Below are 226,213 nucleotides of genomic sequence, written 5' to 3'. Positions count from 1 at the left end.
GCGTGCGCGGGGCCGCGGGAGTGCGCGGCGCGGAGGAGCGCTTGGCCCGCACGGCGGTCGGCGGCGCGAACTCGCTCGGGTGCGTGACGTAGAAGTACGGTGCGCGCCCCTCGCTCGGCTGCAGGCGCAGGCGGGTCGAGCCCACCGTGACCACCTCGTCCTCCGTGAATCCGTTGGTGTAGGTGCGGCCGATGTGCAGCGCCGCGCCGTCGCCCCGGCGGATGGCCTCGATGTAGCGACCGCGGTCGATCAGGGAGGTCACCCCGATCTGGTCCACGATCTCGCCGATGAAGGCGTGGTTCACCGGATCGATGCGGTGGGCGCGGAGCGCCTCCGGCAGCGAGCGGTACGGACGGGAGGTGCCGGCGGGGGTCGGGCCCTGGACTTCATTCATCCCTTCCAGGATCGCACGGCGCAACCCCCTCGGCCGACCGTCTGCCGCGTGCGAGACTGGCGCCATGCCCCTCGCGACGATCATCGGCTCCGGACCGAACGGCCTCTCGGCGGGCGTCGCGCTGGCCAGAGCCGGATACCGGGTACGCGTGCTCGAAGCGGCGGACACCGCGGGCGGTGGCCTGCGCACGACCGAGGGGACCACGCTCCCGGGGTTCCGGCACGATGTGTGCTCCGCCGTGCACCCCGCCGCCCTCGCCTCGCCGTTCTTCCGGGCCTTCGGCCTCGACGAGCGCGTCACGTGGATCCGGCCCGACATCTCCTTCGCCCACCCGCTCGACGACGGGCGAGCGGCCATCGCGTGGCGCGACCTCGAACGCACCGCGGCCGACCTCGGGCCCGACCGCGACGCCTGGCTGCGACGACTGCGGCCGCTCACCACGCACATCGACGGCGTGACCGACTTCACCGGCAACCAGCTCCTGCGCATCCCGCGCGACCCCGTCACCGCGGCGCGCTACGCGGTGCGGATGCTGGATCAGGGCACTCCCCTCGCCCGCGCCGCCTTCCGCACCGACGAGGCCGCCGCCCTGATGGCGGGGGTCGTGGCGCACGCGAACTCGCCGCAGCCGACGCTCGCGGGCGCGGCGGCGGGGCTGCTGCTGGCCGCGCTCGCGCACGCCGGAGGGTGGCCGTACCCGCGCGGGGGATCCCAGACCATCGCGGACGCCCTGATCGCCGATCTCGAGGCGCACGGCGGCACCGTCGAGACCGGGGTGCACGTCGGCGACCTCGCCAGCCTCGACGGGGGCGACCCCGCGCGCGGCGACGTGCTGCTGCTGAACACCTCGCCGCGGCTCGCCCTCACGCACCCCGACATCCCCGCCCGCTATGCCAGGGCCGTGCGTGCCTACCGCTACGGTGCGGCCGCCGCCAAGGTCGACTTCGCCCTGGACGGCCCCGTGCCGTGGGCCAACCCGCACGTGCGGAACGCCCCGACCGTGCACGTGGCCGGAGACCGCGACGAGGTGTGGAACAGCGAGAACGCGGTGGCGATCGGGCGCGTGAGCGACCGGCCCTACGTGCTCGCGGTGCAGCCCTCGGTGTTCGACCCGACGCGGGCTCCGGAGGGCAAGGCCGTGCTGTGGGCCTACATCCACGTCCCCGGCGGCAGCGACCTCGACCCCACCGAGCTCATCACGGCACAGGTCGAGCGGTTCGCTCCGGGGTTCCGCGACCGCATCCTCGCCCACCACGCGGTGCCGGCGTCCTCCCGCGAGGCCCTCAACCCGGCCGAGATCGGCGGCGACATCTCCGGGGGCGTGTTCGACATGCGGCAGGCGCTGCGGCGTCCCGTGCTCTCCCCCGCACCCTGGCGCACCCCGATGCCCGGCGTGTACCTCGCCTCGGCCTCGACCCCGCCCGGCCCCGCGGTCAACGGCATGGCCGGCTGGCACGCGGCGCACACCGTGCTGCGCGACGCGGGCACGCCGGCGGAGCTGGGCGACCTGTTCGGCTGACCGCAACCCCTTCCTCCCCGCGACGCCCGCGGTCCAGGATGGGTGCATGCGCTACGAGATCCCCGCCCCCATGCTCGCCAAGGCGACCGCCACGGTGCCCGACCCCGTGAAGCATCCCGGCGGACTGCTCTTCGAGCCGAAGTGGGACGGCTTCCGCGGGCTGATCGCCTGGGACGGCGAGACCGTCGAGATCGGATCCCGCGGCGCGAAGCCCCTCACGCGCTACTTCCCCGAGCTCGTCGACGTGATCCCTGAGCTGCTCCCCGGCCCGTGCCTGCTCGACGGGGAGATCGTGGTGGCGACCGGGCCGCAGGGAGCGCAGCGGCTGGACTGGGAAGCCCTCAGCCAGCGCATCCACCCGGCCGCCTCGCGCGTCGCGAAGCTCGCCGCGGAGACCCCTGCCATGTTCGTGGCCTTCGACCTGCTCGCGTACGGCGAAGACGACCTGCAGACGCAGAGCTTCGAGACGAGGCGCGCCCGGCTGGAGAGCGTGATGGAGGCGGTCGAGCATCCCCTGCACCTCACCCGCACCACGCGCGACCGCGACGCCGCCGTCCGCTGGCTCGAGGAGTTCGAGGGTGCCGGGCTCGACGGCGTCGTGGCGAAGCCGCTCGACCAGCCCTACGCGCCGGGCAAGCGCACCCTGCTCAAGATCAAGCATGCCCGCACCGCCGACGTGGTCGCGCTCGGCTACCGCATCCACAAGTCCGGCTCAGGGGTGGGCTCGCTGCTGGTCGGGCTGTACGACGCCGACGGGACACTGCGCCAGGTCGGCGGTGTCGCGGCCTGGAGCGACGCGCGGCGCCAGCAGCTGGTGGAGGAGCTCGCGCCGCTCGTGGAGCGCGACGCCTCCGGAGCGGCCGTGACGGGCGAGGGTGAGCGTTCGCGGTTCAGCGGGTCGAAGGACGTGTCGTTCGTGCGCCTCCGCCCCGAGCGCGTGCTGGAGGTGCGGTACGACCAGCTGGAGGGTGCGCGCTTCCGCCACACGGTGCAGTTCGAGCGGTGGCGACCCGACCGGGACGCGCGCTCCTGCACGTACGACCAGCTCGACACGGTCGCGGGTTACGACCTCGCCGACGTGCTCAGCTGAGCCGCGTCAGTCCTCGACGGGGTTGCCGTTCTCGTCCCAGTTCGCGGCGTTCTTCTTGCTGGGCTGCACGCGCGGCGGCTCGCCGGGCATCTTGGGGAACTCGGGCGGGAACGGCAGCTCGCCCAGCCCCGCCGCCAGGTCTCGCTCCCACCACTCCAGGAGGGTGTCGATGCGTCCCGGCGTCGCCTGCATGTCGGCCCACGGGTCGCCGATGTCGTCGAGTCGCTGCGGGATGCTGCGCACCGTGAACGAGCGCGGATCGACGTCGTCGAGCTCGTCCCAGTGCACCGGCGTCGAGACGGTCGCTCCCGGGAGCGCACGGGGGCTGTAGGCGCCGGCCATGGTGCGGTCGCGGTTGGCCTGGTTGAAGTCCACGAACAGCCGCTCGCCGCGCTCCTCCTTCCACCAGTTCGTCGTGACCCGGTCGGGCATGCGTCGTTCCAGCTCGCGCCCTGCCGCGATCACCGCGTGCCGCACGTCGAGGAACTCGTGCGTCGGCTCGATCGGCGCGAACACGTGCAGGCCGCGGTTGCCGCTCGTCTTCGCGAACGCCTCCAGACCGGCCTCGCGCAGCACCTCCCGCAGCGCGTGGGCCGCGGGCACGGCCTCGGCGAAGCCGGTGCCGGGCTGGGGGTCGAGGTCGATGCGCAGCTCCACCGGGTTGTCGGAGTTCTCCGCCAGCGACGCCCACGGGTGGAACACGATCGTGTTCATCTGCACCGCCCACACGATCGCGCTGGGCCGGGTGAGCACGATCTGCGGGTGTCGGCGGCCGCTGTTGTACGTCACGGTCACGGCATCGACGAAGTCGGGGGTGCCCTTGGGTGGGTTCTTCGAGAAGAAGCCCTCCGCCCTCGGCTCCCCGCTCGCGCCCACGCCGTCGCGGAACCGTTCGAGGGACACGGGGCGATGGCCGTTGGCCGACAGGAACGGCTGCGCGACCTGCTGCACGTACTCCGCCAGCTCGGCCTTGGTGATGCCGAGGTCGGGCCACACCACCCGGTTCGGGCTGGAGAGGGAGACCTCGCGCTCCCCGTCGGGGTCGGAGACGGTCAGGGTCACGCGTTCGGAGGCCATGATCCGACCCTAGGGCGCACCCCCGACGGGCGGAACCCCCGGCGGCCGGGGGAACACGCTCGGCTCAGTCGTCGATCTGCACGGCGCGGACGAGGACCGGTGCGAGGGCGTCGCGCTCCACCACGATCGACGGACCGGCGGAGTCCACGATCACGCCCGCCATCTCGGCGTGACTCGTGAGCACCTTCGCCAGCTGCTCCGGCTCGAACGGCAGCGGCCGGTCGCCACGCCCCAGGGCGATGACCTCCAGCGGGTGCGAGAAGAGCTGCAGGAACCGGCGTCCGTCGGCGGTCTGGGCCTCGGCGATGCCGACCTGACCGGTTCCGGATCCGTCGTTCACGGCCACCCACATACGCGTCGTCGCGAGGGCCTCCCCCACCTTCGCGGGGGTGTCCTGCGCGCGCGGACCGGCGATCAGGGACTTGACCGTCATCTCGGTGTCGGCCTGCTCGAGCGTCTTCTCCAGCAGCTCCGTGGGGAACACCACGCGGTGCGGCGCCGAGGCGTTGTCGATGATGAGTCCGGCGAACTCCCCCGCGACCACGTGCTGCATGACCGAGGTGGACGGCTGCGCGACCGCCGACGTCGCGGAGGGGTCACCCTCGAGCTGCACGGAGTCGCGCACCGCGGCCGCCGAGCTGAACGCGAGCATGAACTGACGGTCGCCGTCGCGCACGACCGCGACCGCGAGCGGCTTGCCCTCGCTGATCTGCTCCCTGGCGTCGCCGTTCACGCGGATGAACAGGTGACTCTGCAGCGCCTGCCGCAGCACCCCGAGCAGCTGCTCGTTGGACGCTCCGGCCTCGATCTGGGCCAGGGCCTCGCGCAGCAGGACGTTGTCCTTCATGCCGGGAACGCTCTCCGTCTGCTCCGGCGGGAGGGCCGGGGCCAGCGGCAGCTTCCGCTCCTGCGGCGTCGCGGGCTGCCCGGTCGGGCGCGCGGCGGGGACGGTCGCGGAGGGTGCGGAAGCGGTGGCGGGAGAGGTGGCGGTGGCGGGAGAGGTGACCGTGGGGGCGCTGGGGTCCGGCTCGGCAGCGGGGGGCGCGACCTCGGGGCCGGCCTCGGCGCCGACGCCGCGGAACGCCTGCACGGAGATTCCCACGGTCGGCGTCGCGGCGGCCTCGGGCGCAGGATCCGTACCCTCGGTCGCCGGCGCTCTGGTCGCGGAGGCAGTTCCCTCGGGCGCGCTCGCCTCGGACGCGGTTCCCTCGGGCGCGGTTCCCTCGGGTGCGGTCGTCTCAGGCGCGGTCACCTCGGGCGCGGTCGTCTCAGGAGACTCGACCGGGGTGGACTCGACCTCGGGGGAAGCGACAGCGTCGTCGCCGGACTTCTTGCGGCGGGAGAAGAGGGCCATATGAGCCAGCCTAACCGTCTGCGTGTTCCGGCCCCGCGCGCGGCGCTACAGCTTCTCGATCGGCGCGACCTTGATGAGCAGCTTCTTCTGCCCCGCCGTGTCGAACCGCACGTGGGCGATCCGCTTCGCCCCCTCGCCCGTGACCGCGTCCACGCGGCCCTCGCCGAAGTCGACGTGCCGGATGCGGTCGCCCGCCGCGAGCTCCAGGTCGCCGTTGTCGCGCATCTTGGCCGTCACCCGGTTGGGGATCTTGTCCATCGCGGTCGACAGGGGCTTGAGCGACTCCCGCGGCAGCGGCTTGACGCCGAACCGGTCGCCGGAGCCCGAACCGCCGAAGCCGCCCGAGCGCCGCGCGTTGAGCGCCCTCGACTGCATGCCGCCGCGCGAGTTCACGTCGCCGGGCGACTGCCGCCAATCGATCAGCGCCGCGGGGATCTCCTGCAGGAACCGGCTCGGCATCGCCACCGACACCTCGCCGAACTGAGCCCGCGTCATCGCGAGCGACAGGTGCAGGCGCTTGCGGGCGCGGGTGATGCCGACGTAGAACAGTCGACGCTCCTCCTGCGGCCCCCCGGGCTCCCCCGCCGAGATGCGGTGCGGGATGAGGTCTTCCTCCACACCCGTCACGAACACCGCGTCGTACTCCAGGCCCTTGGCGGTGTGCATCGTCATGAGCGACACCGACCCCGACTCGTCGTCGAGGTCGTCGGCGTCGGACACCAGGGCGACCTCGGTGAGGAAGTCGGTGATCGTGCCCTCGGGGTTGTTGCGCGCGAAGTCGCGGGTCACGGCGACGAACTCGTCGAGGTTCTCCACGCGCGCCTCGTCCTGCGGGTCGCGGCTGGCGCGCAGCGCGTCGAGGTAGCCGCTCTTGGACAGCAGCAGGCTCAGACCGTCGGCGACCGACGTGGGCGGCGGCACCTCGCCCGTGGCGGGCAGCATGATCGCGGTCGCCTCCGCGAGCACGGCGTCGAGCTGCGCGATCGCGGCCTGGATCTTGGGCCCGACACCGAGCTGACCGGGCATCGACAGCGCCTCCCGGAACGTGATGCCGTGCTCGTCGGCGAACCGGGCGATCGCGGTCTCGGTCACATCGCCGATGCCGCGCCGCGGCTTGTTGAGGATGCGGCGCACCGCCATCTCATCGGCCGGGTTCGCGACGGCGACCAGGTAGGCCAGCGCGTCCTTGATCTCGGCGCGCTCGTAGAACTTGGTGCCGCCCATGATCTTGTAGGGCACGGCCGAGCGGATGAAGATCTCCTCCAGCGCGCGCGACTGCGAGTTCGTGCGATAGAACACGGCCATCTCGGAGTACGGCATGCCGGCGCGGTGCAGCGCCTCGACCTCGTCGGCGACGAACTGCGCCTCGTCGTGCTGCGAGTAGCCGGTGAACCCGATGATCTTGTCACCGTCGCCCCGGTCGCTCCAGAGCTTCTTGTCCTTGCGGTCGAAGTTGTTGCCGATCACGGCGTTCGCCGCGGAGAGGATGTTCTGCGTAGAGCGGTAGTTCTGCTCCAGCAGCACGACCTTCGCGCCGGGGAAGTCGCGCTCGAACTCGCTGATGTTGCGGATGTCGGCGCCGCGGAACGCGTAGATCGATTGGTCGGAGTCGCCGACCACCGTGAGCGAGGCTCCCGGTTCGCCCGCGCCCGCGGAGGGCTCGGGGTCGGGCTCGAAGATCATCATGCCGTTCGAGGCATACGGATCGGGCGCCGATCCGACACCCGACACCGGACGCGTGAGTTCGTGGATGAGCGCGTACTGGGCGTGGTTGGTGTCCTGGTACTCGTCGACCAGGATGTGCCGGAACCGCCGCCGATACGTGTCCGCGACCTGCGGGAACGCCCGGAACAGGTACACGGTCTGCCCGATCAGGTCGTCGAAGTCGAACGCGTTCGCGCGCTGCAGCTGCCGCTGGTAGTCGGCGAACACCTCGACGAACACGCGCTCCGCCGGATCGGTCATGTTCGCCTGGCGCGCATAGGACTCGGCGTCGGACAGCTCGTTCTTGAGCTTGGAGATGCGCCCCTGCACCGAGGCGGGGGTGAGGCCGTACGCGTCGGCCTCGTGCTCCTTGACCAGGCGCTTGATGAGCGCGCGCGAGTCGCCGGAGTCGTAGATCGTGAAGTTCTTCGTGAAGCCGAACTGCTGCGCTTCGCGGCGGAGGATGCGCACGCAGGCCGAGTGGAAGGTAGAGATCCACATGCCCCGCGCGGCGTCGCCGATGATGCCCTCGACACGCTCGCGCATCTCGCCGGCGGCCTTGTTCGTGAAGGTGATGGCGAGGATCTGGCTCGGCCACGCCTCGCGGTTGCGGAGCAGCGAGGCGATGCGGCGCGTGAGCACGCTGGTCTTGCCCGACCCCGCCCCCGCGACGATCAGGAGTGCGGGGCCGCGGTAGGTGACGGCCTCGAGCTGCTGCGGGTTCAGGCCGGCGAGGAGGTCGTCCTGTGCGGGGGCGCCGGAGGACTGGGGGCCGACGGATCCGGGGACGATGAGAGGGGCTTCGGTCATGACCTTACGAGTCTAGGCGGCGGCACCGACATCGCGGTCGCGGGAGTCGTACGTACGCCGAGAGGGGCGCGCGAGCCTCGCCCGCGCGCCCCTCCGCCCGATCAGTGCGCGCGACGGCGGCGTCCGACCGCCACCGCACCGGACGTGAGCAGCACGAGCGCCAGCACCGCCGCCGCGACCGGAAGCTCTGCGCCCGTGGCAGCGAGGCCGCCCGCGGCGCCCGTGCCCTCCGCGATGCGCAGGTCAGCCCAGCCCAGCAGGGCTCCGTCCGCCGCGTAGACCGCGATGCGGTGGGCACCAAGGGCCGCGTCCGCCGGGACCGTGACCGTGAGGGCGCCCGTCGCCGAGAGGGTCCCCGTGGCGAGGCGCACCGGGTCGGAGTACAGCCACACCTCGGCGGCGGTGCCGGCGGCGGCGGAGCCGACCGTGACCGTGACCCGCTGGCCCCGGCTCGCGACCGCCGGGTCGACCGTCACGCCGTGGCGGTTGCCGTCGACGAGGTCGGTCCCCGGCAGCGGCGGCGTGCCGGTGCCCGGGTTCTCGCCGTCCACGCCGCCTGGCAGCGTGCCCGTGCGCAGCGCCTGCGCGGCGAAGCCGTCGGCGAACCACCACACCGGGCGCTGTCCGTCGACAGACAGCGAGGCCGGCGCGGTCGCGAAGCCCTCGTTGTTGATGTCGGGCATGCCCGCTGGTCGCGCATAGTGGGCGATGCCCGGCTGTGCGGTGCCGTTGAGGGTGATCTCGGCCGAACGACCCTGGCAGCCGTCGTCGCAGACCGCCCACAGCGTGTTCCGCACCGTGTCCCAGTCGAGGGCCATGACGCCGGCGAGACCCGGCGCGAGCTCCGACACCAGGGTCGCGGTGCCGTCCGCGGCGAGCGCGAAAGCGTAGACGTGCCCGTTGTCCTCCACCGCGACCAGGAACAGGCCGCTGCCGTGACCGGCGTGGTCAGCGGGGTCGTAGGCGGCGCCCGTGGTGTCGTCGAAGAGCTTCCCGGCGAGCGCCGCGTCCGGCACCCACTGCACGGCCTCCACGCCGAGGTTCGCGCCGACCGCGGGAAGCAGTGCCGTCAGATCCCACTCCTGCAGGGCGACCAGGTCTCCGGCGTTCGCCTCGGGGTCGACCTTCAGCACGACGTTCCGGTTCACGCCCTTCGCGCTGTTGTCGCGCTCGGAGGCGACGTAGACGAAGCCGTCGCCGTCGACCGTGATGCCCTCGGTGTCGGGGCCGGCGGCGCCGGGGTCCTGCGCATCCTTCTGGAAGCGGACGCGCTTGCCCTCGTCCCAGCCGTCGGCCTTCTCGACCGAGCCGTCGGCGTGCGCATCGAGCTTCCAGATGCGCCCCTCGCCGTTGTCCACGGCCCACAGCACCGCACCGTCGGCCGTCTCCTGCACGTCGAGGCCGGAGCTGTCCTCCAGGAACGTCGGGGTCTCGTCGACCACGCGCACCTCCGCGGAGCCGGGCCACACGCCCACCGGCACCTCGCCGGCGCACACGTTCGCTGCACCCTTGGTCGACTCCGCAGTGACCGCGAAGGCGCCCGTCAGATCGGGGCAGCGGCCCCAGGTGACGGCCGCGTGCCCCTCACCCCAGCTGGTCTCGTCGACGAGCAGATCGCCGTCGAACAAACGCACCGCGTCGCCTCCGCCGAGGCCGAACCCGAGCTGCGCGCGCTCGATCACGAGGTAGCCGCCCGCGGCGATCGAGGTGCCGGCGGGGATCGCGTAGGCGTGCGCGTCGTCGTCGTCCTTCACGACGATGCCCGACACGTCGAGGGCCGCCGTCGTCGGGTTCACGAGCTCGACCCAGTCGTCGGGCGAGCCGCCGTCAGACTCCACCTCGTTGATGCGCACCGGGTTGCCGCAGGCGTTGCGCGCTCCCTTGGTGGCGGCTGGTGCATCGATGAACTCGCCCGAGCCGTCGGCGCAGCGCGCCCACACACCCTCGGCGTGTGCGGGGTACACGTGCTGATCGACCGCGGTGCCGTTCGCGTCGCGGATCGTCACGGTGTCGCCGTTGCCGAGCCCGAAGACGAAGTCCTCGGGCTGGTCGAACACCAGGTAGCCGCCGGGCGCCAGCACGGTGCCGGCGGGAAGCGGCGTGGTCTCGGCGGCGTGCCCGACCGGGTCGTTGTCCATCACGGTCCACCCCGACAGGTCGACCGGCGTGCTGCCGGTGTTGATGACCTCGACCCAGTCGGTGGCGTCGCCGTTCGACTCGATCTCGTTGATCGCGACCGACGGCAGGACGCAGGAGTTCGCCGCTCCCGGGGTCGCGTAGGCGAGCACGAACGCGCCGACCCCGTCGGGGCAGCGGGCCAGAGTGGCCGCGGCGGCGTCCCCGTCGATCACGGCATGACCCTGCCAGGGCAGCGTGTCGTCGATCATCGCTCCCGACGCGTCGAAGAGACGGATGCGGTCGGCGCTGCCGATGCCGATCGGGTCGCGGAACGCGGTCTCGACGCCGTCGACCAGGCCGATCGTGCCCTCCTCCACCACGAGGAACTGTCCCGCCGCGATCTGCGTGCCCGGCAGGAACGTCCAGCGGTGGTCGTCGGAGTTGTCGCGGATCTCGTATCCGGAGAGGTCGAGCGCCTCGGTGCCCGGGTTGTGGAACTCCACCCAGTCGGCGGGCTGCGAGTCGACCTCGTTGATGCGGATCGAGCCGTCGACGGGCGCGACGCTGCAGTCGTTGGGCGCTCCCGGGGTCACCGCGGTCGCCGGCGCCCAGGCCCCCGTGCCGTCGGGGCAGCGCGCCCATACCGACAGCGGGGCCGTGTTGTCGTACGCGTAGGAGTCGACCTCGACGCCGCTGGGGTCGACGAGCACGACCTCGTCGCCCTTGCCGAGCCCGAACGGGAAGTCCACGTCCTTCACGAGCACGAGGAACTCGCCGGGCGCCAGCACCATGCCCTCCGGTGCTCGACCGACGCTGTCGCGCTTCTCGTCGGCGATGGTCCAGCCCGCGAGGTCCACGGGGGTGTCGCCCGCGTTGTACAGCTCGACCTGGTCGGCGAGCCCGGTGGGCGCGTCGTCGTAGACGATCTCGTTCAGTACGAGCCCCGACGGGTCGGCGACCGGCGCGGTCTCTTCGGTCGGACGGACGCCGGTGGCGGCGACCGCGGCGGGGGCGGCGAGCAGGGCGGCGGCGCTCAGTGCGCACACCGCCGCGACCGCCGCTGCGGACTGCAAGCGGGGCATGGAGTCTCCTGGAGGGATCGCCCGGACGGGCTCAGACGGGTACGAGCCCAGACCACCGACCCCCGGTGGACGCCGTCGGTCCGCCCGGTGCACGGACGGTGAACGGCGGGTGGCGATCCCGCGGCCTCCGTCGCTGTTTCATCCCGATATCCCAAAACCCCTGCGTCCGCGTACCCGCGACTTCGACTTACCGTGGCCCGCACGAGGCCCGGATTCCGACCGGTCCTGATGCCCGGGTCCACCAGTTTCGAGGGAGTAGCAACGTGCAAACGACAGTCAATTCCGGGCGGGGATCCCGATGCTCCGCCGCTATTTTGACGGCCCTGTTGGCCTTCATGCTGACCATCGGGACAGCAGAGCAGGCTAGCGCGGCGATGCATTGGCGTCCATGGCAAAGCGGTTTCAAATCGATCAGCACCTGCGAAGCTCGCTGGAAGCACCTGAAGTCGTCTGGCCTCGCGGCCAAGTACGGCCTCTATGATCACCAGTGCCGTCGCGACACGAAGGCTCCCGGTTACCCATGGCCGCCTTATAAATACGCGCTCTGGGTCCTGGAAGACAACCCCTACGACCTCTGCGGATGCTGATGCCCCCTATCGAACCCCTTACAGCATTCCTCGGCGTGGGCTCGACGGTGACATGCACGGGCGCTCTTCGACGAGAGGGCGATTCCCAGCTTGAGATCGAGCGCCCCTCCGAACCACCGCTTCCAGGAGCGCGACTGCGTCTCACCGATCCGAGCGCCGAACTTCTGGCCGCTCAGGACGGCGGCCTCGTGCAGATCCAGGCAACGGTGACGGAGCGTGCGCTCCGGGTGATCTCGGCGCGTCCAGCGTTAACGCGCGAACCGCCGGCGAGATTCCGCGGAATCGAGGAGCATGTTCCCGCGCCGTTCGACGCGCCGTTCACCGAGGACGTAGCGAACCTGCTGTTCTCCGACGATCCGCCCCTCGCGGCCGAGTGGGTTCCGTTGTGCCAGGAGCGTCACGGGTCACGCCACTACCTTCACTACGTGGTGGCGTACGACGTCGACACGGTGCGGGATCGACTACGCCCGTTCTTCGGCGACGATCTCCGCGTCGTAGCCTCCGCCCACACGCTCGCGCAGGTGCGCGATGCACACGCTCGAATCGTCCGCGCCGATCCGCTCAACCTCGAAGCCGTGGGAAGTCGTCTCGATGCGGAGGGCCATCCTGTGCTCACCGTTCAGACCCTGTTCCCCGACGACGACCTTCGCGTGTTGGCGGCGTCGGACGTCAGAGCACTCGTCGAGTACTCGAGCTGGGTCAGAGAATCCGAGCACAGGGCGTGACCTCCCGTACCGTCAGGCGATCCGCGTGCCGGGCGGCAGGCGTCGCGCGGGCGTGCGGGTGCGCGCCCAGGCCCCGGCGAACAGCGATCCGGCGATCACGACCTGCACCCCGAGCCCCACGAACCAGCTGGGCACCGACGACTCGATGACCTCCTGCGGCGTGCGGTAGTTCCCGTCCGTGTCGCACTCGTCCCACCGCTGCTCCAGCGGTGACTGCTGGGCGCTGCGCAGGCCGTACTTGATCTGGCCGAACAGGTCGACGGGGTACCCGTCCCTGGAGAACTCGGTGGGCGTGGCGTCCGCGAGCACCACGAACGGGTTCGCGGCGAGCGCCCACCACACCAGGTCGAAGCGCGGCGCCTCGTAGGTCGTCGACACCTCCCACCGGTCGCACTCGACGTTGCCGTTCGCGTCGTACGGACGGCTGTAGCTGGTGGCCTCGCTGCGGATGGCCATGCCGCCCAGCGCGAAGACGATCAGCGTGCCCACCACGAGCCCCGAGACGACGAGGTAGGTGGCCGCGACGGAGAACAGGGGGCGCGCGATGAGCCCGCTGAGCCCGACCCCGATCGCGGCCACCACCACGATCTCGGCCGCGAGCACGAGCAGTGACACCAGGAGCACGAGCGGATCGGCGCCGCCACCGAGCAACGACAGCGCCAGGAACGGCACGGCGACGAGCAGGAACGCCCCACCGGTCGCGATGGCGGCGAGGAGCTTGCCCAGCATGATGTCGCCGGTCGACGCGGCCGTGACCTGGATGGCGCCGAGGGTGGCGGCATCGCGGTCGCCGTTGATCGCGTTGCCGCTGAGCGTCGGCGAGACGAGCACCACGAGCAGCAGCACGATGTTGACGACGATGGAGTACACCCCGGCGCCGACCGCGTCGCCCCAGGAGTACACGGCGAACGCGAGCCCGGTGATGCCCAGCAGCACGAGGGCGAAGACGCCGAGGAGCACGTACCAGCCGACGCTCCGCAGCCGCTGCGTGAGTTCGAGCCGGGCGATGATGCCGATGTTCGCGAGACTCATGCGCCGGCCTCCGTTCCTTCGGTGGTCGCGGGCGATGTGGCCGCGGGCGGGGCGGGCGGTGGCGGGGTCGGCGCGGTCGCCGGCTGTGCGGGCGCGGGGTGCTGCAGGTGCAGGAACGTGTGCTCGAGGTCGCTCTGCGCCGGCGCGAACTCCGCCACGGGTAGTCCCGCCTCCACGAGCCGCCGCAGCGACTGGGCGGCCGCGTCCTCCCCGGCGAACCCCACGAGCACGGCGCCGCGGTCGACGGCGAGCGACTCGGGCGCGAGGCCGAGCTGCGATGCGACCTGCCAGGTGTCGGCGCTCAGACGCTCCGGGGTGACGCCCGCCAGGCGGATGCGCCACGCGCGCACGCTGCTCTGCGCGGGGGCGGCGTCGACCACCGATCCGGCGACGAGGAACACGGCGTCGTCGACGACCTCCTCGAGCTCCGACAGGATGTGGCTGGAGATGAGGATCGTGCGACCCTCGGCCGCGAACCGGCGCAGCAGCACCCGCAGCTGCACGCGCGCTTCGGGGTCGAGTCCGGAGGCCGGCTCGTCGAGGAGCAGCACCTGGGGGTCGTGCACGAGGGCGCGGGCGAGGCCGAGCTTCTGCTTCTGTCCGCGCGACAGCACCTTGGCCGGCGAGTCGGCGAGCTCGCCCAGGCCGACGAGGGCGAGCAGCTGCTGGGCGCGGACGGCGGCGTCCGCAGCGGTGATGCCGTAGAGCCGGGCGGTCGTGACGATGGTCTCGCGGGCGGTGAGCGAGGGCCAGGCGCCGAGGGCGTCGGGCATCCAGCCGAGCAGTCGCCGGGCCGCGAGCGGATCTTCGGCCGGGTCGACGCCGCCGATGCGGATCGTGCCCGTGTCGGGTGCCAGGAGCGACGCGAGCATGAGCAGCAGCGTGGTCTTGCCCGCACCGTTGGGCCCGACCAGTCCGGTCACCTTGCCCGGTTCCGCGCGGAGGGTGGCCGAGCGTACGGCCTGCACCGTCCCGAAGGCCCTGCTGACGTCCTGCACCAATATTCCGGTCATGCGGTCAGTCTGGCATCGGTTCGCGCGCCCACCCGGGACCTCCGGGCGGATCCCCAGCCGCGCCCGCGACCGGATGACACAATCGCAGAATGCGCACGATCCTCAACATCATCTGGGTCATCCTCGCCGGCTGGGCCCTCTTCCTCGGCTATCTGCTCGCCGGAGTGCTGCTGTGCATCCCGATCGTCACGATCCCCTGGGCGATCGCCTCGTTCCGCATCGCCCGCTACGCCATCTGGCCCTTCGGCCGCGAGGTCGTCAGCAAGCCGACCGCCGGCGTCGGCTCGTTCCTCGGCAACGTGCTCTGGGTCATCCTCGCGGGCTGGTGGCTCGCGATCGGGCACATCGTCTCCGGCCTCGCCCTGTGCGTCACCATCATCGGCATCCCGATGGGCATCGCCGACTTCAAGATGATCCCGGTCTCCCTCATGCCCCTCGGCAAGGAGATCGTCTCCACCCGCCGCGGCGCCTTCGACCGTACGCTCTGACCCGCGGACGTCAGCCCCGGAAGAACGCGACACCCAGGTCGGGGTGGTCGACGAACACGCCGTCCACGCCCTGCCGCGCGATCGCGTCCCACTCGGCCTCGTAGTCGCCGAACGCCCCGCGCCCGCCGTCGCCGCGGAACCGCGGGGCGAGGAACGCGTTCTCGGGGCGGCAGGTCCACGTGAACACCGACAGGCCGCGGGCGTGGGCATCCGCGACGATCGTGTTCCCCTCGGCCAGCAGCATCTTCTTGTCGACGCTGATGCCGTCCACCTCACCCACCAGCGCGTCGAGCCCCGCGGGCGTCACCGTCTCGGGGTACGTGCGCGCCCGCTTCCCCTGCGCGACGGCCAGGTCGTACGGACGCCCCTTCGCCTCGATCAGATACACGTACGACGCCGGCATCCCGAGGGCGCGCAGCTGCCGCAGCACGGTCGACTCGAAGCTCTCGATCACCAGCGGCAGCGCGCCGTCCGCCCATCCGGCCTCGCGCAGCTCCGCGGCGATGAGCGGCGCCAGGTCGAGACCGGCACTCGCGAAGTAGGTGGCGTGCTTCACCTCCAGCACCACGCCGATCTCCCTGCTGTGCTCCACCGACCCCTCGCGCACGAGGTCGAGCACCTCACGCAGCCGCAGGATCGCCTGGCCCCCGTCGAAGCTCGCGCTCGACACCCGCACCTCGGGCAGCCGCTCGCGGGTGCGCAGCGTGGCGAGCTCGTCCCACGTGAAGTCCTCGGTGAACCAGCCGGTCAGCGTCGCGCCGTCCACGCGCTTGGTCGTCCGGCGATCGGCGAACTCGGGGTGTTCCGCGACGTCGGTCGTGCCCGAGATCTCGTTCTCGTGGCGCACGATCAGCACCCCGTCCTTCGTCGCCACCACGTCGGGCTCGACCGCGTCCACGCCCATCGCCAGCGCGAGCTCATAGGAGGAGCGGCTGTGCTCCGGGCGATAGCCGGGGGCTCCGCGATGCCCGATCACGAGCGGGTTTTTCCTGGGCACGCTCACAGCGTAGAACACCCCGCGCGTGTCGCCGCCCGGGTATCGTGGAGGAAAGCGACCTACTACCCCCCTTTGGAGTGAGGCCCACCAATGAGCAACTTCGCTTTCAACAATCCTGCGTTCCAGCAGCAGGACCCGCGCAACGTCGCGACATATCCCGGCGCTCCGCAGGCTGCTCAGGGTGCGCAGAACGCCTCGTTCACGCACGCCTCCGTCGACGCCGCCACCAACGCGCAGCTCGAGGGCATGTACGCGGCGCCGCCCGCCGGCGCCATCGAGACCGACCGCATGTCGGTCGAGGACACGGTGTGGAAGACCGCTGGACTGTTCGCGATCCTCCTCGTCACCGCCGCGGTCGGCTGGGTGTGGACCCTCGGCGGCATCTCGGCCCCGCGCTTCGACCCGTACGGCGGCAACACCGTCAACATGCTGCCGTGGATCATCGGTGCGCTCGGCGGCTTCGTGCTCGCGATGGTCATCACCTTCACCTCGCGCAAGACGGTCCGCCCCGCGCTGATCTTCGCCTACGCGGCGTTCGAGGGCCTGTTCATCGGCGGCATCTCCGCGTTCTTCGAGGTCCGCTGGCCGGGCATCGTGTTGCAGGCGACGCTCGCCACGATCGCTGTGGTCGGCGTCACCCTGGCACTGTTCGCGAGCGGCAAGATCCGTGCCTCCAAGAAGGCCACCAAGATCTTCCTCGTAGCCATGATCGGCTATCTGGTCTTCTCGCTGCTGAACCTCGTGCTGATGTGGACGAACGTCCTGCCCGCTGAGCAAGCCTTCGGTCTGTACAGCGCGAAGATCATGGGTATCCCGCTCGGTCTGATCATCGGCGTGCTCGTGGTCATCATGGCCGCGTATTCGCTGGTGCTCGACTTCGACCAGATCCAGCAGGGTGTGCGCAACGGCGCTCCCCGCAAGTACGGCTGGCTCGGCGCCTTCGGCATCATGGTCACCGTCGTCTGGCTGTACGTGGAGATCCTGCGGATCATCGCGATCGCCCGCGGCAACAACTGACGCCCGTCGCGACAGAGGCCCGTCTCCCCTCGGGGAGGCGGGCCTCTTGCCATATCCGGGGAGTGCGGCGCAAGGGGTTGGCACGCGACTGCCGATCGCGGCACTGTGGATATCACGAAGCCCCGGCACCCCGGGGCTCCCGACATCAAGGAGCTGACCATGAGCTTTCTCGGCTTTCTTCTCCTCGGCCTCATCGCCGGAGCCATCGCCAAGCTGATCCTGCCCGGTAAGCAGGGAGGCGGGTGGTTCGTCACGCTGCTGCTCGGCGTCGTCGGCGCCCTGCTCGGAGGATGGCTCGGCAGCCTGATCCTCAACCGTCCTCTCACGGAGTTCTGGGACCTCGGAACCTGGCTCCTCGCCATCGGCGGCTCGATCATCGTGCTGCTGATCTACGGCCTCATCGTCGGCCGTGGCCAGAAGGTCAACGACTGACGCGCGACCCCACTCGACGCGCCCCCGCGTCATCACGCCCGTCCCTCACGGCTGCGACAGCATCCGTGAGGGGCGGGTCTTTTCGTTTCCCCCGGACCCGTCCTCGCGGGGATGGCCCGGCCCTACGGCGGGGCTCAGCTCACCGCCCCGCGGGCCTTGCGCTCCAGCAGCGCACGCTCGCGGTCGTTGCCCGCGATGCCCGCGGCGACCGCGAACTCGCTGCGGGCCTCGTCTTCCCGCCCGAGACGCCGCAGCAGCTCGCCACGCGTCGCCGGGAGCAGGTGATAGCCGCGCAGCGCGCCCGACGCCGCGAGCTGGTCGACGATGCGCAGCGCCGACGCGGGGCCCGTGGCCATCGCCACCGCCGCGGCGCGGTTCAGCTCCACGACCGGGGACGGGGCCAGGCGACCGAGCGCCTCGTACAGCAGCACGATCCGATCCCAGTCGGTGTCGTCGACCGAGGCCGCGATGGCATGGCACTCCGCGATCGCCGCCTGCAGGCCGTACACCCCGCGACCGCGTCCCAACCCGTCCGCCGTCGCCAGCGCGGCGCGACCCCGGACGATGCGACTGCGATCCCAGCGGCCACGATCCTGATCCGCGAGCAGCACCGGGTCGCCGTTCGCGTCGCGGCGGGCCGGGAACCGGGCGGCGGTGAGCTCCATCAGCGCGAGCAGACCGTGCACCTCCGGCTCGCGCGGCATCAGCGCCGCCAGCACGCGCGCGAGACGGATCGCCTCCTCGCTCAGCTCCGGACGCATCCACTCCGGGCCGCTGCTCGCCGCGTGCGCCTCGTTGAACACCAGATACAGCACGCCCAGGACCGCCCCGAGCCGCTGCGCATGCTCGTCGCGCGGCGGCACCTCGAACGGCGCATGGGCCGCCGCGAGCGTCTTCTTGGCCCGCACGATGCGCTGCTGCACGGTCGCGGTCGGCACCAGGAACGCCCGGGCGATCTCCTCGCTCGACAACCCGCCGACCACGCGGAGGGTCAGCGCGACCTGCGCCTCCCTCGACAGCACGGGGTGGCACGCGATGAAGATGAGCCGCAGCACGTCGTCGTCGACCTCATCGGGGTCCGACGGATCCCGCACCTCGGCCTGCTCGCGCTCCAGGTCGTGCGCGATCAGGGCCAGACGGTCGTCCAGCCGCTCCCGACGCCGCCACGCGTCCACCGCCTTGCGCTTGGCGACCCCGGTGAGCCACGCGGCCGCATTGCGCGGCACCCCGTCGACGGGCCACTGGCGCAGTGCGTCGACCAGCGCCTCCTGCGCCAGATCCTCGGCGAGCCCGAAGTCGCCGACCATGCGGGTGAGCGTGCCCACGATGCGTGCGGACTCGATGCGCCACACCGCGGCGACGGCCCGCTCCGCCGACCCCTCTGCGGGGGCGGAGCGTGCCGTCACGTCGTGCGCGTCCATCGGCCGGCGGTCACTGCTGCTCGGCGCGGCGGGCCTGCTCCTCGCGCCAGCCCGCCTCCTTCTCGATCCACTCGTTGTCGGCGGGGAAGTCCTCCGGGCCGGTCACGCGGCGCACCTCGAGGTACGACCCGGGTCCGAGCGGCGCACGGCTCGCCCACTCCGCAGCCTCCTCGCGCGACGACACCTCCACGATCCAGAAGCCGTTGAACAGCTCCTTCGTCTCCCCGTAGGGGCCATCGGTGATCAGCGGCTTGTCGGCGCTGAAGTCCACCACGAAGCCCTCCGCGGCGTCCGTCAGACCCTCGCCGGCGACCAGCACGCCCGCCTTCATCATCGACTCGTTGTATCGGCCCATGGCCTCGATGACCTGCTCGAAGGGCATCTCCTGGTACGCCGCCACCGCGTCGTCGGTCGCGCGCATGATGAGCATGAACTTCATGATGTTCTCCTTGTCGGATGGGGCCGTCTCTCGACCCTCTCACTGAAGACGTCGAACGGGAACGGCCCGGATCGACATCGACGGAGAACTTTTCCTCCGACGTCCGCGCCGCCGCGGATCAGGCGCGTCGAGAGGGGCGGGCGGAGACCTCGGCGACCACGCCCGTGAGGGCGGCGAGGGAGCGCTCGGGGCTCCAGGCCGCCGCGACCGACGGCGCCTCGGCGCGCAGCACGGCCAGACGATCGGCGTCGGTCAGCAGATCGCGGAGCGCGGTCGCCAGTGCGCCCTCGTCGCCCGCGGGCACCAGCACGCCGCCACCCGCCCCCAGCACATCGCGGATGCCGTAGCGGACGTCGTAGGACACGACCGGTGTGCCGTGCAGCAGCGCCTCCACGACCCCGAGCGGCTGCCCCTCGAACGCGGTCGACGTGAGCAGCAGCGACGCCCGGTCGAGCACCGTGGCCGGGTCGTCGGCATACCCGCCGAGCACCACGCGGTCGCCCGCGTCGAGCTGGGCGATCAGCGCCGCCAGCTTCTCCTGCTCCGGCCCCGTGCCCCAGATCTCCAGTCGCGTGCCGGCGACGTCGGCGGCGAGGAACGCACGGATCGCGTGGTCGATGCGCTTGCCGGGCGCGAGACGTCCCAGCACCACCACGAGACCGTCTTCGCGCAGGTCGGCGCGGGCCGTGACCGGCGCGATCGGGTTGGGCACCACGACGTGATTCGCGGACGCCCCGAAACGCGCGACCACGTCGTCACGCTGCGTCGCGGTCGGCCAGACCACCGCGTCGAAGCGGTCGGCCAGGCGGAACCACCGCGTCCACAGCGTGTTCATGGTCGCGTCCGGCGTGTACGGCGCCTCCACGTGCATCGTGTGGATCGTGTGGACGATGCGCACGCGCGGGTCGTCCCAGTCGGCGATGAGCTCGCCCAGCTGCCGCGACTCGCAGATCACGACGACGCGACGGTCGCCCGAGGCGGCCACGACGTGGTCGAGCCACGCCCGGTACAGGCCGCGGAAGCCGCGCAGGGCGCCGGCCACTGCTCCCGCGGCGTCGTACACCAGCACCGGCTCGTCGGTCAGGTGCCAGTCCGGGTTGCCCGGGATCACCGGGAGCGCGGCGAACGGGCGGTCCTCGACGTCGCGCAGCACCCGGTACTCGACGTCGGGGTCGGCGACGACGGCGGCATCGGCGGTCTCCCGCAGCCACGCGGCCGCCCCGCCCTCAGGTGCGACGGCCTCATCGAAGAGGTTGCGCATGCGCCCCGGGTCGGACAGCGCGCCGCGCTCCGTGAACACCCGTCGATGCTCCGCATGGTCGGCGGCGGTACCCGGATCGAACGTCAGCAGTTCCGGTCCGGCGCCGTCGCCGACGCCCGCCGCGGCCAGCATCCGGGCGCGGGCGAGGGTCGCGATCGTGTATCCGCCGTCGAGCCCCGGGATGAGGCGGCTGGACAGCACCAGGTAGTCCGCGTCCGGAAGCACGGGTGGGGACTCCTCGGTCATCGTCTCGCACCTCCTCGGCGGACGCGGGAGCCGATCACTCGCCCCCCGTCACTCCCACTCGATCGTCCCCGGGGGCTTCGACGTGACATCGAGCACGACCCGGTTCACGTCGCGCACCCCGTTCGTGATGCGGTTCGAGATCTTCGACAGCACGTCGTACGGCAGGCGCGTCCAGTCGGCGGTCATGGCGTCTTCGCTCGACACCGGACGCAGCACGATCGGGTGGCCGTACGTGCGGCCGTCGCCCTGCACGCCCACCGAGCGCACGTCGGCCAGCAGCACCACGGGGCACTGCCAGATCTCCTGGTCGAGACCCGCCTTCGTCAGCTCTTCGCGGGCGATGGCGTCGGCCTCACGCAGAATCTCGAGACGGTCAGCGGTGACCTCACCGATGATCCGGATGCCGAGGCCGGGCCCCGGAAACGGCTGCCGTCCGACGATTGCCTCGGGGATGCCCAGCTCACGGCCGATCGCACGCACCTCGTCTTTGAACAGGGCCCGCAGCGGCTCGATCAGCTCGAAGTCGAGGTCGTCGGGCAGGCCGCCCACGTTGTGATGCGACTTGATGTTCGCGGTGCCCGCGCCTCCGCCGGACTCCACCACGTCGGGGTAGAGCGTGCCCTGCACGAGGAACTTCACCGGGGCGCCGCCGTCGGCCTTCGCCTCTTCGACGAGGTCGAGCTGCACCTTCTCGAACGCGCGGATGAACTCGCGGCCGATGATCTTGCGCTTCTCCTCCGGGTCGGTCACACCCTTCAGGTGTCCGAGGAAGGTCTCGGCCGCGTCGACCGTGATGAGCCGCACGCCGGTCGACTCGACGTAGTCCTTCTCGACCTGCTCGCGCTCGCCCTTGCGGAGCAGCCCGTGGTCGACGAACACCGCCGTGAGCTGGTCGCCGATGGCCTTGTGGACGAGGGCGGTCGAGACCGCGGAGTCGACGCCGCCGGACAGCGCGGAGATGACGCGGGCGTCGCCGACCTGCTCGCGGATGCGCTCGACCTGCTCGGCGATCACGTTGTCGGGGTTCCAGTCGGACGCGAGGCCCGCGCCCTTGTGGAGGAAGTTCTCCAGCACGCGCTGGCCGTGGTCGGAGTGCTTGACCTCGGGGTGCCACTGCACGCCGTAGAAACGGCGCTCCTCGTTCGCGAACGCCGCGACCTTGGTCGCCTCGGTCGTGGCGAGGACCTCGAAGCCCTCCGGCGCCTTCGCGACCTGGTCGCCGTGACTCATCCACACGTTCTGCTCCGCGGGCTGCCCGCCCAGCAGGACGCCGCCGTCGCCGGAGATCACGGCATCGGTGGCGCCGTACTCGCGCAGCCCGGTGTTCGCGACCTCGCCGCCGAGGGTCTGCGCCATGTACTGGAAGCCGTAGCAGATGCCCAGCGTGGGCACGTCGAGGTCGAACACGGCGGGGTCGAGCTTCGGCGCCCCCTCCTCGTACACCGACGACGGGCCGCCGGACAGGATGATCGCCACCGGGTTCTTGGCGGCGATCTCCGCGGCCGTGGCCGTGTGCGGCACGATCTCGCTGTAGACGCCGGCCTCCCGCACACGACGGGCGATCAGCTGCGCGTACTGCGCGCCGAAGTCGACGACGAGCGCGGGGCGCTGCTGGGTCTCGGACTGTTCGGTCAACGGACACCTTCCGGGGCGGTCGCGGAGGCCTCCTCGGCCTCCCGGGTGGCGAGATAGGACTTCACTTCACGGGCGACGATGGCCTCCATGAAGAACGACAGCAGCGGCACGACACCGCCGAGGGCGAGCAGGATGAACCGCGGGAACGGCCAGCGCATCAGGCTCCACATGCGGAAGCATGCGAACAGGTAGACCACGTAGAACCAGCCGTGGGCCACCAGGATGAACAGCGACAGGTTGAAGCCGTCGCCCAGCGACGTCATCTCGCAGGAGTTCGTCATCGGGGCGAACAGCGACCACCACTGGCAGTCGGGGCCCGCGATCACGCCCGCGAACCAGAGCGGTCCGCCGGAGCCTCCCGCGAAGAGCTCGAGGTGGATCGGCGTGTACTTGAGCACCATCTCGGTCAGCAGCAGGAGCAGCATGACTCCCGTGATGATCGACGCGATCTGGTAGAACTTCAGCGCACCGCGGATCGCCGGAAAGCTGGCGACTTTCGGTTCGGGCATGGGTCCAGTCTAGTCGGGGTCGCCCGATGCCGAATCCGGCCGGCGGCTCCGTCGCCCGCGGCACGACGGAGGCCGCCGGGATCGCTCCCGACGGCCTCCGCTGCGATCATCCGCTCCGGACTCAGAACCAGCCGGAGATGAGGTCCCACAGCCAGTCGATGATCGCGCCGACGATGCCGCCCGCACGGTTCACCGTGACGGTCGCGGTCGCCGCGTCACCGTCGGCCTGAGCCGCCGAGACCGTGTACTTGCCCGGCTGTGCGCTCTTCGGCACGGTCACCTGCGTGGTGAACGTCCCGTCGGCGCCGACCTGCACCGTGCCGACCTGCACCGCCGCGCCCTTCTTGGGCTGCAGCGCGATCGTCACGGTCTCGCCCGGCACATACCCCTCGCCCGTGACCGTGAGCTTCTTGCCCGCGGCCACCTTGGAGGAGCCGAGCTCGATCGTGCCGGCGAACTCCTCCTGGCCGGCGATCGTGAGGGGCACCTGCACCGTGGTGCCCGTCGCGGGGACGTTCACCGTCAGCACCTGGTCGCCGAACACCCCGGACGGCACCGCGAACGTGAGCGCCGCACGGCCACCCTCGTCCGTGGTGTCGACCACGGCCGGGTCGACCGTGCCCGAGGCGAGCGCCGTGTCACCGAGCGACAGCGTCACCTCGCCCGGTGCGGCCTCTCCCCCGCTGAACGCGAGCGACGAGAGCGACACCGTCACCTGGTCGCCGGCGCTGTACCCGTCGGCATCGGCCGGGCTGAGCGTCACGCCGACCGCGCGCTGGGCGAGATCGGGCGTCGCGGTCTTGTTCGCGTCGAACCAGTCCACCATCGACTGCAGGTCGATCTTGCCGGTGTCGCGCTTGCCCGCGCCCTCCTTGAAGGTGGCGAAGTTGTCGCCACCCGCCGCGAGGAACGAGTTCGCCGCCACCGTGTACTGCGCGTCCGGGTCGACCGGGACGCCGTTCAGCGTGATCGACGTGATGCGCGAGCCCTGCGCCGCGGTCGGGTCGTACGTGTAGACGAGACCCTTCGAGACGCCGAGCTTGAGGAACGGACGTGCCGACCCCGCCGGCTGCCACTGCTCCTCGAGCACGCCCTTGAGCTGCGTGCCGGTGAGGGTCAGGGTGACCAGCGTGTTGGCGAAGGGCTGGACCGTGGCCGCCTCGCGGTACGTGACGTTGCCGTTCGGATCGCTCGCGGACGACGACGCGTACGTGAGATTCGCGCGGATGCCTCCCGGGTTCATGAGCGCCAGGTCGGCGCCCGTGGACCACTGCTGCACGTCGGCCACGAAGTTGCCGATCGTGGACTCGCCGCCGCGGTTCTCCGAGCCGTTCGTCTGCCGCGCCCGGTTGAAGTCGGCGGTGATGTCGCCCACCTTCACGGCGCCCAGCACGTCGGCCTCGGCCTTGGCGGCGTCGACGATCGCCTGCACCTCCGGCACCGCCGGGTACAGCGGCTTGCCTGCGGCCGTGAGCGGCTTGATCTCGTTGGTGATCGAGAGCAGCTCCTTCGTGGTCGGGTCGACCTGCAGGTTCATCAGCCCGAGGTTCTCGCCGTACTGACCGGCGGAGACCACGGGGCGACCGTCGATCACGTGGTTGTACGCGAGGTGCGTGTGCGCCGACACGATCGCGTCCACGTCGTCGTCCACCCCGTAGACGATCTCACCCAGCGGGGAGTCCTCCGTGATGGCCGACAGCGCGGTGCTCTCGGCCCCCTCGTGCACGAGCAGGATCACGACATCCGCCTCGCCGTTGGACGCGTCACCGTCGCGCAGGTCGTCGGCCACCGCGTTGACGGAGTCGACGATGCTGCGCACCTCGAGATCGGCGATGCCCTCCGGGGACACCAGCGAGTCGAGGTCTTCCGTGACGGCGCCGACGAACCCGACGCGCACGCCGTCGACCTCCTTCACCCAGGCCGGGGCGAGCGCGGGCTCACCGGTCTCGGTGACGAACACGTTCGACGAGATGTACTCCCAGTCCGCACGGTCCTGCACGCGATCGCGCAGGTCCTCCCAGCCCTGGTCGAACTCGTGGTTGCCCGCGGCGCTCACATCGAGGCCCGCCGCGTTGAGCGCGTCGATCGTGGGGTTGTCGTCGTTGATGAAGGAGGTGAACGTCGACGCGCCGATCAGGTCGCCGGCTCCCGCGAAGATCAGGTTCGGGTTCGCGTCACGGAACTGCTGCACCGCACCGGCGAGCACCGCGGCACCGGCCGCGGCCCCGTCGGCCTCGATGCGGCCGTGGAAGTCGTTCACCGTGACCACGTCGATGCTCACCGGCGGGATCTCCGCGGAGACGCCGACGATGATCGGGTCGTGGTCGCTGGAGCGGTACGGGGTGCCCTCCTCGGTGGCGCCGAACGCGTAGCCGCGGTCGCTCCACTCCGGCGAGTTGATGCCCCAGACGCCCGCGCCGGTGATCGACGAGACGAGCGACGGCGACGCGATCACGTGGTCGAGCGAGCCGAGCTCGCCGTCGAACGTGTACGTGTACTGACCGTCGGTCTCGTCGGCGACCAGGTCGCTCCACCCCTGGGAGGTGAAGACGTCGATCGGATCTTCCTTGCCGTAGGCGTTGAAGTCGCCGATCAGGAGCATGTCGCTGCTGCCGGTCGTCTCTTCCAGCTCCGCCGTGAAGGCGAGGATCGCGTTCGCCTGCGCCACGCGGTCGGCGTTGAAGAAGCCCTGGCCGTCGGCCGGCTCCGCCCCCGCACCCTCGGGCGGCGACTTCGACTTCAGGTGGTTCGCGACCACGGTGACCACGCGGCCGTCGATGTCGAACGCCTGCGCGATCGGCTCGCGCGCGTTGCCCCACACCGACTCGTCGGTCGTCGTGAGACTGTCACCGACCCGCTTCACGGCGTCCTTCTTGTAGATGATCGCGTTGGTGATGTAGTCGGTCGTCGCCGCATCGTTCAGCGCCTCGGGCGTGGGCACGTAGCCCCACACGTCGCTGCCGGCGTCGGCGTTCAGGCCGGCGACCAGATCCTTCAGCGCCGTGTCGACCGGCTTGCCGAGCTTGACCGAATTCTCGATCTCCATGAGCGAGACGATCTCGGCGTCGAGGCCGTTGATCGCCGCGACGATCTTGGACTTCTGGATCGCGAACTGCGCGGCGTTCGCGGCGCCCCGCGCGTTGGAGTTCTCGCTCTTCAGCGTCGTGAAGTAGTTGTAGACGTTGAACGACGCCACCTGCACGTCGCCGCCCACCTCGGGCGCCTCCGTCGGACGCGGGTTCGTCGCCGCGAAGCCGACCTTCAGCTCGGCGGGCGAGGAGTCGTCGATCGGCACGACCGGCTGCAGACGCCAGTCGTCGAAGCCCCACTGCAGCACGTAGCCGTTGTCGCCGAAGTCGACCGTGTCGCCGTTGCGGACGACCTGGTCCTTCGTGAAGTAGGGCTGCTGACCCGGGTGGCCGCTGTTGGTCACCTGGATCGACCAGCCGTCGTCGAGCAGGATGCGATTGGCGCGGTTGGCCGCGGCGATCGCGGCGGCGTCGGCACCGGGACGCGTGGTCTCGGTGCTCTTCACGGCCAGGGCATCTCCTGCGTTCAGCCACAGCGTGCCGTAGTTGTACAGCTGGTGGCTCGACGCCAGGCGGTAGGTGCCCTCGGGCGCGACGAGCATGTTCTCGTACTGCTCCCGGTCGGCGCCCTGCACCGTGGCGGGCAGCGGAGTGACCGCGGGCACGCCGACGCCCGGCGTGACCACCGTCACGTCCGCCGCGGCGGCCGGGTTCACCTGCGTCTGGCCGTAGTACTCGCTCACGGTGCCGGTGACCGAGACCAGGTCGCCGATCGCGAGCGTGGGGGCCAGCGCGTTCAGGAAGACGAAGACGCCGTCGGAGGCGCCGGGGGTCGCGTCGGTCGCGCCGCCCGAGCCCTGGGTCTGGATGACGATGCCCTTGTAGCCGCCCGTGCGGTAGTCGGCGGTGACGACGCCCTCGACCTGCACGCGCGTGCCGTTCAGTGGCGAGACATCGGTGGTGCCCTGCACCTCGGCGATGGTCGCCTTCTGCGGCTCCGTGCCGGGGTCGGTGCCCGGGTCGGTGCCGGGGTCGGTGCCACCGGAGTTCTGCGGGGTGATGGTGGCGGACAGCGAGAAGTCGACGCTGTTGTCGTCGGTGTCCGCGCCGTTCGTGCGGTTCAGCGACCGCACATCGGTGTTGCCCGACGGCGCCGTGGCCGCCTTCGTCTCGAACGTGTTGGAGGTGCCGTAGCCGAGCAGGTCGACGACGCCGTCGGCTCCCGCAGCGGACCCGGGGGCGAGCGTGATCGCCGTGGTGCCCTCGACCAGGGCGATGGTGCCGTTCGTGCCGCTCGGGGTGAGGCCGGTGACCGCGTCGGGCGTGGGCAGCGCGGCGCCGTTCGTGCCGTTGCTGTTGCCCTGCACCAGGAAGTAGCCGCCGGCGGGGATGCTGCCGGTGAGCGGCGCGATCCCGGTGAACGCCGCCGAGCCGGTCGCCGAGCGGTACTGCAGGGACATGCCGTCGAGCGACACCGCCTCGGACGTGGGGTTGTACAGCTCCACGAACTTGTTCGTGTACGCCGCACCGGCACTGCCTCCGGAGAGGTACGCCTCATTGATCACCACCCCGGTCCCGGTCGGATCGGCGACGGCGGGCGTCGCGACCAGCGAGCCGAGGCCCAGGGTGGCGACGCAGGTCACGGCGAGAGCGCCGATGCGCCCCCTGGTTCTGCGGTGCGAGACGGGGGTCATGGGCTCCCCGTGCTCTGAAGCGGACATCATCGGTGCTGTCTCCTCGATCGTGTATCGACCCTGCTCAGGACGCTGTCACCGCACGCATCGGGAACTCCCAGCGTGCGCACATGGAGCGAGCATACGAAGCGGGTCGGACATCCTCAACGGAGTTTTCACGATGGTCACCGACTGCTCACCGAAGGGCCGCGCGCACCCCTGACGAAGGTTCACATCGGGGCACGGCCGCGCGCAGAAGCGCACCGGAGGTCGCGCGGATGCGCACGCCGTTCAGGCGCTCTCGGCCGCCGCCGCGTCCTCGAACTCCTCGACCTCGCGCTCCCACGCGTCCTTCGCCAGGCGGTACCAGAGGTAGAACGCGAAGCCCGCGAAGATCGCCCACTCCACCGCGTAGAACACGTTGAGCCAGTTCACCGGCGACTGCTCATCGGGCGCCGGCGAGGAGATGTCCTCGAGGCCCGCCGTCGCGGTGGTCGAGGCGAGGTACGGGCGGTACACGTCGAGCTGCTCCGTGTCGTGCCAGCGGCTGAGCAGCGCGGCGGGCGACATGCGGTCGAGACGCTCCGGGTCGCTGCGCGGCGGCACCGACGGCCCCTCGTCCGAGATGATGCGCCCCGCCACCTCGACCGGGCGACCGTCGGCCTCCGCGGCCAGGCGCTCCACCGCGGCATCGGCGGCCGCGCGGTCGGGAGCCCAGCCGATCGCCACCGCGATCGACACACGCTCGTCCACCCGCAGCTGTCCGGTGACCCAGAACCCCTCGACGCCGTCGTTGAAGCGGCTCGACACCACCAGGAAGTCGTCCGGGATCCACGTCCCGCTCGTCTCGACCCGCTGCCCCACGAGGGGTTCGGCGAGGTACTGCCCCGGCTCGACCACGTCGGACAGCGGCCGCACCTGCTCGGTCACGCCGGGCGGCGGCGGGTCGGTCTCGATCGCGCGCTCCAGCTGCCACTGCCCGAGCCACGCGAACACCCCGGCGACCACGAGGCACAGCAGCAGCATGCCGATCCAGCGTCCGCGCAGCATGACCTCACGGAGGGTCGGCGGGAACGGGGCGGGGGCGGTCACGGTGCAGCGGCGGCGGCTCAGGCCTCGTACGGGGCGAGCACGACCTCGACCCGCTGGAACTCCTTGAGGTCGGAGTATCCGGTGGTCGCCATCGACTTGCGCAGCGCGCCGATGAGGTTCGCGGTGCCGTCGGCCACGGGCGCAGGGCCGTACAGGATCTCCTCGAGCGTGCCGATGCCGCCCACCTCGACCCGGCGGCCGCGCGGGAGCTTGGGGTGGTGCGCCTCGGGGCCCCAGTGGAAACCCTGCCCCGGCGCGTCGGTCGCGCGGGCGAGAGCCACGCCGAGCATGACCGCGTCGGCGCCCATCGCGAGAGCCTTCACGATGTCGCCCGAGGTACCGACGCCGCCGTCGGCGATCACGTGCACGTAGCGCCCGCCCGACTCGTCGAGGTAGTCGCGGCGCGCAGCGGCGACGTCGGAGACCGCAGTGGCCATCGGGGCGTGGATGCCGAGGGTGGCGCGCGTGGTGGACGCCGCTCCCCCGCCGAAGCCGACCAGCACGCCGGCCGCGCCCGTGCGCATCAGGTGCAGCGCCGCGGTGTAGGTGGCCGCGCCGCCCACGATGACCGGGACGTCGAGGTCGTAGATGAACTTCTTGAGGTTGAGCGGCTCTGCCACGCTCGACACGTGCTCCGCCGAGACGGTGGTGCCGCGGATGACGAACAGGTCGACACCCGCCGCGGCCACGGTGTCGTAGAACTCCTGGGTGCGCTGCGGCGTGAGGGAACCGGCGACGGTGACACCGGCCTCGCGGATCTCGGCCAGGCGCCGCGTGATGAGCTCGGGCTTGATCGGCTCGGCGTACAGCTCCTGCATGCGCACGGTCGCCCGGTCGTCGGCGAGACCCGCGATCTCCGCGAGCAGCGGCTCCGGGTCCTCGTACCGGGTCCACAGACCCTCGAGGTCGAGCACGCCCAGGCCGCCCAGCTGGCCGAGCATGATGGCGGTGCGCGGGCTCACGACGGAGTCCATCGGCGCGCCGAGCACCGGGATCTCGAAGCCGAAGGCATCGATCGTCCAGGCGGTCGACACGTCCTCCGGGTTGCGCGTGCGCCGCGAGGGCACGACCGCGATGTCGTCGAACGTGTACGCGCGACGGGCGCGCTTTCCTCGGCCGAGCTCGATCTCCATGGTCACCCGTCCAGCCTACCGGGCACCCCGAGGGGGCGCGTGCCCGCGGTCACCGGGCCCGTGCCACGCGGCGCTCGTCCCACACCGGCTCGTCCGACTCGTACACCTCGCCGTCGGAGCCGAACACGAGGAACCGGTCGAACGACCGCGCGAACCAGCGGTCGTGCGTGACCGCGAGCACCGTCCCCTCGAACCGCGCCAGCGCCTGCTCCAACGCCTCCGCCGACTCCAGGTCGAGGTTGTCGGTCGGCTCGTCGAGCAGCAGCAGGGTCGCGCCGGACAACTCCAGCAGCAGCACCTGGAACCGCGCCTGCTGCCCACCGGACAGCGACTCGAACGTCTGCAGCGCCTGCCGCACCAGCCCGTAGCGGTCGAGCGCCGAGCTCGCGGCGTCCCGGGGCATCCCCGCCCGGCGGTCGTCGCCGCGGTGCAGGATCTCCAGCAGCGTGCGTCCGACGAACTCCGGGTGCGTGTGGGTCTGCGCGAACAGCCCCGGCACCACGCGCGCCCCCAGCACCGCGCGACCGGTGTGCGCGACGGGACTCAGGTCTTCCGCGGCGGAGGAGACGTGACCCAGGGTCGGGTCGGGGTCGCTGCCGCCGCGCGCGAGCAGTCGCAGGAAGTGCGACTTGCCCGAGCCGTTCGAGCCCAGCACGGCCACGCGGTCGCCGAACCACACTTCCGCGTCGAAGGGACGCATGAGCCCGGTGAGCTCGAGCCGCTCGGCCACCACGGCGCGCTTGCCCGTGCGCGAGCCCCGCAGGCGCATGTCGAACTCCTGCGCGGGCGGACGCTCCTCGGGCGGCCCCGCCTCCTCGAACTTGCGCAGTCGCGTCTGCGCCGCCTGGTAGCGGGAGGCGAAGCCGTCGTTCGCCGAGGCCTTCACCTTGAGGTTCGCGACCAGCACGCGCAGCTTCTCGTGCTGCTCGTCCCACCGACGGCGCAGCTCGTCGAGCCGCTCCATGCGGTCGATGCGCGCCTGCGGGTAGGTCGCGAAGCCGCCGCCGTGCACCCACGCCGTCGAACCGGCCGCCCCTGGTTCGAGCGTGATGAGCCGGTCGGCCGCGCGGGCGAGCAGCTCGCGGTCGTGCGACACGAGCAGCACGGTCTTCGCGGTCTGCCGCAGCTGTTCCTCCAGCCACCGCTTGGTCGGGACGTCGAGGTAGTTGTCCGGCTCGTCGAGCAGGAGCACCGCGTCGGGTCCGCGCAGCAGGGCCTCGAGCGCCAGGCGCTTCTGCTCGCCGCCGGACAGCGACGTGAGCTCGCGGTACCGCGCCCGCTCGAACGGCACGCCGAGCGCCGCCATCGTGCACTGGTCCCATACGGTCTCGTGCTCGTAGCCGCCGGCGTCGGCGTACTCCGCGATGGCTGCGGCGTACGCCATCTGCGTGTCGTGCTCATCACGGTCGATCAGGGCGTTCTCCGCCGCGTCGAGGGCTTCGGCGGCGGCGCGGATGCGGGCGGGGGCGACGCGCACGAGGAGCTCATGCACGGTCTGCCCCGGCTCGCCGTGCCCGACGAACTGATCCATCACGCCGAGTCCGCCGTCGATGGTGACGACGCCGTCGTCGGCCGCCTGGTCGCCGCGGATGATCCGCAGGAGCGTGGTCTTGCCCGCGCCGTTCGGCCCGATGAGCGCGCTCGTCGAGCCGGCGCCGACCCGGAACGAGACCTCGTCGAGCAGCGGTCTTCCGTCGGGAAGCGTCAGCGAGATGCCTGATGCGTCGATGTACCCCACAGTGCGTGGCCGTCCTTCCGCCCGCGCACAGCGAGCCGACCAGACTATCAGGATGCTGCGGACGAGGAGGTCCGGGTCAGTCCGCGCGGCTCAGGGTCTGCAGCACCTCGGTCTTGGGCGCCGCCGGCAGGACGAAGCGGAACTCGGTCCCCACGCCCTCCTGACTCGTCACGTCCATCGAACCGCCGTGCGCCAGCACGATCGCGCGGGTGATCGTGAGGCCGAGCCCCACGCCGGGCACGGCATTCCGCGTGGCCGTCGAGGCCCGGAAGAACCGCGTGAAGAGCATGCCCTGCTCGTCCTCCGGGATGCCGACGCCGGTGTCCGCGACCGAGATCTGCACGCCGCCGTCCACGCGCCGCACGGCCGCCGTGACCCGGCCGCCGCTCGGCGTGAACTTGATCGCGTTCGACAGGAGATTGTCGACGGCCTGCCCGATCCGCCCCGGATCCACGAGCAGCCGGATCGGCTCGTCGCCCGCGTCCGCCACCAGCTCGATGCCCTCCCGCTGCGCGTGCGGGCCCGCGGATGCGACCGCCGACCGCACGAGCTCGGCGACGTCGGCCTCCACGCGCTCCAACGGGAAGCGCCCCGACTCCACCTGGGCGGTGAACAGCAGGTCGCCCACCAGGTTGAGCAGGCGCTTCGCGTTGCGCTCGATGATCCCGACGAACTCCTGCTGATCCTCGGTCAGCGGCTGGCCCGGATCGTTCTGCAGCAGGTCGAGGAAGCCGATGATCGCGCTGAGCGGCGTGCGCAGCTCGTGCGAGATCATGCCCACGAACTCGTCCTTCATGCGGGCCACCTCCACCGCCCGCGTCTCATCGGTCAGCACGAACAGGTAGCCCTGCTGGGCACCGGAGCCGTCCTTATGCGGACTCACCGTCACGCGCGCGGGAACGGTCGTGCCGCCCGCCGTGGTGACCTCCACGTCGCCGTCGACCGTGACCCCCTCGTCGGCCTGCGCGAACAGCGCCCGGATGCCCTCGGGCGCCGGCCCCGCACTCGCCCCCGCGACGGACGCCTCACCCGACGCCTCCCGTCGCGCTGCCGTGTCCTCCGCGAGCATCGACAGCACCGTTCGGGAGAAGAACCGGTCGATGCGAACGTCGTCGAGCGCCTCGTCGACCGTGAGCCCGAGCAGCCGCACGGCCCCGGGATTCCACGCCGTGATGCGCCCCGCGCGGTCGGTGGCGATCACGGCCTGCGCGGTGATCGACGACCACAGGCTCTCGAACGAGTCCAGCAGCACCCGGTACTCGTGCTCCTTCTGCCGCAGCTGCACGATCATCGCCACGTTCTCGGACAGCGCCCTGGTGCGCTCGGTCACCAGATCCTCGGCCTGCTCCACCCGCATCCTCTGCTGCCGCGACAGCTCGTTCACCACGGCGGCGACCGCCGCGAACACGAGCGGCCCCACCACGCCGCGCAGCCACACGACGGCGTTCGACGGCGGGTCGGTGATGTACGGCATGAGCAGAGCGAGCGACGACAGCGCGCCGACCACGAACACCCACCGGATGCCGGGGGCGGCCGCGATCCAGATGATCGGCAGCAGCACGAGCGAGCTGAACAGCGACGCTGCCCCGCCCGTCCCCGCACGGAAGAGGCCGAGCCCCACGATGTCGAGCATGGGGACCGCCAGCACGATCCAGCCCTCGCGCACGTGCAGGGCGCTGAGCACCCCGGCCTGCAGCGTGGCCAGCAGCACGATGCCGATGCCGATCAGCGCCGCGCCGAGGTGCGTGAACGGCAGCCCGGGGATGGCCCACGTCATGCTGCCCGCGATCACCGTCGCGACCAGGGTGGGCGCCTGCTTCACGATCGGACTCGGGTTGTCGAACACCCGATACCAGCGGCTCTCGGCGCGCTCGAGCGGCGTGGCCCTCATCGCGGCACCCCCTCGACCACGCGGTGCAGGTCGGCCCCCGTGACGGGTTTCGGCAGCGCCGCGTCGGCCGGCGGGTAGTCCGCGACATCGAGCACGGAGCTGACCACGAGGTAGCAGTCGGGGAAGCGCTCGTGGATGAGACGCGAGCAGGCGTGACCGGAGATACCGGGGAGCAGCAGATCGAGCACGGCGACGACCGGATGGATGTCGGGGAAGGCGGCGATCGCGGACTCGGCATCGGGCGCGATGAAGACGTCGAAGCCCTCCCGGTCGAGGTACCGCCCCAGGAGTGTCGCCTGATCGGCCGCGTCCTCGACCACGAGCGCCAGCGGCCTCCCGGTCATCGGAGGAGCAGCTCTCGCACGACCACGATCACGACCACGATGCCGAGGGAGATCAGGGCCTGCGGGATGAGCCGCTTCTCGCGCCTGGCGTCCTCGGCGATCTCCTCGACCTCGGCGTCATGCGAAGGTGCGTCCGTCATGAGTCCACCCGTCCGACCTTCTCGGTCTTGATCCACGAGGCGTCGGCGCGGCGCCACTCCTTGAGGTACGAGTCCACCGTGATCGCGCACAGCAGGGAGCCATAGCCGCACACGTAGAGGAGCAGCCCGGCGAAGAAACGCCCTCCGGGCAGGGGCTCGACGGCACGCGCCAGCCAGATGCCGAGCATCGACACGGGGCCCCACAGGTAGAAGAACAGCAGCCACCCGAATCGCGCCTGATCCGTCGCCTCTTCGCCGAAGAGGTTCAGCAGACCGTCGAGCGTCCACGGGAACAGCGCGATGAACATCAGGATCAGCGCGCCGAGGCCGGGGAACATGATCGCCTCGCGCCACGACTGCCGGCCGATCCGCGGGTCGAGCTGCACGGAGTACAGCATCGAGAAGATGTAGATGCACGCGGCGGCGATCCACATGAAGCGGAACACGAACTCGGCGATGTCGCTGTGCAGCAGCAGGAGCGCGATCAGGCCGGCGGCGGCGAGCAGCATGAACGCCGGCAGCAGCAGGATCGTGAACCACGCCAGGCCGAAGCCGACGCTGCCGAGGTTGTGATCGCGGCTCGGGCGGAACCACAGCTTCTTGTAGATGGACGTCAGCTGCACGTTGCCGCGAGCCCACCGCAGCCGCTGCTTCCACAGGCTGTCGATCGTGCGCGGCTCCTCCGCGAGCACCACGGCGTGCGGCTCGAACACCATCCGGCGTCCGTGGAGCTGGCTCTCGAACGTGGTCATCGTGTCCTCGGCGAGGGTCCCGGTCGGGATGCGACCGCCGATGGCCTCCAGGTTCGCGCGGGAGTGCAGCTGGGCGCCGCCCGCGAGGCACGCGATGGCGCCGCCGACGTTCTGCACGCGGCGGGCCGAGAGCTGTCCGATCACGTACTCGATCGCGATGAAGCGCGTCAGGTAGTTGCGGTCGCGGCTGCCCTCCGCGATGTACGCCGTGACCGCGCCGACCTTCTCGTCGGCGAGGTGACGCGTGAGCTTGCGCAGCGAGTCGCGCGCGAAGATCACGTCGGCGTCCATGATGAGCACGGCCTCGGTCCAGTTGTCGGCTAGCACCACGTCGAGCCCGTGGTTGAGCGTGTGCGCCTTGCCCTGGCCGCCCTGCTCGCGCCGCAGATGCACGACCCGTCCGGGGTATGCCGCGGCCTTCTGCGCCACGATCTCGGGGGTGTCGTCGGTGGAGGCGTCGTCGACCACGAACACGCGCAGCCGCTCCGCCGGGTACTCCAGCTGCAGCAGCCTCTCGATCGCCGGGCCGATCACCATGCCCTCGTTCCACGCCGGGATCACCACCGCGACGTTCGGGTGGTACGGGGCGGCCTTCGGGTAGTGGTTCCGGAACGCGTGCAGCGGGAGCGCCAGGAACTGCAGGCCCGTGTTGATGACGGGCAGCGTGCCCACGAGCACGCACAGCAGCAGGACGACCACGATCACGGTCTCGTACCAGGCGAGGTCGGGCATCAGCCGCTCACCTCCACGCCGTCGAGCAGCGGAAGGATGCGGGAGTAGCGGCCGACGTCGGTGGCCACGTGACTGTCGGTCGACGCCACGACCTCGGCGCCCGCGTCACGCAGGGCGGCCAGTGCGTCGGGCCCGGGGCACGCCCACTTCTCGTTCACCTCGACGAGCGTGCCGGTGGCCGCGGCGGCGCGTGCCCACTCGCGCAGCCGTTCGGCGCCCAGCTGCTCCTCGGACAGGCCGATCTTGGGCAGGATCGAGAAGCAGTGCGCGAGCTGATTGCCGGGGTGGCGGTGCATGGTCGCCACGACGGCCCCCACGAACTGGTCGAGCACGTCGTCGGCCGCCCAGCCCGCGGCGATGCGTTCGCGGACGGCGGTGGGGCCGAGCGGCCCGTCCTCGCCCGGGAACTGGTGGTCGGCGATCAGGATGCGGTCGATCCCGGCGGGGAGCGCGGGGATGTCGAGCGCTCCGGACGCGTCGAGGATCTTGGCCTCCACGCCCGTCAGCACCGTGAGCCCGTCCGGCGCTCGCAGGGCGCGGACGGCGGCGAGGTACTCCGGCACCCAGGTCGTGCTCTGGCGCACGTGATCCACCAGGCGCACGGTGTCGAGCCCCGCGGCGACCGCGGCCGCCACGTTCTCCTCGAGTGTGGAGACCGCGTCGTCGGAGAAGGTGGAGTGCACGTGATGGTCCCCCCGGAGCACCGCGTGACTCATACGTCCTCCTGATGACCGGCGTGCTCCGAGACGAGCACGTCGTCGACCTCGACGATCACGTCTTCCAGGAACCGCACCGACGCGACCTCGCGGAACGGCACCTGCACGGGCAGCTCGCGGCCCAGGAACAGGTCGGCGACCAGCGACGGGATGTCCACGCCGGCGGCGATCGTCAGCGGGAGCGCGCCGGGGAAGCGCGGGTTGACCTCGAGCAGCACGGCACGGCCGTCGCGGTCGCGGCGCAGTTGCACGTTGGCGACGCCCACCAGGCCGATCGCCCGGGCGATCGCGGACGCGGTCTCCTCCAGCTCGGGGTCGCGCAGGGTGCGTCCGGCGATCGCGACGCCCGAGTCGACCCTCGCCCTGGTGCGCGGCACCGCGGCGACCACTGCACCGGAGGCGTCGGAGATCACGTCGACCGAGTACTCCTCGCCGGGCAGGAAGTCCTGCACGATGAGGCCCTCGTCGGTCGGCAGGGCGTCGAGCGCGGCGCGGTCGGGCACGAGGCGGATGCCCCGGCTGCCCGCTCCCTGGCGCGGCTTGGCGAACACCGGGAACTCCCAGTCGACCGCGGCGGCGTCGGGACCGGCCAGCACGGTGCGCGGGGTGCGTCCGGTCGGGGCGCAGCGCTCCGCGAGGGCGAGCTTGTCGAGGGCCGTGTGCAGCGTGTCCGACGAGGGCGCGGCCAGCACCGCGGGAGCCAGCTCGTCTCGGCGGTCCGCGAGCGCGATGAGCTCCACGTCGACGGTGGAGATCACGAGGTCGAGGTCGTCCTCGGCCACGAGGCGCGCGATCGCGGGCACGAAGTCGTCGTCGCGTCCGGGCGGCACCAGGCGACGCTGCTCCGGCGGCACCAGGTAGATCCCGCTCGCCCAGCCGTCCATGTCGGCGGCGAACACCGTCAGGTCGGAGCGACGGAGCAGGGAGCGGATCACCGCCACCCCGGCCGGTCCGCCCGCCCCGGTCACCAGCACGCGCTGCGTCATTCAGCTCTCCCGTCGTGTGAGTTCGTGTGCGCCGACGAACTCCGCCGTCTCGCGCACCACTTCCAGCGGCTCCACCGCGTCGCCCCCGCCGAATCGCGACCAGTACCGCGCGGTCGCGGTGACGAACTCGGGGGCGAGGTAGTCACGGCTCGCGGCGGCCTGCGACTGGAAGCACTCCAGCAGGCGCAGCTTCTCGTCGAGGAAGCGGTCGATGCGCACGAAGCGCGTCGGTCGGTAGTCGATCGTCGAGGAGGGGCTCTGGTAGCACGCGACGGTGCCGACACGACGGGTCGCGACGATCGTGGCCTCGCTCACGGCGCGATGGTCCTGGTGCCGATCGTGCGGGGAGTGCGTGTAGACGATGGTCGGCTGGATCTCGCGCACGACCTCTTCGATCAGCCGCACGGTGGAGCCGCCGCCGGAGATCTCCGTGTCGACGAGGTCTTTCAGGAACAGGCGGGCGCCGATCCGCTCGGCCGCGGCGAGCGACTCGTTCTGGCGGCTGTCGGCGTCTCCGCCCCTGGCTCCGCGGGACAGCGTGAGGATCGTGATCGCGTCGCCGGCGGCGGCGTGGGCCGCGAGGATGCCGCCGACCCCGATCTCGACGTCGTCGGGGTGGGCGCCGATCGCGAGCACCACCTCGGTCGTCCTCGCCTCCTCGCGTCGCCGTCGCCCCTCCTCCACCAGGCGGGTCACGGCTTCCACGAGCCGGGCGTTGTCGAGCGGCTTGGTGAGGAACTCGTCGGCCTGCGCGCGCAGGGCGGACACGGCGTATTCGACCGAGACGTGCGCGGTCATCACGATCACCGGCACGGTGGGGATCGTGCGGCGCAGCTCGGCGAGCAGCTCGAGGCCGCTGAGACCCGGCATCTCGATGTCGGTGACGACCACGTCGGGGCGCACCTCGGCGACGCGGTCGATCGCGGAGCGCCCGTCTTCCGCGAGGTCGACGATGCAGCCGGCACGGCGCTCCAGCACGGTCTTCACCAGCAGGGCGACATCGTGGTCGTCGTCGACGACGAGAATGCGGGGGGCGTCCTCAGACATGTACGGCTCTCCTTGGGGAGCTTCCCTGCCGGTGGGGGCCGGCGTCGCGATCCCGGTGCCTTCATCACCGGATCCGCGGGGAAAGTCGAGCGGGGTACGTCGATTCTGGCACAGGCGGGCAGACCCGGCCGCGCAGCGGCGTCAGGTCGCCGCCCGCGCCGCCCGCTTCTCCTGCTGGTACACCCGGATGGCCTCGTATCGCTCGGCCGAGCGGGCCTGGCGCTTGGCCGCCTCCGCCTCCCGGTTCTTGGGCGGCGCGGTCGTCACGAGATCGTCCAGCAGCCGTCGCGTGGCCGCAGCGATCTCCTCGACGGCGCGATCGAACACGTCCCTGTTGACGCGCGAGGGCGCCGTCGCCCCGGAGATCTTGCGGACGAACTGGAGCGCCGCGTCGTGGCACTCCTCATCGGTCGCCGCGGGGGCCAGGTTGTTCAGGGGCACGATGTTCCGGCACATACCCGCACGCTACGCCCCGCCCCTCCCCCGCGGAAGCACAGACGAGCACCCGCCACAACCACAGGTACTCCGGCACGCTCACCGGAACCGCGGATTTCGCCGGGGTTATCGTGGCTCATGTCGTACCGAACAACACCTTGTACACCTACCCCTGACCCGGAGTGAGCATGTCAACGACCAGCTTCGACGTTTCCCGTGAACTGGCTCGCCTCCTCGAAGAAGGTGCCATCACGATGAAGGCGCTCGAGGTGATGACGGGTATCGATCACGTGAGGCTGCGGAAGCTCCTCGTCGTAGCACCGGCGGCCGTCGGAATGGACTCGTCACCGGCTGTGCTCACCGGGCACGAAGCGGCTCGTCTCTCCGCGCTCGTGGCCCAACTCACGGAGGCCAGCGGGATCGGCGACGATGATCGGCTCCGCGCGACCCTCGAGTCCCTCACCGGAGCACTGCACCTCACCCCGGGGAACATCGCGCGATTGACCGGTCTCTCCACGGACGTCGTCCAGACCGTGCTCGCCGGTGACCGCCCGCTGCCGGGTGACGAGAAGTATGCCGTCGCCATCCGGTGCTCGTACCTCGTGAACGCGGCGAACCTCGCACGACCGCGCTGACGCCCAGGGGATGGCACGCCGACGGCGCCGTCGCTACGCTCTGGGCTACGCACGCTCAACCGAGGAGAGACCATGACGAACCCCCCGCCCCCCGAGGCGTCGCAGCCCGGCACCCCTCCCCCCGCCTGGAACAGCACCCCCGCGAACGGCCCGGCCGCCGCGTACCCGCCGCCGCCCGGTCCCGCGGCTCCCGGCGCCTACGGCCAGACCGCGCCGCCCTCGCCTCCCGGACGCGTGTTGTCGATCGTCGGACTCGTGCTGGCGTTCCTGCTGCCGCCGATCGGCCTCATCCTCAGCATCATCGCCGCGGTGCAGCTGGGGAAGGCGCACGCGCCGAAGGGCCTCGCGATCGCCGGCATCATCGTCGGCGCGGTGCTGACCATCCTGGAGATCATCGGCATCATCCTGCTGGTGACCGTGTTCGCGGGCATCTTCGGGATGTGCGCCGAGCTCGGCCCCGGCGTGTGGGAGGTCGGCGGCGTCACCTACCGCTGCGGCTGAACCCGCAACACACACGCACGAGGGGCCGGATGCTGCGCGCATCCGGCCCCTCGTCGTCGCCCCGGTGCGGGGCGCTGTTCACTTCTTGTAGTTGGGCGCCTCGACCACGATCTGCACGTCGTGCGGGTGCGACTCCTTGAGCCCGGCCGAGGTGATGCGCACGAACTTGCCGCGGGCCTTGAGCTCCTCGATCGTGCGGGCGCCGACGTAGAACATCGACTGCCGCAGCCCGCCGACGAGCTGGTAGGCGACGGCGGAGAGCGGGCCGCGGTACGGCACCTGCCCCTCGATGCCCTCGGGGATCAGCTTGTCGTCGCTGGGCACGTCGGCCTGGAAGTAGCGGTCCTTGGAGTAGGAGGTCTGCTTGCCGCGGGTCTGCATCGCCCCGAGCGAGCCCATGCCGCGGTACTGCTTGAACTGCTTGCCCGACTGGAACACGATCTCGCCCGGCGACTCGTCGGTACCGGCGAGCAGCGAACCGAGCATGACCGCGTCGGCGCCTGCGACGAGGGCCTTCGCGATGTCGCCCGAGTACTGCAGGCCACCGTCGGCGATCACGGGGATGCCGGCCGGACGGGCCGCGAGCGACGCCTCGTACACGGCGGTCACCTGCGGCACTCCGACGCCCGCGACCACGCGCGTGGTGCAGATGGAGCCGGGGCCGACGCCGACCTTGACCGCGTCGACGCCCGCGTCGACCAGCGCCTGTGCGCCCTCACGCGTCGCGACGTTGCCGCCGATCACGTCGATGTGGGCGAAGGACTCGTCGGCCTTGAGGCGCTTGACCAGGTCGATCACGCCCTGCGACTGGCCGTTGGCCGTGTCGACCACGAGCACGTCGACGCCCGCGTCACGCAGCGCCTCGGCCCGCTCCCACGCGTCGCCGAAGAAGCCGATCGCCGCACCGACGCGCAGGCGGCCCTGGTCGTCCTTGGTCGCGAGCGGGTACTTCTCGCTCTTGTCGAAGTCCTTGATGGTGATGAGCCCGGCGAGCTTGCCGTCCTCGTCGATCAGCGGCAGCTTCTCCACGCGGTGCTTCGCGAACAGGGCGATGACCTCGCCCGCCGCGACGCCCACCGGTGCGGTGACGAGGTTCTCGCTCGTCATGACGTCTTTCACGAACGTGGTCTGACGCTCGAACCCCGAGACGAACCGCATGTCGCGGTTCGTGATGATGCCCACCAGGCGGCCCTCGGCGTCGACCACGGGAAGGCCCGAGATGCGGTACTTGGCGCACAGCGCGTCGACCTCCTCCACCGTCGCGTCGGCGGTCGTGGTGATGGGGTCGGTGATCATGCCCGACTCGCTGCGCTTGACGCGGTCGACGTGCGCGGCCTGGTCGGCGATCGACAGGTTGCGGTGCAGGATGCCGATGCCGCCCTCGCGCGCCATCGCGATGGCCATGCGCGACTCGGTGACGGTGTCCATGGCGCTGGACAGCAGAGGCGTCGCGACGGAGATGCGACGCGTGATCCGCGACGACGTGTCAGCCTCACTGGGGATGACGTCGGTATGCCCCGGCAGGAGCAGAACGTCATCGTAGGTCAGTCCGACGAAGCCGAAGGGATCGTGCTGGTCCATGGAATCTCCTCCTGCGCGCGTGGCGCGGGTCCGGGTGCGAGTGGGTGGTCGACATCGGCCGGGGCGGGGCTGTGCCCGTATGCAGATTCTAAGCGAGACACGCCCGAGAACATTCCCAGTCCCCCGTCGTTACCGGACCGTTGGCCCGAGAGGTAGGTGATTCGCGGATCGCCCATTACGCTCAAGTGCGTCGTCCATCCCCGCGGTTCGACCCGAGTCCGCGGAGACAGCACTCACAGTGGAGGTTGCGTGGGACCCACAGCACTCGCCGGACCGCGGAAGCGCCCCTGGGCTTTCGTCTTCTTGGGAATCCTCATGGCGCTCGCGGCCTCACTGCTGCTCCCTCCCTCAGCGGCCTCCGCCGACACCACCGACGACGGGCAAGAGGTCACCGACTTCTACTTCGCGGGTGTGGTCACCAACGCCGATGAGCCCGTCGAGGGCGTGGTCATGTCGATCGAGGGCAACGGCTTCGAGGCCGAGACCGAGACCGACGCCGAGGGCAAGTGGCGCCTGTACGTGCCGGAGAAGGAGACGTACACCCTGACGGTGGACGAGTCCACGCTCCCCGACGGTGTGATCGTCGACGCCTCGCAGCTGCCCGAGGGCATCCAGCCGGTGTCGGGCACGACGGCCTCGTTCGAACTGGAGTTCGGGCTCACCGGCACCAAGATCGTCAACCTCTTCCTCGGCGCGGGCGAGCGGGTCACGGTGTCGTTCCTCGATCAGCTGCTGTCGCGCATCGTCGGCGGCCTGAACTTCGGGCTCCTGCTCGGCCTCGCCTCCATGGGGGCGGCACTCATCTACGGCACCACACGGCTGTCGAACTTCGCGCACGGCGAGATGGTGACCTGGGGCGCCGTGATCACCCTCGTGTTCACGACCTTCTGGCAGCTGCCGCTGTGGGCGGGCATCATCGCGGCGGTGATCGGCGGCGCGGCCCTGGGCTGGGCGCTCGACGCCGGCATCTGGAAGCCGCTGCGCCGCAAGGGCCTCGGGGTGGTGCAGCTCATGATCGTGAGCATCGGCCTCTCGCTCGCGCTGCGGTACACGCTGCAGTACATCATCGGCGGCAACACCTATCAGCTCCCCGGCGCGAGCCCCGAGCCGATCCGCCTCGGGCCGATCTCGCTGTCGTACATCGACATGATCGGCATGGCCACCAGCATCATCGTCATCCTCGGCGTCGCGTTCTTCCTCACCCGCACCCGGACGGGCAAGGCGACGAGGGCGATCTCGGACAACCCGCAGCTCGCGGCCGCCTCCGGCATCGACGTCGACAAGGTCATCCGCATCGTGTGGATCCTGGCCGGCACGCTCGCCGCCATCTCGGGCATCCTCTGGGCGTACTTCCGCCCGGGAGTGAAGTGGGACATGGGCATGCAGATGCTGCTGCTGATGTTCTGCGCCATCACCCTCGGCGGCCTGGGCTCGGCGATCGGCGCCCTGATCGGCTCGATCATCGTCGGGCTCGCGGTGGAGGTGTCCACGCTGCTGGGCGTCCCCTCCGACCTCAAGTACGCCAGCGCCCTGGTCGCGCTGATCATCATCCTGCTCGTGCGACCGCAGGGCATCCTCGGACGCAAGGAAAGGTTGGGCTGACACATGGACTTCGGAAGCATCTTCGGCAACACCGCCTCCTATCTGTTCAGCCCGACGACGATCGCGTACGCGCTCGCGGCGACCGGCCTCGCGGTGCACTTCGGCTACACGGGTCTGCTCAACTTCGGCATGGCCGCGTTCATGGCGATCGGCGGCTACGGCTACGCGATCTCGATCCTCACCTTCGGCTTCCCGTGGTGGGCCGGCGTGCTGGTCGGCGTGCTGGGCGGGGCCCTGTTCGCCCTGCTGCTCGGCATCCCCACGCTGCGGCTGCGCGCCGACTACCTCGCCATCGCGACCATCGCGGCCGCGGAGGTCGTGAGGCTCATGTTCGTGACGGAGCTGTTCAAGGACTGGACCAACTCCGCGGGCGGCCTCTCCGGCTACCACCAGAGCTTCCGCGACGCGAACCCCTTCCCCACCGGCACGTACGGCTTCGGTCCCTGGACCTACAACGCGACCGACCTGTGGGTGCGCGTGGTCGGCCTGATCGCCCTGGCCCTCGCGGTGCTGGTGGTGTGGGCGCTCATGCGCAGCCCGTGGGGTCGCGTGCTCAAGGGCATCCGCGAGGACGAGGACGCGGTGCGCTCGCTCGGTAAGAACGTCTTCGCGTACAAGATGCAGGCGCTCGTGGTCGGTGGCATCATCGGCGCGCTCGGCGGTATCGTGTTCATCCTGCCGTCGGCCGTGATCCCCGGCAGCTACTCCACGTCGCTGACGTTCTTCCTGTGGACGATCCTGCTGCTCGGCGGCGCCGCGACGGTGCTCGGGCCCACGCTGGGCGCCGTGCTGTTCTGGATCGTGTTCGCGTTCCTCGGCGCGCTGCTGCCCGCCATGGCGAACGCCGGTTACCTGCCCATGTCGGGCGCGCAGGCCGATGTCGTGCGGTACATCCTCATCGGCATCGTGCTGATGCTGATCGTGATCTTCCGCCCGCAGGGCATCCTCGGAAACAAGAGGGAGATGACCTTTGTCAAGTGAGAACGACGCGGCGGTCACGCCCGCGAAGAGCACCCCGCGCGCCAAGACGACCGGCCTCACCGCCGGCCCTGCGGTGCCCGGCGTCAAGAAGGTCGACCCGATCCTCGTCGTGGACGCCGTGCAGCGGCGCTTCGGCGGCCTCACGGCCGTCGACGTCGACCACCTGGAGATCCCGCGCGGCGCCATCACGGCCCTGATCGGCCCGAACGGCGCCGGCAAGACGACGCTGTTCAACCTGCTGTGCGGCTTCGACAAGCCCAACAGCGGCACCTGGTCGTTCGACGGCACCAACCTCTCCGGCATCCCCTCCTTCAAGGTCGCCCGCATGGGGCAGGTGCGCACGTTCCAGCTCACCAAGTCGCTGTCGCTGCTGACCGTGCTGGAGAACATGAAGCTCGGCGCGAAGGACCAGCGCGGCGAGGGCTTCTGGGCCGGGCTCTTCCCCTTCCTCTGGCGCAAGCAGGACCAGGAGATCGAACAGCGCGCCCACGAGCTGCTGACGCGGTTCAAGCTCGACGCCAAGGAGCAGGACTTCGCGGCGTCGCTCTCCGGAGGCCAGCGCAAGCTGCTGGAGATGGCGCGCGCACTGATGAGCAACCCGACACTGGTGATGCTCGACGAGCCCATGGCCGGCGTGAACCCGGCGCTGACGCAGTCGCTGCTCGACCACATCCTCGACCTCAAGGACCTGGGCATGACGGTGCTGTTCGTGGAGCACGACATGCACATGGTGCGTCACATCGCCGACTGGGTGGTCGTGATGGCCGAGGGACGCGTCGTGGCCGAGGGGCCGCCGGACACCGTGATGGAGGACCCCGCGGTCGTCGACGCCTACCTGGGCGCGCATCAGGACGTGGACCTGGGTGCCGTGACCGGACGTCTGCCCGTGATCTCGGACGCCGACGCGGAGCGCATCCGCGAGCAGATCGAGACCGAGGTCGAAGCCGAGGTCGAGGCCGAAGAGGCCGAGGAGGAGAAGCCATGACCGACGCGCCCGTCGAGCGGAACGAGATCAAGAACGACGACGTGGTCGTCGAGCTCACCAACGTGCACGCCGGGTACCTCCCCGGGGTGAACATCCTCAACGGCGCGAACCTCGTGGCCCACAAGGGCGAGCTGATCGGCATCATCGGCCCCAACGGCGCCGGCAAGTCGACGCTGCTGAAGGCCATCTTCGGCATGGTGAACGTGCGCGACGGCGACATCACGGTCAAGGGCGAGAGCATCGTCGGCCTCAAGGCGGACAAGCTCGTGGCGCGCGGTGTCGCGTTCGTCCCGCAGACGAACAACGTGTTCCCGTCGCTCACGATCCAGGAGAACCTCGAGATGGGGCTCTACCAGAACCCGAAGATCTTCGCGGAGCGGCTGGAGTTCGTCTCCAGCATCTTCGGCGAACTCGGCAAGCGCCTCAAGCAGCGTGCCGGGTCGCTGTCCGGCGGCGAGCGCCAGATGGTCGCCATGTCGCGCGCGCTCATGATGGACCCGTCGGTGCTGCTGCTCGACGAGCCGTCGGCCGGCCTCTCCCCCGTGCGGCAGGACGACGCGTTCATCCGCGTCTCCGACATCAACAAGGCGGGCGTGACCACGATCATGGTCGAGCAGAACGCGCGCCGCTGCCTGCAGATCTGCGACCGCGGCTACGTGCTCGATCAGGGCCGCGACGCCTACGAGGGCACCGGCCGCGAGCTGCTGAACGACCCGAAGGTCATCGGCCTCTACCTGGGCACGCTCGGCACCGACGCCGCCTGACACGCGCCGCGAGGGGCCCGGCATCCGCGGATGCCGGGCCCTTCTGCGTGCGGAACGCGTCGCGCCGTGCCCGCCGTGGGACACGACGAAGGCCCCGAGCCGGAGCCCGGGGCCTTCGCGATGCGGCTTACTTGATCCGCGTGGTGGTGTTGTCTGCGCCGAACTCGTAGACGCCGATCGCGGCGCCCTTCGGGTCGTTGTTCTCGTCGAACGTGATCTCACCGGAGAGGCCGTCGTAATCCGGCGTGCCTCCGTCGTTGATGATCGCGGCGCACTCGGCGAAGTCCTTGCACTTCTCGCCGTCGCCCTCGCCACCCGAGACGGTGATCATCTGCTCGGCGATGTCGGCACCCTCGACCGAGCCGGCCTTCAGGGCCGCCAGGGCGATCAGGATCACGGCGTCGTAGGCCTCGGCCGAGTATGTCACGGCGTCGATCGGGTCGTTGCCGTCGGCCGTCCAGACCTCGTTGAGCTGGTCGAGGAAGTCCTGCGGCAGCTCGGCGCCGGCGCGCGTGCCCTTCGAGCCCTCGAGGCTCACCGGGATGTCGGAGCCCCAGTCCTTCAGGTTTCCGTCGACCAGGTAGAGCGAGCCGGTGTCGATGCCCGCGTTGGCGAGCAGCGGCGCGATGGTCGCGAACTGGTCGTACGAGACCACGGCGACCGCGTCGGGCTTGGCGGCCGCGATCTCCGACACCTGGGCGTTGAACTGGCCGTCACCCTGGTTGTACGACGCGTCGGCGACGACCTCGCCGCCGGTGCCCTCGAAAGTGGCCTTGATGGCCTCGAACAGGCCCGTGCCGTACGGGTCGTTCTGGTAGATGATGCCCAGCGTCTTGTGGCCGTCTTCGGCGATCTGGTTGCCCAGCACCTCGCCCTGCAGGTTGTCGCTCGGCGCCGTGCGGAAGTACAGCGGGTTGATGCCCGTGAAGTCGGGCGACGTGTTCGACGGCGAGACGGTGAGGATGCCCGCACCGGCGTTGCTGTCGAGGATCAGCTTGGTGACGCTCGACGACGCGGCACCGATCATCGCGGTGATGCCCGCGTTCTGCAGGTTGGTGATCGACGTCTCGTAGGCCTTGTTGTCGAGGTCGCCCTCGTCGGCGGTGGTCAGGTCGATCGTGACACCGGCGTCGGCCTCGTTGATCTGCTGCACGGCGAGCTGCACGCCGGCTTCCATGGGAGCGCCGAGGAAGGCGAGCGATCCGGTGGCGGGCAGCAGCGAGCCGAGCTTGAGCGTCAGGTCGGCGGCCGGCTTGTCGCCGCCACCCTCCGACGGCTCGGCGTTCGGCGTGCTGCTGCAGCCGGCGATGACGATGGCGGATGCGCTGACCAGCGCGATCCCGGCGAAGACCTTCGCGGTGCGCGAGCCCTTCAGTGCGTTCATGGATGCTCCCTTGCGTGACTGAACGTGGATTGTGACCACAGGCGGGTGCTCTAACACTAGGGCGTGAGGTCAGCGCGCAGGGGGTGCAAGTATCTCGGTGCGTTAACGATCCGACACCCGGTGTCGCCGCGGTCGAGCCCGGGGATCAGAGCAGGGCGGCGCGCGCGATCCGGCGTCCCCGCCGCCCGGCCAGCAGCAGGTCGGCGACGAACACCGCGATCGCGATCCACACGAGCACGAACCCGATCCATCGCTCCGGCGGCATCGGCTCGTGCAGCACCACCACGCCGATCAGGAACTGCATGATCGGCGTGAGGAACTGGATCATGCCGATCACGGCCAGGTTCACGCGGCGCGTCCCCGCCGCGAACAACAGCAGCGGCACCGCCGTCGCGACGCCCGCGAAACCCAGCAGCAGCGCGTGCACCACACCGTTCGCGCCCATCGTGAGGCCGGAGGTCTGCGCCACCACCACCAGCTGCACCACCGCGATCGGCAGCAGCCAGAACGACTCCAGCGTGAGCCCGCTGACCGCGTCGACCGCCGGACCGATCTTCTTCTTGATGAGCCCGTACACACCGAACGAGGCGGTGAGCGACAGCGCGATCCACGGGAAGGAGCGGTACGCCACGATGATCACGACCACCGCGATCGCGGCGATGCCCACCGCGACCCACTGCAGGCGGCGGATGCGCTCCTTGAGCACGAATACCCCGAGCAGCACGGTCGTGATCGGGTTGATGAAGTAGCCCAGCGCCGTCTCGACCACGTTGCCGCTGAGCGTGCCCAGCAGGAACACCTGCCAGTTGATGTAGATGAGCAGACCGGCCAGTGCCGTCCACCCGAGCAGCCGGGGCGTGCGGAGGATCACGCGGATGGCCGCCCACCCGCGCGTGACCGTGAGCAGCAGCAGGCAGAACACGAAGGACAGCACCACGCGCCACGCGACGACCTCCCACGGGCCCGTCGGCGCCAGGAGCAGGAAGTACAGCGGCAGGACCCCCCACAGGACGTAGGCGGACGCGGCGTAGACGACGCCCGCGGTCGGGGTGGCGCGGGCGGTCTCGGGGGTCACCGCACAACCCTATGCCCGCGGCGCGACCCCACCGCGCCGGTCACCGGGCCGCTCGGGAAGATCGGCGGGAAGTGACCGACGATTGGCGGAAACGCAGAAGGGGTCCGGATGCCGTGGCATCCGGACCCCTTCGGATCCGTGGCCCCGCGCGCGGCGGGGACGGGATTCAGCTGATCAGCGGACGACGACCGCGAGGACGTCGCGAGCCGACAGGACGAGGAACTCGTCGGCGCCGAACTTCACCTCGGTGCCGCCGTACTTGCTGTAGAGCACGCGGTCGCCGACGGCGACGTCGAGCGGAACGCGGTTGCCGTTGTCGTCGATGCGGCCGGGGCCGACCGCCACGACCTCGCCCTCCTGGGGCTTCTCCTTGGCGGTGTCGGGGATGACCAGGCCACTCGCGGTGGTCTGCTCGGCCTCGACCTGCTTGATGACGATGCGGTCCTCGAGCGGCTTGATGGAAACCGACACGGTCTACCTCTTCTTTCTTGACGCTGACACGAAAGACTCGTTCGCACTCTCAACCCGAGAGTGCTAATGCCAGTGTAGGCGGTCGGCTGGCACTCATGCAATGCGAGTGCCAGCCCGGGAACGTCCGCCCCCGCGCGCCTAGGCTGAAGGCGTGGAGATGTCCGAGCTGCGTGCCCTGCTGACCCCCGCCGGCCTCGAACTGCTCGACGGCACCGGCGAGGTGGGCTCGACCGCAGAGGCCGCCGCCGCGGTGTCGCGTCTGCGCGCGGCCGGGCACTCCCCCGACCTCGTCTCCGCCGTGGTCGGCCAGGCGCACCTGCGGGCGAAGGCCGCCGCGAAGTTCGGCCCCTTCGCGGCCCGCATGCTGTTCACCAGGGCCGGCCTCGAACAGGCCACGCGCCTGGGTGTCGCAGCCCGGCACGCGCAGCGCCTGCGCAGCGCGGGGATGACGGCCGTGGCCGACCTCGGCTGCGGCATCGGCGGTGATGCGCTCGCGTTCGCGGGCGCCGGACTCGACGTGCTGGCGGTCGACGCCGATGAGGTCACCGCCGCGATCGCCGCCTACAACCTCGCGCCCTTCGGCGACAGCGTCACCGTGCGGCACGACACCGCGGAGGACACACTCGGGGAGCCACGACCCGGCCGCGCCGTATGGATGGACCCCGCCCGCCGCACCTCTGGGCACAGCGAGACCCGCCGCGTCGCCGCGGACGACTACTCCCCCTCGCTCGACTGGGCCTTCGGGGTCGCCGCGCGGCAGCCCACAGGGATCAAGCTCGGCCCCGCGCACGACCGCGACGCCCTGCCCGACGACGCCGAGACGCAGTGGATCAGCGCCGACGGGAGCGTGGTCGAGCTCGTGGTGTGGACGCGCGAGCTCGCGCGAGACGGTGTGCGCCGCTCGGCGCTGCTCGTCCGCGGCGACCGGTCCCACGAGCTCACCGCCGCGGCGGATGCGGAGGACGCCCCGGTGCGCGACCTCGGCGCGTTCCTCCACGAGCCGGACGGCGCCGTGATCCGCGCCCGCCTGATCGGGGATGTCGCGCGCAGCCTCGACGCGGGCATGCTCGACCCCCGCATCGCCTACCTCACGTCGGACACCGCCCTGACGAGCCCGTTCGTGCAGAGCTTCCGCGTGCGGGACGTGCTGCCGATGAACACCAAGGGCATCAACGCGGCGTTGAAGGCGAACGGCATCGGGCGGCTGGAGATCAAGAAGCGCGGGGTGGACGTGGATCCCGCGGCGTTCCGGCGCACGCTCACGCTGAAGGGCGACGCCGAGGCGACCCTGATCCTCGTGCGGATCGGCGACCGGCGCCGCGCGATCCTCGCCGACCGGGTGTCCGCGGCCGACTGATCGCTCAGCCGTCCGGGTCGCGATCGGGGATCTCCACCCGGATCGGATCGCCGGGCGGACCCGTCGTCACCAGATACGAGTCTCCGGACGGCGCCTCGGAGAACACCGCCCCGGTCGTGACCGACAGGTACGGGGCCTGCCAGCGCGTGAACTCCACCTGGACCACCGAGACCGCGATCACGTCTCCCGACTCCTGATCGACGTCGACCACCTGCACCCCCAGCCCGGACTCCAGGGCCTCGCTGATCGGGGCGCACTGGCGCGAGGCGTCGGCATCCACGATCAGACACCGCAGGGACACACCGGTGTCCGACGGACGGTCGGCCAGCCACACCGGTTCCCCGTGGAAGAACCCCACCAGCGACAGCCCGAGCTCGTAGCCGTCCGCCAGGAGCTCCTCGGCCCTGGTGCGCTGCTCGCCCTCGAACTGCGACAGCACCGACGAGTTCATGCTCCAGCGCTGGATGCTCACCATCGGCTCGTCGTCGACCGACAGCAGCAGCGTGGCCACGACGTTCTCGACCGCGGCCCCGCCCTCGTCGCCCGGCGGGTCGATCGGGACAGGGACCGTGACGTTCATGCCGTCCGCGGCGTCGTCCGCGGGCAGGCAGGTCGACTGCGAGCGGTCGCCCACATCGAGCACCAGGCACAGTCGCCGGGCGTCGTCCTGCGTCGCGAACCACGCGAGCGCGTCGTCGCTCTGCGCCACCGCCCGCACCGATCCCCGGTCGTAGTCCTCGGCCGCGAGCTCGGCGCGGCGCTGCTCCTGCGCGGCGGTCAAGGGCAGCGCGGCGTCGCGCGGGGCGAACAGCGCCCAGCCCGCTCCCACCCCGACCGCCACCAGTGCGAGGGCCGCGGCGACGACGATCGACGCCCGGCGACGCCGCGCGAGCGGCAGCGACGGTGCGTCCTCCGCCGCGGTGCCGTGGGGCTTCGGGACAGCGTCCCCCTCGGACGAGGGGTCGACGTTGTGCCCGGCGGCGGCCTCCGGGGCGGCCTCGCGCGGCCCGGACGCCGCGCTCTCGTGCCGGGCGGAGGCGGAGGCGAACGCGGGGCCGGAGGCGGAGGCGGGTCCGGAGACGCCGGGACCCGAGGCGCGTGGCCCGGAGGCGGAGCCCAAGGAGGTGGCGGGTCCGGGGACGCCAGGACCCAAGGCACCGGGCCCAGCCTCGCGCGGCCCGGACGCCGCGCTCTCGTGCAGGGCGGAGGCGGAGGCGGAGGCGGACGCACCGGGGCCGGACACACCGGAGCCGGAGGCGGAGGCGCGGCGGGCGTCGTGCAGCGCGCGGAGGCGGCGCGCCTGCACGTCGTCGAGCCCGGGGCCGCGGCCGTAGGCGCGACGCTCCAGCTCGCGCAGCTCACGCTCCGCCGCGTCGGTCCACGACCCCTCGGTGCCGGGCGTCGCTGCGGCGTCGGGCGTCTCAGTCCCCTCCGGCACCGGCGACACCCCACTCGCGCGTGATCACCAGGAACATGGGCCCCGCATCCATCGGCAGCTCGTAGCGCGTCATCGCGCCCGAGGCCACATCGGCGACCTCCAGCGTGAGCCCGCGTCCGTACTCGCCGAACGTCTCGGCGGCCTCGCACGTCATCGGCGCCTCCGCGGTCGAGCCGTCGTAGATCAGGCACTGCCGTCCCTCGCCGATCCGCGAGGCCACCCACAGCGGAACATCGCCGTCGTACCCGGCCACCCAGATCGAGTTCGGATCGAACCCGTCCTCCGCCAAGCGCTCGGCGGTGGCGGTCTCCTCGTCGTTCGCGTACTCGATGCCGGTCACGGTGCTCGAGTAGTCGGAGGAGGCGGCGGCGACCGCGGCCTCGCCGCTCGCGGTCAGCAGCAGCTGCGCGCTGACCTGCCTCTGCCGCTCCTCGTCGGCGCCGAGGGTCAGCGAGCCGTACAGCCCGGTGTTCTCGACCTGCTCGGCAGGACCGCAACTGGGCGTGGTGCTCTTGCCCGACCCCAGGACGAGGCAGATGCGCGCGCGCTGCTCCTGGGTCGCCGTCCAGATGACCACGTCGTCCTCCACCGCGAGCGCCCGCACCGACCCGGGGTCGTAGACGCCTGAGGCGACGAGGTCGTTGTGCCACACCTGTTGCTCGGCCGTCAGCGCGACCGCCGGCGCCGCAGATCGGCCGAACGCCGCCCAGCCGATGCCCACGCCGACCGCGACCAGGAGCACCGCGGCGAGCGCGAGGACGAGGGGACGACGGTTCCGCAGCGTCCCGAGGACGCCCGTCGCGTCGGTGCCCCCCGAAGACTCGCTGTCGACGCCGGCACCCGGATCCGAGCCGTCTGCACTCTCCGGCGACGCGTCGCCCGGGCCGCCACCGGACACCGCGTCCGCGCCCGATGCCGAGGCCGTGTTGGCATCGGAAGCCGGGCCGGTGTCGCATGCCGCGGCATCGCGAGCCGGCACCCCGGAGGCGTCCGCACGCCCGGCACGCCGGAGCTCTTCGAGAGCGGCCAGCCGGGCGGCCTCGGCGGCCGTGAGGGCGCCATCGCGGGCGTAGGCCTTCCGCTGCAGCGCCCGCAGCTCGTCGTCGCCCCCCGCCGACGGCATCGCTAGCCGAGCCTCTCGAACTGCATACCGGCCCACACCAGCCAGGCCAGGCTGTACACGGTCGCGCACAGGCCGAGAGCGAGCGCCCAGCGCGCGATCGCGCGGTTCTCCATCGGACACCGCAGCGACATGATCGCCGCGATCACCGCGACCACCGCGACCGGGATCCCCCAGCCGACGAAGAACGACGCGCCCAGCGCCACGATCGCCGCCAGCAGGGCCCAGGGCGCGAGCCGCGTGTCGTCGACGGGCGCCGGCTCGGTGACCGACGGCTCCCACTCCGCATCCTCGTGACGGTCGATGTCCGGGCCACTCACCACCACGGGCTCGATGCCGACCGGACCCGTGGGCAGCTTGCTGTATCCGTCGCGCCGCGCGCCGGGGATCCGCGCCGTCGCCGCCGAACGGTCCACCTGTTCGCTCGCCCGCTCGAGTCGCGCAGGGGGCGTCGGGGTCGCGTCTCCCGCCGGTCGCGGCACGTCGCTCATACCGCCACCGCCTCCGCGACCTGGATCTCGGTCACCGGCAGGGTCGAGTCGGCGCCGAACGCGAGGGTCGACGGCGGACGACCAGACGAGATCAGCTCGGCGGCGAGCGCCGCGATCATCGCGCCGTTGTCGGTGCACAGCGACAGCGGCGGGATGCGGACCGTGACGCCCGCCTCCGCGGCTCGCGCCAGGGCGACCTCGCGCAGCCGCCGGTTCGCGATCACGCCGCCGCCGAGCAGGAGCCGCGGGACTCCCAGGTCGGCGCAGGCGGCCAGCGCCTTCGTGACGAGCACATCGACCACAGCCTCGCGGAAGCTCGCGGCGACATCGGCGATGGGCAGCGCCGGGGCCTCGTCGCCCGCCGCCGCGGCCTCCGCCTCGAACCGCTCCACCCACCGCGCGACGGCGGTCTTGAGCCCGGAGAACGAGAAGTCGTACCGGTGCTTCGCGAGGTCGGACGCCCGGGACAGCCCGCGCGGGAACCGGATCGCCTCGGGATCCCCGCCCACCGCGGCCCTGTCGATCTCGGGGCCTCCGGGGTACGGCAGCGACAGCAGCCGCGCGACCTTGTCGAACGCCTCGCCCGCCGCATCGTCGACCGTCTCGCCCAGCAGCTCGACATCGGTCGTGAGGTCGCGCACGTGCAGCAGCGACGTGTGCCCGCCCGACACCAGCAGCGCGATCGTCGGGTACTCGAGCGGCTCCGACTCCGGCGTCAGGATGTCGGCGGCGATGTGACCGACCAGGTGGTTGACGGCGTACAGCGGCTTGTCGAGCGACACCGCGAGCCCCTTCGCCGCGCCGACACCCACCATGAGCGCGCCCGCCAGTCCCGGACCGCTCGTGACGGCGACCGCGTCGAGCTGGTCCAGGCGCACCCCGGCCTCGGCGAGCGCGGCGTCGATCGCCGGCTGCAGCGCCTCCAGGTGCGCACGAGCCGCGACCTCCGGCACGACGCCGCCGTAACGGGCGTGCTCATCCATGCTCGACGCGATCGTGTTGGACAGCAGCGTGCGGCCGCGCACGATCCCGATACCGGTCTCGTCGCAGCTCGTCTCGATGCCGAGCACCAGGGGCTCGCTCATGCGTTCGCCTCCTCCGGCGTATCGGCGACCGCGGGGTGGCGGCGCAGGTCCAGACGCATCACGATCGCGTCGACGTCGTCGGGCTGATAGTAGCGGGGGCGTCTGCCGATCTCCTCGAAGCCCTCGGCCCGGTACAGCCCCTCCGCCGGCGGGTTGTCGGCCCGCACCTCGAGGAACATCTCCCTGGCTCCCCGGGCGGCCGCCGCCCGGAGCAGAGCGTGCAGCAGCGCACGCCCCCGGCCCCGACCCCGGTGCTCCGCGAGCAGGGCGATGGTCTGGATGTCGGCGTCGGCGCCGCCCTGCAGAGCCCTGACCCCGCCGTACCCCACGATCTCGCCGTCGACCTCGTCGACCAGATAGCGGCCGTGCGGACTCGACAGCTCGCTCGCCATGGTCTCGCGGCTCCAGGCGTCGGTGGGAAACGACCGCTCCTCGATCGCCATGATCGCGTCGAGGTCGCCCGGCACCGCCTCCCGCAGCGTCACGAACCCACCTTCTTCGGCGCTCCGGGCAGCGTCACGTCGGGGTGACGGAGGTACAGCGGCTCGGCGTCGGCGAGCGTGCGGCCCGCGGCCAGCGCCCGCGCGCCCGCCCTGGCCAGGTCGACCGCGGAGAGCACGGTCGTGTCGACGCGCGGGATGCCGTCGAGGTGGGTGTCCGCATCGACGGCCCGCACCAGCACCGTGTCGGCCACGACCACCGGCAGTCCGTCGTCGTCGAGCCCGTCGAACACCGTGACCGCGACCTCGCGGCGGCGTGCGTCGGTGACGATCGCGAACGGGCCGGACTGCGTCGGCAGGGCCGTGAGCGCCGCCGCGGTGTGGCTCGGGACCGGCAGCACGGGCAGGCCGCGGCCGAGGGCGAACGCGCGGGCGGCGGCGATCCCGATGCGCAGCCCGGTGAACGGTCCAGGACCCATGCCGGACACGACGTGGGTGATGCCGTCGGAGCCTCCGTCGCGGAGCACCCCGGCGAGCAGATCGCCGATCACCTCCGCATGACCGAGCGGATCGGCGGTGCCCGCCTCGGCCCGCGGCGTCCCGTCGGGGTCGATGAGAGCGACGGCGGTGCCAAGGGACGTGTCGACGGCGAGGATCACCCCTCCAGGGTAGTCGTCACGGGCCCTCCGGCGCCGTGCAGGAGGGCCCGCCCGCTCAGCCCAGGGGCGCCCTGACCGGGTAGTCCTGATCCTCCAGGATGACCTGGGCGGCCGCGCCCGTCGTCCGGTTCACGACCACGGGCGCCAGGAGGTTCACGCTCACGCCATCCGCCGAGGGGTGCGCGACCACGAGCACCAGGGCATCGTCGGGCGAGCGCAGTGCCAGGTCGTCCACCTGGGCGTCGCTCAGCGTCGGCGCATACTCCCCGAGCACGGTGCTCGGGTCGACCAGGTACAGCCGCAGCGCCTCGTCGGCCACGGCGCGCAGCGCGAACAGCCCGTCGGCGCCGTCGATCGGCGCGAGCGAGAAGTCGACGTGCGGGGCGAGCCCGGGAGGCGGGGCGGTGAAGGTGAGCGCCGCGGTCATCGCAGGAAGTCCATCAGCGAGGGCTGCAGCACGCGGGCGTTCACCGCGAGCGCCGACCGGTAGACGAGCTCCTGGGCTTGGAGGCGGATGAGGACCTCCACGGAGTCGACGTCCTCGACCGCCGCGCGGCGGGACTCGAGGGACACGGAATTCTGCACGGCCGCCTCCTTGGCGCGTTCGATCTGGGACTGACGGGTGCCGACCGAGCCCTGCACCCCGAGCATCGCGGTGCGGCGGTCGTCGATCTCGCCGAGCCGCGGCCCGACGTTGGTGCCGGAGCGGAGATCCGCCACGATGCGGTCGACCAGCGCGAACACGGAGTCGTCCCCCGTGCCGAACACGGCCGCGCCGTCGGTGTCGACGCGGACCGAGGCGGCGTCGGACACGCGGCGCGTGACCTCGGAGCCCGCGACGCCGCTGTACGAGTAGTCGGCCGCGAAGGCCGCGGTGTCCGACGTGCCGGCGAACACGGAGCGGCCGAGCAGACGGGTGTTCGCCTGCGCGAGCAGCTCGCCCCTGATGCCCTCCAGCTCCACCGCCAGGGCCTCTTTGGCGGTCGCGTCGAGCGCGCCGTCGTTGGCGCCCTGCGCCGTGAGGTCGCGCACGCGGGACAGCAGCGAGGTGCTGGCGGTGATGGCGCTGTCGGCCGCGGTCACCCACGCCAGCCCGTCGTCGATGTTGCGGGCGTACTGCTCGGTGCGGCGCTGCTCGGCGTGCAGCGCCAGGGTCGCGGCCGCGGCGGTCGGGTCGTCCGACGGCGCCGCGAACGCCTTCTGCGAGGTCGCCTGGTCCTGCAGCCGCGCGAGCTCGGACAGGTTGGCCTGCAACTGGCGCATGGCCGTCTGGGTCATGGTGGACTGCGTCACGCGAGAGATCACGGTGCTCCTCCGATCAGCGTCCGACGACGCCCGTGCGGTTGATCAGGACGTCGAGGGCCTCGTCCACGGCGGTGAGCACGCGGGCGGCCGCCTGATACGCGGTCTGGTAGGTGAGGAGGCTGATCGTCTCCTCGTCGCCGTCGACGGCCGCGACGGACTGCTGGGCGCCGATGGCCCCCGCCGCCGCCGACTCCGACACCTTCGCGCGCTGCACGTCGGCCGCGGTCGAGACGCCGAAGCGGGTGACCTGGTCGGTCCACAGCGCATCGGGCGAGGTGGCGCGCCGTCCGATCTGCGAGATGAGATCGGCGTTGCTCGCATCCTTCGCCCCCGCGCCCGGAGCCGCCAGGGCCAGCTGGTCGGCGCTCGTCACGGCCACGCGCAGCCCGAGGGCCGCGGAACCCGTTGCCGGGAGGGTGAAGAAGTCGCCGCCCGGCTGACCGGAGGCCGTGACACCGGCCCGATGCTGCGCGTTGAGCGACTCGGCCAGCGCGGTCGCCACACGGTCGTAGGTCGAGGCGAGCTGCGCGAGCATGCCCCCGTCGGCGGCCGGCGCCAGCACCGACAGCGTGCCGCCCAGCTCGCCGCCGTCGACCGAGACCGGAAGGTCGGGTGCCGACTCCCAGATCACTCCGACGCGCTGCCCCGCCTCGATCGCGGTCGGCCCGGTGAGGGCGAGACGCCGGGCGTCGCCGCCGGAGACCAGGGCGTTGCCGCCGAGGCGCAGCGTGAGCGTGCCGTCGCTCTCCAGGGTCCCGGTGCCGCCCGTGAGGCGGGCGACATCCTCCGCGAGCACGGTCCGGCGATCCATCAGCTCGTTCGCCGAACGCCCGGCGGCGAGCGCGTCGCGGATCTCGGTGTTGAGCACGGCGATCTGCTCGGCGGCCGCATTCACCTGATCGACCGCGCGACCCGCCGACTCGCGTGCGGCCGTCCACTGCGCTGCCACCGTGCGGTAGCCGCCGGCCACGTGCGCGGCGAGCTCCTTCGCGGACTCCAGGACGCTCGCCGCGGCGGCGCCGGAGTCGGGCGTGTTCGCGAGCTCCTGCCACCCCGCCCAGAAGGAGGTGAGGCGGTTGGCGAGGCCCTTGTCGGTCGGCTCGCCCAGAGCAGCCTCGGCCGTGGTCGCGGCGAGGGCGCGCGCCGACCAGTAGCCCGAGGTGCCGAGGGTGTCGCGCACCCGCGCGTCGAGCAGGGCGTCACCGAGCCGGGCGACGCCGTCGATCGACACGCCGTGGCCGGGGAGCGCCCCCATGCTGAAGCGGCCCGTCTGGGCGACGGCGGCGATCGACGAGGTCTCGACCCGCTGCCGCGTGTACCCCTCGGTCTTCTGGTTGGCGATGTTCTGTCCGACGACGTCCATGCCGCGGCGTGCCGCGGCGAGTCCGCTCGCGGCGGTGTTCAGTCCACTGAAGGTCGACATGGTCCCCTCTCGGTCACATCTCTGTGTCGATGATGCGGGCGGAGTCCTCGCGGGCGCGGTCTCCACGGGTGGTGTACTCGCCGCTCTCGACGCCGAGCGCGGCGATGGTCTCCTGTGTCGCGCGGAGCACGCCGCTGAGCTGCTCGGCGGTGGAGTCGCGCATCTGCTCGACCTCCGCCGTCAGCCGCACGAGCGCGCGCAGGTGGTCGGTGAGCACGTCGGCCCACGCCCCCTCCGGCGCGTGCTCGATGAGCTCCGTGATGGTCGCCTCGTCCGAGGCACCCCACTCCTGCGCGACTCCGGCGACCTCGACGGCCCTGGCCAGTCCTGCGCTGCGCAGACGATCGAGTACCTGATCGATCTCGCGTGCCGCAAACTGTATCCAGTGCGATCGGCCGGCCGCGAGCAGCAGTTGCTGCTCGTCGAGCTTGAAAAGCAGCATCTCGAGCAGCTCGCGCTCGCGCCAGAGCTGCATCGATAGTTCGTTGGCTCCCATGATCCCCTTGTTCCCCAGCGATCCCCCGCCCCAACGCCGGTGCGATCGACCCGCCTGTTAACGGTTCATTAATCCCTATCGGCCGCCGCGCCCATAAGGTTACTATGTGGAACGGCGGTGGTTAGTTCTCCCCATGTACATATCGCGAATTATGTGATATGCGCATCTACCCCTCGCCATGGAGCTTCCGGAGTGCATCCAGAGAGGTGGATCATCCCCCATGTCGTCGCGCGCTGAGCGCAACCGCCTCGTCGAGGCCAACCTTCCCCTGGTCGGCTATCTCGCTGCGGACACCCATGCTCGGGCAACCCACATCCCCCGCGAAGAGCTCGCCGCCGTCGGCGCGCTCGCCCTCGTGACCGCCGCCGACGCCTACGACCCCGCGCTCGGCGTCCCCTTCGGCGCCTACGCCCGGCGCCGCATCCTCGGTGCGTTCGCCGACGAGATGCGCTCCATGGACTGGGCGTCCCGCGGCATCCGCAAGCGCATCAAGGAGACCGTCGCCGTGCGCGACACCCTCACTGCCGCCCTCGGCCGCACGGCCACCGTGACCGAGGTCGCGACGGCCATGGGCTCGCCCAGGGAGGCCGTGTCGGAAGCACTCGCCGACGCCGCGCGCACCGTCTCCACCATCGACGACCCGGCCGCCCGCGACCTCGTCGCCGACGTGCCCCTGCCGGAGGAGTCCGCCCTGGTCGGGGAGCGCCGCGAGGTGCTGGAGCACGCGATCGCCGCCCTTCCCGAGCGCATGCGCCGCATCGTGCTGGCCGTGTACATCGAGGAACGGCCCGTGAAGGAGATCGCCGAAGAGCTGGGGGTGACCCACTCCGCCGTCTCGCAGCAGCGATCGGAGGCCGTGCGGCTGCTGCGCGACGCGCTCGACCGCTACTTCGCCGAGGGCACGGTGGAACCCGTCGCCTCCACCCGCATCTCCCCCGCCGCCCGCGACGCCTACTTCGGCCGGATCGCCGAGGCCGCCGGCGCCCGCATCGGCGATGTGTTCCGCACCGCGGCCCCCGCCTGACCACGCCGCATCCCTAACGCGCGCGCCTCCTCCGCCGATAGGTGTGAGCGGGAGACCACGGACGGTCCCCCGTACAACACATCACGGAGGAAACCCTCATGGGTATGCAGATCAACACCAACGTGTCGGCGCTCAACGCCTACCGCAACCTGTCCAACACGCAGAACGACGTGTCGAAGTCGCTCGAGAAGCTCTCGAGCGGTTTCCGCATCAACCGCGCAGCGGACGACGCCGCCGGCCTCGCGATCTCCGAGGGCCTGCGCTCGCAGGTCAACGGCCTGAACGTCGCGGCCCGCAACGCCCAGGACGGCATCTCGGTCATCCAGACCGCAGAAGGCGCCCTGACCGAAGTGCACTCCATCCTGCAGCGCGTTCGCGACCTGACCAACCAGGGCGCGAACGACTCGAACAACGCGAAGTCGCGCAACGCCATCCAGACCGAGATCTCCGCCCTGGGCGACGAGCTCACCCGGATCGCGGCGAGCACCAACTTCAACGGCATCAAGCTGCTCTCGGGCGGCACGACGCTGACGTTCCAGGTGGGCGCGGGAGCGGTCGCCGCCGAGGACCAGATCTCGGTGAACCTGACCAACTTCGCCACGCTCGGTGCCGACATCAAGACGCTCGCGACGGGCATGACGGACGCGGCATCGTACGGCGCTGCTCTGGCGGGCATCGACACGCAGATCCAGGCGGTCTCGACCGCACGTGCCGGCTACGGTGCGCTGCAGAACCGCTTCGAGTCGACCATCAACAGCCTCAACGTGTCGGCCGAGAACCTCGCCGCCGCCGAGAGCCGCATCCGCGACACCGACATGGCGTCCGAGATGGTCAAGTTCACGTCGGCGAACATCCTGTCGCAGGCGGGAACGGCGATGCTCGCGCAGGCCAACCAGGCCAACCAGGGCGTGCTCCAGCTGCTGCGCTGATCCGCACCGCAGCACTGAATCGCACCGGGGGTCCGGGTGACGGCGCCGTCCGTCACCCGGACCCTCCCCCACACGGAAGGGATCGCGCATGTCGCTCTCGCTCGACGGCCTCGTGTCCGGCCTGAAGACCACCGACATCATCAAGGCGCTGATGGACGTGCACGCGATCCCGCGCACGCTGCTCAAGGCGAAGATCGACGACAAGAACGCCGTCATGACGCAGCTGCGCACCCTCAACACCGCCGTGCAGAACCTCGCGACCGCCGCCGAGAAGGCCGCAGCCCCCGGTGGTCTCGACCGCTTCACCGGCACGTCGTCGTCCGACACCGTGAAGGTCGCGCTGCGGGCCGGAGCCGTCCCGCTCACCACCGACATCGTCGTCGACCGCGTCGCCCAGACCCACACCGTCGTCACCGCCGCCTCGCGCGGCTGGCCCGTCGACCCGCCCGTGCTCACCCTGGAGAACGCCGCGGGCGAGCGCGTGCAGGTGCAGGCCGACTCCGCGTCGATCCAGGACATCGCGCAGGCGATCAACGACGCCGACACGGGGATCGTGGCCACCGCCGTGCCCGCCGGGCGCGACGCCGACGGCAACCCGCTGCACCGCCTGCAGCTGCGCGCCGAGGACTCCGGTGAGGCCGGGCGCTTCCGCGTGTACCGCGGCGATATCGCCGCCGTGCAGAACGGAACCGCGACCGACGTCGCCACCGAGACCGGCGCGGCCGTGATCGCCACCGGCACCGACGCGCAGGTGCGCCTGTGGGCAGGAACCGGCGCCGAGCAGGTGCTCACCTCGACCAGCAACACCTTCACCGACCTGTTCGAGGGCGTCGACGTCACCGTCTCCACCCCCTCCACCACCCCGGTCACCGTGACCGTCGCCGTCGACACGGCCGCCCGCACCAAGGCCTCCGGCGAGTTCATCGCCCTCGTGACCGACATCTTCACCCGTATCGACAACGGCTCGAAGGCGACCGTCCCCACCGGTCAGGGCGGCAAGACGACCCTCGGCGTGTTCACCGGCGACAGCACCATCCGCGGCATGCGCACCGCGCTCGCCGACGCCGTGCAGCACCCGGTCGACGGCGTCTCGCCCTCCACCATCGGCATCTCGACCGACATGTACGGCAAGCTCACGTTCGACGAGGACAAGTTCGCCGAGGAGCTCGCGAAGGACCCGGATGCGGTCGGCGCGCTCTTCTCCGCGGTCGCCGCGCGCATCGAGGAGACCGCGACGTCGTTCTCCGACAAGTACGACGGACTGCTCACCACCCGCATCACCGGGCAGGAGAGCGAGGTCAAGAGCCTCGGCGAGCAGATGGAGCGCTGGGACGTGCGCCTCGCGCAGCGCAAGGCCACCCTCGAGCGCACCTACGCCCGGCTCGAGGTGATGCTGTCGCAGATGCAGTCGCAATCGTCGTACCTGGCGTCGCAGATCAACTCGCTGCCGAGCAGCCGCTCCGGATCGGACTCGTGAGCATGAACGCCGCCCTGCGCGCCCAGCAGCGCTACCGCGAGGACGCCATCCTCTCCGCGCCGCCGGAGCGACTGGTCACCATGCTCTACGACCGCCTGCTGCTCGACATCGAACGCGGCGAGACCGCCCAGCGCGCGGGCGACTGGGCCGAGGCGAACGCGCAGCTGCAGCACGCGCAGGCCATCGTCGCCGAACTGTCGTCGTCGCTCACCGACGAGTGGAACGGCAGCGCCGGCCTCCGCTCGCTCTACGTCTTCCTCAGTCAGACGCTCATCGGCGCGAACATCGGCCGCGACCCCGAACGCACCAGGGCCTGCCACGGCATCGTCGCCCCGCTGCGCGACGCCTGGCACGAGGCGTCCCGGTCGCTCGCGGAGAGCCGCGCGTGAGCGCCGACGCCTGGGAGGAGCTGCTGGACCGGCTGGAGCAGGAGGCCGAGCGCATCCTCGCCGCACCCGACGGAGCCGTCGAGACGCACGAGCTGCCGCCCTGGACGCCGCCGCCCGCGCCGCTGCCCGCGCACCTCGCCGACCGCGCCCGCCGCGTGATCGACCGCCAGCGCGCGGCCATGGACCGCGTACGCCACGAGATCGACGGCGTCCGCCAGCACCTCGGCGCCGTGGGGCGCGTACCGGCACCGCGCGAACCCGACGCACCGGCCTACCTCGACGTGGACGGCTGACGGCCGCCTAACGCACCCGGCCTGCCTGCCGACAGTGCACCGTGAGCACGGATGGCTCGCAAGACTCGGCCAGGGATCGGCCATTTCCACCACACACGGGGAGCCGGTTCGTGTTCGACTCTGTCACCATCACCGCACTCACGAGTGCGCTCGATGGGCTCTCGCTGCGCCAGCGGGCCATCGCCGACAACATCGCCAACATCAACACCCCCGACTACCACGCCAAGCGCGTGCGGTTCGAGGAGGCCCTCGCGGACTCGATCGCCCGCGGCGACGGACGCGTGTCGGCGACGGTCGGCACCTCGCTGGAGCCGACCAGGCTCAACGGGAACAACGTCAACCTCGACACCGAGACCCTCTCCAGCATCGACACCATGCTGCGCTACCAGTTCGCGACGCAGGCCGTGAACGGCTCGTTCTCCTCCATGCGCACCGCGATGAGGACCTCATGACCTTCGACGCGATCGGCATCGCCGGCACCGGGCTGACCGTGCACCGCAAGTGGCTCGACGCCATCAGCGACAACATCTCCAACATCAACACGGTGCGCTCGACCGACGGCGCCGCGTTCCGTGCGCGCTACGTGCTCGCGCAGACCAGCGCCCAGTCGCCGGGCGTCTACGTCGCCGGCACCGTGCAGGGCAGCGCCGAGGGCCGCCTCGTGCACCAGCCCGACCACCCCCTCGCCGACGCGAACGGCTACGTGCGCTACCCCGACATCGACCTCGGCGACCAGATGAGCCAGCTCATCCTCGCGCAGCGCGGCTACCAGGCCAGCGCGGCGATCGTCGACCGAGCCCGCACGACCTACGAGTCGGCCCTGCAGATCGGACGCAACGCATGAGCGCGGTCTCCGGAATCGAGGCCGTCGCCTCGTCCCTCGGTCTCACCACCTCCCCCGTCACCGGGGCGAAGACGACCGACGGCTCCGCCTTCGCGAACAGCGTCACGGGCGCGATCGACGAGCTGCGCTCGCTGCAGTCCGACTCCGACGCGCTCAAGGTCACCGCGGTCACGGGCGACCTCGACGACATCCACGCGGCCATGATCGCGTCGTCGCGCGCGGCCGTGACGCTCGAGCTCGTCGCCGCCGTGCGCAACAAGGGCGTCGACGCGTTCAACGAGATCATGCGGATGCAGGCCTGATGCCCCCGGCCGTCGCCGGTGCGTTCCAGCGCATCCGCCGTGTCATCGCGGGGTTCTCGCTCGCCCAGCGCACCATCGCCATCATCGGTGTCGCCGTGCTCGCCCTCGGCATCATCGCCCTGTCGAGCTGGCTCACCCGCCCCACCTACACCCCGCTGTTCTCCGGGCTGAGCGCGACCGACGCCAACGCCGTGGTCGAGCAGCTCCGCTCCGCGTCGGTGCCGTACGAGCTCGCCGACGGCGGCGCCACCGTCCTCGTGCCGGAGAAGGACGTGTACGACCAGCGCCTCGCCGCCGCATCCGCCGGACTGCCCAGCGCCAACAGCGCCGGCTACTCACTGCTCGACGACATGGGCGTCACCACCTCCGAGTTCCAGCAGTCGGTGACGTACAAGCGCGCCATCGAGGGCGAGCTCGCCGCCACGATCTCCGCGATCGACGGGGTCTCCGCCGCCTCCGTGCAGCTCGCGATCCCCGAGGAGAGCGTGTTCGTGTCGGAGACCGTCGACGCGACCGCCTCCGTGTTCGTGGAGACCGCGGGCAACAGCACCCTCGACCAGAAGCAGGTCGAGGCGATCGTGCACCTCACCTCCGCGGCGGTCAGCGGCATGAAGCCGGAGAACGTCGCCGTGGTCGACCAGACCGGGCGCACGCTGTCGGCCGTCGGCGTCGGCTCGACGGGCGGCCTCGACCAGCAGGCGGGCGACTACGAGGCACGCGTCACGGCGAGCGTGCAGCAGATGCTCGACACGGTGGTCGGCCCCGGCAACGCGACCGTCACGGTGGTCGCCGAGATCGACCGGTCGGTGAACGAGCGCATCGAGGAGACCTACACCCCGGCCGAGGGCGCCCCGCCGCTGACCGAGGAGACCCGCAGCCAGACGCAGAACGGCGCGAGCTCGGAGGCCGGCGTGCTCGGCCCCGACAACATCGCCGTGCCCAGCGAGAACGGCGGCACGTCGTCGGCGACCGAGCAGAGCCGCACCAACGCGGTCAACAAGGCCACCGAGAGCACCTCGACCCCGGCCGGCACGCTGCTGCGGCAGTCGGTGTCGGTCGCCGTCGACGCCGGGGCGGGCGGCGACCTCAGCTCCGCACAGCTCAGCGACCTGGTGTCCACGGCCGCCGGCATCGACCGCGCCCGCGGTGACGACCTCACCGTCGAGCTGGTCGCGTTCAGCAAGACCGACGCCGAGTCCGCGCAGGCGGCGCTGCAGGCCGCGAAGGACGCCGAGAATGCGGAACGACAGGCCGCCCTGCTCAACACCGTCATCATCGCCGCGGCCATCGCGATCCCCCTGATCGCCGCGATCGCCGCGTTCATCATCCGCGCCCGCCGTCGGGCCGGGCGCGTGGAGGAGTTCGACCAGCTGTTCGGCGACCGGCCGCCCGCCCTGTCGGCGCTGTCCGCCGACGCGCCCACCGCCGTGCTGGAGGCCCCCACCACCCCGCTGGCGTTCCTGGAGCCGGCGCCCGACCTCGACCCGGAGCCCGAGCCCGACCCGGAGCCCGCCCAGGTCAGCCTCGAGCGCCGCCGCGCCGAGATCGGCGCCCTCACCCGGCAGGACCCGCAGCGCACGGCCGAGCTGCTGCGCACCCTCATCGACGATCGGTCGCACGCGTGACCGGGCTGACCGACCGGCAGACCGCCGCGGTCGTGCTCATGAACCTCGACCGCGCCCAGGCGGTGGAGGTGATGAAGCACCTGTCCGAGGCCGAGGCGGAGGCGGTGGCCGCGGAGATCATCGGGCTGCAGGACCTCGACGCCGCCACGACGGCGCAGGCACTCGGACAGTTCCACCGCATCGCCGCCGGGCACCTGCCGCCCGCACGCGGCGGACGCGACATCGCGGCCGGACTGCTGGAGGCGTCGTTCGGCGCCGAACGGGCGGCGGCCGTGCTGGGCCGCGTCGGCTCGACCTCGATGAGCGCCTCGTTCGAGTTCCTCGCCTCGGCCGACCCCGCGCAACTGGCCACCCTGCTGGACGGCGAGCTGCCGCAGACCGTCGCGCTCGTGCTCGCCCACCTCTCCGCGGATCAGGCCGCCGCGGTGCTCGCCGCGTTCCCCGACCCCGCCCGCACCGACGTCGCCCAGGCCATCGCGACCATGGGTACCGCGTCGCAGGAGGCCATCGCGATCGTCGCCGACGCCCTCAAGTCGCGCACCGGCAGCTTCGCGTCGCGCGACGCCCCGGAGGTGCTGGGCGGTGTCGAGCCGCTCGTGGAGATCATCGGCCGCTCCGGGGCGACGATCGAGAAGGCGCTGCTGGCGAGCATCGAAGACCGCGACAGCGCCCTCGCGGAGGACATCCGCTCGCGCATGTTCACGTTCGTCGACATCGTCAAGCTCGACGACCGGGACACGCAGCGCGTGCTGCGCGGCATGGACATCCGCTCGCTCGCGCTGGCCCTCAAGGGAGCCCCGCAGCCCATCGTCGACCTCATCCGCCGCAACGTCTCCGAGCGCAACAGGGAGAACCTCGACGAGGAGGCCCGCACGCTCGGGCCCGTCCGCATGTCGCAGGTCGAGGAGGCACGCGCCGAGATCGTCCGCACGATCCGAGCCCTGGAGGCGGCGGGCGACATCACGGTGCAGCGCGCCGACGAGGACGAATATGTCTACTGACGCCTTCGCCCCCGCGGCCTTCCCGCGGCTCGGCGGCCCCGACCACCGCGCCGAGCAGGAGCGTGCACGCCGTCGCGGCTACGCGGAGGGCCACGCCGAGGGGTACCGCGCGGGTGCCGCCCAGGCGGAGACCGAGGCCAGGGCGGCCGAGGAGCAGCGGGCGCAGCGTGAGGCCGCCAGGGCGCACGAGACCGCCGCCGCGGTCGCCGCCCTCCACGCGGCCACCGCATCGATCGCAGCGCGCGAGCAGGAGCTCGCCGCGGTCGCGCACGAGCAGGTGCTGCGTCATGCGATCGAGCTGGCCGAGCTGATCCTCGCCGCCGAGCTGAGCGAACCGGGGGCCTCCGCCGCCGCCGCACTGCGCCGCGTGCTCGCCGCCCCGGAGGCCGCAGCCGCCCGCACCGTCCGGGTGCACCCCGACGACCTGCGCGTGCTGGAGCGCGACCCCGACGCGTCCGGCCACGGCTTCACCCTCGTGGCCGACGCCACGCTCGACCGCGGAGACGCCGTCGCGGTGCCGGAGCACGGGGTGGTCGACGCCCGGGTCTCCGCCGCGCTCGACCGTGCCCGCCGCGCGCTCGACGGGAGCGCGACATGACGGCCTGGGGCGCGGTGCGCGACGCCGTACGACCCGAGCGCATCGGCGAGGTCACCCGAGTGCGCGGGCTCAGCGTGCACGTGCGCGGACTCGACGGCGCGGTGGGTGACGTCGTGACGCTCGACGGCATCGACGCCGAGGTCGTGGCCACGGGTGAGGACGGGCTGCGGTGCATGCCGCTCGCCCCGGTCGCCGGGCTCACCGTCGGCGCGCCCGTCCGCGGCAGCGGCGGTCCGGTGCGGGTGCCCACCGGACGAGCGCTCCTCGGGCGGATCCTCGACGGGCTCGGCCGCCCGATCGACGGCAAGGGCCCGCTCGGCGCCCCCACCGTGAGCCTCGACCACGCCATGCCCTCCCTCCTGGAGCGCGACCGCATCACCGCCCCGCTCCCCCTGGGCGTGCGCGCCCTTGACACGCTCGTGAGCGTCGGCCGCGGTCAACGCGTCGGCCTGTTCGCGGGCTCCGGGGTGGGCAAGTCGTCGCTGCTGTCGATGATCGCGCGCGGCACGGAGGCCGAGGTCACCGTGATCGCGCTGGTCGGCGAACGCGGACGCGAGGTGCGCGAGTTCATCGAGGACGACCTCGGACCAGCCGGCCTCGCCCGCTCGGTCGTGGTGGTGTCGACCTCGGACCAGCCGGCCATGGCCCGCATCCGCGCGGCGTTCACGGCCACGCGCATCGCCGAGGCCTTCCGGGACGACGGCGCCCACGCGATCCTCATGATGGACTCGCTCACGCGCGTGGCGATGGCCCAGCGCGAGATCGGGCTGTCGGCGGGCGAGCCCCCGGCCACGCGCGGCTACCCGCCGTCGACGTTCTCGATCCTCGCCGGGCTGCTGGAGCGCGCCGGCACCGACCGCACCGGGTCGATCACCGGCATCTACACCGTGCTCGTCGACGGCGACGACCACAACGAGCCGATCGCCGATGCCGTGCGCTCGATCCTCGACGGCCACGTGGTGCTCGACCGTGCCCTGGCGCTGTCCGGCCACCACCCCGCGATCGACGTGCTCGGCTCGGTGTCGCGCGTCGCGGGCAAGATCACCGGGGCCGAGCGCCGGGCGCACGCCGCGACACTGCGGGCCGTGCTCGCCGCGCGCCGTCGCGCCACCGACCTGATCGACATCGGCGCGTATCACGCGGGAGCGGATCCGCGGATCGACGCCGCCATCGCGCACGAGCGGGAGATCTCCGCCTTCCTCACGCAGTCGCTCGACGAGACCTGCGACATCGAGGAGTCGTGGCGCCGGCTGGACGCCCTGGTCGGCGCCTTCGAGGGGGTCGCATGAGTCGTTCGTTCTCGCTGGCCGGTCTCCTGCGCGTGCGGGAGATCCAGGAGCGTGCCGCGGCGCAGCGGCTGTCGCGGGCCGTGATCGACGCGCAGCACACCGAGGCGCGCGACCGGGCCCTGCGCGCGCACCTGTCCGGCGCCGACACCGAGGCCGTCGACGTGCGCTCGCTCGCCGCGCTCGCCGCCGCCCGGGTGGCCGGCCGCGCGCTGCTCGCCGACCTGCGCACGCTGTCGGAACTGCAGCACGAGACCGTCGCCGAGGCGCGCGCGGAGCACGCGGACGCCCGCCGCACGCTGCGCGGCCTGGAGCGCCTGGCCGACGCCCACGCGGCCGAGCTCCGTGCCACCGACCTGCACGCAGAGCAGGCGGAGCTCGACGAGATCGGCACGCGCACGCGGACGGAGGACCCCCGGTGACCCCGATCGACCTCCTCGGCGCGCTCGGCGTGCGCGCACCCCGCCCCTCCGGCGGCCCGGCGGCCGCGCCGTCGGCGGGGGCCGCGGCGTTCGCCGACGCGGTGCGCGATGCCGAGCGCTCGGCCCAGCGCCGCAACGCCGCCGAGGATCGCGGTCGCAGCGCGACGGCATCCGCGGATGCCGCCGAGACCCCGGTTCCGTCCGCGGAGTCCGCCCCCGGGACGGCCGCCCCGACCGAGCCGCGCCCCGCGCCGGCCGACCCCACCGACGCCGGCGCCGGAGACCTCGACCCCGCCCCCACCACGGCGCCGCTCGCACCCCCCGCTGCGGCGACCCCCGCTGCCCCGGCCGACGGCACGCTCGCGGGTGGCACCGGGCCCGCGGCACCCGGCGTGCCCGAGGTCGCGACGCCCGCGGGTGACGCCGTCTCCGGTGGCATGGCCCCGGGCGGCGACACGCCACGCGCACTCCGTGCCGACGCCGACGCCCTCCCCGTCCGCGCGGCGCCCGCACCCTCCGCGACCGCGGCGGCAGCCCTCGCTCCGGCGACTGCTCCCGCGCCGCTCCCGGGTGCCGTCGGTTCCGCGCTCGGGGCAACCGCGGCGGACGGGGCGGACTCCCCGGCGGGGGCCACGACCGCCTCCCCCGCAGCCGCTTCCCCCGCAGCTGCCTCCCCCGCGCACGCGCCCGCCGCCGCGCCCTCCCCCGCGGCCGCAGCAGCCGCCCCCGCGCCCGCCGCAGCTGCGACTCCCGTGCCCTCCACCACGTCGTCCGCCCCCGCGCCCGTCGCCGCGGCGACCGACACCGCACCGCCCCTGCGCCTCGTGCCGGGCGACACCGGCTCCGCCCCCGACGCCGCCACCGACGCCGCGACGACCCCCGCATCCGCACCCGCCACCGCCGCGACCGCGAGCCCCGCCGCCGGTCCGTCCCCCGTGTCGGAGGGCGCAGCCCCCGTGGCCGCGGTCGCCCCGAGCAGCCCGGCCTCCGCCGCCGCTCCACCCGCCGCCGCGCCCGCCGCCGCGGCACGGACCCCGCTCCTGCCGCAGCTGTCGGCGCCCGTGGTCTCGCTCGCCCGCGCGTCCGACGGCGACCACCGGATCACGCTCACGGTGTCGCCCGAGAACCTGGGACCGGTGACCGTGCGCGCCCACATCTCCGGCGCCGCGATCCGCATCGAGCTGCAGGCGCCCGGTGAGCTCGGCCGCGAGGCGCTGCGGGCGATCCTCGCCGACCTCCGCCGCGACCTCGCCGTCGCCGCGCCCCAGGCCACCCTGAGTCTCGCCTCGTCGTCGGACGGCCCCGGCTCGTCCACCCCGCAGGGCCCCTCCGCCGGAGGCCAGGGCACCACCGGAGGCCAGGGCGCCGCCGGGGGCCAGGGCACCGACCGGCAGCCCGCGGCCGCGCGGCCCCTGCCGTCGACCTCGCCCGCACCACCGCCGCCCGTCCCGACCGCCCCGCCGCACGGCGGCATCGACGTCTACGCCTGATCAGAGAGGACCCCATGACCACGGTCGACTCCATCCCCGGCACGATCCCCCCGGGCAGCACGCCCGCGTCCGGCGTGCAGACGGGCAGCACCACCCCCGCATCCGAGCGCAAGAAGACCCTCGACTCCGAGGTGTTCCTGAAGCTGCTCGTGACACAGCTGACCAATCAGGACCCCAGCTCGCCCATGAACACCAACGAGATGATCTCGCAGACCACGCAGCTGGCCTCGATGGAGCAGCTCACCGCGCTGTCGACGACCACCACCGAGAACTTCGCGCTCAGCATGCGCCAGACCGCCGCCGCGCTGATCGGGCGCGAGGCGCAGTACGTCGACGCCGACGGCACCACCAAGAAGGGCATCGTCACCGCGGTGTCCTACAAGGGGGCGGTGCCGCTCGTCATGATCGGCGACGTCTCCATCCCCCTCGACGCCGTCTCCGGCGTCTCCCTCGCTCCCGGCTCCGCTGCCTGACCCCTCTCCCCAGAAAGGCATCACCATGCTCCGCTCGCTCTTCTCCGGAATCTCCGGCCTCCGCTCGCACCAGACCATGCTCGACGTGACGGGCAACAACATCGCCAACGTCAACACGACCGGCTTCAAGGCGTCGTCCGTGCAGTTCCAGGACTCGCTGTCGCAGCTGCTGCGCAACTCGATGCTGCCGCAGCAGGCCCAGGGCGGTCAGAACCCCGCCCAGGTGGGCCTCGGCGTGCAGGTCGCCGGCATCAGCACCAACTTCGCCGGCGGTGCCCCGCAGCCGACCGGTGTGCCCACCGACCTGATGATCTCGGGCGACGGCTTCTTCGTGGTGCGGTCGGGCGGCGAGACCCTGTACACCCGCAACGGCGGCTTCACGTTCGACGCGACCGGTCGCCTGGTCGGCGCGGGCGGCGCGCTCGTGCAGGGCTGGACGGCGCAGAACGGCGCGATCGTTCCCGGCCAGGGCATCGGCGACATCACCCTCCCGGTCGGGGCGCTGAGCCCCGCCGCGGCCACCACGACCGCCCGCGCCACCGGGAACCTGCCCTCGGGTGCCGCCGTGGGTGAGACCCTCGTCCGCGACATCAAGACCTACGACGCCGACGGCGCCGCCACCACGCTGCGCCTCACGTTCACCCGCACCGCGACCGGGTGGGACGTGGCCGACGGTGCCGGTGCCACGACCTCGCTCACCTTCACCGACGGGAAGCAGAACGGCGCGGGCAGCATCGTGTCGGGCGGCATCACGGTCGACCTGTCCGCCGTGACCGGCTTCGCCGACGTGAGCGATCTCGCCCTCAAGGAGCAGAACGGCAAGCCGGCCGGCACGCTCGCCTCCTACGCGCTGACCAACGACGGCAGCCTGGTCGGCACGTTCAGCAACGGCGACACCCAGGTGCTCGCCCGCATCGCGCTCGCCGGCTTCGTCAACCCCGGCGGACTCGAGAAGGTCGGCTCCTCGCAGTTCCGTCCGAGCGGCAACTCGGGTCAGCCCGAGCTCGGTCAGGCCGGGACCGCGGGCCTGGGCGGCATCATCAGCGGCGCGCTGGAGATGTCGAACGTCGACCTGTCGCAGGAGTTCACGAACCTCATCGTGGCCCAGCGCGGCTTCCAGGCGAACGCACGCATCATCACCACGAGCGACGAGGTGCTGCAGGAGCTGACCAACCTCAAGCGCTGATCCCGCGGGGTCGCACGGGAGGGTCCACCGCGCGTCGGGGACCCTCCCGTCTCGTACGGCTTGGTGGAGCGGGCGGAGCGTCAGGCCGGGCGCAGCGCGTCGGCGGCGGCGCGGAGCACCTCGTCGTTCACCGCGAAGTACGCCCACCGCCCGCGCTGCTCACGCGTGACCAGTCCCGCCTCGGCGAGCAGCTTCATGTGGTGCGACACGGTCGCCTGCGACAGCCCGACGGGCTGGGTGAGGTCGCAGATGCACGCCTCCCCCTCCGGGCTGCCCGAGATGAGCGACAGCAGCAGGACCCGGGTCGGATCGCCCATCGCCTTGAACACGCGCGCCGCCCGCTCGGCGTCGTGCGGCGTGAGGGCGGAGGTCACCCGCGGCACGCAGCACGCGGTCTGGTCGATCACGGTGGGGAGACTCACCAGTCCAGTCTCTCACGTATTGACATTCTTCGATAGATCCGTGATGCTCCTCGTATTGATATTCATCGATACGAGGAGCATCGGATGTCCGCACTACCCGTCGTCGTCATCGGAGCCGGCCCGCAGGGCCTCGCCGCCGCCGCCCACCTGACCGAGCGCGGTCTCGACGCGATCGTCGTGGAACGCGGCGACGCCGCCGGGGCCGCCGTGGCGGAATGGGGGCACGTGCGCCTGTTCTCCGCGTGGCCCGAGCTGACCGACGCGGCGGCGCGCCGCCTGCTCGAACCCACCGGCTGGGTCGCGCCGAGCCGCGGGTACCCCACCGGCGCCGAATGGGTCGAGGGCTACCTCGCACCCCTCGCCGCGAGCCTGGGCGAGCGGGTGCGCTATGCGACCACCGTCACCGGGATCGCCCGACAGGGACGAGACCGGGTCGTGGACAGCGGCCGGGCGGCGCAGCCGTTCTTCGTCCACACGCGAGACCGCCAGGGCGTGGAGGGCCGCATCGTCGCCCGAGCGGTCATCGACGCGAGCGGCACCTGGGGCCTTCCCAACCCCGCGGGCGCCGACGGCTTCCCCGCCCTGGGCGAGACCGCAGCCGCCGACCGGGTCTCGTACCGGATCCCCGACGACGTGTCCGCGTTCGCCGGGCGGCACGTCGTGGTCGTGGGGGCCGGGCACTCCGCGACGCACACCGCGCTCCGCCTCGCCGACCTGGCCCGCCGCGAGCCGGGCACCCGCGTCACCTGGCTCCTGCGGCGCGGCAGCACAGGGCACACCTTCGGCGGAGGTGACGCCGACGACCTCGCCGAGCGCGCCGCCCTCGGCCGCCGCGCGCGCGAGGTGGTCGACGCCGGGACGGTCGAGCTCGTCACCGGGTTCCGCGTCGCCGCGCTCGCCTCCCGCGGCGACACGCTCTCGGTGCACGCGGAGGACGGCCGCGAGATCGCCGGAGTCGCCCAGGTGTTCGCGCTCACCGGGTTCCGGCCCGACACGAGCTTCCTGCGCGAGGTGCGCATCGCCCTCGACCCCACCCTCGACGCCGTCGCCGGCATCGCCGCCGACATCGACCCCAACATCCACTCGTGCGGCTCCGTGCCCGCCGCCGGTGCGCGACAGCTCGCCCAGCCCGAACAGGACCTGTTCGTCGTCGGTGCCAAGTCGTACGGCCGGGCGCCGACGTTCCTCGCACTGACCGGCTTCGAACAGGTCCGGAGCGTGGTCGCGCACCTCGCGGGCGACCACGAGGCCGCCGCGCGCGATGAGCTCGTGCTCCCCGCCACCGGGGTGTGCGGCGGTGCGGGCGGGTTCGACGCCGAAGCCGGAGGCGGCTGCTGCGGCGCGCCGACCGTGCTCCAGCTCGGCTCGCGCCCGGTCAGCGTGGGCTGACGCGGGGGCGTTACTGAGGTTTAGCATCCATAAAGCTCAGTAACGCGATCGTTACTGAGCTTTAGCACCCATAAACCTCAGTAGCGCGGCCGCTGCTCCGCCTTCGTATCCGAGTGGCAGGCGGGCTGCGCAGAGGGCCCGCCACCGGGTGGATCGCCGCGCCTCCGCGGGGTCAGACGTAGACGCCGCGGTCCTCCATGAAGCGGACGGGGTTCGTGTACCCACCGTTGATGTACACCTCGAAGTGCAGGTGGCAGCCGAACGAGCGGCCGGTGTCTCCGGCGTACGCGATGACCTGTCCCGCGTTGACCCACTGGCCGCGGCGCACGATGATGCCGCCGTTCTTGATGTGCGCGTAGCCCGTGCTCACGCCGCCGCCGTGCTGGATGCGCACGTAGTTGCCGTAGTTGCCGTTCGATCCGGCGTAGTCCACGGTGCCGGAGTTCGCGGCGTAGATCGCGGCACCGCAGCCGTTCGCCAGGTCGGCGCCGTAGTGGAAGCTCGACGAGCAGCCCCGAGGGCCGCAGATCGACGTACGGGGTCCGTAGCTGGAGCTGCGGGCCCCGCCGTGCGGCCGCACCCAGCCGCCCGAACCGGCCGAGCCTCCCCCGCCGCCGTTGCCGCCGCCCGCCGCGGCCGCCGCGGCGGCCTCACGTTCGCGTCGGGCCTTCTCCTCGGCCTCGCGCGCCGCGACACCCGCCTGGTACTGCGCGACCGTGGTGGCCGTGGTGTCCTTGAGGGCCGCGAGCTGCGCCTGCATGGTCGCCAGGTTCGCCGACTGCTCGTCGAGCGCGGCCTGCGCGGCCTCCGCGGCCTGCTGTGCCGCCTCCATCTTCTGCTCGGCGACCTGCTGCAGCCGGTCGCGCTCATCGCGGGCGACCGCGGCCTGGTCGCTCAGCGACTGGGCGGCGTTGCGCGCCGCGACGGCGTTGTCGTACACCGACTGGTTGTACTGCAGGAACTTGTCCATCGTGCCGAGCCGCGACAGCAGCTGGTCGGCGCTCGCACCGGAGCCGGCGAAGAACAGCTGCAGCGAGGTGTCGTCTCCGCCGCTGCGGTACAGCTGCGCCGCGATCTGTCCGGCCTTCTTCGCGGACGACTCGGCGAGCGCGGACTGCTCATCGGCCTCCGCCTGGAGGTTGTCCGCCTCGGTGATCGCCGCGAAGTAGGCCTGCTGGGCGGCGTAGAACTCGTCCGACGCGACCTGCGCCGCCGCCTGCGTCTCCGCGACCTTGCGGGTGAGCGACTGGATCAGCCCCGCGATGCGCGAGACCTCGGCCGCTTTGGCTGCCTCGTTGTTCTTTGCCCGCTGCACGTCGTCCCAGCTCGGATAGGTCGCGGCGTACGCGGCCGACACCCCGGTGCCCACGCCGAACGCGGCGAGCGCGACCACGCCGAGCGCCCCGAGCCCGAAGGCGCCGCGGCGGCTGACGTTCACCCGCCACAGCGACTCGCGCTCGGCGGGGGTCGGGGCGCACCCGCAGTCCTCTGCCGCCGTCTCGGCCGCCGTCTGCGGGGTTCGCTGCTTCACGGGGTGCGTCTCCTTCTCTTCCGGTCCGCCTCCGGCGCCGCGCGCACGTCGATGCGCTCTCGGTCGGGTCCGGTCCCGTCCATGCTGACCCCGGTCGACGCGCCCGGCCGCCTGCGACACGGCGCACGCGCCAGGTCGGGGCATCGTCGGCGCGTCGCGCACCCCGCGCCCTAACGCGTCGCGCCGCACGGCCGACAGTCCCTCCCGACAGCCCAGGACGGGCCGTCTGTTCTCCGTCTCCGGACGGAGCGAGCCTTCCAGGATGGAGCCCATGATCGTCCTCACGCGCCTGAACCGCACCCGGTTCGCGGTGAACCCCGACCTGATCGAACGTGTGCAGGCCACGCCCGACACGACACTGATCATGGTCGACGGCGCGACCTTCGTCGTCACGGAGACGATGGACGACGTGATCGCCCGCATCACCCGCTTCCGCGCGGGAGTGCTCGCCACCGCCGCCGCCCTCGTCGCCACGGACACCGTCGACACGGACACCGTCGACACGGCCGCCGCCGGGACGGAGGCCTGATGGATCCGTCGCTCATCCTCGGTCTGGTCCTCGCGTTCGGGGCCCTGATCGCCATGATCAACCTCGAGGGTGCGACCATCGGCTCGCTGCTCCTGCCCGCCCCGATGGTGCTCGTGTTCGGCGCGACCATCGCCGTGGGTCTCGCCAGCGGCACGCTGCGCGACGCCCTGCACGCCGTGAAGTCGCTCCCCCGAGCGTTCCGCGGCGAGCGCCGCACCGCGCAGAGCATGATCGACACGGTCGTCGGCTACGCCGAGAAGGCCAGGTCGGAGGGGCTGCTCGCCCTCGAGCAGGGCCTCGACGAGGAGAAGGACCCGTTCCTCCGGCAGGCACTGCAGAGCATCGCCGACGGCACGGACGCGGAAGACCTTCGGGTGCTGCTGGAGGACGAGCTGACCTCGACCGCCGCCCGCAACCGCACGGCCTCGCGCTTCTACATGACGCTGGGCGGCTTCGCCCCCACGGTCGGCATCATCGGCACGGTCGTGTCGCTGACGCACGTGCTGGAGAAGCTCGACAAGCCCGACACGCTCGGCCCGATGATCGCGGCCGCGTTCGTCGCGACGCTGTGGGGCCTGCTGTCGGCCAACTTCATCTGGCTCCCGATCGGCGGACGCCTGCAGCGCCTGGGCGAGCTGGAGCTGGAGCGCATGACCGTGCTGATGGAGGGCATGCTCGCGATCCAGGCGGGCGCCGCACCGCAGCTGGTGCGGGAGCGCCTGGGTGCGCTGGTGTCCGACCGGTCCGGCGGACGCTCGCGCCGCACCGAGCAGCCCGCACCCGCGGAGGACGCCGAGGACCTGTTCTCATGAGCGTGCGCGCACGCCGCCGCGTGACCGAGTCCGAGCACAGCGGACCGGACGAGCGCTGGATGGCGTCGTACCTCGACATGGTCACGGTGCTGATGTGCATGTTCATCGTGCTGTTCGCGATGTCGACCGTCGACCAGGAGAAGTTCGAGGCGCTGAGCGCGTCGCTCGCCACCGGCTTCGGGCAGGAGCCCTCCGAGGACATCGACGCGGTCACCGGTGTCGTGGTGCCGCCCGAGCTGGTGGACGAGAAGGGCCAGGACTTCGCCGACACCGAGGCCGCGGCGGCACAGCAGGAGTTCGACGAGCTGTCGGCGCTGCGCGACCGGCTGCGGCAGGTGCTCGCCGAGCGCGGCCTCGAAGCCGACGTGACCTTCACGATCGACGAGCGCGGCCTCACGATCGGCCTGGTGAGCGCCGAGACGTTCTTCACCACCAACAGCACCGCGCTGAGCCCCGCCGCCACGCAGGTGCTCGACGCGCTGGGATCGGTGCTGGTCACGACGCCCAACGAGATCTCGGTCGAGGGCCACGCGGACGCCCGGGGCTCCGTCGCGCCGTTCCCGACGAACTGGGAGCTGTCGGCCGGGCGCTCGACCCAGGTGCTGCGCTACCTGGTGGAGTCGGCCGGCCTGCCGCCCGCGCACCTGAAGTCGGTGGGCTTCGGCGACACCCGTCCCGTGGTCGCCGGCAGCACCCCGGAGCAGCTGGCCGAGAACCGCCGCGTCGACATCGTGGTCCTCTCCGATGCGAGCGAGGAGGTGCGAGCGCTGCTCCCCGCCGCGGGCGCGGCGCAGACCTCCCCCTGACCCCTCCCTAACGCACGCCCTCCGCCGCCCGATAGTCGGGTACGTGGTGAGGGATGACGGTGCGCGCTCCGCGGTGCGCGCACGCACGGCGACAGCGACCGCCGAGGTCGAGGTGTACGACTTCGGCCGTGCGGCGACGCTGTCGCGCGAGCACGCGCGCACGCTCGAGCTCGCGTTCGAGACGTTCGCCAGGCAGTGGTCGGCGCAGCTGTCCGGCCGGATCCACGTGCGCGCGACCATCGCGGTCGAGCACGTCGGGATGCTCACCTACGGCGAGTACGCGCAGTCGCTGCCGACCACCACGACCATGATCGTGTGCGCCCTGCCCGACTCCGACGAGCGGATGATCCTGCAGGTGCCGACCTCCACCGCCACCTCGTGGATCGTGCAGATGGTGGGAGGGCGCTCGACCGCGACGGTCGACGACCGCACCTTCACGCCGATCGAGCAGGCGCTGCTGCGCTCCCTCGTGACGGAGGCCACGGAGCACCTCGCGGCCGCGCTCGACGGCCTGCTGCCCACCGGTGTCACCATCGCCGGGATCCAGTACAGCTCGCAGTTCGCGCAGGTCGCGGCCGCCGGGGAGCCGGTGATCGTGGCGCGACTGTCGATGCGGCATGGCGGGCGCACGGTGCCGGCGAGCATCATGCTGCCCGCGTCCGTGCTGTCCGGGTTCGCCGTGCGCGAGGCCCTCACCGACCGTGCGGAGACCCCGGGCCTCGTGCGCCGCCAGGTCGAGGCCGCGCCCGTCGAGGTCGCGCTGCGCCTCGCCCCCCGCTCGGTCCTGCCGCGGGAGGTGCTCGACCTCGCGGTCGGCGACCTCCTCGCCCTCCCCCACTCCGCCGACCGGCCGCTGCTGCTCACGGTCGGCGATCAGACCGTCGCGACGGCCGCGGTCGGCAGCTCCGGCGCGCGCCTCGCGTGCGTCGTCACCACCACCGTCCCCGCATCCGCCCCCGCTGCCCAGGAGTCCGCGTGACCAGCACCACCGCTTACGAATCCGCCGTCGCCGCCGCTTTCGCCGCCCGGCTCCCCACGGCAGCGCCCGTCACCGCACGGGCGTCGCAGGCCTCGGGCGACACCGGCGACGCGGTCGTCGTTCAGTTCGTCGGCGAAGCCGGAGCCCAGCTCGCCGTGCAGCTGCTCGACCCCGACGCGCTGATCGACGGCCTGGCGGGACGGCCCGTCGCCGACCGGCTGCTCGACGCGCTGGAGGCGGCCGTGACCGCCCTGGGCCCCGGCGTGCTGGGCGAGGCCGCCACGGGCGATGCGTCGGCGCTGTTCGCCGACCCGCACGCGCAGCTGTTCGACCTGGTCGACGAGGGTGAGCGCACGATCGGCCGGCTCGCCGTGCGCATCACCCACCGCCCGGCACGACCCGCCGGCGGCGACGGCCGCCTGCACCGCATCGCCGGTGTGGAGATGGAGCTGACGGTCGAGATCGGCCGCACCCGCATGGCCGTGCGCGACGTGCTCGACCTGGAGCCCGGCCGCATCGTGGAGCTGGACCGTTCGGCCGGCGCCCCCGCGGACGTGAAGCTGAACGGCCGGACGATCGCCCACGGCGAGGTCGTGGTGGTCGACCAGGACTACGCGGTGCGGATCACGCGCATCCTCGAGAACGTCGAGGCCTGACCCTGGACGACCTGCTGCTCGCCCTGCGGGTCGGGCTCTCCCTGGCGGCGGTGCTCGGCCTGCTGTGGTTCCTGCAGCGCCGGGTCGCGAAGACCCAGTCGCGCAAGCGCGACGCCGAGCCGATCACGGTGCTGGGGCGTCAGGGCCTCGGGGCGAAGGCGCAGCTCGTGGTGGTGCAGACCGAGGACGCCCGCTACGTGCTGGGTGTAACGGAGCACGGCGTGAGCGTGGTCGACCGCCTTCCGCTGCGCCCGGAGCCCGCGGCCCCGCCCACCGGGCCGGCACCGCGCGACGCCGCCGCCGACGCCGCGGAGTTCGAGCGCATCCTCGCCGCAGCCGCGCTCACCGGCACCCCCGCGACCTCCGGCACCCCCGCGACCCCCGCACTCCCCGCCGCCCCGGGCGACGGCACCCCGGGCGACCGCACCCCGGGCGACGGCACCGAGCTGCGCCGGCGCGTGCGGCACCGCAACGACCCCCTGCGCGGCTCCATCCTCTCCCCCGACACCTGGCGGCAGACCGCCGAGGCCCTCCGGCGCGCACGATGACCGCAGCCCGGGCCGTCGAGCCTCGTCGCGCGCCGTGGCGGCTGCTCGCCGTCGCGGCCGCGGTGCTGCTCGTGGTCGCGGTGCTCGTGCTGTGCAGCGGCGGTCCCGCGCACGCCGAGGTGCTGCCCGACGACCAGGGCGAGGGCGTCTCGATCGACATCAACGGCGTCGACGGCAGCCCCTCCGGCTCCATCCTCACGCTGCTCGGCATCACGCTGCTGTCGGTCGCTCCGGCGCTGCTGCTGATGATGTCGTCGTTCACGAAGATCTTCGTGGTGCTGGCGATGACCCGCAACGCGCTGTCGCTGCCGGCGATCCCGCCGAACCAGGTGCTGGCGGGCCTGTCGCTGTTCCTCTCGCTGTTCATCATGTGGCCCGTGCTCACCGAGATCAACACGCTCGCGGTGCAGCCCTACATCGACGGCGCCCTCACGTTCACGCAGGCGGTCGACATCGGCCAGGGCCCGCTGCGCGAGTGGATGCTGCACTACACGCGCGAGGAGGACCTCGCGCTCATGACCCGCATGGCCGGTCAGGACAACCCCGACGACGCGGCGAGCGTGCCGATGTACACGCTGATCCCCGCGTTCATGATCTCGGAGCTGCGGGCCGCGTTCATCATCGGCTTCGTGATCTTCGTGCCGTTCCTGGTGATCGACCTGGTCGTGGCGGCCGCGCTGATGTCGATGGGCATGATGATGCTCCCGCCGGTCATGATCTCGCTGCCGTTCAAGATCCTGCTGTTCATCCTCGTGGACGGCTGGGGGCTCATCATCAAGGCCCTCCTGGAGAGCTACGGAGGTGTGGGATGAGCCCGGAGGCCGTGCTCGACATCGGCGCGCAGGGGCTGCTCATCGCGGCCAAGCTCGCCGCGCCCATGCTCGTGACCGCGCTCGTGGTGGGCTTCGCGATCTCGCTGCTGCAGTCCATCACCCAGGTGCAGGAGGTGACGCTGTCGTTCGTGCCGAAAATCGTCGCGGTGGGCATCGCCCTGCTGATCGCGGGCAACTGGATGATCGCGGAGATCATCGCCTTCACGAACGAGATGTTCGCCCGGATCCCGGCGCTGCTGAGCGGGTGAGCGCGTGTACATCCCGATCGACTTCGCGTGGCTGGAGGCCACGATGCTCGCGGCCGTGCGCATCACGGCGTTCATCATGATCGCCCCGCCGTTCTCCTACGGCGCGATCCCGGTGCGCGTGAAGGCCATGCTGTCGATCGGGCTGTCCCTCGCGGTGGGCGCGGCCGTCGCCCCCGGCTACGAGCCGCTGGACACCGGCGCGTTCCTCGGCGCGCTCGTGCTCCAGGTGCTCACCGGTGCGCTGCTGGGTTTCCTGGTGATGATGTGCTTCGCGGCGCTGCAGGCAGCCGGCAGCCTGATCGACGTGTTCGGCGGGTTCCAGCTCGCCCAGGCGTTCGACCCGGCGGCGATGGTCAACGGCGCCCAGTTCACCCGCCTGTTCCACCTGACGGCGCTGACGCTGCTGTTCGCCTCCGGCGGCTACCAGCTGATCCTCGCGGGGCTCGCGCGCAGCTTCGACGCGGTGCCGGTCGACGGCATCTTCGCAGTCGCCGGACCCGTCGAGCTGCTCGTCGACGGGGTGTCGCAGATGGTGCTCGCGGCCGTGCAGATCGCGGGCCCGCTCGTGCTCGTGCTGTTCCTGGCCGACGTGGGCCTCGGCCTGATCACCCGGGTCGCCCCCGCGCTCAACGCGTTCGCGATGGGCTTCCCGGTGAAGATCCTGCTGACCCTGCTGCTCGCCGGCGCCGTGTACGTGGCGTTCCCCGGCATCATCGACGCGCTCGCCTCCCAGGCCTTCCGGCTGATGCAGGGGGTGACGCCGTGAGCGACGCCGACAGCGGGGAGCGCAGCGAGAAGGCGACAGACAAGCACCTGCGCGAAGCCCGGCAGAAGGGCCGCCTCGCCCGCAGCCAGGACCTCACGGCGTGGCTCGGCATCGGCGCCGCGGCCGTCATGATGCCCGCCGCGATCGCTGCGGGCACCGCCGCGGGCACCGAGCAGCTCATCTCGCTCACCTCGCTCATGCGGGCGCCGTCGCCCGAGGCCGCGCTCGGCGCGCTGGGCCGCGGGCTCGCGTCGGTCCTGCCCACGCTCGGCGCGCTGCTGGCCGCCGTCGCGGTCGTCACCCTGCTCGGCGCGGTGGTGCAGGGCGGCGTGCACCTGCGCAAGCTCACCGGGCGCTACGAGCAGTTCAACCTCGTCACGGGCATGCGGCGGGTGTTCGGCCTGCAGGCGCTGTGGGAGGGCGCGAAGGCGCTGCTCAAGACCGCAGCGATCGCGCTCGCGCTGTGGTTCGTGATCGCCGGGCTCATGCCGGTGCTGACCGCGAGCGGCGCGCACTCGATCTCCCGTCTGCTGGGCACCGCGGCCGAGGGCACCGCCGCCCTCCTGCAGACCGCGATCGGCGTGGGCCTGGTCCTCGCCGCGATCGACCTGTTCGTGGTGATGCGCCGCAACCGCAAGCACACGCGCATGACCAAGAAGGAAGTGCGCGACGAGAACAAGAACTCGGAGGGCGACCCGCTGATCCGCCAGCAGCGCCGGTCGCGCCAGCTCGCCGTGAGCCGCAACCGGATGATCGCGGCGGTCGCGAACTCCGACGTCGTGGTGGTCAACCCCACCCACATCGCGATCGCGCTGAGCTACGAGGCCGGCACCTCCGCGCCCCGCGTGGTCGCGAAGGGCAGCGGGGTGATCGCCGAGCGCATCCGCGAGAAGGCGCTCGAGGCCGGGGTGCCCCTCGTGCGCGACATCACCCTCGCGCGATCCCTGCACGCCGCGTGCGAGCTGGGACACGAGATCCCCGAAGACCTGTACAACGCCGTGGCGCGCGTGCTCGTGTTCGTCGACGCCCTGCGGCGTCGCGGCGCCGCCCGCGGCATCCACTCGCTCCCCTACCGGAGGACCGCATGAAGAAGATGCTCACCACGCTGATGGTGCCGATCGGGGTGGTCGGCATCATCATGCTGCTCGTCGTCCCGGTGCCGCCGTTCCTGCTCGACGTGCTCATCATCCTCAACATCATGTTCGCGCTGGTGATCCTGCTGACGTCGATGTTCGTGAAGAAGCCGCTCGACTTCTCGGTGTTCCCCTCACTGCTGCTGGTGGCGACGCTCTTCCGTCTCGGCCTCAACGTCGCGTCCACCCGGCTCGTGCTGGGCGAGGCGTACGCGGGGCAGGTCATCGAGGCGTTCGGGGCCATCGCGGTCGGCGGCTCGCTCATCATCGGCGCGGTCGTGTTCCTCATCCTCGTGGTCATCCAGTTCGTCGTCGTCACGAAGGGTGCCGAGCGCGTGGCCGAGGTCGGCGCCCGGTTCACGCTCGACGCGATGCCCGGCAAGCAGATGGCCATCGACGCCGATCTCAACGCGGGACTCATCACCGACACGGAGGCCAGGCAGCGCCGCGCCGAGGTGGCCGCGGAGGCCGACTTCTACGGCGCCATGGACGGTGCCTCGAAGTTCGTGAAGGGCGACGCGATCGCCGGGCTCGTCATCATCATCATCAACATCGTCGGCGGCATCGCGATCGGGCTCGTGCAGCACGGCATGTCGATCGACCAGGCCGTGAGCACGTACAGCCTCCTGACGATCGGCGACGGCCTGGTCACGCAGATCCCGGCCCTGCTCATGGCCGTGTCGACCGGCATGATCGTGACCCGTTCGACCGCCGAGACCGAGATGGGCACGGCCGCATCGGCCCAGCTCGGGCAGTCCCGCAACGCGCTGCTGATCGCCGGGTGCGCGGCCATCATCATGTCGCTCATCCCGCACATGCCGATGCTGCCGTTCGTCGCGATCGGGGCGCTGCTGCTCCTGGTCGCCCAGCGCATCACGGCCACCAGGAAGCGGGAGGCGGCCGAAGCCGCGAAGGCACCGGTGACGCCGCCTGCGGAGCAGCCGGAGGAGCTGATCGAGCGCATGCGCGTGCACCCGCTCGAGATCCTCCTCTCGCCCGACATCGTCGACCTGGTCACCGGCGGCCCGGACGACCTGCTCGCGCGCGTGAAGGCGCTGCGGCGGCGCATCGCGCTCGACCTCGGCCTGGTCACCCCGCCCGTCCGCACGCGCGACAGCATCGAGCTGCCGCAGGCCACGTACGTGATCCGCATCGCCGGGGTGGAGACCGGGCGCGGCACCGCGCCGGGCGGATCGGTGCTCGCGCTCGGCTCGGGACTCGAGTCGCTGCCCGGCGCCGCAGCCCTCGACCCCGTGTTCGGGCTGGAGGGCAAGTGGATCCCGATGGAGATGCGGCACAGCGCCGAGTTCGCCGGGGCGACCGTGATCGACCGGGCCAGCGTGATCGTCACGCACCTGTCGAGCGTGATCCAGACGCACGCCGCGCGGCTGCTGTCGCGGGAGGACGTGCGCCAGCTCACCGACGCGCTCAAGCAGGTGTCGCCGTCGGCGGTGGAGGAGCTCACGCCCGCGCAGCTCTCGCTCGCCGAGGTCCAGCGCGTGCTGCAGGGGCTGCTCGCGGAGCGCGTGCCGATCAACGACCTCGGCCGCATCTACGAGGCGCTGGCCCTGCGCGCCAAGACCTCGACCGACCCGGAGGGGCTGATCGAGGCCGCCAGGGCCGCGCTCGGCCCGGCGATCGCCGCGCGCTTCGCGGAGAACGGCGTGCTGCGGGTGGTCATGATCAACCCGCTGCTGGAGCAGGCGATGCTGGAGAGCCTGCGGCCGGGCGACGACGGCACCCAGATCGTGTTCGAGCCGCAGCGCATGGAGGCCGTGATCGCCTCGGTCAAGCAGGCGGTCGCCGCGCAGGCGGACGGGCCGGAACCGGTGCTGGTGTGCGCGCCGTCGCTGCGGCCGGCCGTACGACGGCTGGTGTCGGCGCAGACCGACGGCCTGCCGGTGCTGTCGTACAGCGAGGCCACCGCGGCGCCGCTGACGATCGAGACCATCGGCGTGGTGCGCGACGCCTCGACCGCGTCGCTGGGGCCCGCCCCCGTCGCACCAGTAGGCTGATCGAATGCTGGTGTTGACGAGGCGGATCGGTGAGAGCGTGCGCATCGACGGCGAGATCGAGGTCACGCTGCTCGACATCAAGGGCGACAGCGTGCGGATCGGCGTGAAGGCCCCGCGGGAGACGCGCATCCAGCGCACCGAGATCATCGAGGCCGTCGGCGCCGAGAACGTCTCCGCCGCCGCCGACACCGACGCCACCGCCGAGGGGGCCATCGCCGCCGCACTCGCCCGCGGCCGCGAGCACCGCCGGTCCTAGCCGTTCACACCGGCGAGAGGTCGGCGGACACGGCGCGCTTCCACTGGTCGCCGCCGGCCGCACGTGCCCGGTCCGCGGCGGCGGCCGCCGCCGCCAGCAGCGCGTCGTAGTCGTAGCCGGCGACGCTCGAGGTGGCCCAGCCGATGCTGGCCGAGGAGCGGATGCCGCTCACCGGCGCATCCGTGTCGATGACCGAGATCCGGGACAGGATCGCGCGCAGGTGGAAGCGCACGGCCTCGTCGCTGCCGCGGATCAGCACGACGACCCGGTCGTCACTCACCCGTTCCGCGTCGGCGGTGGTGGGCAGCGCCTCCTGGACGTCGGCGTGGAAGCGGTCGACGATCCGGCGGAAGGCCCCGCTGCTCGACGCCTCGCGCAGGTCGGCGGGGTCGTCCAGCCGCACGTCCAGCACCGACCACGCCCCGTCGTTCTGCGCCTCGGCCTTGCGCAGGCGGGCCCTGGCACGGTCGGCCGCCCCGACGTCACCGCGCGCCGCGCTCTCCACCCGCACCAGCAGCACGAGGGTGAAGGCGGCGCAGGTGCTCACCACGATCGCGCCGACGGCGTTCATGCCCCGCAGGGCGCTCAACTGCGCCTCGGTGCTCACGCTCCCCGACACCAGTGCCGACGCCCCGCTGACCACGGAGACGACCGCGAAGCCGCACGCGGCGAGCGCGAGGGGCATCACGACGTCGCGCGCGGGAGGCTGCCCGCGCAGCAGCTCCCACGCGAGGAGCCCGGCGAACACGCCCATCGACAGGAAGACGAGGTGGAAGACCAGCAGGTACCAGGCCGTGCCCGCCGTGGACACCAGGGCGACCGGCACGCCGATCAGCGCCACGATCACCGGCAGCCAGGGGGCCGAGCGCCCGAAGTGGATCCGCACGCCGATCCAGACGAGGGGGATGAACACGACCGTCAGCGCCGACGAGGCGGCCCGCAGGACCGGGAGGCCGGTGTGATGCCCGGCCAGCCACAGGTACGCGCCCAGCATGCCGATCCCGAAGGCCACGCCCCACACGATCGTCGCCCTGCTCGGGCGCGCCAGGGTGGCGAGACCGATCACGATCGCGGTCAGCACGGTCACGACGGCGACCATGCTGGTGGTCACGTCGACGTTGACGGGCACGAGCGGTGTCATGCCGGATCCTTCCTCGGGGAACGGCGCGGGAAGCGCACGGTGACGGTGGTGCCGGCGCCCACCTCGCTGTCGACGAGGATCTCCCCGTCGTGCGCGACGACGATGTCCCGCGCGATGCCCATGCCGAGCCCGGTGCCGGAGATCCCGCCCCGCACGGCGCTGTCGGTGCGGAAGTACGGCTCGAAGAGACGGGGCAGCTCGTCGGGGGCGATGCCCATGCCGGTGTCGACCACGCTCACCTCGGCCCTGGCATCGTCCGCGCCGACCCGCACCTGGATGCGGCCACCGGACGGGGTGTACTTCACGGCGTTGCCGATCAGGTTGTCGAGCACCTGGCGCAGCCGGAACGCGTCGCCGGTGATGACCAGGCGGTCCGCGCCGTCGAGGCTCAGCTCCTGCCGGGCAGCGGTGATCAGCGGCGCGAAGGAGGCCGCGGACGCCTCCACCACCTCGCGCAGGTCCACCGGCTCGAACGGCTCCGGCGAGCTGCGGGTCTGCGCCTGCATGCTCGAGAGCAGGTCCTGCATCCGCTCCCCCGCGTTGGCGATCACCTCGACCTGCGCTGGCACGCGGCCCGGCAGGTCGTCGCGTTCGCGCAGCAGCTCCACGTGCCCGATGATCGCGGTGAGCGGGTTGCGCAGCTCGTGCGAGACGATCGCGGTGAGGGCCCTGCGCTCCTCCGCGGCCTCCAGGAGCGCGGTGACGTCGTCGATCACGACCAGCGCGATGTGCTCGCCCTCGCCGGCCCCGGCCATCGCCTGCGTGGTCACCTCCAGCGCCCGCCACTGTCCCGCGCCGTCGAACAGCCACACCCGTTCGGCGCGCAGCTCCTCCCCCGCGGCCGCCCGCGCCAGGGTCGTGCGCGCGGGGCTCAGGGCGGTGCCGCGCCGCGCGTCGTACTCGACCGAGGCGGAGGGCAGGGCGGCCCCGTAGCGGTCGCGGCCGTACAGCGCGCGGTAGGCGTCGTTCATCTGCAGGATCCGCCCCTGGGCGGTGACCACGACCAGGGCGACACCGAGCGCGTCGATGATCTGCGTCACCCGCTGCTGGTTGGTCTCGGCCCGCTCGGCCGCCCTGTTCACCTGCTCGGAGCGCCGCTGCAGCAGCCGTCGCGCGGCACCCGACCGCTGCGAGCCGATCCGCACCGTGACCCCGAGGAAGCTGAGGGTCACCACGACCGTCAGCACCCGCAGCAGCACGTCGGCCGGCTCCCCCGAGCGGTCGGCGAAGAACACCAGACAGCCACTGCTGAAGGCGACACCGGTGAACACCCACGGCATCGAGAAGTAGGTCGCCAGCCACACCACAGGGAACACCCACAGGAACCCGAGCCGCAGGTCGGGGGCGTTGGTGGTGAAGCCGACGGCCAGGATGTCCAGGAGCGGGAGCGCGGTCACGGCGGTGCGCGGAAGCCGGCGCCACGGCACGAGCAGGGCGACGAGCGTGGTGACCACCACGAGGACGATCCCGACCACGAACAGCGGGATCGTGAGCGTGTGCGGCTTGAAGCCCGCGACCATCACCACGATGGCGACGATGCTGCCCGCGAACACGAGTTGCCAACGCCAGATCGACACTGTGCGGATCATGAAGCCCCCGCCTCCTGGTCGATCCTCAGCTTTGTCGCAAGATTACTCAAAGATCGGGCCTACGCGCTCTTCAGGCGACATCGGCGTCCTACGATTCTGAGTGGGGGCCGACACTGCGACTGGGGATTTCGCAGACGCTGGGGCCGCGCGAGTGGGGATTCGCAGGCATCCGAGGCCGCGGTGGGGGAGCCGCGGCCTCGAACCCCTGTCAGCCGGGTTGATCGCCGGCTGGGGTGAGCCGATAGCCGACGCCGCGCACGGTCTCGATGTAGCGCGGCTCGGTGGGGCTGTCGCCGAGCTTGCGGCGCAGGTTGGCCATGTGGGTCTCGATGGCGCGCTTGTCCGGTTCGCTGACGGGGTCGGCGGAGCCGGACGGCGCGCCGCGCAGACCCCGTGCGAGCTCCGCCTTGCTGCACACGCGGCGCCGCGACTCCAGCAGCGCGGCGAGCAGGTCGAACTCCGTGGGGGTGAGCTCGACCGGACGCTGCGCCACGAGCACGAGTCGCGTGTCGAGGTCGAGACTGAGGTCGCGATGCACCCGACCACGCCACGTGGACACCGTCGTGTCGGTCGCGGCGGCCGGCGGCGCGGGCGCGACCGGCCGCTGCGTCGCCGTGGCGACCGGGAGCCGCGGTCGCCGCAGGAGCGCCTCGATCCGCGCGCGCAGCTCGCGCGGACGGAACGGCTTGACCAGGTACTCGTCGGCGCCCGAGGTGAGACCGAGCACCACGTCGGACTCCTCCGCGAGCGCGGACAGCATGATGATGAACGTGTCGCTGACCCTGCGGATGCGCCGGGCCACCTCGAACCCGTCGATGCCGGGCAGGTTGATGTCGAGCGTGGTGATCACGGGCTGGTGCCGTTCGACCGCCGCGAGGCCCTCCGGCCCCGATCCGGTGACGGCGACCTCGAAGCCCGCGGCGAGGAACACCTCCTCCAGCAGCGACTGCACGCCGGGGTCGTCCTCGATGATGACCGCGACCAGGTCGCCGACGCTGCGGGCGGTCATGCCCGCTGCTCCCGGACGATGGTGACCACGCGCGGGGCGTCCGCGTCGAGCTCGGACGGGTCGAGGTCGTCGTCGGCTCCGGCCGCGCCGACCGGGCGTTCCAGCTCGATGTCCCACCACGCGTCGGCGAGCTCCTCCGCCATGCCGCGCCCCCATTCGATCACGACCACCGAGCGCTGCAGGTCGAGGTCGAGGTCGTCGAGCTCGGCGGCCGAGCCGAGCCGGTAGGCGTCGACGTGCACGAGCGGCGCCCCGCCCACGAGCGACGGGTGGGTGCGCGCGATCACGAACGTGGGGCTCTGCACGGGTCCGCGCACACCGAGCCCCTCCGCGAGCCCCCGCGTGAAGGTGGTCTTGCCCGCCCCGAGCGGCCCCGTGAGGATGAGCAGGTCGCCCGCCTCCAGCTGTTCGCCGATCCGCAGGCCGAGCTGTTCCATCTCGTCCGCGGTGGCGATCTCCCGGCGGCCGAGGAACGCCGGGTCGACGCTCACGACGCCCTCCGCGGCACCCGGTGTCCGATGCGGGTCACGATCTCGTAGTCGATCGTGCCCGCGGCGTCCGCCCACTCCCGCGCCGACGGCACGCCGAGGGTCGGATCGCCGAACAGCACCACCTCGTCGCCGATCGAGACGGGGGTGTCCCCCACGTCCACCACGAACTGGTCCATCGCGATGCGGCCGACGTTCACGAAGCGGCGCCCGCCGATCGACACGGGAAGGCGCCCGGAGGCGCTGCGGGGCACGCCGTCGGCGTAGCCCAGCGGCACCAGGACGAGCGTGGTGTCGCGGTCAGTGCGATGGTCGTAGCCGTACGAGACACCGGTGCCGGCCGGCACCCGGCGCACGGCCGCGACCGCGCCGCGCAGCGTCATGGCCGGGCGCAGGCCCAGTTCGGCCGAGGAGCGGTCGTCGAACGGCGACTGCCCGTACAGGCCGATGCCGATCCGCACCGCATCCAGCCGCGTCTCCGGCAGGTCGATCGCCGCGGCGGTCGCGGCGATGTGGCGGATCTCCGGGCGGATGCCGAACGACGCCGCCGCGGCCACCCCCTCCTCGAACTTCGCCAGCGCCGCCCTGTCGTCGGCGGGTGACGTGTTCGACAGGTGACTGAACAGGCCCACCACCCGCAGCCGCCCGATGCGTTCGAGCCGCGCGGCCTCGGCCAGCACCCGCCCCCAGTCGCCCGGGGCGATGCCGTTGCGCGACAGCCCCGTCTCGAACTTCAGGTGCACCGCGACCGGGCTGTCGACCGCCGCCGCGGCCGCCGCGGCCTCCAGCTGGTCGAACGAGGAGATCCCGAGCTCGATGTTCTCGGCCGCCGCCTGGGTGAAGCGCTCCCCCGGGGCGTGCAGCCAGGCGAGGATCGGCGCGTGCACGCCCTGCCGACGCAGCTCCAGCGCCTCCGGGATCTCGGCGACCCCGAGCCGGGTGGCACCGGCCGAGAGCGCGGCCACCGCGGTCGCCGCGGCACCGTGTCCGTACGCGTTGGCCTTCACCACCGCGAGCACCTCGACCCCGGTGAGCCGACGGAAGTGCCGCACGTTGTCGGCGATCGCGTCGAGGTCGATCGCGGCCTCACGGAAGGGGACGGTCACAGCGGTGCTCCTTCGGCGACGACGAACGCGGCGGCCAGGCCCGCGTCGTGGGTGAGGGTGAGGTGGAGGGTCACGATGCCGCGCTCCTCGACGACCGCCGCCGTCGAGCCGGACAGCACGAAGTACGGCCGCCCCGAGGGCTCGGAGGCGATCTCGATCTCGGTCCAGTGCACGCCGTCCGACCCGCCCAGCGTCTTGATCAGCGCCTCCTTGGCGGCGTAGCGCGCGGCCAAGGACGGCAGCCGGAGCGCCTGTTCCGCGGGGGCGAACAGCCGCTCGCGGAGCTTGGGCGTGCGGGTCATCGTGCGCTCGAACCGGGGGATGTCCACGAGGTCGATGCCGGTGCCGATGATCACCCGTTCAGCCTACTCGCGCGGAACGGCCCCGCCCCGGAGCGGGACGAGGCCGTTCGCGGACGACGGGCGGGGTCACTCCACCGTGACGGACTTGGCCAGGTTGCGCGGCTGGTCCACATCGAGCCCCTTGGCGGTGGCCAGCGCCATCGCGAAGATCTGCAGCGGCACCACGGCCAGCAGCGGCTCGAACATGGGGCCGGCGAGCGGGATGTGGATGACCTCGTCGGCGAAGGGCAGCACCGCGGCATCGCCCTCCTCCGCCACCACGATGACCCGGGCGCCGCGCGCGCGGATCTCCTGGATGTTGGAGACGACCTTCGAGTGCACGAGCGCGGAGTGGCGCGGCGACGGCACCAGCACGAACACCGGCTGCCCCGGCTCGATCAGCGCGATCGGGCCGTGCTTGAGCTCGCCGGCGGCGAAACCCTCGGCGTGGATGTAGGAGATCTCCTTGAGCTTGAGCGCGCCCTCCAGCGCGATCGGGTAGCCCACGTGGCGACCGAGGAACAGCACGGAGCGGGTGTCGGCCATCCAGCCGGCGAGCTGCGTGACGTGCTCCTGCTCGCTCTCCAGCACCGCGGCGACCTTCTCGGGCAGGGCCAGCAGCTCGGCGACGTCGGTGGACGCGTCGGCGACCGTGCCGCGCACGCGACCCATGTGCAGGCCGAGCAGCAGCAGCGCCGTGATCTGTGCCGAGAACGCCTTGGTCGACGCGACCGCGACCTCCGGTCCGGCGTGCGTGTAGACGACCGCGTCGGACTCGCGCGGGATGGTGGCGCCCTGCGTGTTGCACACCGAGAGGGTGCGCGCGCCGCGCTCGCGGGCGTACTTGACGGCCATGAGCGTGTCCATGGTCTCGCCCGACTGGCTGATCGACACGACCAGGGTGTCGGCGCCGATCACGGGGTCGCGGTAGCGGAACTCGTGCGCGAGCTCGACGTCGACCGCGACGCGCGCCCACTGCTCGATGGCGTACTTGCCGACGAGGGCGGCGTACGACGCGGTGCCGCACGCGGTGATGATGACGCGGTTGATGCCGGTGAACAGCTCGTCGAGCCCGTCGAGCTCGGGGATCACGACCTGCCCGTCCTGGATGCGACCGCGGATCGTGTTGGCCACGGCCTCGGGCTGCTCGGCGACCTCCTTGGCCATGAAGCTCGACCAGCCGCCCTTCTCGGCGGCGGCGGCATCCCACGACACGTCGAAGGGCTCCGGGGTGACCGGGGTGCCGGCGAAGTCGATCACGGTCACGGCGTCGGGCGTGATCGACACGATCTGGTCCTGACCGATCGCGAGCGCCTGGCGGGTGTGCTCGACGAAGGCCGCGACGTCGGAGCCGAGGAAGTTCTCGCCCTCGCCCAGGCCGATCACGAGCGGGGAGTTGCGGCGGGCGCCGACGACGAGGCCGGGGTGGTCCTGGTGCATCGCGAGCAGGGTGAAGGCGCCCTCGAGGCGGTTCACGACCGAGCGGAAGGCGAGCTCGAGGTCGCCGCCGTTGCCGGCGTACTCGCGACCGAGCAGGGCCGCGGCCACCTCGGTGTCGGTCTCGCTGCGGAACACGACGCCGTCGGCGAGCAGCTCGTCGCGCAGCGCGGCGAAGTTCTCGATGATGCCGTTGTGGATCACGGCGAGCTTGTCGTCGTCGGCGAGGTGCGGGTGGGCGTTGCCGTCGGTGGGTCCGCCGTGGGTGGCCCAGCGCGTGTGGCCGATGCCGGTGGTGCCGTCGGGCAGCGGCGCGTCGCCGAGCGAGTCGCGCAGCACGGCCAGCTTGCCGGCCTTCTTGCGCATCCCCAGCTCGCCGTCGCCGTCGATCACGGCGATGCCCGCGGAGTCATAGCCGCGGTACTCGAGCCGGGCGAGACCGGCGAGAAGGATGTCCTGGCTGGGCCGCGGGCCCACGTATCCGACGATTCCACACATGAGATACAGGGTAAGACGCGATTTTTGCGAGTCGTCCGAACAATAGAGCGCCGACGGCGCGGCGTCACAGCTTGCGCAGCAGCACGCTCTCCACGTCGTGGTCCGGGCCCTTGCGCAGCACCAGGCGTGCGCGATGCCGGGTGGGCATCACGTTCTCGACCAGGTTGGGCATGTTGATCTCGTTCCAGTACCCGAGCGCCGTGGTGATCGCCTCCTCGTCGGTGAGGTGCGCGAACACGTTGAAGTAGGACGACGGATTGCTGAACGCGCCCTGCCGCAGCGCGAGGAAGCGGTCGACGTACCACTTCTCGATGTGCGACGTCTCGGCGTCGACGAAGATCGAGAAGTCGAACAGGTCGCTGACCGCGACGTCGTTGGGCGCGGGCGGCGGCTGCAGCACGTTCAGCCCCTCCACGATCACCACGTCGGGTCGCCGCACCACGACGTGCGCGTCGGGCACGATGTCGTAGCGCATGTGGGAGTAGAACGGCGCGCGCACCTCGGGGGCGCCGCTCTTGACCTCGGTCAGGAACTCGATCAGCGCGCGCCGGTCGTACGACTCGGGGAAGCCCTTGCGGTCCATGAGCCCGCGGCGCTCCAGCTCGGCGTTCGGATAGAGGAAGCCGTCGGTGGTCACCAGCTCGACGCGCGGCGTGCCCGGCCAGCGGCTCATGAGCTCGCGCAGCAGCCGGGCGATCGTGGACTTGCCGACCGCGACCGATCCGGCGACGCCGACCACGAACGGCGTCGTGCTGTCGTCCTCCTGCAGGAAGGTCGAGGTCGCCGCGCCGAGCTGCTTGGTCGCCGAGGCGTAGAGGCTCAGCAGGCGGCTCAGCGGCAGGTACACCTCGCGCACCTCGGTGAGGTCGAGCCGGTCGCCGATGCCGCGCAGCTCCACGACCTCGGTCTCGGTGAGGGGCTGGTCGAGGCCCGCGGCCAGACGCGCCCACTCGGCTCGGCCGATCTCCCGGTACGGCGACAACGGCAGCGTGGGGTCGGGGGTCACGTGCACCATCGTAACGGCGCGCGAGTAGTCTCTTCCCGTGCGCCTGGGAGTCCTCGACATCGGATCCAACACCGTCCACATGCTCGCGGCCGACGTGCGTCCCGGCGGCCGCCCGCTCGCGACGACCAGCGACCGGACGGTGCTGCGCCTCATGCGCTACCTCACCCCCGACGGCGCCATCTCGGAGGAGGGCGTCACCGCGCTCGAGGCCGCCGTGGCCCAGGCCCGCCGCGTCGCCGAGGCGGAGCGGGTCGACGAGCTGCTCGCCACCGCGACGAGCGCCGTGCGCGACGCCCGCAACGGCGCCGAGGTCATCGCCCGCATCGAAGCCGCGCTCGGGCAGCCGCTGCAGGTGCTCGACGGCGAGACCGAGGCGGAGCTGACGTTCCTCGCGGTGCGGCGGTGGTTCGGGTGGTCGGCCGGACAGCTGCTGCTGCTCGACATCGGCGGCGGCTCGCTGGAGATCGCCGCGGGGGCGGAGGAGCTGCCCGACGCCGCCGCCTCCGTCCCGCTGGGCGCCGGCCGCATGACCGTGCAGTTCCTCCCCGACGACCCGCCCGGCGAAGCCGACGTCGAGCGGTTGCGCGCGCACGCCGAGACGACGCTCGCCGAGGTGCTGCCCCGGTTCCGCGCCCTGCCCCGCCCCGACCACGTCGTCGGATCGTCGAAGGCCATCCGCTCGCTCGCCCGTCTGGTGGGCTACCCGGCGCCCGGGTGGTCGGGCAGCGACCGGATGCTGCTGCCCCGCGCGGCGCTCGGCTCCTGGATCCCGCGGCTCGCCCGCCTGCCCGCCTCGGCCAGACAGGAGCTGCCGGGCATCACCCCCGACCGCACCTTCCAGATCGTCGCTGCCGCGGTCTCGCTGCACACCGCGATGACGGCACTCGAGGTCGACGAGCTCGAGGTGTCGCCCTGGGCGCTGCGCGAGGGGGTGCTGCTGCGGTACATCGAGCAGCACAGCGACGACCACGGAAGCTGAGAAGCCCGCTCCGGAAGCGCCGATACCATGACGGCATGACCTCCCCCACCGCCGTCCGCGCGCGCCCCGGTGCCGTCGCGGCCCGCGTGGCACTGGCTGCCTACCTGCTGTTCGTGGGCTTCACCGTATGGCTGCCCGCGACCGTGTCGGCCAAGGTCACCGGGCTGGTGGGGATCGTCGCGAGGTGGGTCGCCGATGCGGGCATCGCCTCGTACTACCAGAGCGCCTTCGTGCTCGAGATCCTGGCGAACGTGGTGCTGTTCATCCCGGTCGGTCTCCTGCTGCCGTTCGTGTGGTCCCGATTGCGGTTGTGGCAGATCGTGCTGATCGGCGGGCTCATGAGCGTGCTGATCGAATCGGTGCAGGGACTGATGCCCTCCCGCTTCCCGACCCTGAGCGACGTGATCGCGAACACCACGGGCACCCTCATCGGCGCGCTGGCGGCGATGGTGCTGGTGTGGATGTTCGCCTCCGGCCGCGCCCCGGAACACCACAGGTCCGCGGCATGAGCACCGCGCAGGGACACGATGGTCCTCTCCTCGGCATGAGCCGCAGGGAATGGCGAGAGCACCAGGCGTCGGGCGACGCGCCGGCGGCCGGTCCGATCGCCGCTCCGTTCCTGGGCGGGCCGGTGGGCGACGACGACCGTCCGCTCACCATCCTCACCGTCTGCACGGGCAACATCTGCCGCTCCCCCTTGGCCGAGGTGCTGTTGCGCGCGCGCCTGGAACCGCTGGGGGTGAAGGTGCACAGTGCGGGGACGCACGCCCTCGTCGGCCACGCCATGACCGAGCCGGCCCAGCAGCTCGCGATCGATGCGGGGGCCCGCGCCGACGCCGCAGCAGGACACAGCGCCCGTTACCTGCGCGAGCCACTGCTCCTGCAGGCCGACCTCGTGCTCACGATGGCTCGCGAACACAGCGCACATGCGATCCGCATGGTGCCGAGCCGGATCCGGCGCACCTTCACAGCCCGTGAGTTCGCTCGTCTCTGTGCGGGGGTCGGCGAGACCGCGGCGCAGCAGGCGGCGGACGCCGGGGGCACGACCCCCCGCGCGCGCTTCGCGGCGCTGCTCTCCCTGCTCGCCGAGCAGCGCGGATTCGCCGCATCGGCCGATGAGAACGACGACGTGATCGACCCCTATCGCCGCTCCGCGGCCACGTACGCGAAGTCCGCCGGACAGCTCCTGCCCGCGCTCGACGAGGTGGAGCGGATGGTACGAGCCTCCCTCGCCTAGCGCGCAGCCATCCGCGTGAGGCCGCTCGGCCCCGTATGCTCGTTCTCATGCCTGCATCCCGGAATCCCCACGGGATGGTGTGAGGGGATAAGACTTGGAACTCAGCGACTACTTCCGCATCCTGCGCGCGCACTGGATCGTCATCCTGATCGCGACGATCGTGGGCGCGGGCCTCGCCTTCGGGTGGAGCGCCCTGCAGCCGAAGGTGTACTCGGCCGACACGACCGGAATCGTCACAGCGGTCGGCGGCGACGGCACCAGCGGGTCGGCGCTCGTCGGCAACCAGCTGGCGCAGAGCCGCGTGAAGTCATACCTCAACCTCGGCTCCTGGCGCGCCGTCGCGGAGCACGCGATCGACGAGCTGAACCTCGACGCGACACCGGAATCGCTCGTCGACAGCGTCACGGTGACGAACCCGCTCGACACGACCGCGCTGATGGTCACGGCCAAGGGCCCGACGCCCGAGGCCGCGCAGGAGCTCGCCGAGGCATGGATGCGCGGCATGGCCGCCGAGATCCAGCAGCTCGAAGGCGGTGACGAATCCACCCCGGCCGCGGTGACCCTGATCGTGGGCGACTCTGCCCGCCTCCCCAGTGCGCCGTCGTCGCCGAACACGCGCATGAACGTGATCATCGGCGCCCTGGTCGGCCTCGCCGCGGGCCTGATCTACGCGTTCATCCGTCACACGGTCGACCGCCGCGTGCGTCACCCGCGCGACATCGAGCGTGAGACGGGCGTCTCGGTCATCGGCACTCTGCCGCTCGAGAAGACGATGGCGGGTGAGCGTCAGGTGATCGACTTCTCGCTCGACACCCAGCACGGCGTCTCGCACCACACGATCGAGTCGATGCGCGAACTGCGCACGAACCTGCAGTTCATCGACGTCGACAACCCGCCGCGCGTGATCGTCGTCACCAGCTCGGTCCCCGGTGACGGAAAGTCCACCGTGGCGGTCAACCTGGCCTCCAGCCTCGCGGCCGCGGGCCAATGGGCGATCCTGATCGACTGCGACCTGCGCCGACCGGTCATCGCCGACATCTTCGGTATGTCGCCCGACGTGGGGCTCACCGACATCCTCGCCGGCCGCGCGGAGCTGCAGGACGTGGCCCACCGCCCGAGCCGCGACATGCCGCTCGCCGTGGTGGGTGCCGGTCGCGTACCGCCGAACCCGAGCGAGCTGCTCGGATCGCACCGCATGCGCGACTTCCTCGCCGAGATCAGCAAGACCGCGATCGTCATCCTCGACTCTCCGCCCGTGCTGCCCGTCACCGATGCGGCCGTGCTCGCCGCCGGGGCAGACGGCGTGCTCATCGTGGTGTCGTCGGGCAAGACCACGTTCGACATGCTGCATCGTGCCATCGCGAACATCAGCCGCACCACGGGCCGCGTGCTCGGCGTCGTGCTGAACAAGGTGCCCCGCACGGGCGCCGAGTCGGCGTATTACGGCCGCGAGTACTACGGGTCCTACGAGCGCTATGGCCGGGAGGACGAGGCTCCCGCCGAGTCGATCCCGATGCCGGAGCCCGGCGTGCGTCGTCGCGGGCAGGCCTGACCCGGGCCGGTCAGGCCCCGGTCTGGACGCCGGACGCGCGGAGCAGGCCGTCGGCGTGCAGTCGGTCGATCGCGGCCTGCACGAGCGCGCGAGGGTCCGCGTCGCCGGGTCGTCCGTGCGCCGCGACGACCTGGTCCGTGATCTCGTCCACCGTGAGTCCTGACGCCGCGTGCCACACCGTAGGACCGATGCCGTCGAGCACGTGTACCCGGCTCCCTGTCTCCGACCGACGCAGCAGAGCCAGTCGACCGTCTTCGAGGTCCAGCGCGTCGATCACGACCGTGCGCCCGTAGACACCCGATCCGGTGAGCTCCGTCGGGTCGAGAGGCGCACGGCCGGTTGCATCGGCGACCGGCCGCCGCGATGCGGAGCGCAGGAGATCGTCGATCGCCCCGTCGAGCGACGCCGCCTCCCGATAGCGGATGCGGACCGCACCGCCCACGGCGGCGAGAAGATCGCGCACGAGATGCAGTGGTGCGGGCATGTCGCTGAGATAGCTGGTCTGCGGGGCGAGCAGCTCCAGCGCCGTCGCGATGTCGAGGCGCTCGACCTCCGGCACATCAGGGCCGTCTTCCCGACGGTCGATCACCACGATCGCGGCGACGCGCAGTCCGGCGGCGAGCGGAGGCCCCTCGTGCAGTCGTGAAGGCGCCACCTGCACTTTGTGCGGTGAGGAAGGCTCGATGACCGACAGCGGCTTCCGGTAGGCCACCACGCTGCCGTCGTCGGCCACCCCGACCGTCTCGTCGCTCACGTAGGCGAAGCGCCGCGAGAGGTGCCGTGCCGCAGTCGTCTTCCCGGTTCCCGATGCCGCACTGAGCACGACGACCCGTCCCTCGGCGTCGGCGAGCCCCGCAGCGTGCAGCATCCACAGCGGATCGCCGCGTCGCTTCTCGAGCGCGGCCAGCGTGACATCGGTGGACAGCATCGCGAGGGCCGCGTCGTCGTCGAGCTCCGGACGCACCGCGACGACCGCGGACGCCTCTCCGTCCGCGGCGGTGAGGGCGTCGGTCCAGGCTTCGCGCACCCGCCCGGCGAATCCGCTCCTCCGTCCCTCGACGTCGATCTCGATGACGGCGCCGATCGCGGCGACCAGGATGCGGTCGGACATGGCTGCAAGCCTAGCCAGGCTGCACCGCACCCTCTGACGCCGACCGCTCGCGGGTGTCGCTCGCCGCGCGGCGGAAGCCGAAAGCACACAGCGCGCAGATATAACGCGCACAGCGCGCTTTTCGCCCAATTCCCGCACATGCCGCTCAACCCGCGCCTACCGTGACTCGCACGGAGAGGCTCCTGGGGGATGCAGACAGTTCGTGTCGTCTCGCCGCGACAGCACGGACGACCATCTGCATCGACCAGGAGAGAGTGTCGCATGACCGAAGAAGCTCCGCACCGCTCCGGCCCTCTGCGCCGCGTGATCGCCGACGGCGCGACGACCGTTCCGGTCATCTCCGGCCCCGCCCGAGCGTTGACCGCAGCATCCATCCTCGACCTGACGACCGTTCCGGTCACCATCGTCGAAGCCGCCGTCGGGCTGCCGCCGAACGCGACGAGCAGCGTCGCGTGACCATGGGCGCAGGAATCGTCTCACTGCGGGACTTTCCCCTCGCGCCGCTGAATACTTGTTCAATCACCACCACATCCGGGTCGGCTGACACCCCGCACACCCCGCGGCGGATGAGACCGTGTGCGGGAGAACGACCTCCCGGACACCCGCCGTCGACGCACTGCCGATCTTTGAGGAGGAACGTCTCGTGAAGACCAAGATCGCCCACTCGATCGACGATCGCGAGCTCTCTCAGCACGGCGTGCGCCGTGTCGGCGACCGGCCGGGACTGCGCTCCCGGGTGCGCACCTCTGGCGGCGTCATGCTGCTCGGCATCGGCGGCGGAACGTCGGAGCTCAGCATCGACACCGTCGCGGTCTATCCCGATCACTCGGTGTTCGCGTTCGTCGAGACGCAGGGCATGTGGTCCCGCGTCGACGGCGAACCGTGGGTGGAGACGGAGGGCGGACTGGTCATCGCTCCGCACGGGGTGGCCCGCCGTCTGCGCTGGGCGGGGGCATGGCGGCTCGTGGCGGCGCTGGTGCCGCGCTCCGCGATCGCGTCGTTCGCCCCCTCGCTGCCTGCCGGCGCCAGCGTCTACCCCGACCGACGGCTGCTCGACTCCTCGATGCAGCGCTTCGTCGCCGGTCTGCTCGACGCCGACACCCCGGCATCGGCCATCGAGCAGTACGCGATCGAACAGCTGGTGATGGAGATGAGCGGCGCACTGCTGCTCGACCGCATCGGCGGCGCCACCGGCCAGGGCACACCGCACGAGGTGCTGCGCGAGCGCGCCATCGCCGTGATCGCCCAGCAGTGCGGTGACCCGGCACTCAACCCGGAGCGCGTGGCCCGCGAGGTGCAGTCGTCGCTGCGCCAGCTGCAGCTGGTGTTCTCGGAGGCGGGCAACAGCGTGGCCGGCGAGATCCGCCGCCAGCGCGCCCGGCTCGCCCACTCCCTGCTGATGGACAGCCGGTACGACGTGCTCAGCATCGACCAGATCGCGCAGCGCGCCGGCTTCCAATCGCCGATGAGTCTCCGTCGCGCCCTCGACGAGTCGTACGCGTGCACCCCTCGCGCGCTGCGTTCCGCACGCCGCGCGTAGCCGCCGAGCGCCCCGAAACGCACAGTCCGCGCAGGTAGGGCGCACCCTGCGCGTAGTTCGCCCGAACCTCATTTTCGCCCTGCCTCCCCGACCTAGCTTGAGGTCCACGGAGAGGCTCCTGGGGGATGCAGACAACGTGTCGCCTCTTCGCGACACCGCGGGAAACCGCATCTGCATCTATGAGGGAGGACACTTTCGTGACCGAGGAAATCCAGAAGAACAAGGGCGTCTCGCGCCGCACCATCGTCAAGGGCGCCGCGTGGTCGGTTCCCGTCATCGCCGCCGCCGTCGCGACGCCGCTCGCTGCCGCGTCGGGCACCACCGACATCGGGGCGTTCGCGCTCAACGGCTCGTGTGGAACGCTCGGCGTCCTCGGCCCCGGCTTCACGCTGACGGCCGGCCCCAGCGCGCCGATCCCCGCAGGGACGACCATCGCCGTGACCGGTACCGGCATCGCGAACATCGGCGTGTTCGGCGTCACCGGCGGCACGGCGAACGTCAACGTGCTCTCGCCGACGTCGCGCAGCATCACGCTCACCGCCGATGTTCCGGCCGGCGCGACGATCGCCTTCCGGACCACACTGTCGATCTCGGTCGCCTTCGGCCTCAACGCCACCGCGACCCTGCCCACCGGCTACGTGGGCACGGGCGGCAAGCCGGCCGGCTCGGTCACCTCGACGCTGGTCCTCTGCTCGACCACCTGATCGTCGACGCCAGACAGCACCACTGCGGAGCGGCCGGGACCTTCGGGGCCCGGCCGCTCTGGTGATCCGGGAAGATGAGGTCATGACCGCGTTCGTCCTGCCCCTGGCGGTGTTCCTCGCCGCCGTGTTCGCCGCGAGCGCGATCGGCAAGCTGCGTGCCTCCGATCGCGGCCTCGGCGCATTCTCGGCGCTGCAGATCCGGGTGCGGCGTCCTCAGATCGCCGCCGCGCTCCTGATCACCGCCGAAGCGCTCGTGGCCGTCGCGCTCCTGGCGACGTCGGGCTGGATGTTCGTCGCGGCGAGCGCGGCAGCGCTCGCCCTCACGGCCGGCCTGCTCCTCGTGACGATCCGCGCGCATCGCCTCGGGGCGACGGACGACTGCGGGTGCTTCGGCGACTGGATGCCCGCCGCGATCGGGCCGCGCCTCATCGCACGCAACATCGTGCTGGTCGTCGTGGCGGCGGCTCTCGTCGTGGCGGCTGCGGTCGCCGCGGCGGGCGGCGCACCGCTCGGGCTGCCGGCAGCCCTCGCGGGCGGCCGGCCGGCCGTCGGCATCGCCATCGGCGCCCTCGGTGCCGGTCTGCTGATCGCCGCAGGCACCGCGGCCATCGTGCGGGCATCGAGGGGCGATGCGCCCGTGACGGCGCCCCCGGCGCGCGGTGCCGGCGCCGTGCTGCTGCCGGCCTCCGATGAAGTGATCGATCTGCTCGCCGCGACGGCCCGCGCACGGCTTCTCGTGTTCGTGTCACCCGGCTGTCGCGCCTGCGCCGACGTCCTGGCCTCCCTGGGCGCCGCAGAAGGCCCGCTGAGCGCGCTTGTGGACGTGTACGCGGTCCAGCGCGTGTCGAACGCGTCCGGGGCCCTTCAGCCGGCGCATGCGCTCCCCCGCACGACGCGCTTCGCGGTGGACGTGGGCGGCTCGCTCTCGACGATCCTCGGCACGGGTCGTGCCACGCCGGTCGCCGCCCTCATCGGCACCGACGGCGCGCAGGCGGGTCCGCTCGCGGTCGGCACCGACGAGGTCGACGAGCTGATCCGCAGCCTGCTCGCGCTCGCCGATCAACCGTCGTGATGCGGATCAGCGGGAACGCAGCAACGGCTTGCGGCGCCCCGTGATCCAGCCCATGACCCACTCGACCGGTCCGGTGCCCACGAAGCGCCACCACAGCCAACCGATGAGCACCATGCCGGGCACGATCACGAGCCACCCGAGCCAGACGTTCTCGAGCGGACGACCGTAGGCGTTGTTCCACAGGGCGATCAGGCCCACGTGCAGCAGGTACAACGACAGCGCCACCTGCCCGCACGCCACGAACGGCACGAACACCGTGCTCCAGAGACGCCCCGCGCCCCCGCGCGCCGTCGCGGCGAGCACCACCACCACGTACGTGGCGAGTACCAGCCCGACGTCGCGGAGCGTGTCGGTGTAGTCGCCGGACTGCGCGCGCAACAGATCGAGATACTCGGTGATGCCCCACACGGCATATGCGGAAGGCGCGAGGCACGCGATCACCGCCAGCAGGCGATCGCGACGCAGGCCGTGCCGGATCATGAGCCCGCCGACCAGGAAGAACGGCAGGAGGTTCACGAGCCGATAGTTGGGGCTCATGATCACCCAGTCCAGCAGGTCGTGGAGCGGGCTCGGCGCGGTGTACGCCCATGCCCATCCGCGGGCCAGTCGCACGAGCGGGTCACCGACTACGAGCACCACAGCGGCGACCCCGATGACCCACGGCGTGCGCGCGAGGAGCAACGGAGCGCCGACGATGAGCAGGACGCCGAGATGCCCCAGCACGATCGCCACCCACGAGCCCCAGGACGCCATCCACACTCCGAGCGCGATCAGGAACAGCCCTCTGATCGTCTGCTGCAGGAGGGTGACGGGGACGCGCGGTCCGCGGTTCCAGACGAGCTGCGCCGACATACCCATGACCAGGGCGAAGAGCGGCGACGCCATCTCGCTGAGGTTCCCGGTGAGGAAGCCGGCGGCGGCGGGCTTCACGGGCACGAAAGCCGACGCGTGCGCTACGAGCATGGCCACGATCGCCACCCCCCGCAGCACGTCGGGGATGACGAGCCGTGCGGCCCCGTCCCAGGTGGCTGAGGTTGCGGCGGGCTTCACGTCGACCTCGGCTTCACGACCCATTCCCTGACACTATTGGGTGTGACCCCGACAGCGCGACCGGAGAGACGATGACGACGACCGAGCATCAGCGGCCGCGCCGACGCTTCTTCCGGAGTGTGTGGTTCCACGCGGCGCTCGCCCTGACGCTCGCGCTGATCGTCATCGCCTTCGTCGGGCAGCCGTCCTCGAGCTCGATGGCTCCGACCCTGCAGCCCGGCGACCGCCTCATCGTGAACCGGCTCGCCTACCTGGCCGCCGACCCCGCGCCCGGCGACATCGTGGTGTTCCGGCCCGGTGATGACTGGGAACGTCCAGCGGCCAGTGGGAATGCGCTGGTCGCGGGTCTGAACGCGATCGGCGAGACGACGGGGCTGCGGCCGTACGTGCTCGTCAAGCGCGTGATCGCGGGCCCCGGCCAGACCGTCGAGTGCTGCGACGCGGACGGCTCGGTGCTCGTCGACGGCGTGCCGCTCGACGAACCCTACGTCGTGCAGGATCTCCCCTTCGTCGCCGGCGACCTCGACTGCACGAGCACCCCTACGTCAGCGCGATGCTTCCCCGCTCTGACCGTGCCCGACGACTCCTACCTCGTACTCGGTGACAACCGTACGAACTCCGCGGACTCCGTCTACCCGTGCCGGGGAGACCCGGACGCCGACGATGGCTGTGCGCGCTGGATGATGCGGGACGAGGTGTTCGGCAAAGCCGGGCCCATCCTGTGGCCGATCAACCGATGGGGTGGGCCGTAGGCGTCAGCCACAGCCCGGAGCGTCGATCGTGACCGGGGTCTCGCGCACCATGGGCGTCGTCCATACGTCGTAGGGCCCGTAGTCCGCGCCCGACGATCCCTCCGCCCCCTTCATGTCGACCGTGATGACGGCGGCCGTCTGCGGCGGCGTGACCACGTTGATGCGCACGACCGAGCGACCGAGATGCGTGCCCTCGGCCATGAGTGTGAAGCTCTCTGCCCCTTCGACGTTCCACGACTCGATGCCCACTCCGGGAGGTGCGTACACCACCACATCGGTGGCGATGTAGCCGGGCTCGAAATGAGGGCCGGTGATGAATGCGGGGAGGTTGCTCGCCTCCGCCGGGGTGATGTTGTTCGCGAAGGTGATCGTCTGTCGGAACGTCGGCGCGCCGGTCGCCGTGCACTGATCCGTCGTGGAGACGATGTTCGCGTCGGCGTAGTAGTCGGTCTTCGCTCCGGTCGTGTCGTTGAAGTACACGCCCGCGATCGTCCCTGCGCCGTTGCTCGCGGGCAGGACACCCGCCACCTTCGTGCCCGCCGTGAGTCCCTCGATCTCCGGGTCGGATGACCAGATCGTCATTCGACCTTCCTCACCCGCACGTCGCAGCGCGTCGAGGAAACCGACCGGATTGTTCAACCCCGAGGTGATCGTCGCGAAGACCTGAGCCGCCGCCGAAGCGAAGAACAGATCCTGGGCGGAGGCATCGACGACACCCGGGCCATACTCGCCGTACTTGAAGTAGACCTCGTTGAGCAGGAGGGAGACGGCGTTCTCGCTCGTGAGGATCTCCCCCGTGGCGAGCGGGATCGGACCGGTGGCGTTGAGGATGTAGCTGAGCGCGATGGGGTCGGTGGAGATCACGTCATCGAACGGAGGCAGTCCTTCGTCGGCCCACCACGCCCGCATGATCTCCACGGTGGTCGGGAAGTCAGGCGTCGCCGTCATGTTGGGGATCCACCGCCCGATGATGTCGGTGTAGAGCCCCTCGGTCTCGGCGTCGAGCGGAGCGATGCTCTCTTCCCGCGCGTTCGCGAACTGGACACTGGTGGCTTGCGTCGTCAGCTCGATCCGCCCTTCCGTGGCCGTGACCAGGGCGAGGGCCGCGGGGTTGCCACCCTGCGCACGCAACTCCGAGTTGCCCTGGAACATGAGGAGGTAGGTGCGCGGAGTACCCTCGCCGAGGGCCGCGGGAAGCGCCTTGAGGATCGGCACGAGCGTTCCGAGGCTCTCGTCGACGCCCGAGACGGCGTCGTCGAGCGTACCGAGAGCCTGCGAGACCTGCGGCAGCAGGAACGTGCGGTCCGTGCCGTCGATGCGGTCGTTGACCCGAGCGAAGACCGTCGCACCTTCGGAGACGATCCCCTCCAGACGATGCACCGCCGCCAGGTCCACGGCCCCGCCGACCGGCCGGAAGGCGGCGAGGTCCAGCCCCGCGATCGATGCCGCCGCGAATTCCGCCACATCGTCGACGCTCTCGGCCGCCGTACGCACTGCGGAGAGATTCTGTCCGACCACGGGGATCCACTCCGCGATCCGCCAGTCGAACCCCTCGGTCTGCGCCACGGCGCGGGCGGACAGTTCCTGCAGCGCCGCGGCGTCGTCCGCGGCGCCGGCCGTGTCGCCCGAGACCACCTTCGCCGGAAGACCGCTCGCGATGGGCACGGCGGGCGTGAGCGAGTCGCGAACGGATAGCGCCTTCGATGCGGCTACCGCGGCGAAGGCCACGACAACCACGACGAGAAGGACCACGACGGCGACGATGATCCACAGGATCGTCCGACGAGATCGACGCTTCGATTCGCGGGCGGCGGCGTCTGCGCGCAGGGTGGCTCTAGTCTGGTGCGAGGAGGACATCCCCCCTATTCAATCGCACTCGGATGGGAATTCCCCGCCCTGCCGGGGGCCGCCCCGACGGGGGGAGTCAGCGGCCGTCGAGCAGCTTCCTCGCACTGGTTCCGACCCGACGGATCCGCGCGGCGAAGACCTCCGCGTTCGATGCTTGGGGGCGCGACAGGGCTATCCTCGTCGTCTCGGCCGTCGGCCAGACCAGCCGGACGAGCGCGCGCAAGCGCATCCGCAGAGGAACGAACTTCAGCGCCTTGAAGTTCCTCGCCGATGACGTGCGCTCGAACCTCATCTCCCAGTCCTTCGGCGGGAGGGCCGATTCGAAGCGTCGCGCCTGTGCGCCGAAGGCGCGCTCCAGCGGTTCCCGCAGGACATAACCGGCATCCAGTCGGTCGATCACGTCGAACACCGCATCGCCGGCGGTGGCGAGCACCGCGGTCGCGGATGCGACGGCATGAGCCGACGGCGGCGCGCCCTCGAAGGGACGCATGTCGTGCAATGCGGACAGCACGGCGTGTGCGGCGAGGGATGGCGTTTGCGCCGACACTCCCGCGTAGGAGCGGTGCTCGGCGCCGTCGAGAAGGAACTGCAGCGCTTCCCCGGGTGCGAGGCGCATCCCAGGGAAGGACGTGTGGACGTCGATCGCGCAGCCCCATTCACCGGCGACGAGGGTGAGCGAATGCGTCACCGTCGTACCGGTGAAGGGCAGCATCAGCGGGGTCCAGCCCCATTCGCGCATCGCCCGCGCAAGCCGCAGGTCGTCGCCTGGTCGGACCCAGCAGTCCACATCGCCGGAGTGCTTGCGGCTGCGGAGCCCTTGCGCGTGCAGCGTCGGCCCCTTGATGAACAAGAGCGGAATGTCGTTCTCCTCGGCGACCCGAGCGACGAGGGCGTAGACGAGCTCGTGGAAGACGGAGTCCAACCACGGCTCGCTGAGCGTGAGCGGAGCGCTGGAGGACGTCCCCGCCCCCGCGGCGAGACCCATCTCCTGCAGCTGCACCACGACCTCCCGCTGCGCGTGGTCGAGGTCACGATCGGCGAGGGCGCCTCGTTCCAGGAGCCGCCATACCTCCGCCCCCTCCCCGAACAGAAGGACCGGCATCGCCGGCGTCGCCGGCGTCACCACGATCTCGTACCCGTCGGCCGCGAGCTCGGTCCCTGTGAGATCCAGCGCTCCCTGTCCGGCCACCGTCCAGGAGGTCGGGCGGTCGCCCTGATCCGGGACCTCTCGCCGACGACGGTTCTCCGAGGGCGTCCCCCGTGGCGTCATGAGCCGCCGCCTTCGTTGCCGCTGCTCAGCGAGCGTTCCAGCGGCGCGCGGTCCTCGGCCGCGCGCGCGATGAGAAGCAGGAGACCGAAGAACACCCAGGTGGTGGACGGGTCGAGCGTGGAGCTGTGCATGGTCAACACGACGGGGAGGGAAGCGATGCCGATGAGAAGGACGATTCCCCCCGCAGAGACGACCCTGTCCGGGTCCTTGCGCTGACGGATCCCGACGACCAGCATCCGCCCGAGCCAGAACACGAAGACGGCGAAGACGAAGATGCCGTATTGCGCGAGCACTTCGATGAAGCCGTTGTGCGGGCTGATGACCCCCAGCGTCCGGGTGTCCATCCCGTTCGAGACCACGGCGCCCTCGAACGCTCCCGGCCCCCATCCGAGCAGAGGGCGGAGCGCGAACAGGGCGAGACCCGCGAGGACCAGTTCCCACCGGACATATGTGGATGAGTCGACGGCCATCTGAAAACCGAGCACGTCGATGCTGTACCCCGCGTTGCCGATGTAGTCCGCGAGCTCCACGATCGGGTTCTCTTCGACACGGTCGAGCACGAGCACCGCGGCCAGCACCGTCACGATCACCAGGGCGAATCGCAGCAGCCTTCTCGTGCGGAGGTAAAGGAGGATGCTCACGACGATGAACGCCGCCGCCGTCCACACCCCCGTGCGGCTGTTGGTGAAGGTCATCAGCACCGGCACCGATGCGAGAGCAAGGAAGCAGAGGACCTTCGCGGCCTTCGTGCGCACCCGCGCCCAGAGCGCGAAGAGCGCCAGGAACGAGTACAGCAAATAGGTCGCGTAGTTGTTCGGGTTGAAGAACACGACGGTGAGTCCCCACCCGTCGATCGTCCGTCCCTGAGCCAGCGATGCGCTGATCGAGCTTCCGGTGATCATCTCGGCCACGGCCAGCGCGGAGATCACGATGTATCCCACGAGCCAGCCGCGCAGGAAGAGCGTCAGCGCACGGCCGGGCGACGGGAGGAGCGAAAGCGCGAGCAGCGCCGCGATTCCCGAGATCAGGGAGAGCAGCTCTCCCCATGATTCGGCGGCGGGTCCGACGGCCAGGAGCGACATGGCCGTCACGAACATCCACACGGCGGCCAGCACCACGGTCGACTGACGAGCCGCCGACCGTACCGTCGACTTCCGACCGAGCACCGCCAGCACGAGGAGAAGCAGCGCGGCCGCGCGGAAGGCGAAGAGCGATCCGACCCCGGGGATGAACGGCCCGAACGCCGCCAGGATCGGAAGAGCGAAGACGATCACGTGTGCCAGCCGGGTGAGGGCCCCGGAAGCCCGGTCGGAACCGCTGTCCCGTTCCCAACCCGGAATCGGCCCGGTGCGCGCGATTCGCTCTGCGGTCATGTCTTCTTCCTCTTCAGCCGAGGACCGATGAGGGTCCACGCGCGACGTACGTCACGGTACCGGGTCACCGTCCACGCCACGATCACGGCGAGAGCCAGCACGGGAGCGAGGAAGCCGTTCCAGAGCCCTTCCCGAGCGAGCACCCCGAGTCCGATGCTGAGTGCCACGATGCCCACCACCTCGATGGTCGACCGGGCCCAACGCATGCGATAGTGCCTCCACACGATCACATAGGGCAGGAGGCCGGTGAGGACGGTGGCGACGACGCAACCGATCATCACCCCCCGTTCTCCGGCCGTGGGGATCAACACCAGCCAGGTGATCGCCCCGATCAGGGCGCCGAAGAAACTGGTACCGGCGGAGATCAGCATCCCCTTGTTCGAGCTGGAGGTCAGGGCGGTCACCGACGGCACCGCCACGGTCGTGGCCAGCGTGCCGATGAGGAGGAACTGCAGGATCCACCAGGTGTTCGAGTATGGGGATCCCCAGACGAACTCGACGAGCGGCACCGCCAGGATGATCATCGTGCACACGGCCGTGGCGATGAGCCAGGTGAGGATGCTCGACGCCTCTGTGACGCGGTGACGCACGACGTCGGCCGTGGATCCCGCGTGCATCGCCGACAACGCCGGGAACAGCGTCGCGCTGATAGCCGTCGCGAGAATGGCGAGCGGCGTCGTCAGCGTGAGTGCGGCCGCGTACTCGCCGGCGAAGGAGGCTCCTCCCGAGGCGTTCGCGACGATGGTCGTCAGCTGCACGAATCCAGAGCTGGCAAGAGTTCCGAAGGCCGCGATGATCATGAAGTGACGGATGGCGCGACGCTCGCCCCGCTTCAACACGCCGGAAGCTCGGGGCGGCCAGGTCACGACGGCGAAGATCACATTGGCGACGGCGACGGGGACGATCACCCAGGGAGTGCGGTTCCCGAGGAGCAGCAGGATCGCGGAGCCTGCGGTTCCCGCGGCCGCCACGGCGAGGCTGCCGACAGCGAGGCGGCGCCCCTCCCCTCCACCGAAATGCAGACCCTCGACGAAGATGCGGGCGGACAGACCCGCGGTCATAACGGACGACACGACCACGACCGTGGTGTTGTCCACGCCCGCCAGGAAGGAGATGCCGATGACCAGCCCGATGAGGCACACGATCGCGAAGACGACGCGGCGCGCGAGGTAACTCGCGACCACGCGGGCCTTCTCCGGGTCGCCCGCAGCGACCGACGCCGCGACGAAACGGCTCGCGGCCGAAGCTGCCGGACCGGGGTATGCGAGCGAGGTGAGCGCGGCCGTCGAGATGGCGGTCTGCGTCAATCCCAGAAGATGTGCTCCACCGAGGCGCCCGACCAGCAGATTGGTCGTCAGCGTCGCGAGGCCGGGAGACACCTTGGTGACGATCGCGAGAGCGCTTTTGGTTCCCAGATCGTGGTCGGCTCGCCCGAGGTAGCTCACCCGACTGCGCACCGCTCCCCCTGCCTCGTCGTCCGACGGCGGATTGGACGACGGCTCGGTGGCGGCCACCGTCCACACACCTGTCTCATAATAGGCTAGGCGCGTGCCCGCACAGACCCAGCCCACTGAGCGGGAACCGGCGTCTCTCGGGATCGGTCCGATGAACGCGGCAAGTCAGGCGACCATCTGGGCACGGGCAGTGCAGGACTCCGGCACCCCCGCGACATCCTTCGCACACGATGGTCGCGTGAGTCGGCTGCTGCGGCCCCAGACCAAGGTCACCTCGAGAGCACGACGAGCACTCCCCCACCACCGACTCGCACCCCTGGCCATGAGGCGGGCCGCACTCCACCTCGCCCTGCGTCCGGTGACGCACGTGCTGAACGAGGGGAACATGCCCTTCGCCATGGACCCGCACCATGCGTCGTTCGCTTTCGAAGTGGCCGCCGGCTTCTACGGAGACCGCCGGCTGGGCGTCGTGTTCCACGGGTCGGAAGCGCGAGGGCCTGCGCTCGCGAAGGAGCTCGACGAAGCCAGCTATTTCTTCGACGCCGACCCCGAGTGGGTGCGAACGACGGAGGAGCGCACGGCGCGCAACCGACGCGAGGTCGCGGACCTCGGGGTCCCCGTGTTCGTGACGACGCCGGACCTCCTCGCCCATGTGCCGGGGTCGACCCTGCTCCCCATCAGCGTCGACGCGGAGAGCTGGAGAGGCTCATTCCCGGCGATGCAGTCCACCACCCCGCGCGTCCTCCACCGTGGATCGGGCGGCGGCAATGCGAAGGGTTCCGCGTACATCCTTCCCGTGCTCGAAGACCTGGCGCGCGCCGGAAGGATCGAACTCGTCCGCCCTGCCGTGGTCCGCCGCAGCGACATGGCCGCTCTCATAAGATCGGCGGACATCGTCGTCGATCAGCTGCAGACGGGAACCTACGGCGTCACCGGCATCGAGGCGCTGGCGGCCGGTCGCGTCGTCGTCGCGAACATCTCCGCCCACCGGGAGACCGCCCGAGATCGCCCGCCCATGATCGACGCCGATCCGCAGACGTTCCGGGTCGCGATGGAAGACATCCTCGACGACCCGGACTCAGCGATCCGGGTGGCGCAGCGCGGTCCGGAGTACGTGCGGCGCTGGCACGACGGACGAGAAGCGGCTCGCGTACTCAGCGCCTTCGTCCATGGTGGCGAGCAGAGCTTCGGAGGCGAGCCTCGGACGACGAGGTGAGCAGTCCGCGAAGCTGCGCCGCCAGCCCCGGCGCGACACCACGCTCCCACGTGAACGTCTCCTTGGCCGCCGCCGCCTTCTCGCGGAGCGCAGCATCCGTCGCCTCAGCGTCCTCGGCCAAGCGCAGCATCGCATCGAGCATGTCGTCGCACGATTCGGGATCTCCGTCCACCATCACGGCGTGCTCGCGGGAGAACTCTCTCTGCGCTCTCCGCGTCGTCACCACGTTGACGAGTCCCGCCATCACGTGCTCATAGTTCTTGCTCGGCACGGCTGTCTCGTTCTGACCGTCCGGCATGAGCAAGGACAGCCCGAACCCCATCCTCGAAAGCAGCGCCGGCATCTCGTGGGAAGGACGGCTCGGGAGCACCTCGACGTTCGGCGGGTTCGATGCCTCGGAGAGCAGTCCCTCGAAATCCGCCTGGTGCTCGACCGACGGATACCGGGCCAGCACGTGGAACGTGAACGGGAGGTCGCGCTCCGCGGATCGCGCCGCCAGACGGACGAGCAGTTCCGTCCCGTACCCGCGACTCAGCGTCCCGATGTGCAGCACGGACCATCGACGATCCTCGAACGGACGCGAGGGAAGGGACTCGAACTGCGTCAGCAGCGGAAAGTTCGGAGACACGGAAACCGGAACCCCCGCTTCGCGGAACGGCCCGGCCATCTTCTCCGTGACGACGTTCGCTGCTCCCAGTCGTTTCGCCGAGCGCACCTGATACCGCTCCAGCATCCACGCGACGCCCCTCTGCACCACCGCAGGCACCGGGAGTTTACCCGCGTAATAGTCCGCGTAATACTCGTGGACGTCGTACAGCACGGCCCTTCCCGAGTGCCGCTGCCAGCGCTTCGCCGCCCGCAGGAAGTAGTAGTCGTGGATGTGCCAGGCATCCGCGAGCCGTGCTGCCGCCTCTCGGGCGACTCCGTTCACCATCCCGATCCGCTCGCGCGCATTGCGCGGAGAGGGAAGCACCGTCTCGGAGACGGCGGCGTCGGCCGACGGCGTGCCCTCCCCCAGCCAGACGAAGTGCACGCGAAAGCCCGCATCGAGTGCCACCTGTGCGCACCGGATGATGCGACGGTCACCTCTCGGATGGACCGTCGGCACGACGAGGAGCGGGGAGGCGTCGCCGACGGTTCGCGGGACGGAAAGCTCCCAGGCGCTCGTGCGGACGATTCGATCCGACTCCGCGTTCTGCTGCGCGCTCTCAGACATGCAGCCCCAGCCGCGCGCGGTGCGAGTGTGCCGTGGAGAGGAGGAACGCGGTGGCGCGCCAGGCCGTGTTGTCGATCTCGTAGCCGGCCGGAAGGGAGGCGAGGTCGGCGGGAATGCTCAGCCGCGCCCTGACGGCGCGGACGACGCCCTCCGGCGTGAGACCGGTCGTGATGATCGCTCCCGCATCGAGGGCCTCCGGCCGCTCGATGAAGTCGCGCACGGTCACCGCCGGGAAGCCGAGCACGCTCGACTCCTCGCTGATCGTGCCGCTGTCGGAGAGCACGAGCTTCGCGTCCTGTTGCAGCTTCACGTAGTCGTGGAAGCCGAACGGCGGATGGAAGGTGATGCCGTCCGTCGCTGCGGCGTCGTCGAGCGCCTCGATGCGCTTTCGCGTGCGCGGGTGGGTCGAGACGAGGATCGGCAGCGCGTACTCGGCGCGGAGAGCCTGCAGCGCCGCGATCGCCGAGCGCAGACGGTCAGGATTGTCGACATTCTCTTCCCGATGCAGGCTCACGAGGAAGTACTCCCCTGGCGTGAGGCCCGCACGCGACACCGCGTCGCTCGCGTCGATCTGCTCCTGGTTCTGCGCCAGCACCTCACGCATGGGTGAGCCGGTCAGCAGGATCCGCGAAGGGTGCAGTCCCTCTGCGAGAAGGTTCCTCCGAGCGTGCTCGGTGTACACCAGGTTGTAGTCGGCGACGTGGTCGACGAGCCGGCGGTTGGTCTCCTCCGGCACGTTCTCGTCGAACGAACGGTTGCCCGCCTCCATGTGAAACACCGGGATCTTCATCCGCTTCGCGATCACCGCGGAGATGCAGCTGTTGGTGTCGCCGAGCACGAGGAACGCATCCGGCTGCTCGGCGCGCAGGACCTGCTCCGTCTTCGTGAGGATGGAACCGAGTGCTGCACCGAGCGATGATGTGTCGGCCTCGAGGAAGTGGTCAGGACGACGGAGTCCGAGGTCTTCGAAGAACACCTCGTTGAGCTCGTAGTCGTAGTTCTGCCCCGTGTGCACGAGCACCTGGTCGGTGTGCTCGTCGAGCATCTTGATCGTGGCGGAGAGGCGGATGATCTCGGGTCGGGTGCCGACTACGGTCATCACCTTGAGCTTGTCGGCCATGTCACACTGCCTCGGCAATCGTGTCGGGGTTCGCGGGGTCGAAGATGTCGTTCGTCCAGAACGAGGTGTAGAGCACGTCGTCGCCGATGTTGGTGATGTTGTGCGCCCACATCGTCGGCATGTCGACCGCACCGGGAGCGTCGCCGGACACGTCGAACGACACGACCTCTTCAGAGTACAGGCGGCGCAGCGAGATGCGGGCCCGCCCCTGCAGCACCGTGAAGCGCTCGATCTTGCGACGGTGGAAATGATCGCCCCGGGTCACGCCGGGCACGGTCGTGGAGAATGACGATTGGCCGGGACCGCCGTGCGAGCGGATGATCTCGAAGAACGATCCACGAGAATCGGCGTGCCTCGTCAGGCCGATCGGCGACTGCGTGGGGAACGTGTACGAACGGTAGGTGTTGAAGAGGTCGCGATCGAAGTCGTCGGCCACGCTCGGGATCTCCCCCCGGCCGTAGAGTTCCGCATACCCCTGCAAGCGTGCGAGAACTCCCGATACCGTCTCCACGCGTTGCAGCCCCTCCATCACGGGGACCGGCACCGCGCCGAGAAGAACGTCGGCGGCGTTCTGCGCGTGCAGCAGGGTGAGCTCCTTGTCGTTCTCGACGGTGGGACTCTCCCCGTTCGCGATCAGGTGGCTGAACGTGGCGGTGACGGCGTTGTAGAAGGGACGCCCGTGCTCGCCGAACAGGTTCGGGAGGTGCACGTCGACGAATTCCGCTCCGATGTCCCGCGCCGCCCCGGCCAGGATCTCGGCGGCGCGCGCCTTCGCCTCCCCGTAGACCGAGCCGTTCCCGGCCTGGATGGAGTTCGCGTAGACGACCACGGGTGGGGGATCGCCCGCCGCCCGCAGGGCCGACGCCAGCTGTCCCGCGAATCCGACGTTGCCGTCGGCGATCTCCTCGTCGGTCGCGCGATTCACGCCGGCGACGTGGATCACGCGGTCGGCGCCGTCCACGGCGGCCGTCGCGGCGGTCGCGTCGAACGCGGCCCCCAGCGCGATGGCCTCCGCGGTCGCCCCCGCCTCCTGCAGAGCGGCCCGGAGGTGCCAGCCCAGGAAGCCGCGCGCGCCCGTGACGGCGACGCGGGTCATGCCTGCTCCGTGCGGGACTCCGGCAGCCCGGCAGCGCGCAGCTCGGCGCGGACCTCGGGCAGGGTGAGCAGCAGCTCCTCTACCTCGCTGACCGCCATCTGATCCACGGTGTGCGAGTCATAGTCCTCGAAGCGGCTCTGCGTCACGTCACCCTCTTCGAAGTAGACGCTGTAGTTCAGGTCCCGGTTGTCGGCCACGACACGGAAGTAGTCGCCCATGTCGCGGGCCCGCGACAGCTCCTCGCGGGTGGCGAGGGCCTCCGACAGCTTCTCCGCATGCCGGGTGCCGATCACCTCGACCTTCGCGTCGGAGCGGAACAGGTTCAGCACCGCCTGAGCGAGCGTGCCGATCGACGTCGCCTTGGCCTTGCGCACGAACAGGTCCCCCTGATGGGCGTTGCGGAAGGCGAACTCCACCAGATCGACCGAGTGCGCGAGCGACATCATGAAACGCGTCATGTCGGGGTTGGTGACCGTGATGTCGCCGCCCGACTTGATCTGACGGATGAACAACGGGATCACCGAACCGCGCGAGTACATGACGTTGCCGTACCGCACGCACGACACCGTCGTCGCCGTGTTCGGGTTGTTGAGGCCGTGAGACTGCGCGACCTTCTCCATCAGCGCCTTCGACATGCCCATGGCGTTCACCGGATAGACGGCCTTGTCGGTGCTGAGGGCCACCACCGACGAGACCCCGTTGCGGTCGGCGGCGCGAACGACGTTCTCGCTGCCGTGCACGTTCGTGCGCACCGCTTCCATCGGGAAGAACTCACACGACGGGACCTGCTTCAGCGCGGCCGCGTGGAAGATGAAGTCGACGTCGCGGGTCGCCCGCTCGACGCTGTCGTAGTCGCGCACGTCGCCCACGTAGAATCGCAGCCGCGAGTCCTTGATCTCGTGACGCATGAGGTCCTGCTTGGCCTCGTCCCTGCTGAAGATGCGGATCTCGGACACGTCGCGCTCGAGCAGCTTGCGCGCAACGGTGTGCCCGAAGGAACCGGTGCCTCCGGTGACCAGTACCCGTGCACCGTCGTAGGACTCGCTCATCGTGTTCCCTTCGCAGCCGCCGACAGCAGCTGTTCGATCATGGAGATTCCCGACTCCCGCGAGAAACGGGTGTCGTACAGTTCGCGACCGCGCCGGGCCATGCCGACACGCTCGCTCGGCGGCAGCGCTGCCGCGGTCCGGAACGCGTCCGCCAGCCCGTCCACGCTCTCGGCGTCGGCCGTGAGTCCCACCTCGGCGTCGTCGACGAGCGCGCGCACGTCGCCCTGAACCGTGGTGATCACGGGCACGCCGGCGGCGAGCACGGCCTGCAGCTTGGAGGGGATCGTGCCCCGGAACACCGGTATGTCCTTGAGCGAGACCAGGGCGTAGTCGGCACGGGCGTAGAGATCCGGCATACGCTCGCGCGGCACGGGATCCCCGAAGCGCACGTTGTCCGCTCCGAGTTCCGCGGCGAGCGCCTGCAACTCGGGCTTGGCGACACCGTCGCCGACGATGGTGAGCGCGACCCCGGAGTCGGCGGCGTGCGCCGCTCGCACGGCGGTCTCGAGGTCCTGCATGTCACCGACATTGCCGGCGTACAGCACCTCGGCACGCGGCTCTTCGGCGGCGGGCAGCACGGAAGGGACCGGTGCCCCGGCATCCGCCCAGTTGTAGACGAGGTGAGCACGCTCCGCCGGCACACCGCGGGACACGAGGGTGGAGACCATCGTCGGCGCGATGCCGATCACCGCGCCCGCCCGGCGGTAGGCGCTCCGCAGCCAGGGACCCAGAGCGCCCGAGACGACACGCTCCTTCGGGCCGCCCGCCATCATGGACGAGCCGATGATCGAGTCGGGCCACAGATCCTGCACATGCAGCACGTACGGGCGACCGCCCGTCACCCGCCAGAGCCACGGTCCGAAGCCCGCCGTCATCTGCGTGGCGTAGACGTAGATCACGTCCGCGCCGCGCGACAGCCGGCGTGCCGTCGCGGAGCTCAGTGCGAACGAGGCGTAGTTCAGCATGCGCTTCACGGCGCTCTGCGAGTGGTCCGCGAACAGCGGGACCCGGTGCACCACCACGCCGTCGATATTCTCCCTGTGCCGCCACCGCTGCCGATAGCCGGGGAAGATCCGCCCTGCCGGGTAGTTCGGGAATCCGGTGAGCACGCGGACCGTGTGTCCTCGTTCGGCGAGCCCTCTGGCGAGGTCCGCCGGGATCGGTGCTGTCTCCGGCGGGAAGTACTGGGTGACCACCAGGATCCGCATGGCACCTTCGCTCGTCATGGTGCTTCCCTGCGGGCGAGCACGCGAGCGGGGTTGCCGACGACGGTCGTCCTGGACGCAACCTTCCGGAGCACGGAGGCGGAGGCGCCGACGATGCTGTCTTCGCCGATCCTGATCCCCTGCAGGATGAAGGCGTTCGCGCCGACGAGGGTGCGCTCGCCGATCGCGACCGAGCCGGAGACCGCCGCACCGGGATTCACCGACACGTAGTCGTCCAGCCGCACATCGTGACCGATCGTCGCGTTCACGTTCAGGTGCACGTGGCGTCCCGTCGAGATGTTCGTGGTGAGACGCACGCCGGCGCAGACGACGGCGCCCGGTCCGAGATCGACGCCAAAGCCCCACGACGCCGCCGAATGCGACACCCGCCCGGCGACGTGACCCGCTCGGGTGAGCCGATGATCGATGCGCTGCCGAACAGCGCCGTCTCCGATCCCGATCAGGTATTCGACACCCGCCGGCTCGTGGTCACGGAGGAAGCGCTCCGTGGATCCCAGATAACGGACGCCCTGGGACTGCAGTCGTTGCGCGTTGGCCGCGGTGAGCGCGTCATCGACGACGCCGTGGATCACCCGGCCCTGATCACGGAGCACGTCGAGGATCTCACGGCCGAACCCACCGGCACCGATCACGACCACACCGGTCATCGCTCGCCGTCCGATCCCTCGAAGCGCGACATCGTCGCCTCACCCTCGGCGCTCACGCCTTCGCGGACCGCCACGGAGCGCACAGTCGCCACCAGGATGCGCAGGTCGAGTCCGACACTGCGCCGGTCGACGTAGGCGACGTCGTACGCGAAGCGGCGCTCCCAGTCGACGGCGTTGCGTCCCTTCACCTGGGCGAGCCCGGTGATGCCGGGCCGCACCTCGTGCCGCCGCGCCTGCTGCGGCGTGTACCGCTCCAGATACTCCACGAGCAGCGGCCGCGGGCCCACCACGCTCATGTCGCCCTTGAGCACGTTCCACAGGCTGGGCAGCTCGTCGAGGCTCGTGGAACGCAGGAGGGCGCCGAACGCCGTCAACCGATCGGCGTCGGTCACCCAGCCACGGGTCTCGTCGACCGCGCGCATGGAGCGGAACTTGTACAGCGTGAACACTCGACCATCCTTACCCGGCCGCGGCTGCGTGAACAGCACGGGGCGGCCGAGGCGTACGGCGACGACCAGGGCGACGACCGCGATGACGGGAGCGAGCAGCACCAACCCCGCGGCCGACGCCACGACATCCAGCCCGCGCTTGACGGCGTCGTACGGACGTGCGCGCACACTCATCGGGCGAGGAAGCTGCGGATCGAGCCGAAGACGCGGTCGCGCTGCTCTCCCGTGAGCGCCGACCCACTGGGCAGCGTGAGTCCGCGGGTGAACAGCTCTTCGGAGGCGCCGTCGATCACACCACGGCTGCCCGCGAACACGGGCTGCAGGTGCATGGGCTTCCACAGCGGGCGACTCTCGATGTCATGGTCGGTGAGCGCGGCCGACAGGTCGGCGGGCGTCCACCCGGTCACGGCGGGGTCCACGAGGATCGAGGTGAGCCAGACGTTGTCGTGCTCGTCGCCCTCGGCTCCGAAGACCTCCACGCCGTCCACATCGGCGAACAGCTGCGTGTAGAGGGTGCGCATCTCGCGGCGACGACCGATCATCTCGTCGAGACGACGCAGCTGGGCCCGGCCGAGCGCGGCCAGCAGGTTGCTCATGCGGTAGTTGTAGCCGATGTCGACGTGCTCGTAGTGCACCACCGGCTGGCGGGCCTGCGTGGCCAGGTACCTGGTGCGCCCGGCGAGCTCGGCATCGTCGGTGAGCAGCATGCCGCCACCCGACGTGGTCATGATCTTGTTGCCGTTGAACGACACGATCGACGCCCGACCGAAGCTGCCGGCCGCGCGGCCGGCATGGGTGGCGCCGAGCGACTCGGCCGCGTCGGCGATCACCGGCACCCCGTACTCGTCGGCGACGGCCAGGATCGCGGTATAGTCGACGGCCTTGCCGAGCAGGTCGACCGGCACGATCGCCGCGACCCGCTCGCCCGCCGCGTGCAGCCTCTGCAGGGCCTCCCGCAGCAGGGCAGGATTCATGTTGCCGGTGGCGCGGTCGGCGTCGACGAAGTAGGGCTCGGCGCCGGTGTACACGATCGCGTTGGTGGTCGCGGCGAACGTCATGGTCGACGTGACGACGACGTCGCGTGCCTGCACGCCGAGTCCCAGCAGTGCCAGGTGCAGCGCCGCCGTCCCCGAGCTCAGAGCGACGCCGTGCGCGACACCCACCCGTTCGGCCAGCTCGGCCTCGAAGGCGTCGACATCGGGGCCGAGAGGGGCGATCCACCCGGATCGCATCGCGGCCACGACCGCCTGCTCCTCCGCCTCGCCGACATCCGGCGACGACATGTGCACGCGTCCGGTCATTCGGCCGCACCCTCCCCTATCCGCACCGGCTCAATGATCACGGTGTCGTTGTTGCGCGGGCTGGCTGACATGCGCGCGAGCCACCCGTCCTTGTCCAGTCGATCGGGCGAGATGACGTCTGCGCGCGTATGTGCGACCTTCGGGTGGAAGGGACGCTCGAGGTTCTCCCGCACGCCCACGAGTTCCTCATGCAGCTTCTCGCCGTGCCGTAGGCCCGTGAACACGATCTCGATGCTCTTTCCCGACATCGCGATCATGCGCTTGGCGACGTCGAGGATGCGCACGGGCTCGCCCATGTCGAGGATGAGGATCTCGCCGGGACGCCCGATGGCGCCCGCCTGGATCACCAACTGGCATGCCTCAGGGATCGTCATGAAGTAGCGCGTCACGTCGGGGTGGGTGACCGTGATGGGCCCGCCCGCGTCGATCAGGGAACGGAACGTGGGCAGCATCGACCCGCGGCTGCCGATGACGTTGCCGAACCGCACCGAGAGGTACCGCATCCCGGTCTCCTCGCCGGCCCACGCGGTGAGCTTCTCCGCGACGCGCTTGGAGTGCCCGAGCACGCTGGTGGGGTTGGCCGCCTTGTCGGTGGAGATGTTGACGAAGGTGTCGACGCCGGCCTCGCGCGCGGCGGTCAGCACGTTGAGCGTGCCGAGCACGTTGGTCTTCCAGGCTTCGTCGGGGTACTGCTCCAGCATGGGCAGGTGCTTCAGCGCCGCGGCGTGGAAGATCACCTCCGGCCGACGCTGGCGCAGCAGCTCGGTGAGCGTGACCGTGTCGCGGATGTCGGCGAGCACGACGTCGTTCGTGTCGAGCAGCCCGTGACCCGCTGTGCTCAGCTGTGCCATCTGCAGTCCGGTCTCGTCGCGATCGAGCATGATGAGCTCGCGGGGGCCGAACTTGGCGAGTTGCCGGCACAGCTCGGAGCCGATGGAACCACCCGCGCCGGTCACGAGCACGCGCCGCCCGGTGACATAGCCCGCGATCAGTTCCACGTTCGTGTCGACGGGGTGGCGGCCGATCAGGTCCTCGATGCTGATGTCGCGCACGTCGCCCGGCGATTCCTCGCCACTGACCATGCTGCTCAGCGTCGGCGTGACCACCACGCGCAGCCCCGCGGCCTCGGCCTCGTCGGTGAGGCGTCGCAGCAGGACGGCGTCGGCGCGGCCGATCGCGATCACCAGGACGGTCGCACCCGTGCGGGCCGCTACCGCGGCGATCTGATCGGTGGGCCCGAGCACGGGCACTCCCCGCAGACGCAGGTGGCGCTTGGCCGGGTCGTCGTCGAGCAGTCCCAGCGGCCGGATGGGCGACGCGGGATCGGTGGTGATGTTGTGCAGCAGCGTGTCGCCCACGTAGCCGGCGCCGACCACGAGGGCGGGCTCCGCCTCCTCACCGGGCTTGCGGGAGCGCTCCAGCACCAGGCGCGCGACGTAGCGCACGCCGAACATCAGCAGCAGCACGAACGGGAAGGCGAGGATCACGGTGCCTCGCGGCAGACCGATGAACGGGCCGAGGATGATCACGATCACGGCGAGGACGAACGCCTGGATGCTCACCGCCGCAGCGAGGCTGCGCACCTCTTCGAAGGACCCGTATGTGAAGCGTCCGCGATAGAAGCGCAGGTAGTAACCGACCACGATCTGCGCGGCACCGGCCACGAGGGCGAGGATCGCCATCGACGCCCAGCCGCGCAGGGTCGGCTCGAACTCGAACCGCAGCACCACCGCCACGACGATGCCGACGATCCACGCCCCTGCATCGACGATCGCGGCGAGAAGTCGGCGGCGCTTCTGCGCGACCGATACCGCGTTTGGTTCCGTCATCCCCCGAGCCTGCCTCCTTCGACACCCCGGACGCCGGTCTCCCCGCCGCCGTCCGAGTGAACGATCCAATCCTGGCATACCGCCCGGCACCCCTCGGCGCGGGTCAGTCCTTCTTCGTCACGCGGAAGACGATGCCGTGATAGAGCACGAAGCGCAGCAGCACGACGATCACGATGCTGGTGAGGTTGACCGCGTTCACCGCGATCGCGCCGGGAGTGCGGCCGAGAAGCGCACCGGCGATCTCCACCCCCACCCACACCAGCGCGGCGCCCAACGCCGTGCAGACGGCGTTCGTGGCGAGGAACAGCAGCACCTCGGACGTGCGTCCTCGACGGTCGCGGTGCCGGAAGGTCCACTCCCTGTTGCCGATGTACGCGTTCACGAGCGCCACGAGCGAGGCGACGATCTTCGCGGTGACGACATCCCATCCCCACACGTACACGAGAAGGTTGAAGACGCCGACCTCGATCAGGGTGCTCAACGCTCCGACGACGAGGAAGCGGCTGCCGACGCCGGCGAGCCGACGCAGTCGTGAGGGAGGATTCATGGCTCAACTAGGCTACTTCCAGATCTCCCCGCGCCCCGCCACCCCACCCGAGGACTCCGTGACTCTCCGCCATCTCGCCATCGTCATGCCCGCCTACAACGAGGCAGAGGGCATCCGGGGCTTCGTCGACGAGATCCGCGCCTCGGTCGCATCGCTGGCCGACGTCGTCTCGTTCCATGTCGCCGACGACCGCTCGACCGACGGGACGGCCGCGGTGTTCGACGACGTCGACGACGTCACGGTGGAGGTGCAGCCGCTGAACCGCGGCCACGGCCCGACCGCGCTGGCCGCCTATCGCGCGGGTCTCGCAGCCGACCCCGACGCCCTCGTGCACGTCGACGGCGACGGCCAGTTCCACGGCAGCGACTTCCCCCGTCTGATCGGCGCGCTCATCTCGGAGGATGCCGACGTCGTGCACGGCGTGCGCGACGGCCGCACCGACCCCTGGTACCGCAAGGTTCTCACCGGGGCGGTGGGGGTGCTGATCGCGTCGGCCGCCGGTCGACGCGTCCCCGATGTGAACACCCCCCTTCGGGCATATCGCCCGGAGGCGCTGCGCACTCTGATCGATGCCGTGCCGACCGACGCCTCCGTGCCGCACGTGCACTTCTCGCTGGCAGAGGCGCGCGCCGGATTCGTGGTGCGCTACCTGCGCGTCGCGAGCATCCCGCGCCGCGGAGCGTCGACCACCGGCACCATGTGGGGGCGCGGCGCCGGCGTCGCCCTCCCCCCGAAGCGGCTGCGTCTGTTCGTGCGCTCCGCGCTGGGTGAGGCATGGCAGCTGTCGTTGCGGCCGTCCGCGCCGCTGCGGCGGATCCGCCGCCCGGAGCCCGTCGCGCGATGACGCGCACCCGCACGGTCCTGTTCTGGGCGGCGGCGGCCGTCCTGCTGATCGGGCACGTCGTCGTCGCCTGGCACAGCCTCACGGTGTGGCGCTTCTGGGAGGACGAGGCGTTCAACCTGACCGTGCCGCGCAACCTCATCGCGGGCCTCGGCTATGCGAGCGACGGCGCCCTCTCCGGATCGGTCATCACCCCCTTCGACCCGCGGATCTCCACGGGCCCGGTCGTGCTGCTGCCGGTGGCCGCGCTGCTCGCGACGGGCATGGACCCCGTGCTCGCCGGACGCCTCGTCCCCCTCGCCTTCTGGGTGCTGCTGCTCGCCGGACTCGCCGTGCTGGGCCGCCGCATCGGCGGACGCTGGGCGGCCCTGCTCGCCGTCGCAGTGGCCCTCGCGTTCACGGCGAGCGCCGGGGTGTCCCCCATCCAGGGTCCGGCCGATCTGCTCGGCGAGATCCCCGCGGCCGCGCTCGTGGTGTGGGCGCTCGTGGTGCTGCCGCGGCGCGCCTGGCTCGCCGGGCTGCTGGTCGGGCTCGCCGTGCAGGCGAAGCTGATCGCTCTGCTGGTGCTTCCCGCCTTCGCCGTGGCGCTGTGGGTGCTGGCGGACGGGCGCGGCTGGGGCCGCATCCTCGACACGCTGCGACGGTCGTGGCTGCCGCTGCTGATGGTGGGGGTGCCGACCCTGCTGGTGGAGCTGACCGCACTGGTGTCGCTCGGGCCGTCCGGTTTCGTCGAGCATCTGCGCGCGATGATCCGCTTCGTGCGCAGCGGTGGGCAGGACGCCACCACCACGGTGCTGCAGAAGCTGGGCACGCTCGCCGACTCGTGGTCGATCCCCGCGGTGCTCGCCGTGGTCGCCGCCGTGATCGCGATCACGCTGACCGTCGTCGGCGTCGTGCGCCGCTGGCGTTCCGCCTCCGACGCCGACCGCCTCGTCATCGCCTCCACGCTCGCCGCCCTCGTGGGCGCGCTCGCGTTCGTCGGCTGGTGGGCGACCGCCGCACGCCTGCCCCTCTGGGTGCGGCACCCCGCCCCTGGCGTCTTCGCGTTCTTCCCGATCATCGCCGCATCCGCGGTGTGGGCCGTGCGGGGGCTCCCGCGTCGCGGCGGGCTGCGCGTGACCGGCATCGTGGCCGCTGCCGTGCTCGCGGCCACGGTCGCCGGCGGCGCGACCGCGCACGTCATCTCGTCCTTCACTCCGCGCGACGTGACCCTGCAGAGCCAGCGCGCCGCCGTCGCCCCGCTCGCCGACTGGGTCGCCGAGAACGACGTGGAGTGGCTCGCTGCGGAGCCGTGGGGAGCCGCCGTCGCCCCGATCGTGCTCACGGGAGCGCACCTCGGCCTGTCCGACGCCCCGTCGATGAGCGACGTGCCCCGACTGACCGGTGGCACCTGCACGACCGAGACGCTCGCCGACAGCGGCTACTTCCGCATCTGCGCCGCGCCGTAGCGCCCGCGGCATGCAGAACGGCCGGCCGCTGGAGCAGCGACCGGCCGTTCTGTCTGCGACGTGCGTCAGAGCGCCAGGCGCTCCTGGACCACCCCGGCGAGACGTTCCGCGTAGGTGCGCACCGACTCGGCGTCGGCCGCCTCGACCATCACGCGCACCAGCGGCTCCGTGCCGGACTTGCGCAGCAGCACGCGACCGGTGTCGCCGAGCTCGGCCTCCACCTCGCGCACCGCCTGCTGCACGACCTCGTCGTCGGCGACACGATCCTTGTCGACGTCGCGCACGTTGATCAGCACCTGCGGGTAGACCGTCATCACCGAGGCGAGCTCGGCGAGGGACTTCCCCTGTCGGGCCATCTCGGACACCAGGTGCAGACCCGTGAGCAGGCCGTCGCCGGTGGTGGCGAACTCGCTCATGATCACGTGTCCGGACTGCTCGCCGCCGAGCGCGTAGCCGCCCTCGTTCATGTCTTCGAGCACGTACCGGTCGCCGACCGCGGTCTGACGCACGGTCACGCCGTGCTCGCGCATCGCGACGTGCAGGCCGAGGTTGCTCATGACCGTGGCGACGAGCGTGTCGTCGGTGAGGACGCCGCGCTCCTTCATCGACAGCGCGAGGATCGCCATGATCTGGTCGCCGTCGACGACGGCGCCGTTCGCGTCGACCGCGAGGCAGCGGTCGGCGTCGCCGTCGTGCGCGATGCCCACGTCGGCGCCGAGCCGCACCACGGCCTCCGCGAGGTTCTCCAGGTGCGTCGAGCCGACGCCGTCGTTGATGTTCCAGCCGTCGGGGTCGGCGCCGATCACGGTCACCTCGGCCCCCGCGTCGCGGAACGTCTCGGGCGACACGCCGGAGGCGGCACCGTGCGCGCAGTCGAGCACCACGTGGATGCCCTCCAGGCGGTGCGGCAGCGAGCCGAGCAGGTGCACGACGTAGCGGTCCTCGGCGTCGGAGAAGCGGTCGATGCGGCCGACGCCCGCGCCGGTGGGGCGCAGCTTCTCGCCGTGCATGGCCTCTTCGATGCGCTGCTCGACGATGTCGGGGAGCTTGCGGCCGCCGCGCGCGAAGATCTTGATGCCGTTGTCGGGCGCCGCGTTGTGCGACGCCGAGATCATCACGCCGAAGTCGGCGTCGCGGTCGGCCACGAGGAACGCGAGGGCGGGGGTCGGGATGACTCCGGCCTCGAGCACGTCGACGCCGGAGGACGCGAGGCCCGCGGAGACGGCGGCGGTGAGGAAGTGCCCCGAGACCCGGGGGTCACGGGCGACCACGGCGGTGAGTCGCTTGCCTTCGGCCTTGCGAGCCTCCGCCGTACGGCCCTGGCCCAGGACGACAGCAGTCGCCTGGGCCAGGGTGAGCGCCAGGTCGGCGGTGAGGATGCCATTGGCGAGTCCTCGCACGCCGTCCGTGCCAAAGATCGGCATCGGAGCAGTGGACCTTAACGCTTCGAGTACTGAGGCGCCTTACGGGCCTTCTTGAGTCCGGCCTTCTTGCGCTCCTTGACGCGAGCGTCGCGCGAGAGGAAGCCGGCCTTCTTCAGGGTCGGACGGTTGTTCTCCGCGTCGATGCCGTTGAGGGCACGAGCGATGCCGAGACGCAGCGCGCCGGCCTGGCCGGAGTCGCCACCACCCGAGATGCGGGCGATCACGTCGTAGGCACCGGCGAGGTTCAGCGCGGTGAACGGGTCGTTGATCAGCTGCTGGTGCAGCTTGTTCGGGAAGTAGTCCTCGAGCGTGCGGCCGTTGACCGTGATGGTGCCCGAGCCGGGGACCAGACGCACGCGGGCGATGGCCTGCTTGCGACGGCCGACAGCGGCGCCCGGGACGCTGAGCACGGGGCGGGGAGCCGCCTCGACTGCCTCGGTCTCGGGGGTCGACGTCGAGAAGTTCTGGAGGTTTTCGGTGGTGTCCTGGATGTCAGCCACGAGTATGTCCTTAGTCGTTACGGCGCTTACTGGGCGACCTGGTCGAGGGTGTACGGCTGGGGCTGCTGCGCGGCGTGCGGGTGCTCGGCACCGACGTACACCTTCAGCTTCGACAGCTGCTGGCGGCCCAGGCTGTTCTTCGGGAGCATGCCGCGGATGGCCTTCTCCACGGCGCGGACCGGGTTCTTCTCGAGCAGCTCGGAGTAGCTGACGGCCTTCAGACCACCCGGGTAGCCCGAGTGACGGTAGGCGATCTTCTTCTGGAGCTTCTGACCGGTGAGCGCGACCTTGTCGGCGTTCACGATGATGACGAAGTCACCCGAGTCGATGTGGTTGGCGAAGGTCGGCTTGTGCTTGCCACGCAGGAGCGTCGCCGCGTGCGAGGCCAGGCGGCCGAGAACGACGTCGGTGGCGTCGATGACGACCCAGTCGCGCTGGACTTCGCCAGCCTTGGGGGTGTAAGTGCGCGTCACGATAGTGCTGCTTTCTTGTCGAACGGAGGTGTTCGTGAATCCCACTCCGGGGTGGTTCCTCCCGACAGGGACGAACACGCCAGTGGAGGGCTCACGTTCGGATGTGCGTCTTCCTCGCAGTACGGGAAGGGCACCAAAGAGTCAGCATACGCCACCCGACCCCCTCCGACCAAACCAGCCGCGGGCCCGCGCCCGGTCAGTCGGTCTTCACCGTCACCAGGATCGGACGGTGGTCGCTCGACCGCTGCGGCAGGGTCGTGATGCGCTCGATCTCGAATCCGGTCGAGGTCGCGAAGTCGTAGTGACCGCGGAAGACGCGGTAGCGCGTGTAGGTGTGGTCGTCGCTGAGCGACAGCGCATAGCCGTGGTCGCGCACGGCCTGCCCCAGGTTCTCCTTGAACACGGGGTAGTTGTAGTCGCCGACCATGAGCTGCGGAAGGCCGTCCCCGAGGCTCGCGAGCTCGGTCAGGGCCGCGCGGATCTGGTGGCGCCGCAGCGAGTTCAGCGCCGTCAGCGGTGCGGCGTGGAACGACGCGACGATGAACTCGTCGCCGTCGTCGATGTCGCGCAGCCGTGCGCCGAGCACCCGCTCGTGCGCGGGCTTCGCGATGCGGTCGTGCAGCGACTTCTTGAGCCCGAGGGTGCGGATGCCCTGCAGGTGGTAGGTGCTCTCGCGGTAGAACAGCGCGAGTCCGAGGCGGTTGCCCTGGGTGGCGTCGGCGAGCACGAGGCCCCCGATCCGGTCGGGCAGCGCCGGCACGTCGCACTCCTGCAGGCAGAGGATGTCGGGGTCGTGTTCGGCGACGAGTGTCGCGAGCTCCCCGGCCGCCCGGTGTTTGCGCAGGTTGTACGAGATGACCTTCATGACCGTGCCCACGCTACCCGCCCCTGCTGTGCCCGGGATCCGTATCCGGCGATCAGTCCGACTCGCGGTCGCGGCGGGCCCTGGTCTGTTCGGCCCGTGCGGCGAGCAGCTCGTCCGCCGGATACCCGACCTCGGTCAGCGTCAGTCCCCGGGCCGCGAGCACCTTGAACTCGCTGGTCCTGGTGAGAGCGTCGCGCAGCACCACCAGGTCGGACACGTCCAGGCGACCCTCCCCCACGGCCGCGCACGCGCCGACGAGGGCGCGCACCATGCTGTGGCAGAACGCGTCCGCCTTCACCTCGGCCACCAGCACGCCGTCCGCGTCGCGCTCCCACCGGTAGTCGAGCAGGGTGCGGATGGTGGTGGCCTCCTCGCGGGGCTTGCAGTAGGCCGCGAAGTCGTGCAGGCCGATCAGGGTGCGCGCGGCCTCGTCCATCGCGCGCTCGTCCAGGCGTCCGCGGATGCTCGTGGTGTCGGCGCGACGCAGCGGGTCGTAGCCGGCCAGGCCGTCGGCGAGTCGGTACCGGTAGCGGCGCCACACGGCCGAGAACCGTGCATCGAAGCCCTCGGGCGCCGCGGTCGACCGGATGACGGTCACGTCGGAGTAGGCGCCGAGCACACCCCGCATGCGCCCGGCGATCGAGCCGGCCGGATCCTGCGCGGCCCGCCCGTGCCTGGCCTCGATGCGCGACCACTGCCGCTCGTCGAGATCGACGTGCGCGACCTGTCCGCTCGCGTGCACCCCGGCGTCGGTGCGGCCGGCGACCACGAACCGCACGTCGGAGCCCACGATGCGGGCGAGCGCCGCCTCCAGCGTGCCCTGAACGGTGCGGAGCGTGGGCTGTGTCGCCCAGCCGCGGAAGTGGGTGCCGTCGTAGGCGATGTCGAGCCGGATGCGCACGAGGCCAGCCTAGGACAGCCCCGCGCGCACCCGCCGCCTCAGATGCCGCCGTCGACCGAGCGGATGGAGACGCCGGGCTCGTCCGGCACCATCACCTCGGTGTCGCGGTTCAGGCTCTCGCCGCGGAAGAAGCGCTTCGACCGCGGGAACAGGTACCACAGGAGCATCAGCACCAGGCCGATCGCGAGCGAGCCGATGCCGATCACGAACGTGCCGCCGATGCCGAACAGCACCGTGTAACCGTAGTCCACGTCCCACATGTCGATCGCGGACTGCACGAACGCGCCGGTGAGCAGCAGCGCCCCGACGAGCGGGAAGATCCCCTTGAAGAAGAGGTCGCGTGCCGAGTTGCGCAGGTCGGCGCGGAAGTACCAGACGCACGCGAACCCGGTGATGGCGTAGTAGAACGCGATGGCGAGGCCCAGCGACAGGATCGAGTCCTGCAGGATGTTGTCGCTGATGAGCGTCATGCCCACGTAGTACGCGGAGGCGACCACGCCCATCACGATGGTCGAGAACGACGGGGTCTTGTAGACCGGGTGCACCTCCTTGAACTTCGCGGGGAGCGCGCGGTACACGCCCATCGCGAGCGTGCCGCGCGCGGTGGGCAGGATCGTCGTCTGCGTCGACGAGATCGCCGAGATGATGACGGAGACCACCAGCACCCAGCCGAACGGGCCCAGCAGGCCGTCCTTGATCGCGAGGAAGAAGTCGTCGGCGTTGGCCTCGTTGCCGAGCCCCGTGCCGTCCTCGCCGAGACCCGCGTACATCATCGCCGCGATCGTGACGGCGACGTAGGTCACCAGCAGGATCACGCAGGTCAGCACGGCCGCCCGCCCGGGAATGCGCTTGGGGTCCTTGGTCTCCTCGTTCAGCGCGAGGCACGTGTCCCAGCCCCAGTAGATGAAGAGGGCGAGCAGGATGGCCTCGGTGAAGCCCGACCAGTCCGTGAAGCCGAACGGGTTCAGCCACTCCCACGAGAACGGCGTGGCGTCGGGGGCGTCGCCGGTGAAGAACTGCCACAGCGCGGCCACCACGAAGATCGCGAGGGCCAGGTACTGCACGGCCAGCAGGATGTTCTGGATGCGCTCGCCGATCTCGACGCCGCGCCAGCTGACCCAGGTCATCGCGGCGATGAAGAGCACCGCGACGAGGATGATCCGCCAGTCGTTGTTCTCCAGGTCGAACCCGATCAGGGACCAGAAGTACACCGAGGCGATCTGGGCGAGGTTCGCGAGCACGACCATCCCGGCCACCGCGACACCCCAGCCGCCCATCCAGCCCACCCAGGGGCCGAACGCTTTCGTGCCCCAGGTGAAGGTGGTGCCGCAGTCGGGCACGGCGTTGTTGAGCTCGCGGTAGGCGAAGGCGATCAGGAGCATCGGGACGAAGGCGATCACGAACGCGATCGGTGCCTGCGCCCCGACCGCGAGCACGACGAAGCCGAGCGTCGCGACGAGGGAGTAGACCGGCGCCGTGGAGGCGAGACCGATGACGGTGGATCCCCACAGGCCGAGGGTGCCAGCGGCCAGCCCCTTGCCGTCGGGTCGTTCCAGGTGGATGGGCGTCGTTGCCATGCTCAGACAGTACGACGAGCTGCGGTATACCGTCAATCCTTTTCTTCGAGCAACGGATTCCACTCACACAACTTCATCTCACGACGGAATCCGTGGATTCATTCGCGACCGAGCATCCCGTCGGCGTGCGTGGCGACCCACTCCATCAGCGGCAGCATCCGCTCCATCAGGTCACGTCCCAGCGGGGTGAGGCTGTACTCCACGTGCGGGGGCACCGTGGGCAGGGATTCCCGGTGCACCAGCCCATCCGCCGACAGCGTGCGCAGCGTGGTCGCGAGCATCTTCTCGCTGATGCCGTCGACCTCCCGCCGCAGCTCGCCCCAGCGCCGCGTGCCGTCCGACAGGCACGACAGCACCAGCACGCCCCACTTGCTCATGATGTGGTCCAGCACCACGCGCGTGCCGCAGCCCTGGTCGAACACCGTGGGCGAAGACTCCCGGATTTCCGCAAAACTCACCGACATGTAGGTACCTTACGTCAAAGTGGGTACCGGTCGGATGGAATGCGCGGGTGTCTCGCGCCGGTTGGGGCAGGTGTTCACCAACGGAAGGACCGCCCCTCATGACCATCCTCGTCACCGGAGCCACCGGACACCTCGGCCGCCTCATCATCGCCGCCCTCCTCGCCCGCGGCGCCGACCCCCAGTCGATCGTCGCCGGAGCGCGCGACGTGGCCAGGGCGGCCGACCTCGGCGTGCGCGTCGTGCCGCTCGACTACGACGACCCGGCCTCCGTCGCCGCGGCCCTCGACGGCATCGACACGGTCGTGCTCGTGTCCGGCTCCGAGGTCGGCCGCCGCGTCGAGCAGCACCGGGCCGTGATCGACGCGGCCGCAGCCGCCGGCGTCTCGAAGCTCGTCTACACCAGCGCCCCGAAGGCCACCACGAGCGACCTGGTGCTCGCGCCGGAGCACAAGGCCACGGAGGAGCTGATCGCGGCCTCCGGCGTCCCGGCCGTGATCCTGCGCAACAACTGGTACACGGAGAACTACGCCGCCGACCTCGCGCGCGCAGCCGAGACGGGCGTGCTCGCCTCCGGCACCGGCGAGGGTCGCGTCGCCTCCGCCGGCCGCGCCGACTACGCCGAGGCCGCCGCCGTGGTCGCGCTCGACGACGGTCACACGGGCGCCGTGTACGAGCTCGGCGGCGACGTCGCGTGGGACTACACGGAGCTGGCCGCCGCGATCGCCGAGGTCACCGGACGCGAGGTGACCTTCGTGTCGCTCACGGCGGACCAGCAGCTCGCGGCGCTGCGCGAAGCCGGGCTCGACGAGGGCACCGCGGGCTTCGTCGTCGCCCTCGACGCCGGCATCCGCGGGGGCGCACTGGCCGAGACCGACGGCACGCTCGCGCGGCTGATCGGCCGTCCGACCACGCCGCTCGTCGAGGGACTGCGCGCGATCGCGTGAGCCGGCCGGAGCCCCGCCGACCGCACGGTCAGCGGGGCTCCACCTCGACGGGCTCCTCCGCGGCACGGGCGACCTGCACGTAGGCCACCACGAGCGTGATGCTCTCGCGCTGGTACCCCTGCTCCGCGAGCACGGCCTCCACCGCGGCCCGCGCCTCCCGGAGGACCTCTCCGGACGCCGCGCCCGCGTCCACCCCGATCGACGCCTCGACCGCGGCCCCGCGCGCCCCCGCGGCCACCGACACGATCGGCTCGGCGTCGCGCGTCGCGCCCAGCGCCGCGGCCCCCGCCCTGAGCAGATTCGAGATGAGCGAGCCGGAGCGGTAGACGCCGCGGACCCCCTCCTGCGCGCGCAGGACCTGTTCGATCCGGGCGGCCAGCTCGCGACGGCCCTCGCCGTCGATCGTCGGATCCTGCGTCATCACGACACCTCCCTGATGTCCTTGACGGTCACGTCGATCGCGGCGATGGTGAGCTCGGTGTGCCGGCGCAGCCGCGCGTCCACCTCGGTACGGAGCCGGTCGGCCAGCCCGCGGATCGGCTCGCCGTGCAGCACGCTCGCGTCGATCGCCACGCGCACGGGAGCACCCGGCGTCGTGACGTCGCCCTCCAGGCGGCATCGCCCGACGAGCACGCCGGGGACCGCCTCCTCGGCCGCCCGCACGAGACCGCGCACCGCACCCTCGGTGATCGCCAGCTCCACCGCAGGGTCGTCCGAGGCGAATGGGATGCGGCGTCCCGCCCTGGCGTCCATCGCGATCCCGCTCAGGATCCGGTCGATCCACCCCTCCTCGACCGCGGGCTCTGCCGCGGTATCGGCCGCCATCAGCGCGTCGCCCAGTCCGTGCAGCCGCTCGAGCGCGTCGAGGGCGAGCTGGCACCCCGGCGATTCCTCGATCGAGGCCACGCGCGGCTGACGCCCCGCCTCGAGGTAGTCGGCGAGCTCCTCGATCGTGTGCCCGTCGAGGTCGTCGGGCTCCAGTCCGAGACCGCGCAGGTCCGGGTTCTCGTGGTCGTCGTTCATCGCCACGCCTCCATCCGGGTGATCAGGAATCCGCGCGCACGGGCCAGCAGCCCGCGCACCGTGCTGACGGGGACGCCGAGCTCCGCGGCGATCTCGTCGTAGCTGTGCCCGCCCATCTCGCGCAGCACCCAGCATTCGCGCTGCGCCTCCGGGAGCTCCCGCAGCGCGGCTCCCAGTGCCGCGACGCCCTCGCGCACCTCCACCACCGCCGACGGCGAGGCGTGCAGGGGTGCCGGCCGGTCGATCTCGGTCACATCGACCGCCGGGCGGTGGCGCCGGAGCCGGTCCACGGCCTTGCGACTCACGATGCGCATCAGCCAGCTCTTGACCTTGCCGGGGTCGTCGAGCTCGCCGAACCGCTGCCACGCGGTCACGAACGCCTCCTGCACGGTGTCGTCCACTTCGGCCGAGCCGTTCAGCATGCGCTGCGTGTACGCGCGCATCATCGGCGTGTACCTCCGCACCAGCACCGCGAACGCCTCGACGTCGCCGTCCATGGCGCGACCCGCGACGATGTGATCCCCGGCGTGTTCCAGCGGGCCGCGAGAGCCATCCGCTGCCATTCCCCCACCCTTCGTTCCGCTTCCCCTGCAGGTTCGGAGCGCGTGCGGCGACGGATCGGATCCGTGCGCACGGCTCGGCCGCAGGGAGCGCCCCGACCGGGGGCGCCCCCTGCGCGAGCGGGATCACTTCTTGAACGCGTCCTTGACATCCTCGGCGGCGTTCCGCACATCGCCCTTCGCCTGCTCGGCCTTGCCCTCGGCGACGAGCCGGTCGTTGTCGGTGACCTCGCCGACGACCTCCTTCGCCTTGCCGGCGATCTTCTGGGCGGCGGCCTTGATCTTGTTCTCTCCGCTCATGGCGGCTCCTTTCCTCACGCGACCCCGGCTCTCGGGGTCGACGACGTCCGGGCGGTGCGGGACCGGTGCCCCGCCTCGCCCGCGCCGGCCAGCGACCGGCGCATCCTCTGCCTCGACCGGAACAGCTCGCGCCACCCGCGGTCCGCGACGTGCACGACCACCGGCACCTCCACGCCCAGCAACCGGTCCCACTCCGCGACGGCCGCCTCGGCCGCGGCGACGACGGCCCCCAGAGCCGCCCCCTTCCGCGGCGTCACGACGAGCCCGAGGGCGGTACGACGGCCCGCCCGACGCGCGACCGTCCGCGCCGACACCACGTCGGCCCGAGCCGCGAGCGTCTCCGCCAGCACGCCGTCGGCCACACCGCGGTCCACCCGGGTCGTCCCCCGAGGACCCGGCACCGCGAGCACCTCGCGCACGCGACCGCGGCCCCGCGTGAGCAGGAACGCGATCAGCAGGACGACCACGACCAGGGCCGCGGCCGCGGCGGACACGGCCGCGAGCGGGAACTCCCCGATGCTCCCGAGGTCGACCGTCGCGGCCGATGCATCGGCGGACGCCCGCTCGACCGCCGAGACGGCCCCCGCCGCCCCCGCGGGCAGCAGCCGCGCCGACTCCAGCCCGGTCGCCACGAGTGCCGCGCCCGCCGCGAGCAGCACGAGGCCGCCGCCGAGCAGCACCACCCGGTTCCCCACGGATCCCGAGAGCCTCATCCGACCACTCCTTCCGTCGCCACGAGCACACGCGGCGTCAGGGCGAAGCCCACCTCGTCCAGCACGCGCACCGCAGCGGTCCGCGCCGCGTCACGGTCCACGAGCACCCCGCTGGTCGGGGTCAGGCGGACCGTGGCGGCTCTGCGCCCCACCGTGACCGCGACGCGCGGTCGCGGAACACCCGTGCGCCTGGCCACCCCGTCGGCGATCGCGTCCGCGAGCACGCCGTCGTCCACCACGAGCGCGGTGCGCCCGGTCAGACGGGCGCGTCGGGCGCGACGCCCCGGGACGACCGCCAGCGCCAGCAGCACCGCGGCGAGCGCGACCAGCGCGATGCCCGCACCGATCGCGACACCAGGGGCGGACAGCGCCTGGGCGACGCCCGCCAGCAGCGCCGCCGCATCCGTGCGGAACCCGGGGTCGAGGGCCGCGGCGACCCCGCACCCCAGGAGCCCGAGCAGCACGATCGCCAGGAGAGCGGCGAGCACGGTCGCCGGAGCGGTCCGCGACGCCCGTGTCTCCCGGCGCAGCAGTCGGCGCGTGGCGGCGGGCGCGCTCATGCGACCCTCCGCTCGAGCGCACGCCGCACGCCGGTGAACCGCACGTCGACCGCGCCCACCCGTCGCGACGCCAGCTCCCCGAGCCGACGCACGAGGGTCTCGCGCAGCACCTCGCCGCGGTCGGCGAGGGTCGTGCCGTCGGAGCGCGCCAGCACGACGGGCACGACCACCGTGACGCGCAGGTCGCCGCGCCGGTCGCCCAGCTCCACCGCGATGTCGTCGAGCCCCACGCCCGCGGCATCCCTGGCGATGCCGAGGGCGATCCGGTGCAGGGCGCGGGCCTCGACGGACGTGGCCCCCGCCACACCCGTCGACGCCCCTGCCCGCTCGACGCTCACGAGGACGACCGCCGTCCGCGGACCACCTCGGCGAGCGCCCGCACGTCCAGGCGACCGTCGGCGATGCGCCCGGCCGCCGCGCCGACGAGCATCGCGAGGAGCACGAGCAGGAACGCCCAGAAGCCCAGCACGATCCAGGTCAGTGCGAGGACCGCGGCCGCAGCTCCGCCGATCACCGAGGCGTTCACTGGACTCGCGCCTCCTCGGCGTCGGCGTCGTCGTCCGAGGGGATGTGCACGTCGTTGACGCTCACGTTGATCTCGGCGACGTCCATGCCGACCAGGTCGACCATGGCCCGGTGGATGGCCGTGCGCACGTCGTCGGCCACCTTCTGCAGCGACACCGGGTACTCCGCGACGATCGTGACGTCGACGGCCACCTGCGTCTCGCCGACCTCCACGCTCACGCCCTGCGAGAGGTCGGTCGTGTTCAGCACGTCTCGGATCGCGCCCATCATGCGGGCCGCCCCGCCGCCGAGCGCATAGACGCCGCTGACCTCACGGGCCGCGATACCCGCGATCTTCGCGACGACCGCGTCCTCGATCGTGGTCTTCCCCACCGCTGCGGCCTGCGCCGTCGGTACGACCTGAGCCTTGGGCTGGCTGCCCCCCGTCACGTTCGCCATCTCGAGCTCCTTCATCCGTGTGTCCGCACCGTGGGGCGCGGGCCGTGTTCTTACGACACCACTAAGACGCATGAGGCACCTCGGATGTCACGAATTCGCCGACGGTTTTTCCGGGCGGGCAGAGAAACGCACTCTCACAGTGCACTCCAAGGTTGAAAGTGCAAAGTTGCACTCTATGGATGCGAGTGCAGAATCGACGAGGGAGCAGCGCAAGCGCGAGACGTCTCGCGCGCTCACCTCGGTGGCGCGGCGCTGGACGGTCGAACGAGGCTTCGCCGGCTTCACGATCGAGGAGCTGTGCACCGAGGCCGGGGTGTCTCGCCGCACGTTCTTCAACTACTTCGAGAGCAAGGAGAACGCGGTCTTCGGCATCACCGTGATCGACTCCCGCCAGGAGGAGCTGGAGGACGCTTTCGCGACCGCCGACGGCGACCTGCTCGACGACTTCGTCGAGCTCACCGTCGCCCGCTTCTCCCTGTTCGACCCCGTCGAGCATGCCGCCGAGCTGTTCGCCGTGATCGAGCACGAACCGCGACTGCTCAAGGCCGCGTTCGAGCAGCAGGAGAAGCACGAGCGGCGCGACGTCGCCCTGATCACCCGCCGGCTCGAGGGCGTCGAGGACGCCGAGCTGCGCGCGCAGGTGCTCGTGCAGTCCGTCGGTGCCCTCGTGCGCCTGTGCATGGAACAGCTCCTGCACCACCACTCCACCGAGCCGTTCGCCGAGCTGATCCGACGCCGTCTCCGGCTCGCGCGCGACCTGTACTCCCCCGCACAGAAAGCCCACTGAATGTCCGCCACCGCCACCGCCGACGCGCCCTTCCTGCTCACGAAGCGTCGCATCTGGATCATCTTCAGCGCCCTGATCGCCGGCATGCTGCTCGCGAGCCTCGATCAGACCATCGTGTCGACCGCGATGCCGACCATCGTGGGCCAGCTCGGCGGCGTCGACCACCAGGTGTGGATCACGACCGCGTACCTGCTGGCCACCACCATCGTGATGCCGATCTACGGCAAGTTCGGCGACGTGCTCGGTCGTCGCAGCCTGTTCCTCGTCGCGATCGCGCTCTTCACGCTCGCGTCGGTGGGCTGCGCCCTGGCGACCGACTTCTGGATGTTCGTCGTGTTCCGGGCGCTGCAGGGCCTCGGCGGCGGCGGACTGATGATCCTGTCGCAGGCGATCATCGCCGACATCGTGCCCGCCAACGAGCGCGGCAAGTACATGGGTCCGCTCGGTGCCGTGTTCGGGCTCTCCGCCGTGGCCGGTCCGCTGCTCGGCGGGTTCTTCGTCGACCACATGACGTGGCAGTGGGCCTTCTACATCAACATCCCGGTCGGGATCGCGGCGTTCGTGATCGCGCTGGTCGCCCTGCAGCTGCCCAGCAAGAAGGCCGAGAAGCGCATCGACGTGCTCGGCGTGATCTTCCTCTCCCTCGCGACGACGTGCCTGATCTTCTTCACCGACTTCGGCGGCGACAAGGAGTTCGGGTGGGATTCGCTGGCGACCTGGGCGTGGGGCGCCGGCCTCGTGGTCGCCGCGACCGCGTTCGTCATCACCGAGTCCAGGGCGCAGGACCCGATCATCCCGCTGAGCCTGTTCCGCAACCCGATCTTCGTGAACGCGACGGCCATCGGACTGGTGCTCGGGATCGGCATGTTCGCGGCGATCGGCTTCGTGCCCACGTTCCTGCAGATGTCGTCCGGCACGTCGGCCGCGGCCTCCGGGCTGCTGATGATCCCGATGATGGTGGGCCTGATGGGCACGTCCATCTTCTCGGGCATCGCGATCTCGAAGACCGGGAAGTACAAGGTCTACCCGATCGTCGGCACGATCGTGACGGGCCTCTCGATGGTCGCGATGACCACGCTGTCGGCCGAGACGCCCATCTGGCTGATCTGCGTCTTCCTGTTCGTGTTCGGCGCGGGTCTCGGGCTCATCATGCAGGTCGTGGTGCTGGTGGTCCAGAACGCCGTGCCCGCGGGCGAGATCGGCACCGCGACGAGCACCAACAACTACTTCCGGGAGGTGGGGGCATCCCTCGGAGTGGCCGTCTTCGGCACGATCTTCACGACGCGGCTGACGGAGAACCTGCTCGGCGTGTTCGCCGGAGCCGGTGCCTCGCCGGATCAGGCGTCGCAGGCCGCGTCGACCATCGACCCCGCAACGCTCAGTGCGCTGCCCGACGAGGTGCGCGACGGGATCGTGACCGCGTACGCCGATGCGCTCGCCCCGGTGTTCTGGTACCTGGTGCCGTTCGTGGCGCTCGCACTGCTGCTGTCGCTGTTCCTCAAGCAGATCCCCCTGTCCGACCAGGCGGGACTCGTGGCACGCGGCGAAGCCATCAGCGGCGAGGAGGCGGAGCGGCTGGAGGCCGCTCAGCGCGCCGGCGGACGGAGGACCACCGCGGTCGACGGGCCGGAGGGGTCCGACCCGTCGACCGCGGACCGGTGACCGGTCAGGGGAGGTCGGCGACGTCGAGGTCGTCGTCGTCTTCGCTGGCCGGAAGGTCGTCGGGCTCGGGGTCGTGATCGTTGGTGACGATGTCGGCGTCCACACCGACGGCGTCCACCTCGGGGCCATCGTCGGCGGCGTTGCTGTTCGGGTCTGACATGGGGATCTCCGTTCCTCGGCCTCGTGGAGCGCCAGTCTCCCGTGCCGGCGGGCCCGAGCGCAGGGGCTTGACATGACCTCCGGGTTCCGGATGGCCCGTGCGGCCGAGGGGCGCTGGCCATCGTCGGGCGGCCCGGCGCGCGCGGGGCCGGGTGTCACGGTCAGCTCTGCTCCCCGACGGCCTGTGCGGGATCAGCCGAGCCAGCGGGGGCAGAACGCGCCGCACGCTCAGCTCCGCTCCCTGGGGGCCTACGCGGGATCAGCCGAGCCAGCGCGGGCAGAGCGCGCCGCAGGCTCAGCTCCGCTCCCTGGGGGCCTGCGCGGGATCAGCCGAGCAGCGGGGACAGAGCGCGCCGCACGCTCAGCTCCGCTCCCCGACGGCCTGTGCAGTGACGGTGACGATCGCGAACACGACCGCGGCGATGCGGTCGTCGTCCGCGTGGGCGTGGGGGTCCCACAGCACGTCGGTGCCGATCACCTCGGCGGTCATGTCGTCGAGCGGCTGCTCCTCGTCGCGGGCAAGCCCGTCGGCGAGCCAGGCGGCCGCGCGGCGCAGGTCGGCGCGATCGATCGTGTGGTGGGGGTCCTCGATCGACGCGCCGAGCACGTCGGCGATGGAGACTCCCCGGCAGCGGAGCCCGGCCACCGCACCGGACAGTGCGCCCGCCGCGACCGCGAGGCCGTAGCCCGCGGCGATGAGCTCGTCCCAGGAGACGGGGCCCGCGATGTCCTCCAGTCCGAGCGAGACGCCCGCCCTGTCCGTCACGGCGACCATCACCGCCCGGTGCGCATGGCAGTAGACAGCGGTCGCGGAGGGAGCGGGGGTCGGCACGGCGGTCCTCTTTCCGGGGAGCCCGCCTCGCTCGTCCGCGCGAGGGCACGGAACGGCTCTCACTCTAGTCCGCGGATACGACGAAACCCCCGGACGTATCCGGGGGTTTCGAGCTGTAGCAGGAGCGGGGCTTGAACCCGCGACCTCACGATTATGAGTCGTGCGCTCTCACCAACTGAGCTACCCTGCCGCACGGCATCCGCATCGCAGATGCGAACTCCGAGCCCCGAGTCAGGATTGAACTGACGACCCCTTCCTTACCATGGAAGTGCTCTGCCACTGAGCTATCGGGGCGTGCTGCCCCTCGCGGGGCAACCACACGAGAATACCATCACTGTGGCGTCCTCATGAAATCAGGCCGGTCAGTACGACGTGCGTCCGGCGTTGGCGCGGAGCCACGGCATCGGGTCGATCGTCGTGCCGTTGACGATGAGCTCGAAGTGGAGGTGCGCGCCGTAGGAGCGGCCCGTGTTCCCGGTCTTGCCGATGACGGTGCCGACGGTGACCCGGTCGCCCGCCTTCACCTGGAGCGAGCCGTACTGCATGTGCGCATAGTGGCTGGTGATGGTCTGACCGTCGATCACGTGGTCGATGTAGACCGTGACCCCGTAGGCGCCGCCCTGCTCCGTGGCGGTGCGCACCACGCCGTCGGCGATCGCCTGGATGGGCGCGCCGTTGCCGGGGGTGAAGTCGATGCCCTCGTGCAGGCGCCCGCTGCGCATGCCATAGCCGTACGACATGCCGACGCCGACCATGAACGGCCACTGGATGGCCGCGTCGGGGTCGTTCGTGAAGACCTCGCCCGAGTAGTTGATGCCCTGCTCGGCCGCGACCTCGACGAGCGAGACCGTGCTGTAGTCGTCGTTGCGGGTGAGCGGTGCGTTCTGCACGTCGGAGGGCGCGACGAAGGCCTGGATCTCGTCCTTCGCCGACCCCGCGGCGTCGGCGGCGGCAGCGGTCACGAGGGAGGTGGACGCCATCGACCCTCCGCGCGCGGCGGCGACGGCCTCGGCGGGCAGCGTCATGGAGACCGCGAGCAGTCCGGCCAGACCCATGACACCGACGGTCGCGCCGACCGTCACGAAGCGCCGGAGACGGCGGGGACGCGATGCGACGTGTTCGGCCGCCGCACCCTGCACGTCGGCGGCGCTGGCGAATGACGGGGCACTCGCGGCCGCAGCAGGGACGGTACGCACGGTGCCGGTGCTGCGGAAGGCGCGCGAGGCACGCTCGAACGCGTCTCCCTCGGCGTCGGCTTCGGCCACGAACGGCTCGGAGGCCGGCGGGATGACCTCGGCGCCTGCGGCCTCGGCGGGTGCCTCGTGCGTCGCCGCGAGGGGCACGGCGGGGACGTCGGCCACGGCGGGCACGGGCGTCGCGGCGATGAACGGTTCGGCGGGAGCCTGAGGCACCGGCGGGACGTCGTTCGGCCGCTGACGTGCGGCGCGACGGGAGAGGGGTGCGACGGCGGCGAGCGCGACCACGGTCTCCGCGTGAGCGAGGGGTGCCGTCGTCCCGGTCGCCGGGGCCTCGGTGGCCGCAGTGCGATGACGGCTGGAGCGACGCGTGGGCGCAGCGGCAGCCTGGGGATTCTCGAAGGGCAAAACTAGTCTCTCGGTCGTTCGTGTTGCTCGGGGGCGCAATGACAGCTTTCACCTTCGGGTGGTGAAAGTAACGATCGGGTAAACACTACCCCGATCACCCTGGGAATGCCATGTATCAGTCCAGGTTTCTCAGCACAGGATCTCGGTGAGCCGCGCGTGCACGGCTGGTCCTCCGGCGATCAGCAGCGGCCGAGGGGAGTCGGTGTCGACGCGCGTCACGATGCCGCCCGCCTCGCTCACCAGGAGCGCGCCCGCCGCGAGGTCCCAGGGGGCCAGTCCGCGCTCGAAGTAGCCGTCGAGTCGACCAGCGGCGACGTACGCGAGGTCGAGTGCGGCCGACCCCATCCGCCGGAGGTCCCGCGCGATGGGCATCACCCGGCGCACGGTCGCGAGGTCGCCGTCGTGGGTCGCGGGGTCGTAGCCGAACCCGGTGGCGAGGAGCGCGCCGGCCGGTGTCTCCTGCGTGACCTCGAGGCGTCTGCCGTCGAGCCAGCCTCCGTGACCTCGAGCGGCGGTGAAGGTCTCCCCCACGGCCGGTGCGTGCACGGCGGCGGCGAGCGCCTCCCACCGGCTCGGGTCGGGCTCTCCCTGCACGGCCGCAATGCTGACGTTGTAGGCCGGGATGCCGTAGGCGTAGTTGACGGTGCCGTCGATGGGGTCGACCACCCAGGTGATCCCGCTGTCGCCCGCCGCCGTACCGGACTCCTCGCCGAGGAAGCCGTCGTGCGGCCGCGCCGTCAGCAGACGGTCGCGGATGAGCGCCTCGACCTCGCGGTCGGCCTCGGTCACGATGTCGGCCAGTGTCGACTTGGTCGCGGCCAGGGTGACCCCCTGCTGTCGGCGTGTCCTGGCGAGCTCCCCCGCCTCCCGAGCGACCTCCGCGGCGAGCGCGCCGAGCTCCTGCTCCTGTGACACTGTCACGACGCCCGGTTCCCCGGCGCGGGAGGGGGCGGCGGGAACGCGGGAGGTTCGCCCTGATGCGGCGCGGGGGGCTCCGGCGCGGCGGGTCGGGGCGGTACCGGTGCGTCCGGTACCGGAGGGCCGGGCTGGGCCGCCGGGGGTGCGGAGGGCGCAGCCGGAGGCGCGGGCTGCGCGACCGCGGCCTCGGGAACCACGGGGAACGCCGTGGTCTGCGGCTGCGGGAGAGCCTGCTGCGGAGCTGTCGGGTAGCCGGTGTAGTACGCGTTCCAGTCGGGCGAGCCGTCGGGCAGTGCGGGGAGCGGGGTGCGGCCGTCGGCGAACGTGGGCCACGCGGGAGCCGGGTTCTGCGGCGTCGGCGTGGCGGCCTTCCTCGGCGCGAAGAGCGCGTTCAGCAGGGGGATGAGCGTGGTGCCCACCGCGACCAGGATCGTGAGGGCGACCACGATGCGCCAGTACAGCTCGCTGTAGTCGAACGTGTTCGGGAACGCGAGGAAGAACACGAGCATCGCTACGAGCGCACCGAGGAACACGACCGTCACGATGAAGATGACGCGCGTGAACGCGGTGACGTGGCGCTGCGCCGCCTTCGTGAACAGACGCACGTGCAGCAGGGCGAGCTGGAGCACTCCGATCACGAGCAGGAGTTGGAAGAAGCGCTCCGCCCCGAAGTAGATGCCGTCTTCCGGGAGCCAGATCTTCACGAGCCCCACCAGGAGCGCCACGACCCAGCTGACCATGCTCGCGAGCTGGAGCCAGTCCGGGCGATTGGGGGCGAGCCCGGCCTCCAGGATCGCGATGCCGGCGAACGCGGCCAGGAGCAGGATCGTGAGGAAGGCGCGACCGATCAGGCCGTTCTGGTCGCCGATCAGCACCCACACCACGCACACGAGCGCGGCCGCGATCAGCGCGCCGATCGCCACCCAGATCGAGCCTCGGATGAGCAGCGACATGTTCTTCTTCTCAGCCTGCGGCGGCGTGCTGATGTCCGGATGGGACATGGGGGTCCTCTCGTCGAGTGGCGATCGATGTCCACATCCTCCCACGCGCGCCGGTCCCGGTTCGGGGATCTTCGCGCCGTGCGGACGGACGCGACGAAAACCGGTGGCTGGGGAGGAAGAGTCAGGCCGTCTTGCGCGCCGATGCCGCAGCGAACGCGGCGACCCGCGCCTGCGCGTCGGGAGTCTCGAGCGCGGCACCGATCGAGCGCGCCTCCTCCGACAGCTGCTCGACGAAGGTGCGCTCGGGCTGCGACCGCACCAGCCGCTTGGCCTGGCCATAGGCATCCGCGGCCCCGGCCAGCCAGAAGCGGGCGACCTCCTCGGCGCGCGAGCGCACGGCCTCCGCCTCCGCAGCCGCGTCCTCGCCCTCCACGACCTCGGCCACCAGTCCCCACTCCAGCGCCTCGGCCGCCGTCAGCAGCCGATCCTGCAGCACGAGCTGCAGCGCTCTGCGCTGACCGATCGCACGGGCCAGCTGCGCCGACACCGACAGGTCGGGCGTGAGACCGATGTTGGCGTACAGGCTCCCGAGCTTCGATCGTGCCCCGACCACGGCGTAGTCGGTCGCGAGCAGGATGCCGAGCCCGCCACCGGCCGTCGTGCCGTGGGCGGCGGCGACCACCGGGATGCTCGACTCGGTCAGCGAGCGGATGCCCGCGTTGATCACCTCGGCGAGCGCCGTGATCTCGGCACCGGAGGCGCCCATCGTGGTCGCCATGTCGATCACGTCGCCGCCCGCGCAGAATGCAGGCCCCGCCGCGTCGAGGAGGATCGCCTTCACGTCGCTCCGCGAGGTGGCCTCGGCCGTCGCGTCACGCCAGGCGTGGGCCAGATCGGCGTTGAAGGCGTTGAGGCGAGCCGGACGGTTCAGCGTCAGCCGCGCCATCCCCTCGTCGACCGCGAACAGGATGGCTTCACTCATGGCGTCTCCCTCGAGCACAGGACGTGTGGATCCAGGCTAGCCGGACTCAGCCCTGCTCCCACACGCGGGACACGAACCCCTCCATCCGGCGGCGCGTGCCGTCGAGGCGGAAGTCGGCCTGACCCGCCGCGCGGATCTCGTTCGGTGCGAGCGGATGCGCGAGTCGCACGTTCTCGTGACAGGAGAGGTCCGCGCAGATGTACGTACCGAAGGAGTCGCCGCGAGCGCCGGCCTCGCCCGCCCGTCGCGCGGAGAACAGCGCGACCTGGTTGCCCGGCTGCATCGTGTGGCAGATGTTGCACATGCCGGAGCGCCCGCGACCGGGCTCCGACGCCCGCAGCACGACACCGACCACGCGTCCCTCGTGCTGGATCAGGACGTAGCCGCGCTTGCCGGCGCTCGGGTCGCGCCAGGCGAAGAAGTCGAGGTAGTCCCAGTCGACCAGGAGGAAGTCGTGCGGCATCTCCATGACGCGCAGCTCGTCCGCGTCCGCGTTCACGAACGAGGCCCGGACGTCGGCTTCGGTGAGGGCTCGCATCACTCCAGTCTAGGAAACGCCCTCGACGGCGGGCGCGGTCCGTGCTTCGGACGCACCGCTGCGCTCGCGGATGAGGAACCCGAAGCCGAACGCGATGAAGAACATCAGCACCCCGTAGACGGCCGCGGGGAGGCTCAGCTCCACCGAACCGAGCACGGACTGCGCGATCACGATCGCCAGGGTCGCGTTGTGGATGCCGATCTCGAACGACGTCGCGATCGCCTGACGCTTGCCCACCCGCAGCATCCGCGGGATGAGGAATCCGACCGCGAGGCTGACCAGGCAGAACAGCACGGTGATGAGAGCCAGACGCGCCACGTTGTCGACCAGGAGCGTCCAGTTCGAGGCCACGGCGCCCGCGATCACGACGATCAGGATGACGACCGAGGCGATGCGCACCGGCTTGTCCATGCTCGCGGCGAACCGTGGCCAGAACCGCCGGATCAGCATGCCGAGCGCGACGGGCAGCAGCACGATCGCGAACACCTCGAGGGCCTTCGACCACTGCAGCCCCAGCGTGTCATCGAACGGGCGGAAGTAGGCGATCGCGAGGTTCGTGATGATCGGCAGCGTGATCACCGCGATCACCGAGTTCACCGCCGTGAGCGAGATGTTGAGAGCGATGTCGCCGCGGAACAGGTGGCTGTACAGGTTCGCCGTGGTGCCGCCCGGCGACGCGGCGAGCATCATCATTCCCACCGCCAGCACCGGCGGCAGCTGGAACAGCAGCACGAGCCCGAAGCAGACGGCCGGCAGGAGCACCAGCTGACACAGCAGCGCGACGATCACCGCCCTCGGCTGCTTGAGCACCCGGGCGAAGTCGCCGAGGGTGAGGCTGAGGCCCAGACCCAGCATGATGATGCCGAGCGCGACGGGCAGTCCGATGGTGGTCAACGCTGATCCCATGGCACTCAGTGTGGCGGACGGAGGGCCTCGGTGTCACGGGTTCGTGAGACGCGCGCCGAAACGGAAGAAGCCCCCGACGAGGGGGGGCTTCCGTGGTGGCGAGTGAGGGATTCGAACCCCCGAAGTCGAAGACGGCTGATTTACAGTCAGATCCCTTTGGCCACTTGGGTAACTCGCCAGAGCGCACCCGTCCGACTTCAACAGCCAACCGGGGGCACGAAGATCCATCATACCCGCACGATGCGGGGTCGAGAAATCGAGGCGTCAGCTGCCGTGCACCCCGCGGTCGGACTCGGCGAGCGACTCGGGCGTGCGCAGCAGACCGCCCTCGGCCCTGCACGTCGCGGCCGCGATGTCCATGGCCCGTCGCAGCAGGGCGTCCCACTCCCCTGCGGCCTGCGGAGCAGCGGCGACCAGACCGCCGGCGACGGCGGCGAGCGTCGCATCGCCCGCCCCCACGGTGTCGACGAGGCGCCCGGGCAGCGCGGAGATCGGGGCCGTCGAAGTGCCGGCGTCGGACTCGAGCACCGCGCCGTCCGCCCCCGCGGTGGCCAGCACCGCGCGCACGCCGAGCCCCCGGAGACGGGAGCGCAGCACGTCGAGGTCGCCGTCGTAGAGCACCGCCGCGTCGTCGGCGCCGACCTTCACGACCTCGGCCTGCGCGGCCAGACGCTCGAAGCCGCGCACGAACTCGTCGCGGTCGCTCAGCATGCCCGTGCGCGGGTTCGGGTCGATCGCGAGGCGCGCACCGTCCAGGGCGGCCGCGAGCGCGTCGACCTCGGCGGGAGCGTCGAACGGGAAGCAGCTGACGACCGCGAGGTCGGCGTCCGCGATCGCGGCCACCGCCTCGTCCGAGTAGCGGATCGTGCGCTCCTGGGCGGCACGGTTGAAGACGTAGCTCGGCTCGCCGTTCGCGGCCCGGGTCACGACGGCGCGCGACGACCCGTGCGGCGCCGCGCTCGCGATCAGGCGCACGCCGTGGTCCGCCACATACTCGCGGATGTGCGCGCCTGCGACGTCTTCTCCCACCATCGCGATGAGCGTCGTGGGGATTCCGAGCCGCCGCAGACCCACCGCCACGTTCAGGGCGGCTCCGCCGACGAACTCGCGGACGCCGCTGTCATCCCGGATCTCGTCGATCAGGGCGTCTCCGATGACGACGGCCGAGCCGCCGGGGGAAGTCTCAGTGCTCACTCGCCGACCCTACCGCGCCCGCCCGCGCTCCGGAGCGCTGCCGAACTGCGCGCCCGAACGCGGCGAGGGACGACGAAGGCCCCGGGCGATGCCCGGGGCCTTCGTTCACTCAGTCACACCTCAGTCGTGTCGCGACGACGTCGCTCGACAACCTCAATCGACTCGGCCGGACGAGCACGCTCGCCGGCTCTCGCCTCAATCAGTTGTAGGTACCGGGGGTGATGTCGTCCGTCGAGAACGCGTCGAAGTCGACGTAGCCGAAGTCGCCGTCCGCGTACGCGCCGTCGGACGCGAAGATCCGGTTCGGGTAGCGCTCGCTCTTGGCTTCCTCGGTGGCCTCGACCGTGACGTCGCGGTACTTCGAGAGACCGGTTCCGGCGGGGATGAGCTTACCGATGATGACGTTCTCCTTGAGACCGACCAGCGGGTCGCGCTTGCCCTCCATGGCGGCCTGCGTGAGCACGCGGGTCGTCTCCTGGAAGGACGCGGCGGACAGCCACGACTCGGTCGCGAGCGACGCCTTCGTGATACCCATCAGCTCCGGGCGACCCGACGCGGGGCGCTTGCCCTCGGCCACGGCCTCGCGGTTGATCTGCTGGTAGCGCTTCAGGTCGACCATCTCACCCGGCAGCAGGGTCGTGTCGGCGTGGTCGACGACGGTGACCTTGCGGAGCATCTGGCGGACGATGACCTCGATGTGCTTGTCGTGGATCGGCACACCCTGCGAGCGGTACACGCCCTGCACGCCGCCGACGAGGTACTTCTGCACCTCGCGGGCACCCATGACGCGCATGACCTCCTTGGGGTCGAGCGTGCCGACCTGCAGGGGCTGACCGACCGAGACGTGCTGGCCGTCCTCGACGAGGAGCGTCGCACGCTTCAGCACCGGGTAGACGACGGGCTCGTCGCCGTTGTCGGGCGTCAGGATGACCTTCTTGGCCTTGTCGGTCTCGTCGATCGTGATGCGGCCGTCGGCCTCGGCGATCGGCGACGCACCCTTGGGGGTACGGGCCTCGAACAGCTCCTGCACACGGGGCAGACCCTGCGTGATGTCGTCGGCCGACGCGGAACCACCGGTGTGGAAGGTACGCATCGTCAGCTGGGTACCGGGCTCACCGATCGACTGGGCCGCGATGATGCCGACGGCCTCGCCGATGTCGACCGTCTTGCCGGTCGCGAGCGAACGGCCGTAGCACTGCGCGCACACGCCGACGGCGGAGTCGCAGGTCAGGACCGAGCGGACCTTGATGGTCTCGACACCCGCAGCGACCAGCTTGTCGATGAGCACGTCGCCCACGTCGTCGCCGGCCGAGGCGAGGACCTCGCCCGCCGCGTTCACGACGTCGGAGGCCAGCGTCCGGGCGAACACCGAGTTCTCGACGTTCGCGTCGCGCACCAGCTCACCCTGCGAGTTCGGCGCGGCGATCGGGAGCTCGAGGCCCTTCGACGTGCCACAGTCCTCTTCGCGGATGATGACGTCCTGCGAGACGTCCACCAGACGACGGGTCAGGTAACCCGAGTCGGCGGTACGCAGAGCGGTGTCGGCCAGACCCTTACGGGTACCGTGCGTCGCGATGAAGTACTCCGCCACCGACAGACCCTCGCGGTACGAGGAGATGATCGGACGCGGGATGATCTCACCCTTGGGGTTGTTCACCAGACCACGCATACCGGCGATGTTCCGGATCTGCAGCCAGTTACCACGGGCGCCCGAGGACACCATGCGGTTGATGGTGTTGTCCTCCGGGAAGTGCGCCTTCATCGCGGCCTGCACCTCGTCGGTCGCCTCGGTCCAGATCTTGATGAGCTCCTGACGACGCTCGGCGTCGGTCGTGAGGCCCTTCTCGTACTGGGACTGGACCTTCGCGGCCTGCTTCTCGTAGCCCGCGACGATCTCCGCCTTGTTCGGCGGGGTGAGGATGTCGCTCAGCGCGACGGTGACACCCGAACGGGTCGCCCAGTAGAAGCCGGCATCCTTGATGCGGTCCAGCGTGGCGGCCGTCTCGACCTTGGGGTACTCCTCGGCCAGCTTGTTGACGATCTGCGACAGCTTGCCCTTGTCGGCCTGCTCGCGGACGAAGGGGTAGCCCTTCGGCAGCGCGTCGTTGAAGATCGCCTGACCGAGCGACGCGTCGACCAGACCGTGCTTCTCGTAGCCCTCGGGAGCCTCGCCCTCCAGGAAGGCCAGACCCGGGATGCGGATGCGGACCTTCGCCTGCAGGTCGAGCGTGCCCTCGTCGTACGCGAGCTGCGCCTCACCGACGGAGCCGAACGCACGGCCCTCGCCCTTGGCGCCGGCCTTGACCGTGGTCAGGTGGTGCAGACCGATGATCATGTCCTGCGAGGGCAGGGTCACCGGACGGCCGTCCGACGGCTTGAGGATGTTGTTCGACGCGAGCATCAGCACGCGGGCCTCGGCCTGAGCCTCGACCGACAGCGGCAGGTGCACGGCCATCTGGTCACCGTCGAAGTCGGCGTTGAACGCCGCGCAGACGAGCGGGTGCAGCTGGATGGCCTTGCCCTCCACGAGCTGCGGCTCGAACGCCTGGATGCCCAGACGGTGCAGGGTGGGTGCACGGTTGAGCAGCACCGGACGCTCGCGGATGATCTCCTCGAGCACGTCCCAGACCTCGGGACGCGTGCGCTCGACGGCGCGCTTCGCGGCCTTGATGTTCTGCGAGTGACCGAGGTCGATCAGGCGCTTGATGACGAACGGCTTGAACAGCTCGAGCGCCATCTGCTTGGGCAGACCGCACTGGTGCAGCTTGAGCTGCGGGCCGACCACGATGACCGAACGGCCCGAGTAGTCGACACGCTTGCCGAGCAGGTTCTGACGGAAACGACCCTGCTTTCCCTTGAGCATGTCGCTCAGGGACTTCAGTGCACGGTTGCCGGTACCGGTGACGGGGCGACCACGGCGGCCGTTGTCGAACAGCGCGTCGACGGCCTCCTGCAGCATCCGCTTCTCGTTGTTGACGATGATCTCGGGGGCGCCGAGGTCGATCAGGCGACGGAGACGGTTGTTGCGGTTGATCACGCGGCGGTACAGGTCGTTCAGGTCGGAGGTCGCGAAGCGGCCACCGTCGAGCTGCACCATCGGACGCAGCTCCGGCGGGATCACCGGAACGACGTCGAGCACCATCGCGGCCGGGCTCATGCCGGTCTCGAGGAACGAGTTGACGACCTTGAGGCGCTTGATCGCACGGATCTTGCGCTGGCCCTTGCCCTCCGAGATCTGCAGGTGCAGGCTCTCGGCCTCGGCGGTCAGGTCGAACGCGGCCAGGCGACGCTGGATCGCCTCGGCACCCATGTAGGCCTCGAAGTACTGGCCGAAGCGGTCCTGCAGCTCGTGGAAGACGTCGTCCTCCGGGCGCAGGGCACCGACCTCGAGCGTGCGGAAGTCCTCCCACACGCGCTCCAGCTTCAGGATCGCCTCGTCGGCACCCTTGCGGATGAGCGACATCTCCTTCTCGGCGGCGTCCTTGACCTTCTTCTTGGCGTCGGCCTTGGCACCCTCGGCCTCGAGAGCCGCGAGCTCCTCCTCCAGCTTGGCCAGGCGCTCCGCGATCTTGGCGTCGCGGCGGTCGCCGAGCGTCTTCAGCTCGAGGCGGATGTTGTTCTCCTGCGTGCCCAGGTCGCGGTGACGAGCATCCTCGTCGACCGAGATGACCATGTAGGCGGCGAAGTAGATGACCTTCTCGAGGTCCTTCGGCGCCATGTCGAGCAGGTAGCCGAGGCGCGAGGGCACGCCCTTGAAGTACCAGATGTGGGTGACGGGAGCGGCGAGCTCGATGTGACCCATGCGCTCACGGCGGACGGAGCTCTTGGTGACCTCCACGCCACAGCGCTCACAGACGATGCCCTTGAAGCGGACGCGCTTGTACTTGCCGCAGGCGCACTCCCAGTCACGGGACGGGCCGAAGATCTGCTCTCCGAAGAGACCGTCCTTCTCCGGCTTGAGGGTGCGGTAGTTGATGGTTTCGGGCTTCTTGACCTCGCCGTAGGACCACGCGCGGATGTGGTCTGCGGTCGCCAGGCCGATGCGAAGCTCATCGAAGGTTGTGGACTCGAGCACTAGTTCTCCTGTGTCGGAAATTCTGTTTGAGAAGTCTGCTTCGGTGAGCCGGGGACACGGCGGTCCCCGGCTCCCGAAGGATTAGATCTCGTCGATCGAGGCGGCCTCGAAGCGGCTGGAGATGTTGATACCGAGTTCCTCTGCGGCGCGGAACGCCTCGTCGTCGGTGTCGCGGAGGTTGACCAGCGTGCCGTCGGCCGAGAGGACCTCGACGTTCAGGCAGAGCGACTGCATCTCCTTCATGAGCACCTTGAACGACTCCGGGATGCCGGGCTCCTGGATGTTCTCGCCCTTGACGATCGCCTCGTACACCTTGACGCGGCCGAGGATGTCGTCGGACTTGATCGTGAGGAGCTCCTGGAGGGCGTACGCGGCGCCGTAGGCCTCGAGGGCCCACACCTCCATCTCACCGAAGCGCTGCCCACCGAACTGCGCCTTACCACCGAGCGGCTGCTGGGTGATCATCGAGTACGGACCGGTGGAGCGGGCGTGGATCTTGTCGTCCACCAGGTGGTGGAGCTTCAGGATGTACATGTAGCCCACGGAGATCGGCGCCGGGAACGGCTCGCCGGAGCGGCCGTCGAACAGCTGCGTCTTGCCGCTCGAGTCGATCAGGCGCAGGCCGTCACGCGTCGGGAGCGTCGAGTCGAGCAGACCGGCGATCTCCTCCTCGCTGGCGCCGTCGAACACCGGGGTCGCGACCTTGGTGCCGGGGGCGGCCTCGAAGGCCTGCTCCGGCAGCTTGGCGGCCCACTCCGGGGTGCCCTCGACCTTCCAGCCCTGCTTCGCGATCCACCCGAGGTGGGTCTCGAGCACCTGGCCGAAGTTCATTCGACCCGGGATGCCCAGCGGGTTGAGGACGATGTCGACCGGCGTGCCGTCCGAGAGGAACGGCATGTCCTCGACGGGCAGGATCTTCGCGATGACACCCTTGTTGCCGTGACGGCCGGCGAGCTTGTCACCCTCGGTGATCTTGCGCTTCTGGGCGATGTAGACCACGACGCGGCGGTTCACGCCGGAGCCGAGCTCGTCGTCGCCGTCCTCGGCGTTGAACTCCTTGACGGCGATGATCGTGCCCTGCTCACCGTGCGGCACCTTCAGCGACGTGTCGCGGACCTCGCGGCTCTTCTCGTTGAAGATCGCGCGGAGCAGGCGCTCCTCGGCCGACAGCTCGGTCTCACCCTTCGGCGTGACCTTGCCGACGAGGATGTCGCCGGGGCGGACCTCGGCACCGATGCGGATGATGCCGCGCTCGTCGAGATCCTTCAGCAGCTCGGGGCTGACGTTGGGGAGGTCACGGGTGATCTCCTCCTTGCCGAGCTTGGTGTCGCGGGCGTCGACCTCGTACTCCTCGATGTGGATCGACGAGAGGGTGTCGTCCTTCACCAGGTCCTGGCTCAGGATGATGGCGTCCTCGAAGTTGTAGCCCTCCCACGTCATGAACGCGACGAGGAGGTTCTTGCCGAGGGCCAGCTCGCCGTTCTCGGTGGCGGGGCCGTCGGCGATGACCTCGCCGACCTCGACGCGCTCACCGGCCGACACGACGACCTTCTGGTTGTAGGAGGTGCCCTGGTTCGAGCGGTCGAACTTGCGCAGGTGGTACTCCTGCGTGCCGCCCTCGTCGAGCATGACCACGACGCGGTCGGCGGAGACCTCGGAGACGACACCGGCCTTCTCGGCGGTGATCACGTCACCCGCGTCGATGGCGGTGTAACCCTCCATACCGGTGCCGACGAGCGGCGAGTCGCTGCGCAGCAGCGGCACGGCCTGGCGCTGCATGTTGGCGCCCATGAGCGCGCGCTGCGCGTCGTCGTGCTCGAGGAAGGGCACGAGCGAGGTCGCGACCGACACCATCTGGCGCGGCGAGACGTCGATGTAGCCGATCTCCTCCGGCAGGAACAGGTCGACCTCACCGCTACCGCCCTTGGGGCGCGCGAGCACGTGGCTCTCGCGGAAGCGACCCTTCGCATCGAGCGGCGCGTTGGCCTGCGCGATGTTGAAGTCGACCTCCTCGGACGCCGTGAGGTAGTCGATCTGCTCGGTCACGACACCGTCGACGACCTTGCGGTACGGGGTCTCGATGAAGCCGAACGAGTTGATGCGCGCGAAGGTCGCGAGCGCACCGATCAGGCCGATGTTCGGGCCTTCCGGGGTCTCGATCGGGCACATGCGGCCGTAGTGCGAGGGGTGGACGTCACGGACCTCGACGCCGGCGCGGTCGCGGCTCAGACCACCGGGGCCGAGGGCCGAGAGGCGGCGCTTGTTGGTCAGACCCGCGAGCGGGTTGTTCTGGTCCATGAACTGCGACAGCTGCGAGGTTCCGAAGAACTCCTTGATCGCGGCGACGACGGGGCGCACGTTGATCAGCGTCTGCGGCGTGATGGCCTCGATGTCCTGCGTGGTCATGCGCTCGCGGACGACGCGCTCCATGCGGGACAGACCCGTGCGGACCTGGTTCTGGATCAGCTCGCCGACCGCGCGGATGCGACGGTTGCCGAAGTTGTCGATGTCGTCGGTCGCGAGACGGATCTCCGTCTTCTTGCCGCCGCGGATGCCCTCGAAGGTCTCCTCGGTGCCGGCGTGCAGACGCACCAGGTACTTGATGGTCGCGACGATGTCCTGCACCGTCAGCACCGACTCCGTCAGCGGGGTGTCGAGACCCAGCTTGTGGTTGATCTTGTACCGGCCGACCTTGGCGAGGTCGTAGCGCTTCGGGTTGAAGTAGAAGTTGTCGAGCAGCGCGCGGGCGGCCTCGGCGGCCACCTGCTCGCCCGGACGCAGCTTGCGGTAGATGTCGCGCAGCGCGTCTTCCTTGGTGACGATCGTGTCCTTCGCGAGCGTCTCCTCGATGGAGGTGTAGCCGGCGAACTCGGCCAGGATCTCCTCGCTGGTCATGCCCAGCGCCTTGAGGAAGACCGTGACGGACTGCTTGCGCTTGCGGTCGACGCGCACGCCCACCTGGTCGCGCTTGTCGATCTCGAACTCGAGCCAGGCACCGCGGCTCGGGATGACGCGCGCCGAGACGATGTCCTTGTCGGAGGTCTTGTCGGGCGTCTTGTCGAAGTAGACACCGGGCGAGCGGACGAGCTGCGAAACGACGACGCGCTCGGAGCCGTTGATGATGAACGTGCCCTTGTCGGTCTGCAGGGGGAAGTCGCCCATGAAGACCGTCTGCGTCTTGATCTCACCCGTGAGGTGGTTCATGAACTCGGCCTCGACGTACAGCGGCGCGGCGTAGGTCTTGCCACGCTCCTTGCACTCCTCGATCGAGTACTTCTCCGGCTCGAGGTACGGGTTCGTGAACGACAGCTGCATCGTCTCGCCGAGGTCCTCGATCGGGGAGATCTCCTCGAAGATCTCGCCCAGACCGCTGTTCTCGTTCACGTCGGTGCGACCGGCGGCCTTCGCCTCGGCCACGCGCGCCTTCCAGGCGTCGTTGCCGACGAGCCAACCGAAGGACTCGGTCTGCAGAGCGAGAAGGTCGGGGACCGTCAGCGTGTCGGAGATCTTGGCGAACGAAAGACGGGAAGCTCCGCGTCCGTTCTTGGTGGTGGTGGATGTGGATGCGTTGGGAGCAGCAGCCAAGGGAATAACCTCCGTGAGCCCCGCAGGGCTTCTCGATTCCTTTGTCGTCAGGTGGAGTTCGCGCTCGAGAGCTCAACGGATGCCGACCACCATATGAGGGCAGGGAGGAGCGAGCGCAACTACCAACTATACCCACGATTCCGCGACATGGCAAGCACAGTCCTTGACCAATCTCAGAACCTGCGGTATTGGCGCTCGCTCCCCCGTCTCAGGACGCGATGCCGAGCTCGTTGCCCGGGATCGAGGCGAGCAGGCGCCGCGTGTAGGGGTCGCGCGGATTCGTGAAGATCTCCTCCGACGTCGCCGCCTCGACCAGCTTCCCGTCCTTCATCACGCACACGTAGTCGCTGATGAGCCGCACCACCGCGAGGTCGTGCGAGATGAACAGGTAGCTCAGGCCGTACTCCCGCTGCAGGTCGCCGAGCAGCCGCAGGATCTGGTCCTGCACCAGCACGTCGAGCGCCGACACCGGCTCGTCGCACACGATGAGGTCGGGCGAGAGCGCGAGCGCCCGGGCGATCGCGACGCGCTGCCGCTGACCGCCCGACAGCTCCGACGGGTAGCGGCGCAGCATCGACTGCGGCAGCGCCACGTCGTCGAGCAGCTGCCGCACGCGCTTGCGACGGTCGGCGCCACTCCCCCGCCGATAGAACTCCAGGGGTTCGGCGATCAAACGCTCGATCGTGAACATCGGGTTCAGGCTCGAGTACGGGTCCTGGAAGATCGGCTGCACGCGCTGCCGGAACTCCTTCGTCTCCGCCCTGCTGAGCGTCGAGACGTCCTTGCCCTCGTAGCGGATGAGTCCGCTGGTGGGCTCGATCAGCTTGAGCAGCATGCGGGCGGTCGTCGTCTTGCCCGAGCCGGACTCCCCGACGATCGCGACCGTCTCGCCGCGCGGGATCGCCAGCGACACGTCATCGACGGCCACGAAGTCCTCGTGTTTGCCCCGCACCGGATACACCTTCGTGAGGTTCTCGATCTCGACGATGTGGTCGCGCGGCTTCTCCTCCGCGGGCTGCTCCGCGGCGGACGTGTCGCGCACGAACGCCTCCGGCCGCAGCCGGGCGACCGCGACCGAGGGCGCCGCCTTCACGAGCGACTGCGTGTACGGGTGCTGCGGGTCCTCCAGGATCTGCCGCGCGGGCCCCTGCTCGACCACCTTGCCGCGGTGCATCACCACGACCCGCTCCGCCCGCTCGGCCGCGAGACCGAGGTCGTGCGTGATGAGCAGCACCGCCGTGCCGAGCTCGCGCGTCATCTCGCCGATCTGGTCGAGGATGGTCTGCTGCACCGTGACGTCGAGCGCGCTGGTGGGCTCGTCGGCGATCAGCAGCCGCGGCTTGCACGCCAGCCCGATCGCGATCAGCGCGCGCTGGCGCATACCGCCGGAGAACTCGTGCGGATACTGCTTCGCGCGGCGCTCCGGGTCGGGCAGGCCCGCGGCCGTGAGCGCCTCGACGACCTTCCCCTGCACGTTCTGCCGCGTGGCCAGGCCGTGCGCGAGCAGCGTCTCTGCGACCTGCGTGCCGATCTTGGCGACCGGGTTGAGGTTCGACATGGGGTCCTGCGGGACCAGGCCGATGTCGCGCCCCCGGATCGTGCGCAGCTCGTTCTCCGAGGCGTGCGCGATCTCGCGGCCGTCCAGGCGGATACTGCCCGCCGCGACCTTCCCGCCCCCGGCGAGCAGCCCGATGATGGCCATCGCGGTGGTGGATTTGCCCGACCCGGACTCGCCCACGATCGCGACCGTCTCGCCCGGCCGGATCTCCAGGTCGACGCCCTCGACCGCGTGCACCACGCCGTCCATGGTGGCGAAGTCGACCGCCAGTCCCTCGACCGACAGCAGCGGCTCGTCCGACATGCGGTCCTCCCTCGCAGCGCGCGCGGCGCCCTCGTCTCGCGTGTTCATCGTGCCCTCGTCCTCGGGTCCATGGCCTCGCGCAGCGCCTCACCCAGCAGGGTGAAGCCGAGCGCGGTGACCGCGATGCAGATGCCGGGCAGGAACGCCAGCCACGGCGCGATCGCCAGCTCCGCCTGGGCGTAGGTGAGCATGCGCCCCCACTCGGCGGTCTCGGGGCGGCCGCCGCCGAGCCCGAGGAACGACAGCGCCGCCGCGTCGATCACCGCGGTCGCCAGCGTCAGCGTGCCCTGCACGATCACGGGGCCGATCGCATTGGGGAGCACGTGCGACATCGTGATCCGGCCGCGGCCGAGGCCCAGCGTCTGCGCCGAGAGCACGTAGTCGCTGGAGCGCTGCTGCAGCATCGACGCCCGCAGCAGCCGCGCGAAGATCGGCACCTGCGAGGCACCGATCGCGATCATGACCGCGAACGGCGTCTGGCCGAGGATCGCCGCGATCGACACCGCCAGCAGCAGGTTCGGCACGGACAGGATGATGTCGACCACGCGCATGATGACCGTGTCGACCCAGCCGCCGAACGTGCCGGCGATGAGCCCGAGCAGCATGCCGCCGATGAGCCCCATCGCGGTCGAGACGACACCGATGAGCAGCGACGCCTGCGCGCCCCAGATCAGCTTCGAGAGCACGTCGCCGCCGAAGCGGTCGAGCCCGAGCGGGAACTCCGGCAGCTCGCCCGGTCCGGGGATGTGCGTCGGGGTGATGAACTTCGCGCCGGGGAGCGCGGTCTCCGGATACGGGGCGATCACCGGTGCCAGCAGGGCGATTGCCAGGAAGACGAGCACGATGACCGCGCCGATCCATGCGGTCGGGTTGCGGCGGAGTCGACGGAACACGTCGCTCCAGAAGCCGCCGCCGTTCTTCAGATCGGCCTGCGCGATCGCGACGGTGTCGATGCTTCCCCCGCTCTCGGCGGAGGGTCCCTGTGCGGGTGGGAGGGCGATGCTCATGCGACCGCCTCCTTTCGGACGATGAGGAGGGACATCACTGCACCCTCACTCTCGGGTCGATGAAGCTGTAGGAGACGTCCACCGCCAGGTTGATCAGCGCGTACGCGATCGCGATGAAGATGATGAAGCCCTGGAGCACCGGGAAGTCCCGCGTGAAGATGGCCCGCGCCAGGAACGAGCCGATGCCGGGGAACGCGAACACCGTCTCGGTGAGCACCGCCCCCGAGATCAGCAGTCCCGTCTGCAGACCGATCGTGGTGATCACCGGCAGCATGGCGTTGCGCAGGATGAAGCGGCTGCGCAGTGTCGACGAGCCGACGCCCTTCGCGCGCCCGGTGCGGACGTAGTCGGCGTTCTGCACCTCGAGCACGCTCGCCCTTGTGATGCGCACGATGATCGCCAGCGGGATCGTGCCGAGCGCGAGCGCCGGGAGGATGAGGTGCAGGATGGCGTCCCACGCCGCGTCGAACTCGCCGGTGATGATGCCGTCCCACACGTAGAACCCGGTGGGATGCGTCGCGTCTATCCGCGGGTTCTGCCGCCCGTCGGACGGCAGCCAGCCCAGCTGCACCGCGAAGACGTACTTGAGGATGAACGCCAGGAAGAACACCGGGATGGTGATGCCGATCAGGCTCAGCACGACCGAGGCGTGATCGGTGAACTTGCCGTGTCGCCGCGCGGCCCAGTAGCCGAGCGGGATGCCAACGCCCACCGCGAAGATGAGCGCCATGACGCTCAGCTCGATCGTGGCGGGGAACCGGCGGAAGAACTCCTCCACCACCGGACGGTTGGTCTGGATCGAGGTGCCGAAGTCGCCCTGCAGCAGGCGCGTGATCCAGATGAAGTACTGCTCGATGAGCGGCTTGTTGAAGCCGTAGAGCTCGTTGACCCTGGCGATCGCCTCGGGTGTGGCCTTCTCGCCGAGGAGGGCGACCGCGGGGCCGCCGGGAAGGGCCCTGACCCAGGCGAACAGCAGGATGCTGAGCCCGAACAGGGTGGGGATGAGGAACAGCAGTCGCCTGCCGATGGTGCGCAGCACGAAGATCTCCGTCGATCAGGCCCGTCGTCTCGCTCCGCTCGTTCAGGGACCGAACCGGGGTGGTTTCCCGATCCGGTCCCTGAGCGAGGAGCGGAGCGACGAGACGAAGGGGTCTCGGTCGGTCAGGCCGTTACTTGGTGAGGACGATGTCCGTGAAGACCTCGTCGTTCACCGGGCTGGCAGGGTAGCTCTTCACGCGCGGGTCGAACGCGAGCGTCGGAGCCGGGTGCGCGAGCGGGACGCCGGGGATGAACTCCGCCACCATCTCGTTGATGTCCTCGTACAGCGCGGTCTGCTCCTCCAGGTTGGACACGCCGCGAGCCTCGGTCAGCTTCTGGAACAGCTCCGGGTTGTCGAAGCCCCACTCCGAGCTCTGCTGGCCGAAGAACACGCCGACGAAGTTGTCGGTGTCGTTGTAGTCGCCCGTCCAGCCCAGCAGGTGGATGCCGTGGTCGGAGGTGCCGGTCGTGCGGTCGAGGTACTCGACCCACTCCTCCGACACCGGGGTGGTCTCCACGCCGACCTCGGACAGCTGCGACGACAGCACCGTGAAGATCTGCTCGGGGTCCGGCATGTAGGGACGCGACACGTTGACCGGGTAGTTGAAGGTGAGCTTCAGCGGGTTCGACTCGTCGTAGCCGGCCTCCGCGAGCAGGGCCTTGGCCTTCTCGGGGTCGTAGTCGTAGGTCGTGACGTCGGGGTTGTAGCCGTTGACGACCTCGGGCACGAACTGCGTGGCCTTCTGCGTGCCCTCGGGCAGCACCTGGCTGATCAGCGCGTCCTTGTCGACCGCGTACGAGAGGGCCTCGCGCACCTTCGGGTCCTGCAGCTCGGGCACGGCCTGGTTGAACGCCAGGTACAGGATCGTGAACGGCGGGCGCGACACCATCGTGAAGCCGTCGTCCTCGAGCGCCTTGGTGTCGGCGGGACCGACGAGGTCGTAGCCGTCGATCGAGCCGGACTCGAGCGCCTGGCGGCGGGCCGTCGGATCGTCGATCGTGCGGAAGATGATCTCGTCGACCTGACCCGCGTCGCCCCAGTAGTCGTCGTAGGCCTTGAGCGTGACCTGCTCGCCCGGCGCCCACTCCTCGAACTGGTAGGGGCCCGTGCCGACCGGGTGGCCCATCGCGTACTCGGACAGCTGCGGCGCCTCGGCCGACCCGCCGACCTCATCGGCGCCGAACTCCTGCATCGCGGACGGGCTCTGCATGCCGAACGCGGGCAGCGACAGCGAGGCGATGAACCCGGCGAACGGCTTGTTCAGCTCGATCGTGACGGAGTTCTCGCCGTCGGGCGTGCACGACTTGTAGACGGCGTCGGCGGGGTTCGACGCGTAGCCCTTGAAGAGCTTGTTGTAGTAGTAGCCGAACGCCTCGGAGGCGGCCAGACCGGTCCAGTTGTACCAGCGGTCGAAGTTGTAGCAGACCGCCTCGGCGTTGAACGGGGTGCCGTCCTGGAAGGTCACCCCCTCCTTCAGCTGGAAGGTGTGCGACATGCCGTCCTCGGACGACTCCCACGACTCCGCCAGCAGCGGCGCGGGGTCGGCGGTGCCCGGCTCGGTGCCCACCAGACCCTCGAAGATCTGGCGGGAGACGCGGAACGTCTCGCCGTCCTGCGCGAACGCGGGGTCGAGGCTCGCCGGATCGGACGACGCGGCGAAGACGAACGTGCCGTCGACGTCGCCCGAGCCCTCCGAACCGTTGTCGCCGCGCTCGCTGGCGACGCATCCGGCGAGAGCGAGAGCCGCGATGGCCGCTCCGGTGACGGCGACGATCCCTCGCCGACGCATGGCTGACTGGTGCATTGTGTGACCTTCCCTGTCGGGCGCTTCGATGCGCGTACCCGGGGCGTCGTCGCCCCGGAGACGGTGATTCCTCGAAGGTACCCAGCCGGATCGCGGATGCCAAATAGCCGGAGGTTGCGATCCGGTATCGACACGCGCGGGACTGCGGATCGGGTACCGTCGAGAACGTGCCAGAGTCCACCCCGCTCGCCGTCTGCTTCGGCGAGGGCATGGTCGCCCTCGTCCCGGCCACCGCCGGTGCCCTGGAGATCTGCCGCACGTTCGACCGGTCGCTCGCGGGCGCGGAGTGGAACACCGCGATCGCGCTCGCCTCGGCGGGAGTCGACACGGCCGTGGTCTCGCGCGTCGGCGACGACGGGTTCGGCCGGTTCCTGACGGGCGAGCTCCGCGCCCACGGCGTGGACGACAGCGCGATCGAGGTCGATGCGGACGCGCCGACCGGGCTGTACGTCAAGGAGCTGTCGCCCCGGCCGGACGGCACGGTCGAGGGCACGATGCACTACTACCGGGCAGGGTCGGCCGCCGCCGCACTGTCTCCGCGCACCCTCGAGACGCCCGCGGCCGCTGCCCTCCTCGCCCGCGCCGCGCTCGTGCACACCTCGGGCATCACGCCAGCCCTGTCGGACTCGGCCGCCGCCGCGCAGGATGCGCTGTTCCGCGACCACCGTCCCGCTCACGCGCTGCTGAGCTTCGACCTCAACTGGCGCCCGGCGCTCTGGCGCGGGAGGGAAGACCACGCGAAGCGCCTGCTGGGCGGACTCGCCCGCGACGCCGACGTGCTGTTCTGCACCAGGCCGGACGCCGCGGCGGTGTTCGGCACGAGCGACCCCGACGCCCTCCGCGCGCTGTTCCCCGAGCCGCGGTTCGTCGTGGTGACCGACCCGGTCGGCGCCGTGGCGTTCGACCGCGGGGATCGCGCGCAGAGCGACGCCCTCGACGCGCCCGTCGTGGAGACGATCGGCGCGGGAGACGCGTTCGCCGGCGGCTTCCTCGCCGGGGTGCTCGCCGGGCTCTCGCTCAGCGGCAGCCTGGCCCGTGCGCACCGTATCGCCACGCGCGCGATCGCCAGCACCCGCGACCACGTGGACTGACCCCCCCTGCCGTCACCCCCCCCTACGCGCGGCGCGGACGGCGCGGCGGCACGGCATCGTGCGTGCGCTGCAGGGACACGGCCACCGGCTCCCCGCGGTGCTGCACCACGCGCACGAACAGCACGTCGATCAGGGCGAGCTGTGCGATCCGACTCGACATCGCCGCCATGCGATACGGCGACTCCTGCGCCTGGCTGAGCAGCACCACGTCCGCCACCGCCGCGAGCGGGGAGTCCGCATCGCTGGTCACGGCGACCGCGAGCGCTCCGGTGTCGCGCGTCACCTCCAGCGCCCTGACCGTCTCGGCCGTCTCCCCGCCGTGCGAGAAGGCGATCGCGACGTCCTCGGGCGAACGCAGCGACGCGGTCGTGATCGCCAGGTGCGGATCGGCGGAGTGCGACACCGAGCACCCGATGCGCGACAGCTTCAACTGCAGATCCTGCGCCGTCAGCGACGACGCCGCCTGACCGAACAGGTCGATGTGGCGGGCGGCCACCAGCGCACGCGCGACCCGGTCGAGGGCGGCCTCATCGAGCGCACGGGCGGTCTTCTCGATCGCGTCGATCTCCTGCGCCGCGAGCTTCGCCGCGATCGCGCCTGGCCCGTCGTGCGGATCGATCGCGGTGGTGTCCAGGCCGAAGCGCGCCTGCTGCGCCTGGGCGAGCGTGACCGAGCGGGCGACCGCGACCCGCAGCTCGCGGTAGCCGCTGAACCCCAGCGACTGGGCGAACCGCGCCACGGTGGACAGCGACGTGCGGCACAGCTGCGCCAGATCGTTGATCGCGAGGTCGACGACGAGCGTGGGGTCGCCGAGGATGGTCTCGGCCACGCGGCCCTCGGCCGCGCTCAGCCTGGGCAGGGAGCGCCGCACCGTGGCCAGAACGTCGTCGTCCATGCGCTGATCCCGTCTCAACCGGCGGTGGTCGACCTCTGCCGTAGCGGGAAGCGACCCAGGAGTGCCTCCCGTGCGGTCTGCGCCCCGAGCCTGCTGGCCGCCCCGACCTCGACGGTCGGCAGGGGAAGCGGGGTGCGGGCGGGCAGCCCCACGTTCACCACGACCGCGTGCGGGTCGCGGGCGGCGGTGCGTTCCACGAGAGCGCGCTGTGCCGGCTCCGCGTCGGGCCGGTCCACCAGCACCACCGTGGTGCCCGGGGCCGCGACGACCTCGGCGATCACGTCGTCCTGCTCCGTCACGGGACGCGCGGCGACATCGAGCCGGACGCGCACACCGTCGCCCGCGAGGGCGCTGGCCACGTACGACGCGGCGCTGTCGACGGCGAGGGTCGAGCGACGGCGGGCGTCGATCACCGCGAGCGCCTCGGCCGACTCCGGCGCCGCGCCCACGAGGGTCACCGCCCGCCGGGCGATGTCCTGCGCGTCGAAGCCGTCCACGGGCTGCTGCCCGGCGTGCTCGCGGGCGGCCTGCGCCTGCAGCTTCGCGGCGAGGGCGGCCACGCGTCCCGCGGCCTCCTCCACGCGCTCGCGCGACAGCGAGCCGTCGCGCAGCGCAGCCACGATCCCGTCGCGCGCAGCACGGAAGTCGCGCAGATCCTGGTCGGGCAGCGCCGCCTCGCCGGGGTTGGTCGGATTGCCGATGCACAGCAGGTCGACGCCGGCGGCGAGGGCACGTGCCGCGCCGCCGCCGAGCCCGACGGTCTCGCGGATCGCGGCCATGTCGAGCGCGTCGGTGATGATCACGCCGTCGAAGCCCCAGTCGCGCAGGATGCCGAGCACGCGCGGGTTGAGGGTCGCCGGAGCGTCGCCCCACCCGGGAACCACGATGTGCGCGGTCATGACGGCGTCGACGCCCGCCTCCACCGCGGCACGGAACGGCTCCAGGTGCTCGCGCTCGTACTCGTCGAGGTCGAGGTCGATCCGGGGCAGCGCATGGTGCGAGTCGACGTGGGTGTCGCCGTGACCCGGGAAGTGCTTCACGCACGCCGCCGCCCCGCCGTCCTGGATGCCGTCGAGCATCGCGACCGCGTGGCGCGACACGAGCTCCGTGTCCGCGCCGAAGGACCGCACGCCGATGACCGGGTTGCGATGATCGGTGTTGACGTCGGCGACCGGGCCGAGCACGACGTTCCCGCCCACCGCCCGCACGCGGCGGGCGAGCTCCGCACCGGTGCGCTCCGAGGCGACGAGATCGTCGAGCGTGCCGAGCTGCGCCGCGCCGGGGAGCGTGGAGCCGGTGGCCGACTCCAGGCGCGTGACGCTGCCGCCCTCCTCGTCGACGCCGATCAGCGCCGCGGGGTTCGCGTCGAGGATCTGGGCGCTCAGCGCCGGCAGCCCCTCTCCGACGTTCTGCCCGAAGTACACGACACCGGCCAGTCCATCGCGCAGCTCATCGAGAAGCCACGCGGGCGCCTCCGTACCGAGGAAGCCCGGCCACAGCACGCCGTTCGCCAGGCGCTCCAGCTCGTCGGTCATCCCTTCACCGCCCCGGCGACCATGCCGGCGGAGAGCCGACGCTGCACGATCACGAAGAAGATCATGACCGGCACGGTGATGATGGTCGATGCGGCCATGATGCTGCCCCAGTCGTTGGAGTAGAGGCCGAAGAACGACTTGAGGCCGATCGACACCGTGTACTGGTCGGTCTGGGCACCGAGGATCGTCATCGCGAAGATGAACTCGTTCCAGGCGGTGATGAAGCTGAAGATGCTGGTCGCGACGAGACCCGGCATCACCAGCGGAAGCAGCACCGAGCGGAACATGCGCCACCAGCTGGCGCCGTCGATGTACGCGGCCTCCTCCAGCTCGACGGGCACGGCGGCGACGAAGCCGCGCAGCATCCAGATGCCGAACGCGAGCGACAGCGCCACGTACACCACCATCAGACCGATGATGCTGTTGAGCAGGCCGAGGCTCTTCACCTGGAGGAACAGCGGGATCACGAGCGCCTCGAGCGGCACCATCTGCACGACGAGGATCATCATGAGGATCGTGGTGCGGAACTTGAAGCGGAAGCGCGCGACGGCGACCGCCGCGAGCAGGCACACCAGCGCGCTGACGAGCACCGTGACGAGCGCCACGATGGCGGAGTTGCGCAGGTAGGTGCCGAAGCCGCCCTCGGTGAGCACGAAGGCGAAGTTGTCGAACGTGAACTCCTGCGGCAGGAGCGACTGCCCACCGCTGGAGGCCTTGCCGTCGAGTGCGCTGGAGACCATCCAGTACACGGGGAACAGCGTGAAGATCAGGACGGCGGCGACGCCGATCCCGAGACCGATGCGGGAGCGGAGCCGGGGGCGCGGGTTCACAGCTCGTCCTCCTTCATGAGCGACCGGATGTAAACGATCGTGATGCCGATCAGGACGAGGGTGAGCAGCACCGCGAGCGCGGCGCCGAAGCCGTAGCGGTTCTGCCCGAACGACTCCACGTACGACCACACGCCCAGGTTCAGCACCTGGCGGTTGCCGCCGCTTCCGCCGGGCATCAGGTAGACCTGCGCGAAGACCTTGAAGTCCCAGATGGTCGACAGGATGATGACGACCGAGAACACGGGCTTGAGCGTGGGGAAGATGATCTTCCAGAACCGGCGCCATGCACCGGCGCCGTCGAGGGCCGCGGCCTCCAGCATCTCCTTCGAGACGCCGAGGAGCCCGGCGAGGACCGTGATCGCCACGAACGGGAAGCCGTGGTGGACGACGTTGAGCAGCACGATCGCGTAGAACGACCACTGGTTGGTGAACCAGTTGACCTGGCCGTCGATGAGGCCGAGGTCCTGGAGCACCGAGTTGAAGATGCCGCGGTCGGCATCGAAGATGAACGTCCAGACGTAGGTGCCGGTCACGGCGGGCATCGCCCACGCGACCATGATGCAGCTGGACACGATGGTGCGCCACACGGTGCCGAGGCGCGCGAGCAGCAGCGCGACCAGGGTCCCGAGTGCGACGGTGGTGAACACCGCGACGGCCGCGAAGCCGACCGTGTTGGGGAGCACCACCGTCCACAGGGTCGGGTTGGTGAGCGCCTCGACGTAGTTGTCCAGGCCGATCCAGTTGTTCTCGCCGGTGTTGATCTCGCGCAGTCCGTAGTCCTGCAGCGAGTAGATGAACACCTGGACGAGCGGCCAGAGCATGAGCACCGCGAGGATGATCAGCCCGGGCGCGAGGAGAAGCCAGGGACGGGCCGTGACGAGCGAGAGTCCTCGCTTCTTCCGGCCGCCGGCCACGGAGGCGGAGGTGGACTCCGCCTTCGTGGCCGGCAGTGGCGCTTGCACCATCGACATGGAAGGAGTGGTTCCTTACTGGTTGAGCAGTTCGGTCATCTCCGCAGCGGCGTCCTTCGTCGCGGTCGCGACGTCCTTCTGCCCGCTGAGGATGGCCTGGATCATGGCGTTGGTCGTCTTCTTCGCCTGCACGGCGCCGAAGTTCGGGGTGACCGGGACGGACGCGCCGCCGTCGACCATCTGCTCCGCGAACGGGGCGACGAGCGGGTCGGTCGAGGCGAGGGCCTCCTCCATCGCGGACTGCACGCCCGGGAAGTAGCCGGTCTCGTCCGACCACTGCTCGGCGAACTTGCCGGTGGTCATGAGCTTGACGAACTCCCACGCCAGGTCGGCGTTCTTGGTGGTGTTGAAGATCGACAGGTGCGAGCCGCCGAGCACGGACGGGGCGATGCCGCCGTCCTGGCCGGGGATGACCGCGGCGCCGATCTTGCCCTCGAGCTCGGGGTTGGCCTCGACGAGCGCGTTCGGGGTCCACGATCCGGAGAGCATCATGGCGACGTTGCCCTGCGTGAACGCGTCACGGAGGTCGGTCTCCTTCCAGGTGGTGGCACCCGCGGAGGAGAAGCCGTGCTCGGTGGCCAGGCCCGTGTAGAACTCGATGCCGGCCTGCGACTCGGCGCTGTCCAGCTCGCTCGTCCAGGTGTCGCCGTCCTTCGTGGCGATCTCGCCGCCGGCGCCCCAGACCCAGGGGTAGACCTGGAACTCGGCGTCGCCCGCGACCGGGAAGGGCAGCATGTCGGGCTTGGCGGCCTTGATGGCCTCGCCCGCGGTGACGATGTCGTCCCACGTCTTCGGAGCCTCGAGCCCGAGCTCCTCGAAGACATCGGTGCGGTAGACGATCGAGCGGACGCCGGCGTACCACGGCATGCCGTAGAGCTCGTCGTCGTACGTGCCCGCGACCGAGAGGCCCTCGACCAGGTCGTCGCGCAGGCCCTTCTCGCCGTCGACGTACTCGTCGATCGGGAGGAGCGCGCCGGCGTCGGCGAACTCGGCGGTCCAGGTGGTGCCGGTCTCGGCGATGTCGGGGGTGGTGCCGCCGGCGATCGAGGTGACGAAGCGGTCGTGGGCGTCGGCCCACTGGATCTCCTCGATCTTGACGGTCGCGCCGGTCTCCTCCTCGAAGGCCTCGGAGACCTTGTCGTAGAACGCGGTCGCGTCGGGGTTGGTCCCCTTCATGATCCAGACGGTGAGCTCCTTGCCCTCACCGTCGGCCGAGCCGTTGTCGCCACTGCCGCCGGCACAGCCGGCCAGGGCGATCGTGGCGGCGGCGCCGAGCGCCACTGCCGGAAGAATGCGCTTGTGCATGAAGGGATCTCCTCTTTGAAAAGTCCAGGTAGGCATCGGGTGCAGACCGGGGGATAGGAAAAAGTATCCACGACTAACTAATTCGCTGCAAGTTCCTCCCAGAATCGTCACACCCCCGTAACATCGGGCTCCGCCGGTAGGCTCGCGCCTATGCCACGCCGCGGACACGACGCCGATCGCCCGACCATCGCCCGCCACGCCCCGCAGCGCACGCGCAGCACCGCCGGACGGGTCTTCCGGCTCCTCGGCATCTCCCTCGCCGTCGTGCTGGTCTCCGTCATCGGCGTCGGCACGTTCCTGATCGTCGACCTGTTCGCCCGCATCGGCGACGACGCCGTGGTGCTGGAGGGAGCCCCCGAGGTCGACCCGCCCACCATCGGCGCCTATCCCGCCGACAAGTCCTTCAGCATCCTGATCGCCGGGACGGACGAGTGCGGAGAGCGCGCGACCGCGCTGTTCGCGGAGCGGTGCGAAGAGGCCGACGGACTCCGCCGCAACGACGTCACCCTCCTCGTGCACGTCTCGGCCGAGCCCCGCAACGTCACGGTCGTCTCGCTCCCCCGCGACCTCGGCGTCGAGGTGCCGGAGTGCACCCGGCCCGACGGCTCCGTCGCATCGGCCATGCAGAAGGCGCGCATGAACTCCCTGTTCGAGCACGCCGGGCTCTCGTGCGTCGCGAAGACCGTCAGCACGCTCGGCGACATCCCGATCGAGTTCGCCGCCGCCATCAGCTTCGACGGCGTGATGGCCGTGACCGACGCGATCGGCGGCGTCGAGGTGTGCATCGCGGGAGAGGGCATCCGCGACCGGCACACGGGCATCGACTGGCCCGCGGGCATGCGCACCGTGTCGGGCGTCGAGGCACTGCAGTTCATCCGCACCAGGCACGGCGTGGGCGACGAGAGCGACCTGGCACGCATCTCCAACCAGCAGCAGTACATGTCGCGCCTCGCGAAGAAGGTGCTCAGCGAGGAGACGCTCACCGATGTGCCGAAGGTGCTGCGCATCGCGAACGCCGTGGCCGACAACATCGACCCCAGCGAATCGCTCAACGACCCGCTCCGGCTCGCGCAGCTCGCGCTCGCCCTGAAGGACGTGAAGTTCAGCGACTTCGTCTTCGTGCAGTACCCCAACGTCGTCGACCCCGACGACGACGACCGCGTGGTGCCCAACGAGGCCGCGGCCGAACAGCTGTGGGCGGCCATCAAGTCCGGACAGCCGCTGCAGCTGACCGGCGACGTGGCGACCCGCCGCGGCGTGGAGCTCGTGACACCGGCGCCGGGCGAGACCGACGGCACCGCCGCGACCCCCGCGCCGGGCGAGACGCCCGACGCGCGGGCCACCCTGCCCCCGGACGTCTCCGGTCAGACGCTCGAGCAGGAGACGTGCGCGGTCGGCAACCAGCGCTGAGCGGTCGGCGCAGCGCGTAGGCTCGGAGCATGGGCCGGACGCGCGCGCGAGACACCGAGCACCCGCAGACCCGGCTCGATCACGGCGGCATCGCCCGCATCGTCCCCTCCGAGTTCACGAGCGGCTTCGAGCTCATCGTCGACGACACCCCGCAGTCGCACGTCGACCTCGACGACCCGACCCACCTGCACTTCGAGTACATCGTGCGGATGGGCGCCGTGATCGACCAGCTGCCCGCCGGTCCGCTCACCGCCGTGCACCTCGGTGCCGGCGCGCTCACGATCCCCCGCTACATCGAGGCCACGCGAACCGGCTCGCGCCAGCAGGTGATCGAGCTGGAGGCACCGCTCGTGCAGCTCGTCCGGGAGCACCTCCCCCTCCCGAAGGGCGCGGCCATCCGGCTGCGCATCGGCGACGCACGGGAGGGTGTGGGGCGCCTGCCCGCCGCACTGCACCACGCCTGCGACCTGGTGGTGTCGGACGTGTACTCCGGCGCGCAGACGCCCGCCCATCTCACGAGCGTCGAGTTCTACCGCGAGCTCTCCGGGCTGCTCGCCCCCGGTGGCGTGCTGCTGGTGAACGTCGCGGACGGACCGGGGCTCGCGTTCGCCCGGCGCCAGGCCGCGACCATCGCCGCCGTGCTGCCCGAGCTCGGCATCCTCGCCGACACGCAGGTGCTCAAGGGACGGCGATTCGGCAACCTCGTGCTCGCGGCATCCGCCGCGCCGCTGCCCACCGAGTGGCTGCCGCGACTGCTCGCGGCCGGGCCCCACCCCGCCAAGATCGCCCAGGGCGCGGAGGCGGAGGCGTTCCTCCAGGGAGCTCGCGTCGTGACGGACGCGGACGCCGTCGCGTCGCCCCGCCCTGACGCATCGCTGTTCCTGCGCTGACCAGGGCGCGCCGCCTTCGAGACCGCGCAGACGCCAGGCACACTGGACGGGGACGCGGCGGGGACGCATCAGAAGGAGAGCAATGAGTTTGATCCGGGGTTACGACCGGGAGACCCTCCGCGAACTGGTCGATCTCGACGAGTGCGCTGCCCGCCTGACCGAGATCGAGGAGCAGCGCTCCCTGCCCGCACTGCTCGAGCGCGTGTGGCTGCTGAAGGTGCTCGACCGTCTCGACGAGGCGCTCGTGCTCGCCGAGGAGACCGTGCGCCAGGCGCGGATGGCCGGAACCCGCCGGGACGTGCTGCGCGCCCGTGTGCTGCACGCCACGATCCTGCAGTACCGCGGCGCCCATGCGGCCGCCGAGCAGGAGCTGGCCACGTGCGCCTCCGAGGCCGAGGGGCAGCGCTGGCTGTCGATCGCCGCGTTCGCCTACCAGCACCACGGCAAGAACGCCTACGAGGCCGGCGACTTCGACACCGCGCGGGAGAGCTTCAAGCAGTCGCTGTTCCTGCGGCGCGAGTCGGGCGCGGCCGACAGCGAGCTGGAGACCGTGCTGCTGGCGATCGAGGCCGCCGAACGGCACCGACCGTCGCAGCTCATCGCGGGCTGAGCCGCAGCACCCCGATGTCCCCGCCGTGGATTACCCTGAGCCCATGGCGGAACTGACCCGAGTGCGCGTCTGGGGCGAGGCACTGATCCGGCTGCACCTCGACGACAGCTGGACGTTCGACTTCGACCATGCCAAGCGCCGTGCCGGGCAGTGCGACTACACGAACAAGCGCATCACGGTATCGCGCTACCTCGCCGCCCGCTTCGAGGACGACGAGATCCACCAGGTCCTGCTGCACGAGGTGGCCCATGCGCTCGCGGGTCACGCGGCGGCGCACGGCCCCGCCTGGAAACGCGTCGCCGCCGACCTCGGCTACGTCGGCGGCACCACCCACCACGGCGAGACCGCGGTCGAACTGGCGCCGTGGGTGGGGCACTGCCCCGCGGGGCACGTGACCTATCGCCACCGCCGCCCGACGCGGGCCACCTCGTGCGCCCGGTGCTCGCGCACGTTCGACTCCCGGCACCTGTTCGCCTGGACGCGCCGCGAGATCACCACGGACGCCCGACTCGCTGCGCAGCTGCCGCGCTGACGACGCCCGCGGCTCCAAGTCTCCGCGCAGTCGCCGTCCGCCGTGACCCGGCTCAGGCGGGATCGGGGTCGCGCGACTCCGGCGCCTCGGCGGGATCGTCCGCCGCCGACGCCTCCGGGGCACGCGTGGCCGCCGCACCCGGTTCCGGCACGGCCGCGGGGAACGCCGCCGCCGACGGGCGGGTCTGCGGCGCGGAGGCCGAGCCCCGGTCGGACGACGCGCGCAGACGCCGCACCAGCGCCGCGAGCCCGCGCCAGCCCACCAGGAACAGCCCCAGCACGATCGACGCGACCACGATGAAGGGCACCTCGGCCGTGTCGCCGCTCAGCACTCGCAACAGCATGCCGCCCGCGACCGTGACGACCCACACGACGGCACCCCACGCCAGCGACCACGGTCGCCGCGGTCGTGCCGGGAGCAGCAGCGCCACCGCGTATCCGACCAGCAGCGCGGCCAGGAAGGGCCAGGCGGTGAGGAGGAACCCGGCCGGGTCTTCTTGATGGGATGCCCGCCCGATCGCGGCGAAGACCAGGACGAGCACGGCGTCGACGATGAGAGCGGGGAGGTATCTCATGCCCCGACCCTACGCCGCGCCACCGTCATCGGCTCGCCGGCGCGGCGGACCGCCGTGTGACCGGTGGCACCGCGCGCTCAGGTGTGGCGGACGAACCGCCCCTCGCGCAGCACCGGCACCGCGTCGATCGCATCCAGTGCCGCAGCCTCGACGGGGGCGAGGGGGGTGAGCCCCGCAGCGGTCAGGCGCTCCGTGGCCGCGACGCCCGCCGCGAGCTCGCGCGCGGAGCCGGTGGCCCCCACCAGGTGCCGCAGCGCCCGCCGCAGCGCCCGGAAACCCTCGGCCGCGACGGCCGCATCGGGTGCCGTGTGGTCGATGCCGCGGTCGGTGAGCGCCGCCGCGATCGCTCCGGCCCCCAGCAGGTCCTCCGCGGCGAAGCGCAGCTCCCCTGCCTCGTCGAGCTCTCCCGCCGGGATGATCGCGACCGAGGTGCGGCCCTGACGACGCTCCTGCTCCGCCTGCACCGCTGCGGCCACGGCCCGGGCGTTGCGCAGCGAGCCGAGCAGCACCGTGGCCTCGGCCGGAGCAGCGGCCGCGACCGCCGCCCCGTTGCGCGACCACTCGAGCGCTCCGGCCAGCGGGACCTCGGCGCCCTCCGCGACAGCCTCCGCCACGACGGACGAGAACCGCAGCACGTCGACCACCACGATCACGTCGGACGGCGCGAGCCGCCGGAGCCCGGCGACCCCCCAGTCGAGGCGGACCTGATACGTGGACTGATCGAACGGCGACGGCACCCGTCCAGCCTAGGGGCGTCAGTCCGCGGCGAGCGCCTCGACCGGTGCCACGCGCGTCGCGAGGCGCGTGGGCGTCGCGGCCGCCACGAGCGTGAGGACCGCGGTCGCCGCGACGATGATCACGACCGGCAGCCACGGCACCTGCGGGGCGACGAGGCCGGCCGGGGTGAACTCCGGCAGCGTGGGCACCGAGCCGAGCAGCGACTGCGCCGCGATCCAGCCGTAGGCCACGCCGAGCACGAGCCCGGTGAGGGTCGCGGCGACCGTGATGTGCGTCGCCTCCAGCAGCACCAAGCGGCGCACCTGTCCGTTGGAGAGGCCGATCGACCGCAGCAGCCCCAGCTCACGCCGACGCTGCACGACCCCGATCGTGAGCAGGTTGACCAGGCCGACCGCGGCGATCACCGCCGACACCGCCACGAGCACCATCATGATGGCCGCGAAGGCGTCGAACGGCGCGAAGAACTCCGGCGGGATCTCCTCGGTGGTCTGGCTCATCATGAGGCGCTTGGCGGACTCGAGGGCCACGGCGAACATGGTCACGAGGGTCACGCCCATCACGACGCCGATCGCCATGCGCGACGAGCGCTCCGGGTAGCGGAGGGCGTTCTCGGCCGCGAGCCGTGCGGTCGCGCTCGATCCGAACAGGCGACCGACGAGCCGCAGCACGGGCGGCATGAACAGCACCGAACCGAGCGCGAGCCCGGTGAACGACAGGATGCCGCCGAAGAACGCCACGACCACGCCGAGCGGGGTCACGAGCCCGAGGATCACGCCGCCCGCGAGCAGCGCGGCACCCGAGATCAGCAGCACCCACGCCCCCACGTGGCGCCCCGTCCGGCCCGAGACCTCATCGTGCGTGCGCTCGACCGCTCCGCCGAGCGCCTGCAGCGGCGTGACAGCGAGCACGCGGCGCGACCCCACCCACGCGGCCGCCCACGTCGTGAGCGCGACGCCGATCGCCGGGAGTGCGAGCGCGGGCTGCGCGAGCGTGAAGTCCGTCGGGGCGTTGGCGACGAACCGTCCCCCGATCTCGACGGCCGCCGCGGAGAGCGCGAGACCGGCGAGGAGCCCGATGGCGGCACCGAGCAGACCCACCATGAGTCCCTGTCGTCCGACCTGTCCGCGCTGCGAGCGCGCCGTGGCACCGATCAGGCGCAGCAGGGCGATCTGACGGGTGCGGCCGGCGATGATGGTCGAGAACGTGTTGGCCGTGACGATCGCGGCGACGTACATGGCCACCGCGGTGAGCAGCACCGAGAGGATCGCGACGACGACGGCGAGGGTGCCGCTGTCGCCGATGAACGGGTCGGACTGGAGCACCGCGCCGATGTAGGCGGTGATCTCGACGAGGAAGACGCCGAAGGCGGCGGACAGCGCCGCGACCAGGATGCTCGCACCCATGCCGCGGTCGCGCAGCCAGCCCAGGCGAGGACCGGTCGCCCTGGTCTCCGGGACGACGGTCGCGACGGCGGTCATGCCGTCACCTCGGCGGCCAGCATGTACGCGGAGATCTGCTCGGCGGTCTGGCGGGGGTGGTCGGCGACGATGCGGCCGTCGCCCAGGTACAGCACCCGGTCGGCGTGGCTCGCGGCGATCGCGTCGTGCGTGACCATCGCGATGGACTGGCCGTGCTCGCGGCTCGCGGAGGCGAGCAGGCGCAGCACCTCCCGACCGGTCTTCGAGTCGAGGTTGCCGGTGGGCTCGTCGGCGAACACGAGGTCGGGGGCCGTGGCGAGCGCCCTGGCGATCGCGACCCGCTGCTGCTGGCCGCCCGACAGCTGGTGGGGACGGTGCGCGAGGCGCGGCCCGAGACCGAGGGTGTCGATGAGGCCGTCGATGCGGGCCCGCTCGATCGCGCTCGGCCGGCGACCGTCGAGCTCGAACGGCAGCAGGATGTTGCCGAGGGCGTCGAGCGTGGGCACCAGGTTGAACGCCTGGAAGATGAAGCCGACGCGGCGGCGCCGGAGCAGCGTGAGGTCGAGGTCGCTCAGCCCCGTGATCTCGGTGTCGCCGATCCACGCCCGGCCCTCGGTGGGGCTGTCGAGCCCGGCCATGATGTGCATGAGCGTGGACTTGCCGGAGCCGGACGGCCCCATGATCGCGGTGAACTGGCCGCGGCGGATGCCGACGCTCACGTCGTCGAGCGCGTGGACCGTGCCCTCACCGGAGCCGTAGGTCTTCTTCAGGTGCTGGACGCGGGCGGCGAGCCCGAGGTCGCTGGTCGTGATCTCCATGTCCTCGACGCTATTTCCGCCGTCCAGGGCACCGCGTCGCCCATCGGGAGCATCCCGATACATCGGAAGGATGATCTCGCGGAGGACGCGGTCGCGCTCAGGCCAGACCGTGCTCGAAAGCGAACACCACCAGCTGCACGCGGTCGCGCAGCGCCAGCTTCGTGAGGATCCGGCTGATGTGCGTCTTCACGGTCGCCTCGCTCAGGAACTCCCGCGCCGCGATCTCCGCGTTCGACAGACCCCGCGCGGCGAGCGCGAAGATCTCCCGCTCGCGCTCGGTCAGCTCGCCGTACTGCGGCGGGACGGGGCGGGGCGCCTCGGCGAAGTGCGCGAACAGCTCGCGGGTCGCCGACGCCGCGATCACGCTGGACCCCGCGTGCACCGTGCGGATCGCCGCGAGCAGGAACTCCGGATCGGCGTCTTTGAGGAGGAAGCCGCTCGCGCCCTGCCGGATCGCGCGGGCCGCGGCCTCGTCGAGGTCGAACGTGGTGAGCATCACGATCCGCGGAGGCTCCGGACGGGCGAGGATCTCCGCGGTCGCGGTCAGGCCGTCCATCACCGGCATCCGGATGTCCATCAGCACCACGTCGGGCCGCGTCGTGGCGACCACCGCGAGCGCCTCCCTGCCGTCGCCCGCCTCCCCCACGACCTCGAGGTCGGGCTGCGAGGCCACCAGCATGCGGATCCCGGCGCGGAACAGGGCCTGGTCGTCGACGAGCACGACTCTGATCACTGGGAGGCTCCGATCGGCAGGCTGCTCTGGACGACGAACTGCGCACCACGGCGCTCGGTGTGCAGACTACCGCCGACCAGCTGCGCGCGCTCCCGCATCCCGATCAGTCCGTGCCCGCCCGGTGCGGACGGCGGGGCGTCGGCCGCCACCGTGTTGCGCACCTGGATGTCCACGCGGTCGGGGAGCCAGGCCAGGTGCACGTCGACCGCCCCGTCGCCGTGCCGGATCGCGTTCGTCAGGGCCTCCTGCAGGATGCGGTAGACCGCGAGCTGGATCGCCCCCGGCGGCTCCCCCGGCGGCATCGGGTCGACCGTGACGCGCGGCTCGATACCTGCCTGGCGCACCTGCGCGAACAGCGTCTCCAGATCGGCGAGGGTGGGCTGCGGACCGTCGCCCTGGCGGTGCCGCAGCTGGGTGAGCAGCATCCGCACGTCGCTCAACGCACCGCGGGCCGTCTGGGCGATCGTGCCGAGGGCCTCGGTCGCCATCTCGGGCTTCACGGCCGCGGCGTACCGGGCCCCGTCGGCCTGCGCGATCACGACCGCGAGCGAGTGCGCCACGATGTCGTGCATGTCGCGGGCGATGCGCACGCGCTCCTGCTCCTCCGCCGCGAGCGCCTCGGCCTGCAGCTGCGCCGCCCTGGTGCGCCGCGACCGCAGCACCACGCGCCACAGCAGACCGCACACCCACGCGAAGCCGAGGGCCATGATGGATGCCGCGAGCAGCAGCGTGCCGCCCGTCACGAGCTCCCACCCGGTGCCGGTGCCGAACGCGACCCCGCTGACGAACACCATGTAGAGCGCCGCGATCACGCCGCCGACGATCACCGAGCCGAGGCCCCACCACAGCACGCGGCGCGACCCCCAGGCCGACGTGGCGTACAGCACCAGCAGGATCGCGAGGTCGATCGGCAGCGGCCCGAAGCCGGCGAGCATCTGGACGATCGCGCCGGCCCAGGCGCCCACGAGCGCCAGCCCGGGAGACAGCCGGCCGATCGCCACCGCGCCGAACATCAGGAGCCCGGCGACGACGACCGCCGCCACCGCGGCGCCCGCGACCGGCTCTCCGGTGACCGGCGGCGCGTAGAACACCACCGACATCGGAGTGAAGATGACGAACAGCAGCACCGCCCCGACGATGTCGAGGATGAGCGCCGTGCGGGAGAGCGGCCGGATCACTCCCCCACGCTACGCGAGCACGCCGGGCGAGACATCCGTCTGCCGATGTATCCGCCGCTCACGCCCGCGCGAGGATCTCGCCGTGCGGCACGAGGAACCAGCCGTCGCCGTCGCCCGCCCACCGCCGCCACGCCTCGCTGATGTCGCGCAGGTCGGCCGGGGTCGCCAAGCCCTCGTCCACGAGCTGCCGGGCGAGGGCGGACTCCAGGATGCGGTCGGCCCACATGCCGCCCCACCAGTCGCGCTCCTCCGGGGTCGCGTAGCACCACGTGGACGCGGTCGCGGTGACCTCGCCGAAGCCCGCCGCGCGGGCCCACGCCAGCAGCCGCCGCCCCGCGTCCGGCTCGCCCCCGTTCGCACGCGCGGCCCGGCGGTAGAGGTCGAGCCACCGGTCGAGCTCCGGCAGCACCGGGAACCACAGGAAGCCCGCGTAGTCGGCATCGCGCGCGGCGACGAGGCCGCCCGGCACGGTCACACGCCGCATCTCCCGTAGCGCCTGCACCGGATCGGCCACGTGCTGCAGCACCTGATGCGCGTGCACCACGTCGAACGTGTCGTCGGCGAAGCTCAGCGCGTGCACGTCCTCCACCGAGAAGGAGAGGTTGTCGAGGCCGCGCTGCGCCGCCAGCTCGCGCGAGAGCGACAGCGCCGACTCGTCGATCTCGGTCGCGGTGACGTGTGCGACCGCCCCGGCGAAGTCGACCGTGATGCTGCCGGGACCCGCCCCGACGTCGAGCAGTCGCGTCTGCGCGGTGAGGTGCGGGCGGAGGTACGCGGCCGAGTTGGCGATGTCGCGCACGTTGTGCGAGCGGAGGACGGATTCGTGGTGTCCGTGCGTGTACGTGGCCATGCGCCCCAGTCTGGCAGGACCGCGGGCGGGCGACGCCTCAGTGCAGTTCCGCGACCGACCGGCGGATCGCCTCGCGGTCGGGCTTCCCCGACGACAGCACCGCGAGCTCGTCGACCAGGACGAGACGCGAGGGACGGGCGTGCGCGCCGATCTCGGCCGCCACCGCCTCGCGCGCCTGCCCCAGCTGTTCCGCCTCGCTGCGCCGCAGCACCTCGCCCCGCGGCGCGACGATCACCGACGCCTCACCCCAGCGCTCGTCCGGCACCGGCACCACCACCGCCTCGTGCAGCCCCGGCACGCGCCGCACGATGCCCTCCACCCTGTCCAGCGAGATGTTGATCCCGCCCGACACGATCACGTTGTCCGCCCGGCCGTGCACGCGCACGACCCCGTCCTCCACGAGGCCGAGGTCGCCCGTGCGGTACCACCGGATGCCGTGCTCGTCGTGCAGGAAGGTGCGAGCCGTGAGCGAGCCGTCGCCCAGGTAGCCCTCCGCGAGCATGGGTCCGGCGATGCGGAGCTCGCCGTCGACCACCCGCACCGCGACCGTGTCGAGCGGCACGCCGTCGTACACGCAGCCGCCGCTGGTCTCGGTCGAGCCGTAGGTGCGCACGATCCGCACGCCCAGGTCGCCCGCGCGCTCCCTGAGCGGCTCCGGCAGCGCCTGCCCGCCCACGAGGATCGCCCGGTACGCCTGCAGTGCCGCGCGCACGGCGGTGTCCTCCGCCGCGTCGAGCAGCGTGGCGATCTGGGCGGGCACGAGCGAGGTGTACAGCTCGGGAACACCCGCCGCACCCGCCGGGCGCAGCATGGCCAGCGTCGCCTCGGCAAACGACACCGGGGAGAAGCGTCCCTCGATCTGCCGCGGCTCCGTCCCGGCGAGGAGCGAGCGCACCATGACCTGGAGTCCGGCGACGTAACCGGCCGGGAGCGCGAGCAGCCACCGCCCCTCGCCGATGCGCGCGGCCGTGGCCTCGGCGCTCGCCCGCAGCGCCTCCGCGCTCAGGGCCACGCGCTTGGGGATGCCGCTCGACCCCGAGGTCGCGATGACCGCCGCTATGCCGTCCGCCACGTGCTCCGGAGCGCCGCCCAGCATGCCGAAGCCGAGCGCCGGGCCGCCGTCGAGCGTCCGCTGGAGTGCGTCCCGCAGCTGTCCCGTGTCTTCCGCGTCGGTCGGGATCAGGGCGGTCATGCGTGCCTCCGGGATGTGCTCGGTCAGTAGTGCCAGGGGAAGGAGGACCAGTCGGGCGCGCGCTTCTCCAGGAACGAGTCGCGACCCTCGACCGCCTCGTCGGTGCCATAGGCGAGACGGGTGGCCTCTCCCGCGAACACCTGCTGGCCCACCAGCCCGTCGTCGACCGCATTGAACGCGAACTTCAGCATGCGGATCGCGGTGGGCGACTTGGTGAGCACGGTGCGCGCCATCTTCAGCGCCTCGCGCTCCAGCTCGGCGTGCGGCACCACACGGTTCACAGCGCCCGCCTCGTACGCCCGCTGCGCGGAGTACTCCTCGGCGAGGAAGAACACCTCGCGCGCGAACTTCTGCCCGGTCTGGCGCGCCATGTACGCGGAGCCGTAGCCGGCGTCGAAGCTCCCCACGTCGGCGTCGGTCTGCTTGAACCGCGCCTCTTCGGCCGACGCGATCGTGAGGTCGCACACGACGTGCAGCGAGTGTCCTCCGCCGGCCGCCCATCCGGGCACGACCGCGATGACCACCTTCGGCATGAAGCGGATCAGGCGCTGCACCTCCAGGATGTGCAGGCGCCCGACGGCCGCACGCGACTGCCCGTCGACCAGGGCGGTCTCGGAGTCGGAGTACTTGTAGCCGTCGCGGCCGCGGATGCGCTGGTCACCGCCGGAGCAGAACGCCCAGCCGCCGTCCTTCGGGCTCGGGCCGTTGCCGGTGAGGAGCACCGCGCCGATGCGGGCGTCCTGCCGGGCGATGTCGAGGGCGCGGTACAGCTCGTCGACCGTGTGCGGCCGGAACGCGTTGCGCACCTCGGGCCGGTCGAACGCGATGCGGGCGACACCGCCGTCGCGCGACACGTGCGCGGTGATGTCGGTGTAGTCCTCGGCGCCGGGCGCGAGCACCCATTCGGACGGGTCGAACAGGTCGGAGACGAAGGCATCGGTCACGTCTCCCAGCCTATTCCCCGCCTCCGAGCGACGCGGAGTGCACCCACCCGGTCCGGGTGGGTGCACTCCCTGGTCAACGCCCCTGTCGGCGTGCCTTGCGCCAGCCGTCGACGATGTCCCAGCCGACGCCCAGTGCGATGCCGAATCCGAGCAGCACGGCGAGGATGCGGAAGATCCCGCCCTCGTCGGCGGCCTCGGCGTCACCGGCGGCGAATCCGTCGCCGCCCGCCGCGACGATGTGCGCGAGGAAGTCCGGGTTCACCAGGTCGCCGGTGAGGAGCAGGGTCAGGGTCCAGGCGAGGAAGGCCACGGCGAGGACCGTGTTCACCACGGCGAGCGCGGTGCTCCACCCGCGGCGACGGTAGACGACGATCGCGAACACGGCCTCGGCGACGATGAGGAGGAACAGCACACCGATCCCCCACGGCCACAGACCGGGGTCGAGGATGGGCAGTGCCTCGCCGTCGACCACCACGAAGCCGCGGAACCGATCCCAGAGCAGGGCGCCCACCGCGAGCCCGAGGAACACGAGCGAGGCGATCAGCTCGTTGCGGCCGACGCCGTCGTCCGACGCCTCGGGCAGCTGGTCGACGTCCCACTTCATCCCGGCGTCGGTGCCCGACCGTTCCAGGATGACGAACACGAGCGTGGTCCAGAAGCAGACGTGCAGGATGGTGCCCCCGGTGGCCAGGACGGCGCTGGAGATCACCTCGCCGACCGGGGCTCCCGCGATCGTCTGTCCGAGCGCCACGCCGCCGAGCGCGCAGACCGGCACGATCATCAGCAGCAGCTTCAGCAGCCGCCACCAGGCGAGGTAGTACCGCGGGCCGATCAGGTGCAGCGGGCGGTCGGCGTATCCCGCGGCGAGGGCTCCGGGATCCCCCAGCGCCGTCAGCGCGGCGCGCTCGGCCTCCTGCGGGTCCTCCCCCAGGTCGATGCGGGCCTCGACGGCGTCGGCGATGGACGCCTCGAGCTCGGCACGCACGTCGCCCTGCGTCTCGGGCGGCAGACTGCGGATCGTCGCGCTGATGTAGCGCTCGGTGAGAGTGGCGGTCATGTCAGTTCTCCTCGGTGGTGAGGGAGGCGATCGCGGCGGTGAGCGCGCGCCATTCGTCGGTGAGGGTGTCGGCCAGGCGCATGCCGGCCTCCGAGGTGCGGTAGAACTTGCGCGGCCGTGCCTCGTCGGTGTTCCACTCGCTCGTGAGGTACTCCTGCTTCTCCAGCCGGCGGAGCAGGGGGTACAGCGTGTTCGCGTCGGTCGCGAAGCCGCGGCGCTCGAGCTCTTCCAGCAGCCCGTAGCCGTAGCCCGCCGTGCGGAGCAGCTGCAGGCAGGCCAGCACCACGGTGCCGCGGCGCAGTTCCTGCAGGTGCGTGTCGAGCGTCTCGTTCATGTCGATCACATTACTGTGCGTCACACACCATTGTCAATGGCACGTGTTCGTGCGGCGTACGCTCCGGGTCGTCGGCGCGTGGATCCGTCCCCGCGCGGCCCGTAGCGCAGAATGAGGGCATGATCCCTCCGCTCGCAGAACTGCTCGACACGGCCAGGGTCGTCGCCCTCCCGATGCACACCCGGTTCCGCGGCGTCGACACCCGCGAGGCGCTGCTGTTCGAGGGGCCGGAGGGGTGGGCCGAGTTCTCGCCGTTCGTGGAGTACGACGACGCCGAGGCCGCCACGTGGCTCGCCGCCGCGATCGACTACGCCTGGCGCGCGCAACCGGCCCCCGTGCGCGATCGCATCGGCGTGAACGCGACGGTGCCCGCGGTCGAGCCCGGCCGCGTGCCGGAGGTGCTCGCCCGCTTCCCCGGGTGCCGCACCGCGAAGGTCAAGGTCGCCGAGCCGGGACAGCTGCTGGCCGATGACGTCGCCCGGGTCCGCGCCGTCCGCGAGGCCATGGGACCGGAGGGGCGCGTCCGCATCGACGCCAACGGGCTGTGGAACGTGGACGAGGCCGAGCACGCGGTGCACGCCCTGGCGGAGTACGACCTGGAGTACGTCGAGCAGCCGTGCGCGACCGTGCCCGAGCTGGCCGAACTGCGCACCCGCGTGAAGTACATGGGCATCCCGGTGGCCGCCGACGAGAGCATCCGCAAGTCGGACGACCCCCTCGCCGTCGCCCGCGCCGGGGCCGCGGACATCGTCGTGATCAAGGCGCAGCCGCTGAGAGGCGTCACCCACGCGCTGCAGATCGTGACGGCAGCGGGACTCCCGGCGGTCGTGTCCAGCGCGCTCGACACCGCGGTCGGTCTGTCACAGGGCGCCGCGCTGGCGGCCGCGCTGCCCTCACTCGGCTTCGACTGCGGCCTCGGCACGGGCTCGCTGTTCCTCGACGACGTGGCGGACCTCCGCCCGGTCGACGGCGCGATCCCGGTCGGGCGCGTCACCCCGGACGCGGATGCACTCACGCGCCTGGCCGCGGCGGACGAGCGGCGCGAGTGGTGGCTGGCCCGCCTGGCCCGCTGCCACCACGAGCTCGCGACGCGGAACCCGGGCTAGGACTCGACGAGCAGTTCCACGAGGCGACCGAGCTCCTCGCCGCCGGAGTGGCGCAGCTCGGCGTCGTCGCGGCCGGCCATCGCTCCGCGCACGGTCATGCCCTCCCAGATGATCATGAGCATGCGCGCGGCGTCGGTCGCGGGCAGGCGCAGCCGCAGTGACCCGGCCTCGACGATGTCCTCCACGATCCGGGCGATGCTGCCGACCATCTCGCGCTCCTGCGCCAGATAGGCCTCACCGAACGCGGGATCGCGCAGCGCGCGGATGCGGATCTCGCTCATGAGCATCACGCCGAGCCGGTCGTCGCTGCCGAGCTCCATGATCTGCTGCACGAGGTCGGTCGGGTCGCACCCGTCGCCGAGCTCGCCCTCCGCGCGCATCTGCTCGACGCGCGTGCGCACCGCGGCCACGCGGGCATCGGCCACCCGCGCGGCGAGCATCAGGAACAGCTCGTCCTTGGAGTCGAAGTTGGAGTAGAACGCACCGCGCGTGAAGCCCGCGCGCTCGCAGACCGCCTCGACCGACGCCCCCTCCAGGCCCACCTCGGCGAACACCTGCGCCGCCGCGTCGAGCAGGCGCGCCCTCGTGTTCTCACGGCTGCGCGTGGCCGTTGCCGCCATGCGTTCCCTCCCGGTGCGGTTCGCCTCGTGTTCACACCCGGCACACAGAATCGCGATGCCGGATCACCTTACGATACATCTATGTATTGGATACACCTGTGTATCCAGCTCACCCCCACCGAGGAGAACCCGTGTCCACACTCCTGTCGTCCCTCGGACGCTGGTCGTTCCGGCACCCCTGGCGCGTGCTGGTCTCCTGGCTCCTCGCCCTCGGCATCGCCGGCGCGGGTGCCGTCGTGCTCGGTGCGGGCACGGACAACACGTTCTCCATCCCCGGCACGGAGTCGCAGGCGGGCCTCGAGCAGCTGTCCCGCTCCTTCCCGCAGGTGAGCGGCACCAACGCGCAGTTCATCGTGGTCGCCGCCGACGGCGACAGCATCGACGACGACGCGTACCGCGAGCCCATCGACGACGCCGTGTCCGCCCTCGGCGATCTCGACCAGGTGCTGGCGGCGACCTCGCCGTACGACGAGATGGTCGACGGCATGATCAACGACGACGACACCGCGGCGATCGTGCGCGTGCAGTTCGACGGCGAGTCCACCGACGTGTCCGACGAGACGAAGGACGCCCTGCGCGCCGTGGTCGCTGACCTCGGCGCCGAGCTGCCCGATGGCGCCCAGACGTCGCTCGGCGGCGACCTGTTCGCGATCTCCATCCCGGGCGTCACGCTCACCGAGGCCGTGGGGCTGCTGATCGCCCTGCTCGTGCTCATCGTCACGTTCCGCTCGTTCGTGGTCGCCGGGCTGCCGCTGCTCACCGCGATCCTCGGCGTCGGCATCTCCATGGCGGGCATCTTCACCGCGACCGCGTTCGCCACCGTCTCGTCCACCACGCCGCTGCTCGCGCTCATGCTCGGGCTCGCCGTCGGCATCGACTACGCGCTCTTCATCGTCGCGCGGCATCAGGATCAGGTGCGCGACGGCGTCGACCCCGAGGAGTCCACCGCGCGCGCCGTCGGCACCGCCGGTTCCGCCGTCGTGTTCGCCGGCGTCACCGTGCTCATCGCGCTGATCGGCCTCGGCTTCGCCGGGATCCCCTTCCTCACCACGATGGGCATCGCCGCCTCGGTCGCGGTCGCCGTGGCCGTCGCGATCGCCGTGACCCTCACGCCCGCCCTGCTCGGCTTCCTCGGCCACCGCGTCGCCGGGCGCCCGAAGAAGCCCCGGGCGAAGACGTCGCGGAAGACGAAGAAGGTCAGGGCGGCCACGGCCCGCGCGGCGTCGGAGGCCGCCGACGGCGCCGAGGCGCCCCCGGCCGAACCCCGCCCTCGGGGCAGCCGCCGCTGGGTCGCCGGCGTCACCCGACGCCCGATCCTCGTGTCCCTCGCGATCGTGCTCGGTCTCGGCGTCGTCGCCGTCCCGGCACTCAGCCTCGACCTCGCGCTGCCGAACGCGGGCGTGCTGCCGAAGGACTCCGAAGCGCGGCAGACCTACGACCTCGTGGGCGAGCAGTTCGGTCCCGGGTTCAACGGCCCGCTCATCCTCACCGGCACCATCGTCACCTCCACCGATCCGCTCGGTCTGATGGAGGACCTGGGCGACGCGGTCGCCGAGGTCCCGGGGGTCAAGGAGGTCGCGCTCGCCACCCCCAACGAGACCGCCGACACCGGCATCGTGCAGATCATCCCGGAGACGGCGCCCGACGACCCCGCCACCGCCGACCTCGTGCGCGAGCTGCGCAGCCACCACGACGAATGGCTCGACGAGTTCGGCATCGACCTGAAGGTCACCGGCTTCACGGCGGTCGGCATCGACATCTCCGACCAGCTCGGAGCCGCCCTGCTGCCGTTCGGCATCTTCGTGATCGGCCTGTCGCTCATCCTCCTCACGATCGTGTTCCGCTCGCTCTGGGTGCCGATCACCGCGGCCGCCGGTTACCTGCTGTCGATCGTGGCCGCGTTCGGCGTGGTGGGTGCCGTGTTCGAGTGGGGCTGGTTCGCCGACGCCCTGCACGTCGCGAAGGTCGGCCCCATCATCAGCTTCATGCCGATCATCCTGATGGGCGTGCTGTTCGGCCTCGCGATGGACTACCAGGTGTTCCTCGTCTCGCGCATGAGAGAGGACTTCGTGCACGACCCCGACGCGAAGGGCCCGGACCGGGCGACCCGTCGCGCGGCCGCGCTGCGCGCCGTGCGGAGCGGCTTCTCCGGCTCCGCGAAGGTCGTCACGGCCGCCGGACTCATCATGTTCGCGGTGTTCGTGGCGTTCGTGCCCGAGGGCGACTCGTCGCTCAAGCCCATCGCGCTCGGGCTCGCGGCCGGCATCGCGATCGACGCGTTCCTGGTGCGGATGACCCTGATCCCCGCCCTCATGGCGATCCTCGGCGAGCGCGCGTGGGAGATCCCGGCCTGGCTCGAGCGCATCCTGCCGAGCGTGGACATCGAGGGCGAGGCGGTGGAACGCGAACGACACCTCGCCGCGTGGCCCGGCGACGGCTCCGTCGTGGCAGCCGACGACCTCACGGTGGGCGGCGACATCGCCGCGCTCGACGGCCTGTCGCTGCGCCTCGCACCGGGGAGCGCGGTGGTGGCCACCGGGCTCGACGCCGCCACGCTGCGGGTGCTCGCCCTCACGATCGCCGGACGGGTGCCGCCGGGCGAGGGTCGCCTACGCGTGGCGGGGCACCTGCTCCCCGGTCGCGCCGCGTGGGTGCGTGCCCACGTCGGCTGCGTGCTCGTGGACGACCAGGACGCGACGGCCCCCGACCTCGCCGAGGCGCTGCGCGGACGCACCGAGCTCGTGGTGCTCGACGGCATCGACCGCCTCGACGGCGCCGCCCGGGATCAGCTCGCGGCCCGACTGCGCGACACCGCGGCCCGCCGCCCCCTCGCCGTGTTCGCCACCGCGGTCGACGCGACCGCGGCGCGCTCCCTCCTCGCGGACGCCGGATGGTCGTCCGCCGACACCCTGGACCTCCGCGACCCGCACCGGGCCGCCGCCGACACCACCGAGGTGACCGCATGACCCTCCCCCTCGAGCGCGCGCGCTCCCGCAAGCCCATCACGTGGCTGACGATCCTCGGCGTGCTGCTGCTGCCCGCCGCGATCGGCGGCATCCTCATGGCCGCGCTGTACAACCCCACGGAGCGGCTGGAATCGATGACCGCCGCGATCGTGAACCTCGACGAGCCGGTCGAGATCGACGGGCAGGTCACCCCGCTCGGACGACAGCTCGCCTCCGGGCTGGTCGAGGGCTCCGACGACCTCGACTCGAACCTCACGTGGGTCATCTCGAACGAGGAGGATGCGGCCGACGGGCTCGCGGACGGCTCGTACCAGGCCGTCATCACGATCCCCGAGGACTTCTCGGCCGCCGCGACCTCGGGCGGGCAGGCCGTGGCGGACGGCGGCGGCGACGCGGAGCAGGCGACGATCCGCGTCACCACCCCCGACGACGGTCTCGTCGCCGACGACCTCATCACGAGCCAGATCGCGAACGTCGCCGCGTCGACCCTCGGCACCATGCTGTCGGAGGCCACCACCGAGAACATCCTCGTGGGCTTCACCACGATCGGCGACCAGATCGGCGACGCCGCCGACGGCGCACTCCAGCTCGCGACGGGCGCCCGCGACGCCGCCACCGGGGCGGCGGAGATCCCCGACGGCGCGACACAGCTCGCCTCCGGGGCTGCACAGCTCGGCACCGGCGCCTCCTCGCTCGCGTCGGGGCTCGACACGATCGCGGGCAAGACGCGCGAGGCCGCGGCCGGCGCGGGGCAGATCGGCAGCGGACTCACCGCAGGTGCCGCGCAGCTCCAGGCCAGTGTCGCCCCGACGCAGCAGCTCGTCGGCGGGATCCAGTCCGCCGCCGGGTCGGCGCAGACGGCCGGCACCGACGCAGCGGCGCTCGCCCAGAGCCTCGGCGCCCTCGCGGCGAGCGCGTGCACGCCGCCCGTGACCGACCAGGCGCAGTGCGACCAGCTCACCGCGCTCGCGACCCAGGCCGGGTCGGTGGCGCGGTCGGCGGGCACCGCGGCGGGCATCCTCACCAGCCCGGAGGTGTCGGGCGGCGTGGCGGCGCTCCCCGGCACCCTCGGCACCCTCGCATCGAGCATGGGGCAGGCCGGGGCCGGGGCGACCCAGCTCGCGGACGGCCTGACCCAGCTCGCCAGCGAGGGCATCGGCCCCTCGGCGGCCGGGGCACGGGCTCTGGCGACCGGCGCGACCCAGCTCACGGACGGCGCGAACCAGCTCGCGGAGGGTTCCACCGAGCTCGTCGCCGGCCTCGACACGCTCGCCACGGGCACAGGCGATCTCGCGGGCGGCCTGCGCACCGCGGCCGACTCGCTCCCCTCGTTCAGCGACGACGAGTCCACCTCGCTCGCGTCGGTGATCGCCGACCCGGTCGCGGCGGACGCCCCAGAGAACGCGATCTTCGGCCCGACCGCGATCCCGCTGCTCACCGCGGTCGTGCTGTGGTTCGGCGGCCTGGCGTCGTTCCTGGTGCTGCGCGCCCACACCGCCCGCACCCTCACCTCCCGCCGCTCCTCCGCGGCCCTGGCCCTGCGCGGGTTCTGGCCCGCCGTGGCCATCGGCGCCGCGCAGGGCCTGCTGGTGTCGCTCATCGTGCAGACCGTGGCGAGCTACGACGCCGCCCAGTGGTGGGCCTTCGCCGGCACGGCCGTGCTCGCCGGGGTCGCGTTCGCCGCCGTGAACCAGGCGCTCGTGGCCGTGTTCGGCGGGATCGGGCGCTGGATCGCCGCGCTCGTGGGCGTGCTCGCGGTCGCGACCGGCCTCATCTCGACCGTGCCCGACTGGCTCGCCGCGATCGGTGCCGCCCTGCCGACGGCTCCCGCGTTCACGGGCCTGATCTCCGCGAGCGGCCCGGCGGTGGCCGCGCTCATCGTGTGGGGCGTGCTGTCGCTCGTCGCCACGACCGTGGTGGTCGCGGTCCGCCGCACCACCACGGCGACCGCGGTCCTCGCCCCCGCCTGACTCCCCTAGGCTCCTGCCATGCGTCGACCGTTCATGGACACCCCCGAACAGCTCGCCGGCCTGGAAGGGCAGCAGTACGTCGTGCTGCGCCCCACCGCCGCGGTCGCCGAGACCTATCGGAACGTCCAGGACGCGTCACTCGCTCGCCTCGGCGCCCCGATCCGGCGCCCGCACACCGGTCACGTCACTCTGCGTGGATTCGCCGAGCCCGATCGGCGCGAAGAGCTCGCCGCGCTGATCCGCACCTGGGCCGCGCAGCAGACCCCGATCGAGGTCAGAGCCGAGGCCACGGACGAGTTCTCCGCACCATGGCAGATCCTGATCGTGCGTCTCGCCCGCACCGCGTCACTCGTCTCGGCGTACTCGACCCTGACGACCGCGCTGGACGAGACGGACTTCCGCCGGCTGGGCGAGCTGCCGCTGGAGGACTGGACCTTCCACCTTTCGGTGATCTACGGCAAGACTCTCGACCCGGCCGAGTGGAGACGATTCGCCGAGGCCGAGTCCCGCGCCTTCGAGCCCGCTGTCACCGAGACCATCACCGAGGCCGAACTGGTCTGGTACGAGCACGGCACCGAGCACGCCGAGGTCCTGCCGCTCGGCGGCTGAGACCTGGCGTTGCCCGGGGGCAGCGGATCAGCTCAGGCCGGAGTAGGCGTGCAGGCCCTTGAAGAACACGTTGACGATCGTGAAGTTGAAGATCACCGCGGTGAAGCCGACGATCGACAGCCACGCCGAGGGGTTGCCGCGCCACCCGCGCGTCGCCCGCGCGTGGATGTAGCCCGCGTAGAGCACCCAGATCACGAACGTCCAGGTCTCCTTCACGTCGAAGCCCCAGAAGCGGCTCCACGCGTAGTACGCCCAGATCGACCCGGCGATGAGGGTGAACGTCCACAGGATGAAGCCGATGATCGAGAACATGTACGCCAGGCTCTCCAGGCGCTCCGCGGTCGGGAACGTGCGCAGGAAGCCCGGTCCCGTCTTGGCGGCGCCCTCGCCGAGCAGACGCTCGCGGCGGGACTGCATCAGCTGGATCACCGACAGCGCGAACGCCAGCGCGAAGAACGCGGTCGCCAGCGACGCCACGAACACGTGGATGATGAGCCACACGCTCTTGAGCGGGTCCATCAGCGGCGAGACCTCGACGTAGAAGTTCGTCGCCCCCAGCCCGAGGAGCACCACCACGAGCCCCGTGATGAACGTGCCGAGGAAGCGCAGATCGAGGCGCGTGAGCACCACGAGGTACACCGCGATGATGAGCAGCGTGCCGACCATCGCGAACTCGTACAGGTTGGCCCACGGCACCCGGCCGGCGGCGATGCTGCGGGTCACGGTGGCCGCGAGGTGGAACACGAACCCGAGCACCGTGAGCGACGTGCCGATGCGCGCCATCACGAAGCGCTGCGGGGCAGCGGTCGCGGCCGGGGCCCCGGTCGCGGGGGATGCCGCGCCACGGACGCCGCCCGCCGCCACCAGTTCGCCCTCCCGCACGGAGACGGCGTCGGCGGAGGCCTGGGAGCGGCGCGCGAGATCGAAGGCGTACGCCACGAAGGCGGCCGCATAGATCGCGATCGCGGTCCACAGCAGGACAGGCGAGATCACGGTGAGCTCGAGCATGGTGTCAGTCTACTTTCGTGGTGTCGGCGGCCGGGGGTGCGGTTTCCGCGGACGCGGTCTCGGCCTCCGCGTCGTCGGGGGTGCGGGCGACGGTGCCGCCCGCGGCGTCGAGCAGTCGGGCGTGACCGTCGCGGATGTCGTCCACGGCCCGCGCGAGCGTCGGGTCCTCGCCGCGGGCGAGCGCCGCGTACTCCAGCTCCACCGCGCCGTCGGCGGCCGTGGCCTTGACCCACACGCGCCGTCGCGGCACGAACAGCGCGAGCATGAGCCCGGCCAGCGCGAGGATGGCGAAGCCCAGCACGAACACGCCGGATTCGTCGCGGTGGATCTGCAGGGAGGCGAAGCGCTTCACCGACTGGGAGGCATCGGTCGCGCCCTCCGGCGACTCGTCCTCGAAGGTGACCGAGCCGAGCCCGTTCGGCAGCTCCGCGGTCTCGCCCGGCGCGAGCTCGATCGACTCGACGTCGGTCGAGCGCCCCGTGAGCTTGGTCATGTCGGACGTGTCGAGCACGTACACCGAGCGCGGCACCCCGTCGTTGATGCCGAGGTCGCCCGTGTATACGTCGAGCGTGAGGGTGGGGTTGGTCAGGTCGGGGTAGCCGGAGAAGAACGCACCGGAGTCGAGCACACCCGTCGTCGGGTAGAAGAAGCCGACGAGGCCCACCTGCTCGGCGAGGCCGTCCGGCACCTTGAGCACCCCGAGCGAGGTCATGTTCGTGTCCTGCGGGAGGAACGGGGTGCTGCCCGTGAACACGACCGTGCCCTCGGGGTCGCGCACGGTGACGGTCGGCGCATAGCCGTTGCCGAGCAGGAACACGTCGTCGTCGGCGACGCCCAGCGGCTCGTTCACCTTGACGGAGCCCTCGCGCTCCTCGCCGTTCTCGAGGATGGTCATGTTGGCCGAGAAGTTCCCCGCCTGACCCGAGCCGGGCTCGCCGAACGGCTGGTACGTCACGTCGAACGAGTCGAGGCGCATCGAGTACGGCGCGAACGCGTCGTCGGTCACGAAGCGGCCGCGGTTCATGGAGTCGTAGTCGAGCAGGGTGTTCGCGAACGTCTCCCCCTCCACCAGCACCCGCTGCCCGGTGTACGCGAAACCGCCGCCGACGCCGATCGTCACGAGCACGCCGACCAGAGCCAGGTGGAACAGCAGGTTCCCGGTCTCGCGCCAGTACCCGCGCTCGGCCGACACCGAGAACGTGCGGCCGCGGTCGTAGCGCTCCACGCGGTAGCCGAGCGCCTTGAGCTGCGTCGTCGCGACATCGATCGCGGCGGCCGCCTCCGCCTCCGCGTCACCGGTGCCCGTGCCGGAGCCGGCGACCGGGTCGCGCGTGACCGACCGGTGGTCCTCCAGGCGCTGGAGCCGGGCGGGAGTCCGCGGCGGACGCGCACGCAGCGCCTTCGCGTGGTGCTTGATGCGCGGGATCACGCAGCCCACGAGCGACGTGAACAGCAGCAGGTAGATGGCGGAGAACCACGGCGACAGGTAGACGTCGAACAGCTTCAGGCCGTCGAGGATCGGGAACAGGTCGGGGTTGTCGCGTTCCCACTGCGTGACGCCGTTCGGGTCGGCCATGCGCTGGGGGAAGATCGAGCCGGGAATGGCGGCGATCGCGAGCACGAGCAGCAGGATCAGCGCGGTGCGCATCGACGTCAGCTGACGCCAGCCCCACCGCAGCCAGCCGACGACCCCGAGCCGCGGCTGGGTGATCGAGTCGTCGCCGTCGACGTGGTCGGACGGACGGAGCGGATCGCTGGAGTCGCTGTTCACGGCACCCTTGTTCTTCGTGGTGGTGTGCTCTGCGCGGTCAGAGCGGGAGGATGACACTGCCGATCACCGCCGTCAGCCGTGACATGATGTCGGTCCACAGCCCGGTGACCATCAGCACACCGAGCAGGATGAGCATGACGCCGCCCACGATGTTCACGATGCGCACGTGGCGGCGCAGGAAGCCGATCGCCCTGGTCGCCCAGCCGAAGCCGAGGGCGACCAGCAGGAACGGGATGCCGAGGCCGAGGGAGTACGCCAGGCCGAGGAAGCCGGCGCGCACCGGGTCGCCGGCGTTGAACGACAGCGCCAGGATCGCGGCGAGCGTCGGCCCCATGCACGGCGCCCAGCCGATGCCGAGCGCGACACCCAGCAGCGGGGCCCCGATGATCCCGGCCTTGGAGTCGACGTGGAAGCGGAACTCGCGCTGCGCGAAGCCGAACAGGCCGAGGAACACCAGCCCCATCGCGATGATCACGACGCCGAGGATGCGCGTGATGAGGTCGCCCCAGCGCAGCAGGAACGCGCCCGCCGTGCCGCCGAGCACCGTGAAGAGGATGAACACGACCGTGAAGCCGAGGATGAACAGCAGCACGCCCAGCACGAGGCGACTGCGGGTCGCGGTCTGCGTCGTGCCGTCGTCCGAGCCCCGCGGGGCGACCGCTCCGCCCAGGAATCCGAGGTAGCCGGGGACGAGCGGGAGCACGCACGGCGACACGAACGACACGAGCCCGGCGAGCATCGCCACGGGCAGCGCGAGCCAGAGGGCGCCGGAGCCGATGATGACGTCGGGGTTCACGGCGCCTCCGCGCGGGTCACGAGTCCTCCGCGAGGGCGTCCTTGACGAGCGTGGAGAGCACGGAGGTCCCGTCGATCGGCCCGATGATCTTCGCGGCCACGCGGCCCTGCTTGTCGAGCACGAGGGTGGTCGGGGTGGCCGAGATCGGCACGGCCTCCGCGAACGCGAGCTTGGCCTCCGCGGTGTCGACGTCGATCAGGCTCGGGTAGGTGACGCCGTACTCCTCCGCGAACGCGGTGGCCGTGTCGGCCTGGTCGCGCGTGTTGACGCCGATGAAGGACACGCCCTGGTCCTCGTACTCCTTCCAGACGCTCTCCAGGTCGGCCGCTTCGAGGCGGCACGGGGCGCACCCGGCGTACCAGAAGTTGACGACGGTGACGTCGCCGGCGACGTCGGCGCTGTCGAAGTCGTCACCGGTCTCGGTGACCCCGCCGAACTCGACGGGTTCGCCACGTTCGGCGACCGGGATCTCGACGATCGCGCCGTCCGCGGCGACGTAGCCGGTGTTCTCCCCGCTCAGGAAGGATTCGCTGACGGCGTCGGGGGCGCACGCGGTCAGGCCGACGGCGAGCACCGCGGCGAACGCGGCTCCGACCGCTCGGCGGGCATGCCGGGGGTGGGAGGTGCGGCCGCGGCGAATCGGAGGGATTCTGGGGGCGAGGGGCACGGCTCCGAGTTTACGCAGAGCATCCTATGCATCGGCCGGGTACCCCCCGGGGGGAATCAGAGGCGCGCGAGCACGTCGGCGACGCTCGCGCGGAAGCGCGGGCACGTCGCGATGTCGTGCGCACGGCAGCCCATCGCGTGCTCGGTCATCTCCCGCGAGCGCCGCATCTCCTCCATGCGCCGGTCGAGGTCGTCGAGGTGCTGCTGCAGCACCTGGTGCCGGCCCGCGCTGCCGTCGTCGAGCAGCACGGCGATCTGCTCGAGGCTCATGCCGGCCGCCTTGCTGCGCTGGATCACGGCGATCCGCACGACCTCGTCCTCGCCGTAGCGTCGCCGACCTGCCGCATCACGCGGCGGGCGGAGCAACCCGACCGATTCCCAGTGCCGCAGCACGTGGGTGGGCAGGTCGAAGCGGGCGGCGACCTCGCCGACGGACCAGGGGTGGCTGTCGCTTGACTTCATGTTGACATGAAGTCACACACTGGCGAGGAAGGCAAGAAGAGAGGACGACACCATGCACGACGCGATCGTGATCGGGGCGGGACCGGCCGGGCTCCAGGCGGCCCTGACCCTCGGACGCATGCACCGCTCGGCGCTGCTGCTCGATTCGGGCGAGTACCGCAACGGGACGGTGCAGCACATGCACAACATGATCGGCGAGGACGGCACACCCCCGGCGGAGCTGCGCGCCCGCGCCCGGCGGGAGCTCACCGCCTATGACACGGTGACCGTGCGCGACACCGCGGCGCAGCGCATCGAGGGTTCCGCCACGGAGGGCTTCCGCGTGACGCTCGCCGACGGCTCGGTCGACCGCGGACGACGCGTGGTGCTCGCGACCGGCGTGGCCGACGACCTTCCCGCGGTGCCGGGACTCGCGCCGCTGTGGGGGCTGAAGGCGTTCACCTGCCCGTTCTGCGACGGCCACGAGCACGCCGGTCGTCCGATCGCGATCCTCGGCCCCGCCCCGCGCGCGGAGCACCTGATCGGACTGCTCGGGCCCGTCGTCGGCGACATCACCGTGGTGCCGGTGGACGCGCCGCTCGGCGACGACGACCGCGCTCGGCTCGAGGGCCTCGGGGTGCGGGTCGCCGGGCCTGCGGCCGAGGTCTCGGAGCACGGCGCGGGGGTGCGCGTGCGCACGGCCGACGGCGACCTCGACGTGGCCGGGGTCTTCGTCGCCGCGGCCTCGGCGCGCCAGCGCGCCCCCTTCGCGGCCGACCTGGGACTGCGGATGCTCGACTCCGGCTCGATCGAGATCGACGAGCTCGGGCACACCTCGGTCGGCGGCGTCTTCGCGGCGGGCGACCTCGCCCATCGCGCGACCCTCCCCGGGCCGATGGCCGCGGTGCTGCTCGCCGCCGCGGCCGGTCAGCTCGCGGCGATCGGCGTCATCCGGTCACTGCTGGAGGACGCCCACTGAGACCGAGGCCACGGGCGCGGGGTGACGGCGGCGGGTCAGACCGCGCCGACGTCGACCGCGTCGCCCGTGGCGGCGGGCTCCGCGTAGGCGACCTCGCGCCACACGTCACCCACGCGCTCGAACGAGGTGACGCTCGACAGGGCGCAGCGCCGCGTGCGGGGGTCGTGCTGCAGCGGAAGCCCCGCCACGCGCAGGTGCGTGATCCAGATGGGCGCCTGGTGCGACACCATCACGATGTCGCCCTCGGTCGTGCTCTCCAGCGCGGCCGTCCACGCCTCGTCCATGATCCCGAGCATGCGCTCCGCGATCGACGCGTACGGCTCGCCCCAGCTGGGGACCGACGGCTGCCGCAGATGCCACCAGTTGAGCGGGTTCATCAGCGACCGGCGCATGCGGGTGCCCTCGAAGACGTTCGTCGGCTCGATCAGACGGATGTCGATCTCCGGCACCAGGTCGAACCGCTCGGCGAACGGCTCCGCCGACTCCTGCGCGCGCTCCAGCGGTGAGGCGTACAGCGCCGCCACGGGGTCGCCGAGCTGCGCCACGTGCGCGGCCGCCGACGCCGCCATCCCGCGGCCCGCGCGGCTCAGGTGATAGTCGGGCAGCCGGCCGTACAGCACACGGGCGGGGTTGTGCACCTCACCGTGCCGCACGAGGTGCAGTCGCGATACCCCCACGTCAGATCTCGCGGTAGCGGGAGTCGCCGAAGCCGAGGATGAAGTATCCGATGAACGAGAACACGAAGAGGAGGAAGAAGGAGAAGACGCCGCCCTTGCCGAAGCGGGCGCCGACCTTCACGGCCACGACGATCGCGAGCACCACGTTGGCGATCGGCACCAGGTAGAGCAGGACCCACCAGCCCGACATCCCGGCGATGCGCAACAGGAAGATCGCGTTGACGATCGGGATGAGGGCGAGGATGCCCGGATATCCGGCCTTGGTGAACACCTTCCACCAGGCGACGGCGAGGAGGATGTAGAAGATCAACGCCACCACGCCGGTGGTCCCGGAGAGGATCTGGCCGAGGAAGTCGGGGACGACCGGGACGTCGGCCGCGGGGACGAGAGCGAGGTTCATGGGGGCACCTTCCGTTCACAGACACCCTACTGAGGGACGGGCCGTCCCGTGAGAAGGGGTCGCGCACCCCCGTAGACTGGGCGGGTTCTCCATTTCCCAGATCAGAAGGAATACTCCGTGCTGCGCACCCACACCGCAGGCTCCCTGCGCGCCGAGAACATCGGTCAGACCGTCACCCTCACCGGGTGGGTCGATCGTCGTCGTGACCACGGAGGCGTCGCGTTCATCGATCTGCGGGATGCCTCGGGCATCGCCCAGGTGGTCATCCGCGACGAGGAGGTCGCCCACCCGCTGCGCAACGAGTTCGTGCTCAAGGTCACGGGCGAGGTCTCGCGCCGCCCCGAGGGCAACGCCAACCCGAACCTCCCGTCGGGCGAGATCGAGGTCATCGCGGCCGAGGTCGAGGTGCTGAACCCCTCGGCTCCGCTCCCCTTCCAGGTCTCCACGGCGCTGGCCGACACCGAGACCGTGGGCGAGGAGGCGCGTCTCAAGTACCGCTACCTCGACCTGCGCCGTCCGGCCGCGGCCTCCGCGCTGCGTCTGCGCTCCGACGTGTACAAGGCCGTCCGCGACGTGCTGCACGCCGACGGCTTCACCGAGGTCGAGACCCCCACCCTCACCCGCTCCACCCCCGAGGGCGCCCGCGACTTCGTGGTGCCGGCGCGGCTGCACCCGGGCAGCTGGTACGCGCTGCCCCAGTCGCCGCAGCTGTTCAAGCAGCTGCTCATGGTCGGCGGCGTGGAGAAGTACTACCAGATCGCCCGCTGCTACCGCGACGAGGACTTCCGCGCCGACCGGCAGCCCGAGTTCACGCAGCTCGACATCGAGATGAGCTTCGTCGAGCAGGAAGACGTGATCGCCCTCATGGAGTCGCTCATCGTGGCGATGTGGAAGACGATCGGCGTGGAGGTGCAGACCCCGCTGCCGCGCATCACCTACGCCGAGGCGATGGCGAAGTACGGCTCCGACAAGCCCGACCTGCGCTTCGGGCTCGAGCTCGTCGAGGCGACCGAGTACTTCGCGGACACCCCGTTCCGGGTGTTCCAGGCCGAGTACGTCGGCGCGGTGCGTATGCCCGGCGGCGCCTCGCAGCCGCGCAAGGTGCTCGACGCCTGGCAGGACTGGGCCAAGCAGCGCGGCGCCCGCGGTCTCGCCTACGTGCTGTTCAACGAGGACGGCACCCTGGGCGGCCCCGCCGCGAAGAACCTGTCCGAGGCGGAGCAGGCGGGTCTCGCGGAGTTCGTGGGCGCCGAGCCGGGCGACTGCGTGTTCTTCGCCGCCGGATCCACCAAGGAGAGCCGGGCGCTGCTCGGCGCCGCGCGCGTGGAGATCGGCCGCCGCCTGGGTTACCTGAACCCGGACGAGTTCGCGTTCACCTGGGTCGTCGACGCCCCGATGTTCGAGCCCGCCGCCGACGCGGTGGCCTCGGGCGACGTCGCGGTGGGCGCGGGCGCCTGGACGGCCGTGCACCACGCGTTCACCGGCCCGAAGCCCGAGTTCGAGGACACGTTCGACACCGACCCGGGCTCGGCCCTCGCCTACGCGTACGACATCGTGTGCAACGGCTCCGAGCTCGGCGGCGGCTCGATCCGCATCCACCGCGAAGACGTGCAGAAGCGGGTCTTCGAGGTCATGGGCATCAGCGACGAGGTCGCGCAGGAGCAGTTCGGCTTCCTGCTCGACGCATTCTCCTTCGGCGCTCCCCCGCACGGCGGCATCGCGCTGGGCATGGACCGCGTGCTGCAGCACCTGTCGAAGACCGAGTCGATCCGCGACGTCATCGCCTTCCCGAAGTCGGGCAACGGGTACGACCCGCTGACCTCCGCGCCCGCCCCGATCACCCCGGAGCAGCGCGCCGAGGCCGGCGTGGACTACGAGCCCGACGACGACGCGGCCTGAGCCGCTCGCGCACGATCAGGCACTCGTGCCGGGTCGGGCGGTTCCCCACGGAACCTGCCCGACCCGGCGTCGTCGTGTGAGCCGCGGACGGTTCAGCGGAGCGAGGCGAGAGCCGGGACGATGTTCTCGTTCCACACGTCCACGCCCAGCTTCGCGATGAGCGCGACGACCACCACGAGGAACACCACGCGGATGAACGTGGTGCCGCGCGAGATCGCCATGCGCGACCCCAGGTAGCTGCCCGCGACGTTCGCGACCGCGAGGATGCCGCCCAGCAGCCACAGCACCGACCCGTGCGGGATGAACAGCAGCAGCGCGCCCAGGTTCGTGGCGAGGTTCACGATCTTCGCCTTCGCGCTGGCCTGCAGGAAGTCATAGCCGAGCAGCGCCACGAGGGTGATCACCAGGAACGTGCCGGTGCCCGGGCCGATCATGCCGTCGTAGAAGCCGATGCCGAGGCCGGCGAGGCCCGCCATGAGGTGGTGCTTGTGGCCGTGGAAGCGCAGCTGCGTCGCGGCGCCGAGCTGCGGGCGGAGCGCCGTGAACAGGGCGACCGCGAGAAGTGCGACCACGATGATCGGCTTGAACGCGGCGGGCGGAAGCACCGTGGCGACCGCGGCTCCCCCGAACGAGCCGAGCAGCGCGATCACCGCCATGGGCAGAGCCGTGCGGATGTCGGGTTTCGCGCGGCGGTAGTACGTGACACTGCTCGTCGCCGTGCCGAACACCGACGCGAGCTTGTTGGTGGCCAGGGCCTGCACCGGCGCGATACCGGGGATCAGCAGCAGCGCGGGCAGTTGCAGCAGACCCCCGCCGCCCACGACCGCGTCGATCCAGCCGGCGCAGAACGCCGCGACGATCACGAGGATCAGCATCCCCCAGGTGAGCTGCTCGAGCCCGAGCACCGTGCCGATATCCACCCGGCCATGATTCCAGAGAGTGCACCCTCCTCCCGCATCCGCGCCCCTGAGAGACTGGTGCCATGCTCGACGCCCTCCCCCTGCCCTTCCCCTTCCCGTCGCGCGTCGGCGAGGCCGTCCTGCGGCGGGCCACCCTGGACGACACCGATGCGGTGATCGCGCTGCTCGCCGACGACCCCATCAGCGCCGCCCGCGGTGATGTGGCCTCCGACGAGGATCGCCCCGCCTATGAGCGCGGCCTGAGGGAGATCCTCTCCGAGCCCTCGAACGACCTGCTGGTGGTCGAGCTCGGCGGGGCCGTCGTCGGCACGCTGCAGCTCACGTCGATCCCCGGCATGGCACGCCGCGGAGCCCGTCGCCTGCTGGTCGAAGCCGTGCGCGTGCGCAGCGACCTGCGTTCGGCGGGTCTCGGCGGGGCCGTGATGCGCTGGGTCGGGGAACAGGCCGCGCCCGCGCTCGGCGCCGCGATGGTGCAGCTGACCTCCGATGCCGCCCGCACCGACGCGCACCGCTTCTACGAGCGTCTCGGCTACGTCGGCTCGCACCGCGGCTTCAAGCTCACCGTCCCGCACTGACCGGCGGCCGCGCCGGCCCGCCTGTCGGTCCCGCGCCCGCGCGCCACCCATCGGACACCGTCCGTTCACCGCGGCCGCCACGAGCGGCAACCTCCGGCTCGTAGTGTCCTCTCGCAACCCGACCCCGGCGAACCCGCGCCGGGCACCGAGAGGATACTCATGGCACGCTTCACCCGCCGCGCGCGCATCGGCGCCGGCATCGCCCTCGCCACCACGGCCGCGCTCGCACTGAGCGCCTGCTCCGGCGCCGCCGACGCGTCGGGCTCCGGCTCCGGAGAGTCCGACGTCGACGCGTCGGCGGCCACGTCGGTGGCCGACTTCGGCACGTTCGCCGATCTGGAGGCCGCCGCCAAGGCCGAGGGACAGCTCAACGTCATCGCGCTCCCGCGCGACTGGGCGAACTACGGCGAGATCCTCGATCTCTTCGCCGAGAAGTACCCCGAGATCACGATCAACGAGGCCTCGCCCGACGTGTCCAGCGCGGAGGAGATCCAGGCCGCCGAGACGAACAAGGGCCTCGACACGGCGCCCGACGTGTTCGACCTCGGCCTCACCGTGGCCCTGCAGAACACCGATGCCTTCGCGCCGTACACGGTGCAGACGTGGGACGACATCCCCGACGAGCTCAAGGAGCCGAGCGGGCTGTTCGTGGGCGACTACGGCGGGTACATGTCGATCGGCTACGACTCGTCGAAGTACGACGCACCGTCCGAGCTCGACGACCTGCTCTCCGCCGACTACAAGGGCGCGGTCGCGATCAACGGCGACCCCACGCAGGCCGGTGCCGCGTTCGCCGCGGTGGGCCTCGCGACCGTGCAGTCGGACGGCACGCTCGACGACTTCCAGCCCGGCATCGACTTCTTCTCCGAGCTGCAGAAGGCCGGCAACCTGCTCAAGGTCGACGTGACCACCGCGACCATCGCCAGCGGTGAGACCCCGGTGGTGTTCGACTGGGATTACCTGAACGCCGCCCACACGGCCGACAACCCCGACTGGAAGGTCGTCGTGCTCGACGGGACGGGCTACGCCGGCTACTACAACCAGGCCATCAACGCCGACGCCCCGCACCCGGCCGCCGCGCGACTGTGGCAGGAGTTCCTCTACAGCGACGAGGTGCAGAACCTGTGGCTGAAGGGCGGCGCCCGTCCGGTGCGCATGGAGGCCATGACGGAGGCGGGCACGATCGACGCCGACCTCGCCGCCGCGCTGCCCGAGGCACCGGCGGAGACCGTCGTGCCGACCGAGGAGCAGTCGGCGAACGCCGGCACGCTGCTCGGCGAGAAGTGGGCCGCGGCGGTCCAGTGACCACCGTCGTCGCACCGGGGGCGGACGTCGCGGCGTCCGCCCCCGCCACCACCGCCGGGCCCGCGCGTGACGCGGGGGCCCGGCGGTCCGCGCCGTCGTTCGCGTGGCTGGGGCTGGTCCCCTTCGCGGCCTACGTGGTGCTGTTCCTCGCCGTGCCGACGGTGCTCGCCGTCGGCTCGGGGTTCTTCGATGACGACGGCGCGGTCACGATGACGAACGTGGAGGCACTGGGCGACCCCGTGGTCCTGAGGACGTTCGCGAACTCGGCCGGGCTGTCGCTACTCACGGCCGCGGTCGGAGCGGTCGTGGGGGCCCTGGTCTGCTACGCGCTGCTCGGCGCTCCGCCCGAGGGCGCCGTGCGCCGGGCGGTCGATGCAGCAGCCGGGGTGCTCGCCCAGTTCGGCGGGGTGATGCTGGCGTTCGCGTTCATCGCCACGATCGGCATCCAGGGGGTGGTCACGGTCTTCCTGCGCGACACGCTCGGCGTCGACATCTTCGCGAACGGCGCCTGGCTCTACGAGCTGCCCGGGCTCGTCCTGCCCTACATCTACTTCCAGGTGCCGCTCATGGTCATCACGTTCATGCCCGCCCTCGCCGCCCTGCAGCCGCAGTGGGCCGAGGCGAACCTCACGCTGGGCGGCACGCGGGCGAGCTTCTGGCTGCGCATCGGCCTGCCCGTGCTCGCGCCCTCGTTCCTCGCCAGCCTGCTGCTCCTGTTCGCGAACGCCTTCTCGTCGTACGCGACCGCCGCGGCGCTGGCCAGCCAGGGCTCGCAGATCGTGCCGCTGCAGATCCGCACCGCCCTCACGAGCGAGACGCTGCTGGGCCGGGAGAATCTCGCCGGGGCGCTCGCCCTCGGCATGATCGTGGTGGTCGGCGTGGTGATGGGCCTGTACTCGCTGATCCAGCGCCGGGCTGCGCGGTGGCGCTCGTGAACCGTCTCGCCCCGTCGCGCACCACGCGCTGGGTGATCGGTGTGCTCGTCGGCGCGTTCTTCGCTGTACCGCTCGTGTCGACGTTCCTGTTCACGCTCCGTGGTGCCGACGGAGCGTCGTTCGAGCATTGGGCCGCGCTGTTCGACCCCGCTGCGGCGGCCGCGCTCCGGCCGATCTGGACGGGACTCGGCAACTCGCTGATCCTCGCCGTCGTGACCGTCGCGATCGTCCTGCTGGTGCTCGCCCCGACGATGATCCTGGTGAACCTGCGCTTCCCGCGGCTGAAGCCCGCGTTCGAGTTCCTCGCGCTCCTGCCCATCTCGATCCCGGCGATCGTGCTGGTGGTCGGCCTCGCACCCCTCTATCTGCAGATCGGTCGTACCCTCGGCACCGGCACCTGGACGCTCGCGTTCGCCTACGGCATCACCGTGCTGCCGTTCGCCTTCCGGTCGATCCAGGCGGCGATCGACGCGGCCGACCTGCGCACGCTGTCGGAGGCGGCCCGTTCCCTCGGCGCGAGCTGGCCGGCCGTGGTGCTCCGCGTGCTCGCGCCGAACCTCCGCCAGGGGCTGCTGGCCGCGTCCCTGCTGTCGATCGCCGTGGTCCTGGGAGAGTTCACGATCGCCTCCCTCCTGAACCGTCCGGTGTTCCAGACGGCGATGCTCGTCGTGCAGAAGCAGGACCCCTACGCGCCGGCGATCTTCACCCTGCTGGCGCTGCTGCTCGTCTTCCTCCTGCTCCTCCTGATCGGCCGCGTCGCGCGCGGCTCCCGAAAGGCCCGCTCATGACCCTCGACCAGGCCCTCCCCCGCACGAAGGACAACCTGCTGCTCGCGCGGGCCGGCGAGGGCACCCGCGTGCAGCTCGAGGGCATCGTGAAGCGCTACGGCGGCACGACCGTGCTGCACGGCGTCGATCTCGACATCGCGCCGGGCGAGTTCGTGTCGCTGCTGGGCCCGTCCGGATGCGGCAAGACCACGCTGCTGCGCGTGCTCGCCGGGCTCGAGGTCGCGGATGGCGGTGCGGTCCTGCTCGGCGGCGGAGACGTCTCTCGGGTGACGACCAACAAGCGCGACATCGGCATGGTGTTCCAGTCGTACTCGCTGTTCCCGCACCTGCGCGTGGTCGACAACACGGCCTTCGGTCTGCGACGCCGCGGAGTCGGCCGGGCCGAGGCGGCACGACGGTCGCTCGACGCCCTGGCTCTCGTGGGTCTCGCCGACCTCGCCGATCGCTTCCCGCACCAGTTGTCGGGTGGGCAGCAGCAGCGGGTCGCCCTCGCGCGGGCACTGGTCACCGAGCCCCGGGTGCTGCTGCTGGACGAGCCCCTGTCGGCGCTCGACGCGAAGGTGCGCGTGCAGCTGCGCGACGAGATCCGCCGCCTCCAGCTCCGACTGGGCATCACCACGGTCTTCGTCACGCACGACCAGGAGGAGGCGCTGGCGGTGTCCGACCGCATCGCCGTGATGAACGCGGGGCGCATCGAGCAGATCGGCACCCCGGAGGAGCTGTACACCGCTCCGTCCACGGCGGGGGTCGCCGCGTTCGTCGGGCTGTCGAGCGTGGTGTCCGGTGTCGCGGAGGGCGACCACGTCGTGGTGTGGGGGCAGCGCCTGCCGTTGCAGACGCCGGCCGACGGCCCGGTCGACGTGTACCTGCGACCGGAGAACGTGCACTTCGCGTCGGAGGCGGACGCGGCGACCGATGCGCTGGTGGAGGAGAGCACGTTCCTCGGCAGCATGCGCCGCACGCTCGTGCGCACGGAGTCGGGCGAGCTCGTCCGCGTGCAGCACGCGCCGGGTGTGCACCCCGCGTTCGGCGACCGCGTCCGCATCGCGGTCGACCCGGAGCCCGTGGTGGTCCATCCGCGCGGCTGAGCGGCGGAGGCCCACCTGGAACGTCGGAGACCCCGCGGCCGTCTGGCCGCAGGGTCTCCGTTCGGTTTCCGGGTCAGATGGTGATCTGCCCGGCGACGGTGGCGAGCTTGTGGCGGGCGAGCGCCAGGTTCGCCTTCGCCTTGTCGAGCACCAGGTAGACGAAGAGTCCTTCGGTGCCGCTGCTGCTGAGCACATTGATCAGGTGGTACTGGTCGTCGAGCGTGATGAGGATGTCGTCGATCCGACTGGCGATGCCGAGCTCCTTCATCGTCTGCAGCTTCGCGCGGACGACATTGGAGTTCCCGGCCGCGGCGACACCGAGGTCGAAGGCGGGGTGACCGCCCTGCGCGAGAGCCATGCCGGACGCGGAGTCCGCGATCGCGACGCCCACGGCGCCGTCGATCGTCAGAAGCTCCTGCACGGACTGTTCCAGTTGTGCCATTCGTTCTCCCTGAGGTTCTGTACGGGTGCGGTCGAGCGAGGTGTCCCGCTCGATGAGGGGTGTGCCCGGGGTCGGTGCGATCGGGTCGTCGCCGCCGGGCGTGAGGGTCGGAAGGAGCGCCGGGCCCGCGTCGCGGTCGACGAGTGCGTGCGCGCGCAGCGCGGGGCGCGGAGGCGGTGGCGGGAGTGTCGAGAACAGGTCCTCGAGCGCGCGGAGCGCGTCGTCATCGGGCGCGGCGGCGTCGGCCGATTCCGCGCGTGTGCTCGCAACGTCGATCTCACGTCGACGACGGCCGAAGACAGCCATCGGTCCCCCTTGTGTCACCACGAGTCGTCGCCGATCCGTCCTGGATCGCCGCCGACTTGTCCCCAGATTCCGTCGACCGCCCCAGCGATCGACCTGCACACGATACCCGGCGAACCTCCGGATCCGCGCCTCCGAACGCCCCTCCCCCGCGTTGTATATCGGTAGCGCGTCTCCGGCCTCCCCGCGGAGGTCGTCGCAGCCGAGGGACCGCGGTGAGAAGAACGAACCCCCTGTCGCCATCCCGGCGGCAGGGGGTTCGTTCGTCGGTGCTTCAGAGCACGCGGGACAGGAAGTCCCTGGTGCGCTGGTGCTGCGGATCGGCGAGCACCTCGTGCGGGTCGCCCTCCTCGACGATGTGACCGCCGTCCATGAAGATCAGCCGCGAGCCGACCTCACGCGCGAAGCCCATCTCGTGGGTCACGACCAGCATCGTCATGCCCTCGTCGGCGAGCGACCGCATGACCGACAGCACCTCGCCGACCAGCTCGGGGTCGAGCGCGGAGGTGGGCTCGTCGAAGAGCATCATGTCGGGGTTCATGCACAGCGCTCGGGCGATCGCGACGCGCTGCTGCTGCCCGCCCGACAAGTGACCGGGGTAGGCGCCCGCCTTCTCGGCCAGGCCCACCCGCTCGAGCATCGCGTGCGCGACCTTCTCGGACTCCGCCTTCGACCGCTTCTTCACCCGCTGCTGCGCGATCGTCAGGTTGCCGAGCACGCTCAGGTGCGGGAACAGGTTGAAGCTCTGGAACACCATGCCGATGCGGGTGCGCACGCGGTCGATGTCGACGTCGGGGTCGGTGATGTCGATCCCCTCGATCAGCACCTTGCCGCCGGTGGGCTCCTCCAGCAGGTTCACCGAGCGCAGCAGCGTGGACTTGCCCGAGCCGGACGGGCCGATCACGCAGACGACCTCGCCGGCCGTGACCGTGAGGTCGATGCCCTTGAGCACCTCGTTGTCTCCGAACGTCTTCACGAGCCCCTGGATGTCGATCGCGGGCGCGTGGACGTCGATCAGATCGGTGGTCATCGGCTCCTCGCCATCCGTCGCTCCAGCCACGCGCTGAACCGCGTGAGGGGGATCGTCACGATCAGGTACAGGATCGCGGCCATGATCAGCGGCGTCCCGTTGGCGTTCTGCGTACTGGCGTCGCGGGCGAACGTCGTGAGCTCCTTCGACCAGATGAACGACCCGGCCACGAACAGCAGCGAGGTGTCCTTCAGCAGCAGCACGAACTCGTTCGTCAGCGGCGGGATGATGATGCGGAAGCCCTGCGGCACCACGATCCAGAACGTCGTCTTCATGGGCGACATGCCGAGCGAGCGGGCCGCCTCGGTCTGCCCCTTCGGCACCGCCTGCAGGCCGGCGCGAATGGTCTCGGCCATGTACGCCGATGCCACGAGGATCAGACCGATCAGCCCGAGGACTACCGGCCCGCCGAGCTTCGTACCGGGGATACCCATGCCGATCGGCACGATGTAGGCGATCGCGAAGATCGTGAGGATCGCCGGGAGTCCGCGGAACAGTTCGATCCAGCACGTCGCGATCCAGCGGAACGGCCCGATCTCCGACAGCTTCATCAGCGCGAGGACCACGCCGAGCAGCAAACCGCCCACGAACGCCACGGCGGTGAACCACAGGGTGTTCACGAGCGCGGTGGTGATGATCCCCGGGAGCATCTTCGCCGCGATCTCCGGGTTGAAGTACATCGTGGCGATCCGCGCCCAGTCGGTGCTGATCGCCGCCCAGATGACGAGAGCGATCAGCACCGCATAGACGGTGTAGCGGTACAGCTTCTTCTTCGTGGTGCGCCTCAACGCCATTGTCAAGGTCCTCCCGACCGACTCAGTTCCGTCTTCAGTTGGCCGTGAAGTACTCGTCGTAGATCTTCTGGTACTCGCCGCTGTCGCGGAGGTCCTTCAGTGCGCCGTTGACCGCCTCGAGAAGAGCATCCTTCTCGCCCTTCGCGAACGCGAAGCCGTAGGACTCGTCGGTCTCGTACGTTTCCACGATCTTGTAGGCGGAGTCGGCCTTCTCGTGCTCGAGGTTCACCGGCTGGTCCTGCAGGATCGCGTCGATCTGCCCGGCCTGCATGGCCGGCCACAGCTCGCCGTCCGACGGGTACTGCACGAGCTGAGCGCCCTTCGCGTTCTCCCCGGCGTAGGACTCACCCGTCGTGCCCTGCTGCACGCCCACGTTCTTCCCGTCGAGGTCGTCGATCGACTCGATGCCCGAGTCGGTGCGCACCAGGAGCGACTGCAGCGAGTCGTAGTACGGGTCGGAGAAGTCGATGTTGGCCTTGCGCTCCTCGGTGATCGTCATGGCCGAGGCGCCGACGTCGCACGTACCGGCCGCCAAGGTGGTCCCGGACTGCAGAGCTTCGAAGCCCACATCCTGCACCGAAAGCTTCAGGTCGAGCTGCTTCGCGATTGCGCCCAGCAGGTCGATGTCGAAGCCCGTGTACTCTCCATCGTCGCCCTGGAACTCGAACGGCGGGTAGGGGATGTCGGAGCAGACAGAGAGGGTGCCCGCCTCGATCAGACCGTAGTCGTCGCCGGCCGCGGGAGCGTCGCTGCTGCCCGCGTCGGTCGATCCGGTGGCGCATCCGGCGAGCGCGAACGTGGCGGTGGCCACGAGTGCGAGACCGGCGAAGAGGGTACGACGAGGCATGTCGACTCCTGGGGTTCGGGGGCGGGTGCGCCCGCGGACGGGTAGGAGATCATCTAAACATGCGGCTCGTCGCGTGACCAATGACACGGGCAGACGACCGCATTACGTTTGTGTTTCGGTGCCTCCCCGCGCGGCACCCGGTCTCACACCTCGACGTCGACGGCCACACGACCGGAGACGACGGAACGGATGTATCCGGCGACCTCCTCGTGCGCAGGGTGCACCTGGTACTGCTCCAGAGCATCGACGGAGTCGAACTCCGCGACGAGCGTCACGTCCCAGTTGGCGTCGGGGTAGACGTCGTTCGCGCCCGCCCAGATGCTGCGCAGCTGGGGAACGATGCCGTCGAGCGCGTTCAGCCGGCGGGCGACCTCGGCCGCCTGGTCCGCGCGGGTCTGCGCATCGTCGGCGGCGAGCTTCCAGGCCACGACATGGCGAATGGTCATCGGGGTGTCTCCTGATCGGTCAGGGCGTCAGCGCTCACGGCTTCCTCCAGCGCCTCGCGCAGGCGGTCGGGCGAGACGCGCCAGTGGGCGTGCAGGCGGCCGTCGATCAGCACCACCGGGATCTTCTCCCACCACTGCTCGTACAGCGCGGGGTCTTCGGCGATCGACGCCTCGACGATCTCGATCCGCTCGGCGGCGGCGTCGGGCAGCTCGGCGACCACGGCGTCGACGACCTCGGAGGCCACGTCGCACAGATGGCAGTCGGGCTTGCCGATCAGGGTGAGCGTGGTCACGCCGACGGCACCTCGACCTCGCGACCCTGCGCGATCCACTCGCCCGTGCCGCCCTCCACGTTCGTCGCGTCATAGCCGCGCGCCTCGAGCGCCTCGACCACGCGAGCCGAACGGCCGCCGGCCTGGCAGATCACGTCGAAGCACTCGGCGGGCAGTTCGTCGAGACGGTTGCCGATCTCGGACATCGGGATGTTCACCGCGCCCGGAACGTGGCCGGCCGCGAACTCGTGCACCTCCCGGACATCGATGAGCGGGGTACCGGAGCGCTCGGCGAGCTCGGCGACGGTGATCGACTTCATGACATCCTCTCGGCGGTGCGGCACGGCAGAGACACAAAGCGCCCGTCCGAAGACAGGCGCTCGGTGTCTGGCCGCTTACTTCTTGTTGCGGCGCTGGTGGCGAGTCTTGCGAAGCAGCTTGCGGTGCTTCTTCTTCGCCATGCGCTTGCGGCGCTTCTTGATGACAGAACCCACGGAAACCTCACTAAGTCAGGGGCTGGGTGTCGCCGAATCGGACACCCGGGTACGGGCACGAAAAAATGCCTCGGATCATCCTAGCAAACCCGCGGGCCGCCTCGCGCCGCCCTGCGGATCAACCCGCGTCGGCGATCGGTCGCTGCAGCGCCTCGGCCACGGCCGACTCCGGGACGCGGTAGCTGCGGCCGAAGCGGATGGCGGGCAGCTCTCCGGAGTGCACGAGCCGGTACACGGTCATCTTGGACACGCGCATGAGCTCGGCGACCTCGGCCACCGTCAGGAATCGGACATCTGGAACCTCGGGCATCCCACGTACCCCTTTCTCGATGTGCACACTCTATGGGTTTCCTGGGACGCGTGTAAACCCACGTGACTCGTGTGATCAGTGGGACGCGGGCACCGTGGCGAACGCCCGCACCGGGAAGGTGCCGAACCCGCGGATCGCGGGCGGGGCCGCGGTGAAGCGGGCACCCCGCGAGGGCACCGCGTCGAGATCCGTGAGGTGCTCGACCACGTGCACGCCGGCGGCGAGGAGGATGCTGTGCGCCGGACGCTCTCCGCCGCTCTCGGTGTCGTCGATGTTGAGCGAGTCGATCCCGACCAGGCGCACCCCCGCCTCGACCAGGAAGCGGGCGCCGTCCTCCGTGAGGTACGGCGCCCCCTCCGCATACTCGGGCGTGCCGAAGAGCCGGCTCCACCCCGTGTCGAGGAGGACCGCCGAGCCCCGCAGGTCGCGGTCCGCCAGGGTCGCCGCGCGGATGCCGCGGCGCTCGGGCGACCAGGCGTCGCGCAGGTGGAAGACCTCGGCGGGGAGGCCGACCAGGGTGCGCAGGTCGAGTGCGGCGAGATCGTCGCCGTCGCCGTAGCGGTGCCAGGGGGCGTCGAGGTAGGTGCCGGTGTTGCCGATCATCGTGATCACGTCCATCGCGAACTCGGTCCCCGGCGCGTAGCGCTCCCGGGATGCGGCGCGCGTGAGGAACGGGGCGATGGTCGGCGCCGGCAGCCCGGGATAGGTGATCATCCCGGCCTCGATGGGGTGGCTGAGATCCACGATGCGGTCCTCGGCCCCACCGCCGCTCGGTGCCTCGACCCCGCGGCTTCCGCGATGCGGCTCCTCGACGATGCGCAGGTCGCGGAGGTGCACCTCGTCGACCAGCGCCAGTCCCAGGTGGCGGACGAGCAGGGTGCCGATCTCCTCGGCCGAGAGGTCTTCCCGGGGAAGGTCGAGGCGGAACCCTTCCCCGTGCATGCCGCCGCCGTTGGCGAACGTGATCGAGAAATCGAAGTGAGCGCGGTGCGGAGCGGTCGTCATCCCCCCATCCTGCCCATCCGGCGCGGCGCCGGGGTCGCTCAGCCGGACTTCCTGGCCTTCGCCACCCGTTCTCGCGCCTCGCGAAGAGCCTGACGCTCGAGCTTGCGCGCCGCGCGCAGCGCCTTCTCGGCATCACGGCTGGCCTTCTGCGCCTCCTTGAGGCGCTTGTCCCCGGCGAGCTCCGCCGCATCGAGGGCGACCCACTCCTCGGAGACCCGGTGCTGCTCCCCGCGATCGAGACCGTCGAGGTAGGCCGCGACACCGTCGAGCGTGCGCTCCACGGCGAAGCGGAACGGATCGGCCGGCGACAGGAACACGCCGTCCTCGATCGCCCGGCGGAGCGCGGGGAACTCCTCGGCCGAGATCACCCGATCGAACAGCGACGCCTCCCGCATCGCCACCTCTTCGGCGGAGAGACCGGAGGAGCGGGACTGCTCCGAGTACCCCGCCTGCACGATGCCGCACCAGCGAGCGTGGCCGGTGATCGCGAGGGCGACGGCCATCCGCTCGTCGGCGGTGAGCGGTGTGTCATCGAGCGCGGCGAGACTGGCGTCCAGCCAGGCGGAGCTGTTGGGGGTGATCGGCGAACCCGAGATCGGCAACGACAGGATCCACGGGTGGCGCAGGTAGACGAGGATCTGGGCCTCGTACAGCGCGAGCAGCCGCGCGCGCCAGCCCTCGACCTCGAGGTGGCTCTCCGGAGGGAGTCCGGTCGCCTCCTCCTGCATGAGCAGCAGGAGGTCGTCCTTCGCGGAGACGTAGCGGTACAGCGACATGGGGGTGAAGCCGAGCCGGGCGGCCACCGCTGCCATGGAGACGGCGCCGATGCCCTCGCCGTCGGCGAGTTCCACCGCGGCCTCCACGATCTTCTCGACACTCATCTCCCGCTTCGGCCCGCGCTGGGGATTCGCCGCGACGCCCCAGGCGAGGGCGATGCCCCGGGGGAGCTCGGGAGGCTCGATGTCGGTCATCCGCCCATCCTACTTCTGTTTATTTCATAAACAGTGTGTTACCGTCATACACAATTGCGTTGCCCATACACAGTTTTCGCGATACACAGAAAGGGATCCTGATGGAGACAGCCATCCAGGTGCGCGACCTGCGCAAGGCCTTCGGGCCGAAGCCCGTGGTCGACGACCTCGCCTTCGAGGTCGGCCGCGGCGAGGTCTTCGCTCTGCTCGGACCGAACGGCGCGGGCAAGACGACGACCATCAACATCCTCACCACCCTCACCACCGCGGATGCGGGATCGGCGACCGTGGCGGGGTGGGATGTGCGCTCGCATCCCGACGAGGTGCGCCGGCGCATCAGCCTCACCGGGCAGGCGGCCGCCGTGGACGACGCCCTCACCGGTACCGAGAACGTCGTCATGTTCGCGCGCCTCTCGGGACTGGGGCGGGCGGCCGCGCGGCACCGCGCCGAGGACCTCATCGCCCGGTTCGCGCTGACCGACGCGGCGTCCCGCGCCGTGCGCACCTACTCCGGCGGCATGCGCCGTCGCCTCGACCTGGCGCTCAGCTTCGTCGTGACCCCGGAAGTGCTGTTCCTCGACGAGCCCACCACCGGGCTCGACACCCGTAGCCGCCGCGACCTGTGGGACATCATCCGCACGGTCGCGGGTGCCGGCACGACGGTGTTCCTCACCACCCAGTACCTGGAGGAGGCGGATCAGCTCGCCGACCGGATCGCCGTCCTGCACGACGGCCGGATCGCGGCGCTGGGCACCGCCGCCGAGCTCAAGGCGCGTATCGGCGGCGACACGGTCGAGCTCCACGACAGCCGGGGAGAGCTGCGGCGCGAGATCCCGACCGACGGCACGGTCGCCGGGCTGCGGCGCGCCCTCGATCGGCTCGACACGGAGGGAGACGACGGCGTCGTCACGCTCCGACGGCCCACCCTCGACGACGTGTTCCTGGCGGTCACATCGTCCCCCGCGGGCCGGCCTGTATCCGGAGAGCCGGTCGACGCCGCCTCACGCACCCTCGAGGAGCTCGCATGAACACCGCGGTCACCATCACCACCCCCATGCCCCCGCACGCCTCCCCCACGCCGACGCCTCGACCGCGCCTGCGCGGGCTGACGGCCGAAACCGTCTTCGTCGGACGCAGCCTGCGGCACTCGCTGCGCGACGGCGAATCACTGCTCATGGCGATCATGCTGCCCGTCATGCTCATGCTCATGTTCACGTGGGTGTTCGGCGGGGCGATCGACCCCTCCGGCGCCTACGTCGACTACGTCGTGCCGGGCATCATCCTCACGTGCGCGGGGTTCGGGGCGTCCTCCACGGCGGTGTATGTCGCGAACGACATGCGCTCCGGCATCATCGACCGGTTCCGCACCATGCCGCTGCGCGCCGGAGCCGTGCTCACCGGGCACGTGGTGGCGAGCGTCCTGCGCAACCTGGTCGCGACGGCCATCGTCATCGGCGTCGGGGTGCTGGTCGGGTTCCGCCCGACCGCGTCGCCGGGCGACTGGATCGCGCTGGGCGGGCTGATCACGCTCTACATCCTCGCGATCACGTACCTGTTCGCGGCGATCGGCCTCGCCGCCGGCAGCCCCGAGGGTGCCAACGGCTACGGCTTCGTGCTGCTGTTCCTGCCCTACCTGTCCAGCGCTTTCGTGCCGGTGGCGAGCATGCCGGAGTGGCTGCAGCCGGTCGCCGCGCACCAGCCCATCACCCCGATCGTCGAGACCATCCGCAGCCTGCTCCTCGGTACCGACGCCGGAACGCAGCCGTGGTGGGCGGTGCTGTGGTGCGTGGTGATCCTCGGCGTCGCCGTCGTGTGGGGCGCGTGGCTGTTCCGCCGCAAGGCGGGCCGCCGCTGAGCCCGTCCCGTCCAGCCCGCGCATAGCCGCCGCTCGCCGGTCGCCCAGACAGCTCTGGCACTGTCGATGCAGGACTTGTGCCGGCACCGCCGAGTCCGTTGCGGAGCTGGGGTCCGTGGATCGCCCCTGACGACATGCCCCCCGGTCGTCAGGGGCGATGTCCGTTCCGGCGCGGCTGCGCGCGCGTCAGGCGCCGAGCCGCTTGAGCGCCGTGGTCACCACGTGCTTGGCCGATGCGGCCGCGCGTCCGACCACCTCGGCGGCGTGTGCCGCGCCATCGGGAAGACCACCCGGGTAGGCGATGTCCGGGGCCGCGTCGCCGTAGGCGTCGACGAGGAACGGGACCAGCCAGTCGTCGACGACCTCGAGCGGCTCGACGGCGAGGCTGTAGAACCGACGCTGCCCGTCCTCGCGCACGGTCACGAGCTCGGCATCGCGCAGCACCTTGAGGTGCTTGGAGACGGTGGGCTGGCTGATCCCCAGGTCGGCCACGATCTGGCTCACGCTGGTGCCGGACTCGCCTTCGGACGTTCGCCGGAGCAGGAGCTGGAGGATGTCGCGCCTCGTACCGTCTGCGATCACGTCGAAGATGTCCGTCATGGCATCAGGGTAGTCGCCCCCGGCACGGAGTACCATGACGAGGGCTCGGCGGGCGGCGTCGTGCACGGATGGATTCGAACGAGGGGGCAGCGATGTCGGGCATCGTTTCGGCGTCGTCGCCCCGACAGCGGTTCCCGGGGTCGGGCGGGCGCTTCAAGCACCTCATCACGTCGTCGCCGTCGCGGTTCGCGATCTCCGTGTTCGCGCTGCTGATCCTCGTCTTCACCGTCCTCTTCTCGCTGCCGATCGCATCGGCCGACCGCACCGTCACGCCGCTGAGCGACGCCCTCTTCACCGCCGTCTCCACGATCTGCGTCACGGGTCTGGCGACCGTGGACATGGCCAACCACTGGTCGCCGTTCGGGCACGTCCTGGTGTTCATCGGCGTGAACATCGGTGCGCTGGGCGTGCTGACCCTCGCCTCGCTGATGGGCATGCTCATCTCCAAGCGCCTCGGGTTGCGCGCCAAGCTCATGGCCGCGGGCGACACGAACCCGCTGCGCGCGCACGGCGGCGTCGTGAACGAGAGCCAGACGGTGCGGCTGGGCGAGGTCGGGCAGCTCCTCACCACGGTCGCCGTCTCCGCCCTCATCATCGAGGCCTCCCTCGCCGCACTCCTCTACCCGGCCCTGGTGATGGCCAAGGTCGACCCGATCGCCGCACTGTGGGAGGCGCCCTACTTCGCCGCCATGGCGTTCACCAACACCGGCTTCGCCCCCAACGACGGCGGCGTCGCGGTGTTCGCCGACGACTACCTCGTGCTGTTCCTGCTCATGGTGGGGGTCTTCCTCGGCAGCATCGGCTTCCCCGTGATCTACACGCTCGCCAAGCACGTGTGGCACGTGAAGCGGTGGTCGCTGCACTCCAAGCTCACGATCGTCACCACCGTGCTGCTGTTCGTGGTCGGTGCCGCCGCGTTCCTCATCCTCGAGTACGACAACCCGAAGACGTTCGGGTCGATGGACGCCGCCGACACGACCTTCCAGGCGTTCTTCCTCTCCGCGATGACGCGCTCCGGCGGCTTCAACGTGATCGAGATGGACGATCTCAACGGCTCCTCCCTGCTCGCGGCGAGCATGCTCATGTTCGTCGGCGGCGGCTCCGCGTCGACCGCGGGAGGCATCAAGGTGACCACCCTCGCCGTGCTCGCGATCGCGGTGTGGTCGGAGGCGAAGGGACGCCAGTCGGTCGAGGCCTTCGGGCGGCGCATCCCGAGCGACGTGCAGCGCGTCGCCCTCAGCGTCGTCGCGTGGGGAGCGACCATCGTGGCCCTGTCGACCATCGTGATCGCGCAGATCACGAAGGCCGACATCAGCCACGTGCTGTTCGACGTCATCTCCGCGTTCGGCACCGTCGGCCTCTCGACGGGCCTGACCGGCGAGCTGCCGGATTCCGCCTCGTACGTCATGGCCGCGACCATCTTCATGGGGCGCGTTGGTACAGTGACTCTCGCCGCGGCAGTCGCCGCGACGTCGCGAACGCAGTACTACTCACTGCCGGTGGAAAGGCCGATCGTTGGTTGAAGTCCTGCGCGGAGACGCCCCCGTCCTCGTCATCGGCCTCGGCCGGTTCGGTGCGGCGTGCGCCGGTGAGCTCGACCGTCTCGACCGCGAGGTCCTCGCGATCGACGACAATCTCGAGCTCGTGCAGAAGTGGTCGGAGCGGGTCACCCACACCGTGCAGGCCGATGCCAGGAACATCGACGCCCTGCGCCAGATCGGCGCCCAGGACTTCCAGGTCGCGGTCGTCGCGGTCGGCTCCTCGATCGAGGCATCCGTGCTCATCACCGCGAACCTCGTCGACCTCAAGGTCCCGCAGATCTGGGCCAAGGCCGTCTCCCAGTCGCACGGCAAGATCCTCGCCCGCGTCGGCGCCAACCACGTGATCTACCCCGAGCGCGAGGCCGGCGAGCGCGTCGCCCACCTGGTGAGCGGTCGCATGCTCGACTTCATCCGCTTCGACGACGACTTCGTGCTCGCCAAGATGTACCCGCCGAAGTTCATCCGCGGCGTCGGCCTGAACGAGTCCGGCGTGCGCTCGAAGTACAAGGTCACCGTCGTCGGCGTGAAGAGCCCCGGCAAGCCGTTCCGCTACGCCGAGGCGAACACCATCGTCACCAACCACGACCTCATCATCGTGTCGGGCACCAACAGCGATATCGAGCGCTTCGCCGCCCTGGACCGCTGACCGCGCCCCATCCCGACTCCCCCTCGCGGTGGATGCGTCGCTCGACTCCCGCGTGATGGGATGGGGGCCATGACCGACCACGCCCCGGCCCCTCCCGTGCTCGCCCTCCGCGGGCTCCGCAAGCAGTTCGGCCAGAAGGTCGCCGTCGACGGCCTCTCGCTCGACGTCCCCGCCGGATCGATGCTCGGCCTGCTCGGCCCGAACGGTGCGGGCAAGACCACCACGCTGGCGATGACGACGGGGCTGCTGCGTCCGGACGCGGGCTCGGCGTGGGTGCTCGGACACGACGTCTGGCAGGACCCGGCGGGGGCGAAGGCGCTCATGGGCGTGCTCCCCGACGGGATCCGCATGCTCGACCGCCTCACCGGCGCCGAGCTGCTGCGCTACACCGGCCTGCTCCGCGGCATGCCCGAGGCCGAGGTGCACACCCGCACCGGCGAGCTGCTCGACGCGCTGGGCCTCGGCGACGACCGCGACACCCTCGTCGTGGACTACTCCGCCGGCATGCGCAAGAAGATCGGCCTGGCGTGCGCGCTGATCCACGCGCCGCGGCTGCTGCTGCTGGACGAACCGCTGGAGGCCGTCGACCCGGTGTCGGGTCAGACCATCCGGCAGATCCTGCGCGCCTTCGTCGACAGCGGCGGCACGGTGGTGCTGTCCAGTCACGTCATGGAGCTGGTCGAGTCGATGTGCGACCGCGTCGCGATCGTCGCCGAGGGGCGGCTGCTGGCGCACGGAGAACTCGATGAGGTCCGAGCCGGGATGACGCTGCAGCAGCGCTTCCTGTCGCTCGTCGGCGCCCACGACCTGGGAACGGAGACGCTCGCGTGGTTGCGCTCCTCGTAGGCCTGCGGCTGCGTCAGCTCGGTCACCAGCTCGCGCGCAACCCGTGGATGATCGTCACGCTCGTCGTGGTCGGCCTCCTGGCCGTCGGCATCCTCGCGACCCTGACGGTGGGGCTCGTGCTGCTGCGGATCGGTGCGCCCGACGCCGCCGTGACCGCGCTCGTGCTGACGGGAGCCGTGATCATGCTCGGCTGGTGGGTCGGGTCGATCCTCGTAAGCGGCGACGACGCCCTGGCGCCCGACCGGTTCGCCCTGCTGCCGGTCACGGCGAAGCGGATGCTCCCGGGGCTCGTGGTCGCGGGCGTCACCACGATCGGCGGCATCGGCACCGCACTCGCCCTGCTGCTGATGCTCCTCGGCTGGTCGGTCGACGTGCTCGCCCTGCTCGCCGCGTTCGTCCTCATCCCGGTAGCCCTGGCGACCTGCGTGCTGGGCGCCCGCGTCGTGAGCGGGCTGCTCGGGAAGTGGCTCGCCCGGCGCCGCACCCGCGACCTCGTGCTCACGGTGGGTGTCGTGCTGCTGGCGTCGTCCGGACTGCTGCTGAACATCGGGCTCCAGGCGCTGACGACCGTGCACGACGTCGGCGGGGCGTTCGCCACCGTGGCCGAGGTCGCCGCCTGGACCCCGGTCGCCGCCGTGTTCGGGGTTCCCGCGGCGCTCGCGCAGGGGGCGGTGGGGGTCGCACTGCTCCGGCTGCTCATCGCCGTCGGCACGGTCGTGCTCCTCTGGGTCGCGGCCCGCGTCCACCTCGACGCCCGCCTCACGGCACCTCTCGTGTCCAGCGGGGGCGGCCGGGTCCGCTCGGGCGGCCTGCTCGACCGGATGCTGCCGGCGGGACCGGTCGGTGCGATCGCGGGCCGCACGCTCCACTACTTCCGCCGCGACCCGCGCCAGGTCGTCAATGTGGTGATGCTGCTGATCCTGCCCGCGATCTTCCTCGGTCTCGCCGTGATGAACGGCCTGCGGGAGGAGTCCGTGGGACTCGCTCCCGCCATCGTGCTGATCCCGGCCATCAACGCTCTCCTCGCGGGGAGCATCGTGCAGCTGGCCATCGCCTACGACAACGACGCGGTCGCCCTGCACATCCTGACCGGTGTCAGCGGCACCGCAGACCGGGCGGGACGGCTGCTCGGCTTCGGGCTGATCGGCCTCCCGGTCACGATCGCCCTGTGCGTGGCGACGTGCCTGGTCGCCGGACGACCGGACCTGCTGCCCGCGAGCCTCGGCGCGGCGCTCGGCCTGATGGCGGTGTCGGCCGGCGCGGGCGCGTGGGTGGGCGCGTTCCTCCCCGGTCGCGCTCCCGCTCCCGAGGCGAACCCGTTCGGTCGCGGATCGGCGGGCGGCGCACAGTCCTTCCTCGCGATGCTGATCATGTCGCCGATCACGCTGATCCTGGGCGGCCCGGCTCTGGGCTTCGGGATCGCCGCGATCTGGATGCCGCCGCTGGGCTGGGTGAGTCTGGCGTGCGCGGTCGTGATCGGGACCGCCGCCGTGTGGGGCGGGACCGTGCTGGGCGGCAAGACGCTCGAACGGCGGTGGCCGGAGGTGCTCGCGGAGGTGTCGAGCGAGGGCTGAGCCCCGCGGGGGTCAGGCGTCGATGTCGAGGACGACCTCGACCGCATCGCCCACGCCGAGCCCCTCCCGATCCTGCAGCACCTTCTTGATCGGCACGATGTAGCCGCCGTCCTTCGGCCACAGCGCGGTGGTCACGGTCGTGCCGCCGATCGTCACCGTCGCGGGGATCATGCCCCAGCCATAGGTGACGACGGCGGCGACATCGTGGATCATCGCGCTCTCGACCGGCGGCACCGTGACGAAGTGGAACGGCGCCGGCCCGCGCCAGAACCAGATCTCCCCCTCGACCCGCAGCCGCATGTCACGCCCCCGCGGCGAGCTCCTTCGCGCGGGCGAGCGCGGCCGCGGCGGCCTCGGCGAAGGTCCGGTCGAGGTGGGCGTCCTGCAGCACGGCGACGGCGCGCTCGGTGGTGCCCTTGGGACTGGTCACACGGCGCCGCAGCTCGGCCGGGTCTTCGCCCGACGCGTCGAGCAGGGCGGTCGCACCGATGAAGGTCTGCTCGACCATGAGCCGCGCATCCGCCTCGGTGAACCCCATCCCGATGGCCGCCGTGGTGACCTCCTCGATCAGGAGGAACACGTACGCGGGGCCCGAGCCGGAGATCGTGGACAGCGCGTCGATCTGCGACTCCGGCACCTCGATCACCGCGCCGACCGTCTCGAACAGGCGTCGCACGAGCGCCACGTCGTCCGCGGTCGCCGCGGCCCCGGCGGCGAGGCCGGTCACGCCCTTGCGGACGGTCGACGGCGTGTTCGGCATCGACCGGATCACGCGCGCTCCGGTGCCCAGGTGGTCGGCGAACGTCTGCAGGGTGACCCCGGCGGCGAGGCTGACGACGATCGTGTCGGCGGTCAGGTGCGGAGCGATCTCGCGCAGCAGCTCCGGCACCATCGCGGGCTTGACGCCCACCAGCACGATCCGGGCGCCGGACACCGCCTCGGCGTTGCCCTCCGGCCGCTCGGACAGCGCGATGCTGGTCACCCCGTCGAGCCCATCGAACGACGCCGCCTTCTCCGTCGTGCGGTTCGTCGCGGTGATCCCGCCGTCGACCGGGACGCCCGATGCGAGCACGCCGCGGAGGATCGCCCCGCCCATCGAACCGGCACCGAGGAACGCGAGGGAGGGAAGCGAGTCAGCCATGTGGTCATCCTACGGCGGGCGCTCCGGCGTCCCCCGACCGGCGGTTCTAGACTCGACGCATGAGTGCATCCGGAGGAAGCAAGGCCATCGTCGCGGCGTTCCTGGCGAACCTGGGCATCGCTCTCGCGAAGTTCCTCGCGTGGGCCCTCTCCGGCTCCGCCTCCATGCTCGCGGAGGCCATCCACTCGGTCGCCGACTCGGGCAACCAGCTCCTCCTCATGCTCGGCGGACGCAAGGCCCAGCGCCGAGCCGACCGCGCGCACCCGTTCGGCTACGGACGCGAACGCTACGTGTACGCCTTCGTCGTCTCGATCATCCTGTTCTCGGTCGGCGGCCTCTTCGCCATCTACGAGGGCGTCGAGAAGCTCACGAACCCCCACGAGCTCGACAAGACCTGGTGGTGGCTGCCTCTCGTCGTGCTGCTGATCGCGATCGGCCTGGAGTCGTTCTCGCTGCGCACCGCCGTGAAGGAGAGCAATCTCGTGCGCGACCGGGGCCAGTCGTGGCGGTCGTTCGTGCGACGCGCCAAGGCCCCCGAGCTTCCGGTCGTGCTGCTCGAGGACGTCGGCGCCCTGACCGGTCTGACGTTCGCGCTGCTCGGCGTGGGCCTCACCCTCCTCACCGGCAACCCCCTCTTCGATGCGCTCGGCACCGTCATGATCGGCGTGCTGCTGGTGCTGATCGCGATCGTGCTCGGCGTCGAGACGAAGAGCCTCCTGGTGGGCGAGGGAGCCACGCAGGCCGACGAGGACCGCATCGTGGACGCGATCACGGACGGCCCGGAGATCGAGAAGATCATCCACCTGAAGACCCTGTACCTCGGGCCGGACGAGCTCATGGTCGCCGCGAAGATCGCCCTCAACGCCGACAAGCCCCTGCGCGAGGTCGCCGACGACATCGACGCGATCGAGAGCCGCATCCGCGAGGCCGTTCCGGTGGCGCGCGTCGTCTACATCGAGCCCGACGTGTACCGCCCCGCGATCGACCCGGAGCCCTCGACGGACGTGTTCGTGCTCAAGTCCTCGGACTGAGGCGCGGCGGTCGCGCAGTGATCCGACCCGGCAGTCACCGCCGCTGCGCGAAGAAGTCACGCAGCAGCGCGGTGGACGCCTCATCGTCGACCCCGCCGATGACCTCCGCACGGTAGGGAAGACGCCGGTCCCGCAGCACGTCGTACATCGACCCGGCCGCACCCGCCTTGTCGTCCCACGCGCCGAACACCACGCGCCCGACGCGCGCCTGCAGGATCGCGCCGGCGCACATGAGACACGGCTCCAGCGTCACCACGAGCGTGCAGCCGTCGAGGTTCCACGAGCCGAGTGCCGCCGCGGCCGCCCGCAGGGCCACGACCTCGGCGTGACCGGTCGGGTCGTGCGTGGTCTCCCGCGTGTTGCGGCCCTCCGCGAGCATCCGCCCCTGGGCGTCGAGCACCACGGCGCCCACCGGGATCTCGGCGTCTGCGGCGGCCTCCGCGGCCAGCACGAGCGCGCGCTGCATCGCAGTGCGGTCGGCGGCGGTCATGCGTCGAGCCTACGGCAGCGCCAGCGGCGCCCCGGAGGACCGATGTCGTGCGCGCGGTCGCGGCGCATTAGCCTGTATCCATGCGTGTTCACGTCGCCGACCACCCCCTCATCACCCACAAGCTCTCGGTGCTGCGCGACGCGCGCACCCCGTCGCCCGTGTTCCGGCAGCTGACGGAGGAGCTCGTGACCCTCCTGGCGTACGAGGCCACGCGCAACGTGAAGGTGTCGCCGGTGGAGATCACGACCCCGGTCACCACCACCACGGGCGTCAAGATCTCCGAGCCGCGCCCCATCGTCGTCCCCATCCTGCGCGCCGGCCTCGGCATGCTCGAAGGCCTCGTGAAGCTGCTCCCGACCGCCGAGGTCGGCTTCCTCGGCATGGTCCGCGACGAGGAGACGTTCGAGCCCACCACCTACGCCGAGCGGCTGCCGGACGACCTCAGCGACCGGCAGTGCTTCGCGATCGACCCGATGCTCGCGACCGGGGGGTCGCTGGCCGCGGCCATCCAGTTCCTGTTCGACCGCGGCGCGAAAGACGTCACGGCCATCTGCCTGCTCGGCACCCCCGAGGGCGTCGCCGCGATCGAGGCGATGGCCGGCGACCGCGATGTGACCCTGGTGCTGGGTGCCCTCGACGAACGCCTGAACGAGAAGGGCTACATCGTGCCCGGCCTCGGCGACGCGGGCGACCGCCTGTACGGCACCGTCTGACCCGGGCGGCCCGACCCCGGGCGGCCCGAGGCGACGTCAGCGCGGGAGCACGTCAGCGCGGCAGCACGGCAACGCGTGACGGGTCAGCACGACAGTGCGTGAGCACGGCAGCGCGTCAGCACGGCACCGCGCGAGCATGGCAGCGCGTCAGCACGGCAGCGCGTCAGCACGGCAACGCGTGACGGGTCACCGCGTCAGCGCGTCAGGCGGTACGCGCGCTCGTCTCCGTACCGCGTGAATCCGGCCCTGGCGAGGATCGGCGCCGAGGTCGCGACGCGGCCCTTGACCAGCGCGGTCGCCGCACCGCGCGCCGCGCTCTCCCGCAGCCGCTCCGCGAGCACGGCCCGATAGGCACCACGCCCTCGGTCGCCGTCGAGGGTCGCCGCACCCCACAGTCGCGTGAATCCGTCGACGATCGTGCACCCGCCCGTGCTCACCGCGCGACCGTCGATGCGACCCAGCACCCGGAACCCGGTGCCCGCATCGAGGGCGGCCGTCAGCTCCGCGAACTCGGCGCGAAGCCCGTCGCCGTCGAGCGGCCGTTGCTCCCAGACGGGGACGTTGATCTCATCCACCTCCCGAAGCTGGTCGACCGTGCGCACGACCTCGGCCGACACGCCCGGCGGTACATCGACCGCCCCCTCAGCCGTCGGACGGGCGAACACCGTGACGGTGTCGACGTGCTCGGCCCCGCGGCGCACCAGCTCCTCTTCGAGGTCGGGCTCGTCGGCCGGGTTCGTCCAGAACGTGAAGACGGTCTCGCCCCAGGCCTCCACGCGCTCCAGCGCCCGCTCCACGACCTCCGCGGCGGAACGCGTCGACGACACCTGCGAGCCGCGCACCCCGCCTCCGAAGCGCTCCGGGTAGCGCACGAGGAGCAGGTCGTCGCGGACGTGCTCGCTGCCCCGCGGGAACCAGGCCCACCCGGCGGCGGCACGGAGGACGTCTTCTGCCGCGGGTATGCCGTCGGCACTCGGCCGCGCATCGGCCGGCGTCACGAGTCCTCCTCCGCCGCACCCACGAGCCGCGCGAAGGCGCTCAGCCGCGCGACGCCCTCGGGCGTGTAGGGCAGGTCGTCGAGCAGCGCGGGCGAGTGGATGAGGTAGGCCAGCACCTGGGCGCGCGAGATCGCGACGTTCAGCCGGTTCTGCAGCAGCAGGAACTCCGGCCCCCGAGGCGCGTCGCGGCCGCTCGACGCCGCGAGTGAGGTGATGGAGACCACGGCCTCCTTGCCCTGGAAGTTGTCGACCGTGCCCACCGGCACCTCACCGAAGCCCGCCGCCTCGAGCGCGTCGTGCACCAGCTGACGCTGGGCGTTGTACGGCGCGACCACGATGATGTCCGCCGGGGTGAGCGGCCGCGCGGAGCCCGCCGGATCGTTGTCGCGGAAGGGGCGACCGACCAGGTCCCGCACGATGCGGACGACCTCCGCAGCCTCCTCGGGCGACTGGGTCGCGTTGCCGCGATGGCGCAGGGGGACGATGTGCAGCCCCGGGTCGACGCCCTCGATCGACCGCCGCTCGGTACCTGGCGCAGACGCGAGCTTGCCGGCGTACGCGAGCTGCGACACCGGGGCGGCCACGAACGGATGCATGCGCCACGACTGCGCCAGGAAGTAGCCGTACTCCGGTCGCACGACGGGATCGCCGTCCATCACCCATCCGAGCGCGGACGTGTCGACCGGCTCGGGGTGCGCCCCCTGACTGACCTGCGGAAGCTGCTGCGGATCGCCCAGGAGAAGCAGCCGTTGTGCTGCGGCTGCGACCGCGATCGTCGACGCGAGCGAGAACTGTCCCGCCTCATCGATCACCAGGAGGTCGAGGCCCCCGCGCGCCACGCGCTGCGTGTTGCTGAAGTCCCACGCCGTCCCGCCGACCACGGCCCCCTCATGCTCGTGCTCGGCGAGGAACGCCGCCATGCCGTTCTTGGGGATGACGGTGTACGAGGGATCGCCGCTGTCGTCTTTCGGGGCCTTCGCGACCTGAGCGGGCGCGACGCCGTCGGCCACGATCCGCTCCAACAGCGTCTCGATGATGGCGTGCGACTGCGCCACCACGCCGACCCGGAAGCCGTGCTCGTTCACCAGACGCGCGATGACCCGCGATCCCGTGTACGTCTTGCCCGTTCCGGGAGGGCCCTGCACGGCGAGGTAGCTGCGATCGAGGTCGAGGACCCCGCGGACGATCGCGTCGATCGTGTCGCTCCCCGGCTCCGGCAGCGGAGCCCCGGAGACCGTGCGAGGCGGGCGCCGCCGGATGATGTCGGTCGCCGCATCGTCGGGGAACCCCGGGGCGGCCGCATGCACCGCATCGGCCCACTCGTCGATCGCCTGTTGCAGCGACACCACCCGCGGGGGCGCGGCCGGGGTGAGGGCGACCGGCAGCTCGTCCCACGTCTGCCCCTGCACCGCCGACTCGACGATCAGATAGCCGTCGTCGAGCACCTCCCGCACGCTCACGGTGTGCGGCACGTGCACGGCACGCGACGGCACCTCGGTGTCGAACGGCGCCGGCGCGTCGTACAGCGCGAACGGCTGAGCGCCGGGGCCGAGGGTCGTGCCCGGTGACACCTCACCCCGGATCTCGACCTCGCGCGACATGACCCTCCGGCCCTCGCCGATGCTCCAGTCGCTCCGCACGCGCGAGGATGGCGCATCGACCTTGACCACGTCGCGCGTGCCGTCCCACATGGTCACCGGCTCACGGAGTCGCTGGAAGTGCGACACCCAGAAGCTCTTCGCCTCCCGGGGGAAGTAGTCGATCGCCGCCGCCGCGATCCGATGCACGAGCCCGTCGCCGCCGGCCTCCACATCCCTCTCGGCATCACCGAGCAGGGCCAGCGAGCGAGGCGACGGCTCGTAGATCACCTCGTCGGCGTCGTCCGGAGGCGCCGGCGTCACCCCCTCTCGGCGCGCGATCTCGATCAGCCAGTTGCGCAGCCGCCTCGTCGACACGCAGTCGTAGCGGTTGTAGTCGGCGAGGTCGGCGAACACCGCGTCGGCCTCCGCCTGCGCGCCCGCCGCCGCCAGCTCCCGCGCGGCCACGTACTGCACGATCGAGTCGTCGCCCTTCTGCACGTCGCTCGTGCGCACGTCGTCGCCCATGTAGAGCGGCTCGAGCTTCTTGATCGAGTAGGAGCGCGACCCCACGCGGACCGTGCGCAGCACCAGCGGATACAGATCGACGAACACGCCCTCGCGCAGCAACCGGTCCACTTCGCCCTCGCGGACTCCGTGGCGGGCGGCCATCGCGACCAGGTGCGACGTCTCGTACGGCGCGTAGTGGTAGATGTGCATGCCCGGGTGCGCGGCCCTGCGGAGCTTCACGAAGTCGAGGAACGTCTCCAGCGCCCGGCGCTCCTCGGCGAACGTGTGCGCCCACAGCGCGGTGTACTGATCGGCGTTGTCGACCCACCCGAACAGGTAGTCGATGCCCCACTCCGACTCTCCGTCTGGCGCGGGTTCGGTGTACAGCGGGTCTCCCTCGAAGTCGAAGAAGATGTCGCCGTGGCTCGGTACCGGCAGCGTGTGGATCGCAGCGGCGTAGTGCACGTCGTACGTCGGTACCCCCTCGGCATCGGCGCGGAGCTGGAGCTTCGCCTGCGACCGGAGGTTCTCGAACGTGTCGACGTTCATGCCCTCCGGGGCCCCGGACGCCGCGGCCAGGTCGTCGATCGTCTCGATGCCCGCCGCGCGCAGCCGCGCGCGCTGGACGGGCCGCATCCGCGCGACCATCAGCAGGTCGCGGTGGGCGATCACCTGCTCCTCGCACGTCGCACAGCGTCCGCACGCCACGATGCGGAGATCGCCGCGGTCGTCGCCCCACGCCAGCGGCTCTCCCTCCTGCCCCTCGGCCACGGCCCGATCCGCGATGAGCGCGCGCAGCCGCGCCCGACGCACCCGGAACAGCGGCAGCAGGTCGTCAACCGCGTGCGTGCTGACGCTGTGGTCGCCCAGGATGAGGTCGACCTCGTCGGCCCGGGGGATGCCGAGGCGATCGAGCTGATCGACATATGCCGCGAGCTGCATGAGCGCCGTGACGCGGGCTTTCCGCGCCAGCTTGGAGTCCTGCACGCGCCACCGCCCGTCGGCGTCTTTGCGCAGGAAGTCCGCGAAGCCGACAAAGTCCTCCGTCGCGAACGCCGCCTGGAACACCACCAGCGCGTCGGACCGCAGGGCCTCGATCGTCTCGCCGACGGCCGCGGCCAGAGCTTCAGGATCGTTCGAGCGGATCTTGTCGACGCGGTGCACCCGCTCCGGCCCGAGCTCGCTCAGGTACCGGTCGAGCACGTTCTGCTCGTGCACGTCTCCCAGCTGCGCGGCCCGCTGCAGCGTCGCATCCTCCGGCTCCTCGACCACCGGCACGCGGCCGAGCTTCGCGTCGATCGCTCGAGACCAGGCGAACTCGCACTCCGCCGCCGCCTTGAGGTCGCTCGCGCTCCAGACGACCCGCTGCGCCTCCGTGTCGATCCGCACGATTCTCCCGTTCTCTCGGATGCTTCGACACTATCCGCGGCATCCGACACGGGCGAAAGCGAGCGCGACCGCGCCCTTCCCTCGACGCCTCAGCGCCACCAGGTGTCGTCGGGAGTGACGGGGAGGTGGCGCTTGTGCTGGGTCGCGAGGTAGCGCGACTCGATGCGACCGGCGACGTCAGGGTCGACGTCCTCCCCCTCCAGGAACGCGTCGATCTGCTCGTACGTCAGCCCCAGCTCGTCCTCGTCGGCTCGTCCGGGCTGGCCATCGAGGAGGTCGGCCGTCGGCACCTTGAGCGCCAGCCGGTCGGGCGCGTCGAGGAACTGCAGCAGCGACCGGCCCTGTCGCTTCGTGAGGCCCGACAGCGGCAGCACGTCCGCGGCGCCGTCGCCGAACTTCGTGTAGAACCCCGTCACGGCCTCGGCCGCGTGGTCGGTGCCGATCACGATCAGGCCGTCGTGTCCCGCGAGGGCGTACTGCGTCACCATGCGCAGTCGCGCCTTGATGTTGCCGCGGTTGAAGTCGGTGATGTCGCCGGAGACCGCCGCCTCGATGTCGCGCTCCACGCCGTCGACGCCGTTCTGGATGTTCACCTCGACCGAGGAGTCCGGGGCGATGTAGTCGAGCGCGGCCTGCGCATCGTCCGCGTCGTGCTGCACGCGATAGGGCAGCCGTACCGCCAGGAACGTGGCCTCGCCCCCTTCGGCCCGCACGCGCTCGACCGCGAGCTGCGCGAGCCGGCCGGCGAGGGTCGAGTCCTGACCGCCGGAGATGCCGAGCACGTACCCCCTGGCACCCGTCGTGCGCAGGTAGTCCGCGAGGAAGCCGACCCTCCGCTCCACCTCCGACTCGGGGTCGATGTCGGGCCGGACACCCAGGTCTTCCGCGATCTGCTTCTGCAACGACACGTGATCCTCCGCTCTTCGCCTGGCCCCAGTATCCTCCCTCCGCGCAGCGGCGGGGCGGCGGCGCGGCGCTCGCACGCGGCATCCAGCCGAGACCTGAGAGAATGAGGCAGTGAAACTCCTCGTCGCCGCGCTCGCGTCCGAACTGTCCGCCTTCCCCGACGAGCTCGACGGCTTCGACCGGCTGGTCACCGGCCCCGGCAAGCTGCAGGCCACCTACGCGCTCACCCGCGCCCTCGACGCCCGGCGCTACGACGAGGTCGTCGTCGTCGGAACAGCGGGGGCCATCGAGCCGGGGCTCGAGGCCACCGTCCACGAGATCGGCTCCGCATTCCAGCACGACGTGACCGACCTCGACGGCGTCTCCGGCCAGCACGTTTCGCTACCCGCACGCGTGAGCACCGGCCGTGACGGCGTGCTGATCGCGACCGGAGACCACTTCGTGGAGGACGCCGAGGTGACCGCGGTCATCCGGCCCACCGGTGCCGCCCTCGTCGACATGGAGACCTACGCGTACATCTGGGTGGCCGGGCAGTTCGGGGTGCCGATCCGCGCGTTCCGTGCCGTCTCCGATCAGGCCGAGGACGGCGCCCTCACCGACTGGCGCGCCGCGGTCGCGCGGTGCAGCGTCCAGCTGCGCGACGTCATCCGCGCCGAGTACGGGGTCTGACCCGCGTCAGCGCGCCTCGATCACGCTCGGACCGTTCGCCAGCGCCCGCACGGTGAGCTGTGCGGGGATCTGCTCCTGCATGGCCTCCACGTGACTGATCACCCCCACCGTGCGACCGCCCTGGCGCAGTTCGTCGAGTGTGCGCATGGCGATGTCGAGCGTGTCGCCGTCGAGCGAGCCGAAGCCCTCGTCGATGAACAGCGTGTCGAGGCGGATCCCTCCGGCGCGCGCTGTGACGACCTCGGCGAGTCCGAGCGCGAGGGCGAGCGACGTGAGGAACGTCTCGCCGCCGGACAGCGACTGCGGAGGTCGGGTCTGGCCGGTGAAGGCGTCGGCCACCACGATCCCGAGGCCCGACGCGGCCCCTCGCGCCGCCAGTGCGTCGGAGTGGCGCAGCTGGTAACGCCCCTCCGACATGTCGTGCAGGCGACGGTTGGCCGCCTCGACGATCTCCTCCAGCTCCGCGGCGAGCACGAAGGTCTCGAGCGTCATCTTGCGGGTGTTCGCGCCGCGCCCGGCGATCGTGTCGGCGAGGTTCTTCAGCACCTCGAACTCCGCCGCGTCCTCGGCCGTGCGCGCGTGCTCGTCCGCGGCCGCGGCGAGGAGTCCGGACAACCGGGCGGCGTCTCCAGCGGCGACGGTCGCGGCGTCGACGGCGGCCGACCAGAGCGCCCGGGCCTCGCTCGACACGCGTTCCGCGGCCGCGGTGTCGATCGGCTCCTCGGGCAGCGTCTTCAGCTCGAGGTCGAACAGGATCTCCCGTTCTTTCTCCCGCTGCACCGTGTGCTGGGTGATGCGGGCGTCGAGCGCCTCCTGCTCCGCCGACGAGCGCAGAGCCTCCTCCGCATCCGTGACCTCGGCGAACACCGACGCGAGCAGCGCGGCATCGCGCTCCCGGTCGGCCTCGACGACCGCCCTCTCTCGACGAGAGCGCTCCGCGCGCGCGTCCGCCAGCCGCCGGGCGACCTCGGTGCGGGCGGTGGTCTCGGCGATCCGCTCGGCGACCGATGCCGCGTCGCCACGGGCCTGAGCGATCTGCTCGTCCGCGTCGCCGTTCCGTTGCACCAGCAGCGCCAGCTGCTCGCGCGCCTGGGCCAGCGCCGCTGCGGCCGTCGCAACCTCGGAGTCCTGACGCTCCTTCCGAGCCAGAAGGTCGGCGCGCACGGCCTCGAGCTCTGCCGCTCGCTGCGCCGCCTCGACCGCGGCGGTGTGCTCGTCCTCGGCGGTCCGGTACTCGCGCTCGGCGCGCTCAGGATCTCGTCCGTCGGCCTTGGCCGTCGCGGCCGCGAGCTCGGCACGGAGCCCGGCGCACGTGTCGCCGGCGGCGCGCTCCCCCGCCGCCGCCGCGTCGCGGGCGGACTCGGCCACGGCGATGTCGTCGACCGAGACGGGGTCGGTGTGGGTGGCCGGCGCGGGATGCTCCGTCGAGCCGCAGACGGCGCAGGCCTCACCCTCCACCAGGGCCGTGGCGAGCTCCCCCGCCATCCCGTCCATGCGGCGCTGGCGCAGCTGCGCGAGCCGGGACTGCGCCGTCGCGTGCTCCGAGGTCACCCGTGCGAGCTCGGCGTCCGCTGCGTCGCACGCCGCGGCGAGACGCTCGGCCGTCCTGGCGGCATCCCACCGGTCCTTCGCGGCGAGCAGTGCGGCCTCCCGCCCCGGTCGCCCCGCGGCGAGGTCTCTGGCGGCGGCACGCTCCGCCTCCACCTCGGCGAGCTGGACCGGAAGGGCGTCGCGCTCGGTCTCGGCCGTCTCGACCCGCGCCTGCGCCGAGGCCGCATCGGCCTCCGCGGCCCGCTGCTCGGCGTCGCGCTCGGTCGCGTGCCGCTCCAGCACGACCGCGCGTTCCCACCCGCCGATCTCGCGCAGGCGCTCGGTGACCCACGCCTCCAGGTCGTCCACCTCGATGCCGTACGCCGTCCACTCCTCCGCGGCGCGCGATTCGCCTGCAACAGCCTCCGCCAGGGCCTCGCGCGCGCGAGCCGCGGCCGCGATGGTCGGTCGCAGCGCCTCAGCGGCACGTGCGTTCCCGAGCTCGACCCTGGCCTCCGCGATCCGGGGCTCCTCGGCGTCGAGGCGGGCGAGGGCCGCGCGTGCCCTGTCGCGCTCGACCTGGGCACGGCGATCCTCCCGCCGCGCCGCCAGCGCCGCGTCCGCCTCCGCCGACCGCCGCTCGGCGTCGGCACGCTCCGAGGCCCGACGCTCGGAGCGGTACTCGGCGCGAGCGAGTGCGCGCCCGAGCGCGTCGAGCCGATCCTGCACAGTGGGCGTCGTCGCGGTCTCCGTCGTTTCGCCGCCGATGTCCTCACCGCCGCCGTTCTCCCCGCCCAGGCCCGCGTCCGTCACCAGGCGCTCGGCCTCCTCGAGTCGCGCGACGACCGTCGCCAGCCGCGAACCCAGCGCCTGCTCGGCCTGTCGCCGCCGCTCGTCGAAGCGCGCCTGCACGTCTTCGAAGCGCTCGGTGCCGAACAGCCGCCGCAGCAGCGACTGCCGGTCCCGGCTTCCGGCCAGCAGGAACTCCGAGAACCGGTTCTGCGCGAGCAGGATCACCTGCAGGAACTGCTCCCGGCTCAGCTGGAGGATCTCATCGAGCTCCTGTGCCACATCGACGGCGCGCGCCGCTCGGCCGACCCACCCCGATGCGGTCGACTCCTCGAGCGAGACGGCTGCGGCCTGCTTCGTCATGCCCCCACCGCGGCGCGCGGGGCGGAGGTACTCCGGCGACCGGGTCACACGGTAGCGGCCGGACGGCGTGCTGAACTCGACCACCACTTCCGACGGGTCGTCCGGCTCGCAGTGGTCGCTGCGCAACCGCTTCTCGCCACCCTCGTACCGGGGCACCCCGCCGTACAAGCCGAAGCACACGGCGTCGAGGATGCTCGACTTCCCGGCGCCCGTGCGACCGGCGATCAGGAAGATGCCGTCGTCGGCGAACGCGTCGAAGTCGACGATCTGGCGTGCGCGGAAGGGTCCGAA

The 226,213-nt window shown here is 71.2% G+C and carries 222 protein-coding genes and 3 tRNA genes (2 of these 225 only partly in view); 82 read left to right on the top strand and 143 right to left on the bottom strand.

Annotated features, from left to right (window positions below):
• Positions 1–394, bottom strand: partial view of a hypothetical protein gene (locus KZC56_RS09850; protein ID WP_136031186.1) — the 5' portion only. 92 nt of this gene lie to the left of the window's left edge; only the first 394 of its 486 coding nucleotides appear in the window; its start codon is at positions 392–394; its stop codon lies off the left edge, out of view.
• A gap of 64 nt (positions 395–458) precedes the next feature.
• Between KZC56_RS09850 and KZC56_RS09845 the strand changes: the two genes are divergently transcribed.
• Positions 459–1,913 carry a phytoene desaturase family protein gene (locus tag KZC56_RS09845; protein WP_247638466.1) on the top strand — a complete coding sequence of 485 codons (1,455 nt, stop codon included), beginning with the start codon at positions 459–461 and terminating at the stop codon, positions 1,911–1,913.
• A 46-nt stretch (positions 1,914–1,959) separates the two neighbouring features.
• Positions 1,960–3,003: an ATP-dependent DNA ligase gene (locus KZC56_RS09840; protein WP_136031190.1), complete on the top strand. Its 1,044-nt coding sequence runs from the start codon at positions 1,960–1,962 to the stop codon at positions 3,001–3,003.
• A gap of 6 nt (positions 3,004–3,009) precedes the next feature.
• Here KZC56_RS09840 and ligD read toward each other — a convergent pair whose 3' ends face one another.
• The 4 genes from ligD to KZC56_RS09820 all read right to left on the bottom strand — a co-directional run bounded on the left by ligD (position 3,010) and on the right by KZC56_RS09820 (position 11,148).
• Entirely contained in the window at positions 3,010–4,080 is a 1,071-nt protein-coding gene (gene ligD, locus KZC56_RS09835; RefSeq protein ID WP_136036211.1) for a non-homologous end-joining DNA ligase, read from the bottom strand.
• Positions 4,081–4,144: 64 nt separating this feature from the next.
• On the bottom strand, positions 4,145–5,434 hold the full coding sequence (locus KZC56_RS09830; RefSeq protein ID WP_247638465.1) for an SseB family protein: 1,290 nt from the start codon (positions 5,432–5,434) through the stop codon (positions 4,145–4,147).
• Between the two features lie 45 nt (positions 5,435–5,479).
• The gene (locus KZC56_RS09825) at positions 5,480–7,948 is read right to left on the bottom strand and encodes an ATP-dependent helicase (protein WP_136033538.1); all 2,469 of its coding nucleotides are present in this window, start codon (positions 7,946–7,948) and stop codon (positions 5,480–5,482) included.
• Positions 7,949–8,049: 101 nt separating this feature from the next.
• The gene (locus KZC56_RS09820) at positions 8,050–11,148 is read right to left on the bottom strand and encodes a lamin tail domain-containing protein (protein ID WP_247638464.1); all 3,099 of its coding nucleotides are present in this window, start codon (positions 11,146–11,148) and stop codon (positions 8,050–8,052) included.
• 580 nt (positions 11,149–11,728) lie between these two features.
• On the opposite strand from KZC56_RS09820, the gene KZC56_RS09815 reads away from it, so the two are divergent.
• Positions 11,729–12,460 carry a hypothetical protein gene (locus KZC56_RS09815; protein ID WP_206251646.1) on the top strand — a complete coding sequence of 244 codons (732 nt, stop codon included), beginning with the start codon at positions 11,729–11,731 and terminating at the stop codon, positions 12,458–12,460.
• A 12-nt stretch (positions 12,461–12,472) separates the two neighbouring features.
• Here KZC56_RS09815 and KZC56_RS09810 read toward each other — a convergent pair whose 3' ends face one another.
• Together KZC56_RS09810 and KZC56_RS09805 are read right to left on the bottom strand one after the other, a co-directional pair.
• A complete protein-coding gene (locus KZC56_RS09810) occupies positions 12,473–13,492 on the bottom strand; it encodes an ABC transporter permease (protein ID WP_136036396.1) in 1,020 nt (339 codons plus the stop codon).
• The gene (locus KZC56_RS09805) at positions 13,489–14,505 is read right to left on the bottom strand and encodes an ABC transporter ATP-binding protein (protein WP_136033545.1); all 1,017 of its coding nucleotides are present in this window, start codon (positions 14,503–14,505) and stop codon (positions 13,489–13,491) included. Before KZC56_RS09805 ends, KZC56_RS09810 begins: the two co-directional genes overlap by 4 nt.
• Before the next feature lie 89 nt (positions 14,506–14,594).
• Here KZC56_RS09805 and KZC56_RS09800 point away from each other — a divergent pair, with 89 nt between their 5' ends.
• On the top strand, positions 14,595–14,993 hold the full coding sequence (locus tag KZC56_RS09800; RefSeq protein WP_136033547.1) for a YccF domain-containing protein: 399 nt from the start codon (positions 14,595–14,597) through the stop codon (positions 14,991–14,993).
• Positions 14,994–15,003: 10 nt separating this feature from the next.
• Here KZC56_RS09800 and KZC56_RS09795 read toward each other — a convergent pair whose 3' ends face one another.
• Entirely contained in the window at positions 15,004–15,990 is a 987-nt protein-coding gene (locus KZC56_RS09795; RefSeq protein ID WP_247638463.1) for a glycerophosphodiester phosphodiesterase family protein, read from the bottom strand.
• Positions 15,991–16,080: 90 nt separating this feature from the next.
• Between KZC56_RS09795 and KZC56_RS09790 the strand changes: the two genes are divergently transcribed.
• Positions 16,081–17,007 carry a Bax inhibitor-1/YccA family protein gene (locus tag KZC56_RS09790; RefSeq protein WP_136033551.1) on the top strand — a complete coding sequence of 309 codons (927 nt, stop codon included), beginning with the start codon at positions 16,081–16,083 and terminating at the stop codon, positions 17,005–17,007.
• A 159-nt stretch (positions 17,008–17,166) separates the two neighbouring features.
• Positions 17,167–17,439, top strand: a complete 273-nt coding sequence (locus KZC56_RS09785; protein WP_136033553.1) for a GlsB/YeaQ/YmgE family stress response membrane protein — start codon at positions 17,167–17,169, stop codon at positions 17,437–17,439.
• 134 nt (positions 17,440–17,573) lie between these two features.
• On the opposite strand, the gene KZC56_RS09780 is transcribed toward KZC56_RS09785, so the two are convergent.
• From KZC56_RS09780 to KZC56_RS09700, 17 genes are all read right to left on the bottom strand, one after another.
• Positions 17,574–18,860: an RNA polymerase sigma factor gene (locus tag KZC56_RS09780; protein WP_372490578.1), complete on the bottom strand. Its 1,287-nt coding sequence runs from the start codon at positions 18,858–18,860 to the stop codon at positions 17,574–17,576.
• Positions 18,861–18,870: 10 nt separating this feature from the next.
• Positions 18,871–19,299 (bottom strand): YciI family protein, encoded by a 429-nt coding sequence (locus KZC56_RS09775; protein WP_136033557.1) that lies wholly within the window; start codon positions 19,297–19,299, stop codon positions 18,871–18,873.
• A gap of 118 nt (positions 19,300–19,417) precedes the next feature.
• Positions 19,418–20,806 carry a glycosyltransferase gene (locus KZC56_RS09770; protein ID WP_247638461.1) on the bottom strand — a complete coding sequence of 463 codons (1,389 nt, stop codon included), beginning with the start codon at positions 20,804–20,806 and terminating at the stop codon, positions 19,418–19,420.
• A gap of 48 nt (positions 20,807–20,854) precedes the next feature.
• Complete coding sequence (gene guaA, locus KZC56_RS09765) at positions 20,855–22,441, bottom strand: glutamine-hydrolyzing GMP synthase (RefSeq protein ID WP_136033560.1); 1,587 nt, start codon at positions 22,439–22,441, stop codon at positions 20,855–20,857.
• Positions 22,438–22,950: a DUF3817 domain-containing protein gene (locus tag KZC56_RS09760; RefSeq protein ID WP_136033563.1), complete on the bottom strand. Its 513-nt coding sequence runs from the start codon at positions 22,948–22,950 to the stop codon at positions 22,438–22,440. Before KZC56_RS09760 ends, guaA begins: the two co-directional genes overlap by 4 nt.
• A gap of 121 nt (positions 22,951–23,071) precedes the next feature.
• A complete protein-coding gene (locus KZC56_RS09755; protein ID WP_247638460.1) occupies positions 23,072–27,703 on the bottom strand; it encodes an ExeM/NucH family extracellular endonuclease in 4,632 nt (1,543 codons plus the stop codon).
• Between the two features lie 240 nt (positions 27,704–27,943).
• Positions 27,944–28,702, bottom strand: a complete 759-nt coding sequence (locus tag KZC56_RS09750) for an SURF1 family protein (protein WP_247638875.1) — start codon at positions 28,700–28,702, stop codon at positions 27,944–27,946.
• A 59-nt stretch (positions 28,703–28,761) separates the two neighbouring features.
• Positions 28,762–29,877: a GuaB3 family IMP dehydrogenase-related protein gene (locus KZC56_RS09745; RefSeq protein ID WP_136033579.1), complete on the bottom strand. Its 1,116-nt coding sequence runs from the start codon at positions 29,875–29,877 to the stop codon at positions 28,762–28,764.
• Between the two features lie 49 nt (positions 29,878–29,926).
• A complete protein-coding gene (locus KZC56_RS09740; protein WP_206251653.1) occupies positions 29,927–31,615 on the bottom strand; it encodes an ABC-F family ATP-binding cassette domain-containing protein in 1,689 nt (562 codons plus the stop codon).
• A 76-nt stretch (positions 31,616–31,691) separates the two neighbouring features.
• Positions 31,692–33,506: a sensor histidine kinase gene (locus KZC56_RS09735; protein ID WP_136033570.1), complete on the bottom strand. Its 1,815-nt coding sequence runs from the start codon at positions 33,504–33,506 to the stop codon at positions 31,692–31,694.
• Positions 33,503–33,850 carry a response regulator gene (locus KZC56_RS09730; RefSeq protein ID WP_136033572.1) on the bottom strand — a complete coding sequence of 116 codons (348 nt, stop codon included), beginning with the start codon at positions 33,848–33,850 and terminating at the stop codon, positions 33,503–33,505. Before KZC56_RS09730 ends, KZC56_RS09735 begins: the two co-directional genes overlap by 4 nt.
• On the bottom strand, positions 33,847–33,990 hold the full coding sequence (locus KZC56_RS09725; protein ID WP_168387313.1) for a hypothetical protein: 144 nt from the start codon (positions 33,988–33,990) through the stop codon (positions 33,847–33,849). Before KZC56_RS09725 ends, KZC56_RS09730 begins: the two co-directional genes overlap by 4 nt.
• Positions 33,987–35,474, bottom strand: coding sequence for a glycosyltransferase family 2 protein (locus KZC56_RS09720; protein WP_247638459.1), 1,488 nt, complete (start codon positions 35,472–35,474; stop codon positions 33,987–33,989). Before KZC56_RS09720 ends, KZC56_RS09725 begins: the two co-directional genes overlap by 4 nt.
• Positions 35,474–36,190, bottom strand: coding sequence for a PHP domain-containing protein (locus tag KZC56_RS09715; protein WP_247638458.1), 717 nt, complete (start codon positions 36,188–36,190; stop codon positions 35,474–35,476). Before KZC56_RS09715 ends, KZC56_RS09720 begins: the two co-directional genes overlap by 1 nt.
• Positions 36,187–37,176, bottom strand: coding sequence for an ATP-grasp domain-containing protein (locus KZC56_RS09710; protein WP_136035182.1), 990 nt, complete (start codon positions 37,174–37,176; stop codon positions 36,187–36,189). The genes KZC56_RS09715 and KZC56_RS09710 overlap by 4 nt, the downstream gene beginning before the upstream one ends.
• Positions 37,177–38,223: a response regulator gene (locus KZC56_RS09705; protein ID WP_136035183.1), complete on the bottom strand. Its 1,047-nt coding sequence runs from the start codon at positions 38,221–38,223 to the stop codon at positions 37,177–37,179.
• A 141-nt stretch (positions 38,224–38,364) separates the two neighbouring features.
• Positions 38,365–38,679, bottom strand: coding sequence for a DUF2277 domain-containing protein (locus KZC56_RS09700; protein WP_136035184.1), 315 nt, complete (start codon positions 38,677–38,679; stop codon positions 38,365–38,367).
• A gap of 167 nt (positions 38,680–38,846) precedes the next feature.
• On the opposite strand from KZC56_RS09700, the gene KZC56_RS09695 reads away from it, so the two are divergent.
• Positions 38,847–39,293 carry an HTH domain-containing protein gene (locus tag KZC56_RS09695; RefSeq protein WP_247638457.1) on the top strand — a complete coding sequence of 149 codons (447 nt, stop codon included), beginning with the start codon at positions 38,847–38,849 and terminating at the stop codon, positions 39,291–39,293.
• Between the two features lie 72 nt (positions 39,294–39,365).
• Entirely contained in the window at positions 39,366–39,794 is a 429-nt protein-coding gene (locus tag KZC56_RS09690; RefSeq protein WP_247638456.1) for a DUF4190 domain-containing protein, read from the top strand.
• A 78-nt stretch (positions 39,795–39,872) separates the two neighbouring features.
• Here KZC56_RS09690 and guaB read toward each other — a convergent pair whose 3' ends face one another.
• Entirely contained in the window at positions 39,873–41,375 is a 1,503-nt protein-coding gene (gene guaB / locus KZC56_RS09685; RefSeq protein WP_136035187.1) for an IMP dehydrogenase, read from the bottom strand.
• A gap of 315 nt (positions 41,376–41,690) precedes the next feature.
• Here guaB and KZC56_RS09680 point away from each other — a divergent pair, with 315 nt between their 5' ends.
• From KZC56_RS09680 to KZC56_RS09665, 4 genes are read left to right on the top strand one after another with little or no spacing between them, the layout of a single operon-like run.
• Complete coding sequence (locus tag KZC56_RS09680) at positions 41,691–42,977, top strand: branched-chain amino acid ABC transporter permease (RefSeq protein WP_136035188.1); 1,287 nt, start codon at positions 41,691–41,693, stop codon at positions 42,975–42,977.
• Between the two features lie 3 nt (positions 42,978–42,980).
• Complete coding sequence (locus KZC56_RS09675; protein WP_136035189.1) at positions 42,981–43,958, top strand: branched-chain amino acid ABC transporter permease; 978 nt, start codon at positions 42,981–42,983, stop codon at positions 43,956–43,958.
• The gene (locus KZC56_RS09670) at positions 43,948–44,943 is read left to right on the top strand and encodes an ABC transporter ATP-binding protein (protein WP_168387197.1); all 996 of its coding nucleotides are present in this window, start codon (positions 43,948–43,950) and stop codon (positions 44,941–44,943) included. Before KZC56_RS09675 ends, KZC56_RS09670 begins: the two co-directional genes overlap by 11 nt.
• Positions 44,940–45,707 carry an ABC transporter ATP-binding protein gene (locus KZC56_RS09665; protein ID WP_136035190.1) on the top strand — a complete coding sequence of 256 codons (768 nt, stop codon included), beginning with the start codon at positions 44,940–44,942 and terminating at the stop codon, positions 45,705–45,707. Before KZC56_RS09670 ends, KZC56_RS09665 begins: the two co-directional genes overlap by 4 nt.
• Positions 45,708–45,834: 127 nt before the next feature.
• On the opposite strand, the gene KZC56_RS09660 is transcribed toward KZC56_RS09665, so the two are convergent.
• The 3 genes from KZC56_RS09660 to groES all read right to left on the bottom strand — a co-directional run bounded on the left by KZC56_RS09660 (position 45,835) and on the right by groES (position 48,637).
• On the bottom strand, positions 45,835–47,091 hold the full coding sequence (locus KZC56_RS09660) for an ABC transporter substrate-binding protein (RefSeq protein ID WP_136035191.1): 1,257 nt from the start codon (positions 47,089–47,091) through the stop codon (positions 45,835–45,837).
• Between the two features lie 145 nt (positions 47,092–47,236).
• Positions 47,237–48,166 (bottom strand): EamA family transporter RarD, encoded by a 930-nt coding sequence (gene rarD, locus KZC56_RS09655; RefSeq protein WP_136035192.1) that lies wholly within the window; start codon positions 48,164–48,166, stop codon positions 47,237–47,239.
• Between the two features lie 174 nt (positions 48,167–48,340).
• Positions 48,341–48,637, bottom strand: a complete 297-nt coding sequence (groES, locus tag KZC56_RS09650) for a co-chaperone GroES (protein WP_017203655.1) — start codon at positions 48,635–48,637, stop codon at positions 48,341–48,343.
• A 151-nt stretch (positions 48,638–48,788) separates the two neighbouring features.
• Between groES and KZC56_RS09645 the strand changes: the two genes are divergently transcribed.
• On the top strand, positions 48,789–49,994 hold the full coding sequence (locus KZC56_RS09645) for a class I SAM-dependent methyltransferase (RefSeq protein ID WP_247638455.1): 1,206 nt from the start codon (positions 48,789–48,791) through the stop codon (positions 49,992–49,994).
• Between the two features lie 4 nt (positions 49,995–49,998).
• Here KZC56_RS09645 and KZC56_RS09640 read toward each other — a convergent pair whose 3' ends face one another.
• Genes KZC56_RS09640 through flgN form a run of 10 tightly spaced genes read right to left on the bottom strand, consistent with a single transcriptional unit; the run spans position 49,999 to position 58,451 of the window.
• Positions 49,999–51,432, bottom strand: a complete 1,434-nt coding sequence (locus KZC56_RS09640; RefSeq protein ID WP_247638454.1) for a hypothetical protein — start codon at positions 51,430–51,432, stop codon at positions 49,999–50,001.
• Positions 51,416–52,555, bottom strand: a complete 1,140-nt coding sequence (locus tag KZC56_RS09635; protein ID WP_247638453.1) for a hypothetical protein — start codon at positions 52,553–52,555, stop codon at positions 51,416–51,418. Before KZC56_RS09635 ends, KZC56_RS09640 begins: the two co-directional genes overlap by 17 nt.
• Positions 52,556–52,557: 2 nt before the next feature.
• Positions 52,558–53,043: a hypothetical protein gene (locus KZC56_RS09630; RefSeq protein WP_247638452.1), complete on the bottom strand. Its 486-nt coding sequence runs from the start codon at positions 53,041–53,043 to the stop codon at positions 52,558–52,560.
• Entirely contained in the window at positions 53,040–54,128 is a 1,089-nt protein-coding gene (gene tsaD, locus KZC56_RS09625) for a tRNA (adenosine(37)-N6)-threonylcarbamoyltransferase complex transferase subunit TsaD (protein ID WP_136031037.1), read from the bottom strand. Before tsaD ends, KZC56_RS09630 begins: the two co-directional genes overlap by 4 nt.
• Positions 54,125–54,613: a ribosomal protein S18-alanine N-acetyltransferase gene (gene rimI, locus KZC56_RS09620; protein ID WP_136031039.1), complete on the bottom strand. Its 489-nt coding sequence runs from the start codon at positions 54,611–54,613 to the stop codon at positions 54,125–54,127. Before rimI ends, tsaD begins: the two co-directional genes overlap by 4 nt.
• Complete coding sequence (tsaB, locus tag KZC56_RS09615) at positions 54,610–55,227, bottom strand: tRNA (adenosine(37)-N6)-threonylcarbamoyltransferase complex dimerization subunit type 1 TsaB (RefSeq protein WP_247638451.1); 618 nt, start codon at positions 55,225–55,227, stop codon at positions 54,610–54,612. Before tsaB ends, rimI begins: the two co-directional genes overlap by 4 nt.
• Before the next feature lie 55 nt (positions 55,228–55,282).
• Entirely contained in the window at positions 55,283–55,654 is a 372-nt protein-coding gene (locus KZC56_RS09610; protein WP_136035474.1) for a flagellar assembly protein FliW, read from the bottom strand.
• On the bottom strand, positions 55,651–56,532 hold the full coding sequence (gene flgL / locus KZC56_RS09605; protein WP_136031046.1) for a flagellar hook-associated protein FlgL: 882 nt from the start codon (positions 56,530–56,532) through the stop codon (positions 55,651–55,653). The genes KZC56_RS09610 and flgL overlap by 4 nt, the downstream gene beginning before the upstream one ends.
• A 13-nt stretch (positions 56,533–56,545) precedes the next feature.
• Positions 56,546–57,955: a flagellar hook-associated protein FlgK gene (flgK, locus tag KZC56_RS09600; protein ID WP_247638450.1), complete on the bottom strand. Its 1,410-nt coding sequence runs from the start codon at positions 57,953–57,955 to the stop codon at positions 56,546–56,548.
• Between the two features lie 13 nt (positions 57,956–57,968).
• Positions 57,969–58,451, bottom strand: coding sequence for a flagellar export chaperone FlgN (gene flgN, locus KZC56_RS09595; protein WP_247638449.1), 483 nt, complete (start codon positions 58,449–58,451; stop codon positions 57,969–57,971).
• A 220-nt stretch (positions 58,452–58,671) separates the two neighbouring features.
• Here flgN and KZC56_RS09590 point away from each other — a divergent pair, with 220 nt between their 5' ends.
• From KZC56_RS09590 to KZC56_RS09515, 16 genes are all read left to right on the top strand, one after another.
• Positions 58,672–59,475, top strand: a complete 804-nt coding sequence (locus KZC56_RS09590; protein ID WP_247638448.1) for a sigma-70 family RNA polymerase sigma factor — start codon at positions 58,672–58,674, stop codon at positions 59,473–59,475.
• Between the two features lie 98 nt (positions 59,476–59,573).
• Positions 59,574–60,404, top strand: a complete 831-nt coding sequence (locus tag KZC56_RS09585) for a flagellin N-terminal helical domain-containing protein (RefSeq protein ID WP_136031054.1) — start codon at positions 59,574–59,576, stop codon at positions 60,402–60,404.
• Between the two features lie 88 nt (positions 60,405–60,492).
• Complete coding sequence (gene fliD / locus KZC56_RS09580) at positions 60,493–61,881, top strand: flagellar filament capping protein FliD (RefSeq protein WP_136031057.1); 1,389 nt, start codon at positions 60,493–60,495, stop codon at positions 61,879–61,881.
• 2 nt (positions 61,882–61,883) lie between these two features.
• Positions 61,884–62,270, top strand: coding sequence for a flagellar export chaperone FliS (gene fliS / locus KZC56_RS09575; protein WP_136031073.1), 387 nt, complete (start codon positions 61,884–61,886; stop codon positions 62,268–62,270).
• Positions 62,267–62,563 carry a hypothetical protein gene (locus KZC56_RS09570; RefSeq protein WP_136031059.1) on the top strand — a complete coding sequence of 99 codons (297 nt, stop codon included), beginning with the start codon at positions 62,267–62,269 and terminating at the stop codon, positions 62,561–62,563. The genes fliS and KZC56_RS09570 overlap by 4 nt, the downstream gene beginning before the upstream one ends.
• Before the next feature lie 110 nt (positions 62,564–62,673).
• A complete protein-coding gene (locus tag KZC56_RS09565; protein ID WP_136031061.1) occupies positions 62,674–63,015 on the top strand; it encodes a flagellar basal body rod protein FlgB in 342 nt (113 codons plus the stop codon).
• Positions 63,012–63,407, top strand: coding sequence for a flagellar basal body rod protein FlgC (locus KZC56_RS09560; protein WP_136031062.1), 396 nt, complete (start codon positions 63,012–63,014; stop codon positions 63,405–63,407). Before KZC56_RS09565 ends, KZC56_RS09560 begins: the two co-directional genes overlap by 4 nt.
• Positions 63,404–63,709: a flagellar hook-basal body complex protein FliE gene (gene fliE, locus KZC56_RS09555; protein WP_247638447.1), complete on the top strand. Its 306-nt coding sequence runs from the start codon at positions 63,404–63,406 to the stop codon at positions 63,707–63,709. Before KZC56_RS09560 ends, fliE begins: the two co-directional genes overlap by 4 nt.
• Positions 63,709–65,334, top strand: a complete 1,626-nt coding sequence (fliF, locus tag KZC56_RS09550) for a flagellar basal-body MS-ring/collar protein FliF (protein ID WP_206251669.1) — start codon at positions 63,709–63,711, stop codon at positions 65,332–65,334. The genes fliE and fliF overlap by 1 nt, the downstream gene beginning before the upstream one ends.
• The gene (gene fliG, locus KZC56_RS09545) at positions 65,331–66,335 is read left to right on the top strand and encodes a flagellar motor switch protein FliG (RefSeq protein WP_247638446.1); all 1,005 of its coding nucleotides are present in this window, start codon (positions 65,331–65,333) and stop codon (positions 66,333–66,335) included. The genes fliF and fliG overlap by 4 nt, the downstream gene beginning before the upstream one ends.
• Positions 66,325–66,933, top strand: a complete 609-nt coding sequence (locus tag KZC56_RS09540) for a FliH/SctL family protein (protein WP_247638445.1) — start codon at positions 66,325–66,327, stop codon at positions 66,931–66,933. The genes fliG and KZC56_RS09540 overlap by 11 nt, the downstream gene beginning before the upstream one ends.
• The gene (locus tag KZC56_RS09535) at positions 66,930–68,222 is read left to right on the top strand and encodes a FliI/YscN family ATPase (protein WP_247638444.1); all 1,293 of its coding nucleotides are present in this window, start codon (positions 66,930–66,932) and stop codon (positions 68,220–68,222) included. The genes KZC56_RS09540 and KZC56_RS09535 overlap by 4 nt, the downstream gene beginning before the upstream one ends.
• On the top strand, positions 68,219–68,641 hold the full coding sequence (locus KZC56_RS09530) for a flagellar export protein FliJ (protein ID WP_206251671.1): 423 nt from the start codon (positions 68,219–68,221) through the stop codon (positions 68,639–68,641). Before KZC56_RS09535 ends, KZC56_RS09530 begins: the two co-directional genes overlap by 4 nt.
• Entirely contained in the window at positions 68,638–70,131 is a 1,494-nt protein-coding gene (locus tag KZC56_RS17690; protein ID WP_308194347.1) for a flagellar hook-length control protein FliK, read from the top strand. The genes KZC56_RS09530 and KZC56_RS17690 overlap by 4 nt, the downstream gene beginning before the upstream one ends.
• Positions 70,132–70,145: 14 nt before the next feature.
• A complete protein-coding gene (locus KZC56_RS09520) occupies positions 70,146–70,604 on the top strand; it encodes a flagellar hook capping FlgD N-terminal domain-containing protein (protein WP_136037090.1) in 459 nt (152 codons plus the stop codon).
• 25 nt (positions 70,605–70,629) lie between these two features.
• Complete coding sequence (locus KZC56_RS09515) at positions 70,630–71,790, top strand: flagellar hook protein FlgE (RefSeq protein WP_136034174.1); 1,161 nt, start codon at positions 70,630–70,632, stop codon at positions 71,788–71,790.
• Between the two features lie 80 nt (positions 71,791–71,870).
• Here the strand turns inward: KZC56_RS09515 and KZC56_RS09510 are convergent, their stop codons facing one another.
• Positions 71,871–72,212 carry an ArsR/SmtB family transcription factor gene (locus KZC56_RS09510; RefSeq protein WP_136037091.1) on the bottom strand — a complete coding sequence of 114 codons (342 nt, stop codon included), beginning with the start codon at positions 72,210–72,212 and terminating at the stop codon, positions 71,871–71,873.
• An 84-nt stretch (positions 72,213–72,296) separates the two neighbouring features.
• Here KZC56_RS09510 and KZC56_RS09505 point away from each other — a divergent pair, with 84 nt between their 5' ends.
• The gene (locus KZC56_RS09505) at positions 72,297–73,601 is read left to right on the top strand and encodes an FAD-dependent oxidoreductase (protein ID WP_247638443.1); all 1,305 of its coding nucleotides are present in this window, start codon (positions 72,297–72,299) and stop codon (positions 73,599–73,601) included.
• Between the two features lie 172 nt (positions 73,602–73,773).
• Here the strand turns inward: KZC56_RS09505 and KZC56_RS09500 are convergent, their stop codons facing one another.
• Positions 73,774–75,132 carry a M23 family metallopeptidase gene (locus tag KZC56_RS09500; protein ID WP_247638442.1) on the bottom strand — a complete coding sequence of 453 codons (1,359 nt, stop codon included), beginning with the start codon at positions 75,130–75,132 and terminating at the stop codon, positions 73,774–73,776.
• Between the two features lie 271 nt (positions 75,133–75,403).
• On the opposite strand from KZC56_RS09500, the gene KZC56_RS09495 reads away from it, so the two are divergent.
• Genes KZC56_RS09495 through csrA form a run of 12 tightly spaced genes read left to right on the top strand, consistent with a single transcriptional unit; the run spans position 75,404 to position 84,713 of the window.
• On the top strand, positions 75,404–75,661 hold the full coding sequence (locus KZC56_RS09495) for a flagellar FlbD family protein (protein ID WP_136031176.1): 258 nt from the start codon (positions 75,404–75,406) through the stop codon (positions 75,659–75,661).
• Positions 75,661–76,473, top strand: a complete 813-nt coding sequence (locus KZC56_RS09490) for a motility protein A (protein WP_136031174.1) — start codon at positions 75,661–75,663, stop codon at positions 76,471–76,473. Before KZC56_RS09495 ends, KZC56_RS09490 begins: the two co-directional genes overlap by 1 nt.
• Positions 76,470–77,279 carry an OmpA/MotB family protein gene (locus tag KZC56_RS09485; RefSeq protein WP_136031172.1) on the top strand — a complete coding sequence of 270 codons (810 nt, stop codon included), beginning with the start codon at positions 76,470–76,472 and terminating at the stop codon, positions 77,277–77,279. The genes KZC56_RS09490 and KZC56_RS09485 overlap by 4 nt, the downstream gene beginning before the upstream one ends.
• Before the next feature lie 43 nt (positions 77,280–77,322).
• Positions 77,323–78,258 carry a flagellar motor switch protein FliM gene (locus KZC56_RS09480; protein ID WP_247638441.1) on the top strand — a complete coding sequence of 312 codons (936 nt, stop codon included), beginning with the start codon at positions 77,323–77,325 and terminating at the stop codon, positions 78,256–78,258.
• Positions 78,255–78,914 (top strand): flagellar motor switch protein FliN, encoded by a 660-nt coding sequence (fliN, locus tag KZC56_RS17795; protein WP_136031168.1) that lies wholly within the window; start codon positions 78,255–78,257, stop codon positions 78,912–78,914. The genes KZC56_RS09480 and fliN overlap by 4 nt, the downstream gene beginning before the upstream one ends.
• Before the next feature lie 50 nt (positions 78,915–78,964).
• Complete coding sequence (locus tag KZC56_RS09470) at positions 78,965–79,462, top strand: flagellar biosynthetic protein FliO (protein ID WP_247638440.1); 498 nt, start codon at positions 78,965–78,967, stop codon at positions 79,460–79,462.
• Positions 79,459–80,274, top strand: coding sequence for a flagellar type III secretion system pore protein FliP (gene fliP / locus KZC56_RS09465; protein ID WP_247638439.1), 816 nt, complete (start codon positions 79,459–79,461; stop codon positions 80,272–80,274). The genes KZC56_RS09470 and fliP overlap by 4 nt, the downstream gene beginning before the upstream one ends.
• The gene (fliQ, locus tag KZC56_RS09460) at positions 80,271–80,543 is read left to right on the top strand and encodes a flagellar biosynthesis protein FliQ (RefSeq protein WP_136029649.1); all 273 of its coding nucleotides are present in this window, start codon (positions 80,271–80,273) and stop codon (positions 80,541–80,543) included. The genes fliP and fliQ overlap by 4 nt, the downstream gene beginning before the upstream one ends.
• Before the next feature lie 4 nt (positions 80,544–80,547).
• Positions 80,548–81,309 (top strand): flagellar biosynthetic protein FliR, encoded by a 762-nt coding sequence (locus KZC56_RS09455; protein ID WP_136036223.1) that lies wholly within the window; start codon positions 80,548–80,550, stop codon positions 81,307–81,309.
• A complete protein-coding gene (locus KZC56_RS09450) occupies positions 81,306–82,397 on the top strand; it encodes an EscU/YscU/HrcU family type III secretion system export apparatus switch protein (protein ID WP_247638438.1) in 1,092 nt (363 codons plus the stop codon). The genes KZC56_RS09455 and KZC56_RS09450 overlap by 4 nt, the downstream gene beginning before the upstream one ends.
• The gene (locus KZC56_RS09445) at positions 82,394–84,457 is read left to right on the top strand and encodes a flagellar biosynthesis protein FlhA (protein ID WP_136029655.1); all 2,064 of its coding nucleotides are present in this window, start codon (positions 82,394–82,396) and stop codon (positions 84,455–84,457) included. The genes KZC56_RS09450 and KZC56_RS09445 overlap by 4 nt, the downstream gene beginning before the upstream one ends.
• Positions 84,458–84,461: 4 nt before the next feature.
• A complete protein-coding gene (csrA, locus tag KZC56_RS17680) occupies positions 84,462–84,713 on the top strand; it encodes a carbon storage regulator CsrA (protein ID WP_136029658.1) in 252 nt (83 codons plus the stop codon).
• A gap of 4 nt (positions 84,714–84,717) precedes the next feature.
• Here csrA and KZC56_RS09435 read toward each other — a convergent pair whose 3' ends face one another.
• The 8 genes from KZC56_RS09435 to coaA form a co-directional block, all read right to left on the bottom strand.
• Entirely contained in the window at positions 84,718–85,854 is a 1,137-nt protein-coding gene (locus KZC56_RS09435; RefSeq protein WP_247638437.1) for a hypothetical protein, read from the bottom strand.
• Positions 85,851–87,443 (bottom strand): sensor histidine kinase, encoded by a 1,593-nt coding sequence (locus KZC56_RS09430; protein WP_247638436.1) that lies wholly within the window; start codon positions 87,441–87,443, stop codon positions 85,851–85,853. Before KZC56_RS09430 ends, KZC56_RS09435 begins: the two co-directional genes overlap by 4 nt.
• Before the next feature lie 208 nt (positions 87,444–87,651).
• Entirely contained in the window at positions 87,652–88,452 is an 801-nt protein-coding gene (locus tag KZC56_RS09425) for a response regulator transcription factor (RefSeq protein WP_136029675.1), read from the bottom strand.
• The gene (tsaE, locus tag KZC56_RS09420) at positions 88,449–88,943 is read right to left on the bottom strand and encodes a tRNA (adenosine(37)-N6)-threonylcarbamoyltransferase complex ATPase subunit type 1 TsaE (RefSeq protein WP_372490575.1); all 495 of its coding nucleotides are present in this window, start codon (positions 88,941–88,943) and stop codon (positions 88,449–88,451) included. Before tsaE ends, KZC56_RS09425 begins: the two co-directional genes overlap by 4 nt.
• Positions 88,940–90,046 carry an alanine racemase gene (gene alr, locus KZC56_RS09415; protein WP_136029677.1) on the bottom strand — a complete coding sequence of 369 codons (1,107 nt, stop codon included), beginning with the start codon at positions 90,044–90,046 and terminating at the stop codon, positions 88,940–88,942. The genes tsaE and alr overlap by 4 nt, the downstream gene beginning before the upstream one ends.
• Positions 90,043–90,402, bottom strand: a complete 360-nt coding sequence (locus KZC56_RS09410; RefSeq protein WP_247638435.1) for a holo-ACP synthase — start codon at positions 90,400–90,402, stop codon at positions 90,043–90,045. The genes alr and KZC56_RS09410 overlap by 4 nt, the downstream gene beginning before the upstream one ends.
• Before the next feature lie 72 nt (positions 90,403–90,474).
• Positions 90,475–92,322 carry a glutamine--fructose-6-phosphate transaminase (isomerizing) gene (glmS, locus tag KZC56_RS09405; RefSeq protein WP_136029681.1) on the bottom strand — a complete coding sequence of 616 codons (1,848 nt, stop codon included), beginning with the start codon at positions 92,320–92,322 and terminating at the stop codon, positions 90,475–90,477.
• A 64-nt stretch (positions 92,323–92,386) separates the two neighbouring features.
• A complete protein-coding gene (gene coaA / locus KZC56_RS09400) occupies positions 92,387–93,337 on the bottom strand; it encodes a type I pantothenate kinase (protein ID WP_136029683.1) in 951 nt (316 codons plus the stop codon).
• Positions 93,338–93,365: 28 nt separating this feature from the next.
• On the opposite strand from coaA, the gene KZC56_RS09395 reads away from it, so the two are divergent.
• The 4 genes from KZC56_RS09395 to KZC56_RS09380 all read left to right on the top strand — a co-directional run bounded on the left by KZC56_RS09395 (position 93,366) and on the right by KZC56_RS09380 (position 97,096).
• A complete protein-coding gene (locus tag KZC56_RS09395) occupies positions 93,366–94,307 on the top strand; it encodes a Ppx/GppA phosphatase family protein (RefSeq protein ID WP_247638434.1) in 942 nt (313 codons plus the stop codon).
• A 35-nt stretch (positions 94,308–94,342) separates the two neighbouring features.
• Complete coding sequence (locus KZC56_RS09390) at positions 94,343–94,816, top strand: VanZ family protein (protein WP_247638433.1); 474 nt, start codon at positions 94,343–94,345, stop codon at positions 94,814–94,816.
• 35 nt (positions 94,817–94,851) lie between these two features.
• The gene (locus tag KZC56_RS09385; protein ID WP_281733200.1) at positions 94,852–95,544 is read left to right on the top strand and encodes an arsenate reductase/protein-tyrosine-phosphatase family protein; all 693 of its coding nucleotides are present in this window, start codon (positions 94,852–94,854) and stop codon (positions 95,542–95,544) included.
• Positions 95,545–95,638: 94 nt separating this feature from the next.
• Positions 95,639–97,096 carry a tyrosine-protein kinase domain-containing protein gene (locus tag KZC56_RS09380; RefSeq protein ID WP_247638432.1) on the top strand — a complete coding sequence of 486 codons (1,458 nt, stop codon included), beginning with the start codon at positions 95,639–95,641 and terminating at the stop codon, positions 97,094–97,096.
• Positions 97,097–97,106: 10 nt separating this feature from the next.
• On the opposite strand, the gene KZC56_RS09375 is transcribed toward KZC56_RS09380, so the two are convergent.
• The gene (locus KZC56_RS09375; protein WP_247638431.1) at positions 97,107–98,207 is read right to left on the bottom strand and encodes a P-loop NTPase family protein; all 1,101 of its coding nucleotides are present in this window, start codon (positions 98,205–98,207) and stop codon (positions 97,107–97,109) included.
• A 261-nt stretch (positions 98,208–98,468) separates the two neighbouring features.
• Between KZC56_RS09375 and KZC56_RS09370 the strand changes: the two genes are divergently transcribed.
• From KZC56_RS09370 to KZC56_RS09355, 4 genes are all read left to right on the top strand, one after another.
• Complete coding sequence (locus KZC56_RS09370; RefSeq protein ID WP_247638430.1) at positions 98,469–98,663, top strand: hypothetical protein; 195 nt, start codon at positions 98,469–98,471, stop codon at positions 98,661–98,663.
• 187 nt (positions 98,664–98,850) lie between these two features.
• A complete protein-coding gene (locus tag KZC56_RS17790; RefSeq protein WP_247638429.1) occupies positions 98,851–99,747 on the top strand; it encodes a helix-turn-helix domain-containing protein in 897 nt (298 codons plus the stop codon).
• 197 nt (positions 99,748–99,944) lie between these two features.
• The gene (locus KZC56_RS09360) at positions 99,945–100,451 is read left to right on the top strand and encodes a hypothetical protein (RefSeq protein ID WP_247638428.1); all 507 of its coding nucleotides are present in this window, start codon (positions 99,945–99,947) and stop codon (positions 100,449–100,451) included.
• A gap of 82 nt (positions 100,452–100,533) precedes the next feature.
• Positions 100,534–101,523, top strand: a complete 990-nt coding sequence (locus KZC56_RS09355) for a MauE/DoxX family redox-associated membrane protein (RefSeq protein WP_247638427.1) — start codon at positions 100,534–100,536, stop codon at positions 101,521–101,523.
• A 6-nt stretch (positions 101,524–101,529) separates the two neighbouring features.
• On the opposite strand, the gene KZC56_RS09350 is transcribed toward KZC56_RS09355, so the two are convergent.
• A complete protein-coding gene (locus tag KZC56_RS09350; RefSeq protein ID WP_247638426.1) occupies positions 101,530–102,597 on the bottom strand; it encodes a heparan-alpha-glucosaminide N-acetyltransferase domain-containing protein in 1,068 nt (355 codons plus the stop codon).
• Positions 102,598–102,644: 47 nt separating this feature from the next.
• Between KZC56_RS09350 and lepB the strand changes: the two genes are divergently transcribed.
• On the top strand, positions 102,645–103,325 hold the full coding sequence (gene lepB / locus KZC56_RS09345; RefSeq protein WP_247638425.1) for a signal peptidase I: 681 nt from the start codon (positions 102,645–102,647) through the stop codon (positions 103,323–103,325).
• Between the two features lie 3 nt (positions 103,326–103,328).
• Here lepB and KZC56_RS09340 read toward each other — a convergent pair whose 3' ends face one another.
• The 4 genes from KZC56_RS09340 to KZC56_RS09325 all read right to left on the bottom strand — a co-directional run bounded on the left by KZC56_RS09340 (position 103,329) and on the right by KZC56_RS09325 (position 109,339).
• Complete coding sequence (locus tag KZC56_RS09340) at positions 103,329–105,182, bottom strand: DUF4012 domain-containing protein (RefSeq protein ID WP_247638424.1); 1,854 nt, start codon at positions 105,180–105,182, stop codon at positions 103,329–103,331.
• Between the two features lie 67 nt (positions 105,183–105,249).
• A complete protein-coding gene (locus KZC56_RS09335) occupies positions 105,250–106,176 on the bottom strand; it encodes a nucleotidyltransferase family protein (RefSeq protein ID WP_247638423.1) in 927 nt (308 codons plus the stop codon).
• A 263-nt stretch (positions 106,177–106,439) separates the two neighbouring features.
• Positions 106,440–107,816 (bottom strand): O-antigen ligase family protein, encoded by a 1,377-nt coding sequence (locus KZC56_RS09330; protein WP_247638422.1) that lies wholly within the window; start codon positions 107,814–107,816, stop codon positions 106,440–106,442.
• Complete coding sequence (locus KZC56_RS09325) at positions 107,813–109,339, bottom strand: lipopolysaccharide biosynthesis protein (protein ID WP_247638421.1); 1,527 nt, start codon at positions 109,337–109,339, stop codon at positions 107,813–107,815. Before KZC56_RS09325 ends, KZC56_RS09330 begins: the two co-directional genes overlap by 4 nt.
• A 316-nt stretch (positions 109,340–109,655) precedes the next feature.
• Here KZC56_RS09325 and KZC56_RS09320 point away from each other — a divergent pair, with 316 nt between their 5' ends.
• The gene (locus tag KZC56_RS09320; protein WP_247638420.1) at positions 109,656–110,486 is read left to right on the top strand and encodes a glycosyltransferase; all 831 of its coding nucleotides are present in this window, start codon (positions 109,656–109,658) and stop codon (positions 110,484–110,486) included.
• On the opposite strand, the gene KZC56_RS09315 is transcribed toward KZC56_RS09320, so the two are convergent.
• The 10 genes from KZC56_RS09315 to KZC56_RS09270 all read right to left on the bottom strand — a co-directional run bounded on the left by KZC56_RS09315 (position 110,425) and on the right by KZC56_RS09270 (position 120,966).
• Positions 110,425–111,702 (bottom strand): glycosyltransferase family protein, encoded by a 1,278-nt coding sequence (locus KZC56_RS09315; RefSeq protein ID WP_247638419.1) that lies wholly within the window; start codon positions 111,700–111,702, stop codon positions 110,425–110,427. The genes KZC56_RS09320 and KZC56_RS09315 overlap by 62 nt on opposite strands.
• Entirely contained in the window at positions 111,695–112,822 is a 1,128-nt protein-coding gene (wecB, locus tag KZC56_RS09310; RefSeq protein ID WP_247638418.1) for a non-hydrolyzing UDP-N-acetylglucosamine 2-epimerase, read from the bottom strand. The genes KZC56_RS09315 and wecB overlap by 8 nt, the downstream gene beginning before the upstream one ends.
• A gap of 1 nt (position 112,823) precedes the next feature.
• Complete coding sequence (locus KZC56_RS09305) at positions 112,824–113,918, bottom strand: polysaccharide biosynthesis C-terminal domain-containing protein (protein WP_247638417.1); 1,095 nt, start codon at positions 113,916–113,918, stop codon at positions 112,824–112,826.
• Positions 113,915–114,967 (bottom strand): SDR family NAD(P)-dependent oxidoreductase, encoded by a 1,053-nt coding sequence (locus KZC56_RS09300; RefSeq protein WP_247638416.1) that lies wholly within the window; start codon positions 114,965–114,967, stop codon positions 113,915–113,917. Before KZC56_RS09300 ends, KZC56_RS09305 begins: the two co-directional genes overlap by 4 nt.
• A complete protein-coding gene (locus tag KZC56_RS09295; RefSeq protein ID WP_247638415.1) occupies positions 114,964–116,193 on the bottom strand; it encodes a glycosyltransferase family 4 protein in 1,230 nt (409 codons plus the stop codon). The genes KZC56_RS09300 and KZC56_RS09295 overlap by 4 nt, the downstream gene beginning before the upstream one ends.
• On the bottom strand, positions 116,190–116,840 hold the full coding sequence (locus tag KZC56_RS09290) for a NeuD/PglB/VioB family sugar acetyltransferase (protein WP_247638414.1): 651 nt from the start codon (positions 116,838–116,840) through the stop codon (positions 116,190–116,192). The genes KZC56_RS09295 and KZC56_RS09290 overlap by 4 nt, the downstream gene beginning before the upstream one ends.
• Positions 116,837–117,463, bottom strand: coding sequence for a sugar transferase (locus KZC56_RS09285; protein ID WP_247638413.1), 627 nt, complete (start codon positions 117,461–117,463; stop codon positions 116,837–116,839). Before KZC56_RS09285 ends, KZC56_RS09290 begins: the two co-directional genes overlap by 4 nt.
• On the bottom strand, positions 117,460–118,590 hold the full coding sequence (locus tag KZC56_RS09280) for a DegT/DnrJ/EryC1/StrS family aminotransferase (protein ID WP_247638412.1): 1,131 nt from the start codon (positions 118,588–118,590) through the stop codon (positions 117,460–117,462). Before KZC56_RS09280 ends, KZC56_RS09285 begins: the two co-directional genes overlap by 4 nt.
• The gene (locus KZC56_RS09275; RefSeq protein WP_247638411.1) at positions 118,587–120,419 is read right to left on the bottom strand and encodes a polysaccharide biosynthesis protein; all 1,833 of its coding nucleotides are present in this window, start codon (positions 120,417–120,419) and stop codon (positions 118,587–118,589) included. Before KZC56_RS09275 ends, KZC56_RS09280 begins: the two co-directional genes overlap by 4 nt.
• A 103-nt stretch (positions 120,420–120,522) precedes the next feature.
• The gene (locus tag KZC56_RS09270; protein ID WP_247638410.1) at positions 120,523–120,966 is read right to left on the bottom strand and encodes a GtrA family protein; all 444 of its coding nucleotides are present in this window, start codon (positions 120,964–120,966) and stop codon (positions 120,523–120,525) included.
• Between KZC56_RS09270 and KZC56_RS09265 the strand changes: the two genes are divergently transcribed.
• Positions 120,965–121,810, top strand: a complete 846-nt coding sequence (locus tag KZC56_RS09265; protein ID WP_247638409.1) for a glycosyltransferase family 2 protein — start codon at positions 120,965–120,967, stop codon at positions 121,808–121,810. The genes KZC56_RS09270 and KZC56_RS09265 overlap by 2 nt on opposite strands.
• Complete coding sequence (locus tag KZC56_RS09260; RefSeq protein ID WP_247638408.1) at positions 121,741–123,255, top strand: hypothetical protein; 1,515 nt, start codon at positions 121,741–121,743, stop codon at positions 123,253–123,255. The genes KZC56_RS09265 and KZC56_RS09260 overlap by 70 nt, the downstream gene beginning before the upstream one ends.
• Positions 123,256–123,320: 65 nt before the next feature.
• Here KZC56_RS09260 and glmM read toward each other — a convergent pair whose 3' ends face one another.
• The 7 genes from glmM to KZC56_RS09225 form a co-directional block, all read right to left on the bottom strand.
• The gene (gene glmM / locus KZC56_RS09255; RefSeq protein WP_247638407.1) at positions 123,321–124,679 is read right to left on the bottom strand and encodes a phosphoglucosamine mutase; all 1,359 of its coding nucleotides are present in this window, start codon (positions 124,677–124,679) and stop codon (positions 123,321–123,323) included.
• A gap of 14 nt (positions 124,680–124,693) precedes the next feature.
• Positions 124,694–125,179, bottom strand: coding sequence for a 30S ribosomal protein S9 (rpsI, locus tag KZC56_RS09250; protein ID WP_136031687.1), 486 nt, complete (start codon positions 125,177–125,179; stop codon positions 124,694–124,696).
• A 26-nt stretch (positions 125,180–125,205) separates the two neighbouring features.
• Positions 125,206–125,652, bottom strand: a complete 447-nt coding sequence (gene rplM / locus KZC56_RS09245; RefSeq protein WP_136031685.1) for a 50S ribosomal protein L13 — start codon at positions 125,650–125,652, stop codon at positions 125,206–125,208.
• Positions 125,653–125,848: 196 nt separating this feature from the next.
• Positions 125,849–126,517: an endonuclease/exonuclease/phosphatase family protein gene (locus KZC56_RS09240; protein ID WP_136031683.1), complete on the bottom strand. Its 669-nt coding sequence runs from the start codon at positions 126,515–126,517 to the stop codon at positions 125,849–125,851.
• A gap of 52 nt (positions 126,518–126,569) precedes the next feature.
• The gene (locus KZC56_RS09235) at positions 126,570–127,418 is read right to left on the bottom strand and encodes a tRNA pseudouridine synthase A (protein WP_247638406.1); all 849 of its coding nucleotides are present in this window, start codon (positions 127,416–127,418) and stop codon (positions 126,570–126,572) included.
• A gap of 38 nt (positions 127,419–127,456) precedes the next feature.
• Positions 127,457–128,995 (bottom strand): APC family permease, encoded by a 1,539-nt coding sequence (locus tag KZC56_RS09230; protein WP_247638405.1) that lies wholly within the window; start codon positions 128,993–128,995, stop codon positions 127,457–127,459.
• Between the two features lie 98 nt (positions 128,996–129,093).
• A complete protein-coding gene (locus tag KZC56_RS09225; RefSeq protein ID WP_136031678.1) occupies positions 129,094–129,459 on the bottom strand; it encodes a winged helix-turn-helix transcriptional regulator in 366 nt (121 codons plus the stop codon).
• Positions 129,460–129,557: 98 nt separating this feature from the next.
• Here KZC56_RS09225 and KZC56_RS09220 point away from each other — a divergent pair, with 98 nt between their 5' ends.
• Positions 129,558–130,403, top strand: coding sequence for an SDR family oxidoreductase (locus KZC56_RS09220; protein WP_247638404.1), 846 nt, complete (start codon positions 129,558–129,560; stop codon positions 130,401–130,403).
• A 28-nt stretch (positions 130,404–130,431) separates the two neighbouring features.
• On the opposite strand, the gene KZC56_RS09215 is transcribed toward KZC56_RS09220, so the two are convergent.
• The 9 genes from KZC56_RS09215 to KZC56_RS09175 all read right to left on the bottom strand — a co-directional run bounded on the left by KZC56_RS09215 (position 130,432) and on the right by KZC56_RS09175 (position 134,522).
• Positions 130,432–130,824: a hypothetical protein gene (locus KZC56_RS09215; protein ID WP_247638403.1), complete on the bottom strand. Its 393-nt coding sequence runs from the start codon at positions 130,822–130,824 to the stop codon at positions 130,432–130,434.
• Positions 130,824–131,426, bottom strand: coding sequence for an Asp23/Gls24 family envelope stress response protein (locus KZC56_RS09210; protein WP_136031671.1), 603 nt, complete (start codon positions 131,424–131,426; stop codon positions 130,824–130,826). Before KZC56_RS09210 ends, KZC56_RS09215 begins: the two co-directional genes overlap by 1 nt.
• Positions 131,423–131,989, bottom strand: a complete 567-nt coding sequence (locus KZC56_RS09205) for an RNA polymerase sigma factor (protein WP_247638402.1) — start codon at positions 131,987–131,989, stop codon at positions 131,423–131,425. The genes KZC56_RS09210 and KZC56_RS09205 overlap by 4 nt, the downstream gene beginning before the upstream one ends.
• 123 nt (positions 131,990–132,112) lie before the next feature.
• Positions 132,113–132,286, bottom strand: coding sequence for a CsbD family protein (locus KZC56_RS09200; RefSeq protein WP_247638401.1), 174 nt, complete (start codon positions 132,284–132,286; stop codon positions 132,113–132,115).
• Positions 132,287–132,300: 14 nt separating this feature from the next.
• Complete coding sequence (locus KZC56_RS09195; RefSeq protein ID WP_136031667.1) at positions 132,301–132,999, bottom strand: hypothetical protein; 699 nt, start codon at positions 132,997–132,999, stop codon at positions 132,301–132,303.
• Entirely contained in the window at positions 132,996–133,559 is a 564-nt protein-coding gene (locus KZC56_RS09190) for a hypothetical protein (RefSeq protein WP_247638400.1), read from the bottom strand. The genes KZC56_RS09195 and KZC56_RS09190 overlap by 4 nt, the downstream gene beginning before the upstream one ends.
• Entirely contained in the window at positions 133,556–133,897 is a 342-nt protein-coding gene (locus KZC56_RS09185) for a hypothetical protein (protein WP_206251708.1), read from the bottom strand. The genes KZC56_RS09190 and KZC56_RS09185 overlap by 4 nt, the downstream gene beginning before the upstream one ends.
• Complete coding sequence (locus KZC56_RS09180) at positions 133,894–134,085, bottom strand: DUF2273 domain-containing protein (RefSeq protein WP_136031662.1); 192 nt, start codon at positions 134,083–134,085, stop codon at positions 133,894–133,896. Before KZC56_RS09180 ends, KZC56_RS09185 begins: the two co-directional genes overlap by 4 nt.
• Entirely contained in the window at positions 134,082–134,522 is a 441-nt protein-coding gene (locus tag KZC56_RS09175; protein WP_240744574.1) for an Asp23/Gls24 family envelope stress response protein, read from the bottom strand. The genes KZC56_RS09180 and KZC56_RS09175 overlap by 4 nt, the downstream gene beginning before the upstream one ends.
• Positions 134,523–134,697: 175 nt before the next feature.
• Here KZC56_RS09175 and KZC56_RS09170 point away from each other — a divergent pair, with 175 nt between their 5' ends.
• Positions 134,698–135,309, top strand: coding sequence for a TetR/AcrR family transcriptional regulator (locus KZC56_RS09170; protein WP_247638399.1), 612 nt, complete (start codon positions 134,698–134,700; stop codon positions 135,307–135,309).
• On the top strand, positions 135,310–136,971 hold the full coding sequence (locus KZC56_RS09165) for an MDR family MFS transporter (protein ID WP_247638398.1): 1,662 nt from the start codon (positions 135,310–135,312) through the stop codon (positions 136,969–136,971).
• 4 nt (positions 136,972–136,975) lie between these two features.
• On the opposite strand, the gene KZC56_RS09160 is transcribed toward KZC56_RS09165, so the two are convergent.
• The 18 genes from KZC56_RS09160 to KZC56_RS09075 all read right to left on the bottom strand — a co-directional run bounded on the left by KZC56_RS09160 (position 136,976) and on the right by KZC56_RS09075 (position 158,416).
• On the bottom strand, positions 136,976–137,131 hold the full coding sequence (locus KZC56_RS09160) for a hypothetical protein (protein ID WP_168442828.1): 156 nt from the start codon (positions 137,129–137,131) through the stop codon (positions 136,976–136,978).
• Between the two features lie 360 nt (positions 137,132–137,491).
• Entirely contained in the window at positions 137,492–137,962 is a 471-nt protein-coding gene (locus KZC56_RS09155; protein WP_247638397.1) for a hypothetical protein, read from the bottom strand.
• 116 nt (positions 137,963–138,078) lie between these two features.
• Positions 138,079–138,152 (bottom strand) — tRNA-Met (locus tag KZC56_RS09150).
• Positions 138,153–138,184: 32 nt separating this feature from the next.
• A tRNA-Thr gene (locus KZC56_RS09145) sits at positions 138,185–138,256 on the bottom strand.
• Positions 138,257–138,324: 68 nt separating this feature from the next.
• Entirely contained in the window at positions 138,325–139,566 is a 1,242-nt protein-coding gene (locus KZC56_RS09140) for a M23 family metallopeptidase (RefSeq protein WP_247638396.1), read from the bottom strand.
• Positions 139,567–139,695: 129 nt separating this feature from the next.
• Positions 139,696–140,481 carry an inositol monophosphatase family protein gene (locus KZC56_RS09135; protein ID WP_247638872.1) on the bottom strand — a complete coding sequence of 262 codons (786 nt, stop codon included), beginning with the start codon at positions 140,479–140,481 and terminating at the stop codon, positions 139,696–139,698.
• A gap of 2 nt (positions 140,482–140,483) precedes the next feature.
• Positions 140,484–141,485, bottom strand: coding sequence for a hypothetical protein (locus tag KZC56_RS09130; RefSeq protein WP_247638395.1), 1,002 nt, complete (start codon positions 141,483–141,485; stop codon positions 140,484–140,486).
• Between the two features lie 121 nt (positions 141,486–141,606).
• Positions 141,607–142,407 (bottom strand): enoyl-CoA hydratase/isomerase family protein, encoded by an 801-nt coding sequence (locus KZC56_RS09125; RefSeq protein WP_136031649.1) that lies wholly within the window; start codon positions 142,405–142,407, stop codon positions 141,607–141,609.
• 46 nt (positions 142,408–142,453) lie between these two features.
• On the bottom strand, positions 142,454–142,945 hold the full coding sequence (locus KZC56_RS09120; RefSeq protein WP_136044941.1) for an FBP domain-containing protein: 492 nt from the start codon (positions 142,943–142,945) through the stop codon (positions 142,454–142,456).
• A gap of 9 nt (positions 142,946–142,954) precedes the next feature.
• On the bottom strand, positions 142,955–143,839 hold the full coding sequence (locus KZC56_RS09115) for a bile acid:sodium symporter family protein (protein ID WP_240745359.1): 885 nt from the start codon (positions 143,837–143,839) through the stop codon (positions 142,955–142,957).
• A 105-nt stretch (positions 143,840–143,944) separates the two neighbouring features.
• Positions 143,945–144,029 (bottom strand) — tRNA-Tyr (locus tag KZC56_RS09110).
• 86 nt (positions 144,030–144,115) lie between these two features.
• Positions 144,116–145,045, bottom strand: a complete 930-nt coding sequence (locus KZC56_RS09105; RefSeq protein WP_206251715.1) for a PfkB family carbohydrate kinase — start codon at positions 145,043–145,045, stop codon at positions 144,116–144,118.
• Positions 145,046–145,244: 199 nt separating this feature from the next.
• Positions 145,245–149,120, bottom strand: a complete 3,876-nt coding sequence (gene rpoC, locus KZC56_RS09100; protein ID WP_136045924.1) for a DNA-directed RNA polymerase subunit beta' — start codon at positions 149,118–149,120, stop codon at positions 145,245–145,247.
• A gap of 81 nt (positions 149,121–149,201) precedes the next feature.
• The gene (gene rpoB / locus KZC56_RS09095) at positions 149,202–152,705 is read right to left on the bottom strand and encodes a DNA-directed RNA polymerase subunit beta (RefSeq protein ID WP_136031622.1); all 3,504 of its coding nucleotides are present in this window, start codon (positions 152,703–152,705) and stop codon (positions 149,202–149,204) included.
• A 208-nt stretch (positions 152,706–152,913) separates the two neighbouring features.
• On the bottom strand, positions 152,914–154,614 hold the full coding sequence (locus tag KZC56_RS09090) for an ABC transporter ATP-binding protein (RefSeq protein WP_247638394.1): 1,701 nt from the start codon (positions 154,612–154,614) through the stop codon (positions 152,914–152,916).
• Positions 154,611–155,573 carry an ABC transporter permease gene (locus tag KZC56_RS09085; RefSeq protein ID WP_247638393.1) on the bottom strand — a complete coding sequence of 321 codons (963 nt, stop codon included), beginning with the start codon at positions 155,571–155,573 and terminating at the stop codon, positions 154,611–154,613. The genes KZC56_RS09090 and KZC56_RS09085 overlap by 4 nt, the downstream gene beginning before the upstream one ends.
• A gap of 34 nt (positions 155,574–155,607) precedes the next feature.
• Entirely contained in the window at positions 155,608–156,612 is a 1,005-nt protein-coding gene (locus KZC56_RS09080) for an ABC transporter permease (protein ID WP_136035908.1), read from the bottom strand.
• 130 nt (positions 156,613–156,742) lie between these two features.
• Positions 156,743–158,416: an ABC transporter substrate-binding protein gene (locus KZC56_RS09075; protein ID WP_136032298.1), complete on the bottom strand. Its 1,674-nt coding sequence runs from the start codon at positions 158,414–158,416 to the stop codon at positions 156,743–156,745.
• A 167-nt stretch (positions 158,417–158,583) separates the two neighbouring features.
• Here KZC56_RS09075 and KZC56_RS09070 point away from each other — a divergent pair, with 167 nt between their 5' ends.
• Positions 158,584–159,507, top strand: coding sequence for a sugar kinase (locus KZC56_RS09070; RefSeq protein ID WP_247638392.1), 924 nt, complete (start codon positions 158,584–158,586; stop codon positions 159,505–159,507).
• Positions 159,508–159,529: 22 nt separating this feature from the next.
• Here the strand turns inward: KZC56_RS09070 and KZC56_RS09065 are convergent, their stop codons facing one another.
• The 5 genes from KZC56_RS09065 to KZC56_RS09045 are packed head-to-tail and all read right to left on the bottom strand — an operon-like array spanning position 159,530 to position 165,043.
• The gene (locus tag KZC56_RS09065) at positions 159,530–160,402 is read right to left on the bottom strand and encodes a MurR/RpiR family transcriptional regulator (protein WP_136032295.1); all 873 of its coding nucleotides are present in this window, start codon (positions 160,400–160,402) and stop codon (positions 159,530–159,532) included.
• 14 nt (positions 160,403–160,416) lie between these two features.
• The gene (locus KZC56_RS09060; RefSeq protein WP_206251719.1) at positions 160,417–161,937 is read right to left on the bottom strand and encodes a glycoside hydrolase family 3 protein; all 1,521 of its coding nucleotides are present in this window, start codon (positions 161,935–161,937) and stop codon (positions 160,417–160,419) included.
• Entirely contained in the window at positions 161,934–162,767 is an 834-nt protein-coding gene (locus KZC56_RS09055) for a carbohydrate ABC transporter permease (protein WP_136032291.1), read from the bottom strand. The genes KZC56_RS09060 and KZC56_RS09055 overlap by 4 nt, the downstream gene beginning before the upstream one ends.
• Positions 162,764–163,738: a carbohydrate ABC transporter permease gene (locus tag KZC56_RS09050; protein WP_136032289.1), complete on the bottom strand. Its 975-nt coding sequence runs from the start codon at positions 163,736–163,738 to the stop codon at positions 162,764–162,766. Before KZC56_RS09050 ends, KZC56_RS09055 begins: the two co-directional genes overlap by 4 nt.
• Before the next feature lie 15 nt (positions 163,739–163,753).
• Positions 163,754–165,043 (bottom strand): sugar ABC transporter substrate-binding protein, encoded by a 1,290-nt coding sequence (locus KZC56_RS09045; protein ID WP_136032286.1) that lies wholly within the window; start codon positions 165,041–165,043, stop codon positions 163,754–163,756.
• 150 nt (positions 165,044–165,193) lie between these two features.
• Here KZC56_RS09045 and KZC56_RS09040 point away from each other — a divergent pair, with 150 nt between their 5' ends.
• The 4 genes from KZC56_RS09040 to KZC56_RS09025 all read left to right on the top strand — a co-directional run bounded on the left by KZC56_RS09040 (position 165,194) and on the right by KZC56_RS09025 (position 168,485).
• Entirely contained in the window at positions 165,194–166,453 is a 1,260-nt protein-coding gene (locus KZC56_RS09040) for an LCP family protein (RefSeq protein WP_136032283.1), read from the top strand.
• Positions 166,454–166,482: 29 nt separating this feature from the next.
• Positions 166,483–167,343: a spermidine synthase gene (locus tag KZC56_RS09035; protein WP_247638391.1), complete on the top strand. Its 861-nt coding sequence runs from the start codon at positions 166,483–166,485 to the stop codon at positions 167,341–167,343.
• 82 nt (positions 167,344–167,425) lie between these two features.
• On the top strand, positions 167,426–167,953 hold the full coding sequence (locus KZC56_RS09030) for a hypothetical protein (RefSeq protein WP_136032279.1): 528 nt from the start codon (positions 167,426–167,428) through the stop codon (positions 167,951–167,953).
• A gap of 43 nt (positions 167,954–167,996) precedes the next feature.
• Complete coding sequence (locus tag KZC56_RS09025) at positions 167,997–168,485, top strand: SprT-like domain-containing protein (RefSeq protein WP_136032277.1); 489 nt, start codon at positions 167,997–167,999, stop codon at positions 168,483–168,485.
• A 52-nt stretch (positions 168,486–168,537) separates the two neighbouring features.
• Here KZC56_RS09025 and KZC56_RS09020 read toward each other — a convergent pair whose 3' ends face one another.
• The 11 genes from KZC56_RS09020 to KZC56_RS08970 form a co-directional block, all read right to left on the bottom strand.
• Positions 168,538–169,059 carry a DUF3054 domain-containing protein gene (locus tag KZC56_RS09020; protein WP_206251722.1) on the bottom strand — a complete coding sequence of 174 codons (522 nt, stop codon included), beginning with the start codon at positions 169,057–169,059 and terminating at the stop codon, positions 168,538–168,540.
• 77 nt (positions 169,060–169,136) lie between these two features.
• Positions 169,137–169,796: a 2-phosphosulfolactate phosphatase gene (locus KZC56_RS09015; RefSeq protein ID WP_206251723.1), complete on the bottom strand. Its 660-nt coding sequence runs from the start codon at positions 169,794–169,796 to the stop codon at positions 169,137–169,139.
• Positions 169,797–169,814: 18 nt separating this feature from the next.
• Positions 169,815–171,275, bottom strand: coding sequence for an ABC transporter permease (locus tag KZC56_RS09010; RefSeq protein ID WP_247638390.1), 1,461 nt, complete (start codon positions 171,273–171,275; stop codon positions 169,815–169,817).
• Positions 171,272–172,033, bottom strand: a complete 762-nt coding sequence (locus KZC56_RS09005; protein ID WP_247638389.1) for an ABC transporter ATP-binding protein — start codon at positions 172,031–172,033, stop codon at positions 171,272–171,274. Before KZC56_RS09005 ends, KZC56_RS09010 begins: the two co-directional genes overlap by 4 nt.
• A gap of 97 nt (positions 172,034–172,130) precedes the next feature.
• Complete coding sequence (locus KZC56_RS09000) at positions 172,131–172,766, bottom strand: response regulator (protein ID WP_136029771.1); 636 nt, start codon at positions 172,764–172,766, stop codon at positions 172,131–172,133.
• Positions 172,763–173,944 carry a sensor histidine kinase gene (locus KZC56_RS08995; protein ID WP_136037167.1) on the bottom strand — a complete coding sequence of 394 codons (1,182 nt, stop codon included), beginning with the start codon at positions 173,942–173,944 and terminating at the stop codon, positions 172,763–172,765. The genes KZC56_RS09000 and KZC56_RS08995 overlap by 4 nt, the downstream gene beginning before the upstream one ends.
• A 58-nt stretch (positions 173,945–174,002) precedes the next feature.
• Entirely contained in the window at positions 174,003–174,794 is a 792-nt protein-coding gene (locus KZC56_RS08990) for a class I SAM-dependent methyltransferase (protein WP_247638388.1), read from the bottom strand.
• A gap of 37 nt (positions 174,795–174,831) precedes the next feature.
• Positions 174,832–175,986 (bottom strand): AMP-binding protein, encoded by a 1,155-nt coding sequence (locus KZC56_RS08985; RefSeq protein ID WP_247638387.1) that lies wholly within the window; start codon positions 175,984–175,986, stop codon positions 174,832–174,834.
• Positions 175,987–176,009: 23 nt separating this feature from the next.
• Positions 176,010–176,930, bottom strand: a complete 921-nt coding sequence (locus KZC56_RS08980; protein WP_136029765.1) for a 1,4-dihydroxy-2-naphthoyl-CoA synthase — start codon at positions 176,928–176,930, stop codon at positions 176,010–176,012.
• 73 nt (positions 176,931–177,003) lie between these two features.
• The gene (locus KZC56_RS08975) at positions 177,004–177,987 is read right to left on the bottom strand and encodes a permease prefix domain 1-containing protein (RefSeq protein ID WP_136029764.1); all 984 of its coding nucleotides are present in this window, start codon (positions 177,985–177,987) and stop codon (positions 177,004–177,006) included.
• 1 nt (position 177,988) lies between these two features.
• Positions 177,989–178,321: a PadR family transcriptional regulator gene (locus tag KZC56_RS08970; RefSeq protein ID WP_136029762.1), complete on the bottom strand. Its 333-nt coding sequence runs from the start codon at positions 178,319–178,321 to the stop codon at positions 177,989–177,991.
• Between the two features lie 119 nt (positions 178,322–178,440).
• Here KZC56_RS08970 and KZC56_RS08965 point away from each other — a divergent pair, with 119 nt between their 5' ends.
• Positions 178,441–179,427: an o-succinylbenzoate synthase gene (locus tag KZC56_RS08965; RefSeq protein WP_136029758.1), complete on the top strand. Its 987-nt coding sequence runs from the start codon at positions 178,441–178,443 to the stop codon at positions 179,425–179,427.
• Here KZC56_RS08965 and KZC56_RS08960 read toward each other — a convergent pair.
• Positions 179,424–180,047, bottom strand: a complete 624-nt coding sequence (locus KZC56_RS08960; protein ID WP_136029756.1) for a TetR/AcrR family transcriptional regulator — start codon at positions 180,045–180,047, stop codon at positions 179,424–179,426. The genes KZC56_RS08965 and KZC56_RS08960 overlap by 4 nt on opposite strands.
• A gap of 131 nt (positions 180,048–180,178) precedes the next feature.
• Here KZC56_RS08960 and KZC56_RS08955 point away from each other — a divergent pair, with 131 nt between their 5' ends.
• Genes KZC56_RS08955 through KZC56_RS08945 form a run of 3 tightly spaced genes read left to right on the top strand, consistent with a single transcriptional unit; the run spans position 180,179 to position 185,592 of the window.
• Positions 180,179–183,013, top strand: a complete 2,835-nt coding sequence (locus KZC56_RS08955) for an efflux RND transporter permease subunit (protein WP_247638386.1) — start codon at positions 180,179–180,181, stop codon at positions 183,011–183,013.
• On the top strand, positions 183,010–184,983 hold the full coding sequence (locus KZC56_RS08950) for a YhgE/Pip family protein (RefSeq protein WP_247638385.1): 1,974 nt from the start codon (positions 183,010–183,012) through the stop codon (positions 184,981–184,983). The genes KZC56_RS08955 and KZC56_RS08950 overlap by 4 nt, the downstream gene beginning before the upstream one ends.
• Before the next feature lie 18 nt (positions 184,984–185,001).
• Positions 185,002–185,592 carry a 2'-5' RNA ligase family protein gene (locus tag KZC56_RS08945; RefSeq protein WP_247638384.1) on the top strand — a complete coding sequence of 197 codons (591 nt, stop codon included), beginning with the start codon at positions 185,002–185,004 and terminating at the stop codon, positions 185,590–185,592.
• Positions 185,593–185,619: 27 nt separating this feature from the next.
• Here KZC56_RS08945 and ccsB read toward each other — a convergent pair whose 3' ends face one another.
• Genes ccsB through KZC56_RS08920 form a run of 5 tightly spaced genes read right to left on the bottom strand, consistent with a single transcriptional unit; the run spans position 185,620 to position 190,295 of the window.
• Positions 185,620–186,600 (bottom strand): c-type cytochrome biogenesis protein CcsB, encoded by a 981-nt coding sequence (gene ccsB, locus KZC56_RS08940; RefSeq protein ID WP_136029750.1) that lies wholly within the window; start codon positions 186,598–186,600, stop codon positions 185,620–185,622.
• Positions 186,601–186,604: 4 nt separating this feature from the next.
• Positions 186,605–188,371 (bottom strand): cytochrome c biogenesis protein ResB, encoded by a 1,767-nt coding sequence (gene resB / locus KZC56_RS08935; RefSeq protein WP_136029748.1) that lies wholly within the window; start codon positions 188,369–188,371, stop codon positions 186,605–186,607.
• A gap of 37 nt (positions 188,372–188,408) precedes the next feature.
• Positions 188,409–189,167 carry a cytochrome c biogenesis CcdA family protein gene (locus KZC56_RS08930; protein WP_247638383.1) on the bottom strand — a complete coding sequence of 253 codons (759 nt, stop codon included), beginning with the start codon at positions 189,165–189,167 and terminating at the stop codon, positions 188,409–188,411.
• A gap of 16 nt (positions 189,168–189,183) precedes the next feature.
• Positions 189,184–189,834: a TlpA family protein disulfide reductase gene (locus KZC56_RS08925; protein ID WP_136029744.1), complete on the bottom strand. Its 651-nt coding sequence runs from the start codon at positions 189,832–189,834 to the stop codon at positions 189,184–189,186.
• A 56-nt stretch (positions 189,835–189,890) separates the two neighbouring features.
• Positions 189,891–190,295: a MerR family transcriptional regulator gene (locus KZC56_RS08920; protein ID WP_136029742.1), complete on the bottom strand. Its 405-nt coding sequence runs from the start codon at positions 190,293–190,295 to the stop codon at positions 189,891–189,893.
• A 52-nt stretch (positions 190,296–190,347) separates the two neighbouring features.
• Between KZC56_RS08920 and KZC56_RS08915 the strand changes: the two genes are divergently transcribed.
• Positions 190,348–191,253 carry an NAD(P)/FAD-dependent oxidoreductase gene (locus KZC56_RS08915; RefSeq protein ID WP_247638382.1) on the top strand — a complete coding sequence of 302 codons (906 nt, stop codon included), beginning with the start codon at positions 190,348–190,350 and terminating at the stop codon, positions 191,251–191,253.
• Positions 191,254–191,288: 35 nt separating this feature from the next.
• On the opposite strand, the gene KZC56_RS08910 is transcribed toward KZC56_RS08915, so the two are convergent.
• Both KZC56_RS08910 and KZC56_RS08905 read right to left on the bottom strand, forming a co-directional pair.
• Complete coding sequence (locus tag KZC56_RS08910; RefSeq protein ID WP_136029737.1) at positions 191,289–191,930, bottom strand: histidine phosphatase family protein; 642 nt, start codon at positions 191,928–191,930, stop codon at positions 191,289–191,291.
• 1 nt (position 191,931) lies between these two features.
• On the bottom strand, positions 191,932–192,330 hold the full coding sequence (locus KZC56_RS08905; RefSeq protein ID WP_206251731.1) for a DUF5684 domain-containing protein: 399 nt from the start codon (positions 192,328–192,330) through the stop codon (positions 191,932–191,934).
• Between the two features lie 117 nt (positions 192,331–192,447).
• Between KZC56_RS08905 and aspS the strand changes: the two genes are divergently transcribed.
• Positions 192,448–194,229, top strand: a complete 1,782-nt coding sequence (aspS, locus tag KZC56_RS08900; RefSeq protein WP_206251732.1) for an aspartate--tRNA ligase — start codon at positions 192,448–192,450, stop codon at positions 194,227–194,229.
• A 92-nt stretch (positions 194,230–194,321) separates the two neighbouring features.
• On the opposite strand, the gene KZC56_RS08895 is transcribed toward aspS, so the two are convergent.
• Positions 194,322–195,104, bottom strand: a complete 783-nt coding sequence (locus KZC56_RS08895) for a sulfite exporter TauE/SafE family protein (protein ID WP_136036377.1) — start codon at positions 195,102–195,104, stop codon at positions 194,322–194,324.
• A 107-nt stretch (positions 195,105–195,211) separates the two neighbouring features.
• Here KZC56_RS08895 and KZC56_RS08890 point away from each other — a divergent pair, with 107 nt between their 5' ends.
• The 5 genes from KZC56_RS08890 to KZC56_RS08870 all read left to right on the top strand — a co-directional run bounded on the left by KZC56_RS08890 (position 195,212) and on the right by KZC56_RS08870 (position 199,840).
• Positions 195,212–195,724, top strand: a complete 513-nt coding sequence (locus KZC56_RS08890; RefSeq protein ID WP_136029732.1) for a GNAT family N-acetyltransferase — start codon at positions 195,212–195,214, stop codon at positions 195,722–195,724.
• Positions 195,725–195,883: 159 nt separating this feature from the next.
• On the top strand, positions 195,884–197,029 hold the full coding sequence (locus tag KZC56_RS08885; RefSeq protein WP_136045353.1) for an ABC transporter substrate-binding protein: 1,146 nt from the start codon (positions 195,884–195,886) through the stop codon (positions 197,027–197,029).
• Positions 197,026–197,964, top strand: a complete 939-nt coding sequence (locus KZC56_RS08880) for an ABC transporter permease (RefSeq protein ID WP_372490574.1) — start codon at positions 197,026–197,028, stop codon at positions 197,962–197,964. Before KZC56_RS08885 ends, KZC56_RS08880 begins: the two co-directional genes overlap by 4 nt.
• Complete coding sequence (locus KZC56_RS08875; RefSeq protein WP_247638381.1) at positions 197,961–198,752, top strand: ABC transporter permease; 792 nt, start codon at positions 197,961–197,963, stop codon at positions 198,750–198,752. The genes KZC56_RS08880 and KZC56_RS08875 overlap by 4 nt, the downstream gene beginning before the upstream one ends.
• Positions 198,749–199,840 (top strand): ABC transporter ATP-binding protein, encoded by a 1,092-nt coding sequence (locus KZC56_RS08870; RefSeq protein ID WP_247638380.1) that lies wholly within the window; start codon positions 198,749–198,751, stop codon positions 199,838–199,840. Before KZC56_RS08875 ends, KZC56_RS08870 begins: the two co-directional genes overlap by 4 nt.
• Before the next feature lie 73 nt (positions 199,841–199,913).
• On the opposite strand, the gene KZC56_RS08865 is transcribed toward KZC56_RS08870, so the two are convergent.
• The 11 genes from KZC56_RS08865 to KZC56_RS08815 form a co-directional block, all read right to left on the bottom strand.
• On the bottom strand, positions 199,914–200,588 hold the full coding sequence (locus tag KZC56_RS08865) for a hypothetical protein (protein WP_240744583.1): 675 nt from the start codon (positions 200,586–200,588) through the stop codon (positions 199,914–199,916).
• Positions 200,589–200,859: 271 nt separating this feature from the next.
• Positions 200,860–201,615 carry an amino acid ABC transporter ATP-binding protein gene (locus tag KZC56_RS08860; RefSeq protein WP_136031965.1) on the bottom strand — a complete coding sequence of 252 codons (756 nt, stop codon included), beginning with the start codon at positions 201,613–201,615 and terminating at the stop codon, positions 200,860–200,862.
• Positions 201,612–202,409, bottom strand: a complete 798-nt coding sequence (locus tag KZC56_RS08855; RefSeq protein WP_136031967.1) for an amino acid ABC transporter permease — start codon at positions 202,407–202,409, stop codon at positions 201,612–201,614. Before KZC56_RS08855 ends, KZC56_RS08860 begins: the two co-directional genes overlap by 4 nt.
• A gap of 34 nt (positions 202,410–202,443) precedes the next feature.
• The gene (locus KZC56_RS08850; protein ID WP_136031969.1) at positions 202,444–203,256 is read right to left on the bottom strand and encodes a basic amino acid ABC transporter substrate-binding protein; all 813 of its coding nucleotides are present in this window, start codon (positions 203,254–203,256) and stop codon (positions 202,444–202,446) included.
• Between the two features lie 143 nt (positions 203,257–203,399).
• Positions 203,400–203,702, bottom strand: coding sequence for a Dabb family protein (locus tag KZC56_RS08845; protein WP_247638379.1), 303 nt, complete (start codon positions 203,700–203,702; stop codon positions 203,400–203,402).
• On the bottom strand, positions 203,699–203,995 hold the full coding sequence (locus KZC56_RS08840; protein ID WP_136031972.1) for a glutaredoxin family protein: 297 nt from the start codon (positions 203,993–203,995) through the stop codon (positions 203,699–203,701). Before KZC56_RS08840 ends, KZC56_RS08845 begins: the two co-directional genes overlap by 4 nt.
• A complete protein-coding gene (locus KZC56_RS08835; RefSeq protein WP_247638378.1) occupies positions 203,992–204,294 on the bottom strand; it encodes a rhodanese-like domain-containing protein in 303 nt (100 codons plus the stop codon). The genes KZC56_RS08840 and KZC56_RS08835 overlap by 4 nt, the downstream gene beginning before the upstream one ends.
• Before the next feature lie 75 nt (positions 204,295–204,369).
• Positions 204,370–204,468, bottom strand: coding sequence for a 30S ribosomal protein bS22 (locus tag KZC56_RS08830; RefSeq protein ID WP_003792170.1), 99 nt, complete (start codon positions 204,466–204,468; stop codon positions 204,370–204,372).
• Between the two features lie 118 nt (positions 204,469–204,586).
• On the bottom strand, positions 204,587–204,778 hold the full coding sequence (locus tag KZC56_RS08825; RefSeq protein WP_116242548.1) for a helix-turn-helix domain-containing protein: 192 nt from the start codon (positions 204,776–204,778) through the stop codon (positions 204,587–204,589).
• A 75-nt stretch (positions 204,779–204,853) separates the two neighbouring features.
• Positions 204,854–205,783, bottom strand: a complete 930-nt coding sequence (locus tag KZC56_RS08820) for a cyclase family protein (RefSeq protein WP_247638377.1) — start codon at positions 205,781–205,783, stop codon at positions 204,854–204,856.
• Positions 205,784–205,821: 38 nt separating this feature from the next.
• Positions 205,822–206,754, bottom strand: coding sequence for a TetR/AcrR family transcriptional regulator (locus KZC56_RS08815; protein ID WP_136031978.1), 933 nt, complete (start codon positions 206,752–206,754; stop codon positions 205,822–205,824).
• A 101-nt stretch (positions 206,755–206,855) separates the two neighbouring features.
• Between KZC56_RS08815 and KZC56_RS08810 the strand changes: the two genes are divergently transcribed.
• Positions 206,856–207,782: an ATP-binding cassette domain-containing protein gene (locus KZC56_RS08810; protein ID WP_247638376.1), complete on the top strand. Its 927-nt coding sequence runs from the start codon at positions 206,856–206,858 to the stop codon at positions 207,780–207,782.
• Positions 207,779–208,609 (top strand): ABC transporter permease, encoded by an 831-nt coding sequence (locus KZC56_RS08805; RefSeq protein ID WP_247638375.1) that lies wholly within the window; start codon positions 207,779–207,781, stop codon positions 208,607–208,609. The genes KZC56_RS08810 and KZC56_RS08805 overlap by 4 nt, the downstream gene beginning before the upstream one ends.
• A 186-nt stretch (positions 208,610–208,795) precedes the next feature.
• Here the strand turns inward: KZC56_RS08805 and KZC56_RS08800 are convergent, their stop codons facing one another.
• Positions 208,796–209,209, bottom strand: a complete 414-nt coding sequence (locus KZC56_RS08800) for an ArsR/SmtB family transcription factor (protein ID WP_136031980.1) — start codon at positions 209,207–209,209, stop codon at positions 208,796–208,798.
• 92 nt (positions 209,210–209,301) lie between these two features.
• On the opposite strand from KZC56_RS08800, the gene KZC56_RS08795 reads away from it, so the two are divergent.
• From KZC56_RS08795 to KZC56_RS08780, 4 genes are all read left to right on the top strand, one after another.
• The gene (locus tag KZC56_RS08795; protein ID WP_136031982.1) at positions 209,302–210,732 is read left to right on the top strand and encodes a TrkH family potassium uptake protein; all 1,431 of its coding nucleotides are present in this window, start codon (positions 209,302–209,304) and stop codon (positions 210,730–210,732) included.
• Positions 210,725–211,396 carry a potassium channel family protein gene (locus KZC56_RS08790; RefSeq protein ID WP_136031985.1) on the top strand — a complete coding sequence of 224 codons (672 nt, stop codon included), beginning with the start codon at positions 210,725–210,727 and terminating at the stop codon, positions 211,394–211,396. Before KZC56_RS08795 ends, KZC56_RS08790 begins: the two co-directional genes overlap by 8 nt.
• A gap of 69 nt (positions 211,397–211,465) precedes the next feature.
• On the top strand, positions 211,466–212,242 hold the full coding sequence (locus KZC56_RS08785; RefSeq protein WP_136035873.1) for an ABC transporter ATP-binding protein: 777 nt from the start codon (positions 211,466–211,468) through the stop codon (positions 212,240–212,242).
• Entirely contained in the window at positions 212,224–213,816 is a 1,593-nt protein-coding gene (locus tag KZC56_RS08780; RefSeq protein WP_247638374.1) for a hypothetical protein, read from the top strand. Before KZC56_RS08785 ends, KZC56_RS08780 begins: the two co-directional genes overlap by 19 nt.
• Before the next feature lie 12 nt (positions 213,817–213,828).
• Here KZC56_RS08780 and KZC56_RS08775 read toward each other — a convergent pair whose 3' ends face one another.
• Entirely contained in the window at positions 213,829–214,116 is a 288-nt protein-coding gene (locus KZC56_RS08775) for a DUF1905 domain-containing protein (RefSeq protein ID WP_247638373.1), read from the bottom strand.
• Position 214,117: 1 nt separating this feature from the next.
• The gene (gene proC / locus KZC56_RS08770) at positions 214,118–214,957 is read right to left on the bottom strand and encodes a pyrroline-5-carboxylate reductase (protein ID WP_136031994.1); all 840 of its coding nucleotides are present in this window, start codon (positions 214,955–214,957) and stop codon (positions 214,118–214,120) included.
• Positions 214,958–215,016: 59 nt separating this feature from the next.
• Here proC and KZC56_RS08765 point away from each other — a divergent pair, with 59 nt between their 5' ends.
• Positions 215,017–215,988 (top strand): cation diffusion facilitator family transporter, encoded by a 972-nt coding sequence (locus tag KZC56_RS08765; protein WP_136031996.1) that lies wholly within the window; start codon positions 215,017–215,019, stop codon positions 215,986–215,988.
• Between the two features lie 34 nt (positions 215,989–216,022).
• Here the strand turns inward: KZC56_RS08765 and tadA are convergent, their stop codons facing one another.
• A complete protein-coding gene (gene tadA, locus KZC56_RS08760; RefSeq protein WP_247638372.1) occupies positions 216,023–216,478 on the bottom strand; it encodes a tRNA adenosine(34) deaminase TadA in 456 nt (151 codons plus the stop codon).
• Positions 216,479–216,558: 80 nt separating this feature from the next.
• Here tadA and upp point away from each other — a divergent pair, with 80 nt between their 5' ends.
• Positions 216,559–217,191 (top strand): uracil phosphoribosyltransferase, encoded by a 633-nt coding sequence (upp, locus tag KZC56_RS08755; protein WP_136032000.1) that lies wholly within the window; start codon positions 216,559–216,561, stop codon positions 217,189–217,191.
• Between the two features lie 194 nt (positions 217,192–217,385).
• Here the strand turns inward: upp and KZC56_RS08750 are convergent, their stop codons facing one another.
• From KZC56_RS08750 to nadE, 3 genes are all read right to left on the bottom strand, one after another.
• Positions 217,386–218,189: a GNAT family N-acetyltransferase gene (locus tag KZC56_RS08750; protein WP_247638371.1), complete on the bottom strand. Its 804-nt coding sequence runs from the start codon at positions 218,187–218,189 to the stop codon at positions 217,386–217,388.
• Entirely contained in the window at positions 218,186–221,665 is a 3,480-nt protein-coding gene (locus KZC56_RS08745) for a TM0106 family RecB-like putative nuclease (protein WP_247638370.1), read from the bottom strand. The genes KZC56_RS08750 and KZC56_RS08745 overlap by 4 nt, the downstream gene beginning before the upstream one ends.
• Before the next feature lie 89 nt (positions 221,666–221,754).
• On the bottom strand, positions 221,755–222,573 hold the full coding sequence (gene nadE / locus KZC56_RS08740; protein WP_136032005.1) for an NAD(+) synthase: 819 nt from the start codon (positions 222,571–222,573) through the stop codon (positions 221,755–221,757).
• 109 nt (positions 222,574–222,682) lie between these two features.
• Here nadE and KZC56_RS08735 point away from each other — a divergent pair, with 109 nt between their 5' ends.
• On the top strand, positions 222,683–223,240 hold the full coding sequence (locus KZC56_RS08735; protein ID WP_136032007.1) for a phosphorylase family protein: 558 nt from the start codon (positions 222,683–222,685) through the stop codon (positions 223,238–223,240).
• A gap of 6 nt (positions 223,241–223,246) precedes the next feature.
• Here the strand turns inward: KZC56_RS08735 and KZC56_RS17670 are convergent, their stop codons facing one another.
• Positions 223,247–226,213 carry the 3' portion of an AAA family ATPase gene (locus KZC56_RS17670; protein ID WP_281733199.1) on the bottom strand. Its footprint extends 30 nt past the window's final position, so only the last 2,967 of its 2,997 coding nucleotides appear in the window; its start codon lies off the right edge, out of view; its stop codon occupies positions 223,247–223,249.

Source organism: Microbacterium sufflavum (assembly GCF_023091155.1).
Classification (GTDB): Bacteria; Actinomycetota; Actinomycetes; order Actinomycetales; family Microbacteriaceae; genus Microbacterium; species Microbacterium sufflavum.
Note: the sequence above shows the minus strand (reverse complement) of the source record. Positions and strands in the feature narration are given on the sequence as shown.

Bases quoted from the DNA above. Each gene is read 5' to 3' on its own strand.
- KZC56_RS09210 (WP_136031671.1), bottom strand. From the start codon at position 131,426: ATGAACGACGACCACGAGAACCCGGACCTGCGCGGTCTCGGACTGGAG.
- fliQ (WP_136029649.1), top strand. From the start codon at position 80,271: ATGAGCCCGGAGGCCGTGCTCGACATCGGCGCGCAGGGGCTGCTCATC.
- KZC56_RS08960 (WP_136029756.1), bottom strand. From the start codon at position 180,047: ATGGCGGCAACGGCCACGCGCAGCCGTGAGAACACGAGGGCGCGCCTG.
- KZC56_RS09695 (WP_247638457.1), top strand. From the start codon at position 38,847: ATGTCAACGACCAGCTTCGACGTTTCCCGTGAACTGGCTCGCCTCCTC.
- KZC56_RS09010 (WP_247638390.1), bottom strand. From the start codon at position 171,275: ATGACCGCCGTCGCGACCGTCGTCCCGGAGACCAGGGCGACCGGTCCT.
- csrA (WP_136029658.1), top strand. From the start codon at position 84,462: ATGCTGGTGTTGACGAGGCGGATCGGTGAGAGCGTGCGCATCGACGGC.
- KZC56_RS08890 (WP_136029732.1), top strand. From the start codon at position 195,212: ATGCTCGACGCCCTCCCCCTGCCCTTCCCCTTCCCGTCGCGCGTCGGC.
- KZC56_RS09840 (WP_136031190.1), top strand. From the start codon at position 1,960: ATGCGCTACGAGATCCCCGCCCCCATGCTCGCCAAGGCGACCGCCACG.
- KZC56_RS08835 (WP_247638378.1), bottom strand. From the start codon at position 204,294: ATGAAGTCGATCACCGTCGCCGAGCTCGCCGAGCGCTCCGGTACCCCG.
- KZC56_RS09790 (WP_136033551.1), top strand. From the start codon at position 16,081: ATGAGCAACTTCGCTTTCAACAATCCTGCGTTCCAGCAGCAGGACCCG.
- KZC56_RS09495 (WP_136031176.1), top strand. From the start codon at position 75,404: ATGATCGTCCTCACGCGCCTGAACCGCACCCGGTTCGCGGTGAACCCC.
- KZC56_RS09120 (WP_136044941.1), bottom strand. From the start codon at position 142,945: ATGCGAGCCCTCACCGAAGCCGACGTCCGGGCCTCGTTCGTGAACGCG.
- coaA (WP_136029683.1), bottom strand. From the start codon at position 93,337: ATGGTGCACGTGACCCCCGACCCCACGCTGCCGTTGTCGCCGTACCGG.
- tadA (WP_247638372.1), bottom strand. From the start codon at position 216,478: ATGACCGCCGCCGACCGCACTGCGATGCAGCGCGCGCTCGTGCTGGCC.
- KZC56_RS08805 (WP_247638375.1), top strand. From the start codon at position 207,779: ATGAACACCGCGGTCACCATCACCACCCCCATGCCCCCGCACGCCTCC.
- flgK (WP_247638450.1), bottom strand. From the start codon at position 57,955: ATGTCGACCTTCAGTGGACTGAACACCGCCGCGAGCGGACTCGCCGCG.
- KZC56_RS09385 (WP_281733200.1), top strand. From the start codon at position 94,852: ATGAGCCGCAGGGAATGGCGAGAGCACCAGGCGTCGGGCGACGCGCCG.
- KZC56_RS09370 (WP_247638430.1), top strand. From the start codon at position 98,469: ATGACCGAAGAAGCTCCGCACCGCTCCGGCCCTCTGCGCCGCGTGATC.
- KZC56_RS08970 (WP_136029762.1), bottom strand. From the start codon at position 178,321: ATGAACGAGACGCTCGACACGCACCTGCAGGAACTGCGCCGCGGCACC.
- KZC56_RS09230 (WP_247638405.1), bottom strand. From the start codon at position 128,995: ATGGCAACGACGCCCATCCACCTGGAACGACCCGACGGCAAGGGGCTG.
- KZC56_RS09505 (WP_247638443.1), top strand. From the start codon at position 72,297: ATGTCCGCACTACCCGTCGTCGTCATCGGAGCCGGCCCGCAGGGCCTC.
- fliD (WP_136031057.1), top strand. From the start codon at position 60,493: ATGTCGCTCTCGCTCGACGGCCTCGTGTCCGGCCTGAAGACCACCGAC.
- KZC56_RS09610 (WP_136035474.1), bottom strand. From the start codon at position 55,654: ATGACCGCGGCGCTCACCTTCACCGCCCCGCCTCCCGGGCTCGCCCCG.
- KZC56_RS09590 (WP_247638448.1), top strand. From the start codon at position 58,672: ATGTCGTCGCGCGCTGAGCGCAACCGCCTCGTCGAGGCCAACCTTCCC.
- KZC56_RS08945 (WP_247638384.1), top strand. From the start codon at position 185,002: ATGCGTCGACCGTTCATGGACACCCCCGAACAGCTCGCCGGCCTGGAA.
- KZC56_RS09215 (WP_247638403.1), bottom strand. From the start codon at position 130,824: ATGACGCAGGATCCGACGATCGACGGCGAGGGCCGTCGCGAGCTGGCC.
- KZC56_RS09390 (WP_247638433.1), top strand. From the start codon at position 94,343: ATGACCTCCCCCACCGCCGTCCGCGCGCGCCCCGGTGCCGTCGCGGCC.
- KZC56_RS09300 (WP_247638416.1), bottom strand. From the start codon at position 114,967: ATGAGCGAGTCCTACGACGGTGCACGGGTACTGGTCACCGGAGGCACC.
- KZC56_RS09165 (WP_247638398.1), top strand. From the start codon at position 135,310: ATGTCCGCCACCGCCACCGCCGACGCGCCCTTCCTGCTCACGAAGCGT.
- KZC56_RS09030 (WP_136032279.1), top strand. From the start codon at position 167,426: ATGAGTTTGATCCGGGGTTACGACCGGGAGACCCTCCGCGAACTGGTC.
- ccsB (WP_136029750.1), bottom strand. From the start codon at position 186,600: ATGCTCGAGCTCACCGTGATCTCGCCTGTCCTGCTGTGGACCGCGATC.
- KZC56_RS08885 (WP_136045353.1), top strand. From the start codon at position 195,884: ATGGCACGCTTCACCCGCCGCGCGCGCATCGGCGCCGGCATCGCCCTC.
- KZC56_RS08795 (WP_136031982.1), top strand. From the start codon at position 209,302: ATGTCGGGCATCGTTTCGGCGTCGTCGCCCCGACAGCGGTTCCCGGGG.
- KZC56_RS09800 (WP_136033547.1), top strand. From the start codon at position 14,595: ATGCGCACGATCCTCAACATCATCTGGGTCATCCTCGCCGGCTGGGCC.
- KZC56_RS09130 (WP_247638395.1), bottom strand. From the start codon at position 141,485: ATGTCCCATCCGGACATCAGCACGCCGCCGCAGGCTGAGAAGAAGAAC.
- KZC56_RS09200 (WP_247638401.1), bottom strand. From the start codon at position 132,286: ATGAGCGGAGAGAACAAGATCAAGGCCGCCGCCCAGAAGATCGCCGGC.
- fliS (WP_136031073.1), top strand. From the start codon at position 61,884: ATGAACGCCGCCCTGCGCGCCCAGCAGCGCTACCGCGAGGACGCCATC.
- KZC56_RS09425 (WP_136029675.1), bottom strand. From the start codon at position 88,452: ATGACCGCCCGCAGCGTCGGCGACCTGGTCGCGGTCATCATCGAGGAC.
- KZC56_RS09065 (WP_136032295.1), bottom strand. From the start codon at position 160,402: ATGGACGACGACGTTCTGGCCACGGTGCGGCGCTCCCTGCCCAGGCTG.
- KZC56_RS09260 (WP_247638408.1), top strand. From the start codon at position 121,741: ATGGCAGCTGTCGTTGCGGCCGTCCGCGCCGCTGCGGCGGATCCGCCG.
- KZC56_RS09280 (WP_247638412.1), bottom strand. From the start codon at position 118,590: ATGACCGGACGCGTGCACATGTCGTCGCCGGATGTCGGCGAGGCGGAG.
- KZC56_RS09785 (WP_136033553.1), top strand. From the start codon at position 17,167: ATGAGCTTTCTCGGCTTTCTTCTCCTCGGCCTCATCGCCGGAGCCATC.
- upp (WP_136032000.1), top strand. From the start codon at position 216,559: ATGCGTGTTCACGTCGCCGACCACCCCCTCATCACCCACAAGCTCTCG.
- KZC56_RS09665 (WP_136035190.1), top strand. From the start codon at position 44,940: ATGACCGACGCGCCCGTCGAGCGGAACGAGATCAAGAACGACGACGTG.
- KZC56_RS09315 (WP_247638419.1), bottom strand. From the start codon at position 111,702: ATGTCTGAGAGCGCGCAGCAGAACGCGGAGTCGGATCGAATCGTCCGC.
- flgN (WP_247638449.1), bottom strand. From the start codon at position 58,451: ATGGGAGCCAACGAACTATCGATGCAGCTCTGGCGCGAGCGCGAGCTG.
- KZC56_RS09040 (WP_136032283.1), top strand. From the start codon at position 165,194: ATGCCACGCCGCGGACACGACGCCGATCGCCCGACCATCGCCCGCCAC.
- KZC56_RS09760 (WP_136033563.1), bottom strand. From the start codon at position 22,950: ATGCCCGAACCGAAAGTCGCCAGCTTTCCGGCGATCCGCGGTGCGCTG.
- KZC56_RS09560 (WP_136031062.1), top strand. From the start codon at position 63,012: ATGACCTTCGACGCGATCGGCATCGCCGGCACCGGGCTGACCGTGCAC.
- KZC56_RS09775 (WP_136033557.1), bottom strand. From the start codon at position 19,299: ATGAAGTTCATGCTCATCATGCGCGCGACCGACGACGCGGTGGCGGCG.
- KZC56_RS09745 (WP_136033579.1), bottom strand. From the start codon at position 29,877: ATGGAGATCGAGCTCGGCCGAGGAAAGCGCGCCCGTCGCGCGTACACG.
- KZC56_RS09485 (WP_136031172.1), top strand. From the start codon at position 76,470: ATGAGCGTGCGCGCACGCCGCCGCGTGACCGAGTCCGAGCACAGCGGA.
- KZC56_RS09710 (WP_136035182.1), bottom strand. From the start codon at position 37,176: ATGACGCAGCGCGTGCTGGTGACCGGGGCGGGCGGACCGGCCGGGGTG.
- KZC56_RS08915 (WP_247638382.1), top strand. From the start codon at position 190,348: ATGCACGACGCGATCGTGATCGGGGCGGGACCGGCCGGGCTCCAGGCG.
- KZC56_RS09730 (WP_136033572.1), bottom strand. From the start codon at position 33,850: ATGACCGGGAGGCCGCTGGCGCTCGTGGTCGAGGACGCGGCCGATCAG.
- KZC56_RS09735 (WP_136033570.1), bottom strand. From the start codon at position 33,506: ATGAGGGCCACGCCGCTCGAGCGCGCCGAGAGCCGCTGGTATCGGGTG.
- KZC56_RS09355 (WP_247638427.1), top strand. From the start codon at position 100,534: ATGACCGCGTTCGTCCTGCCCCTGGCGGTGTTCCTCGCCGCCGTGTTC.
- KZC56_RS09295 (WP_247638415.1), bottom strand. From the start codon at position 116,193: ATGACGAGCGAAGGTGCCATGCGGATCCTGGTGGTCACCCAGTACTTC.
- KZC56_RS09520 (WP_136037090.1), top strand. From the start codon at position 70,146: ATGACCACGGTCGACTCCATCCCCGGCACGATCCCCCCGGGCAGCACG.
- KZC56_RS08895 (WP_136036377.1), bottom strand. From the start codon at position 195,104: ATGCTGATCCTCGTGATCGTCGCGGCGTTCTGCGCCGGCTGGATCGAC.
- KZC56_RS09635 (WP_247638453.1), bottom strand. From the start codon at position 52,555: ATGCCGTCGGCGGGGGGCGACGACGAGCTGCGGGCGCTGCAGCGGAAG.
- fliP (WP_247638439.1), top strand. From the start codon at position 79,459: ATGACCGCAGCCCGGGCCGTCGAGCCTCGTCGCGCGCCGTGGCGGCTG.
- KZC56_RS09285 (WP_247638413.1), bottom strand. From the start codon at position 117,463: ATGAGTGTGCGCGCACGTCCGTACGACGCCGTCAAGCGCGGGCTGGAT.
- KZC56_RS09320 (WP_247638420.1), top strand. From the start codon at position 109,656: ATGCCCTTCGCCATGGACCCGCACCATGCGTCGTTCGCTTTCGAAGTG.
- KZC56_RS09825 (WP_136033538.1), bottom strand. From the start codon at position 7,948: ATGACCGAAGCCCCTCTCATCGTCCCCGGATCCGTCGGCCCCCAGTCC.
- KZC56_RS09060 (WP_206251719.1), bottom strand. From the start codon at position 161,937: ATGACCGACGAGCTGGAGCGCCTGGCGAACGGCGTGCTGTGGCCGGGC.
- KZC56_RS09090 (WP_247638394.1), bottom strand. From the start codon at position 154,614: ATGAACACGCGAGACGAGGGCGCCGCGCGCGCTGCGAGGGAGGACCGC.
- KZC56_RS08800 (WP_136031980.1), bottom strand. From the start codon at position 209,209: ATGACGGACATCTTCGACGTGATCGCAGACGGTACGAGGCGCGACATC.
- proC (WP_136031994.1), bottom strand. From the start codon at position 214,957: ATGGCTGACTCGCTTCCCTCCCTCGCGTTCCTCGGTGCCGGTTCGATG.
- KZC56_RS08810 (WP_247638376.1), top strand. From the start codon at position 206,856: ATGGAGACAGCCATCCAGGTGCGCGACCTGCGCAAGGCCTTCGGGCCG.
- KZC56_RS09085 (WP_247638393.1), bottom strand. From the start codon at position 155,573: ATGAGCATCGCCCTCCCACCCGCACAGGGACCCTCCGCCGAGAGCGGG.
- KZC56_RS09220 (WP_247638404.1), top strand. From the start codon at position 129,558: ATGACCATCCTCGTCACCGGAGCCACCGGACACCTCGGCCGCCTCATC.
- ligD (WP_136036211.1), bottom strand. From the start codon at position 4,080: ATGGCCTCCGAACGCGTGACCCTGACCGTCTCCGACCCCGACGGGGAG.
- KZC56_RS09810 (WP_136036396.1), bottom strand. From the start codon at position 13,492: ATGAGTCTCGCGAACATCGGCATCATCGCCCGGCTCGAACTCACGCAG.
- KZC56_RS09330 (WP_247638422.1), bottom strand. From the start codon at position 107,816: ATGACCGCAGAGCGAATCGCGCGCACCGGGCCGATTCCGGGTTGGGAA.
- KZC56_RS08785 (WP_136035873.1), top strand. From the start codon at position 211,466: ATGACCGACCACGCCCCGGCCCCTCCCGTGCTCGCCCTCCGCGGGCTC.
- KZC56_RS09025 (WP_136032277.1), top strand. From the start codon at position 167,997: ATGGCGGAACTGACCCGAGTGCGCGTCTGGGGCGAGGCACTGATCCGG.
- KZC56_RS09515 (WP_136034174.1), top strand. From the start codon at position 70,630: ATGCTCCGCTCGCTCTTCTCCGGAATCTCCGGCCTCCGCTCGCACCAG.
- KZC56_RS08845 (WP_247638379.1), bottom strand. From the start codon at position 203,702: ATGACCATTCGCCATGTCGTGGCCTGGAAGCTCGCCGCCGACGATGCG.
- KZC56_RS09815 (WP_206251646.1), top strand. From the start codon at position 11,729: ATGCTGATGCCCCCTATCGAACCCCTTACAGCATTCCTCGGCGTGGGC.
- KZC56_RS09045 (WP_136032286.1), bottom strand. From the start codon at position 165,043: ATGCACAAGCGCATTCTTCCGGCAGTGGCGCTCGGCGCCGCCGCCACG.
- KZC56_RS09225 (WP_136031678.1), bottom strand. From the start codon at position 129,459: ATGTCGGTGAGTTTTGCGGAAATCCGGGAGTCTTCGCCCACGGTGTTC.
- KZC56_RS09660 (WP_136035191.1), bottom strand. From the start codon at position 47,091: ATGAACGCACTGAAGGGCTCGCGCACCGCGAAGGTCTTCGCCGGGATC.
- KZC56_RS08950 (WP_247638385.1), top strand. From the start codon at position 183,010: ATGACCCTCCCCCTCGAGCGCGCGCGCTCCCGCAAGCCCATCACGTGG.
- fliF (WP_206251669.1), top strand. From the start codon at position 63,709: ATGCCCCCGGCCGTCGCCGGTGCGTTCCAGCGCATCCGCCGTGTCATC.
- KZC56_RS09270 (WP_247638410.1), bottom strand. From the start codon at position 120,966: ATGAATCCTCCCTCACGACTGCGTCGGCTCGCCGGCGTCGGCAGCCGC.
- KZC56_RS09340 (WP_247638424.1), bottom strand. From the start codon at position 105,182: ATGTCCTCCTCGCACCAGACTAGAGCCACCCTGCGCGCAGACGCCGCC.
- KZC56_RS09430 (WP_247638436.1), bottom strand. From the start codon at position 87,443: ATGATCCGCACAGTGTCGATCTGGCGTTGGCAACTCGTGTTCGCGGGC.
- KZC56_RS08820 (WP_247638377.1), bottom strand. From the start codon at position 205,783: ATGACGACCGCTCCGCACCGCGCTCACTTCGATTTCTCGATCACGTTC.
- KZC56_RS09240 (WP_136031683.1), bottom strand. From the start codon at position 126,517: ATGAAGGTCATCTCGTACAACCTGCGCAAACACCGGGCGGCCGGGGAG.
- KZC56_RS09035 (WP_247638391.1), top strand. From the start codon at position 166,483: ATGGGCCGGACGCGCGCGCGAGACACCGAGCACCCGCAGACCCGGCTC.
- KZC56_RS09820 (WP_247638464.1), bottom strand. From the start codon at position 11,148: ATGCCCCGCTTGCAGTCCGCAGCGGCGGTCGCGGCGGTGTGCGCACTG.
- KZC56_RS09715 (WP_247638458.1), bottom strand. From the start codon at position 36,190: ATGAGTCACGCGGTGCTCCGGGGGGACCATCACGTGCACTCCACCTTC.
- KZC56_RS08965 (WP_136029758.1), top strand. From the start codon at position 178,441: ATGATCCCTCCGCTCGCAGAACTGCTCGACACGGCCAGGGTCGTCGCC.
- KZC56_RS08870 (WP_247638380.1), top strand. From the start codon at position 198,749: ATGACCCTCGACCAGGCCCTCCCCCGCACGAAGGACAACCTGCTGCTC.
- KZC56_RS09780 (WP_372490578.1), bottom strand. From the start codon at position 18,860: ATGGACGCGCACGACGTGACGGCACGCTCCGCCCCCGCAGAGGGGTCG.
- KZC56_RS09005 (WP_247638389.1), bottom strand. From the start codon at position 172,033: ATGGAGATCACGACCAGCGACCTCGGGCTCGCCGCCCGCGTCCAGCAC.
- tsaD (WP_136031037.1), bottom strand. From the start codon at position 54,128: ATGAGCGAGCCCCTGGTGCTCGGCATCGAGACGAGCTGCGACGAGACC.
- KZC56_RS08865 (WP_240744583.1), bottom strand. From the start codon at position 200,588: ATGGCTGTCTTCGGCCGTCGTCGACGTGAGATCGACGTTGCGAGCACA.
- KZC56_RS09585 (WP_136031054.1), top strand. From the start codon at position 59,574: ATGGGTATGCAGATCAACACCAACGTGTCGGCGCTCAACGCCTACCGC.
- KZC56_RS09020 (WP_206251722.1), bottom strand. From the start codon at position 169,059: ATGAGATACCTCCCCGCTCTCATCGTCGACGCCGTGCTCGTCCTGGTC.
- KZC56_RS09375 (WP_247638431.1), bottom strand. From the start codon at position 98,207: ATGTCCGACCGCATCCTGGTCGCCGCGATCGGCGCCGTCATCGAGATC.
- KZC56_RS09075 (WP_136032298.1), bottom strand. From the start codon at position 158,416: ATGCACCAGTCAGCCATGCGTCGGCGAGGGATCGTCGCCGTCACCGGA.
- KZC56_RS09720 (WP_247638459.1), bottom strand. From the start codon at position 35,474: ATGCCCGACCTCGCCTGGTACGAGACCGTGATCGTGGTCGTCCTGCTG.
- KZC56_RS09160 (WP_168442828.1), bottom strand. From the start codon at position 137,131: ATGTCAGACCCGAACAGCAACGCCGCCGACGATGGCCCCGAGGTGGAC.
- KZC56_RS09305 (WP_247638417.1), bottom strand. From the start codon at position 113,918: ATGACCCGCGTCGCCGTCACGGGCGCGCGCGGCTTCCTGGGCTGGCAC.
- KZC56_RS08855 (WP_136031967.1), bottom strand. From the start codon at position 202,409: ATGGCGTTGAGGCGCACCACGAAGAAGAAGCTGTACCGCTACACCGTC.
- KZC56_RS09490 (WP_136031174.1), top strand. From the start codon at position 75,661: ATGGATCCGTCGCTCATCCTCGGTCTGGTCCTCGCGTTCGGGGCCCTG.
- KZC56_RS09540 (WP_247638445.1), top strand. From the start codon at position 66,325: ATGTCTACTGACGCCTTCGCCCCCGCGGCCTTCCCGCGGCTCGGCGGC.
- glmS (WP_136029681.1), bottom strand. From the start codon at position 92,322: ATGTGTGGAATCGTCGGATACGTGGGCCCGCGGCCCAGCCAGGACATC.
- KZC56_RS09725 (WP_168387313.1), bottom strand. From the start codon at position 33,990: ATGACGGACGCACCTTCGCATGACGCCGAGGTCGAGGAGATCGCCGAG.
- KZC56_RS09265 (WP_247638409.1), top strand. From the start codon at position 120,965: ATGGCTCAACTAGGCTACTTCCAGATCTCCCCGCGCCCCGCCACCCCA.
- fliE (WP_247638447.1), top strand. From the start codon at position 63,404: ATGAGCGCGGTCTCCGGAATCGAGGCCGTCGCCTCGTCCCTCGGTCTC.
- KZC56_RS08975 (WP_136029764.1), bottom strand. From the start codon at position 177,987: ATGACCGCCACTCTCACCGAGCGCTACATCAGCGCGACGATCCGCAGT.
- KZC56_RS09445 (WP_136029655.1), top strand. From the start codon at position 82,394: ATGAAGAAGATGCTCACCACGCTGATGGTGCCGATCGGGGTGGTCGGC.
- KZC56_RS09845 (WP_247638466.1), top strand. From the start codon at position 459: ATGCCCCTCGCGACGATCATCGGCTCCGGACCGAACGGCCTCTCGGCG.
- KZC56_RS08825 (WP_116242548.1), bottom strand. From the start codon at position 204,778: ATGCCCGAGGTTCCAGATGTCCGATTCCTGACGGTGGCCGAGGTCGCC.
- KZC56_RS08850 (WP_136031969.1), bottom strand. From the start codon at position 203,256: ATGCCTCGTCGTACCCTCTTCGCCGGTCTCGCACTCGTGGCCACCGCC.
- wecB (WP_247638418.1), bottom strand. From the start codon at position 112,822: ATGGCCGACAAGCTCAAGGTGATGACCGTAGTCGGCACCCGACCCGAG.
- KZC56_RS09700 (WP_136035184.1), bottom strand. From the start codon at position 38,679: ATGTGCCGGAACATCGTGCCCCTGAACAACCTGGCCCCCGCGGCGACC.
- KZC56_RS09350 (WP_247638426.1), bottom strand. From the start codon at position 102,597: ATGGGTCGTGAAGCCGAGGTCGACGTGAAGCCCGCCGCAACCTCAGCC.
- KZC56_RS08990 (WP_247638388.1), bottom strand. From the start codon at position 174,794: ATGGCCACGTACACGCACGGACACCACGAATCCGTCCTCCGCTCGCAC.
- KZC56_RS09275 (WP_247638411.1), bottom strand. From the start codon at position 120,419: ATGACGGAACCAAACGCGGTATCGGTCGCGCAGAAGCGCCGCCGACTT.
- KZC56_RS08985 (WP_247638387.1), bottom strand. From the start codon at position 175,986: ATGACCGCCCTGATCCCGACCGACGCGGAAGACACGGGACAGCTGCGG.
- KZC56_RS09195 (WP_136031667.1), bottom strand. From the start codon at position 132,999: ATGAGGCTCTCGGGATCCGTGGGGAACCGGGTGGTGCTGCTCGGCGGC.
- KZC56_RS09175 (WP_240744574.1), bottom strand. From the start codon at position 134,522: ATGGCGAACGTGACGGGGGGCAGCCAGCCCAAGGCTCAGGTCGTACCG.
- KZC56_RS09680 (WP_136035188.1), top strand. From the start codon at position 41,691: ATGGCGCTCGCGGCCTCACTGCTGCTCCCTCCCTCAGCGGCCTCCGCC.
- guaB (WP_136035187.1), bottom strand. From the start codon at position 41,375: ATGGACCAGCACGATCCCTTCGGCTTCGTCGGACTGACCTACGATGAC.
- KZC56_RS09050 (WP_136032289.1), bottom strand. From the start codon at position 163,738: ATGTCGATGGTGCAAGCGCCACTGCCGGCCACGAAGGCGGAGTCCACC.
- KZC56_RS09805 (WP_136033545.1), bottom strand. From the start codon at position 14,505: ATGACCGGAATATTGGTGCAGGACGTCAGCAGGGCCTTCGGGACGGTG.
- lepB (WP_247638425.1), top strand. From the start codon at position 102,645: ATGACGACGACCGAGCATCAGCGGCCGCGCCGACGCTTCTTCCGGAGT.
- KZC56_RS09290 (WP_247638414.1), bottom strand. From the start codon at position 116,840: ATGACCGGTGTGGTCGTGATCGGTGCCGGTGGGTTCGGCCGTGAGATC.
- glmM (WP_247638407.1), bottom strand. From the start codon at position 124,679: ATGCCGATCTTTGGCACGGACGGCGTGCGAGGACTCGCCAATGGCATC.
- KZC56_RS08905 (WP_206251731.1), bottom strand. From the start codon at position 192,330: ATGAACCTCGCTCTCGTCCCCGCGGCCGACGTCCCGGTCGTCCCCGAC.
- KZC56_RS09690 (WP_247638456.1), top strand. From the start codon at position 39,366: ATGACGAACCCCCCGCCCCCCGAGGCGTCGCAGCCCGGCACCCCTCCC.
- KZC56_RS09205 (WP_247638402.1), bottom strand. From the start codon at position 131,989: ATGGCAGCGGATGGCTCTCGCGGCCCGCTGGAACACGCCGGGGATCAC.
- KZC56_RS09170 (WP_247638399.1), top strand. From the start codon at position 134,698: ATGGATGCGAGTGCAGAATCGACGAGGGAGCAGCGCAAGCGCGAGACG.
- KZC56_RS09770 (WP_247638461.1), bottom strand. From the start codon at position 20,806: ATGACCGAGGAGTCCCCACCCGTGCTTCCGGACGCGGACTACCTGGTG.
- KZC56_RS08815 (WP_136031978.1), bottom strand. From the start codon at position 206,754: ATGACCGACATCGAGCCTCCCGAGCTCCCCCGGGGCATCGCCCTCGCC.
- KZC56_RS09830 (WP_247638465.1), bottom strand. From the start codon at position 5,434: ATGGCCCTCTTCTCCCGCCGCAAGAAGTCCGGCGACGACGCTGTCGCT.
- KZC56_RS09755 (WP_247638460.1), bottom strand. From the start codon at position 27,703: ATGATGTCCGCTTCAGAGCACGGGGAGCCCATGACCCCCGTCTCGCAC.
- KZC56_RS09435 (WP_247638437.1), bottom strand. From the start codon at position 85,854: ATGACACCGCTCGTGCCCGTCAACGTCGACGTGACCACCAGCATGGTC.
- KZC56_RS09125 (WP_136031649.1), bottom strand. From the start codon at position 142,407: ATGAGTGAAGCCATCCTGTTCGCGGTCGACGAGGGGATGGCGCGGCTG.
- KZC56_RS09750 (WP_247638875.1), bottom strand. From the start codon at position 28,702: ATGCTGCGCGGACGCTGGATCGGCATGCTGCTGCTGTGCCTCGTGGTC.
- KZC56_RS08765 (WP_136031996.1), top strand. From the start codon at position 215,017: ATGAGTGCATCCGGAGGAAGCAAGGCCATCGTCGCGGCGTTCCTGGCG.
- KZC56_RS09630 (WP_247638452.1), bottom strand. From the start codon at position 53,043: ATGAGCGACGTGCCGCGACCGGCGGGAGACGCGACCCCGACGCCCCCT.
- KZC56_RS09705 (WP_136035183.1), bottom strand. From the start codon at position 38,223: ATGTCTGAGGACGCCCCCCGCATTCTCGTCGTCGACGACGACCACGAT.
- KZC56_RS09535 (WP_247638444.1), top strand. From the start codon at position 66,930: ATGACGGCCTGGGGCGCGGTGCGCGACGCCGTACGACCCGAGCGCATC.
- KZC56_RS09530 (WP_206251671.1), top strand. From the start codon at position 68,219: ATGAGTCGTTCGTTCTCGCTGGCCGGTCTCCTGCGCGTGCGGGAGATC.
- KZC56_RS08920 (WP_136029742.1), bottom strand. From the start codon at position 190,295: ATGAAGTCAAGCGACAGCCACCCCTGGTCCGTCGGCGAGGTCGCCGCC.
- KZC56_RS09675 (WP_136035189.1), top strand. From the start codon at position 42,981: ATGGACTTCGGAAGCATCTTCGGCAACACCGCCTCCTATCTGTTCAGC.
- KZC56_RS09190 (WP_247638400.1), bottom strand. From the start codon at position 133,559: ATGAGCGCGCCCGCCGCCACGCGCCGACTGCTGCGCCGGGAGACACGG.
- KZC56_RS08775 (WP_247638373.1), bottom strand. From the start codon at position 214,116: ATGCGGCTGCGGGTCGAGGGGGAGATCTGGTTCTGGCGCGGGCCGGCG.
- KZC56_RS08860 (WP_136031965.1), bottom strand. From the start codon at position 201,615: ATGACCACCGATCTGATCGACGTCCACGCGCCCGCGATCGACATCCAG.